The 174,231-nt window shown below is 67.2% G+C and carries 140 protein-coding genes and 1 pseudogene; 94 read left to right on the top strand and 47 right to left on the bottom strand.

Annotation, left to right across the window (positions count from 1 at the left end; all coding sequences use genetic code 11):
• From N7367_RS02075 to N7367_RS02045, 7 genes are all read left to right on the top strand, one after another.
• Nucleotides 1–726, top strand: a 726-nt coding sequence (locus N7367_RS02075) for a DUF2345 domain-containing protein (protein ID WP_279941633.1), incomplete at its 5' end; no start/stop codon positions are given.
• Nucleotides 707–1,618: a DUF4123 domain-containing protein gene (locus N7367_RS02070; RefSeq protein ID WP_279941632.1), complete on the top strand. Its 912-nt coding sequence runs from the start codon at nt 707–709 to the stop codon at nt 1,616–1,618. The genes N7367_RS02075 and N7367_RS02070, both read left to right, overlap by 20 nt.
• Before the next feature lie 19 nt (nt 1,619–1,637).
• Entirely contained in the window at nt 1,638–4,838 is a 3,201-nt protein-coding gene (locus N7367_RS02065; RefSeq protein ID WP_197601142.1) for a toxin VasX, read from the top strand.
• A 5-nt stretch (nt 4,839–4,843) separates the two neighbouring features.
• Nucleotides 4,844–5,935, top strand: a complete 1,092-nt coding sequence (locus tag N7367_RS02060; protein WP_197601141.1) for a DUF6708 domain-containing protein — start codon at nt 4,844–4,846, stop codon at nt 5,933–5,935.
• 253 nt (nt 5,936–6,188) lie between these two features.
• Nucleotides 6,189–7,073 (top strand): DUF6708 domain-containing protein, encoded by an 885-nt coding sequence (locus tag N7367_RS02055; protein ID WP_197601140.1) that lies wholly within the window; start codon nt 6,189–6,191, stop codon nt 7,071–7,073.
• A gap of 55 nt (nt 7,074–7,128) precedes the next feature.
• Nucleotides 7,129–8,178 (top strand): DUF6708 domain-containing protein, encoded by a 1,050-nt coding sequence (locus N7367_RS02050; protein ID WP_279941631.1) that lies wholly within the window; start codon nt 7,129–7,131, stop codon nt 8,176–8,178.
• Nucleotides 8,179–8,237: 59 nt separating this feature from the next.
• Nucleotides 8,238–9,179 carry a DUF6708 domain-containing protein gene (locus tag N7367_RS02045; protein ID WP_279941630.1) on the top strand — a complete coding sequence of 314 codons (942 nt, stop codon included), beginning with the start codon at nt 8,238–8,240 and terminating at the stop codon, nt 9,177–9,179.
• 50 nt (nt 9,180–9,229) lie between these two features.
• Here the strand turns inward: N7367_RS02045 and N7367_RS02040 are convergent, their stop codons facing one another.
• Nucleotides 9,230–9,979 (bottom strand): hypothetical protein, encoded by a 750-nt coding sequence (locus tag N7367_RS02040; protein ID WP_279941629.1) that lies wholly within the window; start codon nt 9,977–9,979, stop codon nt 9,230–9,232.
• A 209-nt stretch (nt 9,980–10,188) separates the two neighbouring features.
• Between N7367_RS02040 and N7367_RS02035 the strand changes: the two genes are divergently transcribed.
• The 6 genes from N7367_RS02035 to N7367_RS02010 all read left to right on the top strand — a co-directional run bounded on the left by N7367_RS02035 (nt 10,189) and on the right by N7367_RS02010 (nt 18,386).
• Nucleotides 10,189–11,058: a M15 family metallopeptidase gene (locus N7367_RS02035; protein WP_279941628.1), complete on the top strand. Its 870-nt coding sequence runs from the start codon at nt 10,189–10,191 to the stop codon at nt 11,056–11,058.
• Between the two features lie 105 nt (nt 11,059–11,163).
• Nucleotides 11,164–11,424 (top strand): PAAR domain-containing protein, encoded by a 261-nt coding sequence (locus N7367_RS02030; protein ID WP_053518398.1) that lies wholly within the window; start codon nt 11,164–11,166, stop codon nt 11,422–11,424.
• Between the two features lie 42 nt (nt 11,425–11,466).
• Nucleotides 11,467–12,900 carry a hypothetical protein gene (locus tag N7367_RS02025; RefSeq protein WP_279941627.1) on the top strand — a complete coding sequence of 478 codons (1,434 nt, stop codon included), beginning with the start codon at nt 11,467–11,469 and terminating at the stop codon, nt 12,898–12,900.
• Between the two features lie 16 nt (nt 12,901–12,916).
• Nucleotides 12,917–16,618 carry a type VI secretion system membrane subunit TssM gene (gene tssM / locus N7367_RS02020; protein WP_053518395.1) on the top strand — a complete coding sequence of 1,234 codons (3,702 nt, stop codon included), beginning with the start codon at nt 12,917–12,919 and terminating at the stop codon, nt 16,616–16,618.
• Complete coding sequence (tagF, locus tag N7367_RS02015) at nt 16,615–17,598, top strand: type VI secretion system-associated protein TagF (RefSeq protein WP_053518394.1); 984 nt, start codon at nt 16,615–16,617, stop codon at nt 17,596–17,598. Before tssM ends, tagF begins: the two co-directional genes overlap by 4 nt.
• Nucleotides 17,599–17,600: 2 nt before the next feature.
• A complete protein-coding gene (locus N7367_RS02010) occupies nt 17,601–18,386 on the top strand; it encodes an OmpA family protein (protein ID WP_111185953.1) in 786 nt (261 codons plus the stop codon).
• Between the two features lie 56 nt (nt 18,387–18,442).
• Here N7367_RS02010 and tssA read toward each other — a convergent pair whose 3' ends face one another.
• Nucleotides 18,443–19,501 (bottom strand): type VI secretion system protein TssA, encoded by a 1,059-nt coding sequence (gene tssA, locus N7367_RS02005; RefSeq protein WP_074899139.1) that lies wholly within the window; start codon nt 19,499–19,501, stop codon nt 18,443–18,445.
• Nucleotides 19,502–19,734: 233 nt separating this feature from the next.
• Here tssA and N7367_RS02000 point away from each other — a divergent pair, with 233 nt between their 5' ends.
• From N7367_RS02000 to N7367_RS01945, 12 genes are all read left to right on the top strand, one after another.
• Complete coding sequence (locus N7367_RS02000) at nt 19,735–22,518, top strand: type VI secretion system Vgr family protein (RefSeq protein WP_279941626.1); 2,784 nt, start codon at nt 19,735–19,737, stop codon at nt 22,516–22,518.
• Entirely contained in the window at nt 22,515–23,411 is an 897-nt protein-coding gene (locus N7367_RS01995; RefSeq protein ID WP_053518389.1) for a DUF4123 domain-containing protein, read from the top strand. Before N7367_RS02000 ends, N7367_RS01995 begins: the two co-directional genes overlap by 4 nt.
• Before the next feature lie 19 nt (nt 23,412–23,430).
• A complete protein-coding gene (locus N7367_RS01990; protein WP_279941625.1) occupies nt 23,431–23,901 on the top strand; it encodes a DUF3304 domain-containing protein in 471 nt (156 codons plus the stop codon).
• A gap of 105 nt (nt 23,902–24,006) precedes the next feature.
• On the top strand, nt 24,007–25,839 hold the full coding sequence (locus tag N7367_RS01985) for a DUF2235 domain-containing protein (protein ID WP_229765839.1): 1,833 nt from the start codon (nt 24,007–24,009) through the stop codon (nt 25,837–25,839).
• Nucleotides 25,840–25,982: 143 nt separating this feature from the next.
• Entirely contained in the window at nt 25,983–26,522 is a 540-nt protein-coding gene (locus tag N7367_RS01980) for a hypothetical protein (RefSeq protein ID WP_279941624.1), read from the top strand.
• A gap of 91 nt (nt 26,523–26,613) precedes the next feature.
• On the top strand, nt 26,614–27,222 hold the full coding sequence (locus N7367_RS01975; protein ID WP_319637169.1) for a hypothetical protein: 609 nt from the start codon (nt 26,614–26,616) through the stop codon (nt 27,220–27,222).
• A gap of 126 nt (nt 27,223–27,348) precedes the next feature.
• Nucleotides 27,349–27,966 carry a hypothetical protein gene (locus tag N7367_RS01970; RefSeq protein WP_053518402.1) on the top strand — a complete coding sequence of 206 codons (618 nt, stop codon included), beginning with the start codon at nt 27,349–27,351 and terminating at the stop codon, nt 27,964–27,966.
• A gap of 122 nt (nt 27,967–28,088) precedes the next feature.
• Nucleotides 28,089–30,863 (top strand): type VI secretion system tip protein TssI/VgrG, encoded by a 2,775-nt coding sequence (tssI, locus tag N7367_RS01965; protein ID WP_279941623.1) that lies wholly within the window; start codon nt 28,089–28,091, stop codon nt 30,861–30,863.
• A 2-nt stretch (nt 30,864–30,865) separates the two neighbouring features.
• The gene (locus N7367_RS01960) at nt 30,866–31,729 is read left to right on the top strand and encodes a DUF4123 domain-containing protein (RefSeq protein WP_279941622.1); all 864 of its coding nucleotides are present in this window, start codon (nt 30,866–30,868) and stop codon (nt 31,727–31,729) included.
• Between the two features lie 16 nt (nt 31,730–31,745).
• Nucleotides 31,746–32,246: a DUF3304 domain-containing protein gene (locus N7367_RS01955; RefSeq protein ID WP_065182772.1), complete on the top strand. Its 501-nt coding sequence runs from the start codon at nt 31,746–31,748 to the stop codon at nt 32,244–32,246.
• A complete protein-coding gene (locus N7367_RS01950) occupies nt 32,233–33,930 on the top strand; it encodes a DUF2235 domain-containing protein (protein WP_128989198.1) in 1,698 nt (565 codons plus the stop codon). Before N7367_RS01955 ends, N7367_RS01950 begins: the two co-directional genes overlap by 14 nt.
• A 57-nt stretch (nt 33,931–33,987) precedes the next feature.
• Nucleotides 33,988–34,764, top strand: a complete 777-nt coding sequence (locus N7367_RS01945) for a CDP-diacylglycerol diphosphatase (protein WP_053518376.1) — start codon at nt 33,988–33,990, stop codon at nt 34,762–34,764.
• Here the strand turns inward: N7367_RS01945 and N7367_RS01940 are convergent.
• Nucleotides 34,761–35,312, bottom strand: a complete 552-nt coding sequence (locus N7367_RS01940) for a GNAT family protein (protein ID WP_309250431.1) — start codon at nt 35,310–35,312, stop codon at nt 34,761–34,763. The two genes, N7367_RS01945 and N7367_RS01940, sit on opposite strands and share 4 nt — an antisense overlap.
• A gap of 262 nt (nt 35,313–35,574) precedes the next feature.
• On the opposite strand from N7367_RS01940, the gene N7367_RS01935 reads away from it, so the two are divergent.
• Nucleotides 35,575–38,301 carry a TonB-dependent receptor gene (locus N7367_RS01935; RefSeq protein WP_279941620.1) on the top strand — a complete coding sequence of 909 codons (2,727 nt, stop codon included), beginning with the start codon at nt 35,575–35,577 and terminating at the stop codon, nt 38,299–38,301.
• Nucleotides 38,302–38,409: 108 nt separating this feature from the next.
• Here N7367_RS01935 and N7367_RS01930 read toward each other — a convergent pair whose 3' ends face one another.
• The gene (locus N7367_RS01930; protein WP_065175273.1) at nt 38,410–39,051 is read right to left on the bottom strand and encodes a hypothetical protein; all 642 of its coding nucleotides are present in this window, start codon (nt 39,049–39,051) and stop codon (nt 38,410–38,412) included.
• Nucleotides 39,052–39,150: 99 nt separating this feature from the next.
• Nucleotides 39,151–40,032, bottom strand: a complete 882-nt coding sequence (locus N7367_RS01925) for a LysR substrate-binding domain-containing protein (RefSeq protein WP_262100758.1) — start codon at nt 40,030–40,032, stop codon at nt 39,151–39,153.
• A gap of 92 nt (nt 40,033–40,124) precedes the next feature.
• Between N7367_RS01925 and N7367_RS01920 the strand changes: the two genes are divergently transcribed.
• The 6 genes from N7367_RS01920 to N7367_RS01895 all read left to right on the top strand — a co-directional run bounded on the left by N7367_RS01920 (nt 40,125) and on the right by N7367_RS01895 (nt 55,452).
• A complete protein-coding gene (locus N7367_RS01920) occupies nt 40,125–40,829 on the top strand; it encodes an ankyrin repeat domain-containing protein (RefSeq protein WP_279941619.1) in 705 nt (234 codons plus the stop codon).
• A gap of 51 nt (nt 40,830–40,880) precedes the next feature.
• Complete coding sequence (locus tag N7367_RS01915; RefSeq protein ID WP_279941618.1) at nt 40,881–42,347, top strand: amidohydrolase family protein; 1,467 nt, start codon at nt 40,881–40,883, stop codon at nt 42,345–42,347.
• A gap of 594 nt (nt 42,348–42,941) precedes the next feature.
• The gene (locus N7367_RS01910) at nt 42,942–50,849 is read left to right on the top strand and encodes an Ig-like domain-containing protein (RefSeq protein ID WP_279941616.1); all 7,908 of its coding nucleotides are present in this window, start codon (nt 42,942–42,944) and stop codon (nt 50,847–50,849) included.
• Between the two features lie 104 nt (nt 50,850–50,953).
• The gene (locus tag N7367_RS01905; RefSeq protein ID WP_279941614.1) at nt 50,954–52,123 is read left to right on the top strand and encodes a TolC family protein; all 1,170 of its coding nucleotides are present in this window, start codon (nt 50,954–50,956) and stop codon (nt 52,121–52,123) included.
• Nucleotides 52,104–54,269, top strand: a complete 2,166-nt coding sequence (locus N7367_RS01900; RefSeq protein ID WP_279941613.1) for a type I secretion system permease/ATPase — start codon at nt 52,104–52,106, stop codon at nt 54,267–54,269. Before N7367_RS01905 ends, N7367_RS01900 begins: the two co-directional genes overlap by 20 nt.
• Entirely contained in the window at nt 54,262–55,452 is a 1,191-nt protein-coding gene (locus tag N7367_RS01895; protein ID WP_005414746.1) for an HlyD family efflux transporter periplasmic adaptor subunit, read from the top strand. The genes N7367_RS01900 and N7367_RS01895 overlap by 8 nt, the downstream gene beginning before the upstream one ends.
• Here N7367_RS01895 and N7367_RS01890 read toward each other — a convergent pair.
• Nucleotides 55,433–56,380 carry a LysR family transcriptional regulator gene (locus tag N7367_RS01890; RefSeq protein WP_345781887.1) on the bottom strand — a complete coding sequence of 316 codons (948 nt, stop codon included), beginning with the start codon at nt 56,378–56,380 and terminating at the stop codon, nt 55,433–55,435. The genes N7367_RS01895 and N7367_RS01890 overlap by 20 nt on opposite strands.
• A 93-nt stretch (nt 56,381–56,473) precedes the next feature.
• Here N7367_RS01890 and N7367_RS01885 point away from each other — a divergent pair, with 93 nt between their 5' ends.
• Nucleotides 56,474–57,667: an MFS transporter gene (locus N7367_RS01885; RefSeq protein ID WP_164152516.1), complete on the top strand. Its 1,194-nt coding sequence runs from the start codon at nt 56,474–56,476 to the stop codon at nt 57,665–57,667.
• Nucleotides 57,668–57,689: 22 nt separating this feature from the next.
• On the opposite strand, the gene N7367_RS01880 is transcribed toward N7367_RS01885, so the two are convergent.
• Both N7367_RS01880 and N7367_RS01875 read right to left on the bottom strand, forming a co-directional pair.
• A complete protein-coding gene (locus tag N7367_RS01880; RefSeq protein WP_065175264.1) occupies nt 57,690–58,343 on the bottom strand; it encodes a response regulator transcription factor in 654 nt (217 codons plus the stop codon).
• The gene (locus N7367_RS01875) at nt 58,336–61,365 is read right to left on the bottom strand and encodes a sensor histidine kinase (RefSeq protein WP_279941611.1); all 3,030 of its coding nucleotides are present in this window, start codon (nt 61,363–61,365) and stop codon (nt 58,336–58,338) included. Before N7367_RS01875 ends, N7367_RS01880 begins: the two co-directional genes overlap by 8 nt.
• A gap of 96 nt (nt 61,366–61,461) precedes the next feature.
• On the opposite strand from N7367_RS01875, the gene N7367_RS01870 reads away from it, so the two are divergent.
• The 7 genes from N7367_RS01870 (at nt 61,462) to N7367_RS01840 (ending at nt 68,233) form a co-directional block, all read left to right on the top strand.
• The gene (locus tag N7367_RS01870) at nt 61,462–61,794 is read left to right on the top strand and encodes a hypothetical protein (RefSeq protein WP_279941610.1); all 333 of its coding nucleotides are present in this window, start codon (nt 61,462–61,464) and stop codon (nt 61,792–61,794) included.
• Between the two features lie 78 nt (nt 61,795–61,872).
• Nucleotides 61,873–62,289: an AraC family transcriptional regulator gene (locus N7367_RS01865; RefSeq protein WP_065175261.1), complete on the top strand. Its 417-nt coding sequence runs from the start codon at nt 61,873–61,875 to the stop codon at nt 62,287–62,289.
• A complete protein-coding gene (locus tag N7367_RS01860) occupies nt 62,286–62,942 on the top strand; it encodes a hydrolase (RefSeq protein WP_279941609.1) in 657 nt (218 codons plus the stop codon). Before N7367_RS01865 ends, N7367_RS01860 begins: the two co-directional genes overlap by 4 nt.
• A 2-nt stretch (nt 62,943–62,944) precedes the next feature.
• On the top strand, nt 62,945–63,364 hold the full coding sequence (locus N7367_RS01855; protein WP_065175259.1) for a DoxX family protein: 420 nt from the start codon (nt 62,945–62,947) through the stop codon (nt 63,362–63,364).
• A gap of 119 nt (nt 63,365–63,483) precedes the next feature.
• Complete coding sequence (locus N7367_RS01850; protein WP_180875334.1) at nt 63,484–65,331, top strand: amidohydrolase; 1,848 nt, start codon at nt 63,484–63,486, stop codon at nt 65,329–65,331.
• Entirely contained in the window at nt 65,310–66,593 is a 1,284-nt protein-coding gene (locus N7367_RS01845) for an alginate export family protein (RefSeq protein ID WP_128989503.1), read from the top strand. The genes N7367_RS01850 and N7367_RS01845 overlap by 22 nt, the downstream gene beginning before the upstream one ends.
• Nucleotides 66,587–68,233 (top strand): MFS transporter, encoded by a 1,647-nt coding sequence (locus N7367_RS01840; RefSeq protein WP_279941638.1) that lies wholly within the window; start codon nt 66,587–66,589, stop codon nt 68,231–68,233. The genes N7367_RS01845 and N7367_RS01840 overlap by 7 nt, the downstream gene beginning before the upstream one ends.
• 105 nt (nt 68,234–68,338) lie before the next feature.
• On the opposite strand, the gene N7367_RS01835 is transcribed toward N7367_RS01840, so the two are convergent.
• A complete protein-coding gene (locus tag N7367_RS01835) occupies nt 68,339–69,163 on the bottom strand; it encodes an alpha/beta hydrolase (RefSeq protein WP_279941607.1) in 825 nt (274 codons plus the stop codon).
• Between the two features lie 187 nt (nt 69,164–69,350).
• On the opposite strand from N7367_RS01835, the gene N7367_RS01830 reads away from it, so the two are divergent.
• Nucleotides 69,351–69,749, top strand: coding sequence for a DUF4124 domain-containing protein (locus tag N7367_RS01830; RefSeq protein ID WP_263174589.1), 399 nt, complete (start codon nt 69,351–69,353; stop codon nt 69,747–69,749).
• Nucleotides 69,750–69,819: 70 nt separating this feature from the next.
• On the opposite strand, the gene N7367_RS01825 is transcribed toward N7367_RS01830, so the two are convergent.
• The 13 genes from N7367_RS01825 to N7367_RS01765 form a co-directional block, all read right to left on the bottom strand.
• Nucleotides 69,820–70,527, bottom strand: coding sequence for a DUF2968 domain-containing protein (locus N7367_RS01825; protein WP_065175254.1), 708 nt, complete (start codon nt 70,525–70,527; stop codon nt 69,820–69,822).
• 98 nt (nt 70,528–70,625) lie between these two features.
• Nucleotides 70,626–72,773, bottom strand: a complete 2,148-nt coding sequence (locus N7367_RS01820; protein ID WP_279941606.1) for a TadG family pilus assembly protein — start codon at nt 72,771–72,773, stop codon at nt 70,626–70,628.
• Nucleotides 72,774–72,781: 8 nt separating this feature from the next.
• A complete protein-coding gene (locus N7367_RS01815; protein WP_279941605.1) occupies nt 72,782–73,237 on the bottom strand; it encodes a DUF3613 domain-containing protein in 456 nt (151 codons plus the stop codon).
• Nucleotides 73,234–74,112 carry a Flp pilus assembly protein TadD gene (locus N7367_RS01810; protein ID WP_279941603.1) on the bottom strand — a complete coding sequence of 293 codons (879 nt, stop codon included), beginning with the start codon at nt 74,110–74,112 and terminating at the stop codon, nt 73,234–73,236. Before N7367_RS01810 ends, N7367_RS01815 begins: the two co-directional genes overlap by 4 nt.
• Nucleotides 74,113–74,117: 5 nt before the next feature.
• On the bottom strand, nt 74,118–75,047 hold the full coding sequence (locus N7367_RS01805; protein ID WP_065182948.1) for a type II secretion system F family protein: 930 nt from the start codon (nt 75,045–75,047) through the stop codon (nt 74,118–74,120).
• 22 nt (nt 75,048–75,069) lie between these two features.
• Complete coding sequence (locus tag N7367_RS01800; RefSeq protein WP_279941602.1) at nt 75,070–76,020, bottom strand: type II secretion system F family protein; 951 nt, start codon at nt 76,018–76,020, stop codon at nt 75,070–75,072.
• A 2-nt stretch (nt 76,021–76,022) separates the two neighbouring features.
• A complete protein-coding gene (locus tag N7367_RS01795; RefSeq protein ID WP_065182946.1) occupies nt 76,023–77,372 on the bottom strand; it encodes a CpaF family protein in 1,350 nt (449 codons plus the stop codon).
• A complete protein-coding gene (locus N7367_RS01790; RefSeq protein WP_065175248.1) occupies nt 77,357–78,613 on the bottom strand; it encodes a fimbrial protein in 1,257 nt (418 codons plus the stop codon). The genes N7367_RS01795 and N7367_RS01790 overlap by 16 nt, the downstream gene beginning before the upstream one ends.
• A 27-nt stretch (nt 78,614–78,640) precedes the next feature.
• Entirely contained in the window at nt 78,641–79,999 is a 1,359-nt protein-coding gene (locus tag N7367_RS01785) for a type II and III secretion system protein family protein (protein ID WP_111185926.1), read from the bottom strand.
• 18 nt (nt 80,000–80,017) lie between these two features.
• A complete protein-coding gene (gene cpaB / locus N7367_RS01780) occupies nt 80,018–81,061 on the bottom strand; it encodes a Flp pilus assembly protein CpaB (protein ID WP_279941600.1) in 1,044 nt (347 codons plus the stop codon).
• 19 nt (nt 81,062–81,080) lie between these two features.
• Nucleotides 81,081–81,557, bottom strand: coding sequence for a TadE/TadG family type IV pilus assembly protein (locus N7367_RS01775; protein WP_111185924.1), 477 nt, complete (start codon nt 81,555–81,557; stop codon nt 81,081–81,083).
• A complete protein-coding gene (locus N7367_RS01770; RefSeq protein WP_279941599.1) occupies nt 81,554–82,099 on the bottom strand; it encodes a prepilin peptidase in 546 nt (181 codons plus the stop codon). Before N7367_RS01770 ends, N7367_RS01775 begins: the two co-directional genes overlap by 4 nt.
• 104 nt (nt 82,100–82,203) lie before the next feature.
• Nucleotides 82,204–82,383 carry a Flp family type IVb pilin gene (locus N7367_RS01765; protein ID WP_263174570.1) on the bottom strand — a complete coding sequence of 60 codons (180 nt, stop codon included), beginning with the start codon at nt 82,381–82,383 and terminating at the stop codon, nt 82,204–82,206.
• Between the two features lie 690 nt (nt 82,384–83,073).
• Between N7367_RS01765 and N7367_RS01760 the strand changes: the two genes are divergently transcribed.
• From N7367_RS01760 to N7367_RS01745, 4 genes are all read left to right on the top strand, one after another.
• Entirely contained in the window at nt 83,074–84,054 is a 981-nt protein-coding gene (locus N7367_RS01760) for a helix-turn-helix domain-containing protein (protein ID WP_065175242.1), read from the top strand.
• Nucleotides 84,055–84,256: 202 nt separating this feature from the next.
• Complete coding sequence (locus N7367_RS01755; RefSeq protein WP_279941598.1) at nt 84,257–90,877, top strand: ESPR-type extended signal peptide-containing protein; 6,621 nt, start codon at nt 84,257–84,259, stop codon at nt 90,875–90,877.
• Between the two features lie 62 nt (nt 90,878–90,939).
• Nucleotides 90,940–91,779 (top strand): OmpA family protein, encoded by an 840-nt coding sequence (locus N7367_RS01750; protein WP_279941597.1) that lies wholly within the window; start codon nt 90,940–90,942, stop codon nt 91,777–91,779.
• 123 nt (nt 91,780–91,902) lie between these two features.
• Entirely contained in the window at nt 91,903–92,193 is a 291-nt protein-coding gene (locus N7367_RS01745; RefSeq protein ID WP_053517836.1) for a hypothetical protein, read from the top strand.
• Nucleotides 92,194–92,208: 15 nt separating this feature from the next.
• Here N7367_RS01745 and N7367_RS01740 read toward each other — a convergent pair.
• Nucleotides 92,209–93,980, bottom strand: a pseudogene (locus tag N7367_RS01740) (chloride channel protein).
• Between the two features lie 62 nt (nt 93,981–94,042).
• Nucleotides 94,043–96,124 carry a TonB-dependent siderophore receptor gene (locus tag N7367_RS01735; protein WP_345781884.1) on the bottom strand — a complete coding sequence of 694 codons (2,082 nt, stop codon included), beginning with the start codon at nt 96,122–96,124 and terminating at the stop codon, nt 94,043–94,045.
• 130 nt (nt 96,125–96,254) lie between these two features.
• Here N7367_RS01735 and N7367_RS01730 point away from each other — a divergent pair, with 130 nt between their 5' ends.
• The gene (locus N7367_RS01730) at nt 96,255–97,175 is read left to right on the top strand and encodes a M14 family metallocarboxypeptidase (RefSeq protein WP_180875306.1); all 921 of its coding nucleotides are present in this window, start codon (nt 96,255–96,257) and stop codon (nt 97,173–97,175) included.
• 73 nt (nt 97,176–97,248) lie between these two features.
• Here N7367_RS01730 and N7367_RS01725 read toward each other — a convergent pair whose 3' ends face one another.
• On the bottom strand, nt 97,249–98,100 hold the full coding sequence (locus tag N7367_RS01725; RefSeq protein WP_345781886.1) for a LysR family transcriptional regulator: 852 nt from the start codon (nt 98,098–98,100) through the stop codon (nt 97,249–97,251).
• A gap of 112 nt (nt 98,101–98,212) precedes the next feature.
• On the opposite strand from N7367_RS01725, the gene N7367_RS01720 reads away from it, so the two are divergent.
• From N7367_RS01720 to betT, 4 genes are all read left to right on the top strand, one after another.
• Nucleotides 98,213–98,566 (top strand): SMR family transporter, encoded by a 354-nt coding sequence (locus tag N7367_RS01720; protein WP_128987956.1) that lies wholly within the window; start codon nt 98,213–98,215, stop codon nt 98,564–98,566.
• Nucleotides 98,566–98,886 carry a multidrug efflux SMR transporter gene (locus N7367_RS01715; RefSeq protein ID WP_065175236.1) on the top strand — a complete coding sequence of 107 codons (321 nt, stop codon included), beginning with the start codon at nt 98,566–98,568 and terminating at the stop codon, nt 98,884–98,886. The genes N7367_RS01720 and N7367_RS01715 overlap by 1 nt, the downstream gene beginning before the upstream one ends.
• 66 nt (nt 98,887–98,952) lie before the next feature.
• On the top strand, nt 98,953–99,333 hold the full coding sequence (locus N7367_RS01710; protein ID WP_053517829.1) for a VOC family protein: 381 nt from the start codon (nt 98,953–98,955) through the stop codon (nt 99,331–99,333).
• A gap of 137 nt (nt 99,334–99,470) precedes the next feature.
• Nucleotides 99,471–101,450 carry a choline BCCT transporter BetT gene (gene betT / locus N7367_RS01705; protein WP_279941594.1) on the top strand — a complete coding sequence of 660 codons (1,980 nt, stop codon included), beginning with the start codon at nt 99,471–99,473 and terminating at the stop codon, nt 101,448–101,450.
• Between the two features lie 127 nt (nt 101,451–101,577).
• Here betT and N7367_RS01700 read toward each other — a convergent pair whose 3' ends face one another.
• Both N7367_RS01700 and N7367_RS01695 read right to left on the bottom strand, forming a co-directional pair.
• Nucleotides 101,578–104,205 carry a TonB-dependent receptor gene (locus N7367_RS01700; RefSeq protein WP_279941593.1) on the bottom strand — a complete coding sequence of 876 codons (2,628 nt, stop codon included), beginning with the start codon at nt 104,203–104,205 and terminating at the stop codon, nt 101,578–101,580.
• A gap of 200 nt (nt 104,206–104,405) precedes the next feature.
• Complete coding sequence (locus N7367_RS01695; protein ID WP_279941592.1) at nt 104,406–105,383, bottom strand: zinc-binding dehydrogenase; 978 nt, start codon at nt 105,381–105,383, stop codon at nt 104,406–104,408.
• Between the two features lie 431 nt (nt 105,384–105,814).
• On the opposite strand from N7367_RS01695, the gene N7367_RS01690 reads away from it, so the two are divergent.
• The 4 genes from N7367_RS01690 to N7367_RS01675 all read left to right on the top strand — a co-directional run bounded on the left by N7367_RS01690 (nt 105,815) and on the right by N7367_RS01675 (nt 110,117).
• The gene (locus N7367_RS01690; protein WP_193395897.1) at nt 105,815–108,178 is read left to right on the top strand and encodes a ribonucleoside-diphosphate reductase subunit alpha; all 2,364 of its coding nucleotides are present in this window, start codon (nt 105,815–105,817) and stop codon (nt 108,176–108,178) included.
• Nucleotides 108,179–108,282: 104 nt separating this feature from the next.
• A complete protein-coding gene (locus tag N7367_RS01685; RefSeq protein ID WP_231107806.1) occupies nt 108,283–109,326 on the top strand; it encodes a ribonucleotide-diphosphate reductase subunit beta in 1,044 nt (347 codons plus the stop codon).
• Between the two features lie 13 nt (nt 109,327–109,339).
• Nucleotides 109,340–109,819, top strand: coding sequence for a flavodoxin (locus tag N7367_RS01680; protein ID WP_253118617.1), 480 nt, complete (start codon nt 109,340–109,342; stop codon nt 109,817–109,819).
• Nucleotides 109,791–110,117 carry a thioredoxin family protein gene (locus tag N7367_RS01675; RefSeq protein ID WP_053517820.1) on the top strand — a complete coding sequence of 109 codons (327 nt, stop codon included), beginning with the start codon at nt 109,791–109,793 and terminating at the stop codon, nt 110,115–110,117. The genes N7367_RS01680 and N7367_RS01675 overlap by 29 nt, the downstream gene beginning before the upstream one ends.
• Before the next feature lie 66 nt (nt 110,118–110,183).
• On the opposite strand, the gene N7367_RS01670 is transcribed toward N7367_RS01675, so the two are convergent.
• A complete protein-coding gene (locus N7367_RS01670) occupies nt 110,184–111,515 on the bottom strand; it encodes an Nramp family divalent metal transporter (RefSeq protein WP_053517819.1) in 1,332 nt (443 codons plus the stop codon).
• Between the two features lie 116 nt (nt 111,516–111,631).
• On the opposite strand from N7367_RS01670, the gene mntR reads away from it, so the two are divergent.
• Complete coding sequence (gene mntR / locus N7367_RS01665) at nt 111,632–112,096, top strand: manganese-binding transcriptional regulator MntR (RefSeq protein ID WP_053517818.1); 465 nt, start codon at nt 111,632–111,634, stop codon at nt 112,094–112,096.
• 118 nt (nt 112,097–112,214) lie between these two features.
• Here mntR and N7367_RS01660 read toward each other — a convergent pair whose 3' ends face one another.
• The 4 genes from N7367_RS01660 to fabR form a co-directional block, all read right to left on the bottom strand.
• Complete coding sequence (locus N7367_RS01660; RefSeq protein ID WP_164152555.1) at nt 112,215–112,763, bottom strand: thioredoxin-like domain-containing protein; 549 nt, start codon at nt 112,761–112,763, stop codon at nt 112,215–112,217.
• On the bottom strand, nt 112,753–114,909 hold the full coding sequence (locus tag N7367_RS01655; RefSeq protein WP_279941591.1) for a TonB-dependent receptor: 2,157 nt from the start codon (nt 114,907–114,909) through the stop codon (nt 112,753–112,755). The genes N7367_RS01660 and N7367_RS01655 overlap by 11 nt, the downstream gene beginning before the upstream one ends.
• Nucleotides 114,910–115,147: 238 nt before the next feature.
• Nucleotides 115,148–117,532, bottom strand: a complete 2,385-nt coding sequence (locus tag N7367_RS01650; protein ID WP_279941590.1) for an autotransporter outer membrane beta-barrel domain-containing protein — start codon at nt 117,530–117,532, stop codon at nt 115,148–115,150.
• A 328-nt stretch (nt 117,533–117,860) separates the two neighbouring features.
• Nucleotides 117,861–118,517: an HTH-type transcriptional repressor FabR gene (gene fabR, locus N7367_RS01645; RefSeq protein WP_053517811.1), complete on the bottom strand. Its 657-nt coding sequence runs from the start codon at nt 118,515–118,517 to the stop codon at nt 117,861–117,863.
• Between the two features lie 93 nt (nt 118,518–118,610).
• Here fabR and N7367_RS01640 point away from each other — a divergent pair, with 93 nt between their 5' ends.
• Together N7367_RS01640 and N7367_RS01635 are read left to right on the top strand one after the other, a co-directional pair.
• A complete protein-coding gene (locus N7367_RS01640) occupies nt 118,611–119,681 on the top strand; it encodes a ferredoxin reductase (protein WP_180875297.1) in 1,071 nt (356 codons plus the stop codon).
• A 12-nt stretch (nt 119,682–119,693) separates the two neighbouring features.
• Nucleotides 119,694–120,842, top strand: a complete 1,149-nt coding sequence (locus tag N7367_RS01635) for an acyl-CoA desaturase (RefSeq protein WP_053517809.1) — start codon at nt 119,694–119,696, stop codon at nt 120,840–120,842.
• 27 nt (nt 120,843–120,869) lie between these two features.
• On the opposite strand, the gene N7367_RS01630 is transcribed toward N7367_RS01635, so the two are convergent.
• From N7367_RS01630 to N7367_RS01615, 4 genes are all read right to left on the bottom strand, one after another.
• On the bottom strand, nt 120,870–121,208 hold the full coding sequence (locus N7367_RS01630) for a tetratricopeptide repeat protein (protein WP_279941589.1): 339 nt from the start codon (nt 121,206–121,208) through the stop codon (nt 120,870–120,872).
• Nucleotides 121,205–121,783 (bottom strand): flavin reductase family protein, encoded by a 579-nt coding sequence (locus N7367_RS01625; RefSeq protein WP_053517806.1) that lies wholly within the window; start codon nt 121,781–121,783, stop codon nt 121,205–121,207. Before N7367_RS01625 ends, N7367_RS01630 begins: the two co-directional genes overlap by 4 nt.
• Entirely contained in the window at nt 121,780–122,409 is a 630-nt protein-coding gene (locus N7367_RS01620; RefSeq protein WP_279941588.1) for a superoxide dismutase, read from the bottom strand. Before N7367_RS01620 ends, N7367_RS01625 begins: the two co-directional genes overlap by 4 nt.
• Before the next feature lie 100 nt (nt 122,410–122,509).
• Complete coding sequence (locus N7367_RS01615; RefSeq protein ID WP_279941637.1) at nt 122,510–124,030, bottom strand: thioredoxin family protein; 1,521 nt, start codon at nt 124,028–124,030, stop codon at nt 122,510–122,512.
• A gap of 197 nt (nt 124,031–124,227) precedes the next feature.
• On the opposite strand from N7367_RS01615, the gene N7367_RS01610 reads away from it, so the two are divergent.
• The 9 genes from N7367_RS01610 to N7367_RS01570 all read left to right on the top strand — a co-directional run bounded on the left by N7367_RS01610 (nt 124,228) and on the right by N7367_RS01570 (nt 135,426).
• Entirely contained in the window at nt 124,228–125,163 is a 936-nt protein-coding gene (locus tag N7367_RS01610) for a TIGR03571 family LLM class oxidoreductase (RefSeq protein WP_279941587.1), read from the top strand.
• 244 nt (nt 125,164–125,407) lie between these two features.
• Nucleotides 125,408–125,719: a DUF3817 domain-containing protein gene (locus tag N7367_RS01605; RefSeq protein WP_164152567.1), complete on the top strand. Its 312-nt coding sequence runs from the start codon at nt 125,408–125,410 to the stop codon at nt 125,717–125,719.
• A gap of 152 nt (nt 125,720–125,871) precedes the next feature.
• Nucleotides 125,872–127,068 (top strand): MFS transporter, encoded by a 1,197-nt coding sequence (locus N7367_RS01600; RefSeq protein WP_279941586.1) that lies wholly within the window; start codon nt 125,872–125,874, stop codon nt 127,066–127,068.
• A complete protein-coding gene (locus tag N7367_RS01595; protein WP_279941585.1) occupies nt 127,065–128,258 on the top strand; it encodes an isochorismate synthase in 1,194 nt (397 codons plus the stop codon). Before N7367_RS01600 ends, N7367_RS01595 begins: the two co-directional genes overlap by 4 nt.
• Complete coding sequence (locus tag N7367_RS01590) at nt 128,255–129,901, top strand: AMP-binding protein (protein WP_193395888.1); 1,647 nt, start codon at nt 128,255–128,257, stop codon at nt 129,899–129,901. Before N7367_RS01595 ends, N7367_RS01590 begins: the two co-directional genes overlap by 4 nt.
• Nucleotides 129,901–130,533: an isochorismatase family protein gene (locus N7367_RS01585; protein ID WP_180875289.1), complete on the top strand. Its 633-nt coding sequence runs from the start codon at nt 129,901–129,903 to the stop codon at nt 130,531–130,533. The genes N7367_RS01590 and N7367_RS01585 overlap by 1 nt, the downstream gene beginning before the upstream one ends.
• A complete protein-coding gene (locus N7367_RS01580; RefSeq protein WP_193395886.1) occupies nt 130,533–130,790 on the top strand; it encodes a phosphopantetheine-binding protein in 258 nt (85 codons plus the stop codon). The genes N7367_RS01585 and N7367_RS01580 overlap by 1 nt, the downstream gene beginning before the upstream one ends.
• Nucleotides 130,787–134,677, top strand: a complete 3,891-nt coding sequence (locus N7367_RS01575) for an amino acid adenylation domain-containing protein (protein WP_279941584.1) — start codon at nt 130,787–130,789, stop codon at nt 134,675–134,677. Before N7367_RS01580 ends, N7367_RS01575 begins: the two co-directional genes overlap by 4 nt.
• A complete protein-coding gene (locus N7367_RS01570) occupies nt 134,668–135,426 on the top strand; it encodes a 2,3-dihydro-2,3-dihydroxybenzoate dehydrogenase (RefSeq protein WP_197600070.1) in 759 nt (252 codons plus the stop codon). The genes N7367_RS01575 and N7367_RS01570 overlap by 10 nt, the downstream gene beginning before the upstream one ends.
• Before the next feature lie 22 nt (nt 135,427–135,448).
• Here the strand turns inward: N7367_RS01570 and N7367_RS01565 are convergent, their stop codons facing one another.
• Genes N7367_RS01565 through N7367_RS01550 form a run of 4 tightly spaced genes read right to left on the bottom strand, consistent with a single transcriptional unit; the run spans nt 135,449 to nt 139,293 of the window.
• Nucleotides 135,449–135,826 (bottom strand): DUF2894 domain-containing protein, encoded by a 378-nt coding sequence (locus N7367_RS01565; protein ID WP_065182919.1) that lies wholly within the window; start codon nt 135,824–135,826, stop codon nt 135,449–135,451.
• Nucleotides 135,816–136,454, bottom strand: a complete 639-nt coding sequence (locus tag N7367_RS01560) for an OmpA family protein (RefSeq protein WP_053517790.1) — start codon at nt 136,452–136,454, stop codon at nt 135,816–135,818. Before N7367_RS01560 ends, N7367_RS01565 begins: the two co-directional genes overlap by 11 nt.
• Entirely contained in the window at nt 136,451–138,628 is a 2,178-nt protein-coding gene (locus N7367_RS01555; RefSeq protein WP_197600069.1) for a DUF802 domain-containing protein, read from the bottom strand. The genes N7367_RS01560 and N7367_RS01555 overlap by 4 nt, the downstream gene beginning before the upstream one ends.
• 11 nt (nt 138,629–138,639) lie before the next feature.
• A complete protein-coding gene (locus N7367_RS01550; protein ID WP_065175212.1) occupies nt 138,640–139,293 on the bottom strand; it encodes a DUF3348 family protein in 654 nt (217 codons plus the stop codon).
• Between the two features lie 144 nt (nt 139,294–139,437).
• Here N7367_RS01550 and N7367_RS01545 point away from each other — a divergent pair, with 144 nt between their 5' ends.
• Nucleotides 139,438–140,355: a M14 family metallocarboxypeptidase gene (locus N7367_RS01545; RefSeq protein WP_262218255.1), complete on the top strand. Its 918-nt coding sequence runs from the start codon at nt 139,438–139,440 to the stop codon at nt 140,353–140,355.
• Between the two features lie 47 nt (nt 140,356–140,402).
• On the opposite strand, the gene N7367_RS01540 is transcribed toward N7367_RS01545, so the two are convergent.
• Nucleotides 140,403–141,455, bottom strand: a complete 1,053-nt coding sequence (locus tag N7367_RS01540; RefSeq protein WP_128988296.1) for a sensor domain-containing diguanylate cyclase — start codon at nt 141,453–141,455, stop codon at nt 140,403–140,405.
• Between the two features lie 258 nt (nt 141,456–141,713).
• Between N7367_RS01540 and N7367_RS01535 the strand changes: the two genes are divergently transcribed.
• Nucleotides 141,714–142,610 carry a retropepsin-like aspartic protease gene (locus N7367_RS01535; RefSeq protein ID WP_262218253.1) on the top strand — a complete coding sequence of 299 codons (897 nt, stop codon included), beginning with the start codon at nt 141,714–141,716 and terminating at the stop codon, nt 142,608–142,610.
• 97 nt (nt 142,611–142,707) lie between these two features.
• Here N7367_RS01535 and N7367_RS01530 read toward each other — a convergent pair whose 3' ends face one another.
• Complete coding sequence (locus N7367_RS01530; RefSeq protein ID WP_053519774.1) at nt 142,708–143,049, bottom strand: RcnB family protein; 342 nt, start codon at nt 143,047–143,049, stop codon at nt 142,708–142,710.
• A 72-nt stretch (nt 143,050–143,121) separates the two neighbouring features.
• The gene (locus tag N7367_RS01525) at nt 143,122–144,009 is read right to left on the bottom strand and encodes a LysR family transcriptional regulator (protein WP_279941581.1); all 888 of its coding nucleotides are present in this window, start codon (nt 144,007–144,009) and stop codon (nt 143,122–143,124) included.
• Between the two features lie 124 nt (nt 144,010–144,133).
• On the opposite strand from N7367_RS01525, the gene N7367_RS01520 reads away from it, so the two are divergent.
• The 15 genes from N7367_RS01520 to N7367_RS01450 all read left to right on the top strand — a co-directional run bounded on the left by N7367_RS01520 (nt 144,134) and on the right by N7367_RS01450 (nt 155,544).
• On the top strand, nt 144,134–144,880 hold the full coding sequence (locus N7367_RS01520) for an SDR family oxidoreductase (protein WP_279941580.1): 747 nt from the start codon (nt 144,134–144,136) through the stop codon (nt 144,878–144,880).
• A gap of 66 nt (nt 144,881–144,946) precedes the next feature.
• Complete coding sequence (locus N7367_RS01515) at nt 144,947–146,293, top strand: MFS transporter (protein WP_204313639.1); 1,347 nt, start codon at nt 144,947–144,949, stop codon at nt 146,291–146,293.
• A 111-nt stretch (nt 146,294–146,404) separates the two neighbouring features.
• Nucleotides 146,405–146,674: a hypothetical protein gene (locus N7367_RS01510; protein WP_053519770.1), complete on the top strand. Its 270-nt coding sequence runs from the start codon at nt 146,405–146,407 to the stop codon at nt 146,672–146,674.
• 142 nt (nt 146,675–146,816) lie between these two features.
• Nucleotides 146,817–147,497, top strand: coding sequence for a L,D-transpeptidase (locus N7367_RS01505; RefSeq protein WP_279941579.1), 681 nt, complete (start codon nt 146,817–146,819; stop codon nt 147,495–147,497).
• Between the two features lie 220 nt (nt 147,498–147,717).
• Nucleotides 147,718–148,698: a GTP 3',8-cyclase MoaA gene (gene moaA / locus N7367_RS01500; RefSeq protein ID WP_279941578.1), complete on the top strand. Its 981-nt coding sequence runs from the start codon at nt 147,718–147,720 to the stop codon at nt 148,696–148,698.
• 8 nt (nt 148,699–148,706) lie between these two features.
• The gene (moaCB, locus tag N7367_RS01495; protein ID WP_279941577.1) at nt 148,707–149,705 is read left to right on the top strand and encodes a bifunctional molybdenum cofactor biosynthesis protein MoaC/MoaB; all 999 of its coding nucleotides are present in this window, start codon (nt 148,707–148,709) and stop codon (nt 149,703–149,705) included.
• On the top strand, nt 149,702–150,958 hold the full coding sequence (gene glp, locus N7367_RS01490; RefSeq protein ID WP_279941576.1) for a gephyrin-like molybdotransferase Glp: 1,257 nt from the start codon (nt 149,702–149,704) through the stop codon (nt 150,956–150,958). Before moaCB ends, glp begins: the two co-directional genes overlap by 4 nt.
• Nucleotides 150,955–151,215 carry a MoaD/ThiS family protein gene (locus N7367_RS01485; RefSeq protein ID WP_111186843.1) on the top strand — a complete coding sequence of 87 codons (261 nt, stop codon included), beginning with the start codon at nt 150,955–150,957 and terminating at the stop codon, nt 151,213–151,215. Before glp ends, N7367_RS01485 begins: the two co-directional genes overlap by 4 nt.
• Before the next feature lie 3 nt (nt 151,216–151,218).
• Nucleotides 151,219–151,713, top strand: a complete 495-nt coding sequence (locus N7367_RS01480) for a molybdenum cofactor biosynthesis protein MoaE (protein WP_065176134.1) — start codon at nt 151,219–151,221, stop codon at nt 151,711–151,713.
• Nucleotides 151,691–152,242, top strand: a complete 552-nt coding sequence (locus N7367_RS01475) for a molybdenum cofactor guanylyltransferase (protein WP_227255280.1) — start codon at nt 151,691–151,693, stop codon at nt 152,240–152,242. The genes N7367_RS01480 and N7367_RS01475 overlap by 23 nt, the downstream gene beginning before the upstream one ends.
• Nucleotides 152,239–152,604, top strand: a complete 366-nt coding sequence (locus N7367_RS01470; RefSeq protein WP_111186844.1) for a hypothetical protein — start codon at nt 152,239–152,241, stop codon at nt 152,602–152,604. Before N7367_RS01475 ends, N7367_RS01470 begins: the two co-directional genes overlap by 4 nt.
• Before the next feature lie 55 nt (nt 152,605–152,659).
• Nucleotides 152,660–153,436 carry a helix-turn-helix domain-containing protein gene (locus tag N7367_RS01465; protein ID WP_279941575.1) on the top strand — a complete coding sequence of 259 codons (777 nt, stop codon included), beginning with the start codon at nt 152,660–152,662 and terminating at the stop codon, nt 153,434–153,436.
• 19 nt (nt 153,437–153,455) lie between these two features.
• Complete coding sequence (modA, locus tag N7367_RS01460; RefSeq protein ID WP_279941574.1) at nt 153,456–154,199, top strand: molybdate ABC transporter substrate-binding protein; 744 nt, start codon at nt 153,456–153,458, stop codon at nt 154,197–154,199.
• Between the two features lie 3 nt (nt 154,200–154,202).
• Nucleotides 154,203–154,886, top strand: a complete 684-nt coding sequence (gene modB / locus N7367_RS01455) for a molybdate ABC transporter permease subunit (protein WP_065176130.1) — start codon at nt 154,203–154,205, stop codon at nt 154,884–154,886.
• Nucleotides 154,876–155,544 (top strand): ATP-binding cassette domain-containing protein, encoded by a 669-nt coding sequence (locus tag N7367_RS01450; protein ID WP_279941573.1) that lies wholly within the window; start codon nt 154,876–154,878, stop codon nt 155,542–155,544. Before modB ends, N7367_RS01450 begins: the two co-directional genes overlap by 11 nt.
• A gap of 45 nt (nt 155,545–155,589) precedes the next feature.
• On the opposite strand, the gene N7367_RS01445 is transcribed toward N7367_RS01450, so the two are convergent.
• Nucleotides 155,590–157,122, bottom strand: a complete 1,533-nt coding sequence (locus tag N7367_RS01445) for a sulfite reductase flavoprotein subunit alpha (RefSeq protein ID WP_279941572.1) — start codon at nt 157,120–157,122, stop codon at nt 155,590–155,592.
• Nucleotides 157,119–157,547, bottom strand: coding sequence for a PAS domain-containing protein (locus N7367_RS01440; protein WP_065176127.1), 429 nt, complete (start codon nt 157,545–157,547; stop codon nt 157,119–157,121). Before N7367_RS01440 ends, N7367_RS01445 begins: the two co-directional genes overlap by 4 nt.
• Before the next feature lie 431 nt (nt 157,548–157,978).
• Here N7367_RS01440 and glgA point away from each other — a divergent pair, with 431 nt between their 5' ends.
• Genes glgA through glgX form a run of 7 tightly spaced genes read left to right on the top strand, consistent with a single transcriptional unit; the run spans nt 157,979 to nt 170,105 of the window.
• Entirely contained in the window at nt 157,979–159,505 is a 1,527-nt protein-coding gene (gene glgA / locus N7367_RS01435; RefSeq protein WP_279941571.1) for a glycogen synthase GlgA, read from the top strand.
• Nucleotides 159,502–161,736 carry a 1,4-alpha-glucan branching enzyme gene (locus N7367_RS01430; RefSeq protein ID WP_279941570.1) on the top strand — a complete coding sequence of 745 codons (2,235 nt, stop codon included), beginning with the start codon at nt 159,502–159,504 and terminating at the stop codon, nt 161,734–161,736. Before glgA ends, N7367_RS01430 begins: the two co-directional genes overlap by 4 nt.
• Nucleotides 161,733–163,451: a malto-oligosyltrehalose trehalohydrolase gene (treZ, locus tag N7367_RS01425; protein ID WP_279941569.1), complete on the top strand. Its 1,719-nt coding sequence runs from the start codon at nt 161,733–161,735 to the stop codon at nt 163,449–163,451. Before N7367_RS01430 ends, treZ begins: the two co-directional genes overlap by 4 nt.
• A complete protein-coding gene (locus tag N7367_RS01420) occupies nt 163,448–165,292 on the top strand; it encodes a 4-alpha-glucanotransferase (RefSeq protein WP_279941567.1) in 1,845 nt (614 codons plus the stop codon). The genes treZ and N7367_RS01420 overlap by 4 nt, the downstream gene beginning before the upstream one ends.
• Nucleotides 165,289–167,862, top strand: a complete 2,574-nt coding sequence (gene treY / locus N7367_RS01415; protein ID WP_279941565.1) for a malto-oligosyltrehalose synthase — start codon at nt 165,289–165,291, stop codon at nt 167,860–167,862. Before N7367_RS01420 ends, treY begins: the two co-directional genes overlap by 4 nt.
• Nucleotides 167,831–168,001: a DUF2934 domain-containing protein gene (locus N7367_RS01410; protein ID WP_080375226.1), complete on the top strand. Its 171-nt coding sequence runs from the start codon at nt 167,831–167,833 to the stop codon at nt 167,999–168,001. Before treY ends, N7367_RS01410 begins: the two co-directional genes overlap by 32 nt.
• Nucleotides 167,988–170,105 (top strand): glycogen debranching protein GlgX, encoded by a 2,118-nt coding sequence (gene glgX / locus N7367_RS01405; RefSeq protein ID WP_279941564.1) that lies wholly within the window; start codon nt 167,988–167,990, stop codon nt 170,103–170,105. The genes N7367_RS01410 and glgX overlap by 14 nt, the downstream gene beginning before the upstream one ends.
• Nucleotides 170,106–170,171: 66 nt before the next feature.
• On the opposite strand, the gene N7367_RS01400 is transcribed toward glgX, so the two are convergent.
• Entirely contained in the window at nt 170,172–170,471 is a 300-nt protein-coding gene (locus N7367_RS01400; protein ID WP_053516356.1) for an AzlD family protein, read from the bottom strand.
• Nucleotides 170,468–171,202, bottom strand: a complete 735-nt coding sequence (locus N7367_RS01395; RefSeq protein ID WP_279941563.1) for an AzlC family ABC transporter permease — start codon at nt 171,200–171,202, stop codon at nt 170,468–170,470. Before N7367_RS01395 ends, N7367_RS01400 begins: the two co-directional genes overlap by 4 nt.
• Nucleotides 171,203–171,327: 125 nt before the next feature.
• Between N7367_RS01395 and N7367_RS01390 the strand changes: the two genes are divergently transcribed.
• The 4 genes from N7367_RS01390 (at nt 171,328) to N7367_RS01375 (ending at nt 174,218) form a co-directional block, all read left to right on the top strand.
• Nucleotides 171,328–171,792 carry an Lrp/AsnC family transcriptional regulator gene (locus N7367_RS01390; protein WP_279941562.1) on the top strand — a complete coding sequence of 155 codons (465 nt, stop codon included), beginning with the start codon at nt 171,328–171,330 and terminating at the stop codon, nt 171,790–171,792.
• 148 nt (nt 171,793–171,940) lie between these two features.
• A complete protein-coding gene (locus N7367_RS01385; protein WP_053516350.1) occupies nt 171,941–172,621 on the top strand; it encodes a TonB-dependent receptor in 681 nt (226 codons plus the stop codon).
• Between the two features lie 16 nt (nt 172,622–172,637).
• Nucleotides 172,638–173,168 (top strand): sigma-70 family RNA polymerase sigma factor, encoded by a 531-nt coding sequence (locus N7367_RS01380; RefSeq protein WP_053516348.1) that lies wholly within the window; start codon nt 172,638–172,640, stop codon nt 173,166–173,168.
• Nucleotides 173,169–173,237: 69 nt separating this feature from the next.
• Entirely contained in the window at nt 173,238–174,218 is a 981-nt protein-coding gene (locus N7367_RS01375; RefSeq protein WP_279941561.1) for a DUF4880 domain-containing protein, read from the top strand.
• The last annotated feature ends 13 nt before the right edge of the window (nt 174,219–174,231 follow it).

Here is a 174,231-nt window from a genome sequence, read left to right as displayed (position 1 = left end):
AAGCAGCTGGCCGAGTCGGCAGGCAAGCAGCAGGCGCAGCTGCCTGGCGAGGCGGCCGAATTGCCGGTGGACACGACGCTGACCGAACTGCAGGAGACCCTGCGCGCCACCCACAGTGGCAGTGCGGCGGGCAGCATTGCCGGTGGCGAGGGTGAAGCGCCGGGCTGGAGTGCGCCTGTCCTGCTGGGCAGTGGCGTGGCCGGCGTGCTGAGCCTGACCCCGGCCGACCAGGTGTGGGTCAGTGGCACGCATACCACGCTGGCCAGCGGCGTGGCACTGAACTGGATGACGCAGGGCTCCTTGACGATGGCCGTGGCCGGCGGGCTGGTGCTGTACACCGCCGGCATGGAACCCAGCGGCGAGAGCCCGAACCAGGAGCGCGGCATCGCGCTGCATGCGGCGCAGGGCAAGGTGAGTGCGCGTGCGCACAAGAACCAGGCGATCGTGGCCGCAAAGACGCAGGTACGCATCGCGAGCACCGAAGCGGACGTGCAGCTGTCGGCGCCGAGCAAGCATCTGCTGGCGACGGCGGCCGGGGCCTACATCCGGATCGAGGGCGACAACATCGAACTGGGCGCGCCGGGCAAGGTGGAATTCAAGGCGAGCCAGAGGGAATGGCTGGGGCCGGCGAGTGTGCCCGGTGAGGCGAAGGTGCCGTCCGGTGCATTCAGAGGTTGCGATTACAGGAATCAGGCAGCAGCGGCCGATGGAGCGGCAATTGTCTAATACAATCGACGCAGCGCTGCAGGTCATCGCTGACGCGGTCCGCGATGTGGACGGCTCGAAGCGGTGGAGCGTACACCTGTTAATCGATCCAACTCTGGCAGACCCACTATCACTATTGGAAGCCGAGGGAAGGGAGAGGGTCAGAGTCTCTATAAGCAGAACATTGATGAGCGAGGCTCATTGTCCCTACCTAGTTCCCGTCCGCGAAGTCGGCCGGGATCCACTGATTGATGCCGCACTTGACCGTGCGATGTGTGAAGTTGAGGGTAATTCATCCGTTCCCCCTGGTGCGCGATCTGTATGCGCGTTCATAGCTAGCAGGGTCTCTGCCATTGAGATAGCGAGAAGCCTTGCGCGCCGCGCAGCCGTTTCCTCTGGCGGAGAACGCAGGTTGTTCCGCTTCTGGGACCCGAGGGTCATGGATCTTCTACCCCAATTCATCAGCTTTGATGAAATCCGTAATCTGGTTGCTCCGGTCGAACGTTGGTGTTGGATTGCAAGGGATGGAAGGGCCGAAGTGCTTGAGTTGGCCGATGCATCTCCAGCGAGCGGCCCACATCGTCCTCTAGATCCCGGTCGATTCATGAACTTCGGACGCATCAACAAAGTAATTGACTCTCTTAACCTTGACTCGGCGTCCTATCGCAAGATCGATTGCGCCAAGATAGATCGCGACATCCGAGCGGGCGAGCGGCGATGGCGGCTGCAGACTGAATACGAGATGGTCAGCTATGCGCTTCATCGTCATCTCGTTGGAGACCACTTCGACGATGACGATGAAGTAAGACATCTCATGGAGAGTGCAGTTCAGAAGGGCGACTCACCAATCGTTGCGCTTGAGTCGCTCAGCGAGCAGTTCTGGGCATCCTTCTCTGGGCGCCAGGGTCTTTAGGGTTAAAAGGGAGCAGAATATGGCAGACACCGGAATCGTCGGCGCGCGCACTAAAGCCAAGGCAAAAACTCAACAGGCGTCGGGGGATAAGTGTCCGAATTGCGTGAAGGAGGGGTTGGCCATTCTCCCGGTCACCTACACTGCGCTGCCGGCTGGCATGAGGCCACTTGGCCCTTTCGCCAGCACTGTGCAAGGCATGTCACCCGAACTCGCCCGAGGCCTGACAGCCTTGGACAACGGCTTCTCCGGCGAGGAAGAGGTCAAGCATCACTGGTACGTGATGAGGGCGTTGCCAGCAGGTTTTCTATACGTTCTGAAAGTCGATGGCTCCTGGGATGCTTATGAGATCAATAAACTGGGATTGCTGAGGCGATCTCCGGTTGACCTCCTGCCGCACGAACCCGGGCCGGAGGCGGCGTGCTCGCGAGCGGAACACAATGCGCACGCGCTTCAGGCTATCGTGCTCGACCCCAAGAAGGACGAGAAGGTATGGATCGCATATAGCCGATATCGTTGGACGAGAGGCGTTCTTGCAGGCTACGCAAAGGATGAAGATGGCCGTCGGGCTAAGCGCATGTTGGAGCTGGATGTTGTGACTGCCGCTTCGGCTCAAACGCTCGGTGCTGGAAGCAGCATCCCATGCGCAATGCAACTGCCAGAGCGCTTGGATGGATATGTGGCGGACTATGCACCTGCAGTAGTGCGGAGCCGAATCAACGAACATCTTCTGGAGCCACTCTACGAGCGCGGACTCTCCAGTGAGTTCTTGATGCTTGATCCCAAGTCGCCATTCTTCATCAAGTCGACGATGGATAGAATTTCTCGGAATGTCCCGCGAAAAACAGGCATTTTGCTTGTTCTGCCTGACGCTGTGGGCGTCACTGCTCAGATCAATCACAACAGAAACCGGGCATCGGCACTTGCTGCAGACGCTTCAGGAATGGTCGATTCCGAGAAGGCCAGGCGACGTGTTGTATCGGAGATGATTGAGGGGATCAGGGCTAGTGCGGAGGCCAACCCTGGTCCGTGGTGGAACAAGAACTATGGGCCAGAGCGCTATCTCAAGCATATCGACGAGGCGAAGTGGCGCGAAGCCCTTGCTACCTCGGAGGAATTCAAGCGCTACATCGAGCAAACGAAGGCTATCGGCGCTGACTTCTGCATATGGAAGGAGTCTGTCGCTTGGGACGCGCAGCAGCGCTATGACTTCGATAACGAAGACCACCGCAGTGCACTGGACTTTGAGTCGATGGTCATTCAGTGCGTCGCTGGTTCGGGAATCGATGAGAACGAAAGAAAAGTCGTCTGGGAGCGTGTGCTTGATCTCCCGGACTCAGATCCTGGGAATTGGTTCTCGAAAGCGCTAGCCGCCTCGGATGACGCGGCACTGAAGCTGATGGAGAACGCGCCACCAACGTTCAAGGATAAGCTTGATTCTGTTGGACTTGCAAAGTCCATTGCAGCTGAAATGCTGATTGGCAATGGTGCAATCGAGCGCATAAACAACATCAGGAGTTCGATCCGTATCCAGCGCGCAGCAAATCAGGCGACCGCATCGCTTATCGAGACTGCGACGGGAGTTATGGGGCGACTGCAACAGAGCAGGCCAGACCAATTTGCCATGCTTTTACGAAGAGTTACGATCGCAGGTCTCATTCGAGATGATTTAGTGCCTGCGCCGGAGGTGCATAGGACCACATGGCAGCGGATCTCGCAATGGATGATGGAAGTGGCCACTGGTCCTGCAAGAATTGATCCGAGAGCTGCCGTCAGCATGGGGCCGATGATCGACGGCATGGAGTATATGAGAACTCGGGGCAACCTCCGCCAAGAGGGGTGGGTGTTGTCTGAGGCGGTGAACGGTGCGGTTCTCTTTTCTGAGCCCCGAACACAGGATGAGATGGCAGAGGTCGCCTTGTGGATTGTTCGACGAGTGCAGAGCGGTGTGCAGTTGGATGAGACGGCTCTGCGCCGGTTAGGACTTGAGGCCATTGAAACCAGAATCCCATCTACGCATGTCCCTGAGAATCCACTCCTGCGAAGTCATTTGAGCAGAATCGCCACGCGTGCAGATGCAATGATGAGTTCGGCCGTCCTTCTCTTTCAGGCGACATCCATTTGGGGGGCGATTTCTGAATTTAAGAAAGGAAACAATAGGGCCGAAAATGGAGTAAAGCTTTTCGCGGCAGGACTGGCGGCAGTCAGTGCCGGCCTTGAGCTGCGCGTCGCCGTTCAAGTTCTTGTTGCCCGCACCCCAGCGACCGAACTGGTACCGGTGACAGCTTTTGCCGCAAAGCTTGGATTGTATGCGGGCGTTGCCGACGGTCTGTTCACCGTATTTCAAGGGGCACAAAAGGTTGCGAAGGGGGACTCCGATTCTGGATGGTGGACGGTTGGCTCGGGTGCAGCAGCGATCGCGGGGTCGGTTGCCGCGTTTGGATTCACTACCGCTGCATTAGGCGCCACTGCTGGTGGCGCGGCGTCCGCAACTGTCCTTGGGATAACACTTGGCCCAGTGGGATGGCTGCTCATTGCCGTGGCAGCTCTGGGGCTTGCCGTGTACATGGCGATCCAAGCGTTCGGTACTGCTGATGATGAGCTTTCTCCTGTTGAATTCTGGTTGGATAACGGTATTTTTGGGCTGCGCAAGCGGATTTCCGGTGAGATTGTCAAGAAGAATCCTTTTGCGATAGCGGGCAGTGAAACCGTTGCAGCATTCTCTGGGCTTGAAGATGAGGTCTATCAGTTTCAACGAGTGACCCTGGTTGCAGCTGCGGACCTGAGTCCGATAGCCAATGGGAATGCGACACTCGGTGTTTATGAAATTGCCCTCCCTCGATATGCGGAAGGCACTTCATTGTCCGTCACATTTTTTGGATTTACAGAAGATGGTAAGAAGGTCGTAATTTCATCCTTTGATCTACAGGACGGTGAGCCCCGAGAGCGCAATTTCAAGAGGAACATCAGGCTTACTGGAGGTGAGGGGCAGCCCGATGTTGAAGTGGATGAGAGTGGCGCTGCGGTGGTGAAAGGGCGGCTGGGCTCTGGTCGTGGAATGATAGTCGGTGTGATGAACACAATCGGAAGGTGGTTCGACGATAAAGCTGAGCGCTACACGGAAGTGGTCGGCTTCGGAATGAAGCTTTCCTATTTCCCCGATAGAAATGCCATTCCTTCGTTGTCGACGAATCTTGAGTTCCCTACGGCTAGAAAGAAATAATTATCATGAACAGAAGTGCTCGCGATGCTCTGTTTGGTATGAGTAGGCTCCCGGAAAAGAGTGGGGGCTGGGGAAAATTTCTCGGGAGCGGGAAAGATCCTCAAGGCCAGGAGCCAGCCTCCGTAAAGGCGATTCAGTCACTCAACGATTCGTTCATGGTATTTGTTCAAGGGGGGCAGGCCTCGAGCAGGGGCTTCGCTTTCGTGCTTGGACTGGTAATCGGATGCGCCGGATTGAGTATGGTTTTCGCTGATGTCGTAATGGGGGGGCTTCTCTCCAGCCGGAATTTCTGGCCCCATGCGGCGGCGGCATATGGAGTGCTTCTCGTGATTTCGGGTGGGTTCTTTGCATGGTCAATAGCATCGGTGGTGCGACCTATGGCGCCATCGGTAGTGCTGAGTAGAAGGCATCGGCGCTTCTATTCATGGCTCGGACCCAAGATTGGGTGGGTGACAATGCACTATGACAAAGTTCAGCCCGTCTCCATGGTATCCAGAAGCTACAGCATGGCGGGCGCGGCCACCGGCTATGTGCTCGCCGTTGTGGACGTTGATGACTCGGATGGACGGATTAAGGCATATGTGCCATTGACGCAGCCTCATAGGGATGTTCGTGCGCCTGAGATGATCTGGGAGTTCGTTCGGGGATACATGGACGGGCAGCCTGAAAGCTTGCCGGAAGTGGATCCGTTGCCGTCACCTGATGATCCAAAGGCAGACTTGGTGCTGATGGATCGTCGGCTCTACGGAGGTCTCATAGATGATCGTCATCGGGTCAAGTCGGGTGCCTTTCCTCTGCTGTACGTTGGGATCGTCGGGGCCTTTATGTACTGGTTCGAGAAGGCCGGGCTCTGGATCTCCCGTATGGCGCCTAGGCCTGAGTGGCCAGACGAGATTCGCACTGAGATGGCGCTGGAAGGGCACAAAAACTCCTTCCGGGTCAGGAGGCTGACAGAGGCGGAGCAATTGGCGTATTCGGGAAGATTGACTCACTTGACCAGGCGTTGGGCGCTGCTTGGAACCATATCAGCGATTATTATCTTCATGATGTTTGCTGTCCTTGGCGTGCCTCCTTGGTTTACTGGCGCTAGATTCTAGAGTCGTCGCAGCGTAGGTGACGCTGCCCGACGTATGCACAGCATGGGCCACTTTGCTCTAACTCGCGCATACGCCATCTGATGGAGTGCAATTGGATTACGCAGGCATCAATTCAGGAAGCCTCCGATTCGCAGTAAATCGGCCTTTGACTGATGATGAAAGGCGGGCACAGCTGGATGTCTCCAGGTCTGCGGGTGTTCAGGCGAGGAGCGGCTTGTCCGTCATCAGATTCAACTCCGCTTTCATGGAGGTCGTGGATCGCTGGTATCCAGTCAAAGGCTTCAATGTTTGGCTCTCGCTTCTTGGGGCGCTTGTATTCATCCCAACCTCGGCCTATCTCCTGATTCACGTCATCATCATGGAGGAGCCCTTCAAAGAGGATGAGCGCTGGATTCTGTGGTGCTTCTGGGCCTTTATCGTTCCCGTGTCGGTATTTATTCTTGCCGGTATTGTCTGGTTGTTCAGGAGTGAATGCTTCAGGTGGACGCACTACCCGATCCGCTTGGATAGAGTCAATCGGAAGGTTCATTTTTTTCGACAGGATGGCACGGTCGCGTCCGGTGACTGGGATCGACTGTTCTTCTTCGTCGGCGAGTCAACAACGCCGCCCATCGGAAGAACCAACGACATTCGTGTTCACTTCTTGTCTGATGATGGGAAGACAGTTCTGCAGACCTACTCCTTGGGCTATGAGTACATGGGAGGGCTTCAGGACCTGCTGGGAATGTGGGAGTTCTTGCGCCTGTACATGGAGGGCGAGGACGATGTGATCGAACGGCTTTGCAAAGAGATCCCGCTCTGCATGCCGATCCATGATCGAAAGGAGGGGTTTGTTTTTGGCGTCGCCCGCACCTTCGCCAATTTCATTCACTGGCCTTGGTTGCACCTTCTAGCCTCATTGCCTTTCAGTTTCATTTCCTTGGGCCGCTGGCTCGCCATGACCACAAGTCGCGTTCCGCAATGGCCTTCAGAAGTAGAAGCTACATGTGTGATTGATGAGGCGGATCGTTTCCAGCTCGATTGGCGGGACAATGCGCCGCTTGGCTTCCTGGACAGAACATGGCCGTTGATTTGCACCGTGGTTGGTATCGCGTCCGGCATATACATCGTCTATTTGATCGAACGTTCGCTTGGTTGATAACCGTGCTGTACCGACTTAATATGACCCAGAATTGATGGAGTTAGGGCTGCCGATGAGTCAATTTGCGGGTTGGCTTGGCCAGAGGTATTGCAACAACCGCCCCCTTTCCGGATATGAGAAAGGTGCAGATGTTCGAAAATTCGATTCGTCAGGCGTCACGCCACTTGATCAGGGGATCGTGTACCTTGATGACGACTACATTGAGTACGTCGACCGCCATTTCCTCTATCGTGGCTGGGGCGCGATGTGGGGGTGCGTGATCCTCGGTCTTGTATTGGTTTTCGTTCTGGCATTTGTGTATGCAACTCTCGCGATGCACGCCGAGGGAAAGTCCATTAGTTCTGAGATGACGATTACGGTCGGCGTCCTCTCTGTCCTCATGCTCGGTTTCGCTGCCTTCACCTACCGGATGCTTCTTGGTAGAGATATATTCAGATATCAGTACTACCCCATCCGATTCGATAGGCGTGAGAGGAAAGTCCACATCTTCGCAGGGGGGCGAAGGGGCGTAATTTCAGTGCCATGGTCAAGTGTCAATTTCGTCATTGGGAGGGACAAGCCTCTTGGGCCGGATGAAGGTGCCACGTATGACCTGCGTGGATTGGTCATGAAGGGAGATCAGGTCGTCCATACCTTTGCAGTTGGTTCGGATAGCGGGTCCAATCCTGGCATCACGCTCGCACATTGGGAAATGATCAGGCGCTTCATGGAGGATGGCCGCTCTGCACTTCCGTTTCCTCCGCTTCAGCTGTACACATCGGTGGCGCCAACGTTGCGAAATGCATTCATCATCCATGTGTCTTCCGCTGGCGCGGGACTGATGTGGATAGCGCTGCCCGTGACATTGCCTTGGGCGCTATTCCGTTTCCTGACAATGAAATTGTGCCGCAGGCCAGTCTGGCCAGTGGGGGTGATCAGGCGCGAGGTATCTGACGACTCGGGCGCAGCTCCGCTCCGTGCACCCGTCGTATACGGACGCGTAAATCGCGTGGAAGGTCGTGCCGATGAAATGGAGCGCTTCTGGAAGGACTCGATCACGGCAGCCAAGGCCCGTAACGATGTGATTCGTCAGCAGCTGCAGGCAACCTCGTTGAATGCGTGAAGTGGGCGTTGGATGCATGGCGTGGCATTCTCGCTCAGACGAGTGAGCGAGGATCACGGATGTACAGCGGCTGGATGCGCAGTTTCCCGACGGATCGCTTTCTCTCGGCGCAGGAGAGCGCCTCGCGTTTCGATCCTCGGGTCGCCGAGGAGGTTGCACCTGACGAACGTGCGTCGTTGGTTCATTTCAACTCGACCTACATCGATCTGATCGACCGAAGGTTCCGCCTGCGCGGAATGGTCTCGACCACCATGGTCCTGCTGGGGACACTGGCCCTGTTCCTGTTCGGTTTCTTCCTGCTTTTCACGCTGGTGATCCCGAACCTGGAAGGCGACTTCTGGGACTGGGTGATGTACGCCATGGTCGGCGTGTGCGTGGTCGGTGCCCCGGTGCTGTTCTGGCACACGACGCTGCGCTACGAGTTCTTCACCTATGTCTGGTATCCGACACGGTTCAACCGGCGCAACCGGACGGTCTATTTCTTCACGGGTGGGGAAGAGGGCGCTGTATCCGTCCCATGGGAAGAGGCCGTGTTCTACATCGGGCAGGGGACCAGCCAGGCCTTCCTGCGCGACCTGCGCTGCAGCATCCTTGAGGATCGGGTGATCAAACGGACCTTCGCGGTGGGCCATTACTTCGACGACGAACAGAAGATCCGCGGCATCTGGGAGTTCATTCGCCGCTACATGGAGCAGGGGCCGGCAGAGGTGGTCGATACCATCGAGGGTCGCCAGATGAATCTGTCCGTGACGCCGTCATGGCGCAACTGCTACCTGTTCGTGGTGGCCAGTCTCGGTCCCAGCCTGCTGGGCGCGCGCTTCATCCTGATGCCCTTGCTGCTGCCCTTGGTGTTGTGCAGATGGCTGGTCCTTCGATCCTGCCGCGCGCCCGTGTGGCCACAGTGGGTGGAAGACGAGTGCGCAATCGATGCCAACGATCCTCTTCGGCTCGTGGAACCCGAGGTGATGGCGCAGTTCGAGCCCGATCGGCGTCCGCTCTGAGCGGGCCCGTGCGGCAGGCCCCTGCCCGCGTCAGCAGGCAGGGCTGAGGATCACATCGCCGGGCAGGCCGGATCCTTGCCGCTCACCGCCGCACAGATCCTGCGCCGGCAGTCCACGCCTTTCAGTGACGTGGGGCTGGGGCAGCTGCGCAGCTGCGCCTGGATGTTGGATTCGGTCGAGGCGGACTTCTTGCTGGCCACGCGCTCGAACGCGGCGCGCTCGTCTTCGGCGCGTTTGCGCTGGTCTGCTTCGATCTGGGCAATCAGATCATCCATGCTCTGAGGCTGGGCCTTGGCTTTTGCCTTGGCCTTGTCCTCTTCCTTGATGATGCCGAGCAGGGTGCCGAGCAGATTTTCATCGCCCTTGCCTGCGGTACCGGCGGCGCGACTGCTGCGTTCACCCGGCTGGACGCCCCGTGCCCGCGTCGTTGCAGCGGTGCCGGTGGCTGCGGCAGCGCCCGCAGCAGCGGTTGCCGCGTCAGCGGCAGGAGCGGGTGGGCTCCCGGTGGTGGCCGGCAGCGCCGGCTCAGTCGGAGAAGCGGGTGCATCGACGATCATCGCGGCACCTTCACCCGGTGCCACCGACGGGGCGTCCGGGTGCCCGGTCACATGGCCGGTGTCGGGTGTCAGTGAATACTCGGACGGGTCGCTGTAGTCATTGTTACCGGACAGACCCCAGGCGGTCAGCCCGGCGATGACGACCACGGCACTGGCCAATGCCAGCCACAGGACCGTACGGCGTTTGCCGCTGGACGGCGCGCGTGCGGCACGTGGCGACGCGGTTGCCTGCCGGCCCTCCATGTCTGCCAGAATACGGCCCGAATTCGGGGCCTGGCCCTTTGCCTGCGCTCCCCCTGAGAGCAGACTTGGCCGATTGATTCCGCCATTATTCAAGTGCATCCAGCCCTTGGTTTGAGTCGGCAACTGCCGAAGCGAATTTGCGCATTCTTAGTGAAAGCGGTTGGGGCGTCAACCAGATCGCGTGTCAGGGAGGACCGGTGTTGCCAATCGTGGTTGCTGCCATTGCCGTCGTACTGTTGGTGGCCGGCGTGTGCTGGGTACTGTTGTTCCCCGAGACGGTCGAATCGCTGCGTCAGACGATCGCGAAGCGTCTGGGCGGATTCCGTCGTCGGGCGGGGCAGGTGGGTGACAGGGTCGGTCACGGCGCCACCCGCGTGCGCAGTGGGGTTCGTGAAGAGGTCGGAGCCGTGCACGGGGCGCTGCGGCGTCATTGGCTCATTCTGGTTGTCGCCGTAGCGTTGCTGCTGATTCCTCCAACTGTGATATTCGTCACGCGGCAGACCGTGGTGCTGGAGGATTTCAGGGGCGATGATCTGGCGGAATCGAGTTCGATGGTCGCCCAGCTGCTACGCGGGGAGCGGCTGACGCCGCCGCCGCCGCCGCCGCCGGAGGTGTTCACCACTGCCGAAGTGCGTCGTTTGCGGCCTGAAATCGTCACGGCTGATCGCAAATGGGATCAGATCGATCCCGATCTGCAGCAGCGCGTGCTGGCCATCTATGAGGTCATGCGACGCCAGTACGGTTACGAAATGGTGCTGATCGAAGGCTATCGCAGTCCGCAGCGGCAGGCCGAACTGATGGCCGGTGGCAAGGCGACGCGGGCCGGTGCCTGGCAGAGCTGCCACCAGTATGGGCTGGGCGTGGACAGCGCACCGATCCGCGATGGCAAGCTGCAATGGGACATGGAAGATCCGTGGACCCGGCGTGGGTACTTCCTGTACGGCGAGCTGGCTGAACAGGCGGGCCTGGACTGGGGCGGAAACTGGCGGAGCATCAAGGACTATGTTCACGTGGAAATGACGGACCGCTGCCGCGCCGCCCGGGTGGCAAAGCGCGAGGAACTGTCCCGTCAAGGGTGATAACCGCACGGCGGTACTGGTATGGTTACGCCGATGGCCTGCGTCGTCGGGGGAACCGGGGGGCGATGGAACGCCGGGTCACACATGGATCAAGGAGCATGATGGATGGCACGACCGTTTATCGTCGTCGGTGACCCGCTCAGCCACGGAGGGACCGTGGTGGCGGGCACCGGACAGACCGACATCAATGGCAGGCCGGTGGCGCGCGTCGGTGATCGTGCGTTGTGCGCCGTGCATGGCGCGACCACGATTGTCAGTGGCGACGCGACAGTGCTCATCGACGGTCAGCCGGTGGCGCGCGACGGCGACCGCACCGCGTGTGGAGCGACGCTGGTCGCTTCACAGGCCATGACCGGTCTGCGTTGACCTGCGCGGTCGACAGGAGCAGCGCATGGAGCAGGGCAACTGATGGCAGGATGGCTGGGCAAAGCAGCTTCGGTGGTGATGATCTTCGTCGCCACCTGGGGCGCGACGATTCTCTACTGGCGCAACAGCGGCACGGTACCGACCGGCATGCAGATGCTGGCCTACCTGGGCCTGCTGCCCGTCGGCCTGAGCGGTGCCGGCTTCATGCTGCGTGGCGCCGCGCGCCGTGGCGTCGATGCGGCGCTGGACAAGGCTGCGGCCAACGATGGGGAGCCGACCAAGGGCAAAGGCGAAGCCGTCGCGACGAAGGTGATGGTGCCGCCATCGGTGGCGTTGATTGCCGGTGGCCTCAGGCTGGGTGTGGATCTGGATGCCCAATCATGGCTGGCTGCTGCCGCTGCGCCGCCGCGTCCGACGCTCGATGGCCGCTTCCGCGACAACTACAACCTGCCGGTGCGCATGAGCGCGGCGCAGGACCTCGATGAGTTCCTGGTGCTGCAGGCCCGTCAGGACGGCATCGACACCGCAGCCCACGAACGGCGTGCGCTTGCCCTGCTGCAGCCGGTGCTGGAGGAACTGCTGGAGGCAGCATCCGCGGCGCTGCCGGAAATCATGGCTTCCGAGGAAGTGGTGGTGGCCGGTCTGCGGCGTCGCGACGAACAGCGCGTGGAGAACGTACTGAGCGTCGAGCTGCTGGTGCCGGGCAGCTGGTCCGATGCGCTGCGCCCCTGGGTGCAGACATGGCTGCTGGAGCAGGCGCGGATGGCAGGCATCGATGCGCGCCGCTTCGATGTCCGGGTCACCTCGCTGGACGGCGCACGCGAGGTGTGGCCGCACCTGCAACGGGTGATCGACGCACTGGATCAGGGCGAGCCACGCTGGCACCTGCTGGTGTCCGCGTCTTCTTCGATCGATGCCGCCATCGTTTCCTCATGGCAGTCCTCCGGTGTGCTGGCAACCGCACAGAATCCGGATGGCCGCATACCGGGCGAGGGTGCCGCCGGCGTCCTGCTGGCGAGCCGGGGCGTTGCCCATGAAGGCGACGCGCGGCTGTGGCGCCCGCAACTGGTACGCGCCGAGCAGATCGAGGCGACCCGGCCGGCCGAACAGCGCCGTCAGCTGGCGACGCTCGCTGCGCAGTGGCAGCAGACGCTGGGCCTGGAGGGAGCACAGGCCCAGTTCGTGCTGCATGATGCCGATCACCGGGGCGATCTGATGGTCGATGCCGCCGCCATCACGGCGTCGCTGGCTCCCGACCTGGACTTCAGTCCGCAGAGCCTGGCGCTAGCGATCAGCGCAGGCGAACTGGGCCCGGTGCTGCCGTTGGCGCAGCTGGCACTGGCCCGCGCACAGCTTGACCGCCAGGCCGAGCCGGTGCTGTTGCTCGGCGTGGCCGACAACCATCAGCGACTGTTCGGCCTGGTCGACCCTCTTCCTTCCCCGACGCAGGCGGCCGATGCGCCGTCGGCCCCCTGACTTCCTGGATCCCTGCATGAGTTTGAGCAATTTCAGCTACTACCTGCGCGACTACCGTCTCTGGATGGTGCTCGGCCTGGTCGGTGCCGCTGCGCTGGCCCACTACGGTGAGGCCGAAGCAAGGCAGATCGGCATCTGGGTGGCCATCGTGCTGGCCGGCCTGCTGGTACTGGCGCTGCTGGTCTGGATCGTGAAGCGGATCCTGGCCCGTCGCGCGGCCAAGCGCGTGGAGGCGATGGTCAAGGATGAGGCGGACAAGGCGGTAGCCACCGCTCAACCCGCCCAGCGTGCCGATACCGAGGCGCTGCGCACGCGCATGATGGACGCGGTCAAGCAGATCAAGTCCTCGCGGATGGGCGTGCTGAAGGGCAACGCCGCGCTGTACGAGCTGCCGTGGTACGTGATCATCGGCAATCCGGCTGCGGGCAAGAGTACGGCCATCCTCAATTCCGGCCTGCAGTTCCCGTTCGAGGACAACCGCGGCAACGTCGTGCAGGGCATCGGTGGTACCCGCAACTGCGACTGGTACTTCACCACCAACGGTATCGTGCTCGACACCGCTGGCCGTTACTCGGTCAGCGTCGAGGACCGCATGGAGTGGCTGACCTTCCTCGGCCTGCTGAAGAAGAACCGCCCGCGCGCACCGATCAACGGCGTGATCATCGCCGCCAGCCTGGCCGAGCTGTCCGGCAGCAAGCCGGAGTTCGCGATCGAGCTGGCCAAGAACCTGCGCCAGCGCGTGCAGGAAATCACCGAGCGGCTGGAAGTGTTCGCGCCGGTGTACGTGCTGTTCACCAAGGCCGACCTCATCGCCGGTTTCAGCGAGTTCTTCCGCAACCTCGATCCCGGCGAGCGCGAGCATGTGTGGGGTGCGACGCTGCCGTTCGACGTGCATCAGCAGGGCGACGCGCTGGCGGCATTCGACAGCCATTTCGACGAGCTGGCCGAAGGCATCAAGGAAATGAGCCTGACCCACATGGCGATGCAGCGTGGCCGTGAAGTCTCGCCTGGGCTGCTGTCGTTGCCGCTGGAGTTCGTCGGCATCAAGCCGGCGCTGCGCACCTTCATCGCTACGCTGTTCGAGGACAACCCCTACCAGTTCAAGCCGGTGTTCCGTGGCTTCTACTTCTCCAGCGCACTGCAGGAAGGCCGTTCGGTGCATCACGCGTCCGAACGCGTCGGCCGCCAGTTCAACCTGGAGCGCGGGTCCAATGTCGATGAGGCGCCGACCGGCCATACCGCGTTCTTCCTCAAGGACCTGTTCCGCAAGGTGATCTTCGCCGACAAGGAACTGGTCCGGCAGTATTCCAGCCCGCACCAGAACCGGCTGCGCTATGGCGTGTTCCTGGGCGCAGTGGGTGTGCTGGCGCTGGCGCTGGGCCTGTGGACCTGGTCGTACACCACCAATGCCCAGCTGGTGGCCAATGCCACCAAGGACCTGGATCAGGCCGTGCGCGTGCAGAAGGACCGCATGGACCTGAAGTCGCGCATCGACGCCTTGCTTCTGCTGCAGGATCGCATGGAGCAGCTGGACCGTTATGGCAAGGAGGGCGGCATCACCACCCATCTGGGCCTGTACCAGGGCACCGCGATCCGCGAGAAGCTGCTGCGTGAGTACAACCACGGCATGCAGCAGGTGATGCTGGCGCCGACCGTCTCCAATCTGGAGAACTATCTCGGCCAGGTGGTCGCCGAGCGCGACAAGCTTGGGCAGGGCAGCAGCGCTGCCGCCGAGAGCGAGGTGCTGTATCAGAACGCATCGCCGACCAGTACCAACGATGCGTACAACGCACTGAAGACCTACCTGATGCTGGGTAACCCGAAGTACGTCGAAGGTGCTCACCTGTCGCAGCAGCTGACGCTGTTCTGGCGCACCTGGCTGGAGGCCAACCGCGGCCAGATGAGCCGTGAGGAGATGGTGCGCGCGGCCGAGAAGCTGATGACCTTCTACGTAGCGCAGGCGGGCCAGCCCAGCTGGCCGCAGATACAGAACAAGGTCACGCTGGTGTCCGACACGCGTCAGGCGCTGGGGCAGGTGATGAAGGGGCAGCCGGCGATGGAGCGCGTGTACGCGCAGATCAAGGCACGTGCCGGCGCCCGCTTTGGAACCACCACCGTCGACAGCCTGGTGGGTGTGGAGCGCAACGGGCGCCTGATCAACGGCAGCTATGCGATTTCCGGTGCGTTCTCGCGCAAGGCGTGGGAAGAGTACGTAAAGGATGCGATCAAGGAAGCAGCCAATACCCAGCTGAGCACCACCGACTGGGTGCTGGGTACCACCGAGCAGAGCGATCTGTCGCTGGCCGGCAGCCCCGAGCATGTCTCGCGCGAGCTGGTGACCCTGTACAAGAACGACTACGCGCGCGAGTGGAGCAAGTTCGTGCAGGGCCTGAGCGTGGCCGAGTTCAGTACGTTCGACGAGGCGGTGGCCCGCATCAACAAGCTGGGTGATCCCGGCAACTCGCCGCTCCGTGTTCTGCTGGAGCGCATCAACGAGGAGACGGTATGGGACAACCCGCCGGCGCAGGCGCGTTCGAGCAAGGCGCGCAAGGGTTTCGTGGCCTGGTTCCAGCGCACCATCCTGCGCAAGGACCCGGCAGCGACGGCCGCCGCGCAGCCGGTGGGTCCGATCGGCAAGGCGTTCGAAGGCATCGCGCGGCTCACCAGTGAGCGTGGCGATCAGCCGGCAGTGATCACGGCCTACTTCGAGACACTGGGCAAACTGCGTGCGCGCCTGAATGCCATCAAGAGCCAGGGCGAAATCGGCGTGGGCACCCGCAAGCTGATGCAGGACACCTTCAGCAATGAAGGCTCCGAACTGAGCGCGGGCCTGGCGCTGGTCGACGAGCAGGTACTGACCGGGCTGGACGAGAAGCAGCGTGAAGCCCTGCGCCCGCTGCTGCTGCGCCCGTTGACCCAGACCTTCAGCGCCCTGATCCCGCCGACCGAGGAAGAGGTCAACAAGACCTGGAAGGCGCAGGTCTACGACCCGTTCAAGGCACGCATCGGACAGCAGTACCCGTTCAACCTCAACTCGGATGTGGATGCCGCACCGAGCGACATCGCCGGCATCTTCGGTGCCAGTGGCAGCATTGCCGCCTTCAACAAGGACGCGCTCGGCACGCTGGTGATCCAGCGCGGCCCGCTGCTGGAGACCCGCCGCTGGGCAGGGCAGGGTGTGAACCTGTCGGCTGAGCTGGTTGCCAACTATGGCAACTGGGTGAGCGGCTCTGCCGCCGGCGCGGCGCAGGACACCACGATCTTCGAGATCCTGCCGTCGCCGGCTGCCGGCGCGCTGGAGTACAGCATCGAGATCGATGGCCAGGTGCTTCGTTATCGCAATACCCCGCCGCAGTGGACCACCATGCAGTACCCGAACGCGGGTCAGGTGCCGGGCGTGAAGATCACGGCGGTGACCGGCGATGGTCGTACCGTGGAGGTATTCAGTGCACCGGGCGCGAACGGCTTCAACCGCCTGATGGCCGAAGGCGAATACGAGCGCCTGGATGATTCCAGCCGTATCACCTGGAACGGCAATGGTGTGGCCGTGACGGTGGAAATGCGCATCGTCCGCCGGGCCGGCAGCGGCAGCGAGGGCGGCGGTGACTGGCAGCGTGGCCTGCAGCTTCCCGAGCGGGTGGCCGGTGGTACCCCTGCCGCGCCCGCGCCGGCGGCCACCGCGCCTGCTGCGGCACAGACCACGGGAGGTGCGCAATGAGCCGCGTCGTCAGTGCCGGAGTTTCCTACTTCGGCAAGGTGCCATCGCGCGGTGATTTCGTCCGTGCGGCCGACAATCACCAGCTGCTGGGCTGGCTGGACCGGTGGGCGGGCGAGAGCCTGGAACTGCTGAGCCAGAGCCCGGACTGGAAGCAGCGCTACGACGAGGCACCGGAGATTCACTACGCGTTCCTGGGTTCTCGCAGCAAGATGGTGCTGTGCGGGCACTTCCTGGCCAGCCGCGATTCCTCCGAACGCCGCTTCCCGCTGCTGTCCGCGCTGCGCCTGGATGCGCCGGAACCGTTGCCGTTCATCGGCCGCAGCCCGCTGGCGATGTCCAACGCCTGGTCCGGACTGGCCCGCCTGGCACGCCAGGCCTACCAGGAAAGCGACGCGGCGCAGGCGCTGGCGCAGCTGGCGGACGCACGTTTCAGCATCAGCACCGATCCCGGTGACTACAACGGCAGCTTCCAGGACTTCCTGGAGAGCACCTCCGTGGCAGACCTCGAGTCGCGCCTGCGTGATTCCGGTCACGGCGAGGTGGCGCTGCGACAGGTGCTGCCGGCACTGGGCCTGCTGCTGCAGCCGGTGCTCAGCGGGGGCGATGTCAACATCGACAAGGCGCTGGTGTTTCCGCTGGTCCGTGACCCGGCCTATCGCCCACTGGTGGCGGCATTCTGGCTGGATCTGCTGTCCAGCTTCGTCTCCCGCGGCGATTTCGAACTGGCGGTGCTGATCCGCAACGACGCTGCGCCGAGCATGATCGTCGGTTTCAACGGCGCCGACCGCCAGGTGCTGCGTGCGGTGCTGGACCCGGCGGAAGCCGGCGACTTCCTGATCCGGATCCAGCATTCGGAATGGGTGGACGACTATCTGCGCGGCGATTACAACCTCAACCGCTTCGGCAGCTTCCTCGACCGTGACGATCTGGCCCTGGCCACCGCACGCAAGCTGTTCGGCGAGACTTTCCTGGGAACCTGATGATGCGCTTGTGCAACCCTCTCTCCCTTGCGTTGCCGCTGCTGCTCGCAGCCGTGCCGCTGGCCGCGCAGAACGCGCCTGCTGCGGCACAGGCTGCCACCGAACGACCGGTGGTGATCGAAGGCGTGGTGCCTGACCAGGCGACCAAGGCCAAGCTGCTGAACAATCTGCGTGCCGTGTATGGCGCCGAGCGCGTGGTCGACCGCATCCAGGTCGAAACGATCGCGACCCCACCGAACTGGGGCGATTACGTGGCGGGCATGATCAATCCCGGCTTGAAGCGGGTGTCGCCCGGCAAGCTGGAAGTGAACGGACAGGCAGTGCGGATCACCGGTGAGGTTGGCAACGAAGCGCTGCGGCAGCAGGTGGCCAGCGACCTGAGTCTGGCCAGCAATACCAGCTACACCGTGACCAACGCGCTGAAGGTCGGCTCGCAGCAGAACGTGCTGGACCAGACGCTGGCCAACCGGATCATCGAATTCCAGAGTGGCAGTGCGCGTCTGACCCCGTTCGGCATGAGCATCCTCGACGAGATGGTCGCCAAGATGGCGCAGATGCCGGACAGCCGTTTCCTGATCATCGGCCATACCGACAATGTCGGGCAGCGCGAATCGAACCTGGCGCTCAGCCATGCGCGTGCGCTGTCGGTGAAGAACTACATGGTGTCCAAGGGCATTCCCGGCAGCCACATGGATGTCGTCGGCAAGGGGCCGGACGAGCCGGTGGCGGACAACACCAGCAACGATGGCCGCGCACGCAATCGGCGCATCGAGTTCAAGATCCAGTAAACATGACGGGGATCGGGCCAGACCCGATCCCCGCACGAGCGTGATCCGCAGGCAGATCAATCTTCTGGATTGACGTCCAGCATCTCTTCCATCTGTTCCAGCGTGCCGTGGTCCTTGATGACGCGCTTGAGCCAGACATGCAGCGGCATCTCGCCCCAGCGTGCGGCCTTCTCGGCGAGATAGGCCACGGGGCTGTGCGGTTCGGTTCGACGGAAGAACTCAGCGACCTGGCGCAGCTGCTGCAGCGCTTCCTTGCGCGAGCCGGGTGCACCCGCAGGGCCACGCGGTGCTGTCACCGGGGCCGCTTCGGACGCCGGCGCCTCATGGCCGAACGATGCATCTTCAAAATCGTCGGAGGAGGCTTCGGTTTCGCCATCGAGCAACACCCCGGCTTCGCGTGCGAAGCGCAGCACGGTGCGCTGCAGGTGTTCAAGCTGCTCACGCACCGCGCTGAAGCTTGGGCCATCCAGCCCCAGGCGGTTGTCGACCGCGGCCTGCAGTTCGGCCAGGGCCTGGCTGCAGTCGGGCAGGTCGTCGGCCAGCTGCCGGTAGAACCCGTGCTGGGTATCGCGGCGGGCGGCAGTGAGAATGTCCAGGCCAGGGCGGCCGTCATCCTCTTCGCCGCTGTTGGCACGGGCATGGGCATGCTCGAAGTCGGCGAGGCTGAAACGCCCCTGCGGCGCGACGGCAATCGGCACGGAGCGCAGCCATTGCAGCGAGTTGGTCAGCAACCAGCTCAGGTTGCCGATGCGCTCTTCAAAATCGCCGTCAGGTGCCTGCGGATGCACGTCATCCCAGTAGCGGTCGCACAGGCCGGCGGTGAGCCGGTAGCCAGCGGCGAGGCCCTGGAATCCTTCCAGCTGGGTGGCGGCTTCGCTGAGCCAGCCTGCCAGCCGCAGGTCCTTGGTCCGGGTCTGCAGCAGGTCGGTGGCATCACGCAGCACGCTGCTCCAGTCAGCGTACTTGATGTCGGTCTGCCACGCCCCCTGGTCCAGGGTCGGGTCGTCGGCACGACGGTTTTCGATGATCCGATCGAATTCAGCCGAGAACGACAGGTCTTCACCGGTCGGGGCGTGTTCCGAAATCGGGGCCAGCAGGGCTTCCTGATCCAGCATGGCGGGTCTCGTTGGGGACTGTGGGCGATTCTAGCCCGCCGATGTGAACGCGGTCGCGGGATTGGTCCGTCCAGGCATGCCTGAATACGGAATGCCGTCAGTTATGTGACGAACAACGCACTTCCATGGCGGTAGAGGCGTCGTGATTTTGACGAACACCGCAATCTGGTAGATTTGATGGCTGGAATCCGACGCCGCCGGGTAGGTGCAGGCGTCTTCACACTGGAATTGGCATGGATCAGCTGAACTACGTGATGACCCAGGTTGCCGGGCTCGGTGACGCGCAACGCCTGTATCGACTGCGGTCCGATGCACTGGAAGGGTGCACGGTGGAGCGGTGGCGCGGCGGTGATGCGCTCGGCCAACATGCCTGGACCGATGTCGATGTACTCGCCACGCGCGCTGATATCGCGCTGGATGCCCTGCCGGGCACGCGTGCGACACTGGTCGCGCAGATGGCCGATGGTGGTCAATGGCAGCGCAGCGGCCTGATTGCGGATGCTTCCTGCCTGGGCGGCGACGGTGGCCTGGTGCGCTACCGGCTGCAGCTGGTGTCGTGGACGTGGTGGCTGCAGCATGCGCGGCACAGCCGCGTGTTCCAGGAACAGAGCGTGCGTGCGATCGTCGATGCCGTACTGGCAGGGCACGCTGGCATCGCGCGCTGGCGCTGGGCCGAGGGCGTCGACGCCTTCCTTGGCCAGCGCGTGCGCAGCTACTGCGTGCAGTACCGCGAGAGTGACCTGGATTTCCTGCAGCGCGTGCTCGCCGAAGAAGGCCTGGGCTGGCGTCTGTACGCCGATGAGGAAGCGCCCTGCGGCAATGGCATGGAGATCTTCGCCGACAGCGTCGCGCTGCCGGAAGATGCCACCAGCGCGGCTGCAGGCGTGCGGTTCCATCGCAGTGACGCCACCGAATCCAGTGACAGCGTGCAGGCCATTGGCCTGCGTCGGCGCCTGGCCAGTACTTCGATCAGCCTGCAGAGCGATGATTACCGCCAGGTACGCGCACTGGTGGCACAGTCGCCGATGGAGGGCGGAGGTGGCCAATCGTCGCGCGAAGACTACGATGCAGTAGGTGCCTACGCCTTCAGCGACAGTACCGCCGGTGCGCGCCAGGCCCGCCTGCAGGCGCAGGCGCGCGAATCCCACAGCCGTGGCTGGCAGGGGTCGGGTACGGTTCGCGGCTTCCAGTCCGGACAATGGCTGCGGCTGCAGCAGGCCCCCGGTGCGACACCGCCTGAGCTGCTGCTGGTGGCCGTCGAACATGCCGGCATCAACAATCTCCCTACCGATCTGCGACGAAGCCTCGATGACGCGCTGGGCGTGGCGCCGATCGATCCGGCCGACGCTGCGCTCTGGCAGCAGGCCGAAGCAACCGGGTATGGCAACCGTTTCGACGCGGTGGATCGCACCCTGCCGTGGCGCCCGCTGCTGCAGGACGGTAGTGGCGCACGGCTGAATCCGCGCCCGACCGTGCCGGGTTACCAGACCGCTGTCGTGGTTGCCGGCGACGGAGGCGCCAGCAAGGACCTGCACGCAGACAGCCATGGCCGCGTGCGCGTGCGTTTCCACTTCCAGGAAGGCGAGGGCGGCGGAGCCAACGACAGCGCATGGTTGCGCGTGGCACAGCGCTATGCCGGACCCGGCGTGGGCAGCCAGTTCCTGCCGCGCATCGGCCAGGAAGTGCTGGTGGGCTTCCTCGACGGCGATATCGATCGGCCACTGGTGCTGGGCACCCTGTACAACGGACGTGGCGAGGCGGGCGTGGCACCGACGCCCGCCGGCGGAAGCGGCCAGAGCGACGTATCGCTGTATGGCCAGGCTGCAGACATGCGCGGCAGCGCGCAGGCCAACCTCAGTGGCGGCCAGGCACCGGCCTGGCATGCTGCCGGCATGGGGGACCAGGCGCATCGGCAGGGCGGTGCGCTGTGGGGTATCCGCTCGCGCGAGTGGGAAGGCGGGCAGGGCGCCAACCATCTGCTGTTCGATGACTCGAACCAGCAACTGCGCGCGCAGCTGGCCAGCAGCCAGCAGGTGTCACAACTGACCCTGGGGCACCTGCGTCACCAGGCAGACAATTATGTCGGCAGCCTGCGTGGCACCGGTTTTGAACTGCGCAGCGACGCGTGGGGCGCGGTGCGCGCCACGGCCGGTGCCTGGTTCACGGCGTACGGGCATCGGTCGACGGCACCTGCGGGCGAGGCAGTGCAGCCCGCTGCCTTGCTCACGCAGTTGCAGGCATTGGGCGAACGCTTCACCCAGGCCGCGCGTACGCACCTGACCAGCCCGTTGGCGATGCAGGAGGGCGCGCGCGCGCCAAAGCGCTCGGAGCTGGTTCCCGATCAGTCGCCGGTTCCCGCGCTGCTGGCGAGTGTACGCACCACCACGGGCGGTGATGGATTCGATATCGGCAAGAGTGGTGCGACCAAGCGCAAGTCGGATGCTGGGCAGGATCGCGTGCCGCATTCGGGTGATCCACTGCTTGGACTGGCCGCACCGCAGGGACTGGTGCAGGTGGCAGGCCAGGGATTGCACTGGGGGAGCGGTGAAGGCCTGCTGTTGGCCAGTGGCGGTCATAGCGACACGGTTACCATGGGGCAGACCCGTCTGCATGCGGGGCAGGCGATCGGCGTGCTTGCGTCCGTGGTTGAGGGCGCAGCGGCCGCACCCACCGCGCTTGACGTCGTGGCCGGCACTGAAATGCTCGATATCCAGTCCCAGGCGGATGGGGTGCGCGTGCAGTCGCGTGGCGCTCTGCGCGGGGCCAGCGCGCAGGCGCCGGTGGAACTCGCCGCGGCCAATACGATCCACGTGGCGACGTCCGGGGGGGCCAGCCTGACCATTGCCGGTGGCAACATCACCATCGCCTGTCCGGGCACGATCAAGGTGCATGCGGGCAGCAAGTCATTCGTCGGCCCGGCGCAGCAGGGCTATCCGCTTCCCCAGTTCCCGCGCAGCAGCTGTAAGAGCTGCATTCTCGACGCCATGCGCCAGGGCACGCCGGGAGTGCTGGTGTGAATCGTTACGCCGTGATCGACAGCGCGCAGCGGTCGCACTTCCATGAGCGGCTGGAGCGTCTTGGCGCGCGCTACCGCTCGCTGTTCGAAGGCACGGCCGAGGCCGGCCTGCTGGATATTGCTCCCTTGCTGGTGGCTTGGACGGACAGGGACCTGCACGCGCAGCTGGATGCGGAGATCCGGCAGATGGGAGCGCAAAGGCCGGGCGTGACCCTGCTGTGGAGTGCACTGGAACTGGACGATCTCGCGAAGCGGTTGCGTGCTTTCCATCTGGTGAAGGTGCCCGAGAAGGGCGGTCGCGAGATGCTGTTGCGCTGGTACGACACCCGTATCCTGCCTGCACTGCTGGATCTGTTGTTGCCTGCGCAGCGTGCCGCCCTGCTGGAGGGCGTGCAGCGCCTGCAGTACTTCGATCGCTACGGCGATCTGCAGGAATGGCCGCTGGCCGAGATGCTGGCCGGAATGGATGATGCCGGCCTGCCTGCGCTTCCGCCATTGCGCCTGGACGAAGACCAGTACACGCGCCTGCTGGACGCGTGCGAGCCGGATGTGGCCATTGCCCAGCTTCGCAGGGTCATCCCCGATGAGATCAAGCGGGTGCCGTATCGATCGCTGTACCCGTTCGTCGTCGACCTTATGCAGGATACGATCGCCCACGGTGTGAACCAGGTGGACGATCACGTGCAGTACCTGTTGCTGGCGTTGTACACCTCCGGCGCGTGCCGCGGCCATCCTGCCGTGCAGGCGCGTTTCGCGCAGCCTGCCGGGAGCTGTGAGGTGCCGTTCGCGGACTGGGCATCAGCGCTGCCGGAAGATGTCTGGACGACGGGCGTCCCGCTGTGGGACCACACCGCCTCGCCTTTGCAGGCCGAGCCTGCACCCTCGTGGACGTGAAGGAAGAATCATGCGTTTGATGCGGACCCATCTGCTGGCGGCCCTGGCGTTGCTGCTCCTGTTGCCGGCATTGGCGGCCTGCAAGGGACGGACGGCCTCCACGCCGGTGGCCGTGCTCGGCTACAACCATACGGATGCCTACATTGCGCAGTTCATCGTGAATGGCGGCAGTGGCGGGTCGGCCGATTCCCACTCGGAAGGCGGAACTGTCTGCTGCGTCGTGCTGCCTGATCGATGGACGCCGGACATGAAGGTGGAGATCGAATGGACCACGGATCTCGAAACGTTCCAGAAGAAGACCGTTGCGATTCCGAAGTACAACCAGCTCGGAAACCTGGCCGTCCATTTCCTGCGCAATGGCGAGATCAAGGTCTTCGTCACCAATCTTGTGCTCGGTCATCCCGACTATCCATTGACCGGCCCCGAGGCGCCCTTGCGCGAGGGCGAGAATCCAGTCTGGGAGCACCTTCGGCGCCCGCTTGAAAAGTGATCACGGGGCCCGGTCGCTCACCGGGCATCCGATCCGAATGCTTGGCGTGGGTGACAAGGACAACGATCCCGGCGGGGACCAGCAGCGAATCCAGGAGACAAGGACATGAGTGGACGCACGGCAACCGGCGCGCAACCAATGCCGGCAGATGGACGCAGAGCGCTGAGCGGCGCCGAAGCGCAGCAGCGGGCGCGGGCCATGGCGTGCATGCGCGAGAAGGGCTCCGAATGCCAGGGCCAGGTGCACGTAGGCATCTACTTCGACGGCACCGGCAACAACCGCGAGTGGGAAGGGACCTTTGTAACCGGCAAGACGCGCTCCCCCAAGACCCAGCTGGCCCGCAACGGTCACAGCAATGTGGCGCGCCTGTACGACGCCGCCCTGAAGGAGCGTGGCAACGGCTTCTTCAGCATCTACGTTCCCGGCGTCGGCACGCCATTCGCCGACGTCGGCGATACCAACCAGGATGGTGACACGCTGGGAGGCGGCGCCGCGCGTTATGGTGCGGATCGCATCCACTGGGCCATCCTGCAGGTCATCAATTCGGTACATCAGTACCTGAACGGTGGTGACCTGATCCAGCCCAACGAAGCCAAAGTACTGGTCGCCTCAATGAGCGAGACGCGGCTGCTGGAAGGCATGACGCGACGCGCGATGCTCACGGCGATCGCGCAGCGGTTGGAGCGCGTGGTCAAGGGGCACCAGCGCCGCGTCAAGTCGGTGCACGTTTCCGTCTTCGGCTTCTCGCGTGGCGCGGCACAGGCGCGGGCGTTCGTGCACCGGCTGTATGAGACGGCAGAAGCCTGGGGCAGCGGTTGCGGCTACAACATTGCCGGCATTCCGCTCTACCTGAACTTCATGGGCATCTTCGATACCGTTGCGTCGGTCGGCGTTGCTGCGATGAGCCGCGTCTCGAAGGGCAAGTGGGACTGGGCCGCCGGTGACATGATGAGCATTCACCCCGAAGCGCGCCAGAGCGTGCATTTCGCCGCCCTGCACGAGCAGCGGATCAATTTCCCGCTGGACCTGGCGACCAGCGGGAAGGAGGTGCTTTACCCGGGCATGCACTCGGATGTCGGTGGCGGCTACTCGCCCGGCGGCCAGGGCAAGGACTTCGTTTCCGGTGCCGCGAACGGTACCGCCAAGCTTGCGCAGATTCCGTTGATCGACATGCATCATGAGGCCGTCAAGGCAGGCGTGATAATGAAAACGATCGAGGAACTGGGGGCGCAGCCAGTGCTCGCCATGCATTTCGGCTGCCACCCACAGCTGATCCGCGATTACAACGCCTGGCTGACCGGTCACGGTGTCCCCGGAGGCGCGCACACGCAGCAGATTGCAGGACATTGCCGGCAGTACGTTGCCTGGAAGGGCAAGCGGCTGCCGAATGGTCCACAGAGCGTGCTGCAACAGCCGTTCTTCAAGCAGTCCGATGCCGAGGATCAGGTGGATCTGGCCAATGCGCAGCGCGATTTCGCAAATCTGGTTGGAAAGCTGCGCAGGGGCAAGGAGGAGATGGCGGCCTACCGCAGGCAGCTGGACGAAAGCCAGAAGCGCATGGAGGCGGGTCGCAAGATCGGGCGCCCGGTATTTGAACCTACGCCACGGGCCTCCCAGGCGGCTTACGACTACGCAAAAATCCCGGCCGAGACCAGCACTCTGCTTAACCTTGTGCTGGACGGTGCGCCGGTACCCGATGTGAGTACGGTGCTGTTTGACAACTACATGCATGACTCGCTGGCCGGCTTCTACATCGGGAAGTGGACGGAGCTGAATATTCCTGCCGTCAATACCTACGGCTACCTCCGCTATCGCGAGGTCTTCAGTGTGGCCGGCAGGAGGGCTCAGGAGTGCCGGGATCCGGCTACGCTGCCGCCAGCGAACATCCCCACCATCGGCGGCGCGTTCCAGCAGCTGGGCTCGGCAATGGGCGGGTGAGGCGATGCAGCGTCTGGAATGCCCGTTGCGCTTATGCGCCAATCGGGCGCTTCACCTCTGGGAGGCTGGGAGCCATGCATCAGAGCGGGTCAGTGAATCGTCAGCGCCCCGCTGCGCTGCGTCAGCTGCTCCTGGCCAGCCTTGTGCTGCCGCTGGTGGCATGCCGGCAAACCACCTCACAGGATGTCGAGCAGGCAGACACCGCCGGCCGTGCGCAGGCCTCCATCGAGGCAAAGGCAGACGCCCATGCCGCGCAGGCGGAGCCGCCGTTGCCGGGTGATCCGGACAGCTCTGAAACGCTCTTCGACGGATTGCTGGATTGCCAGCCGAAGGGCTGGTATCTCAGCACTGAATCAGGCCAGCCCGCGAATCCTTACCTGGCCCTGCACGCGCCCGAACCCTGCGAACGCGATGAGGAGTTCGGGATGGCGCTCTTCTGCGTCAAGGCCGATTTCCATGGCCTGCCGGTCTACAGGGTCGTTGCCCATCTGGGAACCGCACCCACGCCCATCGGCATCATGATCGATCTGCCACTGGACCAGGCGCGTGCGCGACTCCGCATGGCGCTGGGGTCTGAGTTTCCCGATGACGCGCGCAGCCGGCGCGGCGAAAGGCCGATGCTGGGTCCCCAGGTCGGCAACGCGCAGAAGTCGCAGTTGATGTGTGCGCCCGATTGGGCCTGATCAAGATGGGCAGGCGATGGCCCGAACAAGCCAAAGGTTGAGGCTACGTCGGTGGTTCGCGCGCTTCTTGTCGAAGGCCTGGAACGGAGAAATGGTGAAGATCAACACCCGTGTCTGGCGTGGACTGCAGCCTGTGCTGCTGCTCGGCCTTCTTCTCTCGGTCGCCGCTTGCACCGGGAAGCCGAATTCATCGCAGAACCCAGCTGCAGGTGTGCCGCCAACGGGCGCGGCCACCAAGACGAAGGAAGTGCCTGCATCTACAGCGCGAAGCGCACGATATGCCGGCGTCAGGATGCTCTTACCTCATTCCGGCTGCGCGTACGAATACAGCCCGGTGGACTTCTGTGATGCGCAGCATCGCGCGCAGATCGACCAGGCCATCCTTACCCAGGTGCCGAACTTCAACCGGCATTACATCCTGGCCCAGCTGGACGAGCGCAAGGAGTACTTCCAGCGCTCCATCGTGCTGATCGACAGCCGCGACGGCACCGTGTATCCGTTGCCTATCGATGCGTTCTCGGGCCCATTGGTGGGCAAGGAGGGCGCGCGTACCTATGGCACGGTGGAGACATCCGCTGAGAGCGACACGTTCTGCGTGAACGGCGCACTGCTCGTCTACCGGGCATTCGAAGAGGGCCGCTTCTGCTTCGGATTCGATGGTGTCAGATTCACCGGCCACACCACGCAGTACATGCAGTAGCGGCCGCGTTCCCCCGCGAGCGCCGGGCCCGGCTGAACGAGCCTGGCCTCCCGACGTGGCGGGCGTCGCACCTTCATGGCATCCTCACGAAACTGATTGGCCACCGGCCATCGACGGATGAACGACATGCAGAAGTGGATCGGACGCACCGCCGGCGGGCTTGCGGTGGCGCTGTGCCTGGCGGCGCCGCTGGCACAGGCCGCCGAACCGGCCTTTGGTGGCTGGCGCAACCTGGACTCCCGCGATGGTGCCGAGCCCGCCTTGCGCGACATCCCGTTCGCACTGCTGCCGACGCCGGTCGCACGCGATGCGCGCTTCTCGGTGTATGACCGCGAGAGCAAGCGGCTGGTGTGCTGCCTGCAGGTGGCCAGTGCCGAGCTGGATGACACCGCACTGCGCAAGGTCTATCAATTGCCAGAGCAGTGGGTGACCGACCTGCGCAACGGCCGCAGCACGGCCCGCCCCTGGCCGACGCGGGTCTACGAAATGCGTCGTACCGATGAGCTTGTCGACTACGGTTTCAGCGACGCGCCCGAAGCCTACAGCGATCTGGGCGGCTTGCTGCTTCCGGCCGACGCACGCCTGCTGCCCGATGGCAGCGTGCAGGCGGGGGCGACCTACCGTCTGCAGTTCCGCAGCACGCCGCTGGGCGATGACAGCAGCGCGCTGGACCGCTTCACCCTGCAACCGGCGCAAGACACAGGCAAGCCGGTGATCGTCGAAGTGTCCTACGGAACCTATTGATCCGGAACGTTAATCCGGCGTGACGGCGGTCGCGTGCGCCGCCGTTTTCCATCTGCTACCGTCGCCCTACAGGGGAAGGACCTGCCCGCCGCATCGCGGAGGGCAGCAACGGTAGGAACGCCATGGAAGCGATTCGCAACCTGATGGTGCAGGCAGCGGGGCTTGATGCCGGCAGCCGCCTGTATCGGTTGGATCTACCCGGCATGCCGGCGGTCGTTGTCGACCAGTGGCACGGGCGCGATGCCCTGTCACAGGGGCGGCAGCTGCAGATCGACGTGCTCGCGCTGGACGCATCGCTGCCACTGGCTGACTGGCCGGGGCAGCCCGCATGCCTGCATGCGCGGTTGGCCGATGGCCACGACTGGCCGCGCCACGGCGTCATTGCCGCTGCGCGATGCGTGGGCAGTGATGGTGGGTTGGCGCGCTACCGGATCACCTTGCGCGACTGGACGTGGTGGCTCGACCAGGCCCGCTGCAGCCGCGTGTTCCAGGAACAGAGCGTGCGCGAGATCGTGGACGCGGTGTTCCAGATGCACCCGCAACATGCGCATTGGCGCTGGAGCGATGAGGTCGACGGGATGCTGGCCGCATCCCGGCCGCGCAGCTATTGCGTGCAGTACCGCGAGACCGACCTGGCCTTCGTGCAGCGTTTGCTGGCCGAAGAAGGGCTGGGCTGGTGCGTGCAGGATATCGGGGAGGCGACGGCCGGCCACGGCGTGGTGGTGTTCGCCGATTCGACCCTCCTGCCGGAAGCCGCTGCGTCGCAGTCGGCGGGAGGGATCCGCTTCCATCGTGCCGATGGCACCGAACAGAGTGACGGCGTGCAGCAGCTTGGCCTGCAACGGCGGCTGCAGAGCACGCACGTGCAGCTGCACAGCAGCGACTACCGCAGTGCGCGCTCGCTGGCCGGCCAGTTGCCGGTGCAGGGCAGCGGGCAGGCGCGACGCGAGGATTACGACCCGGTTGGCGCGCATGCCTTTGCCGACGCGGCCGAGCTGCAGCACCACGCTCGGCTGGTCGCCGAGGCACTGGAGGCGCAGGCACTGCAGTGGCATGGCCGTGGCAGCGTGCGCAGCGGCGATGCCGGCCAGGTCTGGTCATTGAGCGGAACGCCGGGGTCGGTGCCGACCGAACTGTTGCTGGTGGACGTCGAGCACGCCGGGGTCAACAACCTGCCGGTGGACCTGCGCCAGGCGCTGGCAGCGATGGACGATGCCGCCGCCACCGCGGACACGCTGCAGGTGGCTGCCCAGACGCAGGGCTACGCACAGACATTCGTCGCGCTGCCCCGCGACCGGCGTTGGCGTCCGACGCTATGCGACGGCACGGGTGCGCGACGCAATCCGCGGCCGCTGGCGCCCGGTTACCAGACAGCGGTCGTGGTGGCTGCGCAGGGCGCCGACGGCACCGAGCTGCACGCCGATGCACTGGGACGGATCCGCGTGCGGTTCCACTTCCAGCAGGAAGAGGGCAGCACGGACAGCGCGTGGCTGCGCGTCGCGCAGCGCTATGCGGGGCCGGGCGTGGGCAGCCAGTTCCTGCCCCGTATCGGCCAGGAAGTCCTGGTGGGCTTCCTCGAGGGCGACATCGACCGGCCGCTGGTGCTGGGCGCGCTGTACAACGGGCGCGGAGAAGGCGGCGTCGCGCCGACCCCGGCGGGCGCCAGCGCGGAGGCCGATACGTCCATGTACGCACAGGCGAGGGATGGCACCGGCAGTGCGCAGGCCAACCTCGGGGGCGGCCAGGCGCCTGCCTGGCACGCGGCGGCGACCGGAGAGCAGGCACACCGCAACGCCGGTGCGCTGTGGGGCGTGCAATCACGGGAGTGGCAGGGGGCCGGCTGGAACCGTCTGCTGTTCGACGACAGCGACCAGCAGCTGCGGGCCCAGCTGGCCAGCAGCCAGCAGGCTTCGGCATTGACGCTGGGGCATCTGCGCCATCAGGCGGACAACCATCGAGGCAGCTTCCGCGGCAGTGGATTCGAGTTGCGCAGCGACGCCTGGGGCAGCGTGCGCGGGCAAGGCGGGCTCTGGTTGAGTGCCTATGCCCGCCGCAGCGTCGAACCGGCAGGTACGGCGGCACAGCCTGCTGCGCTGTTGCAGCAGCTGACCACGCTGGCCCACAGCCATGCTGCGGCGGCGGGTACGCATCTGACAGTGCGGCCGGCCGCGCATGTCGGCGTGCAATCGCCGCAGCGCTCGCGGTTGGACGCTTCGCAGTCACCGCTGCCGGTGCTGCTGGCCAGCGTGCGCAGTACGGTGCCCGGTAGCGCGTTGCAGGATGCGGCCGGCTCGGCGCCGGAACGCAGCGGTGATGCCGGCGAGGGCCGCGTTCCGCATACCGGCGATGCCCTGCTGGGCCTGGCTGCACCTGATGGTGCGCTGATGGTGGCCGGACAGGGGCTGCATTGGGCGCCGGGCGAGACTCTGGCACTGGGTAGCGGCCAGCACGGCGAGGCCGTGGTGATGGGGCAGGCGCGCTGGCATGGACGGCAGGCCATCGGCGTACTGGCCGCGACACTGGAGGGGGCTGATTCGGGCGAGCCGGCGCTGACCCTGGCCAGTGGCGAACAGGTGCTGGACGTCAAGGCGCAACAGCACGAGGTGCGCGTGCAGTCGCGGCAGTCGCTGCGGGGCACGAGCGCACAGGGTGCCGTGGAGGTGGCTGCGGGCCGGACGGTGCAGGTGACCACCGCAGGCGGGGCCAGCATCACCCTCAGTGGCGGCAACATCGTGTTCAACGCACCCGGGAGGATCGCCGTGCACGCCGGACGCAAGTCGTTCCTGCCCGGCGATCGCGGTCGTTACCCGTTGCCGGTCTTCCCGCAGTCGGTCTGCAAGGAATGCCTGCTGCTGGCCGCACAGCGTGCAGCCCCACTGACACCAAAGGGAGGCTGAGCGTGGCCAACGACTGGCAGTTCCCACCGTTCTCGCCACCGCCGTTGGAGGAGGGCACCCAGCGTTACGTTCTGCTTGATGGCGCGCAGTGCGAGCAGCCCCTGCAACTGCTGCGCGCGCTGCCCTGGGCGCCGCTGCCCCTGTTCGACGGCCTGCTGGCCGATGGTACGGATGACGCCAGCGTGTTCCTCGCACGCCTGCCGCGTGGCCTGGAGCTTGACCGCTTCCTGCAGCGTGCGGCGTCGTACGCGCGTTCTCCGGGCCTGCTCAGCCTGATCGACACGGCATTGCCTGCGGAAGAGCTGCAGCAGCGGCTGCAGAGACGGCTGGACGCCAGCTACCCGAACGGCAAGCAGTTCCTGGCCCGCTTCTTCGACGCGCGGGTGCTGCCATGGTGGGTGCAGGTGCTGGACGCGGCGCAGTGCCGGGCCTTCCTGGCGCTGGGAGAGCGCTGGTGGTACCTGTGCCACGATCTGAAATGGGCGCACCTGGAATTGCAGGACAGCGTGCAGGATCCGCACGATCCTCCCTGGGTGCTGGAGGCGGCGCAGCGGCACGCCCTGATCGATGCCAGCTACCCCTACACGCTGATCGATCACTTCCAGCTCTCCGATCCGGAGCTGCTGGCGCGGCTTCCCCGTGCGCGCTGGTATACCTTCTTCCGACGGGTGGTGGCCACGGCCGCGGACGTCGGCATCGAGGACAGCCGACGGCTGGTGATGGTGTCGACCTGGGCGCTGCTGGCCGGTGTCGATCTTGGCGAGGATCCCGCATGGCGGCTTCGCCTGCAGGACTTCGCGGCGGGGCGGCGCAGCGCCGCCGAGATCGGTGACGAAGTGTGGCCGCTTGAAGAAAGCTGGGACTGAACGGAGCGAGGTCGGAATGATGGGCAACAAGTACCTGTGGTGGAGCGCGCTGGCGGTGATCGCACTGCTGCTGATGGGCGTCGGCTGCAGCCGGGCGATGGCACGCGGTAAGACGCCGATCATGTCGTTGTTCGCCTTCAACTACAGTCCGAACTACCTCGCTGACGTGCGTGTCGACGGGCAGTATCTCGGAGGGCTGGACGGGTACACCAACGGTGGTTCCGGCATGGGCCCCCGCGCGCCACGAGGCAAGGGGCCGCACAGCGTGCGCGTGCGCTGGATCGAGGCCAACCGATACGATCTGGCCACCAACCGCTATCTGGATGAAGGGCACCGCGTGCCGCGTGAAGCCGTGGTACCGCTGAAGACGCCCTATCCGCCCAACCCGGCCACCTTGCTGCTGCACTTCTATGCGGACGGCCATGTCGAGGCCGAGCTGCTGGACAAGGGCGTGAACAAGTGGGACGTACGGCGCATGCCAGTGCCGAAGGAGCACAAGGACCATGACCAGTATTGATCCGACCGCGATTCCCGGGCAGGTGGATCTTGAACCGGGCACCCCGGATCCGGTCGCCCAGGCTGAGGGCACGGCACGCACTGCGCGACTGGCCCGCGGCACACGTCCGCTGAGCGATGCCGAGCGCCGCCGTCGCCAGGAGGCGATGTGTGGCACCGTGCCCGACAAGGAAGCGGCCACTACGGGATGCACGCAGAGCCTGCACCTGGCCGTATTCTTCGATGGCACCGGCAACAATCGCGATGAGGAGCTGAACAAGGCCCAGAATGAGCGCGCATTGTCGAACATCGCCCGCTTGTTCATCGCGCACAGGGACGACACACGGAACATAAAACGGCAGTACCTGTCCGGCGTAGGAACACCGTGCCCGGAGGTCGGTGATAAGGGGGGGCTGCTGGGGCTGTCCATCGGCAAGGGCGGGCGCGAGCGCATCGACTTCGCGCTGCAGTCGCTGGACGAGCTGATAGACAGCCAGCCCGAGCCGATGCGCATCCTGGTGGTCAGCGTGTCGGTACTGGGCTTTTCGCGCGGAGCGGCTTCGGCACGCGCGTTCGCCCGTGATCTGGCCGCGCGCTGCCGACGCCAGGCCGATGGCACCTGGCTGTACCGCGAGCGTATTCCGCTGCGGATCGGATTCATGGGCGTGTTCGATACGGTGTGCTCGGTGTGGCCCAGCCTGACGGCGGCGGCAGTGAACTACCGCAATGGGCATACCGGATGGGCTGAAGGCATGACCATACCGGAGATCGTGGAGCAGTCGGTGCACATGACCGCCGCCCATGAGCTGCGCGGCCAGTTCCCCCTGGATTCCACCCGCGAGCATGCCCAATACCCCGCCAACACGGTGGAAATATGGTTCCCGGGTGTGCACTCGGACGTGGGCGGTGGCTACGATCCCCAGCACCAGGGGCGCCGGAACAGCATCGCGCGCTTTGCCCTGAACGAGATGTATGACATGGCGCAGGCCAGGGGGGTGCTGCTCAACCCGATCAGTCGCCTGGAACAGCACGTCAAGGCTGAGTTCGACAAGCAGGATCCGGAACTGCAGGCGGTGTTCAACGCCTATCTGCAGGCGGTGCGGGTCAAGCGTGGACGCATGGAGGACGTGCAGGCGTCGCATATGGAGCTGCTGTATCGCTGGCTGCGCGTGCGCGTGGCACGTGGTGACCAGTTGCCGTCGATGCAGCGGCTTGCTGCACGCGAAGAGGCCCTGCGCGAACAGGTGCGCACGCTGCGCCGACGGCAGTCGCAGCTGCCATCGCCCTGGGACAACGACAACCTGCATCTGGCCGACCAGGGCAATGCGGAGAAGACCGCCGAATGGAACCGGGTGTCAGACGAGCTGAAGGCGCGCAACGATGAGCTCTCTGCGGTACGCAAGCAGCGCCGGGGGCTGGAGAAGGAGAACGACACGCTGCTGGACAAGATCGTCAGCCTGCGACGGCGCCGGGAGCGCGGCAGAACGCTGACCATGGCCGAGCGGGTCACTCTGGAATCCTGGGACAATACGACCCTGCTGCCGCCGGACGTGGAGACCTTCTTCGACGGGTACGGTCATGACTCGGTGGCGCACTGGTTCATCGGCAACCTGAGCCAATGGCGGGTGCTGTACTTCGGCGCGACCAAGTACACGCCCGGCAAGGTCGAGGAGACGGCGGATACGCGAGAAGCCGTGCCCGGCTGAGGGGGCAGGGTACACTGGCCGGCGCAGCCCTTGGCCGTGCCGTCGATTGTGAGACCCGTGACCCGCCTGATCCTGTTGTTGTCCTGTTCGCTGCTGGCGGCCTGCGCCAGCGCGCCTCCGCCGGCTCCGGTCCCGTCGGATGCGCTGTGGAGGCTTATCGAGCGCGATTGCCGCGGTGCCGATGTGCCGCGTGGCGCCTGCCTGCAACGGGACGCGACCGCGGCCCGCCGCGATGTGCTCATCAAGGACGCCCATGGCGACTACCAGTTCCTGCTGATGCCACTGGACAAGGTCAGTGGCATCGAGAGCGCTGTGCTGTACCAGCGCGGTGCGCCGAACTACTTCGCGGCTGCCTGGCAGGCCCGCGGGCATACCGAACAGGCGCTGGGCCGCCCCCTGCCGCGCACTGTCGCAAGCCTTGCACTGAACTCGCCGCACGGCCGTTCCCAGCATCAGCTTCACATCCACATCGACTGCCTGCGCGCCGATGTGCTGCAGGCGCTGGACACGCACGCCCCGGCGGTCGGAATGCAGTGGGCGGCGTTGCCCGTGCCGCTGCGTGGCCATCGTTACGTTGCGCGCATGCTGCCGGGAGCAGAACTGCGTGCCAATCCATTGAACCTGCTCGCCTATGACCTGAGCGGGCTGCCCGATGTCGGCCAATGGAGCCTGGTGGTGGCGGGCCGCGAGAATGTGCTGGGAGGCCCCGGCTTCATTCTGCTGGCGACCCGCCTGGATCCCGCGACCGGCAATGAGGCCAGCGGTGAGGAGCTGCAGGACCATGCGTGCTCGGTACTGACCGGGGCGGATGCCGCGCTGGAGCGGGTCCGCTAGTCCGGGCGGACCTGTTGTCGCCAGCGCGGCGCGGTCAAGGCCAGCAGTTGCCGGTCCTGCCAGCCATCGATATCCAGATGGTGATCGCGCAGCAGGCCTTCATGCTCGAACCCCACCGAGCGCAGTGCATCGACGAAAGGCGTGCTGCTGGCCACCGGAAGCAGGGTGAACACGCGATGCAGTCCGACCTGGTCGAACAGGAAGGGGCACAGCGCCTGCAACGCCTGCGCGGGATGCTCGTGGCTGTGCTGCATTGAACGCAGCTCGGCGCAACGGGCGTGGGCGGAGTGCAGCTGGATCTGCAGTTGATCATGCAGCATGCCGTGCCGGTCATCGAACACGCCCAGCAGCAGCTGGTCGTTGTCCTGCTGCAGGCGCGAACGGTGGACGCCTGCCAGGAAGCGCGCTTCCTCGTCGACGCCTGACGGGCGGAAGATGCCGCGGCTCCTTCGATCGTCGAAGGCGCGCCAGCGTGGCAGATCGGCGCGGTTGAACAGGCGCAGGGTGATCGGGGCCGCCTGCAGCTGCACGAGGTGTTGGCGTAGCACGGGGCGGAGCGGCGGAATCGGAGGGCCGAAGGAACAGGTCGTCATGGCTTGACGATGCCCGTACATGCGCCGCCACACCATCAAGAATGTTGTAAAACGCACGTTGTCAGCGCGCGGTGTCACTTATCAGGTTCCGGCATAAGCCCATCAGGCCTGGTCATTTCCGCTGAAACTGTCCGTTCGGGACACTTTCGTTACGGGATCGTTATGCGTGCACAGGCCGCCGCGTCCCGTCCAATCGTCCAACTCCCCCAGGAAGCCCATGTCCGCCTCTCCCCAGGCGCTGCGCCATCGTCCGCTGGTGCTCGCGCTGTCGTCCCTGATGCTGGCCTCGTTGCCCGCCTTCGCGCAGGAAAGCGCACCTACATCGCTGCAGGAAGTGAAGGTCACCGGTTCGCGCATTCCGCGCGCCAGCGTTGAAGGGCCGTCGCCGGTGACCGTGATCAGCCGGGAGCAGATCGACGCGCAGGGCTACCGCAATGCATTCGACGCCCTGAGTGCGCTGACCGAGAACACCGGCAACGTGCAGGGCGAGGATTACGGCAATACCTTCACCCCGGCCGCCAACACCATCAATCTGCGCGGGTTGGGGCCGAACCGCACGCTGGTGCTGGTCAACGGTCGTCGCCAGTCCGACTACCCGCTGGCCTACGAAGGCTCGGTCAACGTGGTGAACCTGGCCAACATTCCCAGCGCCCTCATCGAGCGTATCGAAGTGCTCGCCGGCGGCGCTTCGGCCGTGTACGGTTCCGACGCCATCGCCGGCGTGGTCAACATCATTCTCAAGGAGCGCTACGACGGCGTGGACATCAACGTTCGTGCCGGCGGTACCGAGCAGGGCGGCGGAGACAACCAGCGCGTGCAGGTGGTGGGAGGTGGTGCCGGTGAGCGATGGGAAGGCGTGTTCGGCTTCGAGCTGGGAATCCGCAAGGCCATCCACGCACGCCAGCGCGACTTCATGGATTCGTTGGACGATGATCCGCGTGGCACGGTCCCGCAGGCCACGGCCATCGCCTATCGGCGCAATGCAGCCACCGGCAGGAACATCGACCCGGGCAGTGACGGCTGCGATGCCGCTTCCGGGATCTACGGCGGGAGCGTGTTCCGCGCCACCAATCCGCGCCTGGGCAGTTACTGCGGCAGCAACGAGGCCGCCGCCAGCTACTGGACCGTGCAGACTGAAAAGCGCAACCTCGATGGCTATGGCCTGCTGACCTTCCACCTGGACGAACGGACCGATCTGTTCGCCGACCTGGCCGTGGGCAGCGCCACCATCTACAACAACACCCGTGCCCCGACGTGGACGTCCGCACGCAATTACTTCTACAACCAGAACAGTGGTGAACTGGAGAGCTGGTATCGCCGGTTCGCACCGGAAGAAGTGGGCGGCCTGCCGCGCAACGCCAATCGCTTCCTGGAAAAATCGTGGTCGTTCAACGTCGGTGTACGCGGCCAGCTGGGTGACAGCGACTGGGACTACGAGGCCGTCTACAGCCGCTCGCGCTACGAGAACCGGACGCGGCGGCCGGTGCTGCTGGCGGGAATCAACGAATACCTGCTCGGCCCCACACTGGGCGTGCGCGACGGGGTGGAGGTCTACGCGCCGGATCCGGCACGGCTTTACCAGCCGCTGACGCCGGACGAGTACGGGCAGTTGTCCGGTTACCAGGAGAGCCGCAATGCGGCGTGGCTGCAGACCTTCAGCGCCAGCGTGAACGGCCGACTGTTCGAACTGCCTGGAGGCGACGCGGCGCTGGCGGCCGTGGTCGAGGCCGGCAGCCAGGGGTATCGCAACCGTCCGGACCCGCGGCTGGGAACCGGAGAGTTCTGGAACACCACTGCCGGCGTCGGTGCAGGAGGAGAGCGTGATCGCTATGCGGTGGGCGCCGAACTGCAGCTGCCGCTGCTGCCGCGCCTGACCACCACGCTGGCGGGCCGCTACGATCAGTACCGGGCCGCAGGCGAACACATCGGCAAGGCGACGTGGAGCTTCGGCGTGGAGTTCCGCCCGCTGGACACCTTGTTGATCCGTGGCACGGCCGCCACCAGTTTCCGTGCGCCGGACATGAACTACGTGTTCGCCACTGAAACCCGCGGCTACAACCCGGGCATGACCGATTACTGGCGGTGCCGTACCGCCGGTCAGCCGTATGACGACTGCGACTTCAACGGGCTGTCCATCGACTTCAGCAACCGCGCCAATCCGCAGCTGCAACCGGAAACCGCCAAGTCGTACGGCTTCGGTGTGGTCTGGTCGCCGCTGGCAAGCCTGGATTTCAGTGCGGACTACTACGACATCCGCATCGACAACGAGGTGACCAATCTCGACAGCAGCCGCATCCTGCGCGACGAAGCCGATTGCCGCCTCGGCCGTACCCTGGGCGGTGAAGTGCGCGATATCGGTTCGCCGCTGTGCCAGGACGCGCTGGCCCGCGTGATCCGTAATCCTTCCACTGCGGCGGTGCAGCCGGACCAGGTCACCCGGGTGCTGATCAATCCGATCAACGCGGCATCCGAATCCGTGCGCGGCATCGATCTGAAGGGCAACTGGCGTTTCGATGCCGGGCGGGCGGGGCGCTTCACCACGCGCCTGGCCTACACCGTCGTGCTTGAGCATGAGTACCGGCAGTTCGCCGATGACGAGGTGCGTGACATCCGCAATTCCCTCGACGACTGGCAGTGGCGCAGCAAGGTCAACGGCAGCGTGACCTGGAGCCGCGGTGACTGGACCGCGACGGTGTACGGCAACCGCTATGGCTCGCTGCCGAAGAGCGACGGCAGTGGCCGCATCGGACCGTACATGACGTACAACGCGAGCGTGTTCCGCAGCTTCGGAGACAACCTGTCGCTGGGTGTCATCGTCAACAACCTGCGCAACAGCCGGCCGCCGGCGGACCGCAACGGGGGGGGCTGGCCGTTCTATCCGGTCGGCAACTACGACCCCTATGGCCGCCAGTTCTGGGTGGAGATGGATTACCGCTTCAACTGAGCAGCGCAGGTGGGGCGCCTCTTCGACTCGCGTCTGCGGCGAGCGGAGAGGCGTCGCTTGATGCCTTCACGACGCACGGACAGTCGTCACAGCCATCCGCAATCACGCTTACGGCAACGCCTGCACCAGATAGGATTCGATGACGTAGCTGAAAGGTTGCTGCTGGCGGTCGCGCAGCAAGGCGCGTACTTCCAGGATGATGCCGTGGTCGCCCTCGCCACGGGGGGGCCAGAAGGTCTGGTCGGCTTCGGTCTCGCGCTGGAAGCCCAGCGGGCCGACCACGCGGCCGAAAGGCTCGTCGGTGCTGTCCAGCACCTGGTTCATCGCCGTACTGAGATGGCCGGGCAGGTACCAGTTGTCGGCCTCGGACAGCACGCGGTTCCCGCACACCAGCTGCACGCGGCGGTAGCGCAGCGCGGCGCTGGAGTCGGCGCCCAGTGCCTGCAGCACCTCGGCCGGGGCCTGCTTGTCATCGCCATGGATGCGCACCGCGCGGACGCGGGCCTGCTGGGCCAGGCCGTGTTCGGCACACCAGCTTTCCAGCGTGGCTGTGGCGCTCTGCCCGGACAGCACCCGCTGATGCAGCCGTTCGACCAGCGCCGCCGGGGCGATCCGCTGCTGGCCAGGCGGTGCCTGCGGCGGCGGAGCGCCGACGGCATCGCTGGCGGACAGGCTGGCGATCGGCGCGGCGGCAAGCAGTGAAGCGGCCTGCCAGCGGCGGATACGATCGTGGCGGTCGGACGGGCCCATGCGGCATCACAGCGGAAACAGGTGTCTATGGTACCCGTTCAGCGCTGTGTACGGCGCACCCGCCGCGCCCCTGCACCCGGCGATGTTCATCGAACGGGCTCATACCGGCTCGCGCTGCACCTGCTGCCACAGCTCGCTGGCCAGCGCACGCACGGCATCATCGGCGTCGCCACGGTGCAGCAGCCCGATCTCGTAGTTGTCGATCACCGGCAGGTTCCGTTCGCCGTCGATGATGCGGTGTCCGCGGCCCACTGCCCGGCGCGGCAGCAGGCTGATGCCGATGCCATCGGCAACCGCGCCCTGGATGCCGCTGAGCGATGAACTGGTGAAGGCGATGCGCCAGCGCAGGCCGAGTGCTTCGACCGCCTGGATCATTTCGTCCCGGTACAGCCCGCGTGGCGGGAAGGTCACCAGCGGCACAGGCTCCTGCAGCAGGCAGCCACTGCGCAGGCTGTCGATCCAGTGCATGGGTTCACGCCGGCAATGCACGGCCTGGCGGCTGTTGCGGCGCTGCTTGACCAGGACCAGATCCAGTTCGCCATGATCGAAGCCGTGGGCCAGATCGCGGCTGAGGCCGCTGCTGATCTCCAGCTTCACCTGCGGATGGCGGCGGCTGAAAGCGGCCAGCATGCGCGTGGTCTGCGCGTTGACGAAGTCCTCGGGCACGCCGATGCGGACCGCTGTTTCGACCGTGGCGCCCGCCAAGGCCTGCGCCATTTCCTCGTTCAGGTCGAGCATGCGCCGCGCATAGCCCAGCAGCGTGTGGCCGGCGTCGGTGGGCTGCACATCGCGATGGCCACGTTCGAGCAGGCGATGACCGGCCAGCTCTTCCAGACGACGCACCTTCTGGCTGACCGTGGACTGGGTCGAGTGCAGACGGGTGGCCGCAGTGGTGAAGCTGCCGCAGTCGGCCACCATCACCAGGGCCCGCAGCAGGTCCAGTTCGAACAGTGACCTATTCGATTTTGAACTTTCTTGCATTTGAACATTTCATTTCTGGATACCCGTGGCGACTTCTACCATGCGGCCAAGGCACCGGCAACGTTCGGCCGAGTGATTCCGGAGGGTTCATCATGTACCTGCAACACCGCTGTCTGCGCTGGGCTTCGCCCTCACGGCGCGCTCTTCTGCTGTGCCTGCTGGCCGTGGCATTTCCGGCTTGTGCCGCAGACCCGTCCGGCCAGGCCGACGTGCGGTTGCGGGAGGCCGCCAGCCGCGGCGATGCCGGAGCGGTGCGCCAGGCACTGGCCGATGGCGCGGCATTGGAAGCGCGCGATGCACAGGGCCGCACCGCGCTGCTGCTGGCGACCCATGGCAACCGCGTGGACGCGGCGCGCGTGCTGATCGAGGCGGGGGCCGATGTCAACGCCAAGGACAGGCTGCAGGACAGCGCCTACCTGTACGCCGGCGCGCGCGGACTGGACGAGATCCTGGCCTTGACCCTGAGCCATGGTGCGGACCTGCGCAGCACCAACCGTTATGGCGGCACCGCCCTGATTCCTGCCGCCGAGCGCGGCCACGTCGCCACGGTGCGCATGCTGCTGCGTGCGGGTGTGGCAGTGGACCACGTCAATCGACTGCAGTGGACGGCGCTGCTGGAGGCGATCCTGCTCGGCGACGGAGGGCCGCGCCACACGCAGATCGTGCAGCTGCTGCTCGAAGCGGGCGCCGATCCTGAGCTGGCCGACGGCGAGGGCGTGACGCCGCTGGCTCATGCGCGCCAGCGCGGATTCGCCGCGATCGAAACCCTGCTGCGCCAGCATGGCGCGACACGCTGATATCTGCTCCTTCCATTCCGCACGCTGGCCGTGCCTACCAGGATGTTGTCCATGTTCTGTTTCCGCCCGTTGTCCCTTGCTGTGCTGTTCGCCTGCGCACCGCTGTCCGCTGCTGCAGCCGAACGTGCCGATCTGCTGATCCGCAATGCCACCGTGGTCGATGTGGAGCACGCCCGCACCCTGCCGGGGCAGAGCGTGGTGATCCGCGGCGAGACGATTGTTGCGGTCGGCCCTGACGCAGGGCTGGAGGGCCAGTGGCGCGCGGACCGGCAGCTGGATGCGCAGGGGAAGTACCTGATTCCGGGACTGTGGGACATGCATGTGCACTTCGGTGGAGGCCCTGCGCTGATCGAAGAGAACAAGGCACTGCTGCCGCTGTACGTCGCCCATGGCATCACCACCGTGCGCGACTGTTCGGGTGATCTGCCGCAGCAGGTGCTGCAGTGGCGTGGCGAGATCGCCGCCGGCACACTGTTCGGTCCACGCCTGCTCAGCTCCGGCGCCAAGATCGAAGGCATCAAGCCGGTCTGGAAGGGGACGATCGAAGTCGGCAGCCGCGCCGATGCCGATCAGGCGATCACGCGCCTGCAGCGCGACAAGGTTGACTTCGTCAAGATCACGGACAGTACGCTGACGCCGGAACTGTTCCTGTACTCGGCTGCCGTCGCGCGCAAGGCAGGGTTCAGGGCCTCGGGCCATATTCCGATGGCACTGACCGTGGAGCAGGCCGTCGATGCCGGCCTGGCGTCGATCGAGCACCTGGACTATGCGTTCAAGGCGGGCAGCAGGGATGAGGCGCGGATTGCGGCCGATTTTGGCGCCGGGCGTATCGATCGTGCGGAAGCCAACCGGCAGCTGGATGCCAGTTTCGACCGTGACACCGCGATGCGCGCGTATCGTGATTTCGCCCGTCGAGGCGTGTTCGTGACGCCCACACTCAACGGCGGCCGCATTCTCGACTTCCTCGACCAGGACGATCATGCCCACGATCCCTATCTGGCCTACATCGGCCCAGGCCTGCGTGCCACCTACCAGTGGCGCGTGGAGCGTGCGGCCAAGGCCACGCCGGCACAGATCCAGGCGCGGCATGCGCAGTACCGGCAGGTGGCCGCGGTGCTGCCGATGCTTCAGGAAGCGGGTGTGACGATCATTGCCGGCACCGACGCCGGCTTCCTCAATTCGTTCAACTATCCCGGGATCGGACTGCACCAGGAACTGCAGCTGTTCGTGCAGGAGGGGCTGACACCCCCCCAGGCCCTGTCGGCGGCCACGCGGTCTGGCCCGGCCTGGTTCGGGCAGATGGACCGCTACGGGAGCGTGGCCGACGGCAAGGCGGCGGACCTGGTCCTGCTGACCGCCAATCCGCTGCAGGACATCGCCGCGACCAGGCAGATCGACAGCGTGATCCTGCGCGGCCACGTGCATGATCGTGCAGCGCTGGACCAGATGCTGGCCGACACCCGCGCGCGCGTGGCCGCGTGGAACGATGAGGCAGACAAGGCCCGATCAGCGGACTGAACGCAGTCATCGTTGTGGGAATGAGAGGAACGGGGGAGTCGCCATGCGCTGCTGCGGGCACTCCTAACCGTTCCTTCGTTCGTTTTGCGCCGCGCAAAACAAGCCTAAAGCGTCAATTGGCATCGCATTTTTTCCACGGAGAAACGGGTCTTCAAGCGTAATGACGTGCCAACTGCGTCACAGAGCTTTCAACGACCCACGCAATGAAGGCCGCATGCACGCAATCTGCATGGAACGTTCACTTCGGCGCGGTGTATACCCTCCCGCAGCGGACGGGGAGCAATGGCCGACGTCCGACGGCCCTGACCGCGTCGCTGAACGCGCGTCGGCGATTCCAGACAAGAGGATTGTCGTTCATGCATCTGCATCTCGCGCCCACGCTGTAGCGCTGCATCGCACCACGACCGGGCGCGTCGCATCGCTGCATCCGGTCGCCTGAAGATTCCGAAGCACGTATCCGGCAGCAGGCGGTGTGCCTGTTGCTGGTGGCTTCGCGCGAAAACATATCCGTTCCGTGCCGCCGTGCCAGCGTGATCGCTGTGCGTGACGTCGTTGTGCGCATGGCGGCGCGCCTGTAGAAGAGAGGAATGTCCCATGGCCATCCGCGTCAAGGTTGTCCCGGCAAGCGAATCGATCACCTCCGATACCGCCGCCACCACCGTCCGCAATGATGTCGTGACGCTGCAGCAGAGCAGCAACGTCGCACTGGACATCGATCCAGACCAGATCGCCGGCTACGTGAAGGACGGCCAGGATCTCGTGGTGCAGCTGAAGACCGGCGAGAATGTCCGCATCGCCAACTTCTATGCCGAGGGACAATCGCCCAGCCATCTGTTCCTGGTGGATGACAAGAAGCTCGTGGCCGTTGATCTGCCGGCGGTGGCCAGCGATGGGCCGTTGGCGGCGAGCTATCTGCCGCAGGAGACGCTGGCTGGATTCGACTCGCTGACGGCAGCGGGCGCGGGCGCAGGCAGTGGCATCAGCGGCGCGATGGTGCTGGGCGGGCTGGCCGCGGTCGGCGCAGCGGTGGCGTTGGCGGACAGCGGCGGTGGCGGTGGCGGTGGCGGTGGCGGATCGCCGAATCCACCGCCCCCGGTACCCGATACCACGCCGCCGGCCGCACCCACCGGGCTGGCATTCAGTGCAGATGGCCGGACGCTTACCGGCAGCGGTGAAATCGGTGCCACGGTGCGGGTCGATACCAATGGTGACGGTCAGCCTGATGCGACCGGGACGGTGGGCGCCGACGGGCGATTCAGTGTCACCCTGTCGCCGCCGTTGACCAACGGCGAGAAAGTGAGCGTGACGCTGGTCGATGCCGCCGGCAACGTGAGCGGGCCGGGGCAGGCGACGGCCCCCGATACCACACCGCCTGCAGCGGCCAGCAACGTAGTGGTGGCTGACGACGGCAGCAGCATCAGCGGCAGCGGTGAGCCGGGAGCGACGGTGGGCGTGGATACCGATGGCGATGGCCAGCCCGATGCCACCGTGGTGATCGGCGGCGACGGCCAGTTCACGGTGCCACTGGATCCACCGCTGACCCAAGGCGAGACGATCAGCGTGGTAGTGACCGATCCGGCCGGCAACAGCAGTCCGCCGGTCACGGTGCAGGCCCCCGACTATCCCGACGCGCCGCTGGTGAATGCCAGCAATGGCAGTGTGATTTCCGGAACGGCGGGCGCGGGCCTGACCATCCTGCTTACGGATGGCGATGGCAATCCGATCGGCCAGACGGTGGCGGATGCGAGCGGCAACTGGAGCTTCATGCCGCCTGCGGCGCTTGCTGATGGAACCGTGGTCACTGCCGTGGCCCAGAATGCGGCCGGCAACACCAGCCCTGCCACGTCGATCACCATCGATGGCGTTGCGCCTGCCGCACCGGTCATCGATCCAAGCAACGGCACGACGATCAGCGGTACCGCCGAGGCCGGCAGCACGGTGACCCTCACCGACGGCAATGGCAACCCGATCGGCCAGGTCACCGCCGATGGCGATGGCCACTGGAGTTTCACCCCGGGCACGCCGTTGCCGGACGGCACGGTGGTGAATGCCACCGCAACCGATCCGGCCGGCAACACCAGCGGCCAGGGAAGCATCACGGTCGATGCGGTCGCGCCGTCCACGCCTACCGTGGAGCCCAGCAATGGCGGCACGCTCACGGGCACCGCCGAGCCCGGAAGCACGGTGGTGCTGACCGACGGCAACGGCAATCCGATTGCGGAAGTCGCCGTCGATGGCAGTGGCAACTGGAGCTATACCCCCGGCACGCCGCTGCCCGATGGCACGGTGGTCACGGTGGTTGCCCAGGATGCCTCAGGCAACAGCAGCCCGCCGGCAACGGTCACCGTGGATTCGCAGCCGCCTGCCGCGCCCATACTCGAGGCCAGCAACGGCACCACGCTCAGCGGAACCGCCGAGCCCGGCAGCACGGTTACCTTGACCGATGGCAACGGTAATCCGATCGGGCAGGTCACCGCCGACGGCAATGGTGACTGGAGCTTCACCCCGGCCACGCCGCTTCCGAACGGCACCGTGGTCAACGCCAGTGCCACCGACGCCACCGGCAACACCGGCCCCGGCGCCAGCATCATCGTCGACGCGGTCGCTCCGGCCGCCCCGGTCGTCCTCCCCAGCAACGGCACGAGCATCAGCGGTACCGCCGAACCCGGCAGTACCGTGACGCTGACTGATGGCAGCGGCACTGCGATAGGCCAGACCACCACTGACGGCAACGGCAACTGGAGCTTCACCCCGGCCACGCCACTGCCGGACGGCACCGTGATCAATGCCACCGCCACCGACGCGGCAGGCAACACCGGCGGGCAGGGGGGCACCACGGTGGATGCGGTGCCACCGGCCGCGCCTGTGCTGAACCTGAGCAACGGCAGCGCCGTCACTGGTACCGCCGAGCCTGGCAGCAGGGTGATCCTCACCGATGGCAATGGTGATCCGATTGCCAGCGTAACGGTGGATGGCAGCGGCAACTGGAGCTACACGCCCGCCACGCCGCTGCCCAACGGGACGGTGGTCAACGCCGTGGCAGTGGATGGCTCCGGCAACGCCAGCGTCGGCAGCAGCGTCACCATCGACTCGCAGGCGCCGTCGGCGCCCGTGCTCGACGTCAGCAATGGCACCCTGATCGTAGGCACTGCCGAGCCGGGAAGCACGGTGACGCTCACCGACGGCAATGGCAATCTCATTGCGCAGGTCACCGCCGATGGCTTTGGCGACTGGACCTTCACTCCGGCGACGCCGCTTCCTGATGGCACCGTGATCAACGCCACGGCCACCGATGCCACCGGCAACACCAGTGCGCCTTCGTCGATCACGGTCGATGCCGTCGCACCTGCCGCACCCGTGGTCAACCCGAGCAATGGCATCACGCTCACTGGCACGGCCGAGCCGGGCAGTGTCGTCACGTTGATCGATGGCAGCGGTAATCCCTTCGGTCAGGCCCCGGTCGACAGCAACGGCAACTGGTCGTTCCCGCTCGCTACGCCGCTGCCCGATGGCAGCGTCGTCAGCGCGACCGCCACCGATGCCTCTGGCAATACCAGCGGCGCGACCAGCATCACCGTGGACGCGCTGCCACCGGCGACGCCGGTGCTGAATCCCAGCAACGGCAACACGGTCAGCGGCACCGCCGAGCCCAACAGCACGATCATCCTCACTGACGGCAACGGTGGTCTGATCGCGGAGGTCACCGTCGATGGCAGCGGCAACTGGAGCTACACGCCGGCCACCCCGCTGCCCGATGGCACCGGCGTCACGGCCGTGGCGGTGGACGCGGCTGGCAATACCAGTCCGCCGGCTACCGTCTCTGTCGATGCCAGTGCGCCGCCGGCGCCGGTCATCGATCCCAGCAACGGCACCACCGTCAGTGGTACTGCCGAAGCTGGCAGCACGGTCATCCTGACCGACGGCAGCGGCAATCCGATTGGCCAGGTCACCGCCGACGGCAGTGGCAACTGGAGCTTCACTCCCGGCACGCCGCTGCCGGACGGGACGGTGATCGTGGCGACCGCCACCGATGCCACCGGCAATACCGGTCCCCAGGCGGCCATCACCGTCGATGCGCTGCCGCCGCCGGCCCCCGTGCTCGAACCGAGCAATGGCACGACGATCACCGGCACCGCCGAGGCCGGCGCCACGGTGATCCTCACCGATGGCAACGGCAACCCGATCGGACAGACCACGGCCGATGGCAGCGGCAACTGGAGCTTCACCCCGGCCACGGCACTGCCTGACGGGACGGTGGTCAACGCGGTCGCGCAGGACGCGGCCGGCAACACCGGCCCGCAGGGCAGCACCACGGTCGATGCGGTGGCGCCGCCAACGCCGGTCGTCAATGCCAGCAATGGCAACGTCCTCACCGGTACCGCCGAACCGAACAGCACCGTGACGCTGACCGACGGCAGCGGCACTCCGATCGGGCAGACCACGGCCGATGGCAGCGGTAACTGGAGCTTCACCCCGGCCACGCCATTGCCCGACGGCACGGTGGTCAACGCCATCGCGACGGACCCGGCCGGCAACAGCAGTGGCCCGGCCAGCATCACCGTGGATGCGGTGGCACCGCCGGCACCGGTCATCAACGCCAGCAACGGCGTGGTGATCAGCGGCACTGCCGAAGCCGGTGCGATAGTGATTCTCACCGATGGCAACGGCAACCCGATCGGGCAGACCACGGCCGATGGCAGCGGCAACTGGAGCTTCACCCCCGCCACAGCGCTGCCGGACGGCACGGTGATCACCGCGGTCGCCCAGGATGCGGCGGGCAACACCAGTGGCCCGGCAAGCACCACGGTGGACGCGGTCGCACCGCCGGCGCCGGTGATCGACCCGAGCAACGGCAGTGTGGTAAGCGGTACGGCCGAAGCCGGTGCCACGGTGATCCTCACCGATGGCAGCGGCAACCCGATCGGCCAGACCACCGCCGATGGCGCCGGCAACTGGAGCTTCACTCCGGCCACGCCATTGCCCGATGGCACGGTGGTCAACGCCATCGCGACGGACCCGGCCGGCAACAGCAGCGGCCCCGCCAGTACCACCGTCGATGCGGTGGCGCCGCCGGCGCCGGTGATCAACGCCAGCAACGGTGCGGTGATCAGCGGTACCGCCGAAGCCGGCGCGACGGTGGTCCTGACCGATGGCAATGGCGATCCGATCGGGCAGACCACCGCCGATGGCAGTGGCAACTGGTCGTTCACGCCCGGCACGCCGCTGCCCGATGGCACCGTGATCACGGCGGTGGCCCAGGATGCGGCAGGCAACGCGAGTGGCCCGGCCACGACCACCGTGGATACGGTGGCGCCGCCGGCGCCGGTGCTCGACCCGAGCAACGGCAGTGTGGTGAGCGGTACAGCCGAAGCCGGTGCCACAGTGATCCTGACCGATGGCAGTGGCAACCCGATCGGCCAAACCACCGCCGATGGCGCCGGCAACTGGAGCTACACGCCGGCTACACCGTTGCCGAATGGCACGGTGATCACTGCGGTGGCACAGGATGCGGCGGGCAACGGCAGCGGCCCGGCCAGTACCACGGTCGATTCGGTCGCGCCGCCGGCACCGACGATCGACGCGAGCAACGGCAGCGTCATCAGCGGCACCGCCGAAGCCGGTGCGACAGTGATCCTCACTGACGGCAACGGTATTCCGATTGGGCAGACCATCGCCGATGGCAGTGGCAACTGGTCGTTCACGCCCGGCACGCCTCTGCCCGATGGCACCGTCATCAATGCACTGGCGCGCGACGCGGCCGGCAACAACAGCAGCCCGGTCAGCACGACCGTCGATGCGGTCGCGCCCTCGGCGCCGACGCTCGATGCCAGCAACGGCACGGTGATCAGCGGTACCGCCGAAGCCGGCGCGACGGTGATCCTGACCGACGGCAACGGTGATCCCATCGGCGAAGCCATCGCCGATGGCAGCGGCAACTGGAGCTTCACCCCGGCTACGCCGCTGCCCGACGGCACCGTCATCAATGCCATCGCGCAGGATGCGGCCGGCAACAACAGCGGCCCGGTCACCACCACGGTGGATGCGGTGGCGCCGCCGGCCCCGGTGATCGATCCGAGCAATGGCAGTGTCATCAGCGGTACGGCTGAAGCCGGCGCCACGGTGATCCTCACCGATGGCAATGGCGATTCGATCGGGCAAGCTATCGCCGATGGCAGTGGCAACTGGAGCTTCACCCCTGGAGCGCCGCTGCCCGATGGCACCGTGATCAACGCGGTGGCGCAGGATGCGGCGGGCAATAGCAGTGGCCCGGCCACCACCACGGTGGACGCTGTGGCGCCGCCGGCCCCGGTGATCGATCCGAGCAACGGCAGCGTCATCAGCGGCACGGCTGAAGCCGGTGCAACAGTGATCCTGACCGATGGCAACGGCGATCCGATCGGGCAGACCACCGCCGATGGCAGCGGCAACTGGAGCTTCACTCCTGAAGCGCCGCTGCCCGACGGCACCGTGATCAATGCGGTGGCCCAGGATGCGGCGGGCAATAGCAGCGGCCCGGCCACCACCACGGTGGATGCGGTGGCGCCGCCGGCACCGGTGATCGACCCGAGCAACGGCAGTGTCATCACTGGCACCGCTGAAGCCGGTGCAACAGTGATCCTGACCGATGGCAACGGCGATCCCATCGGCGAAACCACCGCCGATGGCAGCGGCAACTGGAGCTTCACCCCTGGAGCGCCGCTGCCCGATGGCACCGTGATCAACGCGGTGGCCCAGGATGCGGCGGGCAACAACAGCGGCCCGGCCACCACCACGGTGGACGCCGTGGCGCCGCCGGCGCCGCTGCTCAGCGTGAGTGCTGACGGTACGCTGCTGAGCGGCACGGCCGAGCCCAACAGCCAGGTCCGGATTGTGGTCAATGGAGACACCGCGAATCCGATCACCGTCAATGTGGATGGCAGCGGCAACTTCAGCCTGCCGTTCGCACCACCGTTGATTGCCGGCGAGCTGATCTCTGCGGTGGCGATCGATCTGGCGGGCAATACCAGCGGTCCGGCGACGATCAATGCCCCCGATCTTGCGCCACCGGACATCAGCGTGCCGGAGGCCGCCGACACGTGGATCAATGCTGCGGAAATCGGCGACGGCATCCAGGTCGACGTGACCGTTCGCCCGACGATGCAGGTCGGGCAGGTCATCACCGTCAGGTTCGCGGGCCAGAACGGCTACGAGGCCGATGTCAGCCACACCCTGACCGCTGCGGACATCGCGGCCGGTTCGGTGACCGTGACCTTGACGCCGCCCGCTGGCATGGGGCCGTTCCCGGAAGGCGCATCGACCATCACCGCCGAAGTCGCCGGTGGCACCGCATCGGCGCCGGAAGCCTTCACCATCGATACGGTTCCACCCGCAACCCCGGTGCTGTCGCTGGTCGGCAATCTGCTGACCATTTCCGCCGAACCGGGCACCGAGTTGACGGTCACGCTGACGGTAGGAGGTGTGACGGCCACGGCGACGGTCACCGCCGACAACAGTGGCTTGGCGTCGCTGAATCTGCTCACCGATCTGGATATCGACTTCACCTGGGACCAGCTGCTCAATGCACAGGTCTCGGTCGTCGGCAGTGATCCGGCTGGCAATCCGAGCAACGTGGCCAGCATCGGCATCGGCACCAGCATCGAACAGCCGGTCACCATCGGCAACTTCGGCGTGGACGTCAGCCTCAACCCCCTCAATCCGCGCTTTGGCTTCAGTGGCACCACCGAGCCGGATTCGAGCGTGGTGATCCGGGTGATCACGCCCGCCCTGAACGTCGAGCTGCTGCCGATCCAGGCCGATTCCTCCGGCAACTTCTCGCTGAACCTGCTCAGTCCGACCATCCTCAGCCAGCTCGGGTTGAACATCACCGATATCCTCAACCTTGGGTCGCAGATATCCTTCAATCTGGTATCTACCGATTCCAATGGCAACGACAGCGCTGCCTACGGCGTCACGCTGAGTCCGAACGGCCTGTCGTTGAACATCGGTCAGATCGATGTCAACGGTACATCCGGGAATGACGTACTGTCCGGCGCCAACGGCAGTTCCGAGCACATCAACGGCGGCGATGGCAGCGATCTGATCTTCAACGTCGGCAGCGGCGATCACGTGGTCGCCGGCAACGGTGACGATGCGATCCAGGTCACCGCCACCAACTTCGTCAGCATCGATGGCGGGGCTGGTTTCGACACCCTGATCCTGGCCAATGGCATCGACCTGGACTACAACTCGGTCGGTGTGGGCACGCTCAGCAACATCGAGCGCATCGATCTGGGCACGGGAGATTCGGGCAGCGTGCTCACCCTCACGGCGGCGGAGGTGGCGGCGATCACCGATGGCAACGACACCCTGCAGATCACCGGCGAGAACAACGATGTGCTGAACGTCATCGGTGCGGTCAACACCGGAACCACGCAGCTGATCAATGGTGTGACCTACGACGTGTACACCTTTGGCAGCACCACGCTGCTGGTGGAGGACAACTCGGTGCAGGTGGTGGCCTGATGCCGCAACGGCGGAGCCGAAGGCGGTGGGCGGGGGGAGCGTTCGCGCTCCTCCTGCTGTGCGGCCTGCCGGCGGGGGCCAGTGCAATGAGTGTGGAGCAGGCTGTGCAGACCGGACTGGCGATCCATCCCCGGGTGCGTGCGGCGCTGAGCGAAGCGGAACGGGCAGGCACCGACGTGAAGATCGCGCGGGGGGGCTACTTTCCCGCGCTGCAGGTCTCCGGCGGACCGCAGGCTGGACACATGTCCGAGATGGTGTACGACGTCACGCTGTCGCAGATGCTGTTCGACTGGGGCCGGACGCGCAGCCAGGTCGAGGCCGCAAGTGCGACCCAGCGCCGTCATCTGGCAGCACTGGAAGTCGCCCGCGACGACGCGGCGCTGGATATCATCGAGACCTATCTGGACGTGCTGGTCGCACGCGAAAGAGTGGCGGCCGTGCGTGACTTCCTGCAGCGGATCGAGGGCGTCCGCGGCATGGCCCGCGACCGCAGCGGCAGTGGCTACGCTGACCGCACCGAGCTGGATCGCGCGCAGCTGGAGTTCGCGCGCGGACAGGACCAGCTGGCGTTCGAGGAAGGCGCGTTGCGCGATGCCAACAACCAGCTGGCCCTGCTGCTGGGCCGGGACGCTGGCCCGCTGCAGGCGCCCGACCTGCCTGACGGAAAGAGGGCATGGCAGCATGACGGCCTGGACGCAGCGATCGAGGCCGCGCCGCTGCTGCGGGAATCGCGCGAGGATGCCGCGGCAGCCGAGGCGGAGCTGGCCGAATCGCGCGCGGCATTGAAGCCACAGCTCAACGTGGAGGCATCGGCGCTGCGCCGCGAGATCGGCGGGCAGATGGAGAACGATTCGGTGGTTTCGCTGCGCCTGCGCATGGATGTCCTGCGCGGCTTCAGCAATTTCCAGCGGCCGGCGGCGGCCCGGCAGCGACTGGAGGCGGCGCAGTGGAGTACCGACGCCACCCGCCGTGATCTGCGGCGCAAGATGCGTACCTTGTTCGACAACGCCGATGCGCTGGTACTGCGTGAGCAGGCGCTGCAGCAACAGGTGGAGGAGTCCACGCACGTCGGCGGCCTGTATCACGACCAGTTCCAGGTCGGACGCCGCGACATCATCGATCTGCTCAGCGTGCAGCGCGAGCGGATGGAGGCCGAACGCCAGCTGGCAACTCTGCGCATGGAGCGGGTCCGTATCGATTATCGCGCTGCCGCCCAGATCGGGCAGCTGGGTGAGTTGCTTGGAGGGAGGACGCATGCAGACGCCGCGCATTGAATCGACTACCACCGGCAGCGGCAACACGCCGCGCGACCCGCTGCAGGATGGCCTGCTGCTGCTGTGCGAGCGGCTGGGCCGGCCACTGGGTGCTGCCGAGCTGGTTGACGGCATTGCTCTGGAGCAGGGGCGGCTGCCATTGCAGCGGGTGCCACGCGCGCTGCGGCGGGCGGACCTGAACGCGCGCGTGGAGGCCTTCGAGCTGACCGACATCGACGCCTATCTGCTGCCGGTCCTGCTGCTGCTGAACAATGGCAACACGCTGTTGTTGACGGCGATCAGCGATGACCAGGCGCAGGTGGAGGTGCCACAGGCCGAGGGTGGCACACAGGCCATGCCGTTGCAGGCACTGCAGGCGCTGTACAGTGGTACGGCCGTGTTCGCCAAACCGCGCTTCCGCTCGGATGGCCGGGTCGGCGATTTCGCTGCGGGCCGGGGCGAGCACTGGTTCTACGGGCCACTGCGTCAGCTGTGGCGCTCCTATGTCGAGGTGGGGGCGGCCGCATTCGTGGCCAACCTGCTGGCCATCGCGACGGCGATCTTCGCCATGCAGGTCTATGACCGGGTGGTGCCGGTGGCAGCGTTCGACACGCTGTGGGTGCTGGCCAGTGGCGTTGCCCTGGCGGTCATCATCGAAGGGGTGCTGCGCGTCCTGCGCGGGCAGCTGCTGCATGTGCTCGGCAAGCGCATGGACCTGCAGCTGGGAACGCTGCTGTTCGCCCGCGTGCTGGGTACCCGGATCAACGCCAAGCCGGCGTCGATGGGGGCATTCAGTACCCAGGTACGCGAGTTTGAGGGCGTGCGTGATTTCTTCACCTCGTCCACCGCTGCGCTGCTCAGCGACCTGCCGTTCGTGTTCGTGTTCCTGCTGCTGATCGCGCTGATCGGTGGGCATGTGGTCTGGGTGCCGGTGGTGGCCTGTGTCCTGATGGTGCTGCCGGGCGTGCTCGCGCAGCGCCGGCTGGGTGAGCTGTCGCGGCAGAATCTGCGCGAAGGGGCGATGAAGAACAGCGTGCTGCTGGAGGCCTTTGAACACCTGGAATCAGTGAAGGCCACCCGTGCCGAAGGCCGCAGCCTGAAGCACTGGGAAAGCCTGACGGCGCAGCTGGCGGGAACGGCGTTGAAGACAAGTACGCTCACCGCCAGCCTCAGCCATGGCGCGGCCGTGGTGCAGCAGCTTGCGTATGTGGGTGTGGTCGCCTTCGGTGTCTACCGCATCAATGATGGTGCGATGACCGTGGGCGCACTGGTGGCGTGCTCGATCCTGTCATCGCGGGCGATCGCGCCGCTGGCGCAGGTTGCGGCGGTGCTGGGGCGCTGGCAGCACACCCGCGTCGCCATGGAGGGGCTGGACCAGTTGATGGGCGCCGAGCAGGAGCGCCCACAGGGTGCCCGCTTCGTGCACCGGGCGCGCCTGCAGGGTGCCTACCAGCTGCACGATGTCCGCCTGGCGCTGGGCGAAGGGCCGTGGGTGGTCGACGTGCAGGCGCTGTCCATCGCGTCTGGGCAGCGGGTGGCGCTGCTGGGGGGCAACGGTGCGGGCAAGTCCAGCCTGCTGCGCGTGCTGTCCGGACTGGTGACGCCGCAGCAGGGACGCCTGTTGCTGGACGACGTGGCGTTGGCACAGATCGATCCCGGTGACCGCGCACGCAACATCGGCTATCTGCCGCAGGACGTGGCGCTGTTCCATGGCAGCCTGCGCGACAACCTCAATCTGGAAGGTGCCGCCTGGCGGGATGAGGAGCTGCTGGAGGCGCTGGACGCGGTGGGCATGGGGCCTTTCGTGCGCGGCAATCCGTTGGGGCTGGACCAGCTGGTGATGGGCAACGGCAGCCTGTCCGGTGGCCAGCGCCAGGCCATCGGCCTGGCCCGGGTGATCCTGCAGGATCCGCCTGTCGTGCTGCTGGATGAGCCCACCGCCGCCTTCGACCAGCAGAGCGAGACCCATGTCATCCAGTTCCTGCAGCGTTGGCTCGGCCAGCGCACGCTGGTACTGACCACCCACAAGCGCAGCATGCTGGCCCTCGTCGAGCGTGCCGTGGTGATGCGCAACGGCAGGATCATCATGGACGGCCCATTGGAGCAGGTGGTGCAGGGCAACCAGGTCCAGCCGATCGCCGCGGTCGCAGGGGGACATCATGGTTGAGCGGCAGAAGCGTTCGCAGCGCCTGCGGCGCGAGCTTGCGGATCCGCTGTTGGCGTCCACCCATCCCGTGTACCGACCGCTGTTGTGGGTGCTGCTGGCGACGGTGGCCATCGCCGTGGGCTGGGCCGCGCTTGCGCAGCTGGACCAGGTGACCCGTGGCGAGGGAAGGGTGGTGCCGTACAGCCGCATGCAGAAGATCCAGAGCCTGGAAGGCGGCATCCTCGATCGCCTGCTGGTGAAGGAGGGAGACCTGGTCGAAGTGGGCCAGCCGCTGGTGCGGCTGGAGGAAACCCACTTCCGCACCAACTACGAGGAATCGGCCAACCAGTCGCAGGTGCTGCGAGCCGCAATCGCGCGACTGGATGCGGAGGTGCTGGGCAAAGGTGCCATCGAGTTCCCGGACGACATTCCAGCCGGGAGCGCGCTGGCACGTTCGGAGCGGGAGCTGTACCAGTCCCGCCGTGCGACATTGCAGCAGAGTTCGGCAGCCATCGGCCAGCAGCTGTCGATCGCGCGCGACCAGCTGCGGATCGTGCGGCCGCTGGTCGCGCGCAACGCCGTCAGCCAGATGGAAGAGTTGAAGCTGACCCAGGAAATCGCCACGTTGACCGGCAAGCTCAGCGAGTTGCGCAACACCTATTTCCAGGAAGCCTATACCGAACGCTCCAAGCTGAAGGCGGAGTTGTCCGCACTGGAGCCGATCGTTCACCAGCGGCAGGACCAGCTGCGGCGCACCGAGATCCTGTCGCCCGTGCGTGGGCGGGTCAACACGGTGCTGATCAATACCCGCGGTGGCGTGATTCCTCCCGGCGAGCCGATCATGGAGGTGATTCCGGTGGAGGAACGGCTGCTGGTGGAAGCCCGCGTCAAGCCGCGCGACGTCGCGTTCCTGGTGCCGGGCATGCCGGCCAAGGTCAAGATCACAGCCTATGACTACACCATCTACGGCGAACTCAGCGGCACCGTCGAGCAGATCAGTGCCGATACCATCGAGGAGGATACGCCGCGGGGCAAGGAATCGTTCTACCAGGTGCTGATCCGCACCGATGGCAGCCAGCTGCGGCGGCACGGCGAGGCCCTGCCGATCATTCCCGGCATGGTGGCGGATGTGGACATCCTGACCGGCAAGCGCAGCGTCCTGAACTACCTGCTCCGACCGTTGATCAAGGCGCGGTTGAACTGAGACCGGGAGTCGGCCGCATGCCATGCAGCTGCGGCAGGGCGGCCTTCATCGCATCGATGAAGGCGCGCAGCCGCGCCGGCTGCTGGCGCGCGGCAGGAAACACCACATGCACCGGCAGGGGCGGCGCTTCCCAGCCCGGCAACAACTGGACCAGGCGGCCGTGCGCCAGATCCTCGGCGACCAGCCAGGCCGATACCACCGCCGCACCCAGGCCCGCACGCGCCGCCTGCTGGACCACGAACAGGTTGTCACTGAGCAGGCGCGGCGTGATCGACAGTGTGTGGGCACGCCCGCGTGCGTCGTACAGCAGCAGGCGTTCGCGGTAGTAGGTGACGAGGGAGATCCAGGGCAATGCCTGCGCCTGTGCAGCGGTGGTCACCGCATCGGGATCGACCAGCGAAGGCGCGGCGACCACGATGCGTGGGACTTCGGCCAGCGGCAGCGCGACCATGCGTGGCTCGTCCACCGGGCCGACCCGCACCGCACAGTCGACGCCCTCGGCAATGAAGTCCGGGCGCCGGTCTTCGAGGATCCACTCCAGGCTCAACTGTGGATGCCGGGCGAGGAAGGCGAGCATGGTCGGCAGCAGCTGTGCCTGTCCAAACGCATGCGGCACCATCACACGCAGGCGCCCACGCAGCACGTCGGGTTGTCCCTGCAGTTCGGCCTGGAGCGTTTCCCATTCTTCCACCACCCGCTGCGCGTGCCGCTGGCAGCGCATGCCCTCCTCGGTCAGCTGCAGACCATGCGTGGACCGGTGCAGCAGTCGCAGGCCCAGTTGCCGTTCCAGTGCCTGCAGGCGGCGGCTCACGGTGGGCTGGGTGGTACCCAGCTGCGCGGCGGCGGCAGACAGGCTGCCGGCGTCGACGATGCGCAGGAAGGTGCGCAGCAGGTCGAGCCGGTCGGCGCCCGGGGCCATGTCCATCATACGCACCATGTATGAAAAGTATTCATTTGATCCTACTACAGACGTGAGGCGAATAGGCGCAGGCTACCTCCCGTTCCCTGACTGGAGTTGCTGATGTCCACCCCCACGCTTTCCGTGACCGCCCCGCCGGTCGTGGTTCCTTCCACCTCCCTGGTACTGGCGATGGCGGCCGGTGCCGGGTTTTCGGTGGCATCGCTCTATTACAGCCAGCCGATGCTGGGACTGATCGCCCAGGACCTGTCCGCGGGCGAGCGCGCGGCGGGTCTGGTGCCGACCCTGACCCAGCTCGGCTATGCGCTGGGCATCCTGCTGCTGGCGCCCTTGGGGGATCGTTTCGACCGCCGGTCGCTGATCCTGCTGAAGTCCGCGCTGCTGTCGGTTGCACTTGCCGCAGCGGCCGGGGCGGGGCACCTGCCGGGCCTGCTGATGGCCAGCCTGCTGGTCGGGTTGATGGCAACGCTGGCCCAGGACATCGTGCCTGCCGCTGCGGCGCTGGCACCGGATGCGCAACGCGGGCAGGTGGTCGGACGGGTGATGACCGGTCTGCTGCTGGGCATCCTGCTGTCGCGCGTGGTCAGCGGGATGGTGGCCGAGGCCTGGGGCTGGCGCACCCAGTTCGTGCTGGCGGCCGTGTCCGTGGCGGCGATGGGGGTGGTGATGGCGCGTGCACTGCCCCGCTTCGCACCCACCAGCACCCTGCGCTATCCGGCGCTGCTGGGCTCGTTGCTGTCGCTGTGGCGGGAGCAGCCGCAGCTGCGCCGGGCGGTGGCGAGCCAGTCGTTGCTGGCGGTGGGTTTCAGCGCGTTCTGGTCAACCCTGGCGCTGATGCTGCATGCGCGTCTGGGACTGGGCAGTGCTGCCGCCGGCGCCTTCGGTATTGCCGGTGCGGCGGGCGCGCTGGCGGCGCCGTTCGCCGGTCGCTTCGCCGACAGGCTGGGCAGCCCCGCAGTGGCACGCCTGGCGATCATGGTGGCATTGCTTGGCTTTGCACTGCTGCTCGCCGAATCGTGGCTGCCCGCAGCGGCACTGCTGCCGCTGCTGGTGGCCAGCGCACTGCTGTTCGATTTCGGCTTCCAGTCGGCTTTGGTGGCCCACCAGACACTGGTGTATGGCCTGGCGCCCGCCGCACGCAGCCGTCTCAATGCAGTGCTGTTCACCGGCATGTTCATCGGCATGGCGGCCGGAGGGGCACTTGGCAGCCTGGCATTGGCGCAGTGGGGGTGGCATGGGGTGGCATGGCTGGCGACGCTCTGTGCCGGTGGCAGCCTGCTGATCCGCCTGCGCTGAGCGCTGCGCGCGCAGCCGCGCGTCAATCGTGGCCGCTGTCGTCCAGGCTGATGATGCCGCGGCGCAGGGCCTGGGTGACCGCATGGGTGCGGTCGCCGACGCCCAGCTTGTCCATCAGGCTCTTCATGTGCGCTTTCACCGTCTGCTCCGAGATCTGCATGCGTTCGCCGATGCGCTTGTTCGAGAGTCCGCCGGCAACATGCCGCAGCACCTCGGTTTCGCGCGGCGACAGCCGGTCCTCCACCACGTGCGCGGCGATGCTGGCGGCCACCGCGGGTGGAATAGGCGCACGGCGACCACCGGCCACCATGCGGATGGTATCGATCAGTTCATGGCGCAGCATGTCCTTGAGCAGGTAGGCGCTGGCACCGGCCTGCAGGGCGCGCACCGCGCGCACGTCGCCGCGGTAGGTGGTCAGCACGATGATGCGGGCACGCGGGTCGAGCGCGCGGATCCGCATGATGGCCTCGACACCGTCCAGCCGGGGCATCTGCAGGTCCATCAGCACCACGTCCGGTTGCAGATGCTGGTACTGCGCGATGGCTTCTTCACCGTCGGCAGCTTCGCCCAGCAGCCGCAGGTCCGGCTGGGCGCCGAGCAGGGCCGCCAGGCCGTCGCGCAGCAGCGGGTGGTCATCGACCACCAGCACGCCGATGGGAGGGGAGAGCTCAGTCATGGTCAGGTCTGCTCCAGGGCCAGCGCCAGCGCGACGGCCTTCGGTGATAGAGGCGGCGCGCGGGGACCGACAGCGCCACTTCAGTGCCCAGGCCGGGCCGCGTCCACAGCTTCAGCGCCGCGCCCAGCCGCTGCGCGCGCTCGCGCATGCCCTGCAGCCCCCAGTGGCCGGCACCGGCATGGTCGTCGGCAATGCCAACGCCGTCATCGCGGACATGCAGCAGGAAGCAGCGGGCACCGTAGGACAGCTCGACCTCGATGGCGCTGGCGTGCGCATGCCGCAATGCATTGCGGATCGCCTCGCGGCCGATCAGGAACACCTCCTCGGCAGCATCCGGCTGCAGGCGGGGCGGGGTGCCTTCCACGGTCAGGCGCAGTGGGTTGGTGCCCTGGCCGGCGTACTCAGCGTGCACATCGGCCAGGGCCGAGGCCAGATCACGACCCGCGAAGGGACCGTCGCGCAGGGCGTTGACCCGTTCGCGGCCCTCGGCCAGATTGCGTTCGGCCAGCTGCATCGCCGATTCCAGCTGGCTGCGCACGGTTTCCGGTGTCTGTGGTGACTGGCTGATCGCGTGCAGGCGCAGGATCAGGCCCTGGCTGCCCTGCAGCAGCGTGTCATGCAGGTCACGGGCGATGCGCTCGCGTTCGCCGTTGCGCTCCTGCAGCCGGGCCCGGAACAGCGCGGCCAGCTGTCCGCTGCGGATCCGTACGGCCATCACCAGCACCGCCAGCACCAGCAGCGCGCACAGCAGCTTGAACCAGACCGTCTGCATGAAGGTCGGTGCGATGCGGAAGCTGCGATGCGCCGGCACCCGGCTCCAGATGCCGTCTTCGTTGGCGGCCTCCACCTCGAAGCGGTAGGTACCGGGAGCCAGGTTGGTGTAGTAGGCGCGGGTACTGCTGCCGGCGTCCTGCCAGCCCTCGTCGACACCCGACAGTCGATAGCGATAGCGGTTGCGCTCGGGCCGGGCCAGTGACAGGGCCACGTAGTCGATCTGCAGCTGGGTGGTACCGGCGGGCAGGCGCAGATCGTCACGCAATGGTTCGTGCACGTTGCCGTACAGCACATCGCCGATGCGGACGCTCGGCGCCATGCTGTTGACGTGCGCACGGGTCGTGTCCAGCCATGCCAGGCCCTGGTTGGTGGCCAGCCAGAGCAGCCCGTCACCGGCCAGCACCGCCGTGGAGATCGGACCGCTCTGCAGGGCGACCCCCGGCATGCCGTCCACGGCATCGAACAGGCGCGGCGTCACCGGCAGGCCGGCGCGCAGCGCGTGCCGCAGATGCGCGCTGTCCAGGCGCACCAAGCCGCGGCTGCCGTTGAGCCAGAGCCGGCCCTGTGCATCGGCCACCATGCCGGTGATGCCTTCGAGCACACCCGCCAGGTCCGTGCGTACCGGCATGAAGCGTCCGCCGCCCAGGCGTGCGGCCAGGCCCGATTCGCCAGCGACCAGCAACAGATCGCGCTGCCGCAGCAGGGCAGTCACCGGCCCCACCGACAGCCCCTGCGTGGCACCGAACGTCTCGATCGTGTGATCACCCAGGTGGCGCAGACGGCCATCGGCATACCCCAGCAGCAGCTGGCCGTTGTCGTCCATTGCCAGGGAGGAACAGGCCTGCTCGGGCAGGCGCGTTTCGCGCTGCCAACGGCCCTGCGCGTAATGCAGCACGCCGCGCTCGCCGGTACAGACCCAGGCCTGCTCGTCATCGGGAAACAGCAGCGCGTGCAGTGGCTGGCCGGTGAACGGCGCCGGCAGTGCGATCCGTGCGGTCCGGCCGTTACGCGTGCGCGCGAGATTGACCCAGTCGAATTGCCAGATCGGCGTCGGCGCGCCGCGTGCAGCGGCTTTCAGTTGCGCGCCACTGCCGTCGAGCAGCTCCCGGCGCAGGTCATAAGGTGCCAGATCCTCGCCGTAGCCATACACGCGGCCATCGCTGGCACGGACCAGCGAGCGATACGGATCGGCAGGACCGGCCGACAGCGTCCTCACGCTGCGCGCGCGGAAGCGGTTGAGGCCGAGATTGGTGCCGACCCAGATATTGCCTTCGCGGTCGGCCATGATCGGCACGGCCGACGTTGCGGTCAGGCCATCCGGTGAATCGAAACGTTCCATGCGCACGGCGCGCCTGCCATCGAACGTGACCCTGGCGACCCCACCGTGCGGGCTCATCGTCGCCCACAGCGCGCCATCAGCGGTGAACTGCAGCCGCGCAGCGACCAGCTCCGGCAGGCGGCGTGCTTCGCGCTCGTGCTGTGGCAGCACACCCTCCGCGTTGGCCAGCGGCGAGGTGCCGCGCACGCGGTCGGCCAGCCACACCTCGCCCAGCGGGCTCTCCACCAACGTGGCCATCTGCGAGACAGCGATGCCGGTGTCCTCGAAGCGGACGGCACCCGGCGCGCGTTTCCAGATCTTCAGGTCGGCCAGCACCCAGAAGGTATTGCGGCTGTCCTGCAGGACCCACTGCACGCGCCGCTCGGGCAGGCCTGTGCTGGCCGGTGGCGGCCGCCAGCGCTTGCCGTCGAACCAGCGCAGCCCGCCGTTGATGGCGGCCCAGCGGCGCCCCTGCTGGTCGCGGCTGAAGCGCGGCACCACGCCGACCGGAACCCCTTCCGCGCGCCCGAAGTTGCGCAGCTGGCCATTGGCGAACTGGCTGATGCCCGCCTGGAAATAGCCGATCCACAGCGCATCGCCATCGCCGGGCACCAGGGTGACCATGTTGGTGGAGGGAAATCGGCTGCCGGGCGGTGCGGGCTGCCGCTCGAAGCGACGCCCGTCGAAGCGGTACAGCCCGGAGCCGGTGGCCAGCCAGAGCAGGCCGTCGCGATCCTGGGCGATGTCCCAGATATCGCCGGGTGCGCCCTGTCCCACCCGCCAGGCGGTGTGCTCGTAGCCGGGCAGCCCGCTGCTCACTGCCGGGCGCTGCACGGCGTGGGCGGGCAGGGCGATGCACAGCAGCAGGCACATCAGCAACGCCGTCAGGCGACGCAGGGAAGGGAAGGGGCAGCCATGCATGCAGCGCATTCTCGCAGGTGCGGGGCAGGGCGGGGTGACCCGAACGGGGTAGGCGCCTGCCGCGGCACTCGGCTATCACGCCGGCATGGACCACAGAGACTCTCCATGCAGCGCCTGTTCGTGATGTTTCCTGACCGCGGTCCCGGCGCCGGCCTGTTGTGGCTGCGGCTGTGCATGGTCGCAGCGCTGTGCGTGCGCCCGTCCGACGCGGGCTGGCTGACGGCTGCCTGCCTGCTGGTCGCCCTGTCGCTGCTGCTGGGGGTGCTGACGCCGCTGTCGGCGCTGCTGGCCGTGCCGTGCCTGTTCTGGCAGTCCGTGCCGTGGGCCCTGGCGTTGCTGCCGTTGGCCCTGCTGGCACTTGGGCCGGGTGCCTATTCGCTGGACGCGCGGCTGTTCGGACGACGTGTGCTGGAGCGACGGTCTCCCCCATTCGGGTAGGTGCTGCCCTCGTCCGTCGGGGGTAGGGCATCGTGCCGGCGCCCCGCACCATGGGGCACCCCGTCGTGGCACCCCTCCATGGCTACCGTATCCCGCCCTGTTCCGACCGTCGCGGCGCTGCCGCCCCGGCAGGCTGCCGCTCTGCAGCGTGCGCTGCATTACATCGATGAACACCTGTCACAGCCGATGCGGGTCACCGAGCTGGCTGACGCGGCCTGCGTGAGCCGCTTCCATCTGGTGCGGCTGTTCCGCACCGGAACCGGCGCGAGCCCACTGCGCTACGTGCGCCGCCGCCGTATCGAGCGTGCCCGTCAGCTACTGCCCGTCGTGCAACTGCCGATGTCCTGCCTGGCGCAGCAGCTGGGCTTCTTCGACCAGAGCCATTTCGTCCGCAGCTTCCGCGCGGAGACCGGCTGCAGCCCCGGCCAGTACCTGGCTGGAGATGCAGCCCTGTCCCTTCCCCCTGCCCTTGTTCGCAACGGAGTCCATCCATGAGCCTCGCTACCGCAATTCCTGCCAAAGGCCTGCTATCGCCCACCGATCACGCACTGGTCCTGATCGATTTCCAGTCGCAGATGGCATTTGCAACCCACACGATCGACATCTCGGCGCTGCGCAACAACGTCGCGCTGATCAGCAAGGGCGCGCAGGGTTTCAATGTGCCCGTGGTGCTGACCACGGTCGCGGAGACCTCGTTCTCCGGCCCGATGTTTCCGGAGCTGCCGGTGATCTTCCCCGGGCAGAAGGTGTTCGATCGCACCTCCATGAACACCTGGGAAGACCAGCCGGTGATCGATGAGATCAATCGCATCGGCAGGCGTCGCCTGGTGATGGCCGGGCTGTGGACCAGCGTGTGCATCGTGGGGCCTGCGCTGTCAGCGCTGGAGCAGGGTTTCGAGGTGTACGTGATCACCGACGCCTGCGGCGATGTCAGCGTGGAAGCACACGAGCGCGCGGTCGCTCGCATGGTGCAGGCCGGTGCGGTGCCGATGACCAGCGTGCAGTACCTGCTGGAGCTGCAGCGCGACTGGGCGCGCGGCGAGACCTATGGCCTGACCACCGGCATCGCCCGTGATCACGCGGGCGGTTATGGCATCGGCATCCAGTACGCCAAGACCATGTTCGGCGCCCAGGAAGGCGGGCACTGACCATGGACCCGGGGCTCGACCTGGCGCTGCTGATCCTGCGCGTGGCGGCGGGCGGCTTCCTGCTGCCCCACGCGCTGGGCAAGCTGTTCGGCTGGTTCGGTGGCCCTGGCCTGGGCGGCTTCGCGGCCGAACTGCGTGGCTTCGGCCTGCCGTCGGCGGCGCCTCTGCCATTGCTGCTGGCCGGGCTGCAGGTGCTGTCCGGAATGGCCGTACTGCTGGGCTGGCAGACACGCATCGCTGCGCTGGCCGCAGCGGCGTTCATCGGCTTCACTGTGCTGCTGGCCGTGCCCAAGGGCTGGTTCTGGATGCGCGCAGGCGCCGAGTACCCCCTGATGTGGACCCTCGTCCTGCTGGCCATCGCGCTGGCCGGGCCGGGAGCCTGGGCGCTGGACAGCCCCGTATTTCCCGGAGACATCGCATGAACCATGAGCCACTCGATCCCGGCCGCCGCAGCGTCGTACTGGGCACCGGCGCTGCCGTGGCGCTGGGCCTTGCCGGACAGGCCGGCGCCGCCCTCGATTCCGCCCCCAAGGAGCGCCGCATGCACACACTGGTCATCCGCAACGCCCGCATCACCACGCTCGATCCACACCGTCCGCATGCACAGGCGCTGGCCGTACAGGAAGGGCGCATCATCGCCGTAGGCAGCGATGAAGAGATCATGCGTGGTTGGGGAGCCGAAGCCACGCTCATCGACGCGCAGGGCAGGCGACTGGTGCCCGGCCTCAACGACAGTCACACCCACCTCATCCGTGGTGGCCTGAACTACAACCTGGAGCTGCGCTGGGACGGGCTGCGTTCGCTGGCCGATGCAATGGCCATGCTCAAGGCACAGGTCGATCGCACCCCGGCGCCGCAATGGGTGCGCGTGGTGGGGGGCTTCACCGCCGCCCAGTTCCACGAGAAGCGCCTGCCGACCCTGCAGGAGCTCAACCAGATCGCACCGGATACGCCGGTGTTCCTGCTGCACCTGTATGACCGCGCGCTGCTGAACGGGGCGGCGCTGCGTGCATGCGGCTACACCCGCGAAACGCCGGACCCGCCCGGTGGCCAGATCGTGCGCGATTCGCTGGGCAACCCCACCGGCCTGCTGCTGGCCAAGCCCAATGCGTTGATTCTGTATGCGACGCTGGCCAAGGGGCCACGCCTGCCGGTCGAATACCAGGCCAACTCCACCCGTCACTTCATGCGCGAGTTGAACCGGCTCGGCATCACCTCGGTGATCGATGCCGGGGGAGGCTTCCAGAACTATCCCGAGGACTACCAGGTCATCGAGCAGCTGCACCGCGACGACCAGCTGACCGTGCGTATCGCCTACAACCTGTTCACGCAGAACAAAGGCAAGGAAGTGGATGACTTCCGTGGCTGGAGTGAGATCCTGCAGCCCCGCCAGGGCGATGATCTGCTGCGCCACAACGGCGCCGGCGAGATGCTGGTGTTCTCGGCAGCGGACTTCGAGCTGTTCAGCGAACCACGCCCCGAGCTGCCGCCGGAACTGGAGCCGGAGCTGCATGATGTGGTGAAGCTGCTGGTGCAGAAGCGCTGGCCGTTCCGCATCCACGCGACCTATGACGAGAGCATCGGCCGCATCCTCGATGTCTATGAGCAGGTCAACCGCGAAGTACCGTTCGATGGACTGCACTGGTTCATCGATCACGCCGAGACCATCACCCCGCGCAACATCGAGCGGATCCGGGCACTGGGTGGAGGCATTGCGGTACAGCACCGCATGGCCTACCAGGGCGAAGCGTTCGTCGAACGCTATGGCGTGCAGGCGGCACGGCACACGCCGCCGGTGAAGCGCATGCTGGCCGAAGGCGTGCCGGTCGGCGCGGGCACCGACGCCACCCGCGTGGCCAGCTACAACCCCTGGGTCGCGCTGTCGTGGCTGGTCACCGGGCGCACCGTCGGCGGCCTGGCGCTGTATGGGGAGGAGAACCTGCTGGAGCGCGAGCAGGCCTTGCGCCTGTGGACGCAGGGCAGCGCATGGTTCTCCGGCGATGAAGCGGTGAAGGGCACCTTGAGGGAAGGCCAGTTGGCCGATTTCATCCTGCTCTCGGCCGATTTCTTCCGCGTCGAAGATGCCCGCATCGCCGACATCACCAGCGTGCTTACCGTCGTCGGTGGCCGCATCGTGCATGCCGGCGAAGACTATGCCGGACTGGCGCCGCAGCTGCCGCCGGCGATGCCGGACTGGTCGCCGGTCAACCGGTTCGGGGGGTATCACGTGGGCGGCGCGGCCACCGGCCTGGCGATGGCGCATCACCATCACCATGGTGCGGCCTGCAGGACCCACGGTGCACACGACCATGCCGCGCGCCACGCAGCACCCAGCAATGATCTGACCGCATTCTGGGGTGCGATGGGATGCTCGTGCTTCGCATTCTGAGCCTCGCCCTGCTGGCCGCGCCGTCCCTTGCGCTCGCCTGCGAGGGGGGCTACTGCAGCGATGCCGCTGATGGCACGTTGCAGTGGGATGCCTCGATGCGTCTGCGCGGCATGTACTACGACCCGACCCGCTTCGGTATCGGCGGCGGCGAGGATGGCTACGGCCTGCTTCGCGCATTGGCGTCGGCCACCTACGGAGAACGCGACTGGAAGGCGATGCTGCAGCTGGGCGTGCACGGCGAGCGTGGGAGGGCCGGTGGACCTGGCAGGACCGATCGGGGTGCGCTGGACGTGCAGCAGGCGTACTGGCGCTGGCAGCGCGGCGGCCTGCATGTGCAGCTCGGGCGGCAGGAGGCGGGCCATGGCAGCTCGCGCCTGCTGTCGGTGCGCGACGGGCCGAACATCCGCCTGGCCTTCGATGGTGCCAGGGTCGGATGGCAGGGCGGACTGGGCGTGCTGGAACTGATGGCACTGCGTCCGGTGGAGAACCGGCCGGGTGCGTTCGATGACCGTGGCGAACGCGGTGCGCATCTGTGGGGTGCCTATGCAACCACGGCGCCAGGCCAGGGTCCGGGCCAGTGGGACCTCTATCTGCTGGACTATCGCCGGGAGGACGCCCGCTTCGCGGCAGGCGCCGGCATCGAGCGCCGGCAGACTCTCGGGGCGCGCTGGTTCGGCCAGGCCGGATCGTTGGACTGGAACAGCGAGCTGGTCGTGCAGGGCGGTGAGCTGCGGACCACCAGCGAGCAGCTTGATATCCGCGCGTGGACGCTGGCCACCGATACCGGTTGGCGTTGGCCGCAACTGCCCTTGCAGCCACGGCTGGGACTGAAGGCCGACATCGCCAGTGGTGATGGCCGCCCGAACGACGCCCGGCTGGGCACCTTCAATGCCCTGTTCCCGAAATCGGCCTACTTCAGCGAAGCCAGCCTGCTGGCGCCGGCGAACCTGATGGATGTGCAGCCAACCCTCACACTGCGGTTGCACGAATCCGTCACCACTGAACTGGGCATGCAGATGGCCTGGAAGCACCGCCGCGCCGATGCGGTGTACACCACGCCCGCACCGCTGGTGGCGTTGCCCGGCAGCGCAGGCGGCGCGCGCAGGATCGGCCGCCAATACAAATCCGAAACCCGCTGGCAGGCCAGTGCACACTGGCAGTGGCAGCTGCAGCTGGCCTGGGTCGATGCCGGTCCTGCGCTGACGCAGGCCGGTGGCCAGGACACGTTGTTCGCCTCGATCGTTGGAGCATGGCAATGGTGAATGCACGCACATCGCAACCTCCCGCACCGGCCGCAGGTGCCTGGTCCCCGCTGAAGATCCGCATGTTCCGCTCGATCTGGCTGGCGATCCTGGCCAGCAACATCGGTACGTGGGTCAATGACGTGGCCGCGGCCTGGGTGATGGCCGAACGCACAGGATCACCGTTGATGGTGGCCCTGGTGCAGTCAGCCACAACCGTACCGATCGTGCTGCTGGCACTGGCCGCAGGAACCCTGGCCGACATCGTCGATCGCCGCACGTACCTGCTGGCCACCCAGGGATGGATGCTGGCAGTGGCGGCCTTGATGGCGGTGCTGACCTCGCTCGGCATGCTGACGCCGCAGCTGCTGGTGCTGCTCACGTTCTGCATGGGATGTGGCGCGGCGATGGCGATGCCGGCGCAGGCAGCGATCGTCTCCGAGCTGGTTCCACAGCCGATGCTGCCGTCGGCAGTGGCGCTGAATTCGATCGGCATCAACATCGCCCGTTCGATCGGGCCTGCTGTCGGTGGCCTGATCGTCGCCCAGCTGGGAGCCGTGTGGGCCTTTGGCTTCAATGCCATCACCTTCGGTGCGATGCTGTTCGTGGTCTGGGGCTGGAAGCGTGACCCGAAGGCATCGAGCCTGCCGCCGGAAGGCTTCGGTGCCGGACTGAAGGCCGGACTGCGCTATGCCAGCCGCGCCGGGCGTCTGCAGGCGGTGCTGATCAAATCGGTCGGCTTTTTCTTCTTCGCTGCGGCGATGAACGCATTGTTGCCGGTGGTGGTGCGAGGGCAGATGCATGGCGGTGCAGGGCAGTACGGCATGCTGCTGGGCTGCATCGGCATCGGCGCGGTTGCCGGGGCGCTGCTGCTGCCTAGATTGCGCGCACAGCTGGACCGCGATCTGCTGGTGTTGCTGGCGACGCTGGCGCTGGCACTGAGCTTGGTTGGACTGGCGCTGACCCGCAGCTGGTACCTGCTGCCGGTGGTGATGCTGGTGAACGGTTTTGCCTGGATCACGGTGCTGTCCTCGTTGCAGATCGCCGCACAGACGGCGGTTCCGGCGTGGGTGAGGGCACGAGCGCTGGCGCTGTACATCATGGTGTTCTCGGCAGGCATGGCCGCCGGCGGCCTATGCTGGGGCGCGCTGGCGCAGCGAACATCGCCGGAACTGGCGCTGCTGGTTGCGGCAGCAGGCGCGGTCATCGGCGGGCTGCTGGTGTGGAGGGTGCGAATCGCTGGCACCGAAGATCTCAACCTGCGCCCTGCGGGTCATTGGCCGGCGCCGGAACTGTCGGTGCCGGTCTCCAACGATCGCGGGCCGGTGCTGGTGACGATCGAGTACCGGATCGATGCCGCCGACCGTGCAGCGTTCCAGGCGCAGATGCGCGCGCTGGGCACGGTCCGGCGCCGCGACGGTGCGGTGGTGTGGGGCGTGGTCGAAGATGTGGCCAGCCCGGGCATCCATCTGGAGTATTTCGTGACCCCGTCCTGGCTGGAGCACCTGCGCCAGCACGAACGCATCACGGCCGACGACAAGGCGATCCAGGAAGTGCTGCGTGCTCTGCACCGTGGTGAACGCGCGCCGGTGGTACGTCACTTTGTGGGTGGTCACGATCCGCTGCCTGCCGCCGTGCCTCATCACCACAGCGATATCTGACAGGTAGCGCCGGGCCATGCCCGGCGGATGCTGGATACGTTCGCCGGGCAATACCCGTCGCGACCCCGCAGGAGCGGCGGCGCAGTGGGGCGCCGCCGCGGGACATCATTTGCGGGCGAACGCCAGCAGGTCGGCGTTGAAGCGATCGGCATGGGTGACGGTCAGGCCGTGCGGCGCGCCGGGGTAGACCGTCAGTTCGGCGTCCTTGATGATCTGCGAGGACAGCTTGGCCGACGCATCGAAGGGGACGATCTGGTCGTCGTCACCGTGCACGACCCATGCCGGCACGTCGATCTTCTGCAGATCTGCGGTGTAGTCGACTTCCGAGAATTCATGGATGCAGTCGTACTGGCCCTTCACACCGCCCAGCATGCCCTGCAGCCAGAACGAATCGCGCATGCCCTGGGTGACCGTGCTGCCGTCACGGTTGGCGCCGAAGAAGGGCGTGGCCAGGTCCTGGAAGAACTGCGAACGATCACCGCCGGTGCCCTTGCGGATGCCGTCGAAGACCTCCAGTGGCGTTCCGGCCGGGTTGCCCGCGGTCTTCAGCATCAGTGGCGGTACCGCACCGACCAGCACCACCTTCGCCACGCGCGCGCTGCCATGGCGGCCGATGTAGTGGGCCACCTCGCCACCACCGGTGGAGTGGCCGACCAGGATGGCGTCCTTCAGGTCCAATGCGTCGATCACCGCGGCCAGGTCGTCGGCGTAGGTGTCCATGTCGTTGCCGTCCCAGGTTTGGCTGGAACGACCGTGGCTGCGCCGGTCGTGGGCGATCACGCGGAAGCCGTTCTGGCCCATGAACAGCATCTGCGGGTCCCAGGCGTCTGAGGACAGTGGCCAGCCGTGCGCGAAAACGACCGGTTGCCCGGTGCCCCAGTCCTTGTAGAAGATGCGGGCGCCGTCGTTGACAGTGATGTAGTTGCTCATTGCGGTTTCCTTGGCGGAAGGGAAGGACGGCGGCGGCGAAGGTGGCCGTCGCCTGTGGCAGTACAGCGCAGAGGCGATGCAGTGGCTTGCACGGCTGTGCTGGATGAGCACGGATGTGACGCGGATCGCTCTGGCGCGCGGCGCTCGTCGTACCGACCATGAGTGCTGGTCGTGGGAGGGGGTGAAGATGAGGACTCTGCCGGGATGGGGGCTGCTGGCCATGCTGCTGACGACATCCGCAGCGGCGCAGACCCAGGTCTACAAGTGCACGGACGGCGGGCGTGCGCTGTACCAGCAGACGCCTTGCCAGGGGCAGGCGGAGTGGCGCTGGGAAGTGCCCGCCGAGCAGTCGCTGCCGCGCGGCAGTGCGCCGCTCACCGCCGAGGCGACCCCCACGGGTAACGGTGGACGCAGGCCGACGCGGCGATCGGGCCGTGCACAGGGGGCGTTGATTCCGATCAGTGCGGATGCTGCGGCCTGTGCACGGGCGCGCAGGATGCGCACGGAGGCGCTGGCCAGAACGCGCCGGGCGGATTTCGTCCAGCGCCGGCAGTGGGACGATGCCGTGTTCGAGGCCTGCCGCTGAATCGGGTCGCAATCAGGCCAAAAACGACAACGGCGCCGTTCGGCGCCGCTGTCGGGTTCTGTCGGGGGATTCAGCGAACGTCGCTGGCCGCTGCCGGCGCGGGTGTGCTGTCCGGCTTCGGCAGGCTCAATTCGGGGTTGCCCTGTTCGGCCTGCAGGATCTGGATGCGGCGCTGCAGGGCGTCCAGCTGGCTGTTGGTGCTCTGCACATCGGTGCTCAGGCTGACGGCCTGCTGCTGGGCCTGCTGCAGTGACGCGCTGACCTGGGCCGACTGCGCCTGCTGCTGCTCCATTTCCTGCTGCAGGGTACGCAGGCGCTCTTCGTTGTAGGCCACCAGGCGCTCGGTATAGCGCTTGCCGGCTTCCAGGCGGGTGGTATCGATGTAGACCTGCGCGAGCTGTTCGGTCTGCTGCACGAACGTGCGATAGACCCGCTCGGCGTTGTCGACGGCATCGGTCTTGATGACGCGCCAGAAGTTCTTTTCCTGGAACAGGGCGACGTAGTAGGTCAGGGTACTGGCATTGAAAAGCAGGCTGGCGCCGTAGTTGCCGTTGTACGTGGTACGCAGTTCGGTCAGCTGGCGTGCGTCCATCAACTGCTTGAGCTCGTCCACCGTGTTGCGTACCACGGGTGCGCTGCTGCGTACCGGTTCGGCTGCGGCTTCGCGGCTGCTGCGCGCCGCCAGTGCGGACGGTGCCGCCAGCAGCATGGCCACGGCCAGCAGTGCCGCGCCGCGCGCGTGGCGGGCGAAGACGGTGCCCCCTGAAGTTTCTCGCATGTCTGGACCATCCACGGATGAGTGTGGGTTGAGATGGAAGTGTTCCCCGCCCGGGAGTCTAGCATGCGCGGCGGCGGCGCCAAGGGCGCCGGCCCGGCTCAGAACACAAGCTGTGCGCCATTGCACTGGATGGACTGGACGTTGACATCGGTGCGGCCCAGCTCCAGCCCCAGCAGGCTGGCCAGGGTCGTGCTCAGCAGGGAGCCGACGGTGTTGAGCACCGGCTTGAGCGCGGCCAGCACCGGGTTCAGCACGGTGCACAGCACACCGCTGCAGGACACGTTGTTGCCGGGCGCGGTGACACCGCCGCCGGCCGCCGCGTCGAGGAAGCCGTCCGGGGCGGTCTGGATGTACGAGGCCAGATTGGTGCGGACGCAGCCGTTGTAGTCGATCAGGTTGCCCAGCAGGCTGTCGCAGCGGTTGATGAGCAGCCCGCCGATCAGTGAGCCGAGCAGCCCGTCGAGCAGACCCAGGCCCTGTCCCGTCACGGTGGCGCGGTAGCCTGCCCAGACCGAGCCATCTTCCCAGCAGGTGCCCAGCCCGATCAGGCAGGGTTTGGGCACGCCCTTCTTGACCGTCCAGTTGCCCAGCGGTGCCAGGTTGCGCGACGGGTCGCCGTCGCGCAGCAGGGGAATGAGCTGGTCGACGTTGTAGCGGCCGCCCGAGGGGAACGCTGCCTGCAGGTAGCGGTCGGCCAGTGCCTTGGCCGTGTCGTTGGCATTCATGCCCTGTGCCGGCGAGCTCAGCATGCCCGACAGGACACGCAGCAGCTCGTTGACCAGGTGCGAGACCGCGTCACCGACGGCCAGGGGATTGATCCGGGTGGTGCCGGTCTGGCCGGCGGCCAGGGTCAGGCTCTGCGTGCCGGTCAGCGCCGGCAGGGTGATCTTGTCGTTGATCAGCGGCCGTCCCAGCAGTGTCAGCAGTTGTTCGTTCTGCAAGGTGGCGTCGCAGACATTGCTCTTGGAGAAACGGTCGGCGGCATTGACCTTGCCGACGCACGCGCGCAGTACCGAGGAGTCCACCTGGATGGTGGCGGTGGGCGGTGCCGCGCTGCATTGGATGCTGGTCAGTGTTCCCATCGCGTTGGCCACGTCCACATGCAATGGCAGGTGCAGGCGCGTGCCCAGCAGGTTGAGCAGTGGCCCCACCCCGAACAGGCGGTCGCTGTCGACGTCGACCATCAGCCGGACCTGTGCGTTGTAGGCGCGTGCGCCGACACCGCCGATGGCGATCGACGGCGGCTCGACAACGCCGGCCTTGATGTCCATGCCGAGCAGGTTGAGGTTCGGCACCGCTACGCCATTGCCATCATTGGCGATGGAGATGGCTGCATTGACCAGGTCGAGCACGTTGATCTGCGACTGCAGCGCACTGCCCACCGTGCCGTCGGGAGAGATCACCTCGGCGAACAGTCCGCCGCCGCCGTTCTGGCTGCCCAGCGCGATATTGACCCGATTGATGTCAAGGCGGGTGGCCACCAGGTCCGACAGCGCACGCAGCTGCACGCCTGCGGTGGTGCTGCGGCCGACCACCGTGGCGGTGGCGTCCACCAGCCGTGCCAGTGAAACCTGGTTCAACGACAGCAGGCGATTGAAGTCGGCCACGCTGAGATTGGCGGTGACCGGAATGCCGAGCGCATTGAGCAGGCCTGACGGTGTGATGTTGGCCTGCGCCAGTCCGTCGTACGACAGCACCGTGGCGTTGGTGACGTCCAGCCCCACCAGGCGCAGGGTGCCCATCAAGGGCGAGTTGCCGTTCGTGCGCAGCAGCTGCGAACCCACCGCGAACACCGCCGTCGGTTCCGAGCGGCGTGCCACGGCCTGCACGGTGATGGTCGGCAGGCTCTCGTTCTGGCCGAAGAACGGCAGCACGCTGCGGGTCGCAACCACCCGGACCGCGTTGCGTGGATTGCTGGCGTCGACCGTCTCACTGAACCGGTTGCCTCCGCGTGCGGCGCTCCAGTTGCCGCAGCGGACCTGCACCGTGCCCGGGAACTGGTTCTGCGTGAGTGCGCTCTGCCGCGCGGCGCTGTTGTCGCCGTTGCTCGATGTACACAGCTCAAGTCGCTGTGCACCTGCCAGCGCCGCCAGGTCCACGACCTTCTGCGCATCGCGCTTGGCCCAGAACAGGAAACCGACCTCGATCAGACCCAGCATGGCCACCAGTGCCAGCATCACCAGCATCATGGTGACGGACATGCCGCCGCGCGGGCGGTGGAAACGGGGCTGGCGAGAGCGGTTCATGGCATGCCTCAGCGTCCGGAGTTGGAGGTGCTCTTGGAACTGCCGACATCCGTGTCGAAGAAGGCGGGGATGTCCTGCTCGAAACTCTTCAGGTAGCGCGCGTAGCTGGCGGTGGCCTGGTCACCGAGGATCGGCAGCCGCGCGCCCGCCTGTTGCCCGGACGCCTGCAGCTGGAACAGCTGGCGCGTGGCATCACCGACCTCGTTGCGCCGTGGCGCAGCCGGTGCAGCGGCCACCGGGGCAGGAGGCGCGGTTGGCATCGCCGGGGGCGGCGCAGGCGCCGCGAGGTCGACGGTTGCCAGTGCTTCGACCTGCTGTGGGGCGACGGCCGGGCCGGCGGCCGGGCTGCCTCCCAGCATCTGGCCGGTCAGCGGCGCCTGTGGCGACTGTGCGTGGGCTCCCGTGGCAAGCAGGCAGCAGGTGACCGCAGGCAGCAGGCGTCGGATCAGGGTCATCGCGGTCATGGCGTGTTCTCGGTCGGGTGGTCGGACGTGCCGAAGCGCTCCAGCATCGACGGCGGCAGGCGGGAGGGATCGCGATCGCGGGCGTCACGGCGTGTTTCGGCCGCCAGCCGGCTGCCGGCCGGGGCGGGGGCGCGGGATGGCACAGTGGCGATCCGTGCCGTGCTGCTGGCCGCCGCTGCCTGGGCCTGGCGCTGCTGCAGCCGGCTGCGGATCTGCTGGGCCTGCTGCTGGATGCTGCGCCGGGTGTCTTCGTTGAGGTTGGCCTGGGCAGCCAGACGTTCGGCCGTAGCGTTGTCGCCGCGCAGGACCGCCCACAGCGCCAGGTTGGCGGTCGCCTTGGCGTTGCCCGGTGACAGTTCCAGTGCTTTGGCCAGCGGCTCGCGGGCCTGATCGAAGCGGCCGGCACGCAGACGCGCATACCCCAGGTCACCCAGATAATCGGTATTCAACGGCTGCAGCTGGGTGGCGCGGGCCAGCGACAGTTCGCTGCCGGCCTCGTCATCGCGATGCGCGGCGATCAGGCCCAGGCCATGTGCCGCGGCGGCGGCCTGCGGCCCGCTGCTGAGTTCGCGGTACAGCGCGGCCGCGGCGTCGGTCTGGCCGGTCTCGCGCAGTGCATTGGCCTGCAGCAGGCGCAGCGCCGGAGGATCGCCGTAGCGCTGGCGGAATGCATCCACATGCGCCAGCGAGGCGTACCATGCCCCTTGCAGCTGCATGCGCTCGATCAGCTCAAGGTAGGCATTGCGGCTGTCCTGCGGCGCGGGCCCGGGCTCGGCCAGAGTGGGCGCGCGCAGGTACTTCGGGGTGGACGAGGCGCATCCCGCGACGGCAGTGGCAAGAGCAAACAACAGACAGGCGTGGCGCAGAGCAGGCATGACGGTCATCCCATGTTCGACAGGGTTTTGGCCAGCGCGACCAGCGCAGGCCCGGCCAGCACCAGCATCAGTGCAGGCAGCAGGGTCAGCATCATCACCACGGTCATCTTCACCGAGAGCTTGCCGACCTTCTCTTTCAGAGCATTGCGGCGCTGTTCGCGCAGCCGGATGCTGAACTGGCGCAGCGGCTCCTGCACCGCGCCGCCGTGGGCGTGCACCTGCAGGATCAACTGCACCAGGCTGGACAGGTCGTCATCGCCGTAGACATCGCTGAGCCGGCGCAGCGACTGGGCGCGAGTGCGTCCATGGGTGTAGGCGACGTTCGCCTCCTGGATCTCGCCACCGAGCACCGGCAGTGCGTCGCGCAGCTTGTCGCCCAGGGTCTGCAGGCTCTGATCCATGCTGAAGCCAACCCCCTGCAGCAGGCGCAGCAGGTCGATCAGCAGCGGCAACTCGTTGTTGACGGCGCGTCGCCGCCGTTTGACCCACGCGGCCAGCACGAACTTGGGCAGCAGCAGGCCGGCGGCGAGCGCGCCGACGATCACCATGATCCGGGCCAGGCCGGTGGCATCGCTCACGGCCAGGGTCAGCGCCAGCACCAGTACTGCCAGCAGAAGGCGCAGGCCCAGATAGATCGCCGTGCCGCGACGGGTGTTCCAGCCGGCCAGATCAAGCAGCAGGCGATCCTCGCCTGCCAGCAGTGCGGCTTCCAGGCGCCCGCCGCTGAGCGTCCGGCCGAAGCGCTCCAGCCAGCCCAGTGAATCCCTGCGGGCCGCGTCCTCGTCGGCGATCGGATCACGTGGCTGCAATGCGGTCTTCAGCGTTGCCGCACTGCGGTCCTCGCGATGGCTGCGGACCCAGCCGCCCACACCGAGCAGGGCGACGCCGGCGGCCAGGACCAGCAGGGCAAGTGCGAACCAGGCAGTTGCGCTCATCGGGAACCTCCGCTGCAGATGCTCATAGCGACTTGGCCAGGCGATACAGCAGGAAACCACCGAGCAGTTCCAGGCCCAGGGCGATCAGCAGGATCTTGTGACCGAGCGGATCGTGCAGGACGGGCTGGAAGAACTCGGGGCTGGAGATCGCCATCAGTACGGCGCTGGCGGGCGGAAGCAGTCCCAGCACCCAGGCCGACATGCGGGTCTCGGAGGTGGTGGCTGACAGCTCCTGCTGGGCCTGCTCCAGGTCGCGCATGAAATCGCCCATGCGCTGCAGGATCTGATCGGCGCGGCCGCCGATGCGGACGCTGACGCCCATCACCACGGCCAGCACCTTCAGCACCTCCATCCGATAGGGCTGCGCGGCGAGGTTCAGTGCGCGGTCCAGGTCCATGCCTCCCCGCGCGTATCGCACCGTGGTGTCCAGCAGCTCACGCAGCGGCGGCGTCGCCTGCTGCGACGCGACCTGGAAGGCCGACTGCAGGCTGTTGCCGAGCGCGGTCAGGCGGACCAGGTTGTCGAGGAAGTCCGGCAGCTGGTGCAGCAGCTTGGCCTGGAGCTTGGCGGTGCGGCGCATGATCCACAACCAGCAGCCCAGCAGGTACAGCAGCAGCGTCAGCGGCAGCATCCATGCCGTTCCGAGCCGCAGCATCGCGACCAGCGAGAGGGCCAGGCCGGGCACGAGCAGCATCAGCGGCACCTTCCAGCCGGTGGCGAGGCCCGCGCGTTGCAGCAGGCCATTCCAGGGCAGCGCGCGTCGGCCAGCTGCTGCCGGCAGCGGCCGCGATCCATCGTTGGCCGCAGCCGCGTTGCCGCCCGGGCCCGCGCTGCCGCGTGCCAGCTGCTGTTCGGCATGCTGCAGGGATGCCTGCCGCTGTTCGCGGCTGTTGGCGGTGCCCCACAGCCATACCGCCAGCGCCAGCAGCACCGACACGATGCTCAATACGCCCAGCAGCAGGCCGGTCCCCATGTTCAGTAGTCTCCGTAGAGGGATTCGCGCAGCAGTTGGCGGAACGGCTCGAGCTTGTGCGAGTGCGGCTGGAAGCCCAGCCCGATCCAGCGGTCGGTCTCCTTGCCACTGCCGTCGATCTGCACTTCGTGGCGGAACATCTCCTGGGTGGTGATCAGGTTGTCGCTGACGCCGGTGATCTCGGTGATCGATACCAGCACGCGCCGGCCACTGCCGAGGCGCGAGATCTGCACGATGAAATCGATCGCGCTGGCGATCTGCCGGCGCAGGCTGTCTTCGCTGCCCTGGAACCCGGCGAAGCCGGCCAGCATCTCGATGCGATAGAGACAGTCGCGCGGCGAGTTGGCATGGATGGTGGCCATCGAGCCGTCGTGGCCGGTGTTCATCGCCTGCAGCATCTCCAGCACTTCCGCGCCGCGCACCTCGCCGACCACGATGCGGTCGGGGCGCATGCGCAGGCTGTTGCGCACCAGGTCACGGATGCTGACGGCGCCCTGTCCCTCCGCACCACCGATGCGGCTCTCCAGGCGCACCACGTGCGGATGGTTGAGCGAGAGCTCGGCGGTGTCCTCGACGGTGATCACGCGCTCGGTGGGTGGCACGTAGCTGGCCAGGGCGTTCAGCAGCGAGGTCTTGCCCGAGCTGGTGCCACCGGAGACGAGGATGTTGCAGCGACCCAGCACCATCGCCTTCAGCAGCGCCTGCATCGGCGCATCGAAGGTGCCCTTGGCCAGCAGTTCATCGGGCGTGAACGGGTCCTTGCGGAACTTGCGGATGGAGACCATCGGGCCGTCCACCGCCAGCGGCGAGATGATCGCATTGAGGCGGCCGCCGTTGGGCAGGCGCGCATCCACCATCGGGTTGGAGTCATCCAGGCGCCTGCCAAGTGGTGCGAGGATGCGGCGCAGGATGCGCAGCAGATGGGTGTCGTCGGTGAAGCGCTGGGTTGCGCGCTTGAGCTGTCCGCCCTGCGAGACGTGCACATCCTTGAAGCCATTGATCAGGATGTCTTCGATGGTGGGATCATGCAGCAGGTCGTCCAGCGGGCCGAAGCCGGTCAGCTCCTTGACCAGGCCCTCGGCCACCACCTGCATCTCCTCTTCATTGATCGGGATGCGCCACTCCTGGATGAAACCCACGGTCTGCACCTGCACCCAGCGCGCGATCGTGTCCGGTGCCCAGGAATCGATATCGATGCGTTCGTCCTCGATGCTGTTGAGCAGGTGCTCATGCGCCGCGGACAGCACCTTCTGGTACTGCTCGGTCTCTGCGAACGGCAGATTGCCCGCAACGTGGTCAGGAACGGTGTGGCGGGCGACGGCGTGCGGAAACGGGGTTACTTTGTCTTCCATTGCGATCCACCCAGGGCAAGGGCAAGTCTTTCCCGCAGGCCGTGCGTCTGGACCGGGCATGCAGCCGGATCCAGGCGTTGGACGAGCGGGGCGAGGGCACGCAGGTACGGATCACGCGGCGCGTCCTGCAGCAGCAGGTGGCCGTGGCTGGCGGAGGCACGTACGCGTGGTCGTTCGGGGAGCGTGGCCAGCAGTGGAAGCTCGAACCGTCGGGCGATCTGCTCCGGGCTCATGCCGCTGCTGTCGTCATGGCGGTTGATCACCAGTTGCAGGCGCTTCTCCCGTTCGCGCTGGCCGGACAGATGCTTGAGCGCATGGTCAAGCGAGACCAGAGTGGCAATCGAAGCGTCCGCGACCAGCCAGATCTCGTCGGCCTGGTCCAGCAGCAGCGGTGGCAGTTGACGCAGCGGGCAGCCGCCGGCGTCGCAGAGCACGCTGGCGAACACGCCGCGCAGGCGCTGCAGCAGGGCTCCCGGATCGGACGGTGGCAGCGCATCGCTGCCGCTGGCGCGGTCGAGCAGGACCAGTCCGCTGTCATGGCGCGCCATCGCAGTGCGCGCCAGGGTGGCGTCGATGCGGCTGGCATTGCGCAGTGCGTCTTCGTAGTGGAAGCGGCTGTCCAGATTGAGGTAGAGCGCCAGGTCGCCTGCCGGCTGCGCCAGTTCCAGCAGCAGACCGTCCTGGGTGCTGGCCTCGCCCTGCGCCAATGCATGGGTCTGTTGTGCAAGCACGGCCAGATGCGCGGCCAGTGTGCTGGTGCCGACCCCGGCACGTACGCCCAGCAGCAGGATCAACCGCGCCTTGTGCGGCTGGTGTGCGGCAGCGGCGGGCCGGGGCGAGAGCGCGCGGCGCAGCGCGGCCTCGATGCCGGTGTTGTCGCTGTCCAGGTCGAGCACATCGCGCAGGCCGGCGCGCAGCGCCATCACCACGCCTTCGACCTGCCCGGCACTGGTGGCGCCAACGGCGACCAGCGCAAGGTCCGGCTGGGTCTGCTGCAGCTGCTGCGCCAGCACGGTCGAGGCGGCGGCGTGCTCGGGGCGGAAGTCGAGCAGTACCAGATTCTGCGGACCGCGTTGCAGGTCCTGCGCGGATGTCGGCTCACCGCTGTCCTGCCAGTGCAGGGTGGTGGCAGGCGGCAGCTTGGCCGCCAGCCGCGGCAGCAGTTCGCGATCCATCCCGTACAGGACCAGGTTCATCGGCGGTCCTTGCGGATGCAGCGGCTGGGCAGTGGCGTAGGGCATGGGCGTGGTATCGCAGGCATCATGGATTCAACGTGAGAAACCGGGCACCGGGTCCTGGCTGACCGGACCCAGCAGCCAGGAACCCCACTCAGGCAGGTTGGGCCGGGCCTCGCGCTCGCCTGGCAGTGCCAGCTCGGCATTGCGGGCGAGGGGCTGCACCAGCCGTGGCGTGACGATGATCACCAGTTCCTTGTCCTGGCGCTTGTAGTCGAAATCGCGGAAGAACGAGCCGATGATCGGCAGGTCGCCCAGCAGCGGGATCTTGTTCACCGTGGAGGCGACCGTCGAGCTGACGAGACCGCCGATCACGAAGCTCTCGCCATCGCCCAGTTCCACCGTGGTATCGGCACGGCGGGTGCTGATCGACGGAATCTGCACACCGTTGAGGGAAATGGCGTTGGTGTAGTCGAGGTCGCTGGCTTCCGGCGCCACCTTCAGGGCGATGCGGTTGGGCGCGAGCACGGTCGGGGTGACGGTCAGGCCGATGCCGAACGGCTTGTAGGTGATGGTGGTGGTCCCCAGGCCCTGGGGTTCGAGGATCGGCAGTTCACCACCGGCGAGGAAGCTGGCGCTCTGGCCGGACAGCGCGACCAGGGTCGGCTCGGCCAGCACCCGGGCCATGCCATTGGACTGCAGCAGATCGAGGTCCGCATTCCACAGGCCCTTCGTCGAGCCGAACACCAGGCGGAAGGCCGACGAGATGGGCGATTCCGATTCGTTGCTGGAATTGCCCTCCTGCATGCCGGGCAGCACGCCGGTATTGCCCGGCAGGATGCCGCCCGGACGAGCGAAGCCATAGGCAAAACCGCCGTTGCGGTTCTGGAAGCTGATGCCGACCTGTTTCAGCGCGGTCTTGTTGAACTCGACCACCTTCACCTCGACCTGGACCACACCGCCGCTGGCGATGGTGGAGGCATCGGCCAGCTGGCCATCCTTGCCCAACGCCATCGCGGCCGCCTTCTGTTCCTGCATGTGCGAGAGCGCGCTGTCGGTGCTTCCCTGCAGCAGGCCCTGCTGGTCCTGCTGGGTGAACACCAGGCCGCTGGAACCCGCATCGGCCGCCCCCTGCACCGCGCTCTGCACGCGGACCTGCACGCGCTGTGGCTCCGACTGCTTGCGGTGCCACAGCAGCAGGGTGGTGGTGCCGGGGGCCTTGCCGACCAGCAGCGCCTGGCGCTGGCCACGCAGCATCACGATATCGGCGACGCCCGGATCGGCGATGGCCACCCGTTCCAGGTCCGCGGGCAGTGTCCAGGGCCGCTGTTCGCGGGCCTGCAGCACCAGGTCGTCAGCAGCCACGCTGGTCGCAGGCGCCAGCAGCACCAGCAGCAGAGCGAGCCAGCGCTGGCGGGAGGAGGGGCGTGGACTCTGGCGACGTTCGGTCATGGAAGCTCTCGGTGCAGGTCAAAGGGAGCCGCGGGGCGCAGAACCATCGCCGCGGATGATCTCGATTCCGGATGCGCGCGGTGCGCTGCGGCGGGCGGCGGGGGGCTGTGCGGGGGCGTCGTTCACCATGCGTGCGCGTGCGCTGCTGCGGCCGGCCAGGGCATCGCCATCGATGCCGGCGAAGGCGTGGTTCTCGGGGCGCTGCAACGCCAGCTGCTGTTCCGCGTCCAGGCCACGCAGCGGATCGATCACGCCTCGCGCCTGCGGGAACAGGGCCAGGTCGGGCTGGCCGGCGTCGGCGGGATTGCGCAGCGCGAGGTAGAGCTTGCCCTGCTGCGCGCCCAGCAGCAGCCGGTTGGCGTCGGCCACCGGCACCGCCAGCACGGCGCTGCGGGCCGGCTGGGCTGCGTCACGGCTACTGCCGCCACTGCTGCTGGCGTTGCTGGTGATATCTGCCGCGCGCGGGTCTGCACGGTTGCTGGTATCGGTGCTGGTACTCGTGCCGCTCGTGTTCGGGGCGATGTCCTGCTGGCCATAACTGAGCACGCGCAGGCGCGACAGCAGCAGGCGGGTCTGTGCGGCGTCGGGTGCCGCGTTGTAGCTGGCAGGTTCGCTGCGCAGGTTGAGGAACACATCGACGAAATCGCCCGGCAGGATACGGTTGCCGGCACCGACCAGTTCATCCACCGGCACCGCCAATGCACGCTCGCCGGGCCGCAGCTGCAGCGAGAAGCCCTGGGCCAGCACCGCGTCGCTGATGATGCTGCCTTCGGCGATGTCCTGCACCGGTACCTTGCCGACCACCGCGGCCAGGTCGGCGGCGGCACCCGGCACGGCTGCGCTTCGACGGGCCAGGCGCACGCCATTGGCAGTGATCGGTTCACCGGCCGGCAGCCGGGCGATGGCCTCGACCACCGTAATGGCCTGTGCGTCGGCGTGAACGACCGGAGCCGCGCTTTCCGTCGAAGGAGCGGGCCTGCGGCCGATCACGAATGCGATCAGCGCCAGCAGCACCGCGAGTGCGATCAGAGCGATGGCGGCGATGCGGGTCAACTTGAGCATGGAACCGTCTCCTGTACCGTCAGTTGCCGGAGCCGAGGTCGAGCTGGGCGACCGCGACGCTGCGGATGGGGGCCCGCATCACCCAGCCGTAAAGCGTGGCGGTGCCGGGGAAGAAGGGGTGGGCGGCATAGTCGTAGCGGACGGTGACCGTCATGCACTGCGCGGTTGCCATGCCCGCGCAGGGCGCCTGCGCCGAGACCTGGATCGGACCGGTGCCGCCGGCGCTGCAGTCGGGGTTCTGCCTGGAGAACTGCAGCAGCCATTGCATCGACTGGCGTGCCGCGACGCACGCGGCCGTGCGCCGTTCGTTGGCGGTTCCGAAGCGCAGCGATGCGCGCGCGCCTTCGGCAGCGGCTGTTGCAAGCGTCTGCTGGGCAGCCATGATCAGCACGCCGGAAAAAGTGAACAGCAGCAGCGGCACCAGGCCGAGAATCATCATCAGCGCGTATTCGACGGCAACCACGCCACGCTGGCGCCGCGGACCGAGGGTGTTCATGCGAGACCTCCGTAGGTCGTGGCCAGCAGCCAGCCGATCGCCGCCAATGCGAGGTAGGCCGCATAGGGAATGCCGCGGCGCCCCTGGCGGGCAGCCTCCATTCCGCGCAATGCGGGGTGTGTCTGCCATTGCTCGCTGGCGCGCGATACCTGCAGCTGCACGCGCATCGGCAGGTGCATGCCCAGCTGGCGCCCGAGCAGGATCGCCACTGCGTGGGCGCCGGCGGCAAGGCTGGCCACTACCCATATCGGCAGCAAGGCATGCCATCCCAGCAGCAGGCCGAGCACGGCAAAGAACTTCACGTCGCCAGCGCCCATCCAGCGCAGTGCGTAGAAGGGCAGGAGCGCGAGCAAGCCGGCAACGGCACCGAGCAGGTGCGCCGGCCATGGCAGTCGTGGCTCACCAAACTGCCCGGCGACGAGCAGAGGTATTGCGAGTGCGCACGCCACCAGCAGCCAGGCATTGGGCACCCGGCGGGCATACAGATCGCTGATCGCGATCCGCAGGCACACACCGATGGCCAATAGTCCCAGCAGTGTCATCGCACTCCCCTTCGTCCGTCACTGGACCGTCTGCAACCGCATCCCGGCCTGCGGCCACCGTGGTCGCGGATGGCGCGACCAGCGGTGGTGCGTCCGCAGGTCGCTCAGGTGGTTGCTTCGGTGGCGATTGCCGAAAGGCGGGTGAACAGCGTGGTGAAGAATGCCGTGATCTGGGTGCGGCCCACGGCAATCAGGATGCCGGCGATCACAGCGGCCAGCAGCCCGTATTCGAGCGCGGTCACGCCATCTTCTTCTTTCAGGAACTTGCGGATGGAAGCGTTCATGACGGTTGTCTCCCTCTACCTGTCAATGGCAACAAGACACCTGCATCGGCCGGTTGCCCGACTCCGTCGGGACCGTCCATGGACCTCGGCCATCCTGGCGGAGGTGGCAATGCGGGACTGTCCCGCATCGCTCAAGCAGGGTGATCTCCGCCAGGGGGTGCAGCGACCGCGCATGTGCGACCGCGCGGCACCAGGCCGGTGGTCGCAACGTCATCGAGCAGCGCGTGCATCGTCATGCTGTCCCCTGGGTGTGACCGCATCGGAGCGGTTCGATCACCGTGATACCGACTTTGCCTGAATGGCGGCCGGGTGCAACCGGAACCTATATGCAAATTCGGCAGGAATATCTTATTCCTGATAATCGGTTGCTTATTCTGTGATGAAACGCCGTTCCCAGGCGTAACGATTCATCGTGATGTTAATAATGTGACCCGGGTTAACGCATGCGAGAATCGTGCCACTGGCGCCCACATTTCCTTCACGCCGGGCGCGGGTTGCTGTATTCCCGCGCGACCTGTTTACCTGTGCGGATTATCGGGCATACTCGTATTCAAGGTTTGGTACTTTCAAGGTGGAGCCGGCCAGTGGCCGCATCCATCACGGCAACGGATGATGCTCTTGGAAACCGCGCGCACCTGTAGGGCAGTGGGGGTTGCGGCGGGCAGCTGACCAACGGGGGACGACACTGTCATGGTTGATGGTGGGGTGGTTGACAGCGACGACGGCGAGCTCCGGTCGATCGACCTGGCCACGCTGAGCGGTGTGCTTCGCGTATGCGATGTGGAACTGTTGCTGCTCGACGGCAATGGTCCGCGCGCGGCGTTCGCTTCGCGCGTGCATGAGGAAGCCCTGTTCTGCAGCATCAGCTGCGGATTCCATTGCCGTGGCCGCTTCATGCTGCCGCCGGACTGGGCGATGCTGGGGTATCTGCAGGCCACCGACGAGGCGGTGAGCTGGTGCCATGGCGTACCGCTGGCGGCCGGGATGGCGTTGACCGTGCTTCCCGAAGGCATCAGTGAATTCACCCTCAGCCCCGGTACCCGCTTGACCCTGATGCTGGTGCCGGTATCCCGCGTGCAGCGCAAGCTGACCGAGCTGAGCCTGCGCAGCACCCCGCCGGCGGGACAGGCGCTCTCGCTGTTCAATCTGTCCGGTGATGATGCCCCGCTGGCGCTGCATTACCAGCAGCTGCACCAGCAGCTGGGGCAGGGTGCCAGCCTGCAGCCGGAGGAAACCGAGCGGCTGCTGCATGAGCACATCCAGGCCCTGCTGGGTGCCGGTGCCGTCGATCGCCCGGGGTGCAGCCGCGCACGGCGTACGCATTACCTGATCGCCCAGCGCGCCGAGAATTTCATGCGGCTCAATCTGCGTCGCAATATATACATGAATGAAATCTGCGACGCCGCCGGTGTCAGCGAGCGTGGCCTGCGCTACGCATTCGAAGATCTGTTCGGTACGTCGCCCAACCGTTATCTGTCCATGCTGCGCCTCTGTGCAGCCTGCCGCAGCCTGTCGATGGCCGACTCCAGCAGGCGTTCGGTCAAGGCGATCGCGCTGAGCTGTGGCCTGTGGGATCTCTCCCGCTTTGCCGACAATTACCGGAAGGTGTTCGGTGAACTTCCGCGGGATACCTTGATGCGTGCACCCGCGCAGTTGGGCCAACCGGCCTGAGTCCTGCCCCACAAGGGCTTTCACGGCATTGCTGCCGGTTTTGCATATTCGGCTGCCGAATCCGGCCGTGGATTTGCCGGATTGCGAGATTGCCCTGCCGGATTGAAGTGCGCCACGCCTCCGCGAACCGTTGAAATGTCAGTCACCTGCCTAGCGGCAAGTCCACTGTCATTCAAGTTGTTCGCCTACGGGGGAAATGCTCATGAACCGCATCTACCGGCGTGTATGGAACCGCCAGCTCAATGCTCTGGTTGTGGCCTCGGAACTGGCCACCGGCGATAGCGGCGGCACCGCATCACGCGATCCGCGCACCTCCCTGCTGACGCCCAGCGCTCTTGCGCTTGCACTGCTGTGCGTGCTGGCCAGCGGACCGGCATCTGCAACCGAATCCAACCAGTCGCTGCGCGATCTACAGGCGCTGGCGGCCAAGTACACCCAGACGTTGCCGGTGAAGGTCGATGCCGAAGTCGCCCTGGCCGCAGCCGCGCGACAGGCGCAGGCCACGCCTGCGATCAGTGCCGATACGCGCGTGGGCCTGCAGTTGAGCACGACCTCGCTGCCGCTGGTGCGCGAGGTCCTGCCGGCCGCCGTGCAGGTGAAGCTGGGGGCGAACGCATCGCCGCAGCATGTGCCCACGCCAGCGCTGGCCGCTGATGTGCGGGCCCAGCTCGGCATCGGAGCCGATACCCAGGTGGATACCTCACTGGCAGCGAACGTTTCCTCCGGTGCCGCTTCGCCGCTGGGGCTGACGGCCGATGCGAAGGCAAAGGCCAGGGTCGGCATCGCGGGTGCCCCGCTGGCATCGGTGGGTGCCGGCGCCAAGGCGGCAGCGGGTATCACGACGTCCTCGCAGGGATTGTCCGGGTTGAAGGCCGGCATCGACGGCAACGCCGACTCGCATCTGGCCATCGCCGGACATCGAATCGAGGGCCAGGGCAAGGCCTCTGCAACCGCAGCGGTAAGCTTGCCCGCCAAGGAAGAACTGCCGGGCGAGACCCATGATCGCGCGATCACGGCGGCGTTCGATGCAGGCGTCGCCGGCAAGGTGCGCGTGCAGCGCCCGGGTGGCCAGGACGTGGTGGCCGATCGCAACCTGAAGCTTGCGGGCCGGACCGTCGCGAGTGCGCAGGCCAGCACGCTCGGTCTTGGAGGCCTGCATCACGGCGCCCTGGGCGATCTTGGCGGTGCGGTGGGGGGCGTAGTGCACGGCGTAGTCGGCACGGTGGGCAGCGCAGCAGGCGAGACGCTGCACGAAACCGTCGGCACCGTAGGTAGCGCAGTGGGTGGCGCACTGCACAACACCGTAGGCGCAGTAGGTGGCACGCTTCACGGAGCTGCCGGCACGGTCGGCGGTGCGGTGGGCGGCGTAGTGCACGGCGTGGTCGGCACGGTGGGCAGCGCAGCAGGCGGAACGCTACACGAAACCGTCGGCGCAGTCGGCGGTGCGGTGGGCGGCACGCTGCACAACACCGTGGGCGCAGTAGGCGGCACGCTCCACGGTGCTGTCGGTACGGTCGGCAGTGCGGTGGGCGGTGTACTGAACGGCACCGTCGGCAACGTCGGTGGTTCCCTGGGCGACACGTTGAACAACACCGTAGGTGCAGTGGGTGGCGCGCTCAACGGCACGGTCGGTACGGTCGGCAGCGCCGTAGGCGGCGCTTTGAACGGTACTGTGGGTGCCGTAGGCGGCGTCCTCGATGGAACCGTCGGCACCGTCGGTGGTGCAGTCGGTGGCGCGCTCAACGGCACGGTCGGTACGGTCGGCAGCGCCGTAGGCGGCGCTTTGAATGGCACTGTGGGTGCGGTCGGCGGTGTCCTCGATGGAACTGTCGGCACCGTCGGCGGTGCAGTGGGTGGTGCGCTCAACGGTACAGTCGGTACGGTCGGCAGCGCCGTAGGCGGCGCTTTGAATGGCACTGTGGGTGCGGTCGGCGGTGTCCTCGATGGAACTGTCGGCACCGTTGGCGGTGCAGTGGGTGGTGCGCTCAACGGTACAGTCGGTACGGTCGGCAGCGCCGTAGGCGGCGCTTTGAACGGTACCGTGGATGCCGTCGGCGGCGTCCTCGATGGAACCGTCGGCACCGTCGGTGGTGCAGTCGGTGGCGCGCTCAACGGCACAGTCGGTACGGTCGGTGGCGCCGTAGGCGGCGCCTTGAATGGCACTGTGGGTGCCGTCGGCGGCGTCCTCGATGGAACCGTCGGCACCGTCGGTGGTGCAGTGGGCGGTGCGCTCAACGGCACGGTAGGTGCAGTCGGAGGTGCCCTGGATGGAACTGTCGGCACGGTCGGCGGCGCGCTCAACGGCACCGTCGGCACGGTTGGTAGCGCCGTAGGCGGCGCCTTGAACGGCACGGTGGGTGCGGTCGGCGGTGTCCTCGATGGAACTGTCGGCACCGTCGGCGGTGCAGTGGGTGGCGCGCTCAACGGCACCGTGGGTGCGGTCGGTGGCGTTCTGGATGGAACTGTCGGCACGGTCGGCAGTGCCGTGGGCGGCGCCTTGAATGGCACTGTGGATGCCGTAGGCGGCGTCCTCGATGGAACCGTCGGCACGGTCGGCAGCGCCGTAGGCGGGGCGTTGAACGGAACTGTGGGCGCGGTTGGGGGCGTTCTCGACTCAACTGTCGGCACTGTCGGCGGTGCGCTCAACGGCACGGTTGGCACGGTTGGCAGTGCTGTGGGTGGCGCTCTGAACGGCACCGCAGGTGCGGTCGGCGGTGTCCTCGACGGGACCGTCGGCACGGTCGGCGGCGCGCTCGCCGGCACTGTCGGAACTGTCGGCAGCGCCGTAGGCGGCGCTCTGAACGGCACCGCAGGTGCAGTTGGCGGTGTCCTCGATGGAACCGTCGGCACCGTAGGCAGTGCGCTCAACGGCACCGTCGGCACGGTCGGCAACGCTGTAGGCGGGGCTTTGAACGGAACTGTGGGCGCGGTTGGCGGCGTTCTCGACGGAACTGTCGGCACGGTCGGCGGTGCAGTCGGCGGTGCGTTGAACGGCACCGTGGGCGCGGTCGGCGGTGCAGTGGGAGGCGTACTCAACGGCACGGTCGGCGCAGTCGGTGGTGCGGTGGGTGGTGTGCTCAACGGCACCGTCGGCACCATCGGAGGTGCCGTGGGCGGTGCACTCAACAATACGGTCGGCTCGGTCGGCAGCGTTGTCGGTGGCCTGCTCGGGGGTGGCAGCACCACGCCGGGCAGCGGGCTGGACGGCGTACTCACCGGCACGCTCGGCAACGTCGGCGGTGCGGTGGGCAACCTGCTGGAGGGCAACCTCAACGGTACCGTCAACAATCTGGGCGGCGCAGTCGGCGGGCTGGTGGGCGGCACGCTGGGTGGCCTGGGCCTGACCCAGCCCTCGGCGATTCCGCCGGACAGCCCGAAGGCACCCGCTCCGGCTGATCCGAATGCGGGACTCATCATCGGTACCGGTGGCCTGGTCGGCAACGTCGGCCAGCTGATCGGCCCGACGACCAGCAGCCTGTTCGGCGGTGACGGCTATCTGCACAACGGCAATCTCAAGCTCAGCAACGCGAACGTGATGCAGGCCTACTCCACGGTCAACGTGCTCGGCCTGCCGGTCGTGAACCTGTCACCGGTCGGCAGCACCCTCAATGGCCTGGGCGGCGCGGTGACCGGTGGCAGCTCGCACCTGACCCTGATCGGTGGCGTCACCTCCGACAGTTACATCTACAACATCAACAACGGCAACCCCGGTGGCCTGCTGGGCCTGCTGCTGCCGACGGATTCGCCGGCATGGGCCGCCAAGTGCCTGGATATCGCGTTGGCCGACATCTCCTGCTGGGCGGTCAACGCCGCACAGGATTACCAGGTGCTGATGGGTGACGGTGCCTTCGCCAACGGCTCCAAGGAAGTGGTGATCGGCGCCAATGCCCGCCATGAGCTGCCGAAGGTGGATGCCAACGTGGCGTTCCCGGGAGCCGGTCCCAATGATCCTACCAATCCAACCGGCGTGCCGACTGCGGACTACGCCGCGCGCATGGGCCACTCGGTGATTGTCGGCGACAGCGCGGTGGGTACTGCCAACGGCCAGACCCTGCTGGGTGCGGAGGCGACCTCCAACCAGGCCAACTCGGTGGCGCTGGGCTACCGTTCCGCTGCGCTGCGCGGCGCACAGGCCAGCTACAGCGCCTATGGCCTGACCGCCGCCCAGGTCTCTGCCGGTGAAGTTTCGGTGGGTACCGCCAACGGTGGCGAGCGCCAGATCACCAACCTGGCTGCGGGTAGCGCCAATACCGATGCGGTCAACGTCGCCCAGTTGAAGGGCGCGATCAGCCTGATCGATGATGTTTCGGCCGGCGCGGTGATGTACGACGTCGATGGCGCAGGCAATCCGGACTATCGCCGCGTCACGCTCGGCAACGGCACCGGTACCACCACCATCGGCAACCTCGCCGCGGGTGCGGTGACCGCCGGCAGCCTGGAAGCCGTCAACGGCGGCCAGCTGGCCACCACCAACGCCGCCATCGCCGGCTTCTTCGGTGGCATCACCGCCTTCGATCCGGTCAGTGGCGCCTTCACCGCGCCGCTGTTCGAGATCAGCACGATCTCCACCGACGGCGCCATCGCGCAGGGCCTGTACAACAATGCGACCGATGCCTTCGACGCCGTCGACGGCTCGCTGGTCAATCTCAACACGCAGATCAACGATATCCGCAACGGCGGCACCAAGTACCTGCGGGTGAACTCCACGGGCGTGGAGGCGGTGGCCACCGGTGCCGACTCCATCGCGGTCGGTACCAACGCCCGCGCCACGGCGGCCAACGCGATCGCGGTAGGTGCCGGCAGCCTGGCTGACCGTGCCAACAGCGTGTCGATCGGTGCCGCGGGTGCCGAACGCCAGGTGACGAATCTGGCCGCCGGTACGGCTGCCACCGATGCGGTGAACCTGGGCCAGCTGCAGGCCTCGGAGGAAGGCGCGCTGCGCTACGACCTCAATGGCGATGGCAGCGTCAACTACGCCAGCGCCACGCTGGGTCAGGGCGGCACGGCGACCACGCTGCGCAACCTCGGCCCGGGCCAAGTGAGCGCCACGAGCACCGAAGCCATCAATGGTGCCCAGCTGTTCGCTGCCAACCAGGCTGTCGCCACCCATCTCGGGGGTGGCGCGGCGGTCAATGCGGCCGGTGTGCTGACCGCGCCGACCTACACGATCAACAATATCGCCGCCAATGGCACCATCAGCCAGGGCAGCTACAACGACGTCGGCACCGCCTTCGACGCGGTCAGCAATTCGCTGGCCAATGTCGCCGACCAGACCGACGATATCGACAAGCGCGCGGTGAAGTACGATGTCGATGGCAGTGGCAACGTCGTCAACACGGTCACCCTGAGCGGTACCGGCACGGGTGCGGTGAAGGTGACCAACGTGGCGGCCGGCAGCATCCTTGCAGGCAGCAGCGACGCCATCACCGGCGACCAGCTGTTCAGCACGAACTCGACCATCGCCAGCTACTTCGGTGGCAGCACGGCCTTCGACGGCACCACCAATCTGTGGACCGCGCCGTCGTTCAGCATCTCCAGCATCGCCACCGACGGCACCCTGACCGCCAACGACTACAGCAACGTCACCGCGGCGTTCTCCGCGGTGGACGGTTCGCTGAGGGTGCTCAACCAGCGCATCACCAACGGTGGCGGCAGCCCGTACCTGGCAGTGAACTCCAGCGCCGCGGCGGCCGCTGCGGCAGGTGCGGAGGCGCTGGCGGTGGGTCCGCAGGCCAGTGCGGCAGGTGCTTCGGCCGTGGCAGTCGGCAACGGTGCCAACGCCAGCGCGGACAACAGCGTGGCACTGGGTGCCGGCTCGGTGGCCAGCGTCGGCGCGCAGAGCGGCTATACCGGTGCCTATGGTCAGACGGGTGCCAGCAATTCGGCAGGCGAAGTGTCGGTCGGCAGCAGCGGCAGTGAACGCAAGATCACCCACGTTGCCGACGGCTCGGACGATCACGACGCGACGAATGTCGGCCAGCTGAAGAATGGCGTGAACTATGCCATCGATCAGTCCAAGGCCTACACCGACCAGAAGATCCAGAACATCACCAACGTCGCCGGCAGCTTCCGCGCCAACAACAGCAACAACCTGGCCGATCCGGCCGCGACGGGCGCCAATTCCGCAGCCGGTGGTGCAGGATCGACGGCCGCCGGTGCCAACTCGACGGCCCTGGGCAACGGCTCGCAGGCACAGGCCGACAACTCGGTGGCCCTGGGCGCAGGGTCGGTGGCCAACCGTGCCAACACGGTTTCGGTTGGGGCCAGCGGCGCCGAACGGCAGGTGGTCAATGTGGCAGACGGCACCCAGGCCACCGATGCGGTCAACGTGCGGCAGCTGCAGGCCTCGCAGCAGGGCACCATCCGCTACGACACCACCGTCAACGGAGCCACCAACTTCAACAGTGTCACTCTCGGCAGCAGCACCAGCGGCCCGACGACGGTCCGCAACGTTGCCGCCGGTACGGCAGGCACCGACGCGGTCAATGTCGACCAGCTGAAGTCCGGCATGGCGCAGACCCTGGACTGGTCGAAGGCCTATACCGACGAGCGCATGGGCGGCTTCGAGCGCGACCTGCGCAGGACCGACAACCGCGCTTCGGCCGGCATCGCTTCGGCCATGGCCACGGCCTCGCTGCCGCAGCCGAGCGAAGCGGGTCGCAGCATGGCCTCGTTCGCCGCCGGCAGCTACAACGGCGAATCGGGCGTGGCGGTGGGCCTGTCCGGTGTCTCGGAAGGAGGCCGCTGGATCTACAAGTTCAGCGGCTCTACCAACAGCCGTGGCGAGGCCGGTGTGGCCGTCGGTGCCGGCATCCAGTGGTAACCGCCGTAGCCGGGCCGCAATCGCGGCCCGGCTGCCGCGCAAACGTCTACAGGGGGAATGACATGAATCAGCATCGCATCGCCCGCGCCGGCCGCATCGCCGTGTCGCTGGGCCTGATCCTCGCCGCCGGCCTGCTGGCCGCCTGCCGCAGCCACGCGCCCGCCGGTGAGGGTCCGGCGGAGGCCCCTGCAGTGGCCTTCCCGGAAGTCTCCAAGGCGTCGCTGAAGGAGGGTACCTATCCCGACATCGCCGACCTGCGCCGCTTCGCGCCCGGGATGAGCAAGCGGCAGCTGTACAGCCTGCTGGGTACGCCGCACTTCAACGAAGGCATGTGGGGCGTGCGCGAGTGGAACTACCTGTTCAACTTCCGCACCGCACAGGGCGCCGAGTACTTCACCTGCCAGTTCCAGGTGCGCTTCGACAACAAGGGCATCGCCCAGGCTGGCTACTGGAAGCCCGAATCCTGCGCCGCCGTGCTGGACCCGCCGCGGCCACCGCCGCCGCCGCCGGCACCCGCGCCACTGCCCGAACAGCCGTTGCGCCTGGCCGCCGATGCACTGTTCGGTTTCGACAGCGCGGTACTCAGCGCCGAAGGCCAGCAGGCGGTGCAGGGCATCCTGGCGCAGGTCCGCGAGGCCAGCAAGGTGCAGTCGATCCAGGTCGTCGGCTACACCGACCGTATCGGTGCGGCCAGCTACAACCAGCAACTCTCGCAGAGGCGGGCCGAAGCGGTGCGCGCGGCCCTGGTGCAGGGCGGGGTGCCGCCCGGCAGCATCAGTGCCGAAGGGCGCGGCGCGGCTGAACCGATCGTGCAGTGCGCACAGCGCAACCGTCGCGAACTGATCGCGTGCCTTGCGCCGAATCGCCGGGTGCAGATCGTCGGGGTCGCGCACCCGCGCTGAAGTCTCCCGCGCCGTGGCCATGCCCCGGCATCCCGAGTCCCCCCTGACCACCGGCAGGACGTGGCCACGTCTCCCCTGTCGTCCACCCCTGCCGGTGGCTCAGGTTTTCATACGGTGCACGCGATGAACGCCCAATTCCTGCCTCTGTCCATGAAGACGGAAACCACCCTCAGCGTGTATGGCCAGCTCGGCAATCATGCGGTCGTGCGCATCCCCGGGCGGCGCCTGCCGGGCCTGATCCTGCAGGCCGATACCGTGGCCGGGTTCCTGGCCCAGCTGCAGGAAACCCAGGCCTGCCTGCGCAGCGGCCGGGCACAGCGTGCCGATGCAGAGCTGGACATGCTGATCGACATGCTGGAGCAATGGTACGCGTTGATCGAGTCGCGGCTGGCCGATGCCGGCGAAGCGCTGTAGCAGCGGGGCGGGCGATCAATCGGCGTCTTCGACGCGCTCGCCCATCAGTTCGCGCTGGCGCTTGTCCAGCTCCTCGGCGTAGCGCCTGCGCACGAAGGCCTCGGAAACAATGCCCAGCAGCTGGCCATCGGCGGCAACCACGGCCAGTTCGTCGGCCTGCGTCCGGTCGAAGCACTGCATCACGCTGACCACATCCGCGCCCGGCAACAGTGACACCTCGCGGTTCTCGGCCAGATCGCCAACGGGTGTCTCGGGCTTCACGCCGTCGGCGTAGACGCGCGGAATCTGCACAATGCCGGCGTAGTGGCCTTCACTGTCGATCACGACCACGCGACTGCCGGAGCCCAGCGGAAAACGCTGGCGGAATGCACCAGCATCCAGCCCGGCCGGAGTGGTGGCAACGCCCTTGCGCATCATCCGCCCGGCGTTGAGGGTGTGGATCCAGCCGACGTCGCGTGCGCTGCGGATGGTTTCGCCGCGCAGATGCATGCGCCACGTCGAGAACGAGTAACCGAACCACTGGCGGACCAGCGTGCTGGAGACCAGTACCGCGCTCATCACCACGCTGGTCAGCAGGAAGTCGTGGGTGCCTTCCAGCACCAGCATGGCCATGGTCATCGGCGCGCCGACCACCGCGGCGGCCAACGCGGCCATGCCCGCAAGCGCCGCGGACGTGGCATCAATCACCGGCACGCCAGTGGCCATCGCCAGCAGGCCGGCAAACAGGGTGCCGACCAGGGTGCCCATGAACAGCGACGCAAAGAACAGACCACCGCGGAAGCCGAAGCCCAGCGAAATGCCCGAGGCCAGAAGCTTCAGGGCGAGCAGGCCGCCGATCCAGATCAGTGGCAGCTGCGTGGTCAGGTCCAGGTGCAGCGCACCGTGACCGGAGGAAAGCACCTGCGGGCTGGCCATGGCCAGTGGAATCAGCAGGAGGCCGCCGACCACCGGGCGCCCCCACAGGGGCAGTGGACTGCGCTTGACCGCGCCTTCGATGGAGGCGATCAGTCGCATCACGCCGATCCCCACCATGGCGCAGCAGCAACCGAGCAGGCCGTAGATCGCGTAGTCGGCGGCGCGCACATCGATGGTCGAGGCTGCGGGAAGCAGGTACGCCTCGATGCCGGCCTGGTCGGCGACGAATGCACCCGCCAGTGCGGCCAGGGCCACAGGCGCGAGAGCGGCGGGCGTGTAGGCGCCGATGACGATCTCGAACGCGTAGAAGGCGCCGGCCAGCGGAGCCCCGAAGGCCGCGGCGATGGCGCCGGCGGCACCGGCACCGACCAGGATGCGCACATCATTGCGGCGCAGGCGCATGACACGGCCCAGCTGCGAGCGCTGCCCGCACCCATCTGGGTATACGAAGCCTCAAGACCGACGGACGCACCGCAGCCGTTCGACAGCAGGGTCTGGGTGAGCACGATCAGATTGTCGCGCATCGACATGCGACCGCCATGCAGGGCATTGGCCTCGACCGCGTCGAGCAGCGGGCGCTTGCGCCGCGCGGCCGCCAGGCTGACCAGCCCGACCAGCAGGCCGCCCAGCGGCAGCACCAGCAGGGCGGTCCAGCTGAGCGTGGGCAGGGAGCTGAGGCGCATGCCGGGTTCCAGCCCGTACAGCGCACTCTGCAGCCCGCGCGCGATGTCCGACTGCAGCAGCGTCAGGCCACCGGCAATCAGGCCGACCAGCAACGCCAGTGCGATGAACCACAGGTCACTGCCACGCAGGCGCAGGCGCAGGCCCTGGAAGGCCAGATGCAGGCGCGATGGTGGAACCGTGGAGGCCATGGTGGCGGCATGATACGCCGCCATCGTGATCGCCGCCGTCACCGCATCGGGTATTTACCGCATCAGAAGCGGTAGCGTCCCTGCAGGTAGAAGGTGCGTGGCGCGGCCACCATGCGCCCGGCATTGCCGTCGACATTGCGGGTGTACCAGCGCTTGTCGGCCAGGTTGTTCACGCCGGCCGTGATCTCGCTGTCGCCCAGTCCCGGAACCTGCCAGGCCACCTGCGCATTCCACAGCCGCACCCCCGGCACGCGGCCCACGCGTGCATCGGCGCTTTCCTGCCAGGTGTTGGCAGCGTCGGAGAACTGGCCGCTCTGGTGCGTGCTGGAGACATTGAAGGTCCAGGCCGACAGCGCATAGCGGGCGCCGATGCTGTCGGTGTCGCGCGAGTAGAAGGGCACGTCCCGGCCGCGGTTGTCACCGGACTGCTGGATCGCCTTGGTCCAGGTGTAGTTGGCGTACAGCTCCAGTCCGGCCAGCACGCTGTCTTCGGCGAAGCGGTATTCGAGCGCGCTTTCCACACCCTTGTGGTCGGTCGCACCGATGTTCTGGAAGGTGGGAGGAGTGATTCCCGGCACCTGCAGGATCTGGTTGTCGAAGCGCATCCTGAACACCGTGACCTCGGCGCGCAGTGCGCCGTCCTGCCAGCGGGCGCCCAGCTCGGTGGTCCTGGCCACCTCCGGATTCAGCGGATTGCTGGCGGTCTGCGAGTTCAGCTGGATGTTCTGCACGGGCCCGAACGAGGTGGTGTAGTTGCCGAACACGGTCAGCTGCGGGGTCAACAGGTAGGCGACGTTGAGCGAGGGCAGGGCTTTGTCGTTGCGGCTGTTGAAGGTGGTGCCGCCATCGGCCTGGCGGCGGTCCATGTCGATCCATTCCATGCGCACCCCCGGCGTGATCCGCCACTGGCCGATGGCGATGCGGTCGTCGAGATAGAAGGCGTGGGCGTCGGTGGCATTGTCGAAGCGGTTGATGGGGCTTGCGGCGCCGGTGCGGCGGGTCACCGTGTAGCTGCGGTCGTTGCCGCGCTCGCGCAGGAAGCGGTAGCCCGCGGTGACGTCGTGCACGCTTGCCCCCCAGTGCAGGCGCTGGGTGTAGCGCGGTTCGATGCCGAGCACGCGGTAGTCGCGCGGCTGCACGCTCACCTGGGTGTTGGCAGCGTTGATCAGCGAGCTGGCACGGGTGCTCTCGTTGTAATAGGCCAGTACCTCGAACTCGCTGGTGTCGGACAACGTGTGGGTGTAGCCCAGATCGATGCCCGTGCGGTGGCCCTTCCAGAAGTCATCGGGACGCGTGTTCTGGAACGGATCCGCCTCGTACTGCGCGCGGGTCAGGCCGCCTGGCGTCAGCGAGCGGACGTCGTAGTAGGACAGCTTGGCACGCAGCGTCTGCTGGTCGTCGATGGCGTAGGCGAACTTCAGTGCCAGATCGTTGAAACGGTCGTCGCTGCCTTCGCGCCAGCCGCGACCGTCCTGGCCGGAATAGAGCAGGGCGACGCCCAGGCCGTTGTCGCTGGTGCCGCCGAGGAAGGTGTTGTACTGGGTGCTGTCGCCGCCGCCATGGTCATGGGCGTTGTAGCGGATCCCGACCTCGCCGTGCAGGCCGCTCTGCTGCGGAATGGCGCGGGTGCTGAAGTTGATGATGCCGCCCACGTTCTGCGGCCCGTAACGCACGGCTCCGCCGCCACGCACGACGTCGATCGATTCGATGTTGGACAGGCTGGCCGGCGCGAACGACAGCTGGGGCTGGCCGTAGGGTGCGACGGCCAGCGGCACGCCATCCAGCAGCACCGTCGAGCGGGGTGAGTAGCGGCCGGTGAGGCCGCGCACGCCGATGTTCAGCGACACCGAACTGCCGGCGGTGCCGGAGTTGTCGGTGATCTGCACGCCGGGGATGCGGCGCATGGCGTCGCCGATGCTGGCCGCGCCACTGGCCTCGATGCGCTGGCGATCGACCACCGTACGTGCCCCGGCGAAGCTCTTGACGCTGTCATGCAGGCCGGTGCCCAGCCAACTGCCGGAGACCTGGATGCTGTCGAGCGTGGTCGGCGCGTCCTGGGCGAGGGCGGAAGCAAGGGGCATCAGGCACAGGGCGAGGGCTGCCACCAAGGGCAGCTGGGCCGGTTTCGGGGTGTGGAGGGGCATCTGGACGGCGCAGGGAAGGTGGTAAATGAGAATTATTGCTGATTCCATTCGTGAATGGAATCGAAGGCCGATGGCCTCCGGGGTCGGGTGGTAAAGTGAATGATTGCCTCCTGACTCACCGAGATCCGTCATGCCTGCAGCTGTCTTCTATCCCGTCGGAACCCCTGGCCAGCCGTGGGGAGCGGCGGAACGGGAGCAGTGGCGTGCGCGCCAGCAGCGCCTGCGCCGCTACGACGAGGAAGTACTGCCGCGCATCGAGGCACTGGCAGCGCGCTTCGACAAGGTGGCCTACGGCCAGCTCGACTACGCGGGAGAGACCTATACCCTGTTCGCCCTGCGCAGCCGCGACTGGAACCCGGCGCTGCCGGCGGCGCTGGTCACCGGCGGCGTGCACGGCTACGAAACCAGTGGCGTGATGGGTGCCCTGGAGTTCCTTGAAAAGCACGCGGCCGATTACGCGGGCAAGGCCAACCTGCTGGTGGCACCGTGCGTCAACCCGTGGGGCTTCGAGCGCATCAACCGCTGGAACTTCGACGCGATCGATCCGAACCGCAACTTCCGTGCCGGTGGTCCGGCTCGCGAATCAACCGCGCTGATCGAGCTGATCGAACCCCTCAAGGGCCAGTTCGCGCTGCACATCGATCTGCATGAGACCACCGACAGCGATGAAAGCGAGTTCCGCCCTGCGCTGGCGGCGCGCGACGGCAAGCCGTTCGAACCGGGCCTGATTCCTGATGGCTTCTACCTGGTGGACGACAGCGCCAATCCGCAGCCGGCGTTCCAGCAGGCCGTGATCGCGGCGGTGGAAAAGGTGACCCACATTGCACCGGCCGACGACAAGGGCGAGATCATCGGTTCTCCGGTGGTGGCCCATGGCGTGATCGAGTACCCGCTGGTGGAACTGGCCCTCTGTGCCGGCATCACCGGTGCGCCGTACACCACCACCACCGAAGTCTACCCGGACAGCCCGCGCGCCACGCCGCAGCAGTGCAACGATGCGCAGGTGGCCGCGGTCTGCTCTGCGCTGGACTACGCACTGGCGCATCGCTGAGGGGGAGTGCCGAGCCCATGCGCGGCTGCGATTGCAACAACCTTGATACGTCCCGGGCCGATACGGCCCGGCGCTACCGCAGCGCGTCGGCCCACCACAGCGCGGCCGGCCCGGGCGGTGTGTCGCGCCGCCACACCAGGTCGCTGTGGATGCGCCGCGGCCAACCGGGCAGGACCAGTTCCACCAGGTGTCCGCGGTCGTAGCGCTGCACCAGCGCTCTCGGAAGTTCGGCCCAGCCGATGCCTTCCTCGGCCATTTCCATCACCATCAAATAGTCCGATGCGGTCCAGGCCGGACCGGCGACGGCGCGCGCGTGATCGACCTGTGCGCTCAAGCGTATCTGCCGATGGCGGGCAAGCTGCGCGGCGGCGCGCGCACCGGCCGCGGCCAGTGCGTGTCCATGCGCGACATACACCGCCAGCTCGCTGTGATGGGCCAGCGGCCGTGCAATCACTGCATCCGGATAGCGCTCCTGGCGGGGCAGCAGCCCCAGTCCGGCGCGGCCGCTGCTGACCAGCTCCAGCACATCGTGTCCTTCAGCGTCGAGCCACTCCAGTTCGATTTCGGGAAAGGCTTCGGCGAAACGCTGCAGTAGCTGTTGCGCCGGGTCCAACTGGTAAACATCGGAGAACACCACCGTCAGCCGGGGTTCGACAGGCGCAGCCAGGCGCACGCTCAGCTGCCGCAGGCGCGCATCGGCAGCCAGGATTTCCTGGGCATGGCCCAGCACCTGCCGCCCCGGGTCGGTAAGCTGCGGATAGCGCCCGCTGCGGTCGAACAGGGATACGCCCAGATCGGCTTCCAGATGGGCGATGGCGGTGCTGACCGTCGATTGCGTCTTGCGCAGGCGCCGCGCGGCAGCCGAGAAGGAGCCCAGTGCGGCAGCCTCGACGAACGCCTGCAGGGATTCAGGAGAGTAGGGCATCGATCCATCGCTCATGTCGATGGGTTCCACTTTGGAGCCATCGTAAAGGGCGATGATACTGGGCGCCATCGCCCCTGTCAGCGGACGCTGTGAATCCTGCTGGAGTTTCCCAATGACCCGTCGTGTTCCCGCCCCAGGCCCCTTGATTGCCTGGGCTTGCCTGACCGTGGCGATCGTCGCCGAAGTGGTCGGCACGTCCTTCATGGCCCATGCCGCCCGCGCCGGTGGCTGGACCGGCTACCTGGTGATGGCCGGGGCGCTGGCGTTGTCCTATTACTTCCTGGCACTGTCGGTGCGGCGCATCGCGGTCGGCGTTGCGTACGCGGTGTGGGAGGGGCTGGGGCTGACCCTGCTGACCCTGGTCGGCATCGTGGTGTTCGGCGAGAGCCTGTCGATGCAGCAGCTGGCCGGCCTGCTGCTGGCAGTGGCCGGCATTGTCTGCGTCACCCTTGGGGAGGCGCACTGATGAACACAACGGCACTGTTCTTCGTGATCTGTTCCGCACTGATCGACGTCGCGGCAAACATGATGGTGGCCAAGTCCGAAGGCTTCCGCCGCTGGCAATGGGGTGTCGCTGCCGTCGTCATGGTCTGGATCGCCTTCGCGCTGCTGGGCCAGGCAGTACGCCACCTGGACCTGGCCACGGCCTATGCGCTGTGGGGTGCCATCGGCGTGATCGGCACCGCTGCCTGCGGGCGCCTGCTGTTCGGCAATCGCCTGCGGCCCATCGGCTGGATCGGCATTGCACTGGTGACGGGGGCGGTGCTTCTGCTCAGTACCGCATGAGCGGCGACGATTGCAGACCGGAGCGCGCTGTCCGACACTGCGGTTTTTCCGCAACGGAGTGCCGCCATGTTCAGCCACATCACCGTCGGTTCCAATGATCTTGCGGTCTCGCGCCGCTTCTACGACGCACTGTTCGCAGCCATCGGCGGCCGACCGGGCATGACCGATGAAGATGGAAAACTGGTCTACATCAAGGACGGGCGGATGTTCATCGTGACCCCGCCCATCGATGGCCAGCCGGCGTGCCACGCCAATGGCGGCACGATTGGTTTCGCGCTGGAGACTCCGCAGGCAGTGCACGCCTGGCAGGACGCAGGCATCGCCCACGGCGGCAGCGCCATCGAAGATCCGCCGGGCGTACGCCACAAGGCCGGGCGGCAGCTGTACCTGGCCTACCTGCGCGATCCCGACGGCAACAAGTTGTGCGCCGTGCACGTGATGCGCTGAACTTCGCGGCGCGCGCGTGATACCACGCGCGTGCTGTCCCTGTGCTGTCATCGCGCGACAGCACTTCATCCTGCGTCCACCGCCGTTCAGCCAGAATCCGCCGGCTCACTCTTTGATCGACCGGAGAACGCCGCCCCATGGAAGCCCTGGAGCCGCAACAATCCCCGGTGCGCACCCTGCGGCCTGTGTTCGCCTTCGCGGCGATCGTCGTCGTGGCGTTCGCGCTGTTCGTCAGCCTCTATCCGATCGGTGCCGGTCGCCTGCTGCTCAGCGCACAGGACTGGGCTGCGCTCAACGTCGGCTGGTATTACCTGCTGGCGATGACCCTCTATCTGCTGTTCGTGGTCGGCGTGGCGCTGTCCAAGTACGGTGGCATCAAGCTCGGTGCCGACCATGACGAGCCCGAGTTCAGCTATCTCTCCTGGGCGGGCATGCTGTTCGCCGCGGGCATCAGCATCACCCTGTTCTTCTTCTGTGTCTCCGAGCCGCTGACCCATTACCTGCAGCCGCCGCAGGGCGATCCCGCCGCCGGCGAGGCCGGCGCGCGCCAGGCCATGCAGCTGCTGTTCCTGCACTGGGGCCTGCATGGCTGGGGCGTGTTTGCGCTGGCGGCGATGGCCATGGCCTACTTCGCCTATCGCCACAACCTGCCGTTGGCGCTGCGCTCGGCGCTGTATCCGCTGATCGGCAAGCGCATCAACGGCCCGATCGGCTACACCGTGGATGCGCTGGGCATCGTCGCCACCGTGTTCGGCATCGGCGCCGACATGGGCTTCGGTGTCCTGCACCTCAACGCCGGACTGTCGCACCTGTTCGACATCCCGCACTCGAACTTCGTGCAGATCGCCCTGGTCGCCAGCATGATGGGGGCGGCGGTGGCCGTGGCAGTGTCCGGCGTGGAGAAGGGGGTCCGCTGGATGGCCAACATCAACATGCTGCTGGCGATCGCGCTGGTGCTGTTCATGCTGTTCGCCGGGCCCACCCAGTACCTGTTCGGCACGTTGATGCAGAATCTGGGCGACTATCTGGGCAGCGTGGTCGGCAAGAGCTTTGACGTGTACGCCTATGGCGGACGGCCGGCATGGTTGGGCGGCTGGACGGTGTTCTACTGGGCCTGGTGGATCGGCTGGGCGCCGTTCGTCGGCCTGTTCATCGCCCGCATCTCGCGCGGACGTACCATCCGCGAATTCGTGTTCGGCGTGCTGCTGATTCCGCTCGGCTTCACCCTGGCCTGGCTGTCGATCTTCGGCAACAGCGCGCTGGACCAGGTGCTGCACCATGGCCAGCAGCAGCTGGCACAGCTGGCCGTGGATGACCCACCGACCGTGCTGTACGCATTGCTTGATGGTTATCCGTGGAGCCGCACGGTGATCGCGGTGACCGTGCTGGTCAGCTTCATCTTTTTCGTGACATCGGCCGATTCGGGCGCGGTGGTGCTGTCCACGCTGTCGTCGCACGGCGGCGCTCCGGAAGACGATGGCCCGCGCTGGCTGCGCGTGTTCTGGGGCACGGTGATCGCCGTGCTCACCGCAGGCCTGCTGCTGGCGGGCAGCATCGATGCGTTGAAGTCGGCGGTGGTGCTGGCGTCACTGCCATTCTCGGCGGTGCTGCTGCTGATGATGTGGGGCCTCACCCGAGCCTTCAGTGACGAATCGCACCGCAAGCGCGCGCTGCAGTACCGGCCATCGCCGCTGATCGGCGACGATCGCCACCACCAGGGCTGGCGCCAGCGGCTTGCGCAGGCCATGCACTTCCCGGTGCGCGACCAGGTCTACCGCTTCATGGATGACACGGTGAAACCGGCGATGGAAGCCGTGGCCGAGCAGCTGCGCGAACAGGGCTGGGACGTACATACCCGCATCGAAGCCGGCGACATGGAACTTTCGGTCAACCATGGCGAGCAGCAGGACTTCCTGTATCGGGTGATCCTCCGCGGCTACCTGACGCCGTCGTTCGCCGCCCAGCAGCTGCGCAACCAGCGCTACTACCGCGCCGAAGTGCATCTGTTCGAAGGCAGCCAGGATTACGACCTGGTCGGATACAGCCGCAAGCAGATCATCAACGACATCATCAGCCAGTACGAGCGGCACCTGCAGTTCCTGCACCTGAGCCGGTGATGCACGACCGCTGCGATGGATGCGGACCGTTGGTCCGCACACTCCGTGGAGCCGAGCCCACGCTCGGCTCCATCAAGCCGGTAGAGCAGCCGGGCATGGGCTCGGCGCTACATGTGCAGTTTCCGCATCAGAACCGGTAGCGTGCCCCCACCGTGACGAACTGGCCGCGCAGGTTGTACTGGCTGATGTCGAAGCCGTTGGAGCCGCCCGCGGGGTCGAACGGCGGGTCCCGGTCGGTCAGGTTCAACACGGACAGCGAAAGCGTGGTGTTGGCCAGGCCCTCGTACGCCACGTACAGGTCCAGCTGGTGATAGGGCTTGACGCGATCACGCAGGCCCGGGTTGCTGGTGGCCGTCGCTACCCGCTGGTCGTAGCCGCTGACATATTGCAGGCTCAGCGTGCTGTTCCAGTCGCCCACCGCCCAGTTCAGTGACGTGGTGCCACGGGTGCGCGGCAGCGCGCCGTGGCGGTTGTTGCCCGCGCCGTCATAGGGCGCCTGACCGGCTACCAGGGGCTGCTTGAAGCTGAGCAGATGGGTCCAGCTGCCGGCGAGGGTGAGGTTGCCCCAGCCGTCGGTGCGGAAGGTGCGGCTGGCCTCCAGGTCGAGACCGGACGTGGTCAGCTCCCCCTGGTTGGCATACTGGTTGGTGATGAACTGGATGCGGCCCTGCGCATCGCGCTGGACCCGGCCCGGGAACAGGGCGGGATTGTCGACGATGAACTGTGCGCTGTCGGGCTTGACCAGGTTGTCCTGCTCGATGCGGTACCAGTCCAGGCCGATGCTGCTGTCAGCGTCCGGCGACCACACCGCGCCAACGTTGAGATTGCGCGAGCGCTCGGCCTTCAGGTCGGGATTGCCGGTGCGGATGTTGGTGACACCGCGGCTGCCACCGGGCTGCAACGGGTCGAGCGGGTCGATCACCGATCCGTAGCTGACCGTCTGCCCGGGTGCGATTTCCGGCAGCGAGGGAGCGCGGAAACCGCGCGAGAACGAACCGCGCAGCAGCAGGCTGTCCAGCGGCTGCCAGCGCAGCGCGAACTTCGGCGAGAACGCCTTGCCGAAGTCGTCGTAGCGGTCGCCGCGTCCGGCGACCTGCAGTTCCAATGTGCGATGCAACGGTACGCTGAACTCGGCGTAGGCGGCGCTGACCTGCCGCTCGCCATTGACCACGTTGATCGCCGGCCGCAGCTCCGTTCCGGACAGCACCTGCGCACTGGTCCGTGCATCCAGCGATTCCTTGCGGAACTCCGCGCCCCAGGCGAAGCCGACCGCGCCGGCCGGCAGCTCCCACAGCGACGTCGATGCCTTGAGGTTCAGAGAGTGCAGCTGGTACCAGCCCGGGCGCTTGGTCTGCAGGCGCAGCGCGTCAAGCGCGGCCGGCGTGCTGGCCGGGTCGAGGAAGTTGTAGCTGCCATCGCGCAGGATCTGCTCGAACGCGTAGCGGTTGATGAAGTTGTCCACGTACTCGCGCTGCTCGCTCTGCGAGGTCAGCGCGGCGAGTTCCCAGTCCCAGCGCTCGCCCTGACCACGCACGCCGGCCAACGCACGGTAGAACACCTGCGTGTTGTCCTTCAGGCGCGGGCCGAGACCGAAGAACGTGTACTCGAAGGGCAGGGGAGCGCTGCCCGGGTTGTTCGGATGCCCGACCGGCAGCACTGCCGGAATGTCGAGCAGGGTGCCGGTGGCGGGGTTGTAGGCGCGCAGGCCCGGGCCGACGGTCAGTGGCGCGCTGAAGATCTGGTCGGCCTTGTTGTGGCTGTAGAGCACGTCGGCGAAGGCTTCGACGTTGTCGCTGAAGCGGTAGGTGGCGCTCAGCGATGCCTGCAGGCGTTCGGCACCGGGCTGCAGGGTCTTGAACGGCTGCGCGTTGAACGCGCAGGCCTGGCCGGGCAGGCTGCTGCCGAAGTCGCTGTAGGGCCGCAACTGGCTGCCCTCGGGGCACGGCGCGAATGGCTGCGGCGCCCGCGGGTTCGACAGCCAGTTGCCACCGGCAGTGGACCAGCCGGCCAGGCGACCACCGGGCTTGTCGCGGAAATCGCCGCTGCGGGTATAGGCGCGCTGGTCGGCGTCGAGCCGATCGCGCTTGAGCAGGTCCAGCCCGAACAGCACGTTCCAGCCCTGCTGTTCGAGGTCACCGAAACCGGCCAGCAGATTGGCCTTGCGTTCGTCGAGGCCGCCCTGGGTGGCCGTACCGAAGCCGCCGCCCACCTCTACGCCCTGGAAGTTCCTGCGCAGGATGATGTTGATGACACCGGCGATGGCATCGGAGCCATACACCGCCGAGGCGCCGTCCTTCAGCACTTCAATGCGCTCGACCGCGCTGATCGGCAGCGCATTGAGATCGACGAAGGTGTCCTGGGTATTGAGGGCGAAACCGAAGTTGGCCACGCGATAGCCGTTGACCAGCACCAGGGTGTTCTTCGGCGACAGCCCGCGCAGGCCGATCGACGCCGAGCCCGCCGCGAAGCTGCCGGTGTACTGCTCGTCGAAGCTGTTGCCGGCATTGGCCGACAGGTTGCGCAGCACATCGGTCAACGTGCTGCGACCGGTCTGTTCGATCTGTTCACGGCTGACGATCTGCACCGGGTTGGGGCCGGCGGTGTCGCTGCGCTTGATGTTGGATCCGGTCACCAGCACGGTGCCGAGCGTGGTGCTGTCCTTGCCGGTAGCGGCAGTTTCAGCAGCGCCGGCAGCGCCGGCGGTGAGTCCCAGCGCGATGGCGCCGGCAAGCAGGTTCAGGGTGGTGCGGTACATGGAAGCGACAACGCCGGACAGAGGAGGAGCCGTCAGTACCGCATGCGCGCAGCTGCGCCTTCCAATGACGAAAGCGCATTCAGTTATACATCACAGGTTCTTAACGAGTGACTGGCCCTGTTATCGACAGGTGCTGCGCATTCCTCTCAGGGGTCAGATCCCTTTCCAACGGAAAGGGATCTGACCCCGTTGTCCGACCCTCAAGGCCGCAGGAGCACCTTGCCGTTGCGGCCGGAACCTGCGCCGGCCTTGACCGCCGCGGCGATATCGTCGAGTGCGAACACCTGTTCCACCGGCAGCGTCAGTTCACCCCCCGCCGCACGCTGCAGCAGTTCGCCCACCAGCCGTCGCTTGTCGTCCACTGCCATCGCCTGGCTGACCTTGCTGCCCCAGAAGCCCTTCACGGTGGCCTCCTTGTAGATCAGGCCACCGGCGGGGATGCGCATGGGCTCGCCGCTCATCACGCCGAACGACACCAGCGTGCCGTGGTGGCCGAGCAGGTCGACCAGGTCACCGCTGGCGTCGCCACCGATGGAGTCCACGCCGGCCGCCGCCTGCGCTTCACCGGTCGCTTCACGCACGCGGTCCTTCCAGCCGTCCACCGAGGTATCGAATACATGATCGATGCCGAGCGCCTGCAGCTGCGCGACCGCATCGGCGTTGCGCACCAGGTTGGCCACATGGACACCCCGCGCCCGCGCCAGCATCGCCAGCGACTTGCCGACCGCGCCATTGGCGGTGTTCTGCACGATCCACTGGCCCGGCTCGACATGCAGGAATTCCAGCAGCATCAAGGCGCTGAGCGGCATGGCAATCAGCTGCGCAGCGGTCTCGTCGGGGATCGATTCCGGCATCGGAATCACCATCCGTGCCGGCGCGATGAATGCTTCGGCCCAGGTGCCGTGCACCGAGGCGGCAGCGACACGCTGACCGACCCGAAGGCCGTCGACGCCGTCGCCAACCGCGTCGACCACGCCCAGTGCTTCGCTGCCACCGATCGCCGGCAGCGTCGGCGTGTAGCCATACAGGCCGCGCACGGTCAGCAGATCGTGGTTGTGGATGGAGGCGAGCACGGTACGGATGCGCACCTCGCCAGGACCAGGTTCAGGCAGGGCGGCCTCGGCGACGGCAAGGACGTCGGACGGGTCGCCGAAGGAGGAGTACTGGGCAGCGCGCATGAGGGATGTTCCGCGGAAAGTGGAGGTTGTATCGAAGTGGGGATGCGTGCGGCGTCGACAACCGGCGCAGACGCAACACGGCATCCTGCGACGGTTCGTCGCGGAGGGCGCTATTTACTGCATCTTGTGTTGACGATATCCATTATCCCCATTATGTTGGGGCCGTCACTCCCGGTCAGCCGCCGCCGCCGGACGATGCAAGACACGTCCCGCGGCCCGCCCCTGAAGGCTTGCCGTGTCGACGCGGCCGCCCTCGTGCGGACTCAGGTCGCCCCCACGGCCCGGATACCGGCCGCAGGCGCAGGCACTTGCCGACGACCTGGTGTTTCCGCGCTTTGGCATCTCACCCGATCGCCCCGTGCGCCGGTATCGCGTGCAGGGCCGCCATGGCATCGGCGCAATCGTGCGTGCGAGCCTGGAGACGCAGGACCATGACTGAATACACCTACCGCGCGGCCGATCCGGCCGGCGCCGGCGACGCCCTGCGCGCCGGTGGCGAGCGCGTGCCGACCTGGATCACCAAGGAGGCCGGCAACCGACGCCTGCCGTTCGACGCCGGGCGCCTGCAGCGCAGCATCGACGCCATCCATGCCGAGTTCCCGCAGCTGGACGTAGCCGACTACCGCCGCGTGGTACAGGCGATGGTTGAGCGCAAGCCCAGCATCAGTGCCGACGACCTGGTGGACCTGCTGATCCGCGAGGCGGAATCCCGTGTGGACCTGGTCGCGCCGGACTGGGAGCGGTTCGCCGCCCGCATCTACCTGCGCCGCCTGTACAAGCGCGCCAGCCGCAACCGCTTCTACGATGTCAGCCTGAAGTACGGCTCGTACGTAGGCCTGCAGGAGAGCCTGGCCGACCGTGGCGTCTACAGCAATGACATCCTGCGCTGCTACTCGAAGGAGGAACTGCAGCAGGCCGGAGAGATGATCGATCCCGACCGCGACCGCCTGTTCGCCTACAACGGCCTCTATTTGCTGGCGACGCGCTACCTGGCCAGCGACCGCAGCCGCGAGGTGTACGAGTTGCCGCAGGAGCGCTGGCTGACCATCGCCCTGTACCTCATGCAGGAGGAGAAGCCGCGTGAGCGGCGGATGCAGCTGGTCGGCGAGGCCTACTGGGCGCTGTCGAACCTGTACATGACGGTGGCCACGCCGACGCTGGCCAACGCCGGCAAGGTCGGTGGACAGCTGTCCAGCTGCTTCATCGATACAGTGGACGACAGCCTGCAGGGCATCTATGACTCCAATACGGACATTGCCCGCGTGTCCAAGCACGGCGGGGGTGTCGGCGCCTACCTGGGCTACGTGCGCAGCAGCGGTGCACCGATCCGTGGTGTGCCCAACTCGTCCGGCGGCGTAGTGCCCTGGATCAAGCAGCTCAACAACACCGCGGTATCGGTCGACCAGCTCGGCCAGCGCAAAGGCGCGGTGGCGGTATACCTGGACATCTGGCACCGCGACATCGAGGCCTTCCTCGATCTGCGCCTGAACAACGGCGACCAGCGCCTGCGCGCGCATGATGTGTTCACGTCGGTCTGCGTGCCCGATCTGTTCATGGAGGCGGTCGAGCGTCGGGCCGACTGGTACCTGTTCGACCCGCATGAAGTGAAGCAGGCCAAGGGCTGGTACCTGCAGGACTTCTACGATGAGACGCGCGGTGCGGGCAGCTTCCGCGACCGCTACGCGGAGCTGGTGGCCGACGAGCGCATCAGCCGGCGCACCGTGCGCGCGATCGATCTGTTCAAGCGCATCATGCTCAGCCAGCTGGAGACCGGCAATCCATTCCTGTTCTACCGCGATGAAGTCAATCGCAGGAACCCGAACAAGCATGCGGGCATGGTCTATTCCAGCAACCTGTGCACGGAGATCCTGCAGAACATGAGCCCGACGCGGATGATCCAGGAGATCGTCAGCGGCGACCAGATCGTCACCACCCGCCGCGCCGGCGATTTCGTGGTGTGCAACCTGTCCTCGATCAATCTCGGACGGGCGGTCACCGCGCCGGACGATCTGCTGGCGAAGGACGTGCTGGAACGGTTGATCCCGATCCAGGTGCGCATGCTGGACAACGTGATCGATCTCAATGCCTTGCCGGTGCCGCAGGCCACGATCACCAACCGCAAGTACCGGGCCATTGGTCTGGGCACGTTCGGCTGGCATCACCTGCTGGCGCAGCAGGCGATCCCGTGGGAATCGCCGGAGGCCGAGGCGCTGGCCGACCGCCTGTACGAACGCATCAACTTCCTGACCATCCAGGCCAGTGCCGAACTGGCGAAAGAGAAGGGCCACTATCCGATGTTCGCCGGCAGCGACTGGCACACCGGCCGCTACTTCAGCGACCGCGATTACCGTGATGCGGCCTGGCAGGGCCTGGCGCGTGAGGTGGCCCGCCATGGCCTGCGCAATGGCTGGCTGCTGGCGGTCGCGCCGAACATGAGCACCGCCCAGATCGCCGGTTCCACTGCCTCGATCGATCCCATCTACAGCGCGTTCTACTACGAGGAGAAGAAGGACTTCCGACGGCCGGTCGCGGCCCCGGGGCTGTCGCTGGAGACCTGGCCGTACTACGAGAAGGGCGCCTACAAGGTGGACCAGTTCGCCAGCGTCCGGCAGAACGCCCGGCGCCAGCGCCATGTGGACCAGTCGATCAGCTTCAACCTGTATGTGCCCAGCACCATCCGTGCGAGCACGTTGCTGGAGCTGCACCTGAGCGCATGGCGCGCGGGACTGAAGACCACCTACTACGTGCGCTCCAACGACATCGACATCAGCGAATGCGAGTGGTGTTCAAGCTGATCGCTGCGCCCCAGCCGCGGTAGCGCCGGCCATGCCCGGCGAGCGCACCGCGCGGCCGCTCTACATTCCGCCGGGCATGGCCCGGCGCTACCTCTGCAGGAACGATCATGGCAACGCCGCTTGACCGCATCAAGATCCTTGAACCACGCCATCCCAACCGCAGCACCGGCATCATCAACGGCCGCACCAGCGGCATACTGAACTGGAACGACATTCCGTACCCCTCGTTCTATCGGGCGTACAAGGAACTGTCGACCAACTTCTGGATCCCCGACGAAGTGGACATGAAGCTGGACGCACGCCAGTACGGTGAACTGTCCGGACGCGAGAAGAACGCCTACGACTCGATCATCGGCCTGCTGGCCACGCTCGATTCGCCGCAGACCCGGTTCATCTACAACGTCGCCGAGTACATCACCGATCCGGCCGCGCATGCCAATGCGGCGATCATCGGCCAGCAGGAAGTGATACATAACGAAAGCTACAGCTATGTGCTGGCGTCGATCACCGATCTGCCCAACCAGAACCGGGTGTTCGAACTGGCCCGCACGCATCCGACCATCATCAGCCGCAACGCGCCGATCATGCAGGCGTACGACGACTTCATGCGCGACAAGACTGCGGAGACGCTGCTGAAGTCGCTGATCCAGTCGTCGATCCTGGAGGGCATCAACTTCTATTCCGGCTTCGCCTACTTCTACAACCTGGTGCGGCAGAACCGCATGACCGGCACCGGCAAGATCATCAGTTTCATCAACCGCGACGAGCTGGCCCATACCAAGTTCATCAGCGAGGTGATCCGCGCCATCGTCGGCGAGAATCCGGAACTGCAGACCAACGAGCTGACGGCTTACGTACACAGCGCCTTCGAGCATGCCATCACCCTGGAGACGCAATGGTCGTCGGAAGTGCTGGATGGCATCGACGGCATCGATGTGGACGAGATGGTGCGCTACGTGAAGTACCGCGCCAACAAGATGGCCGGCATGCTGGGCATCGAGCGGCTGTACAGCGATACGACCGACAATGTGATGCCGTGGATCAAGGCCTACGCCGACAACTTCACCGAAACCAAGACCGACTTCTTCGAGATGCGCAATGCAAGTTACAAGAAGACCAACGTCGACAACGGCTTCGACGATCTCTGAGCGGGGGCCGGGGCTGGGCATCCTGATCGTGGTCGCCTCGCTCAGTGGCAATACCCGGGAGCTGGGGAGGCAGATCGCCGAGCGGTGTCGCGCGGCGGGTCACGCGGTGCATTGGCAGGAGGCCGACGACCTGCGCCAGCCGGCTCCGCTGGCGGCCGATGAAGCCGACCTCGTGCTGCTGGGCAGCTGGACCGACAACGCCGGGCGCACACCGGCGGAGATGAAGGCGTGGGTGGCCGGCATTGCTGGGCAGGGTCAGTGGCCGCGACAGGTGGCGGTGTTCGGCACCGGCGAGACACAGTGGGGCCAGGAGTACTACTGCGGCGCCGTGCACCGCCTGATCCGCTACTTCCACAGCAGCTACCCGCCGCTGGAGATTGAACAGATGCCGCACGGCGAACGCCACGCCGCCGCCATCGACGCCTGGACCGACGCAGTCCTGGCCCATTACCGGAGTACCACCGATGCAGATCATCGACGCCACCACGCCTGAGCAGCTCCAGCAGCTGCTGGCCGAACATCCCCGGGTCCTGGTGGATTTCCACAAGGACCAGTGCCCGGGCTGCCGGATGCTGGAGATGTCCCTGCAGCGTGTCGCCAGCAGCGGCGCGGGGCAGGGCATGACCCTGCTGCGGGTGCAGCTGGAAGTGCTGGGTGAAACCTTCTTCAGGGAGCTGGGGCTGCGCCAGACACCAACGCTTGCGCTGTTCCGTGACGGCAACGAACGCATCCGCCTGGCCGGATTCCAGTCGCCACAGCAGATCGAGGCCGCCATCGCCCTGCATCTGTAGAGCGGGGCCAGGCTCGACAGCGCTGCACGCGTGCGTCGAGCATGGCCCGGTGGCGGCCCTCGGCCGTCAGGCGGCGGCGAAGGTATCGACCAGCAGCTTCACATTCAGTGCCACGATCACCAGCGCGATCAACCAGGCGATCGTACCCAGCCACCGCGGCGCCACCAGTGCGCCCATGGTCACCTTGTCGGTCACGATCCGCACCAGGGGAATGATCGCGAACGGCAGCTGCATCGACAGCACCACCTGACTCAGCACCAGCAGCTTCACCGCACCTTGGTCGCCGAACAGCACGATCACCACCACCACCGGAATGATCGCCAGCGCCCGGGTCAGCAGCCGCCGCAGCCAGGGCGGCAGGCGAAGGCGCAGGAAGCCCTCCATCACGATCTGCCCGGCCAGCGTCGCGGTCACCGTGGAATTCAGGCCCGACGCCAGCAGTGCCACCGCGAACAGCGTCGCCGCGGCACCCACGCCCAGCATCGGTGCCAGCAGCTGATGGGCCTGCTCGATGTCTTCCACGTCGAAGCGGCCGTTGGCATGGAACACGGCGGCGGCCAGGATCAGGATGCTGGCGTTGATGAACAGCGCCAGCGTCAGGGCCAGCGTGCTGTCGGTCACCGCCCAGCGCAGCGCGCTGCGGCGACCCTCGTCGGTACGCGGGTACGCTCGGGTCTGCACGATGGACGAGTGGAGGTACAGGTTGTGCGGCATGACCGTGGCGCCGATGATGCCGATCGCGATGTACAGGGCGTGCGGATCGGTGACCACCTGTGCGCGTGGAATGAAGCCGCCAAGGACCGCCATGACAGGCGGCGCGGCCATCGCGATCTGGACCACGAAGCAGGCGAAGATCACCATCAGCAGCGCGATGACGAAGGCCTCCAGCGCACGGAAGCCGCGGTTCATCAGCAGCAGCACCAGCAGCGTGTCCAGCGCGGTGATCACTGCACCCCACAGCAGCGGCAGGTCGAACAGCAGCTTCAGTGCGATGGCGGTGCCGATCACCTCGGCCAGGTCGCAGGCGATGATGGCTGCCTCGCACAGCGCCCACAGGGCCAGGTTGACCGGCTTCGGGTAGCGCGCGCGACAGGCCTGGGCCAGGTCCAGCCCGGTGGCGATACCCAGCCGCGCCGAGAGCGCCTGCAGGATCACCGCCATCAGATTGGACACGAGGATGACCGACAGCAGGAGGTAGCCGAAGCGTGAGCCGCCGGCCAGGTCGGTGGCCCAGTTGCCAGGGTCCATGTAGCCGACCGAGATCATGTAGCCCGGGCCGAGGAACGCCAGCAGGCGGAACCACCAGTGGCCCTTGTCGGGTACCGCCACCGAGGCATTGAGTGCACCCAGGCTGGCCGGGGCAGGGGCCGAAGGGTCATCGGGCGCCAGGGTGTTCATGTGCTTAATATAGCCACTGCTATATCCAATAGCAATGTGAAACAATCGTCTTTATCGCGTCACTGGTCCAGAATTCAGCTTCATTCCCGGACGACTTCGGCAGGACAGGCGCACGCGTGGGCAAGAGCGACGATTCGACATCGCCAAAGAATCCCCCCTTGATCGAGGCCGAGCGCCAGGTCGAGAGCTTCCGGCAGGTGCGCGAGGCGCACCGGATGGAACTGGTGGAGGACTATGTCGAGCTGATCTCGGACCTGCTGGCCGATGGCGGCGAGGCCCGCCAGGTCGACATCGCCACCCGCCTGGGGGTGGCGCAGCCGACGGTGGCGAAGATGCTGCGGCGGCTGGCCCGCGACGGCTGGGTCGTGCAGCGGCCCTATCGTGGTGTCTTCCTGACCGCCGAGGGCGAGGCGCTGGCCCATGCCAGTCGCCAGCGGCACCAGACGGTGGAGCGCTTCCTGTTGGCGTTGGGCGTGGATGCCGATACCGCCCGGCGCGATGCCGAAGGCATCGAGCATCATGTCAGCGAGCAGACGCTGGCGCTGTTCGAAGCATTCGTGCGCAAGGCCGAGGGCGGGTAGGGCCGGTGCCCGCGATCTGAAGGGTGGCGGTAGCGCCGGGCCATGCCCGGCGGCTGCATGCGCTCGGAAGGAGGGGTAGCGCCGGGCCATGCCCGGCGGCCGTGGAAGGAGCCGCAGATCACTCAAGCGGCGGGCAGCGCGCCTGCTCCTGTGCGCATGCCCCTGCCTGCCACAGCTTCAGCACAGGCTGCAGACCCTCATAGCGCCGCCCATGCCACCCCTTCGCCAGCACGCGACCTTCCGCGTCGATCAGCACCAGATTGGGCGGCGCGGGGCCGGCCAGGGCCTGCAGCACCGGCATGCGCGCGGCCCTGCGCGGGTCCAGCACCGGCCACGGCATGTCCTGGCGGCGCATGTAGCGGCGCAGCGCGGCCTCGCTCTCATCCTGGCTGACGTACACCACCTCGGTGTCCGCACCGGCCTCGCGCAGTGCGTCACGCACGCTGCGCAGGGTCGGCACGAAGGCATGGCAGGGCGCGCACCAGTCCGCACCGAAGTAAAGCGCGATCAATCGCGGCGGCGGCGACCACTGCATCGGGCGCAGCGATCGCGCCTCCGGTCGCATCAGCGACGCCGAGACCTGCGCGTGCAGATTCTCTGCCGCGACCGGCGCGGCCAGCAGCGCGCTGCCGGCGCACAGCAGAACGCGCAGTGCTTCAGAACGCATAGCGCAGGCTGACATACCACGAGCGCGCGAAGCGGGGCCCGTAGACGTAGTCGCTGTCGCGCAGCGCGCCGGCTTCAAGATCCTTCTGCCGCTGGTCGAACACGTTCTTGACTCCGGCTGCCACGGACACCTCCTGTTCGGCGCCCACCCCCAGGTGGCGATGCCAGCGGGCACCCAGGTCGGTCACCCAGAAGGCACGGGTGCGGTGCAGCTCACCCAGCCGGTTGTTCAGCACCGGCATTGAACCGGTGTGGCGCAGCGCGATGAAGGTCTCCCACGGTTCTGAAGGCAACCAGCCGAGCTGGGCCAGCCCGGTCCAGCGAGGGGTCTTGAGGTAGTCGCGGCTGTCGATCACGGTGTCGCCGCCCTCGCCGGTGTCATCGAAGATGCGCTGGGGTTCGCGGAAGCGCGAGCGGTACCACGATGCGCCCGCGGTAAGACGCCATTGCGGCGAGGGCTGCCAGCCCAGATTGGTTTCCATGCCCAGTACGTCCGAGCCCGAGGCGTTGTAACGCAGCTGGCCGAGCCGGCCATCGGCGCCGCGCTGGATCTCGCCCAGCGCGAAGGTGTCACGGATGCGCGCGTAGGAGGCGGTGGCGTCCCACGTCCACACCGGCTCGGCCGGATCCGAACGCCAATCGAAGCCGAGCAGGGTGGTCAGCGCACGTTCCTCCTTCAGGCCGTCGGCATTGCGCACGCGCACCTGCTCGCCGCCGAGCGTGTCCACATGTACATCCTCGACGAAGATTTCCGGTGCGCGGAATCCGCTGGCGATGCCGGCCCGCCACTTCACGTTCTCCGTGGCCTGCCAGGCCAAGGCGACTCGCGGTGAGAACACCGCGTTGTCCAGTTCGGAACTCTGGTCCACGCGCGCGCCGATCACCAGGTCGATGTCCTCGCGCAGGCTCCATTCGTCCTGCACGAAGGCGCCCAGGTTGTGGAAGCTGGCGTCCTCCAGCACGGCCAGGCGCTGGCCGCCACCGGTCCGGTTGTCGTCGCGCAGGCGCTCGTGCTTGTACTGCACGCCGAACGCCAGGGCATGCGCGCCCAGCCGCCAGTTCAACTGGCTGTCGAGGTAATGCAGCGGATTGTGCGTGCGTCCGTATTCCCGCCAGGAGCGCGAGGCGGCGCTGCCGGCCACGGTGGGGTCCAGCTCGGAGGGATCGTATCCGGCTGCCGACGGGTCGGTGACCACATCGCCGAGACCGCCATAGAAGCTGTCGCGATCGATGTCGGCGAACGCATAGGCCAGGCGGAAGTCGATGTCCGGGCTTACTTCCTGGTCCCAGGACACGCTGCCACGCCGGTACGTGGTGTCGAGCGATTCTGCGATGTTGGCCAGATACTCCGGCTGGTCGAGGCGGTTGCCGCCGCGCCGGCTTTCATCGGTGACCTGCACGTCCACGCGCAGCCGTGTTCCCGGTGTGGGCGCATACCAGGCCTGCAGTCCACCGACCTTGAGATCCTTGCGCGTGATCTCGGTGTAGTCATCACCGTTGTAGTCGATGCCACTGTTCCAGTTGCGCTGGGCGATCACCGACAGCCCGGCATCGATTTGCGCGGCGACCAGATCCAGGCGGACATCTGCATTCTTCTGCGGCGTGCCACGCAGCACATCCACGCCGGCCTGCACATGGCCACCACTGCGCGAGGGCAGGGGCGGAACCAGGTTGATCACGCCGGCCACCGCGCCGGGGCCATACAGCGCCGAGCCACCGCCCTTGACCACTTCGATGCGATCGACGAAGCCGGCGGGAATCTGCTCCAGGCCGTACACGCTGCCCAGCGTGGACAGCAGCGGGATGCCGTCGAACAGCAGCTGGTTGTAGGCGCCCGGAAGGCCCAGCAGCTGCACTTCGCTGGTGTTGCAGTTCTGGCAGTTGCTTTCCACGCGCAGGCCATTGATCAGTTCGACCGCACGGGAGAAATCGGTGGCCGCACGCAGCGCGATGTCCTCCCTGCGCAGCACTTCGGTACGGATCGGCACATCGGCAAGCAGGCGCTCGCTGCGCGTGGCGGTACTGACCTTGACCTGCACCCGGTCCAGCTGCGTGGGCGAGGGCGTGCCGGCTAGTACCGGGGTCGACAGGGCAAAGAAGATGGCGGTGGCCAGCGGAAGGTGGCACAGCGGCACGGCGTGAGGCATGGGGGCGTCGTCCTTGGGGAAGAGAGCGGCGAGGGCGACCTGGCTGGCGCACATAAAAGCAAATGCTCATAGATATAGCAAGGGCTATATCAGGCGCGGCGCTGCTTTCATCTGGACGGCGCAGGGGGCCTCATCAGGAACGACAGTGTTATAACATTACAATGGACGACGTCACCCCTGCCGGATGTCATATCCGGCAGGGGTGTTCAGGCGCGGGTTCCGGGCGGGACGCCGGGTGTCACCAGGCGGCGCGCAGGCCGACCTGTGCACCGTGGTTGCGATAGCCGCTGTCGCCGCGCTGCACGCGCAGGTCGCCCCAGGCACTCCAGCGTTGCCCCAGCTGCAGCTGCGGGCCCGCCTGCATTTCGTAGCGGCTGTCGGGCGTCTTCGCGCTCAACAGCTCTTCATTGAAGCGCATCGAGGGATCTCGCTGGCCCCGCAGCCAGTTGACCGCCAGGAAGGGTTGCACGCGATTGCCGCGCAGGGTGCTCTGTCCAAACAGACGCACACCCAGCCGACTGTTCAGCCCGATGCTGCGGCCATCCTCGACCCGTGTTCCGTTGTCCTCAACTACGCTGTCACTGTCGTAGTCGGTCCAGGTCACCTGTGCCTGCGGCTGCAGGTACAGAGTGCTGGCCTCGCGGGTGCGGATCGCCCAGGCGTAGCCGAGCTCCAGCGACGCGCTGCGGACGTCCGCATCGTAGGTTTCCGCTGCAATGCCCTCGCCCTGCACATCATTGTCGAAGCGGGCAGCCTGCACCCAGCCGTCCACGTACAGGCCGCCGCTGCTCTGTGCATCCTGCACCCAGCCCAGGTACACGCCTGCCGATTTGCCCTTGATCCTGCCGCGGGTGCCATAGCCGGACAGCATGGAGACTGCGCGGGTGGTGGCGTCGCCGGTGCCGAGCATCACGCCCACCTGGCCGCGCCCGTCGCTCCAGCGCCACAGATCGCTGCCCAGCTGCAGGACGTTGAGATGCGTGCGGGCATCGACCTGGCCGGCAATGCTGGCCCGCAGCTGGTCGCGACCCGCGCGGACCCAGGTTCCGATGCGCGCACGATCGAAGCCCGGTTCGCCGCGATCATGGCGGCGTACCTGGAACATCTGCTCGGCCGCGATCTGGTTGGCCAGATAGGCACCCGGCTCCGGGCGCAGCACGGGTTCGGGATCGGGGTCAGGATCGGGGTCGGGAGGAGGAATCACCGGATCCTCCGGATCGCACTCCGGCAGGGAAGGATTGATATCGCATGGATTGCCCGTGTAGGCCGAGGTCAGGTACCAGTTGCCGTTGGCCGTCGTGGCCGAGCCTTTGTGCAGGAAGTACTCGTACATGCCGCCGATGGCGCGGCCCTGCAGCGCGAAGCTGCCGTTGCTGGCGCCATCGACCTGGACCAGCAGGATGCCGTCGACCGTCTGCGCGCCGGCGCCCGCGACGTTGTTGACAATGACGTTGGTGGCGCCGCTGGTGGCGCCGGTCACATGCAGGCGCGAACTGGCGGCGGCGTCGCCGGCCAGCACGGTGTTGAAATGCAGGGTGCCGCCGTTGCCGGTGTAATCGCCATTGACGGTCAACTGCGGATACGCCGCCTGACCCTCCGCGCCGAGCAGGATGTGGCTGTCCGCGCCGAGGGTGAGGTTGCCGGTGCTGCTGTCGCCGGACAGCGTCCAGCGTCCGCCCTGGTCGACGATCACCTCGGCCGGGCCGGTGATCTGTCCGGTCAGCACCAGCCCATCGAGGAAGCGCAGGGTCGTGCTGGCGGTGTCGGCGATGACGAAGTTGCCGTTGAGGGTGGACGTGCGAGCCGTGAAGTCCAGTGCCATGTCGGGATCGACGTCAACCAGATTGCCGTTGCCACCGATGAGCGTTGCGCCGTTCTGGACGGTGAGGCGCGCCAGATCGGGAGCACGGCCAAGCTCCATTCTCACCTTGACGGCGGGACCGGTGGTGCCCTCCACGCGTGATCCATCCACCAGTACATGCCAGTCCGCAGGGTCCGCATAGGGGGGTTGGTTCACTCTGGAATTTCCCAGTAGCAGGCCGATGTCGCTGCCGATGGCGGCGGAGCCATCACGCAGCTCGATCGAGCCGGCCAGGGTGCGCATGCCGATGGCTCCGGAGAAGGTCGAGCGCTCGGCAACGATGGTGCCGCCCCCACTGGCCTGAGCACCAATGGCGGCACCCGACACCTTGCTGTCGATGAACTGGACGAAGCTGAGAGGCTGAGGGGGGTTGGCGGTAACCAGCGCGCCGGTTGAAAAGCCGAAGCCGTTGGCATCCGTATTGACGATCTCCGACCTGAGGAAGCGGCCCTGCGAGTTGGTCATCGATCCTCCCGCTCCCGACACATTGCGGGTAATGGTCGTGTCCGTCGCATTGACGACGCCCCCCTCGCGGGCATCCACGCGACCCACACTGACGCCATTGAGGTTCAATGTTCCGCGGACGGAGAAATCTCGGCCCTCATAGGGGCTTCCCGGATCCACCGTCAGCGTGGTGCCGGCCGGGACAGAAACTGACTGGGCATGACCTGTCTGCGGCACGCCGACGCAGGCCGCCAGGGCCAACGCAAGCGGAGCGACCTGCGCGGGCAGGGCGCGTGAAGCGGACTTCATCGTGTACATGGCGTCTCTCCAATGCATTGGATGGGGCCCGTCCCCACAGGCCGTAGGCAACACTCTGCGGGGCGACGGCCTGCAGAGCCATGCAACTCGTCCAGAAGACTGCGGCGGCGTCCATCCAGCTTTGGAGGGCCTATTCAGCTGCGGAGCTCGCGCATGCTGGATAGTCCTGCTGAAGTGAAAACGGCATGAAGCCCCTGTCGAAGCGAGGCGAACCCCATTTCACCGATCTAAATCGTGATGCAAGTCACAGATCGGCGACGCAGTAGCGCCCTGCATTGCTGCATTGCAGCATTCCGGCGCAAAGCGGCAACGGTCTGGAGCCTGGCGATCAGCCGCGGCGGAAGGCGGCCGGGGTGCGGGCGCCGACGATGATCATGCGGATCATCGTGGAGATCTGTTCGACCAGCTCCGGATCCTTCTCCGGCGGCAGGTCCATGGCGGTGGCACCCATCGCGAATACCAGGCGGGTGATCGCCTTGGCCACCAGTTCCGGTGCATGCAGCACCGCGCCGTCGAGGGCCGCCAGGCGCACCAGGTCGTGCTGCAGCTCTTCCTCGAAGTAATGCAGCTCGCGCTCGACGGCGTGCTTGAAGTCATCCGAGCCGACCGCGCCTTCGCGCAGCAGGACGTGCAGCAGCTTGTCGTCTGCGCGCAGCTGCTCCATGAAGGTTTCCACCGAGACCCGCACCACGCTGGTGGCGGAGGAGGTCGCGCGCTGCCGCGCCTCGCCGATGATCGTGCGCAGCGAGCGGCCGGCCACATCGATGAGGGCCACGGCCAGTTCGTCCATGTCGCGGAACTGCCGGTAGAAGCTGTTCGGCGCGATGCCTGCCTCACGCGCGACCTCGCGCAGGCTGAGGGTGGACAGGCTGCGGTGCGGGCCGATCAGCTTCAGGGCCGCGGCCAGCAGATCCTCGCGGCTCACCGTACGGCGGGCCGGGCTCTGCGCATCTTCGGGTATCGACAGGACGGTGGCAGCGGCCATGAGGGTTCCGGTGGGGCAAGGCTGAATCATACCCAATCCGGTTCAATATACACGTGTATACACAGGTGTATGTGCGCCCGTATAGTGGCTGCCATGAGCGCTGTCGTCCGTCCGTCCCCGTTTTCCCTGCACCGCTGGCTGTCGCCCACGCTGTTCGATTTCTGGGCCGGCCAGATCAATCCGTTGTGGACGCTGCGCGAGCCCTTGGCACGCCTGGTCCGACGCGAACCAGCGGGCGAGGGCGCGGCCACCCTGGTCCTGCGCTGCAACCGGCACTGGGCCGGCATGCGCGCCGGCCAGCACGTCACCCTCGGCGTCGAGCTTGAGGGGCGGGTATGGCAGCGCAGCTACAGCCCGACCCCGCTGAGTGGCCGCGAACTGGCCATTACCGTCAAGGCCGTGGAAGGGGGGCGGGTCAGCCAGCACCTGGTGAACCAGGCGCGGCCGGGAGACCTGTTCCGTATCGATGCCGCCTTCGGTGACTTCCATATGCCGGCCGCCGCGCCGGTGCTGCTGCTGGCGGCGGGCAGCGGCATCACGCCGATGCGCAGCCTGCTGCGCGAGGCCTGCCAGCGACCGCTGGGCGCGCCGGTGGACCTGTTCTACTGGGAACGCACAGCGGCCGCCATCCAGTTCCGTGACGAACTGCATACGCTGGCGGCAGCGACGCCGGGCCTGCGCGTGCACCTGCTGACCACCCGCGAGGGCGAGGTGCCGGCCGCGCGCATCGATACCCACGCCCTGCAGATTCCCGGCGATGACACGCCGCTGGCACAGCGCCATGTACTGGCCTGTGGCCCGGACGGCTTCGTTGCCGCCGCGCGCCGCCGCCTTGCGCATCAGGTTGCCGGTTTCCAGGCGGAAGCCTTCACGCCGCCCGCGCCGCTGCTGGATGCCGACGGCGAAGGCGAAGTGTCGCTGACCCTGGCACGCAGTGGGCGCCAGCTGCGCGTGCCGCGCGGCCGCTCCCTGCTGGAGAGCCTGGAAGCGCAGGGCATCAAGCCCCGGCACGGCTGCCGCATGGGCATCTGCAACAGCTGCAGCTGTGAACGCGTCAGTGGCGGTACCCGCCATCTGCGCACCGGCGATACGCATTCCGAAGCGGCACAGCCCGTACGGATCTGCGTGAGTGCGCCGACCACCGACCTGACCCTGGATCTCTGAGGAACCGTTGCCATGACCCGCGCTACCGACCGTGCCCTGAGTCCTGCCGAAATGAACGCCTTCGGCCAGGAACTCGACGCGATCCGCGATCGTGTGATCGGCAGTCTCGGCGCGTCCGATACGCGCTATATCCGGCGCGTCGCCGCGGCCGTGCGCTGGTTCGGCGTCGGCGGCCGCAGCCTGCTGTTCCTGGCGGCGTTCTCGCCGCTGCTGTGGGCACCGCTGCTGTGGCCGGCCGCCATCGCTGGCACGCTCATGCTGGCGCTGTCGAAGATCCTGGAGAACATGGAGCTGGGCCACAACGTGATGCACGGCCAGTTCGACTGGACCGGCGACCCGAAGTTGAACGGCAACACCTACGAGTGGGACATCGTTGCCACCGCCGACAACTGGCGCAAGACCCACAATTTCCGCCACCACACCTATACCAACGTGCGTGGCATGGACGATGACATCGGCTACGGCCTGCTGCGCATCTTCCCGGAACAGCGCTGGAAACCGTTCTATCTGCTGCAGCCGATCATCGCACCGATCTTCGCGCTGCTGTTCCAGTGGGGCGTGGCCGCCCAGGACCTGCGCCTGGGGCGCTGGCTGAAGGGCCGCATCAGCAGCCGCGCGATGTGGCTGCAGACCCGTCCGGTGGCGCGCAAGATGCTGCGCCAGGTGCTGAAGGATTACGTGCTGTTCCCGCTGCTGGCCGGCCCGTTCTTCCTGACCGTGATGCTGGGCAACCTGGTCGCCAACGGCCTTCGCAACATCTGGACCTACGTGATCATCTTCTGCGGCCACTTCACCGCTGAATCGGAGACGTTCCCCAAGGAGTGCCTGCGCAACGAATCGCGTGGCCACTGGTACCTGCGCCAGCTGCGTGGCTCGTCGAACATCAGCGGTGGTTTCCTGATCAACGTGCTGTCGGGCAACCTCAGCCACCAGATCGAGCACCACTTCTATCCGGATCTGCCGGCCAACCGCTATGCGGCCATCGCCAAGGAAGTGAAGGAGATCTGCCTTCGCTACGGTCAGCACTACAACAACGGTTCGCTGCCACGGCAGTTCGGCCAGGTGGTGTGGCGCATCCTGCGGCATGCCTTCCCCAGCAAGCCGCGCCGCCTGCCGATGCCGGACATCATGACGGCACCGGCACCGGCCAACGCGGGCTGATCGATGCGGCCGGCCTGTGCGGCCGGCTCAGCCCGTGCTCTCCTGCGGCGCCGGCTGTTCGCGCTGCAGCCGGCGCAGAAACACCTGCATTTCCTTCCGAGCCTGCTGGTCGCCCTGGTGGCTGGCCACGCTCAGGCCGCGTTGCCATGCCTCGCGCGCCGCCTGCGGCTGGCCACCCGCCAGCCAGGCCTTGCCCAGCAGTTTCCACGCCGCCGAGTACTGCGGATCAAGTGCCACGCAGCGGCCCAGATGGGTCGCCGCGCGCGCCGGATTGCCGGCGTCGAGCCAACCTTTGCCCAGCCCGAAGCGCAGCAGAGCGCTGTCGTGGCCGTTGGCGAGCAGGTCCTCCAGTGCCTCGATGGTCATGTCTGTACCTCCCGCAGGGTGTCCAGCGGCCCCGGCAGGAAGCGGCCACGGTGGAACATCAGCGGCGCACCGCCGGTTTCGTTGATCTCGATGATGCGGCCGGCCAGCAGCAGGTGATCACCCACTGGCCATTGCGCATGACGGGTGCAGGTCAGGTGCGCGACCGCGCCGGCGATGCGCGGCGGCGCGTCGTCTTCGTCTGGAAGCAGGGGTACGCCGTCGAAACGATTGCGCACCTGGGGATCGGCGAACGTGCGCGCCAGTGCTTCCTGGTCCGCGCCCAGCACGCTGATCGCGAAGCGCGTGGCGCGCTGGAAGGCCTGCAGGCTCTGTGCGTGCAGGGCCAGGTTCCACAGTACCAGCGGCGGCTGCAGCGACACCGGCACGAAGGAATTGATGGTCAGGCCCAGCGGTGTGCCCCGTGCGTCGCGGGTGCAGACGATGGCCACGCCGGTAGGGAAGTGGCCGAGCAGCCGCCGCAATGCACGCGGCGGCAGACTGACCGAGGGTACCGGAGCCGGGGCGGGGAAGACCCCTGCCCACGGCCCGGCGTAATGGGGAGTGCCGGCGCTCATGCGCCGTCCACCTGGCGGTAGCGGCGACCGACTTCGGCCCAGTCGATGATGTTGAAGAACGCCCCGATGTAGTCCGGACGGCGGTTCTGGTAATGCAGGTAATACGCGTGCTCCCACACATCCAGGCCGAGGATCGGCGTGTTGCCGGACAGGCCGGCCGCCGCGCCCATCAGCGGGCTGTCCTGGTTGGCGCTGCTTTCAACCCGCAGGCGGCCATCGCGATCACTGGTCAGCCAGGCCCAGCCGCTGCCGAAGCGGGTCAGCGCCGCCTTGCTGAAGGCATCCTTGAAGGCATCGAAGCCGCCGAGGTCACGGTCGATGGCCGCCGCCAGCACCTGATCGGGCGTGCCGCCGCGTGCGCTGAGCACGGTCCAGAACAGGCTGTGGTTGGCGTGGCCGCCACCGTTGTTCCGGACTGCGCTGCGCTGGGCCTCCGGCACGGCATCGAGGCTGGCGATCAGCGCCTCGACCGGCTGTTCGGCGAGGCCGGCCTGCTCGACCGCGGCATTGAGGTTGTTGACGTAGGTCTGGTGGTGCCTGCTGTGGTGGATCTCCATCGTCCGCGCATCGAAATGCGGTTCGAGGGCATCGTAGGCATAGGGGAGCGGGGGAAGCGAGTACGACATCGAAGCAGTCTCCGTATCGAAGGCCAGCGGGCTGGCCGTGGGGAGACTGTTATCGCACCTCAACAATGGTTGAGGTCAACCCGCCTGCTCCTTCATCCACTCAACCCAGCCAATCCCTGCACGCCCCATCCACCTGATTGCCGCACGCCTGCTGCATCCGCTGCTGCAGCCGCGCCAGCGTCTGCGCGCCCTGGTGCTTGCCACTCCATGCCTTCAGCTGCCCGGCCAGGCGTTCGAAGCGCTGGCGGGTGCGCTGGTGGTAGCCCGACGGCTGCGCCCCCAGTTCGGCGATCAACGAGGCGGTCGCCTGCTCGATACGCGGCGCATCGTCCGGCGCAAGCTTCAGCAGGCCTTCCACATACAGCACACCCCACTGCACGCGGGTCGCCGGGCCCTGTGCACCATCGTAGGCACGCTTCAGCCACTCCAGCGCACCGGCGGTGTCGCCGCGCTGCTCGGCCAGTTCGGCCAGCTCAGGCATGTAGTAGTACGGCTGCTCACTGCGCTTCAGTTCGGCCAGCAGCAGCGATTCCGCGCCGGCGTCGTCGCCGACCTGGCGCAGTGCGTAGACCGCGGTGCTGATCGTGGCCTGGCGTGCATGCGAATCGGTGGCGGCGGCATCGGCGGCGGCCACGCGCTGCTTGACCCGATCAACCAGAGCAGCGGGCAGTGCGCCCTTGGGCTGTTGCTGGCGGGCCAGCGACACTTCGGTCAGCGCACGCGACAACGCGTCGTCGGCGCGGTCGCCACGCTCGGCGTCTGCGCGCTCCAGTGCGACCAGCAGCTGCTGCCCCAGGGTGTTGCTGGTGGCCGGCCCGGTACTGGCCTGCTTGACCAACTGTACGCCCGCATAGCCCAGCAGCTCGCGGTTGCGTCGCACCTCCGCGGGGTGCGCCAGCACAGCCTGCAGCAGCTCGCGCACTTCGGTGGGCGAGGCATCGGGCTTTTCGGCTGTTGCCAAGGCAAGCAGAGCAAAACGGCGCTGCAGCGCGGCCTCCGGTGCGGCCTTGGACAGCTGGCGCAGCACGTCCTGGCTGTTGCGTTCGCCGGCCAGGCGGTTGGCGTCGACTTCCCAACCGTAGTCGCCCAACACCTGCCAGTCTTCGGCGGCCAGTTGCTCCGGCGTCGTCAATGCGGTGGCCAGGGTGGCGGCAACGGCACTGCGGCGGCCTGCGGCCACGGTCAGTGCCCGGGTCAGTTCGGCGGCATCGTTGCCGCCGGCCACGCGGGTGATTTCGTTGCGCTGTGGGTCCAGCACGATCAGGGTCGGATAGCCGCGCACGCCGAAGCGCTCGCCCCAGGCCTGCGCACCTTCCTCGTCGCCATCCAGGTAGACGGGAACGAATTTGCTGGTCAGCGCGATGAAGGCCGGGTCCTTGAACAGACCCGCCTTGAGCTGGTTGCACGGTGGGCACCAGACCGCACCCCAGTACAGCAGCACCGGCTTGCCGCTGTCAGCGGCTTCGGCGAAGGCGTCGTCGACGTCGCCCTGGCGCCAGGCGATGGCGGACGCCGGTGCGGGGGCCTCGGCGGAGTTGGCGGTGGAGCCCGGGGCCGGGGTGCAGGCGCTCAGCGCCGAAGCCAGCAGCAACACGGAAAGCGCAACGCGCATCGGCAGCATCTCGAAGGGCAGGGTGACAGGCCATTGTAGGAATGACGGCAGAGGCTGCTGATTCAGTTTGCTCATGAAGGGTGCGCTGCAGGGCATGACGTCCGCCGCCCGCACCCTCTGCCGATACACCACCCCATTGAACCCACCGGCTTGGCACGCACCTGCGGCAGCACCGTTGCCGCAGGGCTCCACGCTAAGCTGGCAGCATGAGCGATTTCAATTCTGCCTACGCTGCGCTGTTTGCAGAACAGGGCCTGAGCCTGGGACTGATGACGCCGGTGGCGGCGCACGGGTTGGCCGATCCGCATGAGGCGCGGCGTATCGCCCGGTTGGCCGATGACCTCGGCTTTGCCGCGCTGTGGACGCGCGACGTGCCCTTGATGGTGCCGCAGGGACCGGAGGCGACCGCGAGCGCGCTGGATGATCCCTTCCTGTGGCTGGGCATGCTGGCCGCCGCGACAGAGCGCATCGTGGTTGGCAGTGCGGCCATCGTGCTGCCATTGCGCCAGCCGCTGCAGGTGGCGAAGTCGGCCTTGAGCCTGGACCGCATCAGCGGCGGGCGTTTCGTGCTGGGCCTGGGTTCGGGTGACCGCCCGGAGGAATTCGCCGCGTTCGGCGAGGATCTGGAGGGCAGGGCCGCGACGTTCCGTGAGCGCTGGTCGTTGCTGCGGGCGGCGCTGTCGCCGCAGGCACACGAGCGGGCCGCCGTGCTGCAGGTGACCGGAGGCTTCGACGTGCTGCCTGCGCCGGCCGCGCGCATTCCGATGCTGGCGGTGGGTACCGCCAGGCAGAGCCTGCAGTGGATCGCCCGGGAGTCTGAAGGATGGGCCACCTATCACCGCGAGGAGGCTGCCCAGGAGGGACGCATCGGTCTGTGGCAGCAGGCGTTGTCGCAACAGGGCGCGGCGGGCAGACCGTTCGTGCAGTCGATGCTGCTGGACCTGCAGGCGGACCCGCAGGCACCCGCCGAGCCGTTGCCGCTTGGCCTGAAGGTCGGCCGCGATGGCCTGCGTGACTATCTGCTGCGCGTGCATGCGCAGGGCGTGGCGCATGTGATGTTCAATCTGGTCGACAACGGCCGGCCGGTGGAGGCCGTGCTGCGCGAGATCGGGGAGCGGGTGCTGCCGCATATCCCCCGGTAGCTGTGCTGCGCCCGCCGGGCATGGCCCGGCGCTACCGATGTGCGTTCATCTCCGATCCGCCGGGCATGGCCCGGCGCTACCGATGTGCGTTCATCTCCGATCCGCCGGGCATGGCCCGGCGCTACCGACGTGTGGGCATCTCCGATGCGGCGAGTGTGACCCGACGGTGTCCTGAACGTTCGCATCTGCGTATCATTCGCATCTTCTGTCCCTGCAGGAGCCCGATGTGACCCCAGGCAATCCCATGCACCCCGTCGGACGGCTGTTCGCCGTGGTTGCCTTCATCGAGGCCATCACCTGGGCCGGCCTGCTGGTGGGCATGTGGCTGAAGTATGGCCCGCAGGCCAACGTCGCCCTGGTCAAGGTGTTCGGGCCGCTGCATGGCGTGGCGTTCCTGGTGTACGTGGCCGTGACCCTGTTCTCCGCAGTGCGCCTGCGCTGGCCATGGTGGGCCAGCGCGCTGGCCCTGCTTGCTGCTGTCCCGCCGCTGGTCACGCTGCCGCTGGAGTGGTGGTTCCGCCGTCGCGGCCTGCTGTCGCCGCGTGTGACGCGCTGACACGGCTGTTGCGGGTCCATTCAATTGAATGGGTATCAAATGCAAATACGAGCCGTTATCATTTAAGGGTGGTGTCGCTGCGTGACGTGGCGGCATCGGGCGGAGCGTCGTGCTGGCGTTCTGCCGTCCTTCCCTGTCACGGCTGGTGTTCCATGCACGCACGTCCCGTCGTTCCCGGTTTGCCGGCCCTGGTGTTGGCGGCCCTGATCGGCACCATGGCCATGATGTCCTTCGTCGCCGTGATCGGCCCGGTGGTCCGGCTGCTGGGCCTGTCCGAATGGCACGCGGGCCTGTCGGTGACGGCCGCCGGCGTGCTGTGGATGCTGGCGGCTCGCCGCTGGGGCCAACTCAGCGACCGCATCGGTCGCAAGCGCGTGCTGCTGCTGGCGATGGGCGCGTACACCGGCGTCTACCTCGCGCTCGCCATGTTCATCGATGTGGCCCTGCAGGTCACGCCGCCGGTAGTTGTGTCGGTGCTGGTGCTGGTGGGCGCGCGCGGGCTGATCGGGCTGTTCTATGCCGCCGTGCCACCGACGGCCGCAGCCTTGATCGCCGACCAGGCGCCGGCCGGCCAGCGCACGCAGTTTCTCGCCCGTCTGGGCAGTGCCAATGCACTGGGGATGGTGCTGGGCCCAGCGGCAGCAGGCTGGCTGGCCTACACGCATCTTTCGCTGGCGCTGTATGTGGCCGCGCTGTTGCCGCTGCTGGCGCTGGCACTGCTGGCGTGGCGTCTGCCTTCGACAGCGCCGGCAGCGGCGGCAGCGTCAGCACGACGGACGCCCCTGCGCCGTCTGGACCGGCGCCTTCGGCTGCCCCAACTGGCCGCGTTCCTAGGAATGGTGTCGGTGACCATCGCGCAGGTGACGGTCGGCTTCTTCGCGATCGATCGCCTCGGCCTGGCAGCGGCTGAAGGCGCGCGCATGGCCGGCATCGCACTGACCGCTGTGGGCGTCGGGCTGATCCTGGCGCAGGCACTGGTGATGAAGCTGGAGGTGCCACCGCGGCGCTGGATCGTGCTGGGTGCATTGATCGCCGGTATCGGCTTCGCCTCGGTAGCCGCCGTGCAGCAGTCCTGGCAGCTGCCGGCGGCCTATGCGCTGGCGGCATTCGGCATGGGCTTCGTGTTCCCGTCGTTCCAGGCGCTGGCCGCCGACGCGGTGCAGGCACACGAACAGGGTGCCGCCGCCGGAACGGTCGCTGCGGCACAGGGGCTGGGCATGGTGGTCGGGCCGATGCTCGGCACGCTGTTGTATCGGGGCGGGCCGAGCCTGCCGTATCTGCTGGTCGGTGTGCTGCTGCTGTTGCTGTGCGTGCTGGCGGCAGCGCACCGGATGAAGGAGGCGACATGAACGATTCGCTCAGGGACGATGCATGGCAGGAGACGGCGCCGTTGCCGTTGCCGGCTGCGGATGACCCCACGCTGTTCCTGCTGCAGCATGCAGGGCAGCATGTGCATGCGCGTGGCTGTCGTGCGGCGCTTGCGTCCGGTCCGCTGGTGACGCTGGCCGGGCGCGTGGCTGCGTTCTTCGCGCAGCAGCGGGGCGGGCCGGGCCTGCTGGTCGGAGCGATTCCGTTCGAACCACGTGCTGACGATGCGCTGTACCAGCCCGAACGCGTGCTGCCTGCGTTGCCGGTGCAGCCGCAGGCTGCGCCTGCGCTGGAGGGTGTCGTGCAGGCCGAACCTTCGGCGGACGACTACGCCGCAGCGGTGGATAGGGCAGTGCAGGCCCTGCGTGATCCCCGACAGGAGCTGCACAAGGTGGTACTGGCGCGCAGCCTGTTGGCACACACACGCCACGCCCTGACGCCCGATGTGCTGCTGGCGAGACTGGGAGCCGATCCGTCGGTGGCGACCTACGCGGTGCCACTGCCGGTGGAGCTGGGCCAGGCCCCGGCATGGCTGGTCGGGGCGACGCCCGAGCTGCTGCTGCGCAAGCGCGGCGCGCAGGTGCTGTCGCACCCGCTGGCCGGCTCAGCCCGGCGCAGTGCGGATCCGGTGCAGGACGAGCGTGCCGCGCAGACCCTGCTGGCGTCGGCCAAGGATCACGACGAGCACCGTCATGTGGTCGAGGCCATCGTTGATGGCCTCTCTCCCTATTGCAGCCATATCGATGCGCAGGCGCGGCCGGTGCTGCATGCCACGGCCACCATGTGGCACCTGGGAACCCGCATCCATGCCACGTTGAAGGATCCACGGGTGCCGGCCGCCGCCCTGCTGGCGCAGCTGCATCCCACGCCCGCCGTATGCGGCACGCCGCAGCAGGCGGCGCTGCAGCGCATCCGCGAACTGGAGCCGGTTCCACGCGGTTTCTACGCCGGCGCCGTGGGGTGGCTGGACGCGCAGGGCGACGGCGACTGGTACGTCGCCATCCGCTGCGCACGACTGCAGGGCACGCAGCTGCGCCTGTATGCGGGCGCCGGCATCGTCGCCGGGTCGCAGCCGCAGGCCGAAGTGGCCGAAACCGCAGCGAAGTTTGCTGCCCTGTTGAACGCGCTGGGCGTCAGTGAGCCCGCGCCCCCGACCGAGCCCCTCGCATGAGCCCATCTCCTTCCCGCCTGCCATTGCAGCAGGTATGGCCCGAAGACCGGGTCGCCCACTATCGCCGGATGGGGCATTGGCGCGGGGAGACCTTCCCGGCCTTCCTGCGCGAGCGCGCCGAACGCTACGCCGATGACATCGCGGTGGTGGCAGGTGATGTCCGACTGAGCTATGCGCAGCTGTGGCACGAGGCCGGGCGCATCGGCAGCGGCCTGCTGGCGCTGGGCCTGCAGCCCGGTGAACGGGTGCTGGTGCAGCTGGGCAACAGCGCCGGCTTCATCGCCACCGTCTGCGGCCTGTTCCGCGCCGGCCTGGTACCGGTGTACGCGTTGCCCGCGCACCGCATCACCGAGCTGGTGCACTTCGCCACGAAGGCCGAGGCCAGTGCCTTTGTCACCGCCGATGTGCACGAGGGTTTCGATCATCGCGGGCTGGCACGGGCACTGCAGGCGGAGGTGCCGGCCCTGCGCCACGTGGTGATCGACGGCGATGCGGAGGAGTTCGTCGGGCTGGCGAACCTGCAGGGCGACCGCAGCCAGCTGCCGGCCGACCCGGATCCGCAGTCGGTGGCGTTCCTGCAGCTGTCAGGTGGCAGCACCGGCCTGTCCAAGCTGATTCCGCGCACGCACGACGACTACATCTATTCGTTCCGTGCCAGCAACGCGATCTGCGGGATCGACCGCGACAGCGTGTATCTGGTCGCATTGCCGGCCGCGCATAATTTTCCGATGAGCTCGCCGGGCTTCTTCGGTGCGCTGTATGCCGGTGCCCGCGTGGTGCTCAGTCCGGGGCCGGGCCCGGATGTCGCGTTCCCGCTGATTGCACGCGAGAAGGTGACCTGCTGTGGGCTGGTGCCGCCGCTGGCCCTGCTGTGGGCGCAGGCAGCGGCATCGACGAAGCACGATCTGTCCAGCCTGCGGGTGCTGCAGGTGGGCGGCGCAAAACTGGTGCCGGAGGCCGCGCGGCGCGTCATCGATGGCCTGGGCTGCACGCTGCAGCAGGTGTTCGGCATGGCCGAAGGCCTGGTGAACTACACCCGCCTCGACGATCCCGAGGAACTGGTGGTGGCCTGCCAGGGACGTCCGATCAGCCCTGACGACGAAGTCCGTGTTGTCGACGACCACGATCAGCCGGTTGCCGAGGGCGAGATCGGACATCTGTTGACCCGCGGCCCGTACACCATCCGTGGGTACCACAACGATGCCGCGGCCAACGCGCGCTCGTTCACCGACGACGGCTTCTACCGCACCGGCGACCGCGTGCAGCAGCTGCCCGGGGGATATCTGGTGGTGCAGGGGCGTGCCGGGGACCACATCAACCGTGCCGGCGAGAAGATCTCCGCCGAGGAGATCGAAGACCATCTGCTGGCCCATCCGGGTGTGTTCGATGCGGCGGTGGTGTCCATTCCCGATGAGTACCTGGGCGAGCGCAGCTGCGCCTTCGTCATCCGCCAGGGCGAGCCGATCACGGCGCCGGCACTGAAGGCCTGGATGCGCGGGCGCGGGCTGGCGGCGTTCAAGGTGCCGGACCAGGTGGTGTTCGTGGACAGCTTCGATACAACAGCGGTCGGCAAGATCAGCCGCCGCGAACTGCGTGCGCAGCTGCGTGCGCGTCATCTGCAACAGACAGGAGGAACGCGCTGATGGCGCTGCCCCGCATTGCTTCATATTCCCTGCCGACCGCCAGCGAGTTACCACAGCCGCGCGGCCCCTGGCACCCGCAGCGCGAGCGGATCGCGTTGCTGGTGCACGACATGCAACGCTACTTCCTGGCAGCGTTCGACGCGGACAGCGAGCCGCTGCGCCCCGCCGTGGACAACGTCGCGCGCCTGCTGGCGCATTGCCGGGCGCAGGGAATTCCCGTGTTCTATACCGCCCAGCATGGCGATCAGGACCGGCGCGACCGCGGCCTGCAGGCCGACCTGTGGGGGCCCGGCATGCGCCGGAGTGACGAACATGAGCCGATCATCACCGCGCTGGCCCCGCAGCCGGGCGAGCATGTACTGGTCAAGCATCGCTACAGCGCGTTCCAGCGCAGCAACCTGGAGACGCTGATGCGCGCGCGCGGGCGCGACCAGCTGCTGGTGACCGGTGTGTATGCGCATATCGGCTGCACCGCGACCGTGGTCGAAGCCTTCCAGCGTGATATCGAGGCATTCATCGCCGCTGATGCGGTCGCCGACTTCTCGCGCGCCGATCATGAGCAGGCGCTGCACTGGATCGCACGGACCTGTGGCGTACCGATGACCACCGGCCAGCTACTGGAGACACTGTGATGGATAGGATGGGCGATGTGCTTGACCTGGAACGGATGCGCGCGGACGTGGCGCGCGTGCTCGAATGCGAGCCGGCCGACATCGGCGATGACGACAACCTGATCGATCTCGATCTGGATTCGATGCGCATGCTCGGCCTCGTTCTTGCGTGGAGCAACACTGGCCTTCCGCTGGAGTTCTCGCAGCTGGCCGAGCACACCACGCTGCGCCAGTGGTGGCAGGTGGTGCAACGGCTGCAGGCCGCACAAGGCGCATGAACGGTGCAGCGCCAGCCTCACCGGTGGCATTGACCGAGGCCCAGGCGGGGCTGTGGTATGCCCAGCGCCTGGCTCCCGACAACCCTGCATTCAACACGGCCCATGCCGTATGGATCGACGGCGCGCTGGACGTGGCGGCGTTCACGGCCGCCGCCAACCAGGCGGCGGCAGAGGCGCAGGCGCTCGCACTGCGCTTCACGGAAGGCAGCGATGGCCAGCCGCTGCAATGGCATGAGCCGGCGCATGTACCGCTGCTGGCAGTCCATGATCTTTCCAGCGCTGCCGATCCGGTGGCCGACGCCAACGCCGCGATGCGGGCCGACCGGCTGAGCCCGGTCGATCCCACCCGCGACCGGATCAGCCAGCAGGTGCTCTACGCACTGGGAGGCCAGCGCTGGGTCTGGTACCTGCGCGTTCACCATCTCGGCACTGATGGCTATGGCATGGCACTGTTCAGCGATCGTGTCTGCGCGCTGTACGCCGGGCGCGGCGGCGATGCGCTGCCGCCCCTGGCCGGTGTACTGGCCGACGATGCGGCATACCGCATCGATCCGCGTCGCGAGATGGCCGGTGCCTGGTGGCGCGACCACCTGCGGGACGCGCCGGCCGCCGCTGGTCTGGCCGGCATCGCCGCCGCCAGTGATGACGCGCTGCGCTGGGTGCAGCCGCTGGATGCCACCTTCCGTGAAGAGCTGCTGCAGGCATCGGTGCGCTGGCTGCAGCCGTGGCCGGATGTGCTGGCCGCACTTGCGGCCGAGTACCTGCGGCGGATGAGTGCGGCCGAGGAAGTGGTGCTGGGGGTGCCCTACATGGGGCGCCTGGGAAACGCGTCGGCGCGCGTGCCCGCGATGGTGATGAACGTGCTGCCGCTGCGCGTGGCCGCGGCCGAGGGCAGTGTCGAAAGCTACACCCGTGGCATCGGCCGGCAGTTGAGCCAGAGCCGCAGGCATGGCCGGTATCGCGGCGAACAGCTGCGGCGCGATCTGGGCCTGGTCGGTGCGCAGCAGCGCCTGCATGGCCCGCTGGTGAACATACAGCCGTTCTACAGGCCGCTGGCGCTGCCCGGCGTGCAGGCCACGCTGCAGGTGCTGTGCACCGGGCCGGTGGAGGATCTGGTGCTGGGCTTCCGCGGTGATGGCCAGGCGCTGCTGGATCTGGAGATCGAGGCGAACCCCGCCCTGTACAGCGACGCCGACGTGCAGGCGCATGCGCAACGGCTGCTGCATTTCGTGTCGGCGGCGCTGGATGCCGACGACATTGCCAGCGTGCCACTGGCCACCGCGGCAGAGGTCACGCAGGTGGTTCACCGCTTCAACGCGACCACCCATCCATTGCCTGCAACCACACTGGTGGAACTGTTGCAGCAGGGCATGGATCGCGACCCTCAGGCAACGGCGCTGGTCTGCGGCGACGCCACGCTTGAGCATGCCGCGCTGGAGGCACGCAGCTTCGCACTGGCCGCACAGCTGCGCGCGCTGGGGGTGGGGCCGGGCAGTGTGGTGGCGGTCGCGCTGCCGCGTTCGATGGAGCTGGTCATCGCCCTGGTGGCCGTGCTGCGTGCCGGCGCCGCCTATCTTCCGCTGGATCCTGCACATCCCGACGAGCGCCTGGCGCGCATCCTGCGCTCGGCGCGTCCGGCCTGCGTGCTGGCCGACAGCACGATGGCGCACCGGGCCGCAGGCGTGCCGGTGCTGCCGCCCGATCAATGGATGGCACAGGGGTCTGCCGCGCCCTGGCCGGACCCGGCGCCGGATGATGCAGCCTATGTGATCTACACCTCCGGCTCGACCGGCGAACCCAAGGGCGTGGTCATCGAGCATCGCGCCATCGTCAACCGCCTGCTGTGGATGCGCGAGCACTACGGCTTCGGCCCCGACGACCGCGTGCTGCAGAAGACGCCCGCCACGTTCGACGTGTCGGTCTGGGAGTTCTTCCTGCCGCTGCTGTGCGGCGCCACGCTGGTTCTCGCCGGTCCGGATGCGCATCGTGATCCCACCGAGCTGGCCCGGCTGATCCGCGCGCAGGGCATCACCACCGCCCACTTCGTCCCGTCGATGCTGGACGCCTTCCTCGCGGCGCCGGCCTCGCAGGGCCTGCAGCTGCGCCGGGTGTTCACCAGCGGCGAAGCGCTCGACGCCTCGCTCCGCGACCGCTTCCATGCCCGCATCGACGCGCAGCTGCACAACCTGTACGGGCCTACCGAAGCCGCGGTGGATGTCAGTTACTGGCCAGCCCCGGCAGGCGATCGCTCACGCCCGGTGCCGATCGGCTTCCCGGTCTGGAACACCCGCCTGTATGTGCTTGATGCAGGCATGCGACCCTTGCCGGTGGGCGTGCCGGGCGAGCTCTACCTGGGCGGCGTGCAGCTGGCACGGGGCTACCTGGGCCGCGACGATCTCACCGCCGGGCGTTTCCTGGCCGATCCCTTCCTGGCGGGCGAGCGCATCTACCGCACCGGGGATGTCGCGCGCTGGCGCAGCGACGGAGCGGTCGAGTATCTGGGCCGCAGCGACCATCAGGTGAAGCTGCGCGGTCTGCGCATCGAGCTGGGGGAGATCGAGGCGGCGCTGCGGGAACTGCCCGGCATGGAGCGCGTGGAAGTGCTGCTGCGCCACGACCTTCCCGGTGACCCACGGCTGGTCGCCTATGTGCCGGTGGCACTGGCCGACGCCGCTGCCCTGCGCGCGCACCTGGCGGCGCGCGTGCCGGACTACATGGTGCCGTCGGCGTTTGTCGGGGTCGATCACTGGCCGGTGACCACCAACGGAAAGCTGGATCGCAGCGCGCTTCCGAAACCTCCGCAGGTCGGGATGACCGGTGTCGCACCGCGCACGCCACTGGAACATGCGCTGGCCGCCTTGTTCGCACAGGCACTGGGCCGTGAGCAGGCAGTTGCGGTGGATGCGGACTTCTTCAGCCTGGGGGGCGACTCGCTTTCGGCCGTGCACCTGCTGCTGGCCATCGAACAGCGCTGGCGCTGCGAGCTGGGCCTCGGCGTTCTGTTCGCAGAGCCGACGGTGGCGGCGCTGGCCCGGCGTATCGCCGAACCCCCGATGCTGGCCGATCATGCCTTGGGCCCGGTCATCGCGTTGGCCACGACCGATGGGACTGAACCCCCGCCGCTGTTCGTGCTGCACCCGGCAGGCGGCATTGCCTGGAATTACCGCGCGCTGGCGCGTGCGCTGCAACCGGCGCGGGCCGTGTACGGGCTGCAGTCGCCGGCGCTGGACGCCGCGCAGCCGCTGCCGGCCAGCATCGAGGCGATGGCCAACGAGTACGTGCAGCGTGTAGTGACCCTGCAGCCGCGCGGGCCGGTGCACCTGCTCGGCTGGTCGGTGGGGGGGATCATCGCCCAGGCGATGGCCGTGCGCCTGCACGAGATCGGTCGCAAGGTCGGCGAGCTGGTCCTGCTCGACGCCTATCCCAGTGAGTGCTGGCGGACCGAGCCGGAGCCGGATCCGATCGCCGCACTGCGGGCGTTGCTGGCCATCGCCGGCCACGATCCGGACGCACACCCGGAACTGGACAGCCGCGAGCGCATCTTGGCCTTCCTGCGTCGAGGTGGCAGTGCGCTGGGCAGCCTGCCCGACGTAGTGCTGGACGGCGTGGTGCGCGCGGTCACCGGAACCAACCGCCTGATCCGCGAGCACCATCACCGGCCATTCGACGGCACCCTGGTGCATGTGCGCGCAGGGCGCGACCACCAGGCACGACCACAGCTGCAGTCGGCGCTGTGGAAGGCGCACGCGCGCACGGTGCAGGCGCTGGAACTGCCGTTCCTGCATGCCGAACTGACCGGCCGTGATGCGGTGGCGCAACTCGCGCCATGGCTGTCGGCGCGACTGCGGCATCGGGATGAACAACAGGAGATCGCAACATGCAGTTGACCGGTTTTGAGGGTCGCGTGGCGCTGGTGACCGGCGCAGCCGGGGGGATCGGCACCGCGCTGGTGAAGCTGCTGGTCGCCGCCGGCTGCCAGGTGGTGGCCACCGACCGCGAGTCGCCCGCGATCGTGGGCGAGCGCGTCCATGCCTGTGCGCTGGATGTCAGCGACAGCGCAGCGGTCGATGCGCTCATCGACCAGGTAGAGGCGAAGATCGGACCGATCGCCCTGGCGGCCAGTGTGGCCGGCGTGCTGCAGGTCGGCGCGGTGACGGATACCTGTGATGCCGATTGGCGCCGTGTTTTCTCGGTCAACGCTGACGGTGTGTTCCATCTCGGCCGCGCACTGGCGCGGGTGATGTCACCGCGCAGACAGGGCGCCATCGTCACCGTCAGCTCGAACGCCGCAGGCGTGCCGCGTCACGGCATGGCGGCCTACGCTGCCTCGAAGGCGGCAGCGACCATGTTCACCCGTTGCCTGGGCCTGGAGCTGGCGCCACTGGGCATCCGCTGCAACATCGTCGCACCCGGTTCGACGCTGACCGCCATGCAGACCGGCATGTGGGAAGACGCGTACGGTGCCGAGCGGGTGATTGCCGGCAACCTCGACACCTACAAGGCGGGCATTCCCCTGCGCAAGCTGGCTATGCCGGAGGACGTTGCCCAGTCGGTGATGTTCCTGCTGTCCGAGCAGGCCGGGCATGTGGCGATGAGTGACCTGTACGTCGACGGCGGCGCCACGCTGCGCGGCTGACCCCCTGATGCAGGGCCGGGCCTCAACCGGGGTTGCGGGGCTTGCGCGCGCGCTTCGGTTTCGCCGCATCACCGCCGCTGGCCGCACCGTCCTGCAGCGCCTGCAACCACGACAGGGTATCGACGTAATCGATGAAGTGGCGCAGATAGCCGGGGCTGGCGGCCTGCATCGAATCGAGCATGCGCTGCACCAGTACCGCGGAGTTCAGCGGGCCGCCGTCGGCAGGGGCCTCGGTGCGCAGCGAACGGCGCACCTGCAGTTCACTGCGCAGCTCCGACCACTCGTGCTGCACCTGCTGCAGCATCGGCACCTGCGGGTAGTCCGCCAGCGAGCGCGACCCCGCATCGAGGTCGCGCACCAGTGCACGCAGCCCCTCCAGCGCTGGCAGCTTATCTGCCATCCGGTGCCCTGGGCCTGGGAATCGGCGCGATCTCCACGCGGCGGTTGCGCGCGCGGCCATCTTCGCTGGCATTGGAGCTGACCGGTTGCTCGCTGCCGAAGGCGGCGGCGAACACCGCATCGGCCGGTACGCCATCGGCGATCAGGGTACGGGTCACCGTCAGCGAACGCTGCGCGGACAGTTCCCAGTTGTCGGCGAAACGACGGTTGCCTTCGCGCACCGGCGCATCATCGGTGAAGCCGCTGACCATCAGGATCTCTTCGCGGCTGCCCAGGTAGGCAGCCAGCGGTGCGGCCAGGCTGCGCAGCAGCTCCTGGCCCTCCGGCTGCAGCTGGTCTGAATTGAGGGCGAACAGCACACTGCCGCTGATGCCGATGCGGCCATCGACCAGCGTCACCCGGCCCGCCGCCAGCGGGCCGGCCAGTGCCTGCTCCAGCGTCTGCAGGCGCTTGGCTTCGGCCTGGCGCTGCCTGACTTCATCCTCCAGCCGCTGCGAGAGTTCCAGCTGGACCGCTACCACGCCGACCAGGATCAGCACGAACGCGCCGAGCAGTACCGACATCAGGTCGCCGAATGCCGCCCAGATCGGCGCGTGCGAACCGCCGTCGACCTCCAGCTCGTCGCTCATGCGGTGCCGGCCTTGCCGCGGCGCGCGGCCAACTGTTGCAGCTCCTCCATCACCTGTTTCTGCGACAGCAGGCTCAGGTCGACCACCTCGCGCGCCTGCGCCACGTAATAGGCCAACTGCTCGTCGCTGCGGGCCAGCGAGGCATCCAGCGCGCCACCGATCTGTTCCAGCCGGCCCGACAGCTCGGCCGATGCGGCGCCGAACTGGGCCACGGCGTCGCCGAAGGCGCCGGCAAGGTGGCCGACTTCAGTGGCGCTGCCATCGAGCAGTGCGGCGATGCCGTCGAGCTTGCCGGTTTCGGCCGCGATGTGGTCGGTGAAGCGGTTGCCGACGCGCTCCAGCAGTTCCGCCGAGCCGCCCACCAGTGCATCGACCGCGCTGCGTTGTTCATGCGAGGCATGGTTGATCGCATCCAGAAGGGTCTGCACCGTCGCCAGCAGGCGGCCGCGCTCCTCCAGCATCGCGTTGTCGCGCACCAGACTCTCGGAGAGCGTGCTGCGCAGCTCGTTGATGACGTCGGCAGCGGCCTTCGGTGCGGCGGCAGCCGTCTGCAGCAGGGTCGAGACTTCCGCGAGCGTGGCGCTGGCCTGGGCACGGCCGTTCTCGCCGATCTGCTGCGCGGTTTCCGCCAGCGTGTCGCAGATCTGCTGCTGCTGCGCGGCCAGGCGTTCTCCATTGGCGTGCAGGCGTTCGGCCAGATCGTTCGACAGGGTGTGCAGCGCGTCGCTCCAGCGTTGCAGGCGCTGTTCGTCACCGGCCTGCAGTTGTGCCTGCAGCGCGGCGTGGGCCTGTTGCAGATGGGTGCTGGCGGCCTCCCAGCGCGCCTGGCGCTGCTGCTCGTGGTCCTGCAGCAGCGACTGGCTGGCTGCATGACGTTCTTCAAGCGCGTGAAGCAGCGACTGGGCCCGTTCGTCCAGATGCTTACTGACCGCCTCCAGTGCCTGCTGCTGGCGCTCGACCAGCGTGGTGTTGAGCGCATGCTGCTGGTCGGCCGCAGTGCGCCACGCGTCGGTCTGGCGGTCGGCATCCGCCTGCAGCCGTTCGCCGATGCGTGCCACCACTGCTTCGCCGTGTGCACCCTGGGCATCGCTGAAGGCCTGCAGATGCTGGCGAAGGTCGGTCACCAGCGCCTGCTGTGCCTGGGCCTGTTCGGCCATCACCCGCGTCCAGCTGGCTTCAGTCGATACGCGGCTGCGCTCGAAGCCGTCCGCCAGCCCGGCCAGCTGCTGCTGCACCGCCTGTTCAACGCGCGCATGCAGGGCCTGGCCGTGGCTGGCCAGGCCAGCCAGCGTGGTTTCCGCCATCGGCTGCAGGGCACCGCCGATGGCCGCTGCGCTGGCTTCGGCGCCTTCGCGCAGCGATTGCTGGAGGGAGGCCGCCAGGCGCTCCTGCAGCGCCTGGCTCTGGCTGAGGAACTCGGCCTGGCCGGCCAGCAGCCGTTCGTTGGCCGCCAGGCTGTGCTGCTCGAAGGCACCGGTCATCGCCTGCAGGCGGTCGACCAGGGCCGGCAGCGCTGCGGACTGCGCCTGCAGCAGTCGCAGGGATTCGGCGCGTTGCCACGCCTGCGAATACGGGTGCAGCGGGCCGGAGATGGCACGGTCGAGCTGCTGCACGGCCTGCAGGCGATCCCGGCGCAACAGCGCCGAAAGCAGCCCCAGCATGGCCGAACTGGCGACACCGGCAATCGACGTACCGAAGGCGACGGCCAGGCCCTGTACCGGGGATGCCAGCGAGCCGCGGATGGCGGCCATGTCGGTGGCGCTCTGCAGGGCGAGGCCGGTGCCGCGCAGGGTGTCCATCATGCCCAGCAGGGTGCCGAGCATGCCCAGCAGCACCAGCAGGCCGACCAGGTACGGTGTCAGGACCGGGCCGGGCAGGGCGGTGCGCTCACCTTCCACGCGCAGGCGCACGGCATTGCGCAGGCTTGCCGGCACGCGCTCCAGCCAGGGTGCCAGGCGCTCCTCGGCGGCGGACAGATCGCCCAGGGCATCGCGCAGGCCCGCGCTGGCCTGGCGATAGCGGTACAGCTCCACACCACCGGCGATGTAGCAGGCGGCAATGACCGCCGCGACCGCTGCACCCAACGGGTGCACCGACACGTAGCCGATGCCGATCCAGCACACGGCCAGCAGGCCGACAAGGAAGACAACGACAGGGAAAGCAGTTCTGGACATGGTGTTCCGGGTCAGTGGGAGCGCAGGGCTGCCAGCAGCCCCTCGATCGGGTGGAAGCGCAGCTGCAGCTCGGCAAGCAGCAGCGAGCGCATGTCATGGCGGAATGCGGTGCGCCAGCCAGGCTGGCCATGCACGCGGTCGAAGCGGGTGCCCAGCACTGCCGGGGCGATGGCCAGCAGGCTGTGCTCGCGCGGGCTGAGGGTCTGCTCCATCACGGCGTCGATCTCGGCCAGCCGCGCCAAATCGGGCGAGGCCCGCAGCAACTGGTCACGGAGGCGTCCGCGCAGGCGCCCGGTCGCGGTCTGGATGGCCTGCTGCAGTACCCGGTAGCGCTGCCGCAACGAGGCAAAGGTGGGTGTGGCGGCCGCCTCGGCCAGATCGAGCAGGCGCTCGGCTTCGGCATCGTCACGAATCGACGCCAGCAGGCTGGCATGGGCCTGCTCGCAGTCGGCCAGCAGGTCGTCCATCGCCTCGCCCGCGTCCGCCGCTGCAGGCACGCGTCCGCCCAGTGCCGTCGACAGCGCGACAGCACGGCTCCAGTCCACCCACTGACCGAGGCGATCGGTCAGGACGGGACTGGTGGCCGGCATCGCGCCGTCGCTGAGACGGGCGAGCAGGCGAAGGAAATCCGGTCCACCCAGGACCGTCTGCGCTGCGTTCGCCATCAAGGGGTGAGGGGCCAAAAACCGTTGATTTTACAGCCAGATGAGCCTGGCTGGATGAAGGGCGGGACGGGTGGGCGGGCCCGCAGGCGCCACAAGGCTTAGAATGACCGGCTGCACTCACCACGTTCGACCTCTGGAGCACCCATGACTGTTGCGCAGTTCTACCCGATCGGCACCCCCGGACAGCCCTGGGGCGATCCGGAACGCGCGCAGTGGCGGGCCCGCCAGCAACGCCAGCGCAGCTACCATGACGATGTGGTGGCGGCGCTGGAACGCCTGGACGAGCGTTTCGACGTGATCCAGTACGGGCAGCTCGATTACGCGCCGGACCACTATCCCCTGTTCGCCGTGGTCAACCACGACTGGAACCCGGCACTGCCGACGGCGCTGGTTACCGGCGGCGTGCATGGTTATGAGACCAGCGGCGTACACGGTGCCCTGCAGTTCCTGGAGCAGCAGGCCGAGCGCTACCTGGGGCGTCTGAACCTGATCGTGGCCCCCTGCGTGAGTCCGTGGGGCTATGAGCGCATCCAGCGCTGGAACCCCGCTGCCCTGGACCCCAACCGCAGCTTCCGCGACGGCGGCCTGATCGAGGAAGCCGCCTCGCTGATGCGCTGGGTGGCCGGGCGCAAGGCCGACATCCGGGTGCACCTGGACCTGCACGAAACCACCGACAGCGACCTGCACGAGTTCGACCCGGCCCGTTGCGCCCGTGATGGCAAGCCCTTCGAGCGGGACACCATTCCCGATGGTTTCTACGTGATCGGCAACAGCGAAGACCCGCAACCGGCGTTCCAGCAGGCGCTGATCGCCGCCGTGGCGCCGATCACCCATATCGCCCCGGCCGATGCCGAGGGCAACCTGGTCGGCCTGCCGTTGCAGTCGCCGGGCGTGGTATGGGGTGAATCGCGCTCGATCGGGGCCTGCGCCGGATTCACCGATGCACGTTTTGCCACCACCACGGAGGTCTACCCGGACAGTCCGCGTACCGACCCGCAGGAGTGCAACGACGCGCAGGTCGCGGCGGTCTGTGCGGGCCTGGATTTCGCCCTGGCGCACTGATCCGGATCGGGACCGCGACCGACCGGGATGACGCTGCTACGCGGCCATTACTCGGCGAAACTGGCGGTGTCCTTGCCTTGCCGCTTGGCGTGGTAGAGGGCTCGGTCGGCCAGTGCCAGCCAGTCCTCGACACTGCCGTGTCGCGGGCTCGCAGCGACTCCCATGCTGACACTGAAATCGCTCGCCGGTCCTGTCCGGCGTGCGTTCTCGTGCAGGCGTTGCCGGATGCGTGCCGCCATCTGCATGGCGTCTGACGCGGCGCAGTCGCGCAGCAGCACGACGAACTCATCCCCCCCGAGCCGTGCAGCTGTATCGGCCGGGCTGGCGAATTCGCGCAGTGTCGTGGCGATATGCCGCAGGACCTGATCGCCGGCGCGATGCCCCTGCGAGTCGTTGATGCGCTTGAAGTCATCCACATCCAGCATCAACAGGCACGCCATGCCACCGTGGCGCTGGGATTTGTCCAGCGCCTGCTGGGCACGGTGGATCAGGAAGCCCCGGTTGGCCAGCTCCACCAGCGGATCCATCCGGCTCAGCCGCCGCAGCTGCCGGTTCTGTGATTTGACCCGGCGCGCGAGTTGCCAGCTCAGGATGCTGAGGCCGATGCCGTACACGAACAGGAACGGCATGCTCAGCATGATGCTGCGTTGCGAGGTGGTCGGCTGGTAGGGGAAGCCCAGCGCGAACCAGACGAGTCCAAAACCCAGCACCAGCGCCAGCGTCGCCCGCAGCGCCAGCCGCACTCCCCCTGCTGCGATCTTGTCGGCCACCAGCAGGGCGGTGAACAGTGCGCTGGGCACGATGCTGAGGGCGATGAACGCGATCCACGCGCCGCCAAGGAAGGAATCGAGCACCATGCAGCGGAACTGGGTGGCGGCCGGCTCGGGGGAACGCCGGGTGAGGACCAGAGCGATCGTCGGCCATGCCAGCGCGTTGAGCAGCAGCAGCGTCCATGGCCACACGCCATCCTGGCGTTCGAGCAGGATGGAGGCCAGGGGGAGGGCCGCCAGGCTGCTGCCGACGAACCGCATCCAACCGATGCGCCGCGCCGCGCCGATACCCTCGACGGCCACCTCGGTCGAATCAGTGAAGTAGGGCATTGCCGATCCCCCCAAGATCGCACGACCAACGGCGCTCCACGGTGGAGCGCGCTCCAGCAGTCTGGCATTGCGACGTCAACGGCCCGTGCATGCTGCGGTCGCCGACGTCAGCGCCGGATGGCAACACGGGGCCGCGGGCGCCGGTTTGCTTCGGTCCGGAATCATCGAGGGCAGCGCGGCAGGCGTCTAAACCTTCTGCACCCCTGCCGCATCCAAGGCAGGCGGCAATCTGCCGTTGCCCTCCACTGGAAGCCATCAATGCGCCAGTCCATACGTTCGTGGTACGTCGCCCTGGTTGCGGGGCTGCTTGTTCTTCCGCAGTCCCGCGCCGCGGCCGGGACGATCACCCTTCCTTTCGAGCAGGACAAGGATCACCGGATCTATGTGGAAGGGCGGATCAACCAGTCAGGACCGCTGCGCTTTCTTGTCGACACCGGCGCTGACGGACTGGCAGTCACGGTTGCCACCCGCAAGGCGGCGTCGATGCAGGTCGATGACCGCTCCGAGAACACCGGCTCCGACGGCGTGAGTTTCGTGGACTACAGTACCCACAACACGGTCGTCGTGGGAGACATGCGCCGGACGATGGGGGCGGCCGTGATCGACTACGGCAAGCGTCCGTTCGACGCCGTGCTTGGCTGGACATTCTTCGCGGGGCGCATCATCGAGATCGACTACGACCGCAAGCTGCTGCGCGTGCACGACCGGTTGCCGGATCTGCACGGATACACCCGCGCGAACGTCCGCTGGATCGACAATACGCCCGCCATCGAAGTGCTTCTGCGTGAGGGTGGCTCGACACTTGCGGCCTGGCTGTTCGTGGACACCGGCAGCAACGGCGCCATCGATCTGGGCCATGCGTACAGCTCGCGCCACCGACTGCAGGAGGTGTTCACCCGCACGATCGGTACCTCACAGTTCAGCGGCTCGGCGGGCAGGAAGATCCGGGCCGTCGATGCACGGATCGCATCGGTCGATGTGGGCGGGCTGCGACTGGAACAGCCCAAGGTGTCGTTCACCATCGATGAGGATGGATCCAATGCCGACGGCACGCTGGGCAGTGAAGCACTGCGCAACTTCAACATCCTGCTGGATACCAGAAACGGGCAGGTCCATCTGCGGCCAAACGCGAACGCACGCGCCCTGCCGAACTAGCCCTTCAGCGCCCACCGCTGGACGCAGCAGCGGCAGGCAGCGCAGGAAGGGCTGACCCATCGCGCGTCTGCGCCCGATGGGTCAGCCAGGGCTGCGTTCACCGACGCAGCGCGTCGACGATCACGCCGGTGGCGATTTCAACAAGCAGATACTCGGTGTCGCTCTGGCGGACCCAGCGCTGGCCGCGGCCGGGATCACGCAGCCTGTAGCGTGCGTAGTCATCCACCCAGTAGCGACGATCCACTTCCGCCCACGGCAGATGATCACCGCGCCGCCATGCCTTCTTCTGCCATCCTGGCGGCGGTGCGTCGCGATTGTGCGGCCCGCCTGCGTGCGGTGGGGGACCGTTTCCGCGGGCGTGGTGCGGCGGATCCGCCCAGGCCGGTGCGACGGCGAGCAGTGCCACCATCAGAGCAGGTACGACGTGTCGGGTCCTCATGGCATCCTCCTGTCAGTGGCCGGTCCTGGCGGCCTGGTGAGGTGGACCATAGGCCAACGCCCGTGAACGGAATCATGCTGTCTGTTTCCCTGCCGAGGGGGCGGCGCCTGTTGGCGGCAGTGTCGAATCGAGGATGTCCAGCAGGGCACGCAGACGGTCCATGTGGCGCAGATCCTGGTGATAGCCCACCCAGATGCCCCGCGAAGGAGGCGTCCCGTGTGATTCGATGCGCTGCAGTCCGGCCACCGCGTCACCCAACGCACGGGGCAGCACGGCGATACCGGTACCGTGCAGGCACATCTGCGCCTGGACACTGCGACTGGTACTGGTGAATGCGCGCGGTGAACGCGGAAACCGCTGCAGCAACCATTCCACGTCGGGGAAGTGCGACTGCGCGGTGTTCATCAGGATGAGTCCGACCGAATCGGGGTCGTCCTGCAGCCGGGTGGTGGTCGAGACCGAACCATACAGGCCGTAGGGCAGGGTCATCACGAGGCGCTGGACGATGTCCGGCTCACTGAACGGCACGATGCGGAACGCGACGTCGGCATCGCGGCGCGACAGGTCCAGCAGTCGATAGCTGGCGATCAGTTCCGGAACCACCGCCGGATGCCGGCGTACCAGTTCGGCGAGCACGGGCGTCAGCACGTGGCAGGCAAACCAGTCCGCGCTCGAAATGCGCAGAATGCCTTCCAGCCGGCCCGGGCTGCCTTCCAGGCGGCGCTCCATGGCCAGGGCGGAGTTCTCCATGGCTTCGGCCAAGGCCAGCACTGCATCACCGGCATCGGTCGTGACCAGCCCGTCCCGCGTCCGCCGCAGCAGGGGCTGCCGGGCGTGCTGTTCAAGGGCCTTCAACCGGCGGCCTACCGTGGGATGGCTGACACCAAGGCGCCGCGCCGCCTCACCCAGTGATCCGCCCCGCACGATCGCCAGGAAGACACGGACATCACCCCATTCCATGATCGTGCTCGTTCAAAAATGTACGGCAAATGTGCATCAGTGTCAGTCCACATACAAGTTTGAAAGGTCCAGCATGGGCCCCGGTCGCACTGACCGCCTCCCCCTGGAACTGGATCCGCTTGATATGAACACGCTGAAGGACAAGGTCGCGCTGGTCACCGACGCTTCGAAGGGCATTGGCGCTGCGGTTGCCCGCCGCCTGGCGGCCGACGGCGCCAGCGTCGTCGTCAACTACGCCTCGAGCCGGGAGGGCGCCGAACAGGTCGTTGCCGATATCGAAGCCGCCGGTGGTCGGGCGCTGGCGGTGCGCGCCGACGTGCGTGACGCGCGCGAGGTCGATGCAATGGTGGCCACGGCCCTGGATGCGTTCGGCAGGCTGGATGTAGTGGTGAACAACTCGGGCGTGTACCGGTTCGCGAAGATCGAGGACACCACCGAGGCGCTCTATCGCCACCAGTTCGACATCAATGTGCTGGGCCCGCTGCTGGTCACTGCCGCCACCGTTCCCCATCTGCGGCCCGGTGCAAGCATCATCAACATCAGTTCATTCGTGACCCGCATCCTGCCGGTGGACAGCGCCATCTACACCGGTTCGAAGGGCGCGATGGACGCCATCACCGGCGTGTTGTCCAGGGAGCTTGGTCCGCGCGGTATCCGTGTCAATGCGGTCAATCCCGGCCTGATCGAGACCGAGGGCACACATGCTGCGGGTGTCGTCGATTCCGGGTTCCAGGCCTGGAATCTGGCGCAGACACCACTGGGCCGGACAGGCCAGGTACTGGACGTGGCGCCGATCGTTGCGTTTCTCGCCTCCGATGATGCGCGATGGATGAGCGGCGACACCCTGCTTGCCTCAGGCGGCATGCGCTGAGTGGGGGACGTCATGAATCTACCGGCTGACGCTGCGGGCGCTGTATCGCCCGATCCGCGCCGTTGGATGGCATTGGCTGTACTGCTGACAGGCACGCTGCTGCCGCCGCTCGACTTCTTCATCGTCAATGTCGCGTTGCCGGCCATCCGTGTCGATCTGCACGCGCCCCCGGATGTCTCGCAGCTGGTCATCTCGGTCTACGCCACGGCCTACGCGGTGACCCTGATCCTGGGAGGCCGGCTGGGCGACATCTACGGCAGGAAACGGGTGTTCATCGCAGGCATGCTGGGGTTTGGCCTGGCATCGGCGCTGTGCGGCCTGGCGCCTGCGGCTGAAGTGCTGGTGGCCGGACGGCTGCTGCAGGGGATGTCGGCCGCGCTGATGGCCCCGCAGTCATTGGCATCGATCCATGCCCTGTTCCCGGACAGCGAGAAGCGCCGTGCGCTTGGCCTGTATGGCGCCACCTTCGGCCTCGCATCGGTGGGCGGGCAGCTGCTGGGAGGGGTGCTTGTGACAGCCGATCTGTGGGGGACAGGGTGGAGGAGCGTGTTCCTCATCAATCTTCCCATCATCGCAGCCGCGGTGCCGGCTGCATTCGTGCTGCTGCGTGAGTCGCACGCCCGCCAGGGAGCACGGCTGGACGCTGTCGGAGCGGTGGCGCTGGCGGCGTCGTTGCTGGCGCTGGTGGTACCGATCATCGAGGGCCGCCAGCGCCAGTGGCCGTGGTGGTGCGTAGGACTGCTGCTGGCAAGCGGCCCCCTGCTGCTGTTGTTCTGGAGGCATGAGCAGCGATGCGTGGGGCGTGGGCAGATGCCGCTGGTATTGCCATCGCTGCTGCAGATACGCGGGTTGAGGCGCAGTCTGTCAGCGACATTCTTCTTCTACGCGCTGGCTGCGTTCTTTCTCGTCTTCGCGGTGTATCAGCAGTCCGCGCTGGGGCGCAGCAGCGCGTCGGCGGGGTTGGCGATCCTGCCGTTGGGGCTGGGTTTCCTTCTCGGGCCGCTGTGTGGTTCGGCGTTCCGGCGGCTGGCCGCACAGGGTGCATCGCATGGGATGGTGATGGAGGTTGCGGGCCTGCTGGCGGTCGCAACGCTCGCGCTGCTGGACATGCCGTCGTGGCTGCCGCTTCCGCTGTTTCTGATCGGCGCAGGACAGGGCATTGCGCTTCCGGCGCTGGTGAAGCAGAGCGTGGACCATGTGGATGCCCGCCACGCCGGGCTGGCCGCAGGCATCGTGAGTGCGACACTGCAGATCAGTGCGGCGCTGTCGGTGGCGTTGGTGGGCGGTGTGTTCTTCGCCGTCGCGCCTGACACGGCAACGCCCGCGGAGGTGCGCACCGCCTTCGTGGTGGCCTCGCTGGTGATCGCGGCATCCTTGGCGATTGCTACCGGATTGGCTTGGCGACGTGGTTGAGACGGTGTCTTCACACCGCATCCACGTCTTCCACCTGCAGCTGAAAGCCAATCGGAGAGTGGGCCGAAACGCCGCTATATTCCAGACACCCCAGACGAAGGAGGGAGTGGAATGATTCTTACCAAGCAGCACCTGATGATGGCACGTACGCTCGGTGTGGCGATTGTCGCCACCGTAGGCCTTGGGGCCTGCGCCACCTACAAGGACGATTTCGCAACGATCAACTCGCGGCTCGACCAGCTTGATGTGAAGGTGCAGGGTGCGGCGCAGAGCGCCGAGTCGGCCAATCAGTCGGCGCAGCAGGCCAACCAGCGTCTGGATCAGATCGAAGGCCGCGTCCAGCAGCTTGAACGGGCACCTCGCCGCACCCCGCGCGGCTGACCACCTGTAGCCTGCACATCCGAGTCAGGGGCCCAGTGGCCGCAGCGGCCACTGGTGTCCTCCCGTAACACAGCTTTCGAGGAATGCTCCCATCCATACCCACTCATCCCTTGCGCGCCATGCCCATCGCGCTGCTCTGGCAGTGGCGTTGGCGTTCCTGGTGGTCGGTGTCGTCAATGCGGAAGATGCCGCCGCGCCGCCGTCGGCCGCCGTTGATGAACTGCCACCCGGCCAAGATGTCTCCGAAACCGTGATCGAACTGGCGGGCTGGGTCGTGGCTTCCAAGGACAGCCAAGGCTATCCGTTCGCGGTCATGGACAAGGCTGCCGCGCAGATCCTGGTGTTCGGTGGCGACGGCCGGCTGCGCGGCGCGGCCCCTGCATTGTTCGGTTCAGCGACCGGCGACCACACCGCGCCCGGCGTTGCGGGTCTCGCCCTGCGTGCCATTCCGGGAAGGGACCGCACCACGCCTGCGGGTCGCTTCGTGGGCGGCTACGGCCCTTCGATCGATGCAGGGCGGGTGCTGTGGGTGGACTACGAGTCCGCAGTCTCCATCCATCCGACCGCGACCGGCGTTCCAGCAGAGAGGCGTGTCGAGCGCCTGGCATCGCCGTCGCCGGACGACAACCGCGTCACCCACGGCTGCATCAACGTCTCGCCGGAGTTCTACGAACGCATCATCCGTTCCACCTTCGAGCGGGGCGGGGTGTTCTACATCCTGCCGGACGTGGACCCGATCGAGCAGACCTTCCCCGAGTTCGCACAGAGCCGCGCGGCTGCGCAGCACAACGGCGGCAAGCGCGCACGATCTGCCCGCAGGTAGACGCTCCACCGCCGGCCCGGTGGGCGGCGCGGTCAGCCTGGCGCGCATCCATCCGGACACTGGCTGCGGCTCTTCCTGTTGCCCGGCAGCGTGCATCCGCTGCCGGAAATCGTTCATGATGGGCCCAGTCACACTCCCGTGGCAGCGCAGGCCGCATGCTGTGATGCGCCGACATCACGCGGCAACAGGCAGGACGGTGGAGCAAGAAGGTGGACCAGCCATGAGCCAACTCACCGACGGTTTCGGACGCAGCTTTCCGTACCTGCGTCTGTCGTTGACCGAAGCCTGCAACTTCCGTTGTGGCTATTGCCTGCCGGAGGGGTACCAGGCCGATGGCCGCCCGCGTTTCCTGCAGGTCGAGGAGATCAGCCGCCTGGTCCGCGCCTTCGCGGCGCTGGGCATGAGCAAGATCCGGCTGACCGGTGGCGAGCCCAGCCTGCGCAAGGATCTTGATGACATCATCGCGGCCGTGGCGGCGGTGCCGGGTATCGGCAAAGTGGCCATCACCACCAACGGCACGCAGTTGCCGCGTCGCCTGCCGGGTTGGCACCGCGCCGGCCTGACGGCGCTGAACGTCAGCGTGGACAGTCTGCGGCGCGAACGCTTTGCTGCGATCACCGGGCATGACCGCCTGCCGGAGATCGAGCAGGGCCTGGCCCTGGCGCAGGCGCTGGGCCTGCCGTCGATCAAGCTCAACGCGGTGCTGCTGCGCGGCCTCAACGACGATGAGCTGCCGCAGTGGATGGCGTACCTGCGCGACCGTCCCTTCAGCGTGCGCTTCATCGAACTGATGCGCACCGGCGACAACGAAGCCTATTTCCAGCAGCATCACCTGCGTGCCGACGGGGTGATCGAGCAGTTGCTGGCGGCCGGCTGGCGCGAGCGTGCACGGGCGGCCGATGCCGGCCCGGCGCGCGAGTTCGGCCATCCGGACCATCGTGGCAGCATCGGCATCATCGCGCCGTACTCGCGCGATTTCTGCAAGGGCTGCAACCGCTTGCGGGTAACAGCCAGGGGAGACCTGCGGCTGTGCCTGTTCGGCGACTTCGGCGTGCCGCTGCGCGCGCTGCTGCAGCACGATGACGACCATGACGCGCTGCTGGCGCGCATCACCACCCAGCTTGGCCTGAAAGCGGCCGGGCATGGCCTGCACCAGGGCCGGACCGGGCTGACCCCGCACCTGGCTTCCATCGGAGGATGAGCAGCACGATGAGTGGGGAACTGAACGCGGCATTCCATATGGCCGATGTCCGCAACAAGCGCATCAGTCGCCGGCGGGCGGTGGCGGTGGGCGAGCTGCATGCCGGTCCGCTGGCGTACCCGTTGATCGTCGAGCGTCGCCTGCCGAAGGGCGACGCGCTGGTCATGGCCGAGATCGCCGGCCTGCAGGGGGCGAAGATGGCGTCGATGCTGATGCCACTGTGCCATCCGCTGCCGCTGGAGCTGGTGCAGGTGTTCTGCGCGCCGGTGCCGGAACGGCACGCCATCCGGGTCTGGTGCGAGTGTGCCAGCGAGGCGCGTACCGGTGTGGAAATGGAAGCGCTGGCCGGCGTCAACGCGGCGCTGCTGACCCTGTACGACCTGAGCAAACCGGTGGAACCGGCGCTGCGCATCGAAGGTATCCGCCTGCTGTTCAAGGAAGGTGGCAAGCGCGGCCTGTGGCTGCATCCTGATGGCATGGATGATGCCGAGCGCGAGCGCTTCAGACCGCGTGCGCCGAAGGGCCTGGAAGGCGCGGCCTGCGCGGTGATCACCCTGAGCGACCGTGCCAGCGCAGGTACTTATGAGGATGTTTCTGGCCCGACCCTGGTGGCCGGCCTGAACAGGCTGGGCGGCGAGGTGGTGGCTGCCGACGTGCTGCCCGATGGCATCGAGCCGTTGGCGGATCGCCTTCAGGCATTGGCCGCCGACGGCGTGCGCGTGTGCCTGTGCACTGGCGGTACCGGTCTGGGCCCGCGCGACCTCACCCCGGAGGCGCTGCGTTCGTTGAACGCGCGGCCGGTGCATGGCCTGGCGCAGATGGTCCGGGCGCTGAGCGCGCAGCACACGCCGATGGCCTGGCTGAGCCGCGCCGAGGTGGTGCAACTGGGCAGCATGCTGGTGTTCGCGCTGCCCGGCAGCCCGAAGGCGGCAGCGCAGTGCCTGGACATCCTGGCGCCGGTACTGGGCCACGCCCTGGTGATGGTCGAGGGTGGTGACCACGCGTGATTCTCTACAGTGAAGCACTGCAGCACCTGCTGGGGGCGGCCACGCCGCTTCCCGCCGAGCGTCTGCCCCTGCAGGAGGCCGCAGGCCGCACCCTGGCCAGTGACATCCACAGCGCGCAGGCATTGCCGCCGTTCGACAATTCGGCGATGGACGGTTTTGCGCTGCGCGCCAACGGGGCGGCGTTAGAGTCCGGTACCGAATTCACGGTGCAGGGCTGGCAGGCGGCGGGTGATGGCGATGCCGAAGGTGGCGAGGGCGCCTGGGAGATCATGACCGGCGCGCGCATGCCGGGTGGCCTGGACACGGTGGTACCGATCGAGAACGTGCAGATCCTCGCCAGCGAAGCGGGCCGTCCGACCCGGATCGCGCTGAAGAGCGTGGTCAGGCCGGGCCAGAACGTACGCCTGCGGGGCGAGGACGTAGCCGAAGGCGAATGCGTGCTGCGGGCCGGGCAGAGGGTGGATATCAACGCACGGACCCTGCTGCACGCCCTTGGCGTTGGCGAGGTGGTGGTGATGTCGCGACCGGCGGTGGCGGTGATTGCCACCGGCAAGGAGCTGGTGAGCGAGGCGACGCAGGCGCTGGAGTCCGGGCAGATCCGTGACAGCAACCGCCCCTACCTGGTCGGGCGGCTGCACGCGGCCGGAGCTGAGGTGGTGTGGCAGGGCACCGTCGGTGATGATGTGGCCGCGTTCGATGCAGCGCTGGACCAGGCACTGGCGGCCGGTGCGCGGGTACTGGTCAGTACCGGTGCGGTCTCTGCGGGCCGTTACGACTTCGTGCCCGACGCACTGCGCGCGCGCGGGGCGCGAATCGTGTTCCACAAAGTGGCGATCCGTCCGGGAAAGCCGCTGCTGTTTGCGGTACTGCCCGACGGTGCGCTGTATTTCGGCCTGCCGGGCAACCCGGTGTCGGCGGCAGTGGGGCAGCGGTTCTTTGTCGAGCCTGTACTGCGCCGGCTGCTGGGGCTGGCGCAGGAGCCGGTGCTGCGGCTTCCCCTGCAGGCGATGGTGCGCAAGCCACCCGGCCTGCGCGTCCACGCCCGTGCGCGGGTGGAGCTGGACGAGCAGGGCCAGCTGAGCGCGCGGGTGCTGTCCGGACAGGAATCGTTCCGTCTGATGTCCATGGTGCAGGCCAACGCCTGGGTGGTGCTGGAGGACGAGGGCGATCTGGTTCCGGCCGGCAGCGCGGTGCGCGTACAGGGCTGGGGCCACGCCGACCCGGTGCAGCTGACGGGCAGGGAGTGGGAATGAAACAGGTGACGTTGCAGTTGTTCGGTGCGTTCTCCGATCTGGATGAGCGTCGGGAGATCACGCTGGAGGTGTCGGGTGCGACCGTGGCCGACCTGCGCCAGGCGCTGCGCGAGCTGCTGCCGGTGCGTTGGCCCGGTTTCCGTGCCGGCCTGCTGGACTATTCGGCCTTCGCCGACCAGCAGCGCGTGCTGCGCGATCACGATATGCTGCCGGAGGATGGCCGCGTGGCCATCCTGCCGCCGGTGAGCGGGGGCTGAGCGATGGACGCGAAACCGATTGCGAAGGTGGTGGACCGGGCGCAGGGGGCGATCGACCCGGCAGAAGGGATCGCCGCGGTGTCCGACCCGGGTTTCGGCGGTATCGACGTGTTCATCGGCAAGGTACGTGACGTGAACGTCGGCCGGGTGGTCACAGGCATCACTTACGATCTGTTCGAGCCGCTGGTGCTGAACGAAATCCAGCGCCTGGCGGCCGAGGTGGAGGCGGCGTTCGGGCCGCGCCTGAAGCTGTATGTGGCGCATGCCAGGGGGCGGCTGGGCATCGGCGATGTGGCCGTGGTGGTGGCCGCCGGCAGCCCGCACCGGGACGAAGCATTCCGCGCGTGCCGTCAGCTGATCGAGGCAGTGAAGCACCAGTGCCCGATCTGGAAGCAGGAACACTACGAGGATGGCGACAGCGCCTGGAGCGAGGGCTGCAGCCTGTGCCATGCGGACAGCACGCCCGCACATGGCCATGACCACGAGCACGGCCATTGACGGCATCGTGCTGGCTGGAGGCCTGTCCAGCCGCATGGGCCGCGACAAGGCGCTGCTGCCCTGGCGCGGGCGCACCCTGCTTGAGCACATGCGTGACGTGTTGATCGAGGCCGGTGCGCAGCGGGTGTGGGTGAGCGGTGATTATCCGGCCTTCGATGGCATTCCCGACCAGGTCGCGCGCTGCGGCCCGCTGGGCGGACTCTACAGCGTGTCTCTGGCCATGCCCGATACCGTTGCGTGGGTGGTGCCGGTGGACATGCCCAGCTTGACCGGCGCCCTGCTGCATCGGCTGCACGGGGTGCCTTCCGCCTGCAGCGTGTTCTCCGGCGAGCCATTGCCGATGTGTCTGCAGATCGATGATCATTGCCGGCGGGCCCTGCGGACCTTGATCGAAGATCCACAGGCGCGGCGTTCGCTGCGTGCCCTGCAGGAGCGGCTGGCGGCGACGGCGTTGCCGCTGCCTGAGAATGAGCGTGCCTTGCTGTTCAACTGCAATACCGGGGCCGACTGGGAGTCCATCGCAACATGAAAGTCCAGCTGCAGCGGCAATCCATGCGCCTGCGTGTCGATGAAGAGGAACTGGCAGCACTGCTGGCCGGTGACTCGCTGGAGAACCTGACCCGGTTTGGTGGCACGGGCGGGTGGGGAACCGCGTTGTCGCTGCATGGGGGCGACCAGGCGGTGCTGCTGGACGGTGGCACGGTCTGCCGGCTGGTGCTGCCGCGCGATGCAGTGCAGGGGCTGGCAGCACGCCTGCCGTCGCGTGAGGGTCTGGAATTTTCCATCGCGCTGGATGATGACAGTTCGTTGCAGCTTCAGTTCGACGTGGATGTGCGCGACAGCATGCGCCAGCGCGGCCATCAGCGGCGGGGGCAGCGTCCGCCGCCGTGAGACCGGCCGTGGCACGCCTGCCGTATGATGAAGGCCTTCATCCAGGCATTTCCTGATGTTCTCCACTCCGTACCCCCAGGTTCGCCAGGGCGCGGCGACGCCGAACCCCGCCGCTGCCGATGACGGCGACGCCCTGCACTTCTGCAGTACCTGTGCATTCTCCGATGCCTGCATGTCGCAGGGGTATGACAAGGCCGCGCTGGGCGAACTGCATGTGCTGGTCGACCATGTCGGCCCGTTCCACGCGGGCGACTACATCTTCCGCGCCGGCGAGCCGTTCGATTCGATCGCGGCGGTGCGTGCCGGCATGGTCAAGACGTTTGTCGATGACAGCCAGGGCAACGAGCAGGTGCTCGGTTTCAGTCTGCCCGGTGAGGTGATCGGCCTGAACGCGATCCACGAGGCACGCTTTCCCTGCAATGCCGTGGCGCTGGATACCGTGTACCTGTGCCGGATCTCATTCCCCAGGCTGAGCCTGCTGGCCACCCGCATGCCGGGCCTGCAGGCGCGGCTGTTCAGCCTGCTCAGTGCGGAGATCGGCAAGGTCGCCCTGCTGGCGGCCAACCATCGCACCGAAGAGCGGATGGCCGCGTTCCTGCTGGACTTGTCCGAGCGCTACGCACGCCGCGGGTTCTCCGCCACCCGGTTCAACCTGACGATGGCACGCACCGAGATCGCCAATTACCTGCGGATGGCACCGGAAACCGCCAGCCGCGTGCTGCGCCGGCTGAGCGATGATGGGATCATCGCGGTCAGGCAGCGGGAAATCCTGTTGTTGCAGCCCGAGCGCCTGGCATTGCTGGCATCGGCTGATGAATCCGATCCGAACTGAATCTGGCCGGGAGCCGACGATGACGCGAGCGGGACTGGTAGTGCTGGGGGTGCTGGCGTCGCTGCCGGCGTACGCGGCCGGGCTGACGGTATCGGCGGCGTCGAGCCTGACCGAGAGCTTCCGTGAACTCGGTGCCGCCTATGAGAAGGCCCATCCCGGCGCCCGGGTCGATTTCAACTTCGCCGCCTCCGGCGTGCTGCTGCAGCAGATCAGCCGGGGCGCACCGGTCGATGTGTTTGCTTCGGCCGACGAAGTCACCATGGATCAGGCACAGCGGCAGGGCCTGCTGGCTGCCGGTACCCGCGAGGTGTTCGCGGTGAACGCGCTGTGGGTGGTGGTGCCGCCGCAGACCCGGGGCGGGCCGCGTAGCCTGAAGGATCTCGCCGGTGCCGACGTGCGGCGCCTCGCGCTGGGCAACCCGGACAGCGTGCCGGTCGGCCGCTATGCCAAGGGTGCGCTGCAAGCGGCGGGCCTGTGGCCGTCGGTGCAGGGCAGGATCGTCACCACGCAGAACGTACGCCAGTCGTTGGATTACGTGGCGCGGGGCGAAGTGGACGCCGGTTTCGTCTACGCCACCGACGCACAGGCCATGGCCGGCCGCGTGCGTCGTGCCTTCGCAGTTCCGGTGTCCGGACGCATCGCCTATCCGCTGGCGGTGACCCGGGCGAGCACGCAGCCAGCCGAAGCCAGGCGCTTCGCCACCTTCGTGCGGTCGGCACAAGGTCAGGCGATCCTGGCCAGGCACGGGTTCGGCAAGCCCTGACGGATGGACCTGGACTGGAGCGCGCTGGGGTTGTCGCTGAAGGTCGCCGGCTGGGCCACGGCGATCAATCTGGTGCTGGGCGTTGGATTGGGGGCATTGCTGGCGCGTCGGCGCTTCCCCGGCCGCGAACTGCTGGATTCGCTGCTGACCCTGCCGATGGTGCTGCCGCCGACGGTGCTCGGTTATTACCTGCTGGTGCTGATAGGGCGCAACGGCCCCATCGGCGCGTGGTTGCAGTCGTGGTTCGGCATCAACCTGATCTTTACCTGGCAGGCGGCGGTGGTCGCCGCGGCAGTGGCTTCGCTGCCGCTGGTGTTCAAGCCGGCACGCGCGGCGTTCGAGGATGTGGACGGGCAGCTGGAGCAGGCCGCGCGCACGCTCGGCGTGTCGGAGGCGGCGGTGTTCTTCCGCATCACGCTGCCGCTGGCCTGGCGCGGCATTCTCGCCGGCCTCCTGCTGGCGTTTGCCCGGGCGATGGGTGAGTTCGGCGCGACGCTGATGGTGGCCGGCAGCATCCCGGGTCGTACGCAGACGCTGTCGATCGCCATCTACGAGGCGGTGCAGGCAGGGCAGGACGGCAGGGCCAATGCGCTGGTGATCCTGACGTCGGTAGTGTGCATCGTCATCCTGCTGCTGGCGGCACGCCTGGTGGGCGGGCATCGCAGGGAGCTGCGCGATGTGGCTTGACCTGAAGGTGCAGCGCCGGATGCAGGCAGCGGGCCAGGTCTTCGAACTGGACGTCACGCTGCAGTGCACGCAGCGCCAGGTTGTGGTGTTCGGCCCGTCCGGGGCAGGCAAAAGCCTGACGCTCAAGGCCGTGGCCGGACTGCTGCGTCCCGGACAGGGCCATGTGACGCTGCAGGGGCAGGTGCTGTTCGATTCCCACGCGCGGATCGACCTGCCACCGCAGCGGCGTCGCCTGGGGTACGTGTTCCAGGACTACGCGCTGTTTCCCCACCTGAGCGTGCGCCAGAACGTGGCGTTCGGGCTGCAGCGGGGGTGGTTCAATCCACGCCGTGGCCAGCGCTTCGACGTCGTCGAGCAGTGGCTGCAGGCGTTCCGTATCGACCACGTGGGGGATCTGCTGCCGTCGCAGATCTCCGGTGGCCAGCGTCAGCGTACGGCCCTGGCGCGGGTCATGGTGACCCAACCGCAGGCATTGCTGCTGGACGAGCCGTTCGCCGCACTGGACCACGACCTGCGCCAGCACCTACGCGAGGAGCTGGCGGTGGTGCTGGACAGTACCGGCATTCCGCTGCTGCTGATCAGCCACGATCCTCAGGATGCCGTCGTCTTCGGCCAGCAGGTCGCGCACATGGCGGACGGCCGGGTCGTCGGCGATTGATGCATGCGCTCGTGCCGGGCCACGGCCGGCCGAATCGATGCAGGGTCAGTACAGCTCGCAGTGAATGCGGCCCTCCCCGCGCAGCAGGTCCCAATGCCCCTGGCCGCCAATGGCGTCGATGGCCTCACGCACCGCGTCTTCCAGGTGGCGCTTGTTGCCGCACAGGTACAGGTGCCCGCCGCGGGACAACACCTGCCTTACTTCGCGGGCGCGCTGCCGCAGCACATGCTGCACATACACCTTTTCGGTTCCGTCACGCGAGAAGGCAGGATGCAGGCCGGCGAGCACGCCGCGCGCATGCCAGTCCTGCAGCTGCTCGCGATACAGGTAATCGTGTTCGCAATGCTTCTCGCCGAACACAAGATGCAGTTCGCGTCCGCAGCCATTGGCCTGAACCTGCTGCACCAGGCCGATCAGCGGCGCGATGCCGGTGCCGGTGCCGATCAGCAGCAGGGGCGCGCTGCCGGTGTCGGCCAGATGGAAGCCGGGATTGGAGCGGCAGTACACGCGGGCGTGGCTGCCCCCCCGCAGCAGGCTGCCGGTGGCGGTACCGGAACGCTCGCGGCCGCGCAGGGTGTAGCGCACTTCGCGTATGCACAGGCTCAGCTGGCCGTTGCCGGGATGCGAGGCGATCGAGTAGGCCCGTGGCAGGCGCGCTGACAGGATGTCGCGCAGCCTGGCCAGCGGCACGCGGTCCGGGCTGGCGTGGTCCTGCAGGATATCCAGCACGTCCAGACCGTGCAGGTAGGCATCCAGCTCGCGCTTCTGGCTGACCTTCAGCAGCGACTTCAACCGCTCGCTGTCGCCCAGCCTGGCAAGCTCGCGCAGCACGCCCCTGCCCAGCAGCCGCAGTTCGCGGTCCTGCAGCATGGCGATGGCCGCATTGTCGCCGTACCAGGTGGCAAGGGCCTGCAGCAGTGCAGGGTCGTGGTCCGGCAGCACGTGCACCGTGTCGCCGGCGCGGTAGGCCATGCCACTGCCGGCAATATCCAGCTGCAGGTGCCATGCGGCCGGATCGCTGCTGTTGACGCGGTGGCGCTCGACGATGGGCGCGGCGAAGGCATTGTCGTCACCGTAGGCGGTAACCTGCAGGTGCAGGTCCTGGCCGGCGGCGGCATCGCCCTCGAGCACCTGGCGGAGCACTGGCTGCCACTGCTGGAAGAACCGTTCATAGCCGAGGTCGGCGTCGACCCGTCGCAGCAGCGGCTGCGCTTGGCGTTCGCTCAGCGCCGCGTCCAGCGCTCGGGTGAAGCCGCAGAATCGAGGGTAGCCGGTGTCGCCCAGGCCGAACACCGCGTAGCGCAGGCCGGGCAGCGACCCGGTCTGGCACACGCTCTGGAAGAAGCGTTCGCCGTTCGCGGGCGGCTCGCCGTCGCCGAACGAACTGGAGATCGCCAGCAGCACATCGCCCTGGCCCAGGCTGGCAACGTCAATGTCGTTGAACGGCAGCACCTGCGGCGCGAGCGCTTGCAGGCCAGGGTCCGCGCCCAGGCGCTGGGCCAGGGCGCGGGCATTGCCCGATTCGGAGGCGAAACCCACCAGCAGGCGGCGAACCGGTGTGGCAGCGATGGTGTTCACGCGGCCTCGTAGAAGTCGTCGAATTTCTCCTTGCTGAACTCGACCTGCTCGAAGTCCTGCATCAGGTCGTTCACCACGCGGCGGATGCTGATGTACGCGGTGATGTTGCCTTCGGCGTCGAACAGCGGCTGGACGGTGGTGTCGACCACATAGAGCACGCCACCCTTGCCCAGGTTCGGCACGATGCCGGTCCAGATGCCGCCGGCCTTGATCGTGTCCCACATGTCCTTGTAGACGGCCTTGGGCACATCCGGATGGCGCACGATGCTGTGCGGCTGGCCGATCAGTTCTTCACGTGCGAAGCCGGTGAGCGTGCAGAACAGATCATTGGCGTAGGTGATGTTGCCCTGCAGGTCAGTGGTGGAGATCACCATGACCTTCTGCAGGGCGTTCAGGAGCTGGCTGTTGTCGGGGGTGTCGTGCATTGCAGGGTCCTTGTGGCTGCCGGAAACGCCGGCATGTTCGGGTCCTGCATAGAGATACCCCCGCGTGCCGGCGGCCGGTTTGACATTGGTCAAGGGGGAGGCAGGGACCGCCTGCGACGGGATGTCGCATATGGCACCCAGCCGACCGCCACCACCCAGGCCACGGGTAGCGCGCGCACGGTATCCAGGTGGATGTCCCGTCCGGGAGGCATCGATGGGCGTGATGAACGCGGCATGCGTACTCAGCTCATGACGCGTTGTCACAAAGAAATCGCCAGGGCTTCACGGCCGATTGATCGCATGCGGGGCTATTGTCCTCCTGAGCCTCTCGCTGACGTCCCCCACGTTCTGCGTCGACTTCCCTCTCCGCTTCAGCGCCCGTCCGGGTGCCGTTGGCGTCCGTCTGCCTGAACACTTCCGAGATCATCGCCATGGCCCGCGTCGTCCAGTCCGCTTCACCCGTTGCGACGCCTCCCGGTGCACCTGTACCAATCGGGACTCGCCGAGGCCACTCACAGCCGTTGAAGTTGCCGGAACTGGTGCAGCGCGTGCTGTTTGTCGCGACCGAAATGGCCGACTTCGTCAAGGCGGGAGGCCTGGGCGATGTGGCCGCGGCCCTGCCACGCGCGGTGCGCGGCGCGTGTGATTCGCGCGTGCTGCTTCCCGGCTACCCGGAGGTGCTGCAGCGCCTGCCGCAGCTGCGGGCGGTGGGGCAGGTCAGCCAAAGAGCCGGCCTGCCTGCGTGCACCATCGGCATGGCGGTGCAGGCCGACGGCCTGCCGATCTACGTGCTGCTCTCGCCTGAGCTGTATGAGCGGGAAGGCTCGCCCTACGTGGATGGGCAGGGACAGGAGTGGAAGGACAACGCGGTTCGCTTCGCCACGCTGTCACACGCGGCTGCGGAGATTGCGGCCGGGCGTGCCGGGCTGGACTGGTCACCGCAGCTGCTGCACCTGAATGACTGGCCGGTGGCCATGGCCGCCGCCTACGTGCGTTGGGACCGGACGGCCGTGCCGACGCTGCTGACGATCCACAACCTGGCTTACCAGGGCCTGTTCCCGTATGCGCTTGCGCCGGTGCTGGGCGTACCGGCCGCGCACCTGGATGAACTGCACTTCCACGGACAGATGTCATTCCTGCAGGGCGGCATCACCAATGCCACGCGGCTGAACACAGTCAGCCTGCGCTATGCACAGCAGATCACCGCCCCGGATGATGGATGCGGACTGCATGACCTGCTGGCCCGGCGCGCCGCCGGCGGTCACCTGAGCGGCATCGTCAACGGCATCGACGCCAGCTGGGATCCGCGACGCGACATCCACCTAAAGGCGCACTTCGGCATCGGCGAATGGACCGGACGCGCGACCAACGCACATGCGGTGCGCAGGGCGTTCGGCCTGGCGCCCTCGACCGGCCCGCTGTTCGCGGTGGTTTCCCGCCTGGTGCACCAGAAGGGCCTGGACATCACCTGTGACGTGGCGCCACAGATCGTCGCGGCCGGGGGGCAGCTGGTCGTCATCGGCGGCGGCGAGCCGCAGGTGGAAGCACAGGTGCAGGCGCTGGCCCGGCGCTACCCGGGGCGGGTGGGCGCATTCATCGGGTTCGAGGAAGCGCTGGCGCGCCAGATGTTCGCCGGCGCCGACTTCCTGCTGATGCCTTCGCGTTTTGAACCCTGCGGGCTCAGCCAGATGTACGCGCAGCGCTTCGGCTGCCTGCCGGTCGCGCATGCGACGGGCGGGCTGGTGGACACCGTCGATGATGGCGTGACCGGTTTCCTGTTCCACGGTGCCAATGCCGATGGCCTGCGCCGCTGCGTGGAGCGGGCGATGCGCACCTTCCGTCTGCCAGGCCTGCTGCAGGCCATGCGCCGCGCCGCCATGCTGCGGCCGGGCGGCTGGGATGCGGCCGGGCGAGCCTATCTGGCGCTGTACCAGCAGACCTGCCAGGTGGCCGCATGAGCCACGACAGCGCGCATCTGGCCGCCCTCGAGGACGACACTACCGCTGACACAGCACTGGATCACCGCATCGCGCCGGCGCTGGAGGACCTCGTCCATGCCCGCCCGGCAGATGCATTTGCCTGGCTGGGCCCGCACCGCCAGCGCGAGGGTGAACGGCGGTTGCGCGTGCTGGTGCCGCACGCGCAGCGCGTCGAGGTGATCGGAGAAGATGGGCGACGCTGGGATCTGCACCCGGGCCCCTTGCCCGGCCTGTTCGAGGGCGCCGCCGGTGAAGCGGCGGTGCCGCTGCTTGCCCTGCATTTCGAGCAGGGTGTGGAGCAGGTGCACGATGCCTATGCCTTCGGCCCGCTGCTGGACGAGGCGCTGCTGCAACGCTTCCATGCCGGTGATGCCGATGCGGCGCGCCAGCTGGGCGCGGTCCCGATGCAGGTGCAGGGGATCGCCGGCGTGCGCTTCGCGGTGTGGGCGCCCAATGCGCGGCGGGTCGCCGTGGTCGGCGATTTCAACGGATGGGATGGCCGACGCCATCCGATGCGGCTGCGCCATGCGGCTGGCGTGTGGGAACTGTTCCTGCCCGGCGTGCAGGCGGGTGCCCGCTACAAGTTCCGCATTGTCGGGGCTGATGGCCAGGTGATGCCCGACAAGTTCGACCCGATGGCGCGCTGGGCCGAACTGCCACCGGCCACCGCCTCACGCGTGCCTTCGGCGGCGCCGATGCAGTGGCATGACGAGGGTTGGAGGGCGGCCCGGCGCCAGGCGGGCGCCGGCGCGCCGCTGTCCATCTACGAGGTACATGCGGGCTCCTGGCAGCGCGGCGATGATGGCGCACCGCTGGACTGGGATGCGCTGGCCGACCGGCTGATTCCGTACGTGGCCGGACTCGGCTTCACCCACATCGAACTGCTGCCGGTCAGCGAGCATCCCTTCGGCGGTTCCTGGGGCTATCAGCCGCTGGGGATCTACGCACCGACGGCGCGCCATGGGACGCCGCACGCCTTCGCGCGCTTCGTGGATCGCTGTCACCAGGCCGGAGTGGGGGTGATCGTGGACTGGGTGAGCGCACACTTCCCCAACGACGCGCATGGCCTGGCCGGTTTCGACGGAACCGCGTTGTACGAGCATGCCGACCCGCGCGAAGGGGTGCACGCCGACTGGGACACGCTGATCTACAACTATGGCCGCAACGAAGTGGCCGCTTACCTGATCGGTAGTGCCTTGGAGTGGGTGGAGCGGTTCCACATCGACGGACTGCGCGTGGACGCAGTGGCGTCCATGCTGTACCGGGATTACAGCCGTGCTGACGGTGAGTGGATACCCAACGAGCAGGGCGGGCGAGAGAACCTGCAGGCGGTCGCCTTCCTGAGGCGGATGAACCAGACCCTGCGTGAGCGCTTCCCGGACGTGTTGGTGATTGCCGAGGAATCCACCGCGTGGCCGGGGGTGACCGCGCCGGTGGAGGAGGGCGGGCTTGGCTTCACCCACAAATGGAACATGGGCTGGATGCACGACACCCTGCAGTACCTGGGGCGCGATCCTGTCCATCGCCAGCATCACCACAGCGAGATCAGCTTCGGCCTGGTCTACGCCTTCTCCGAACGCTTCGTGCTTCCGCTGTCGCATGACGAGGTGGTGCATGGCAAGGGCGCGCTGCTGGCCAAGATGGCAGGCGAACCGGCGCAGCGGCTGGCCCAGCTTCGTGCGTATTACGGCTTCATGTGGGCGCACCCGGGCAGCAAACTGCTGTTCATGGGCGGCGAGTTCGGCCAGGGACATGAGTGGTCGCACGATGCAGCACTGGACTGGGAACAGGCGACCAGCAGTGAGGGCCGGGGCCTGTCGCGTCTGGTGGGCGACCTCAATGCCGTCCTCCGCTCCGAACCCGCGCTGCATCGTGACGAGCGCGATGAACGCGGTTTCGACTGGAGCGTGGCCGATGACAGCCGCAACAGCGTGTATGCCTTCATCCGCCGGGATCCTGCCGGCAGCGGCCGCACCCTGCTGGTGGTGAGCAACTTCACCCCGGTGCTGCGCGAGGGTTACCGGGTCGGTGTGCCGCAACCGGGGCGCTGGACGGAACGCCTCAACACCGACAGCGCGCATTACAACGGCGGCAATGCGGGCAACCTCGGAGCGGTGCAGACCGAGCCAAGGCCGATGCATGGCCACGCCCAGTCGCTGCGGCTGACCCTGCCGCCGCTGTCCACGCTGTACCTGCAGGTTGATGCATGACCACAGCGTCCCCGCGTCTGGGCGCTTGGCGTGCGGCCGGTGAGGGGGTGGAGTTCCGTGTGTGGGCGCCGGACGCGGACACGATGACGCTGTGCCTGCAGGGTGCGCTGCGGCCGATGCAACGCGAGCCGGACGGTTGCCACTGGCTGCGGACACAGGCATCGCATGGCGACCGGTACCGGTTCCGCCTCCCTTCAGGCCAGGACGTGCCAGATCCGGCCTCGCGCTGGCAGCCGGACGGCATCGATGGCGACAGCGCCGTGGTGCTGGACACCGGCAGGGCGCAGGCCACGTGGCAGGGGCCCGCCTGGCAGGACCTGGTCATCTGTGAAGTGCACATCGAGGCAGGCGGCGGCCTCGCTGCACTGACCGCGCAGCTGTCGATGCTGGCCGCAACGGGCATCACCGCCATCGAGCTGATGCCGGTTGCGCAGTTTCCCGGCCGGCGCAACTGGGGCTACGACGGTGTGTTCCCCTACGCACCGGCCCATGTCTACGGCGGGCCGGCAGCGCTGAAGGCTTTCATCGACGCGGCGCATGATGCCGGACTGTCGGTGCTGCTGGATGTGGTCTACAACCACTTCGGACCGCAGGGCAACCCTCTGCGTGACTACGCGCGGGCGTTCTTCCGTGACGATCGCAGCACCCCCTGGGGTGAGGCGATCGACTTCCGCCAGCCCTGGGTGCGGCGCTTCTTCATCGACAATGCGCTGATGTGGTTGCGCGACTATGGCTTCGATGGGCTGCGCCTGGACGCGGTACACGCCATCGACGATGACCGCTTCCTGCAGCAGCTGGCCGATGAGGTGCGCGCGGAGGTGCCGCACGCGCACCTGGTGCTGGAGAACGAACGCAACCAGGCGCGGTGGCTGCGCGGTGCCTATCAGGGGCAATGGAACGACGACTTCCATAACGCGCTGCACGTGATGCTGACCGGCGAGCAGGAAGGCTATTACGCGGCCTACGCCGGTCGCGCCGACGCGCTGCTGGCCCGCTGCCTGGCAGAAGGATTCGCCTGGCAGGGTGAACCTGATCTGGGCGGCCATCCCCGCGGCGAACCCAGCAGTGACCTGTCGCCTGCGCGTTTCGTTGTATTCGCGCAGAACCACGACCAGGTGGGCAACCGTGCCTTCGGCGAGCGCCTGTCGATGCTGGTGGACCCGGCGCGGCTGCGCGCGGCGCTGGCGCTGACCCTGCTGACGCCGATGATCCCGCTGCTGTTCATGGGTGAACCGTGGCAGGCGCGGTCGCCGTTCCTGTTCTTCACCGACTATGCGCCGCCGCTGGACGAGGCGGTGCGCGAGGGGCGTCGCCGCGAGTTTTCCGGCTTCAGTGCCTTCGCCGATGCCGCCTCGCGTGCGCGTATTCCGGACCCGAACGATCCGGCCACCCTGCAGGTCTCGTACACGCCGCCGCCCGGCGATGATCCCTGGTCGCAGCAATGGCTGCGTTGCACAGGCGGGTTTTTGGCCCTGCGCAGACGCTATCTGCAGCCCGGCCTGCTGCAGGCCCGGTCGCTGGGTGCGCGGGTGCTTGGCGAGGGGGCGGTGCAGGCGGGTTGGCAGCTGCCATCGGGCCAATGGTGGATCGCGATCAATGTGGGCCCACGGCCCGTGGAGCATGCGGTGCCGGCCGGCGAGCGCGTTGTGGGCGCCGACGTTGCCAGTGTGTTGCCGGCAGGCGGCAGTGTTGTTGCGTGCTGGGTGGCGGCATGAGGACGGATATATCGGTTCGGGAAGCCGCACGCCGGGCAGGTCTCCTGGAGCGCTGGACCGACGTGGCCGGCGTCGAGCGCGAAGTCGCGCCGGACGTGCTTCGCGCGGTGCTGGAAGGGCTGCACTGCGATGGTGCGCCGGTGCGCGCCCGCTTGCTCACCGCCTGCTGTGGCCAGGTACTGGTGATGCCGGAGGCGACGGGGGCGGCGTGCTGGGTGGATGAACAGGGGCGCGAACTGCCAGCACGGCCTGATGCGCAGGGGCGCTGGCGTGTTCCGGATCAACCGGGCTATTGGCAATGGCGCCAGGGCGGGCTGCAACAGGCGGTCGCGGTGGCGCCGCCGCGAGCCTGGTGGCCACCGCGCATGCTGCGCGGTTGGGGCCTGTCGGCGCAGGTCTACAGTCTGCGCGCCCGCGGCGATGCAGGCATCGGTGACAGCGCCGGCTGTGCGCGGTGGCGTGAGCTGCTGCAGCGGCATGGAGGCGATGCGCTGGCATTGAGTCCGCTGCACGCCGGCTTGCCACCCGGCCCGGGCCATAGCCCCTATTCGCCCAGCGACCGGCGCTGGCTCGACCCGCTGCAGGTATCCCTGCCGCAGGTGCTGCCGGAGGCTGCCGACAGCGTGCTGCGCCAGGACGAGGCGCTGGCGATGGCAGTTGATGCCGCCACCGCTGCGCGCCGCATCGACTGGCCGCAGTCGGCGGCGTTGAAGTGGCGCTGGCTGCGACAGGTGCGCCACTGGCTACGGCAGCACGCACCGGCGCAATGCGAGCAGATCGAGACCTGGTGCGATGCGCAGGGCGAACCGCTGCTGCACTATTGCCAGCACGCCGCCGACGGGATCACCGGGAGCGCCGACGACCATGCATTTGCGCAGTGGCTGGCGCAGCAGGGCTGGGTGGAGGTGCACGCGGCGCTGCGCAGTGATGGCGCGTCGATCGGATTGATTGCCGATCTGGCCGTGGGCTGTGCACCGCAGGGCGTCGAGGCACGTACCGGTGGCGCCGATCTGCTGCAGGGGCTTGAACTGGGTGCGCCGCCGGATGCGTTCAATCCGCTCGGCCAGGCCTGGGGCATCACCAGCTGGTCACCGTTGGCGTTGCATCGCGAGGGCTTTGCGCCGTTCATCCGCGTGCTGCGCGCCGTGATGGCCGGCCGCGGCGGCCTGCGCATCGACCACATCCTCGGCCTGCAGCGGCTGTGGGTGCTGCCTCACGGCGCCGGCGCCGGGCAGGGCGTGTACCTGCGCTATCCATTCGATGACCTGATCAATCTGCTGGTGCTGGAATCGTGGCGGCATCGCTGCGTGCTGATCGGTGAAGACCTGGGGGTGGTGCCGCCGGGCATCCGCCAGCGGCTGGCAGCCCGGGGCATCCTGGGCATCGAGGTGCTGCCGTTCGCCCGCAACGGCGAGCGCTTCCTGCCGGCGCCGCGGTGGCGCCGCGATGCGGCGGCCATGCCGTCCACTCACGACCTGCCACCACTGGCCGGCTGGCTGCGCGGGCGCGACCTGCGCTGGCGTGCCCGCCTGGGTGAGCTGGAGGACCTGCCGGCAGCACTGCGCGCGCGCGCGCGGGACGTGCAGGCGCTGGCCGCGGTCTGCGGTGGTGACGGCGCGGCCGTGGAGGACGGAGCGCTGTCACTGGTTGCCCATGCAGCGTCGCGGCTGGCGCTGCTGCCATTGGAAGATGTGCTGGGCAGCCGTGCGCAGGTGAACCTGCCAGGCACCGTCAGCGGCCATCCGAACTGGCGACGGCGGTTGCCGCTGGCGTGGGACGGTGCCGCCGCCGATGCGCGCCTGGCGCGCCTGAGCAACACGCGCCGCAGGGCAGGGCGATGACGAGGTTGCGTGCCACCGCGCGCCTGCAGTTGCACGCAGGCTTTGACCTGGAAGCGGCCGCAGCGCAGGTGCCGTATTACGCCGCACTGGGCGTCAGTCACCTTTACCTGTCGCCGATCGCGGCTGCGGTCCCGGGGTCCTCACATGGCTACGATGGCATCGACCCGGCCAGCATCAATCCGCAGCTGGGCGGCGAAGCGGCCTTCCGCCAGCTGGCCACCGCGGTGCGCTCACACGGCCTGGGTCTGATCCTGGACATTGTGCCCAACCATCTGGCGGCATCCCCGCACAGCCACTGGTGGAGCGATGTGCTGATGCACGGGCGTCGAAGCCGCCACGCAGGCTGGTTTGACATCGACTGGGAGGCGCCGGGCTGCGAAGGCCGGCTATGGTTGCCGGTGCTGGACCGGCCAGTGCACGACGCCGTGCGCGACGGCGTACTGCGGGTGGGGGTGGACGATGAGCGGCCAGGGTTGCGCCATCATGGGCTGGTCCTGCCGTTGTCGCCGCGCAGTCATCCCCTGGACGCCGCGCAGTGGCCGGCGTGGGCCGAACGCTGCAACCGCAGCGTCGAGCGGTTGCAGGCACTGCTGCGGCGGCAGCACTACCGGCTGGCGTGGTGGCGCACGGCAGGCGATCAGGTGAACTACCGGCGCTTCTTCGATATCAACGAACTGGCCGCGCTGCGGGTGGAGCGCGAGGACGTGTTCGAAGCGGTGCATGCGCTGCCGTTGCGGCTGGTGCGTGAGGGCTGGGTGGATGGCCTGCGCATCGACCATGTGGATGGCCTGTCGTCGCCCGGCACCTATCTGCAGCGCCTGCGCGAAGCGATCAACGCTGCCTGCGCAGCCGGGAGCCGTGATCCGGAGGCGGTGACCCTGCACGTCGAGAAGATACTGGCCGAGGGCGAGCAGCTGCCAGAGGGATGGGCCTGCGACGGGACCACCGGCTATGACTTCATGGACCAGGCTGGCGCGTGGCTGCACGATCCGGCAGCGGCGCCCGCGCTCTCACGCGCCTGGAAGGCGGCGAGCGGCGACACGCGCGACTTTGACCAGATACAGCAGGACGCGCGCGGGATGCTGCTGCGCCAGTCGCTTCACACCGACTTCCAGCGCCTGCTGCGCAGTGCGCAGCAGGTTCTGCAGCCCCGGCTGGCCGAGGCCGACATCGGTACGGCCGCCCTGGCGCGCGCGCTGGCCGCGCTGCTGCGGCACTACCGCACCTATCGCCCGTATTTGCTGCGTGACGCGGGTGAGCGGAAGGCATTGGTCGCCGCTGCTGCCGCCGCGCGAGCCGCGCTGGACGGTGCCGGACGGGCGGCACTGGACCTGCTGCTGCAGGCACTTCCCGGCCAGGCGCCGGCTGAAAGCGAGCTGCGCGTGCGCTTCGGGCAGTTGGCCGCGCCGTTGAACGCCAAGTCGGTGGAGGATACCGGCTTCTATCGTTACTTCAGACTGCTCTCACGCAACGAAGTCGGCAGTGATCCGCAGCGGCTGGGCATGCAGGGACGCGAGCTGCTGCAGCATGCAGCGCGGCGCCTGCGACGCCATCCCGAGGCACTGCTTGCGCTGGCGACCCACGATCACAAGCGGGGCAGCGACAGCCGGGCGCGGCTGGCGGTGCTCAGCACGTGCGCGGCGGAGTGGCGGGATGCTGTACGGCGCTGGAGCCGGATGGCCGCCAAGGCCGGCATGCCGCTGCCGTTGCCGGGCGCCGAGGCGTATGCGCTGTGGCAGGCGCTGGTGGCGGCGTGGCCGATGCAGGGCGCCCCCGGTGCCGACTTCGCATCGAGGATGGCGGACTGGCTGACCAAGGCCCTGCGCGAGGGCAAACGGATCAGCAACTGGTCCGATCCCGATGTGGCAGTGGAGGACGCCGCCGTGCAGTGGCTGCACGCGCTGCTGGAGGGAGCACCCTTGCTGCCGGTGCGCGAGGCGCTGGCGACCTTCGTGGCCCGCATCGCGCCGGCAGGCGCCTGCAATGGATTGGCACAGCTGTGCCTGCAGCACTGCCTGCCCGGTGTGCCTGACCTCTATCAAGGCGGCGAAGGCTGGGACCTGAGCCTGGTGGACCCGGACAACCGCCGGGCCGTGGACTATCCGGCGCGGCAGGCATGGCTGCGGGACACGCGCTCCTGGCCCGCGCTGCTGCAGGACTGGCGGGACGGCGGCATAAAGGCACTCCTGCTGCGGCAGCTGCTGGATTGCCGCCGCAGGCACCCGCACCTTTTCCTGTACGGCGAGCTGCAGCCGCTGTCCGCGCCTGCGCGCTCGCCCTGGCTGGCGTTCGTGCGCAGGCACCAGACGCAGGTACTGCTGGTGATCGTGCAGCGCGGCTCGCCCATCGCCATGCCCGGGCCCGGCCTGAACGTTGCGCGTGACGTCGCCACCGGCCCAACGCTGCGCGGGCTTCCGGCAGGACGCATGCGCAACCTCCTGGACGGACGCATCGAACATTTCAATGAAACCGCGGATGCAGCACGGCTTCTGGCTGGCAGCCCGCTGGCGGTATGGATCAACGAGGAGACGGGTAGGGATGGACAGCAGGGAACGACGGCAGCGGATTGAGGCTTTGGCCCACCAGATATGGGAAGCGGAAGGGCGCCCGGACGACCAGCAGCAGCGGCACTGGCACATGGCCGAGCGGCTGGTGGAGGCCGAGATTGCCGCGGCGCGCGGCGAGGAGGGCAGCGATGGCGAGCCGTAAGTGGGCACAGACGTCGCGCGTGCGCGAAGGCCGGCCGTTCCCGCTGGGTGCAACCTGGGACGGGCTGGGCGTGAACTTCGCGCTGTACTCGCGGCATGCCACCCGGGTCGAACTCTGCCTGTTCGACGCGCGCAACCGCGAGGTCGAACGCATCGCGCTGCCCGAGTACACCAATGAGATCTGGCACGGCTATCTGCCCGATGTAAGGCCCGGGCAGCGCTACGGCTACCGGGTGCACGGTCCGTATGCGCCGGAGGAAGGGCATCGCTTCAATCCCAACAAGCTGTTGCTGGACCCTTACGCCAAGCAGATCGTCGGCGAGCTGAAGTGGGCGCCCCACCTGTTCGGCTACACCCTGGGCCATCGCGATGGCGATCTCAGTTTCGACCGCCGCGACAGCGCCAGCTACATGCCACGCTGCGCCGTGATCGATCCGGCCTTCAGCTGGGGTGTCGAGCGTGCACCCGAAACGGCCTGGGACAGGACGGTGATCTACGAAGCGCACGTGCGCGGGTTGACCATGCAGCATCCTGATGTCCCGCAGGCCGAGCGCGGCACCTTCTCTGCACTGCGGCATGATGCGGTGGTGGACCACCTGAGCCATCTGGGTGTGACCGCCATCGAGCTGCTGCCCGTGCACGCCTACGTGGACGACCAGCAGCTGCTCGAGCGTGGGCTGCGCAACTACTGGGGGTACAACACCATCGGCTTCTTCGCCCCGCAGCCGCGTTACCTGTCGATGGGCACCGTGGCCGAGTTCAAGCAGATGGTCGCGCGGCTGCACAATGCCGGCATCGAAGTGATCCTGGACGTGGTCTACAACCACACCGCCGAGGGCAACGAGCTGGGCCCCACGCTGTCGTTCAAGGGCATCGACAATGCCAGCTACTACCGCCTGGCCGATGATCGCCGCTATTACATCAACGATACCGGCACCGGCAACACGTTCGACCTGACCAATGCCGGCGCGCTGCGCATGGTGATGGACTCGCTGCGCTACTGGGTGACCGAGATGCGGGTGGACGGCTTCCGCTTCGACCTGGCGACCATTCTTGGCCGTGAGCGCCATGGCTTCGACGCCTCGGGCAGCTTCCTCGATGCGGTACGCCAGGACCCGATCCTGAGCCAGGTGAAGCTGATCGCCGAGCCCTGGGACATCGGCCCGGGCGGCTACCAGCTGGGCCAGTTCCCGCCGGGTTGGGCGGAATGGAACGACCGCTTCCGCGATACAGTGCGCGCGCTGTGGCGTGGCGATGGCGGGCAGCTGCCGGAGTTCGCCACCCGTTTCACCGGCTCGGCCGACCTGTTCGAACACCACGGCAGGCGGCCGTCGGCCAGCATCAACCTGGTGACGGCACACGACGGGTTCACCCTGCACGATCTGGTGAGCTACAACGACCGCCACAACGAGGCCAACGGCGAGGACAACCGCGATGGCCATTCGCACAATCTTTCCAGCAATCACGGTGTGGAGGGGGACACCGATGATCCGGCGATCCTGTCGTTGCGTGCACGGCAGATGCGCAACCTGCTGGCCACGCTGCTGCTGTCGCAGGGCACGCCCATGCTGCTGGCGGGCGATGAGTTCGGCCATTCGCAGCAGGGCAACAACAACGCGTACTGCCAGGACAACCCGCTGAGCTGGATCGACTGGGAGCGTGCCTCACAGCCGGCGGCGCAGGCGCAGGTGGCATTCGTGCGGCGTGCACTGTCGCTGCGCCGGCGCTATGGCCTGCTGCGCAGGAACCGGTTCCTGCGCGGTGAATACGATGAAGCGCTGGGCCTGCGCGATATCGACTGGCGGCATCCGGACGGCCGCAGCATGGAGGAGGCGGACTGGCACGACCCCGAACTGCGCGCGCTGCTGATTGTGCTGGACGGTCGAAGCCCCGACAGCGGCCTGCGTGAGCCCGGGCGGCATGTCAGCCTCGCCCTGCTGTTGAATGCCGGAGACCAGCCGCAGCGGTTCCGCGTATCGGATCAGGCGCTGTCGTTCCGGCGCGTACTGCTGCAGACCGACGAGGCGCCGCTGGAGCAGGACGGCGCCGGTGACTGGACCCTGCCGCCGCGCAGCCTGTGCCTGCTCGCGGCCAGCAGCGCCTGATTGCAGCGCGCCCGCTCGGCGCGAAGACCGATCGGCAGCGCCGGGTCCCGCCCGGCCTGCCGTGAATCAGCCCAGCAGATGGCGCAGCAACCCGGCCGAGACCACGCCGATCAGCACGGTCGGCAGCATCGACAGCCGGGTGGCGGCCAGCAGGGTGATGGCCAGCGCAGCCAGATCGGCGGGCTTGTCGGCAACGAAATCCGGGGCGATCACCGAGATCAGCACGCAGCCCGGCGCGGCCTCCATGACCGTCACCGCACGCTTGCCGAGGGTGCGGTTGCGCAGAGCCAGGAAGCCGATGATGCGGGTGAGGTAGGTAACGGCTGCCATCAGCACGATGGTGAGCAGCGAGCTCCACTGGATCATGCCGCGTCCTCCGCCAGCAGCCAGGCGGCCACCAGCCCGGCCAGCGCACCACTGGCGACGTACCAGGCGCCGGGAACCAGCAGATAGGTGCCTGCAGCCACCAGCAGGCTGACCAGCCAGGGCCGCGCTGCGCGCAGGCCCTGCCACATGCCACGCAGCAGCACCAGGAACACTGCGGGGAAGGCCATGTCGAATCCATAGGCATGGATGTCGCCCAGCAGCGGGCCGGCGATCGCGCCCAGCGTCGTGCAGGTCACCCAGACCCCATACAGGCCGGCCGAGGTGCCCAAGTAGTAGGCGAGGCAGAAACCGTGCATGCGCCGCCGCGCGTCGGCGACACCCAGGGCCCAGCTTTCGTCACACATGAAGAACAACGCCGGCAGCGTGCGACGGCGTGGCAGGTGCTGCAGCAGCGGTGCCAGGCTGGCCCCCATCAACAGATGGCGACTGTTGACCAGCGCGGTGATCGCTACGATGAGCGCGATGTGCGGAGGTGACGTCCACAGCTCGACGGCGGCGAACTCCGAGCCACCGGCGAAGTTGAGCCCGGTCATGAGCGGTACTTCAAGCGCCGACAGGCCCTTCTGCGCAGCCTGTGCACCGAGCACCAGGGCGAAGGGAACGAAGCCGATCATCACCGGCACGGCAGCGCGCAGGCCGCGCAGGAACTCGGCGCGGGGCGTGACGTGGCAGGGGGCATCAGGCGGGAGGGGGGAGGATTGGGCGTCCATGGGGGGGGAAGCGAGTGGGGGTGCTTCATCCTAGCGGCGATGCAACGAAATCGGGTTGCGTTGATGCCATTCCATTGAGAATGTTGCGCATCTGATGCGACAGATGGCCATGAAGGTGAAATCCAATGCAATCTCAACTCGATAACCTTGATCGCCGGATTCTCGAGGCGCTGCAGGCCGATGGTCGCCTGCAGAACCTGGAGCTGGCCAGGCAGGTCGGTCTTTCGCCCTCGGCCTGCCTGCGCCGGGTCCGGCTGCTGGAGGAGGGCGGCTACATCGACCGCTATGTGGCACTGCTGAACGAGACCAAGGTGGGACGGGGCTTCACCGTGTTCGTGCGGGTCTGGCTGCGTGGACAGGACGAGGACACCACCAACCACTTCATAAACAGCATCAAGTCCCTGCCGGAAGTGCTTGAATGTCATCTGATGGCGGGCGACTGCGATTTTCTGCTGCGGGTGGCCGTGGCCGACCTGGACGCGTATCGCCAGTTCCAGATCCGGCATCTGAACAGGATCGCCGGGGTGCAGAACACCAAGACCGAGATCCCGATGCAGCGGATCAAGCAGACCACCCGGCTGCCGCTTTGAGGCCGTGCCGCGCCGGCCGCCGGTGCGGTGGTCATCGCAATGACATCTGCCCCCGGTAGGGTCTGACCCCGCTTGCCGGTCGCGCGCGGGCGACCTCCCGGTCGTGCCGCCTGCCTCCGTCACAGCTGCTGTCGCTGCCGAGGGTCATGTGTTCAACGTCAGGGGGCTGGATGGACGCCACGCGGTCAGAACATGGAGAGTGGCCATCGCTGCGTGGCTGCTGCTGGCCTTCGTCGCCACGGCCGAGGACGACGTCCGTGCCTACGACATTCCGGCGCAGCCGCTGGAGCAGGCAGTGGAGCGCTTCAGCGTCAGCAGCGGGTGGTCGGTGATGTACGCCGGCGAACTCGCTGCCGGTCGGCGCAGTTACCCGCTGCACGCCAGCCTGCCGCCGCTGCAGGCGCTGCAGACCCTGCTGCAGGAGACCGGCGTCGAAGCCGAGGTGATCGGCGCGCAGCGCGTGGTGCTTCGGCTGGGCGCGCAACCCGAACGCGCAGCCGGTACCGTCGGCCTGCTGCCGGAATCCGAGCGCAGCCGTCGTTTTGGCGGGCTGCAGCAGCGGCTGCGCGACGCGTTCTGTGACGACCCCCTGCTCGCACCGGGCCGCTACGCGGCGACGCTGCGTTTCCGCATCACCGCCGAGGGCCATGTCGACGATGCCGAACTGCTCGTCGGCAGCGGCGACGCCCGGCGCGATCGGCGCCTGCTGCTGGCTATCGGCAGGCTGGCGCCGTCCATCGACGCCGCCGCGTTGCCGCAGCCGGTGACGCTGCAGATCCAGCCCTCCCGTGCCGACCACGACTGTGGCCGGCGGCAGCCCCTTCCATGATTTCAAGGATTCGAACATGAGCAACGGAACGGCCGGGGCGGTGGACCTGATGGATCACCTGCTGGGGGCCTACGATGAACTCAAGCGCCGGCTGGTGCGCAAGCTGGGCTCGGAAGAGCTGGCAGGCGATGCGCTGCAGGACACCTGGATGCGCCTGAGCGCACGCCGCGACCGGCTGGACCCGGTGCAGAATCCGGCGGCCTATCTGCTGCGGATGGCGATGAACACCGTGATCGATCGGCAGCGCGCCGACCATCGCCTGCTCAGCCTGGAAGAAGTGGACGCACTGATGGAGATGGCCGATCCGGGCCCCGGTCCGGCTCAGGCTGCGGAGCTTGATCGTGCCCTCGAAGACATGGTCGGCCTGCTGCACCGCATGCCCGAACGCCGCCGCCGGATCCTGCTGGCGATCCGCGTGGACGGCCTGCAGCAGCGGGACGTGGCCGAGCAGCTGGGCGTGTCGCTGCGGCTGGTGCAGCGCGAACTGAAAGCGGCCCAGGACTATCTGGCCGAGCGCAGCGGGCAGGACCGGCAGGTGCGGTTCTGACCGGCGGCGTCCGTCTACACTTTGACGCCGAGCAGAACCCCGCAGCGTGCGGGCATGGCTGGACTGCGCATGGACCCTGATGATCGCCCGCACCGCACGCTCGACGCCGTGGAGCGCCAGGCCCACGCCTGGGTGGTGCGTCTGACGTCGGGCGAGGCCACAGCAGCCGACGGACGCAGGTTCCGCCAATGGTGCGCGACCGATTCGCGTCACCGCGAAGCGTTTGCCCGTGCGCGGCGGCAATGGGAGCAGGTGCGCGTGGCCGGTGAGCAGGTCCCGGCTGCGGCGCGCCAGCCGCAGGCACCGGGCCTGGCACGGCGATGGAGCCGGCGTGCATTCCTGGGGGCGGCCATCGCCGCCCCCGCCAGCCTCGCCGTGGTGGCAGCGATCCGTCCACCGTTGGGGCTGTGGCCGTCGGTGAGTGCGATGGCGGCCGACTTCCATACCGGCACCGGCGAGCGCCTCCAGCTTGCGCTGACGCCGCAGTTGACGCTGGAGCTGGATACGCAGAGCAGTCTGCGGCGCCGGATGGGTGCGGGTGGCGAGGGTTACGAGCTGGTGCAGGGGCAGGCGGCATTCGAGACCGCTGCGGGTTCACGCCTCGCACTGTACGCGGGGCCGGGCTGTGTGATCGCCGATGAGGGCGCAGCCCGGCTGGACGTGCGCAATACCGGGGGACACGTCCGGGTGACGTGCCTGCGCGGCAGCGCCCGCATCGAGCACCCGCAGGGCCGGCTGCGGCTGCAGGCCGGACAGCAGACCCGCTACGACGAACGCCTGAGCGGCGTGGTGGCCGAGGCCGTGGCCGGCGAGGTCAGCGCCTGGACCGAAGGCATGCTGGTGTTCCGCCGCGCGCCGTTGCGCGAGGTGGTGGACGATATCAATCGCTATCGCCGCGGCAGGGTCCTGCTCGGTGACGGCGCACAGGCGCGTGCGCCGGTCAGCGGTCGCTTCCGCATCGATGACCCGGACGCGGCGCTGGAACAGCTGCGGTTGACGCTGTCGTTGGAGCTGCGTCGCTTCCCGGGCGGTATCGCCGTCCTGGGGTAGAGTCCCCGGCCAC

It is taken from the genome of Stenotrophomonas sp. GD04145, from assembly GCF_029835135.1.
GTDB classification, from domain to species: domain Bacteria; phylum Pseudomonadota; class Gammaproteobacteria; order Xanthomonadales; family Xanthomonadaceae; genus Stenotrophomonas; species Stenotrophomonas maltophilia_P.
Note: the sequence above shows the minus strand (reverse complement) of the source record. Positions and strands in the feature narration are given on the sequence as shown.

Bases quoted from the DNA above. Each gene is read 5' to 3' on its own strand.
- N7367_RS02070 (WP_279941632.1), top strand. From the start codon at position 707: ATGGAGCGGCAATTGTCTAATACAATCGACGCAGCGCTGCAGGTCATC.
- N7367_RS02065 (WP_197601142.1), top strand. From the start codon at position 1,638: ATGGCAGACACCGGAATCGTCGGCGCGCGCACTAAAGCCAAGGCAAAA.
- N7367_RS02060 (WP_197601141.1), top strand. From the start codon at position 4,844: ATGAACAGAAGTGCTCGCGATGCTCTGTTTGGTATGAGTAGGCTCCCG.
- N7367_RS02050 (WP_279941631.1), top strand. From the start codon at position 7,129: ATGAGTCAATTTGCGGGTTGGCTTGGCCAGAGGTATTGCAACAACCGC.
- N7367_RS02045 (WP_279941630.1), top strand. From the start codon at position 8,238: ATGTACAGCGGCTGGATGCGCAGTTTCCCGACGGATCGCTTTCTCTCG.
- N7367_RS02040 (WP_279941629.1), bottom strand. From the start codon at position 9,979: ATGGAGGGCCGGCAGGCAACCGCGTCGCCACGTGCCGCACGCGCGCCG.
- N7367_RS02030 (WP_053518398.1), top strand. From the start codon at position 11,164: ATGGCACGACCGTTTATCGTCGTCGGTGACCCGCTCAGCCACGGAGGG.
- N7367_RS02025 (WP_279941627.1), top strand. From the start codon at position 11,467: ATGGCAGGATGGCTGGGCAAAGCAGCTTCGGTGGTGATGATCTTCGTC.
- tssM (WP_053518395.1), top strand. From the start codon at position 12,917: ATGAGTTTGAGCAATTTCAGCTACTACCTGCGCGACTACCGTCTCTGG.
- tagF (WP_053518394.1), top strand. From the start codon at position 16,615: ATGAGCCGCGTCGTCAGTGCCGGAGTTTCCTACTTCGGCAAGGTGCCA.
- N7367_RS02010 (WP_111185953.1), top strand. From the start codon at position 17,601: ATGCGCTTGTGCAACCCTCTCTCCCTTGCGTTGCCGCTGCTGCTCGCA.
- tssA (WP_074899139.1), bottom strand. From the start codon at position 19,501: ATGCTGGATCAGGAAGCCCTGCTGGCCCCGATTTCGGAACACGCCCCG.
- N7367_RS02000 (WP_279941626.1), top strand. From the start codon at position 19,735: ATGGATCAGCTGAACTACGTGATGACCCAGGTTGCCGGGCTCGGTGAC.
- N7367_RS01990 (WP_279941625.1), top strand. From the start codon at position 23,431: ATGCGGACCCATCTGCTGGCGGCCCTGGCGTTGCTGCTCCTGTTGCCG.
- N7367_RS01985 (WP_229765839.1), top strand. From the start codon at position 24,007: ATGAGTGGACGCACGGCAACCGGCGCGCAACCAATGCCGGCAGATGGA.
- N7367_RS01975 (WP_319637169.1), top strand. From the start codon at position 26,614: ATGGTGAAGATCAACACCCGTGTCTGGCGTGGACTGCAGCCTGTGCTG.
- N7367_RS01970 (WP_053518402.1), top strand. From the start codon at position 27,349: ATGCAGAAGTGGATCGGACGCACCGCCGGCGGGCTTGCGGTGGCGCTG.
- tssI (WP_279941623.1), top strand. From the start codon at position 28,089: ATGGAAGCGATTCGCAACCTGATGGTGCAGGCAGCGGGGCTTGATGCC.
- N7367_RS01955 (WP_065182772.1), top strand. From the start codon at position 31,746: ATGATGGGCAACAAGTACCTGTGGTGGAGCGCGCTGGCGGTGATCGCA.
- N7367_RS01950 (WP_128989198.1), top strand. From the start codon at position 32,233: ATGACCAGTATTGATCCGACCGCGATTCCCGGGCAGGTGGATCTTGAA.
- N7367_RS01935 (WP_279941620.1), top strand. From the start codon at position 35,575: ATGTCCGCCTCTCCCCAGGCGCTGCGCCATCGTCCGCTGGTGCTCGCG.
- N7367_RS01930 (WP_065175273.1), bottom strand. From the start codon at position 39,051: ATGGGCCCGTCCGACCGCCACGATCGTATCCGCCGCTGGCAGGCCGCT.
- N7367_RS01925 (WP_262100758.1), bottom strand. From the start codon at position 40,032: ATGCAAGAAAGTTCAAAATCGAATAGGTCACTGTTCGAACTGGACCTG.
- N7367_RS01920 (WP_279941619.1), top strand. From the start codon at position 40,125: ATGTACCTGCAACACCGCTGTCTGCGCTGGGCTTCGCCCTCACGGCGC.
- N7367_RS01915 (WP_279941618.1), top strand. From the start codon at position 40,881: ATGTTCTGTTTCCGCCCGTTGTCCCTTGCTGTGCTGTTCGCCTGCGCA.
- N7367_RS01910 (WP_279941616.1), top strand. From the start codon at position 42,942: ATGGCCATCCGCGTCAAGGTTGTCCCGGCAAGCGAATCGATCACCTCC.
- N7367_RS01900 (WP_279941613.1), top strand. From the start codon at position 52,104: ATGCAGACGCCGCGCATTGAATCGACTACCACCGGCAGCGGCAACACG.
- N7367_RS01895 (WP_005414746.1), top strand. From the start codon at position 54,262: ATGGTTGAGCGGCAGAAGCGTTCGCAGCGCCTGCGGCGCGAGCTTGCG.
- N7367_RS01890 (WP_345781887.1), bottom strand. From the start codon at position 56,380: ATGATGGACATGGCCCCGGGCGCCGACCGGCTCGACCTGCTGCGCACC.
- N7367_RS01885 (WP_164152516.1), top strand. From the start codon at position 56,474: ATGTCCACCCCCACGCTTTCCGTGACCGCCCCGCCGGTCGTGGTTCCT.
- N7367_RS01880 (WP_065175264.1), bottom strand. From the start codon at position 58,343: ATGACTGAGCTCTCCCCTCCCATCGGCGTGCTGGTGGTCGATGACCAC.
- N7367_RS01875 (WP_279941611.1), bottom strand. From the start codon at position 61,365: ATGCGCTGCATGCATGGCTGCCCCTTCCCTTCCCTGCGTCGCCTGACG.
- N7367_RS01870 (WP_279941610.1), top strand. From the start codon at position 61,462: ATGCAGCGCCTGTTCGTGATGTTTCCTGACCGCGGTCCCGGCGCCGGC.
- N7367_RS01865 (WP_065175261.1), top strand. From the start codon at position 61,873: ATGGCTACCGTATCCCGCCCTGTTCCGACCGTCGCGGCGCTGCCGCCC.
- N7367_RS01860 (WP_279941609.1), top strand. From the start codon at position 62,286: ATGAGCCTCGCTACCGCAATTCCTGCCAAAGGCCTGCTATCGCCCACC.
- N7367_RS01855 (WP_065175259.1), top strand. From the start codon at position 62,945: ATGGACCCGGGGCTCGACCTGGCGCTGCTGATCCTGCGCGTGGCGGCG.
- N7367_RS01850 (WP_180875334.1), top strand. From the start codon at position 63,484: ATGCACACACTGGTCATCCGCAACGCCCGCATCACCACGCTCGATCCA.
- N7367_RS01845 (WP_128989503.1), top strand. From the start codon at position 65,310: ATGCTCGTGCTTCGCATTCTGAGCCTCGCCCTGCTGGCCGCGCCGTCC.
- N7367_RS01840 (WP_279941638.1), top strand. From the start codon at position 66,587: ATGGTGAATGCACGCACATCGCAACCTCCCGCACCGGCCGCAGGTGCC.
- N7367_RS01835 (WP_279941607.1), bottom strand. From the start codon at position 69,163: ATGAGCAACTACATCACTGTCAACGACGGCGCCCGCATCTTCTACAAG.
- N7367_RS01830 (WP_263174589.1), top strand. From the start codon at position 69,351: ATGAGGACTCTGCCGGGATGGGGGCTGCTGGCCATGCTGCTGACGACA.
- N7367_RS01825 (WP_065175254.1), bottom strand. From the start codon at position 70,527: ATGCGAGAAACTTCAGGGGGCACCGTCTTCGCCCGCCACGCGCGCGGC.
- N7367_RS01820 (WP_279941606.1), bottom strand. From the start codon at position 72,773: ATGAACCGCTCTCGCCAGCCCCGTTTCCACCGCCCGCGCGGCGGCATG.
- N7367_RS01815 (WP_279941605.1), bottom strand. From the start codon at position 73,237: ATGACCGCGATGACCCTGATCCGACGCCTGCTGCCTGCGGTCACCTGC.
- N7367_RS01810 (WP_279941603.1), bottom strand. From the start codon at position 74,112: ATGCCTGCTCTGCGCCACGCCTGTCTGTTGTTTGCTCTTGCCACTGCC.
- N7367_RS01805 (WP_065182948.1), bottom strand. From the start codon at position 75,047: ATGAGCGCAACTGCCTGGTTCGCACTTGCCCTGCTGGTCCTGGCCGCC.
- N7367_RS01800 (WP_279941602.1), bottom strand. From the start codon at position 76,020: ATGGGGACCGGCCTGCTGCTGGGCGTATTGAGCATCGTGTCGGTGCTG.
- N7367_RS01795 (WP_065182946.1), bottom strand. From the start codon at position 77,372: ATGGAAGACAAAGTAACCCCGTTTCCGCACGCCGTCGCCCGCCACACC.
- N7367_RS01790 (WP_065175248.1), bottom strand. From the start codon at position 78,613: ATGCCCTACGCCACTGCCCAGCCGCTGCATCCGCAAGGACCGCCGATG.
- N7367_RS01785 (WP_111185926.1), bottom strand. From the start codon at position 79,999: ATGACCGAACGTCGCCAGAGTCCACGCCCCTCCTCCCGCCAGCGCTGG.
- cpaB (WP_279941600.1), bottom strand. From the start codon at position 81,061: ATGCTCAAGTTGACCCGCATCGCCGCCATCGCTCTGATCGCACTCGCG.
- N7367_RS01775 (WP_111185924.1), bottom strand. From the start codon at position 81,557: ATGAACACCCTCGGTCCGCGGCGCCAGCGTGGCGTGGTTGCCGTCGAA.
- N7367_RS01770 (WP_279941599.1), bottom strand. From the start codon at position 82,099: ATGACACTGCTGGGACTATTGGCCATCGGTGTGTGCCTGCGGATCGCG.
- N7367_RS01765 (WP_263174570.1), bottom strand. From the start codon at position 82,383: ATGAACGCTTCCATCCGCAAGTTCCTGAAAGAAGAAGATGGCGTGACC.
- N7367_RS01760 (WP_065175242.1), top strand. From the start codon at position 83,074: ATGGTTGATGGTGGGGTGGTTGACAGCGACGACGGCGAGCTCCGGTCG.
- N7367_RS01755 (WP_279941598.1), top strand. From the start codon at position 84,257: ATGAACCGCATCTACCGGCGTGTATGGAACCGCCAGCTCAATGCTCTG.
- N7367_RS01750 (WP_279941597.1), top strand. From the start codon at position 90,940: ATGAATCAGCATCGCATCGCCCGCGCCGGCCGCATCGCCGTGTCGCTG.
- N7367_RS01745 (WP_053517836.1), top strand. From the start codon at position 91,903: ATGAACGCCCAATTCCTGCCTCTGTCCATGAAGACGGAAACCACCCTC.
- N7367_RS01735 (WP_345781884.1), bottom strand. From the start codon at position 96,124: ATGCCCCTCCACACCCCGAAACCGGCCCAGCTGCCCTTGGTGGCAGCC.
- N7367_RS01730 (WP_180875306.1), top strand. From the start codon at position 96,255: ATGCCTGCAGCTGTCTTCTATCCCGTCGGAACCCCTGGCCAGCCGTGG.
- N7367_RS01725 (WP_345781886.1), bottom strand. From the start codon at position 98,100: ATGCCCTACTCTCCTGAATCCCTGCAGGCGTTCGTCGAGGCTGCCGCA.
- N7367_RS01720 (WP_128987956.1), top strand. From the start codon at position 98,213: ATGACCCGTCGTGTTCCCGCCCCAGGCCCCTTGATTGCCTGGGCTTGC.
- N7367_RS01715 (WP_065175236.1), top strand. From the start codon at position 98,566: ATGAACACAACGGCACTGTTCTTCGTGATCTGTTCCGCACTGATCGAC.
- N7367_RS01710 (WP_053517829.1), top strand. From the start codon at position 98,953: ATGTTCAGCCACATCACCGTCGGTTCCAATGATCTTGCGGTCTCGCGC.
- betT (WP_279941594.1), top strand. From the start codon at position 99,471: ATGGAAGCCCTGGAGCCGCAACAATCCCCGGTGCGCACCCTGCGGCCT.
- N7367_RS01700 (WP_279941593.1), bottom strand. From the start codon at position 104,205: ATGTACCGCACCACCCTGAACCTGCTTGCCGGCGCCATCGCGCTGGGA.
- N7367_RS01695 (WP_279941592.1), bottom strand. From the start codon at position 105,383: ATGCGCGCTGCCCAGTACTCCTCCTTCGGCGACCCGTCCGACGTCCTT.
- N7367_RS01690 (WP_193395897.1), top strand. From the start codon at position 105,815: ATGACTGAATACACCTACCGCGCGGCCGATCCGGCCGGCGCCGGCGAC.
- N7367_RS01675 (WP_053517820.1), top strand. From the start codon at position 109,791: ATGCAGATCATCGACGCCACCACGCCTGAGCAGCTCCAGCAGCTGCTG.
- N7367_RS01670 (WP_053517819.1), bottom strand. From the start codon at position 111,515: ATGAACACCCTGGCGCCCGATGACCCTTCGGCCCCTGCCCCGGCCAGC.
- N7367_RS01660 (WP_164152555.1), bottom strand. From the start codon at position 112,763: ATGCGTTCTGAAGCACTGCGCGTTCTGCTGTGCGCCGGCAGCGCGCTG.
- N7367_RS01655 (WP_279941591.1), bottom strand. From the start codon at position 114,909: ATGCCTCACGCCGTGCCGCTGTGCCACCTTCCGCTGGCCACCGCCATC.
- N7367_RS01650 (WP_279941590.1), bottom strand. From the start codon at position 117,532: ATGTACACGATGAAGTCCGCTTCACGCGCCCTGCCCGCGCAGGTCGCT.
- fabR (WP_053517811.1), bottom strand. From the start codon at position 118,517: ATGGCCGCTGCCACCGTCCTGTCGATACCCGAAGATGCGCAGAGCCCG.
- N7367_RS01640 (WP_180875297.1), top strand. From the start codon at position 118,611: ATGAGCGCTGTCGTCCGTCCGTCCCCGTTTTCCCTGCACCGCTGGCTG.
- N7367_RS01635 (WP_053517809.1), top strand. From the start codon at position 119,694: ATGACCCGCGCTACCGACCGTGCCCTGAGTCCTGCCGAAATGAACGCC.
- N7367_RS01630 (WP_279941589.1), bottom strand. From the start codon at position 121,208: ATGACCATCGAGGCACTGGAGGACCTGCTCGCCAACGGCCACGACAGC.
- N7367_RS01625 (WP_053517806.1), bottom strand. From the start codon at position 121,783: ATGAGCGCCGGCACTCCCCATTACGCCGGGCCGTGGGCAGGGGTCTTC.
- N7367_RS01620 (WP_279941588.1), bottom strand. From the start codon at position 122,409: ATGTCGTACTCGCTTCCCCCGCTCCCCTATGCCTACGATGCCCTCGAA.
- N7367_RS01615 (WP_279941637.1), bottom strand. From the start codon at position 124,030: ATGCTGCCGATGCGCGTTGCGCTTTCCGTGTTGCTGCTGGCTTCGGCG.
- N7367_RS01610 (WP_279941587.1), top strand. From the start codon at position 124,228: ATGAGCGATTTCAATTCTGCCTACGCTGCGCTGTTTGCAGAACAGGGC.
- N7367_RS01605 (WP_164152567.1), top strand. From the start codon at position 125,408: ATGCACCCCGTCGGACGGCTGTTCGCCGTGGTTGCCTTCATCGAGGCC.
- N7367_RS01600 (WP_279941586.1), top strand. From the start codon at position 125,872: ATGCACGCACGTCCCGTCGTTCCCGGTTTGCCGGCCCTGGTGTTGGCG.
- N7367_RS01595 (WP_279941585.1), top strand. From the start codon at position 127,065: ATGAACGATTCGCTCAGGGACGATGCATGGCAGGAGACGGCGCCGTTG.
- N7367_RS01590 (WP_193395888.1), top strand. From the start codon at position 128,255: ATGAGCCCATCTCCTTCCCGCCTGCCATTGCAGCAGGTATGGCCCGAA.
- N7367_RS01585 (WP_180875289.1), top strand. From the start codon at position 129,901: ATGGCGCTGCCCCGCATTGCTTCATATTCCCTGCCGACCGCCAGCGAG.
- N7367_RS01580 (WP_193395886.1), top strand. From the start codon at position 130,533: ATGGATAGGATGGGCGATGTGCTTGACCTGGAACGGATGCGCGCGGAC.
- N7367_RS01575 (WP_279941584.1), top strand. From the start codon at position 130,787: ATGAACGGTGCAGCGCCAGCCTCACCGGTGGCATTGACCGAGGCCCAG.
- N7367_RS01570 (WP_197600070.1), top strand. From the start codon at position 134,668: ATGCAGTTGACCGGTTTTGAGGGTCGCGTGGCGCTGGTGACCGGCGCA.
- N7367_RS01565 (WP_065182919.1), bottom strand. From the start codon at position 135,826: ATGGCAGATAAGCTGCCAGCGCTGGAGGGGCTGCGTGCACTGGTGCGC.
- N7367_RS01560 (WP_053517790.1), bottom strand. From the start codon at position 136,454: ATGAGCGACGAGCTGGAGGTCGACGGCGGTTCGCACGCGCCGATCTGG.
- N7367_RS01555 (WP_197600069.1), bottom strand. From the start codon at position 138,628: ATGTCCAGAACTGCTTTCCCTGTCGTTGTCTTCCTTGTCGGCCTGCTG.
- N7367_RS01550 (WP_065175212.1), bottom strand. From the start codon at position 139,293: ATGGCGAACGCAGCGCAGACGGTCCTGGGTGGACCGGATTTCCTTCGC.
- N7367_RS01545 (WP_262218255.1), top strand. From the start codon at position 139,438: ATGACTGTTGCGCAGTTCTACCCGATCGGCACCCCCGGACAGCCCTGG.
- N7367_RS01540 (WP_128988296.1), bottom strand. From the start codon at position 141,455: ATGCCCTACTTCACTGATTCGACCGAGGTGGCCGTCGAGGGTATCGGC.
- N7367_RS01535 (WP_262218253.1), top strand. From the start codon at position 141,714: ATGCGCCAGTCCATACGTTCGTGGTACGTCGCCCTGGTTGCGGGGCTG.
- N7367_RS01530 (WP_053519774.1), bottom strand. From the start codon at position 143,049: ATGAGGACCCGACACGTCGTACCTGCTCTGATGGTGGCACTGCTCGCC.
- N7367_RS01525 (WP_279941581.1), bottom strand. From the start codon at position 144,009: ATGGAATGGGGTGATGTCCGTGTCTTCCTGGCGATCGTGCGGGGCGGA.
- N7367_RS01520 (WP_279941580.1), top strand. From the start codon at position 144,134: ATGAACACGCTGAAGGACAAGGTCGCGCTGGTCACCGACGCTTCGAAG.
- N7367_RS01515 (WP_204313639.1), top strand. From the start codon at position 144,947: ATGGCATTGGCTGTACTGCTGACAGGCACGCTGCTGCCGCCGCTCGAC.
- N7367_RS01510 (WP_053519770.1), top strand. From the start codon at position 146,405: ATGATTCTTACCAAGCAGCACCTGATGATGGCACGTACGCTCGGTGTG.
- moaA (WP_279941578.1), top strand. From the start codon at position 147,718: ATGAGCCAACTCACCGACGGTTTCGGACGCAGCTTTCCGTACCTGCGT.
- moaCB (WP_279941577.1), top strand. From the start codon at position 148,707: ATGAGTGGGGAACTGAACGCGGCATTCCATATGGCCGATGTCCGCAAC.
- N7367_RS01485 (WP_111186843.1), top strand. From the start codon at position 150,955: ATGAAACAGGTGACGTTGCAGTTGTTCGGTGCGTTCTCCGATCTGGAT.
- N7367_RS01480 (WP_065176134.1), top strand. From the start codon at position 151,219: ATGGACGCGAAACCGATTGCGAAGGTGGTGGACCGGGCGCAGGGGGCG.
- N7367_RS01475 (WP_227255280.1), top strand. From the start codon at position 151,691: ATGACCACGAGCACGGCCATTGACGGCATCGTGCTGGCTGGAGGCCTG.
- N7367_RS01470 (WP_111186844.1), top strand. From the start codon at position 152,239: ATGAAAGTCCAGCTGCAGCGGCAATCCATGCGCCTGCGTGTCGATGAA.
- N7367_RS01465 (WP_279941575.1), top strand. From the start codon at position 152,660: ATGTTCTCCACTCCGTACCCCCAGGTTCGCCAGGGCGCGGCGACGCCG.
- modA (WP_279941574.1), top strand. From the start codon at position 153,456: ATGACGCGAGCGGGACTGGTAGTGCTGGGGGTGCTGGCGTCGCTGCCG.
- modB (WP_065176130.1), top strand. From the start codon at position 154,203: ATGGACCTGGACTGGAGCGCGCTGGGGTTGTCGCTGAAGGTCGCCGGC.
- N7367_RS01450 (WP_279941573.1), top strand. From the start codon at position 154,876: ATGTGGCTTGACCTGAAGGTGCAGCGCCGGATGCAGGCAGCGGGCCAG.
- N7367_RS01440 (WP_065176127.1), bottom strand. From the start codon at position 157,547: ATGCACGACACCCCCGACAACAGCCAGCTCCTGAACGCCCTGCAGAAG.
- glgA (WP_279941571.1), top strand. From the start codon at position 157,979: ATGGCCCGCGTCGTCCAGTCCGCTTCACCCGTTGCGACGCCTCCCGGT.
- N7367_RS01430 (WP_279941570.1), top strand. From the start codon at position 159,502: ATGAGCCACGACAGCGCGCATCTGGCCGCCCTCGAGGACGACACTACC.
- treZ (WP_279941569.1), top strand. From the start codon at position 161,733: ATGACCACAGCGTCCCCGCGTCTGGGCGCTTGGCGTGCGGCCGGTGAG.
- N7367_RS01420 (WP_279941567.1), top strand. From the start codon at position 163,448: ATGAGGACGGATATATCGGTTCGGGAAGCCGCACGCCGGGCAGGTCTC.
- treY (WP_279941565.1), top strand. From the start codon at position 165,289: ATGACGAGGTTGCGTGCCACCGCGCGCCTGCAGTTGCACGCAGGCTTT.
- N7367_RS01410 (WP_080375226.1), top strand. From the start codon at position 167,831: ATGGACAGCAGGGAACGACGGCAGCGGATTGAGGCTTTGGCCCACCAG.
- glgX (WP_279941564.1), top strand. From the start codon at position 167,988: ATGGCGAGCCGTAAGTGGGCACAGACGTCGCGCGTGCGCGAAGGCCGG.
- N7367_RS01400 (WP_053516356.1), bottom strand. From the start codon at position 170,471: ATGATCCAGTGGAGCTCGCTGCTCACCATCGTGCTGATGGCAGCCGTT.
- N7367_RS01395 (WP_279941563.1), bottom strand. From the start codon at position 171,202: ATGGACGCCCAATCCTCCCCCCTCCCGCCTGATGCCCCCTGCCACGTC.
- N7367_RS01390 (WP_279941562.1), top strand. From the start codon at position 171,328: ATGCAATCTCAACTCGATAACCTTGATCGCCGGATTCTCGAGGCGCTG.
- N7367_RS01380 (WP_053516348.1), top strand. From the start codon at position 172,638: ATGAGCAACGGAACGGCCGGGGCGGTGGACCTGATGGATCACCTGCTG.
- N7367_RS01375 (WP_279941561.1), top strand. From the start codon at position 173,238: ATGGACCCTGATGATCGCCCGCACCGCACGCTCGACGCCGTGGAGCGC.